Source organism: Acinetobacter guillouiae CIP 63.46 (assembly GCF_000368145.1).
Taxonomy (GTDB): domain Bacteria; phylum Pseudomonadota; class Gammaproteobacteria; order Pseudomonadales; family Moraxellaceae; genus Acinetobacter; species Acinetobacter guillouiae.
The window spans coordinates 688,455-919,140 of sequence record NZ_KB849283.1; the positions used below are offsets into that span (position 1 = coordinate 688,455).

The following is a 230,686-nucleotide window of genomic DNA, read 5'->3' on the forward strand; positions in this document are numbered from 1 at the left end:
TATACATTATACGAAATGGTATAATTATACCTTTGATAACTCAGGAGTTTTTTGATCTTGAGCTTTCTTTTCTTCTAACTGCAATGGCTTACCGTCACCAGTTGTCTTGTAATAAATATTGCGATCCATGGTTGATTGCTCAATCGGCAAATAAATTTCCCGACCACGATAAGACATGTAAAAATCTTTCATATGATGGTGATCTTCAATTACTTTTACGTTCTGTGAACACGGAACCATTTTTTCTAAACCACGGTCATAACGTTCAGATTCGAAGATCAGGCGCATGTTTAGCCCTTTTTCGTTTGTTGATTGTTCAACATTTATAAGTTTTGCTTTGAAGATTAATTGAGACATGAGATTCACCTTAAGATACGAGTTTTAATTGACGTTGATTGAATGTAGAGACAGGCTCTATAAAGTTTGGCGGTACTTGAGTTTCGAAATTGATTTCTACGAGTTTGATAAACGGTATGACGTTGTTTTTAGAGTCAATATGAAGATTCTGTAAATAAGCTTTTGAATAACCAGCAAGAATCAAATCTGCCATTTGTGCAAAGAACTGGGATTTTCCATATTGTTTTTTCATTGCTTCACAGCCATGAATTTCTAAAGCACAATAAAAGTTAAATAGATTCCTTGCCTTAGTTGTACTAACACGACCTGTAGGCGTAACAGTACCAAAGACATTGCACAGAGTTTTAAAGATAGAATCGTGATCAGTAGTTTTCATGGCTGAACCCTCAAGGGCTTTGAATATTTCAGAATTTGCTTTGACCCATAGGTCTTTTAAAAAATCAGGATTTTCACGTTGGTGGCGTATAAGTTGAAATAAATTCGTTGGTAAACCGAGTTCTTTTAAAACATATTTCTTGATACCGGTTTCAAAGCGTAACAGCCCTTTTGCCCACGCTTGTAAATCAGGATCAGACATAACTTTGACAACACGTAAAGCACATTTATCATTAGCTTTTGATAACTTGATTTGTTCTTCTAGTTGATTCTGAAATTCATTAAATTTGCCGTAAACTTTACGTGCATAGCGTTTTGATCGTTCTGAACCGAAATAAATTGTATTCTTATAAACAATCTCTTTTTGTGATTTACGGATATGTCTTGAAGACATGTTACGCATAAAATCAAGGGCTTGTGCTACTTGGTTTTCATCTTTTAAACGTGCTGAATATGTTGCATCAAGCTGTAGAACTTCTGTTTCAGAAATACAAAGCATCGAGTAAAGCGTAGGATGTGATTCAGCAAGATAACCAAGCATTTCCATTGCACCTTCTTCAATCCAGTCAGAACCATAAACATTGTGACCTTGCAGAATCTTTGCTGGTGAAGCCTTGAGTTCAACATGTGGGTAATAACGACCCTCATGAAAGAATTTAAAAGCCATAGCTGTATGAGATGTGGGTAATCTTTCCCAACCATGATTTAAAACACGATGTTGAGTTTTACCCTCTTCATCTTTGTAGACATCCCAAGAACCAACTTTTTTAAGATCAAGATCAAGCATGTCAAAACCTAAAATGCAATGATTACCGTCTTCAGTGATATCAACTAAAGAAGCATCAATAGGAATATGCATTACGATTTTGTCTAACATAGCTAATATCCACATGCATGCAAATATGCATAAAGCGGAACTTAACACAAATATGCAAGTATGCGCAATACATGCATGCAAAAATACATGTATGATTTTCCACATGTTGATACTGGTATGAAAAAAATGGTTCAAAGCGTTCGAATAAACGATCAAGAGCAAGAAATGCTCAGAAAGAAAGCAGTTGAATTAAACAAAATTTTAATTCAAAAAGGACAACAGCCATTAAGAGATAGCGAGCTAATACATATTCTTGTAGAAGAAGGTTTAGAGCTATTGGAAGTTAGTAACAGCGGTACAGTGAAAATAATAAAGTAAGAAATAGTCCGAAATTCCGGAGTTAAGTCCACACTAGAGATGGTGGACTTTTTCAAGTCTGCCCTTTCACTTAGCTCTGTCCTTCGCCTCCTCCTCCTCGTACCTCGTCGTCGTCGTTGGCGTCCATCACAGAAAGAAGTCGCATAATGCGGATTGATGTTAAATGCACTGCATTTCTTAAAAAAGAAAATGCCATTTTCTGATCGGGAAAATGACATTTTAATAAGGTGCAATGCAAGTAACATAATCACGCAGTTACATTATGCGAAATCAGTCTCTTAATAAAATAATCATATGACAGATACAAAAGGCTAAAAGCAAATGAGCGTAGATAGTAGGCTCACCATCATTATAAAATATTTTAAATACCCAATATGGGTCATAATTTATTGTAATATTTTGCCAGTCCATTTCACTACCTATAAAAAATTTCAAAGACTTAAACAAAAATTTCAGATCGGAAGGAAGATAATGCCAATCATTCTTCTAGTTCTTTCTGTTGATGAGATTCAATTTCTTCATTTAAAACTAGCTTATGACAAAACCAACAAAACGTATATTTGGCTTCAATTTTTTTAAGCACTAGTGATGCAGAATACCCACCATCCTCTCTCAATGCCCAATATATCGAATTAAGTTCGTCTAAGTTAAATTCCATTGCTATTTCTCCAGTTCGCGCCTACGGACGCTCTATTTCGACCGTTTTAAGTCATATGGGAGCTTGTGATCAGGAAGAAGAATTTCAATGTTTTAATGGATATTCGTCACTCGTAGACACTCGTTCATCATTCTCCAGTAAAGAAAAATAAACCAGCAAAAATATAAAGTAATACGAGAAGCAAAAACCATATTCTAAGAAAAAAATTAATCATATCAACTCACTACCTGAGCCTGTAATTGGGGTTGTACATCATTATTCGCTATTTCCACCTGTTTGGGAATATCCGATTGAGAAGCTTGTTGAACAGTGTTCGTACTATTGCTTTGAGTATTGAATTGAGCATTGTTTTGTACCTGTTGGGGAGATTTTGTATAGTCAAACAGTCGTTCACCGTTTAACCATCTTTTACAATCAGCTTGTGAAATACTTGGCATTCTGTTGCCCTGTTGATCAAAGGCGTAGTATTTACCATCATATTTAGAACAACCTGTTAACTTAGGATAATCAACAACTTGTATTCTTGCTTGTGGTTTAAAATCATAGGGCTTTGAAGAATCATATGTAACAGCACCATCGTTTGTTATAGAAGCGTTGTTTTTAGACATGTCATTAAACCACTGTACACATTCAGGCTTTTCGACATTCACACCTTTTCTACAATCTTGTTCAAGAACTAGAGGCTGTTGTGTTGCCGAATTGGCTTGTGTTGGAATTTCCTGTTTTATGCTTTGTTCTTGCATTGTTTCTTCTTTTTTATCAGGTTGAGATTTTACCCAAAGCCAACCAGTCGCACCGATCACAAGCACAAGCATCCAAATTGCATTGATGATCTTCATCGGAATTTTAATTTTACCGTGAGAATCTTCACCACCATTGGAGCTTTTGTACATACCAAACAGGTTTTTAGGATAAGTAAACGTACCTGAATCCTCTGCATCTGCCTTGGTCGATTTGGTATTAGGGTTGAGTTGATGATATTTCCACATCCACCAAGTCGCCATTTTCATGCCCATTGGTCTGTGTAAATGGTAATGCGTTCCCACCATGTCCAATACGTCAACATTCAGCAATCTAGGGGCTTGTGTGATGTAAATAATATCCAAGAAATCAGCATGACGATGGGTTTGTAAAAACTCTACTTCCGGATGGTTTTCGTTTTTAACAGGATGTTTGTACTTTTTTGAGAAATGTGAAATCTTTTGCGCTTCATCAATCACAACCAATGAACGTGCTGGATAGTCCTCAAATTTGTCTTTGAGCGGTTGTGCAGTATCTAGACGTAAACCATCAATGTTACTAAAAATGTTCCAAGGGTCAGTTTCATTGACACGTTTAAATATCTCATTCACTGCCCAAAGGGTTTTTCCTGAGCCTGGAGTCGCTGTAATTAAATAAATCATAGTTTCCCCTTAGGCTTTTGAGAACGACATGCTTGTGCTGGTGATCATGGCACGTGCAATAAATGCTGAAATAACAATAGAAATGCACTGATCTAAACCACTTACACCAACGAGTGAAGCCAAGTCACCCACGATAAAAAAATCACTCATAAAGCGATTAATCAGGTAGTTAATAACACCTAAAATGATGGTTCCCGAAACAAGCGAAATGCCAGCACCTTTTAATATACGTTTTAGAAACCCATCACCGAAGCTATCAAGTAATTGTTTGAGTAATTTACCCATTTCGAGCAGCTCCTATGACAATGTAAGCAGCATAAAGATATGAACAAGCAACAAGCGCAGGACGAGCAAGAATAAGCACTTGACACAATGGCGTCATATCAAATGAGAAGTTAACGGATACACCAGACAAGCTGATTGTGTGTTGTTCAGGAATTGGACATTGTCGTGATACAGCAAAGCGATCTTTTGAGAATATTGATGTGTCAAATTCATCAGGCTTTTTTATTTCAATATCATTTGAATCATCTTTATCAGGTTGCTCTTTTGTCCAGTCAAACCAGTCCTCTACCTTTTGCCAAAATGTTCTTTCTTTCTCTCGTTGAGCTTCTTCTTGTTGTCTTGCTATTTCTTCTCGTTGCCAAGCGACTTGTTCAGACTGACGTTGAGCTTCAGCTTGTTTTGAATCTTCTTTATATTTTTTGTACCATTCACATACAGTTACAGCCCATGAGCAGAATTCAGGAAGTGTAAAATCTTCACCAACACTCGGTTTTTCAGGGTCGTAAACGTCAGGTTTTCCGTCTCCATCCGTGTCCACATTTGGTTTAGGTTTTGTGCTTCCAGTAGGGTCTGTTTCAGGAATTGGAGGAGCATTATCTAAAGCATCTGCTGTAGATTCGGGAGCTTGACCACCTGCAGGATTATTAGGGTTATATATGTCAGGTAATACTTGTGGTGCTTCAGGTGAATTATTTACTTCATTACCGATTTGGGTTTCTGAAACAGGGACTAATTCTGTAGATGGTTGATAATTTGGATTTTTATAATAATCATACGGAGTTGGATAAGATACACCATCTTTACGTGTTATTGTACATTGACCCTTCATAGTACTCGGATCAACTTTAGTACAACCTCCGATTGAAGCACCGAGCAAATATCCAGCTTGTTGATTCGTTGCTAAATACAAATTAGCAGCGTCTTGTGCTGATTTACCAATATTTCCACTTACACCGTAAAGATATTCCCAATTCTCAATTGTATTTTTTACAGGCTTTTTAATTACACCGTTATCAATAACCCAGCCAACACCTTGGATAATTCCGTAAACAACAGCACCTAAAAGTCCTAAACGAGCCATAGAGGCTACTGTTGAACCTGTTGCGCCTGCTGTGACAGGAACACGAGCTTTATAAAAAGGGTCATTTGATGCAACGGCTGTTGCACGTTTAGCAGTTACATCTATCACTTTTGCGACAGACTCATAGACAACTTTTTCGACTACCCATTTTTCAGCGCCTGCAAATGTTAAAGACGGAGTAAGGCATATTGTTAAGGACAATAAAAACACAAGGAATTTTTTCATTTTCATTTCCTTAGCAATAAATAAAAACAGACAGACATAAGAATTAAATAGAAGAATCCGAAAGACATTTTTTGATCTCCAATAAAAATGGGGAGCGAACTCCCCAAGTTTATTAAGTACGGTTGAACGCTTGTTTGACGTAGCCCCACACTTGAATTGTTGCGTTTGGAATGATCTTTGCAGCACCGATCAAAGCGATAACAGCAACACCAGTAGCAATTACAGCAGTACCCGCAGAAACGTCTGGACCCTCAGCAAATGCACTTGTTGAAGCTACAAATGGAGTAGCAACAATCAGAACTTTTTGAGCTAAGTTAAGACCTTTTTTTGGAGTTTGGTTTTGATTTTTCATGATTATTTACCTTTAAATGCGTCATTGATGACGTTGTAGAGAAATACAGTTGCAAAGCAAACAGCGACTTGAGATAGCAATAAATTCGCATCTGCAACCGATATATTCAGTAAGTTAAACTCAGGTTCAACTTGCTGAATCCAAGCGACACATGTCTGGACTCGATCCACTAGTTGTATTGATTCGCAGACATATGCCATGTTTTAAAATCCTATTTACAGTTGTAAAAATGAATAAAATAGAGATTCTGATCTTGTAGAACACAACCGCACTTCTTGCATTTATATATTGATTGTGTCATTATAAAATACTCTAAGTTATTGATTTATTTACATATTATACATTATACGAAATGGTATAATTATACCTTTGATAACTCAGGAGTTTTTTGATCTTGAGCTTTCTTTTCTTCTAACTGCAATGGCTTACCGTCACCAGTTGTCTTGTAATAAATATTGCGATCCATGGTTGATTGCTCAATCGGCAAATAAATTTCCCGACCACGATAAGACATGTAAAAATCTTTCATATGATGGTGATCTTCAATTACTTTTACGTTCTGTGAACACGGAACCATTTTTTCTAAACCACGGTCATAACGTTCAGATTCGAAGATCAGGCGCATGTTTAGCCCTTTTTCGTTTGTTGATTGTTCAACATTTATAAGTTTTGCTTTGAAGATTAATTGAGACATGAGATTCACCTTAAGATACGAGTTTTAATTGACGTTGATTGAATGTAGAGACAGGCTCTATAAAGTTTGGCGGTACTTGAGTTTCGAAATTGATTTCTACGAGTTTGATAAACGGTATGACGTTGTTTTTAGAGTCAATATGAAGATTCTGTAAATAAGCTTTTGAATAACCAGCAAGAATCAAATCTGCCATTTGTGCAAAGAACTGGGATTTTCCATATTGTTTTTTCATTGCTTCACAGCCATGAATTTCTAAAGCACAATAAAAGTTAAATAGATTCCTTGCCTTAGTTGTACTAACACGACCTGTAGGCGTAACAGTACCAAAGACATTGCACAGAGTTTTAAAGATAGAATCGTGATCAGTAGTTTTCATGGCTGAACCCTCAAGGGCTTTGAATATTTCAGAATTTGCTTTGACCCATAGGTCTTTTAAAAAATCAGGATTTTCACGTTGGTGGCGTATAAGTTGAAATAAATTCGTTGGTAAACCGAGTTCTTTTAAAACATATTTCTTGATACCGGTTTCAAAGCGTAACAGCCCTTTTGCCCACGCTTGTAAATCAGGATCAGACATAACTTTGACAACACGTAAAGCACATTTATCATTAGCTTTTGATAACTTGATTTGTTCTTCTAGTTGATTCTGAAATTCATTAAATTTGCCGTAAACTTTACGTGCATAGCGTTTTGATCGTTCTGAACCGAAATAAATTGTATTCTTATAAACAATCTCTTTTTGTGATTTACGGATATGTCTTGAAGACATGTTACGCATAAAATCAAGGGCTTGTGCTACTTGGTTTTCATCTTTTAAACGTGCTGAATATGTTGCATCAAGCTGTAGAACTTCTGTTTCAGAAATACAAAGCATCGAGTAAAGCGTAGGATGTGATTCAGCAAGATAACCAAGCATTTCCATTGCACCTTCTTCAATCCAGTCAGAACCATAAACATTGTGACCTTGCAGAATCTTTGCTGGTGAAGCCTTGAGTTCAACATGTGGGTAATAACGACCCTCATGAAAGAATTTAAAAGCCATAGCTGTATGAGATGTGGGTAATCTTTCCCAACCATGATTTAAAACACGATGTTGAGTTTTACCCTCTTCATCTTTGTAGACATCCCAAGAACCAACTTTTTTAAGATCAAGATCAAGCATGTCAAAACCTAAAATGCAATGATTACCGTCTTCAGTGATATCAACTAAAGAAGCATCAATAGGAATATGCATTACGATTTTGTCTAACATAGCTAATATCCACATGCATGCAAATATGCATAAAGCGGAACTTAACACAAATATGCAAGTATGCGCAATACATGCATGCAAAAATACATGTATGATTTTCCACATGTTGATACTGGTATGAAAAAAATGGTTCAAAGCGTTCGAATAAACGATCAAGAGCAAGAAATGCTCAGAAAGAAAGCAGTTGAATTAAACAAAATTTTAATTCAAAAAGGACAACAGCCATTAAGAGATAGCGAGCTAATACATATTCTTGTAGAAGAAGGTTTAGAGCTATTGGAAGTTAGTAACAGCGGTACAGTGAAAATAATAAAGTAAGAAATAGTCCGAAATTCCGGAGTTAAGTCCACACTAGAGATGGTGGACTTTTTCAAGTCTGCCCTTTCACTTAGCTCTGTCCTTCGCCTCCTCCTCCTCGTACCTCGTCGTCGTCGTTGGCGTCCATCACAGAAAGAAGTCGCATAATGCGGATTGATGTTAAATGCACTGCATTTCTTAAAAAAGAAAATGCCATTTTCTGATCGGGAAAATGACATTTTAATAAGGTGCAATGCAAGTAACATAATCACGCAGTTACATTATGCGAAATAATATAAATTAAGTAATTGATATAAATGGTTTTAATAATTATAAAATTTAAACCTGAGCCACGCTAATCTCAATTTATTAAGATTTAAAAGCTATCAATAAATCTAGAAATGAATTTTATCTCGATGCATCTCTACAATCGTTAACCAAGCTTTGGTTGCTGGACTCATTGCTACAGTCGTATTCCAAGCCATACTCAATGTCCAATGTAATTTAGGCTCATTAAGGATTGCTGAGCAAAACTTCCCCGGATCTAACTGATCACAATAAATTTTGGGCAATATGGCAATCCCCATATTAAACTCCACCATTTTGGTGATAAAGTCCCACTGGCTACTTTTACACACCACTTTGGGTTCAAAACCTACAGAATTTGCAGCCTGTATAATCATCTTATTTAACGTAAAAGAATCAGCGTAAAGTAAAAAAGTTTCTTCCTTAAGTTCATGCAAATTCACTGAATCTCGTTGATTCCAATGTGAATTTTTCTTTGCTAATAAACACATCGGTGAATCTATCACAGGAATTGCCGCAAAACTTGGCCTTAAATTACCGAGTAAAATCCCAACATCAATACTTTTATCAGCAATTGCTTCCTCAATACCATTAGCACCAACTTCTAAGAATTTCAATTGAATATCAGGATAATTTTGGTGAAATAAAGCAATTAAAGGACTAAGTAATACCGAACCTAATGGTGGTAAGCCGATGGTTAATTTCCCTTTTTTTAACTGCTGTACTTGATCAATATTATCAAATATTTGCTTTTGTTCATTTAAGATATTTAAAGCATGTTGATAAATTAATTCACCAATATAGGTAAGTACAACTTCCCTTTTTCTTCCAGCTTCACCTTTTTTAAACAAAGCTGTGCCAAGTTCTTCTTCTAAATGTTTAATTGATTTACTGAGTGTAGGCTGTGTCATAAACAAACGATCCGCAGCCAAAGTAAAACTTTCGCAATTGACGATTTCTACAAAAATTTTAAGATTTTTAATGTCCATTAATTATTCCAAAATCGCATAATTATGGTTTAATTATTCATAATATGATGTGATGTTTGCAACTAAAATAACTCATCTTTTTAAAATATCTGCAATAAAATGTCTACGCATACTCAAAGCCACCAAATTTCATCAATTTATAAAGTCATATTGCAAATTGGGCTTTTAATTTTGATTTGGTGGATTGGTTCAATCATTCAAAAACAATTTAATTTACCTATTTCGGCAGCTGTGATTGGCTTATTTATGGTTTTGATTGGGCTCATGACAGGTATTTTTAAGTTAAATTGGATTAAATCAGGCTCAGATTTCATTCTAGGTGAATTGGTACTATTTTTTATTCCTTGTTTTATCGGGTTAATGAAATATAAAAACTTATTTATGACTGAGGGTTGGCAACTGATTGTTGTGGTTGTACTGGGTACAATTTGTGTGATGGTATTTACTGCTTATAGTGTGCATATAGGTTTTAAACTAGAGCGGAAGTTGAAACAACGTCATGTTCATAAAACCGTACATGTATTACAGGGAGATAAATAATGTCTGCCATTTCAATATTTTGCCTAGTGACCACATTAGTCGCATATGTGTTGGTCAAAAAACTTTATCGTAAATTTCCATACTTAATTTTATCTCCAGCAATTTTGGTTCCGATTGTTTTAATCACCATTTTACTGTCAGCACATGTTTCTTATGATGCTTATATGCTTGATAGTCAGTGGATTATATGGATGTTAGGGCCTGCAACTGTTGCCTTTGCAATCCCAATTTTTGAATATCGCCAAATCATTAAAGAACATCTCATTTCAATTTCTATGGGTGTGGTCATTGGTATGCTTGCTGGGATGATCAGTGCATTCTACCTTGCCAAGTTATTTCATTTTGACCAAACAACAACCTATAGTCTAATGGCGCGTTCAATCTCTACACCATTTGCAATGGAACTAACAACCCATATCGGCGGTTCTGTTGAATTGGTGATTTTATTCACCATGATTACTGGGGTGACTGGTATGTTAATTGGTGATTTGGTATTGGGTGGATTAAGACTGAAATCAAGCTTTGCACAAGGTGCGTCTTTGGGTAATGCAGCACATGGTTTTGGTACAAGTAAAGCTTATATGCGTGATAAAGATGAAGGTGTTATTGCCAGTTTAACCATGGTTTTAGCTGGTATTTTTATGGTATTGGTTGGACCTTTTATTGTACACCTCATTGTCTATTTACTAAATTAATCCGTACAGTATCGTTTTGAATGTTCTGAATCTCTTTTCTGCAAAGAGATTCATTTATCTTTGAATCATTTGTAATGTTTTAGGTAAAAAATTAATCAATAGCAGGCCAAGCAAGGCTGAAAATCCAGCAATAATAAAAATATATTCTCCTGATAATTTTTCCCAATATTGCCCAGCTAAGATGCTGCCAGATGCAACGCCAAGTCCCCACATGGTACTGTATAGTGCTTGCCCTCTGCCCTGTTGTTTGGCTGCAAAGTTCTGCAAAATGACCCGCATTGCAATAATATGAAATAAACCAAAACTAAATGCATGAAAAGTTTGAGAAATAAATTGAATAATGAAATTTTCTGAAAATAAACCCGCTAATATAAATCGAATACTGGTCATGATTAAACAAAGTGCGACTAAGCTTCGCCATGAAAAACGATTTAGGAAGAAATTTGCATAGTTAAACATGATAATTTCAGCAATCACTCCAACTGACCATAAAAAGCCAATCTGAGTTGTACTGTAACCAGCAAGTTTTAAATAATTACTATAAAAACTATAAAATGGTGCTTGTGCAAAAAGCATAATAAATTCAATGATAAAAAATGAAAAAACCACAGGTCTTTTTAGAATGGGAAGCAATGGTTCTAATATTTTTTGTGCACTCGGTGCTGTGCTGGGTTCCTTAATCGAAAAGGACCAAATAAAAGCTGTAAATGCAATACATAACAACATCATTGGTAAATATTGAATTGCAATAACTTCTAAAATCGCACCGATACTAAATACGCCAATAATAAATCCAATAGAGCCCCATTTTCTAATTTTTCCATACAATGCTGTATGTTGATTACCCAGCCAAAACAGCGTTACACCTTCAAATTGCGCAAGTATGGCATTTTGAAAGAAGCTAAAAATCAGCATCAGAAATGCAATCGATTGCATATTATTGGGAATAATAAAAATCAAAAACCAAATTGTAGCTTCCATCCAAGTTGCCACACGAACCCACAACATTCGTTTGCCCGTTTTATCTGCGATAAATCCCCAAATAAAGGGTGCAAATATACGGGTTAAAATGGCTATAGACGACAGTAATCCGATTTCTTGATAATTAAATCCTTGATCTTGAAGATATAAGCTCCAATACGGCAAAAAAGTTCCAACTATTGAATAATACCAAAAGTAGAATCCACTCAGTCTGTATTGGATTGGCATAGATTGCATGTCGTTGCATTCACTTGTATTTTCAAACAGTTAGAGGAATAAAGCGTTGTATAAATTTGTACTCAAAAGCACTCATCCGTAGTTCAACTGTATACTGCTAAAAAAACATTATTTTTTCAAAAACCCATAATACTCTGTTATATATTTAATGTCTTTTAATAAAAATATATTTTGCTTATTTGGTAAAATTGCTGGATTCGTAACAGACTTACGAGGCACTAAATTTAACGCAAAACACCTAACACCTTGATAATTGTCAAAGATTGAGCTGTTAATCTCGATATTACTAGATCTAGATTTGGGTTGGTTATTGTAGAAAAAGATCATGGATATGTTGTATATATATATTTAACAGCCAATAACTCGGAAAAAGCAATTTAGACTTATTATATTGCAAATCAGTGTTTTACTTTATAAGTATAGGAAGCTATCAAATTATATTTAGATTAGTTTGTTATGATTGATATTCAAATAATACAGTAAATTAAATCTTAAACAAAAAAGTATAATCTGTAAATTAATAAGAATAAATTATGCTCTCTAAGTTTATATTTAGTGATTAAAAAATCAAAATAACAATTTAAAAATATTGGAACCCCCAAATTTCTCTTCGCTTGGGTTGAATTTGTTCCACTAGTAAAAATAAAGTAAATAAAGGCATTATATACATCATTGGTTTCATCCACGCTATACATAACCACATAAATGGCCAACAAGCTCCTACGCAGTACCAGGCTTTTTTAATTCCAAATTTAAAATTATCAATACCAGACTGAAGCCCAAAAGGATTAATGTTTGCAGGAAGATGACAGCGATTTAGACTGATTTTTTTATATGGAGTTATCTGCCATAGAACTAAAACAACAATAATCAAGCATGCCAATATTATTTGGTTATGTAATAATTCATTTAAATAATGTGTCAAAATTGAGAGTAAAACACCAATAAGTGTCCAAAAAAATATATAGCCGATAAAAAACAATATTAAACATAACTTCCTTTTTCTCTTAAAGTTCTTTTTCTGAACATCCTCCACAGATAAAAAAAGTAATGGTAACATCATTGCTATCAACATCAAAAACCAATGCATATTAATAGTGTTATGAATAGCTGATAAAATAAAATTTTCATTATAATTAGTTTGATGTACATGATGAGAATGCTCACCATGTACAAACTCTACAGCAATAGATTGCTCCATTGACAGTAAATTCTGAAAAATTAGCCACAACCAGACCAATAAAGCAATTTTCATTACAATTATAAAAGATTTTCTTTTAAATAAAGAAAAGTAGTTTTTAATCTTCATGGCTATTTAAACTCATCAGTTATCTTGATGAACAGTGATTTTTTCAATACTGAGTGTTGATTTTTGACTTAAACCAATAGGTTCAACATAAAGTTGTAAATCATCTAATTCTTGAATCTGATTATTAAGATAAAGCTCATCAACATATTCTGTAATATCGATAGATAAATTGATCCCTAAACCAGAATGTTCTCCATTTTGTTTAGATGCATTGATTAAACCAAACAATGCAACGGATTTTAAAGTCTGCTGATTTGGTGTTTTTATTGATAAAAATACCCCTTCTTGATTTCCCTTAATGCCTTCTACTAGTAAATAAAATTTACTTGGAGTAATTAACTTTTTAAGATTTTGTTCTATTACTTGAACTACTGACTTAAATCCATTTTTTAATTGTGGATTTTTTTTATCTATTGAGATCGATACAGGTGTTAAGCCTGTAATTTGGATTTTACTTGTTGTTGATCCTATGAGTTCAATATCTGTTTTCTCCTGATTAAATTTATCTAAACCAAATTTTTTCATTCTAAGAAGTACTTTATTCGAAGTACTGGCAGGGCTGAGTTTTGTCCCAAATGCTACTGTATAGGTATAAGACGAAGTATATTGATAATTCAACTCTTCTTCATTAGTTACATCTTTAGGGACAAAATCCCAATTAGTTTCATCTGGATTTGGGACAATAAATGGTGATCTAAGCTCAGGAGATAACCAAGTATCGTCTGTTGGATTGGTATTGTTTGTTGGATCTATATGATCGTAGTTATTCCAAACACTCCAGAGGCGATCAATATTGGCATGATGCACATAAAAAAGCGGATCTAGTGCTGCAAAATTAGGATCATTCATCAAACCGAATGTGCCAACCCCACCAACTAATACATGCATGATGTTATGAGGGTACTGTTCAACTGAACCCGTACCAGACCTATGACCATCATGTGAAAAATTAGTTTCCCCACCACCAAAACCTAATTCCTTGACAATATCATTATCTATTTTTGAAGTAAAATTTAATGTATACAATGAATTTATGGTTTCTTTATTTAAATCAAAATCAGGTTTTGCTTCTTGTAATTGGTTTAAGTTAATAAATGTTTGATCCCTTAGATCGGCTGGATTGGGATACCGTTGTTGTAAATAAAGAGGATTTGATTCTCCATTAAAGGTCTTTTGAGTGAAAGCTGGAGGAATGCTTATTGAATTAAGATTCGAATAATCTTTGTCATTATAGTCCCAATAAGGTAAAGCCCAGTCATCTGGACCACCAAGCTTTATAATATGCTTACGTAAAATTGTTTCAATAGCGAGTAAATATCCTCTATGCCAGGGTAAAAAGAACCATGTTGCGTGTTGGCATTGGTTCCATAACCCATCACCCGTTTCTACATCATGAATTTTAATAAGTGCTTGCACATTAATTTTTTGGAATTCTGGAAAATCTATAAGCTTATGCCAATTTAACTGCTCTTTTCCTGTATCATCCACATCATCCATGGTTATTCCATGCATTGCACCAAAGAATCCCCAGCTATTATGGTCTTCTAAAGGTAATTTACGCATTTCTGCAACAGCTTTCGCATACCAATAAAGGTCTTTATTTCCTTTTTCCGGATTAGAAATAAAGGCCTCATCATCTAGCAATACCCCACAATTTTCCCAAACACTTCTTCTGATATAATTTTTAGCCATAATCTTCTACCTTGTTATAAAATGAAGTCTTTTAAAGTTTTAACTTTTGATTGAATTTTATTCAAAATAACAAAATAAAATTTAATGTGCAACGAAATCATTAATTTACAAAAGGCTATTTACAAGCTATTTCGTCAATTAACACTCATTAATACAACAAAAATTTATACAGTTGGAATAGAAAATAAGAATTGCCAATTAAGACACAAAATAAAATCTATGGCTTCAGCAAATATTTTGAAAAATGGAAAAATTATTATTTAAGTCTTTACGAAACAAAAAAATAAGTACAATATGTATAAATATTAATCACATAAAAACCAAACATGAAAAACTATATTACTATTTTAACACTATTAGCACCAACACCACTCTATGCAGGTATTCAAAACCCTCCTCTTTTTAATAACAGCAATATAGATTCAAATTTTGTTTCTATTGATTTAGAAGTCGATAAGAAGCTCGGCGAAATTTATAATCCTGTGACAAACCGAATTGATTCGGTCGAACTCCGCCAATATATCGATCCACACAACCCCTTAGCCAATCAATTTGTTGCTCCAACTATTCAAATTAAGCAAGGGAAGTCATTAAAAGTAAATTTAATGAATAATTTACCTTTATATGAGTATAAAAAAAATAATGGTGAGATCGAAAAGACGCCGAATTGTCGTGATGAACATAATACGATTGGTTGTATTAATACCACTAACCTGCATACTCATGGATTGCAAGTCAATCCTGAATATACTGTTATGCCTAGTAAGGATGGCAAAGATAAAGGTATTGCAGCTGATAATGTTTTTATTAAAATTAATCCAAAAGAAAAACAAGATTATCAATTTGATATTCCTAAGGATCATCCTGCTGGAACTTATTGGTATCACGCACATTTACATGGTTCTACAGCATTACAAGTGACTAGCGGTATGGCTGGTGTTCTAATTATTGAAGGTAATCGATTACCAAAATTTGATGGGAAATCTTTTGAGCAAAAGGGTGATTTTGATGTCCTGTGGAAAGCCAAAAAACCATCAAAAATTTCTTTAAATAATATTCAGCATAAAATTTCAGCCGACAGCAATAATGATCTGATCATGGTTTTTCAACAAATACAGTACATTTGTGGTGATAACCAAAAGCTGTATAAAGTAAACTGTGAAACTAATGAAATTGGACACCTAGATGGTGATGTTGAAATTAAAATAAGTGATACTGATAAATATAAATTGCTTAGCCCAAGTGGTTGGAAAAAGTCAGGACGCTATACCTCTATTAATGGTAATGTGCTCGGTCAAATAGATTTAAATCAAAATGAATTTTATCGTTGGCGTATGATTCATGGTGGTGTGCGAGATACCATTGGTCTACGAGTTTATAAGTTGGAAAAACCAATCAACACGCAAGACAAGCCTAATTTTATTGCCGAATGTCAAAAAGCTGCAAAACTCAACAATGCAATCAATTATTCAATCGTGGCACAAGATGGTTTAACCACGAATGCTATTCAGCAAACCAATACTATCTTATTACAACCTGGCTATCGATATGATGCGATATTTAATTTTAAAGATGCGGGTCAATACTGTGTAGTGGATAATGATAAATTTCCAGATTCATTTAAGGTCAATACAAATATTGAGGCAAAATCATCAACTGATACACCAGATCCAGATAAAGTTCTTGCTATTGTAAATGTTAAAGTAAGTTCTAGCCCTACAATTACATTAAAAGAGTTTTTAAAGTCAAAAGTTGAAGATATAACCCTAAGTAATGGTCAACAGCTTGATGCTATTACACAAAAACAAATTAAATCTGATTTAGATAATAATTTAATCACGGCTTTTATCCCATTAGATTCTTTACAAAATATTGAAAGTAGTAATAGCAACATCAAAATAGGTCAACAACAGCTTAATTTTAATATTAGCAAAGTCTTTGGTATAAGTAATGAAAAGTTTAACGCTGATTTAGCACTTCCTTATGGCGATAATTTAAACCGCTATTTAACTTTAAATGGAATTGATGAATGGACCTTAACATCTACTCTTGCGGGACATCCTTTCCATATTCATGTGAATCCTTTTCAAATTCAATCCGTATATAAGGTTGATGGTTCAAACAATCGTATAGGTGGAGATATAACTTTAGAGAAAAATACTAATCCTTTATTTAATGGTTTAAATGGTGTGTGGAAGGATACTCTTTTTGTTCCAACGGGTTATGAGATTGTGGTCAGAACCAAGTATGAAAAATTCACAGGAGACTTTGTCTTACACTGTCATATCTTAGATCATGAAGATCAAGGCATGATGCAAAATGTCCGTATTTGTGACCCGAATGATAAAGACTGTAAAACAAGACCATTTGGATCTGTTGTACCTGCAGGGCTTCATTCACATGTACATTAAATGTATTAGTTCAGATCTGATCAAACATTGATCTTGAAAAAGAGAAAGTTACCCGTTTTGATAAAGGTGTCGAATCTTAATCAAACAAAGGTAACTTTCTTATGTTGCATACTAACAATCAAATATAAAGTAGGCTTACTCAATTTAATAACAACTTTGTTCCAGCAAAAATTACTTCTTAAAATCAAATCATAGTAGATAAAACACAATAAAAACCATTCTTAACGCCTTCACCTTTACCAGAGTTAAAAAAAGCTGTCGATAAAATCATATCACCAAACTGGTACCTTAAAAAATATTAAAAGTGTATCTTATGGCAATACCACATTAAAAATACACTCTACTACTTCTTTTTAAAATCTTAGGGGTAGAGTTTATGTCTTTTCAACATCATTCTAATGATTTTCTTCCCCCCATTATGGCAGGTTTAATTTCGGTCATCGTCAATTATGGTGGTACCTTTATTTTAATCTTCCAAGCTGCGCAGATGGCTGGTCTTAGCCCTGAACTCACTGCCTCATGGGTGTGGTCTATTTCTATTGGGGTTGGTATCACTGGAATATTATTAAGTTGGTATACCCGAGAACCCATTATCACTGCATGGTCTACGCCTGCCGCTGCATTTTTAATTACTACGCTTGTAACCGTGCCATATTCCGAAGCAATTGGCGCATATTTACTTTCTGCACTGGCTTTTGTGATCTTGGGAATTACGGGCTATTTTGAAAAATTGATTGGTCTAATTCCAACGGGTATTGCCTCTGGTCTCTTGGCAGGTATTTTATTGCAATTTGGGATTGCAGCCTTTACCAATATGACAATTGATCCTTTTTTGGCTATTTCATTATTTTTTATTTACCTGATCACCAAGCGTTTTTCTGCAAGATTTGCCATTATTAGTGTCTTGATTTTTGGCTTTATTTTCTTACTTTTACAATCACGGATTGATTTCTCTGGATTTGAACTAAAATTAGCCTCGCCTATTTTTACCACGCCAACTTTTTCTATAAACTCGATACTGAGTGTTGCCTTACCTTTATTTTTAATTACCTTAACAGGACAATATATGCCAGGTTTACTGGTTCTTAAAAATGATGGTTTTCACACCAATGCTAAACCGATTCTTATCGTGACAGGCTTAGGTTCGTTCCTCATGGCTCCGTTTGGTTCACATGCGTTTAATCTTGCTGCGATCACTGCTGCAATTTGCACTGGAAAGGAATCCCACGAAGATCCTTCAAAACGCTGGATTTCAGGGATTGCCGCAGGTGTGTTTTATATTTTTGTTGGAATTTTTGGTGTAACGTTAGCAGCTGTCTTTGCAGCGTTTCCAGTCGCTTTTATAAGTACTCTAGCAGGACTTGCATTATTAGGTACAATTGCTGGAAGTCTTGCAAATGCGATGAGTGATATCGATTGCCGAGAAGCCTCACTTATTACCTTTCTCTCAACGACAGCCAATATCAGTTTGTTTGGTGTTGGGGGTGCATTTTGGGGTTTGGTTTTAGGTCTAATTTCATATCTTGTAGTCAATGGAAAATTCAAAACCAAGACACTTTCTTGACCCTACTGGACTAAAGAACTGATAGTGTTTATAAAATAATCATTTATAAACAGCATATTGCCTTTAAATATGCTGTTTTAATTTATTCAGAGCCTAAAACCTCATTCTATAAACCCAGAGATCATTTGATTGACTACAGCCGGTTTTTCAGCATGTAACCAATGCCCGACTTGTTCAATGACTTTAACTTGGCTATGACTAAACTGGGTTTCGATTGCAGAAAAATGTTCAGCTTTTGAGATATAGGGTGAGTTTCCACCTTTAATAAACAATGCTGGAATAGGATTCACCTGCTGATTTTCCCAACTTAAAATATCGGCATAATGATTAAATAAAGCTTGGACATTAAACAGCCATTTTCCCTTACTGAATGATTTTAATAAAAATTGAATCACCATTTCTTCTTTTAAGTATTGACGCATAATCTCTGTAGCTTCTTTACGAGATTCAATCTGTGCATTTTCAACCGCAAATAAGGCTTTAAAAATTTGATCATGGTGATTTTCTTGATATGCAAAAGGTGTCATATCCAAGACAATCATTTTTTGCATACGATCTTGCGCTAAATCTGCAAGTTTCATTGCAATTTTTCCACCCATAGAATGTCCAATCGCAATAAACTTTTCAATATTTAAATGATCAAGTGTTTGCAAAACATCCTGAGCCATCAATTGATAATTCATTTCATCTGAATGTGCAGAATGGCCATGATTTCGAACATCAATTTGCAATAAGTTGAATTTACCTTGAAATTCACGTGCAATAATGCCCAAATTACTTAAACTTCCAAATAACCCGTGAATCAATACCAGTGTGGTTTTTTGAGTCCCATTGCTATCTTGAGCTTGATCGTATTGATAATTCAGTAACATTAAAAACCACCCAGAATTTAAATATTGCTCTTGCGCTATGATGACAAGAAGAGAAATGCAGAACAATAGCTTTATCATTCATTAACAATACTGCGACTTAAAAACAATCAATATCTTAACTATCTCTCTTCCAATACCGCACTTGATACACTGTTTAAGTTTTATCTTATTTATCCTCTATTTTGTAGTGAATACACATTTGGCTATAAATATAGACAAATGAGCGGTGGCCTTAATCTAAAGTTGAATAAATAATAAAAAATAAACCTCAATCTACTGTTGAGTCGGGGTTTGAATTACCTATATTATCAGACTTGATTTTTTCGATTGATTTAGGACTTTAGACCATGTTTCAACATGTAGATCCTTATGCAGGTGATCCAATTCTTTCTCTAATGGAAGCCTTTGGTAAGGATGAACGGACACACAAAGTAAATTTAAGTATTGGTCTTTATTATAATGAGGACACCATTGTTCCTCAGTTAGACGCTGTAAAAGCGGCTTTGAAAAATATTGAACCAAGCAATGACAAGGTAAAGCTTTATTTACCGATGGATGGTTCAAAGTCTTATAACGAAGCAACCCAGAAATTGGTTTTAGGTGCAGATAGCCAAGCACGTAAAGATGGCCGAGCAGTGACCATTCAAACCCTAGGCGGTTCTGGTGCACTTAAAGTTGGTGCAGATTTTCTAAAAAAATACTTTCCTGAATCTGATGTTTGGGTGAGCCAACCGACCTGGGAAAACCATATTGCAATTTTTAATGGTGCAGGAATCAATTCACATTTCTACCGCTATTTTGATGCAGCAACCAATGGTGTCAATATTGAAGGCATGTTAGAGGATTTACAGCAAATCCCTGCAAAAGGCATTGTTCTTCTTCACCCTTGTTGCCATAACCCAACAGGCGCAGATTTAACACCTGCTGAATGGGATCGTGTAATTGAAGTATTGAAAGCACGTGATTTAATTCCATTCCTCGATATTGCTTACCAAGGTTTTGGTCAAGGCTTAGAAGAAGATGCTTATGCAATTCGTGCTTTAGACAAGTCAGGATTGAATTTCATTGTTAGCAATTCATTCTCTAAAATTTTCTCACTATATGGTGAGCGTGTTGGTGGTTTAAGCTTTATTTGTGATGACCAAGCAACTGCACAAAAAGTTTTAGGTCAGCTTAAAGCAACTGTACGCCGTATCTACTCAAGCCCACCTACAACGGGTGCCTTAGTGGTTGATAATGTATTGAATGATGCAACATTAACTGAAAAATGGCATGCAGAACTTAAAGAAATGCGTGAGCGTATCATCCAAATGCGCGAACTATTAAAGGCAAAATTAACTACTGCTTTACCTGGTCGTAATTTTGATTACCTTACAGAACAACAAGGCATGTTTAGCTATACAGGTTTAACGGCTGAACAAGTGGATATATTGAAAGATCAATATGCCATTTATTTGCTACGTAGTGGCCGTATGTGTGCAGCGGGCTTAAATTTAAAAAATATTGATTATGTAGCAACATCTGTTGCAGAAGTCATTAAAGCAACTGCTTAAATAAATTGATAAGCGTTGATTGAATCAATCAACTGCCACTTAACTCCCTTTTCATAAGGGAGTTAAGTTTTTGAGATGATTCTTTTTTAATGAGCATTTTAAAAACTTAACATTGACATACAGATTTATTTTTATACAATAAGCATTCTTATCCCCCCTTTCTTAAAAGAGTAACGCCAATGAAGTAAGTCATTTTCTCATCATTATTTATTTAATTTTTGATGTGCAAAATAGATTCTACTCAAGGCTACACTTATCTTTTGGTTCTGATACCGTCTTTACGATAAATTAAATAATCTACTGTTATTTAAAGCTTTTATTACATACTATTTTGTGCATCCTCTATATGAGGATCATTGAATGCAACAAGCATGTATTATTTCAAATTTGAGTTTGGCATTCCCCACTCAAACAATGTTTACTCAACTGAATTTTGTGCTTTTTTCAGGGCAAACTTCTGCTGTGATTGGCCGTAATGGTTTGGGAAAATCATTACTTTTTAAACTATTACACCTACAACAGCATTCAGATTTAGCCTATTCAGGGCAAATTGCATGGCATATCCAACATAATTATTTAGCACAATTACAACGATTAAATGCCAAAACTATAGCTGAAGCTTTAGACATTGCTCATCTACATAATGCTTTTGAACGTATTGAAAACAGTAGTGCCAATTTTGAAGATTATGATTTGGTGGAAAACTGTTGGGATTTACCTCAAAAATGGCAACAAATTTTAAGCAATGCACAACTGCCGCTTGATTTAAATTTTCCCATACACTACTTAAGTGAAGGTCAAAAAACCAAGCTAGCTTTGTGTCGCTTATTTCTAAAACAAGATCATTATCTACTTTTAGATGAGCCAAGTAATCATTTAGATACCATGGCAAGAAAATGGTTAATTGAATCGATTCAGGCACATAAGGCGGGAGTTTGTATTATTAGTCATGATCTTCAATTGCTGAATCAAGTGCAGCATATTTATGCTTTAACCGCGCAAGGTTTACAACATGTTTCGGGCAATTATGCTGATTATGTTCAACAGCACCAACAACAAATCCATGCCTTAACTCAGTCTATTCAACAAGAAAAACGTGAATTTAAACAGTTAAAGCAACAACAGCATGATAGTTTAATGAAAGCACAAAAACGTCAACGTAAAGGTGCTCAATTGCGTGACTCGAACTCTCAAGCCAAGATTCTACTGGATTTTAAAAAAGAGCAAGCTGGGCAAAGTTTTGGGAAATTACGTGCACAGCAAATTCGCCAAGCTGATGAAACACAGAGCAGTTTACAGGAGAAACAAACAACATTAGAAAAAATTAAACCACAACGATTTGACTTTCAATTTCAATCATTTAAACAAGGTGAAATATTAAGAATTCACGATTTACAATTGCCTTATGCCACCACACAGAAAATAAAGTTGTCACTCCAAGCCAGTGAAAAAATCCAGCTTAAAGGTGCAAATGGCGTGGGTAAATCCACCCTATTAAAAATGATTGATCAATCACAAAGTACTGAAATTTTCTTTACTGGGCAAAGTTTATATTTGGATCAAAATTTTAGTTTACTCAATGATGATCTTTCTGTGATCGAGAATTTAGCGAAATTTAATCCAGATATACTGGAGGTTGAATGGCGAAATTTATTAGGTCAACTGCGCATCCGCCGCGAAAAAGCACTCTTAAAATTGGGGCAACTCAGTGGCGGTGAAAAACTTAAAGTAGCATTACTTGGAATAAGTCAGCATCATCAAAATATTGATTTATTGTTATTGGATGAGCCTGAAAATCACTTAGACATTGAGTCACGAGAATTACTTGCGCAAGCCATTGAGCAATTTAAAGGTGCTGTCATTCTGGTCTCTCATGATGATTGTTTTGTTAAGCAATCTGGAGTAAATGAAGCATTTTTACTGAGTTAAAAGTATTACTTCATTCTGATCATTTTGAAAAACTTTCCGCCAATGGTTTATTGCCCATATGGCGGATTGCACTGGTCAAACTAAAAGTAAACCTCCAATCTACTCAAAATATTTGCAGTGTTAAGTTTCCCCATATGTAAAATCCAAATATTATTTTTGCTTCTCATCTATGAGCTGAAAACATAATTTATCTATGTTTTTCGTTTTTGGGTGAAAAGCTGAGAGGTTAGATAGCACAATAACGGCAGTCTTATCCTCAACATTTATTGCCATTGAAGATGAATAGCCACCAGTTCCGCCATTGTGCCAAACCAAATCTTTTCCATTTTGTGATTTTAACAAATGCCAAGCTAAACCGATTTTCATATCTTTGTTCATTTCAAAGGTCGGTGTACGCGTTAAAGTCAATTCGGTATTTTTAGGATCGAATTGTGCGATTGCAAATTTTGCTAAATCCTCTGTGGTTGATAATAGCCCGCCAGCACCAAACAAAACGTCAAAATCCCAATTTGATACGATTTTTCCATCAGGATTTTGCCCTTTTACCAACTTATTATCTAGATTTTGCGAGTTTACAAATGAGTTTTTCATTGTGTATTTATCAAAAATTCTCTTTTGTAATAATGTTTGAAAGCTTTTTCCTTGTGATACGCCAAGCGTATAGCCTAATAACCCCGCCCCTAAATTGGAATAAACATATTTTTTTTCAGGCTCATTTTCAATTTTCAAATCATCTTTAAGGTATTGTTCAATCTGACTTTTACCATAATCTTTGTAGGGATTGCTTTGATTCGATAAATCTAGATTCTCAGGTAAGCGTGGTAAACCGGAGGTATGATTAGCCAAGTCTTTAAAATTCAGTTGAGTGTTATTTTTAAATTTTAAAGATGGATAAAATGGATTGATTTCATCCGTTAATTTAATTTTTCCTTCATCAACAAGCGAAGCTAAAACGGTCGATGTAAAAACTTTGGTAATAGAACCAATTTCAAAAACCTTATTCTGGTTTTCGATCGGTTTGATCATACCTTCAGTTTTTATAACCCCATAATATTTCACTTTTTGATTTTGAACGACTGCAATAGAAAGTTGCGTATTATTTGGAAAATTTTGGCTATTCGAAAAAATGATGTCTGAGATTTCTTTTGGATAAGCGTTAAGTGCATTCACAGTATTACTACTATTTATCTCTTTTTGGACTTCATTAGGCTTCATAATAAGTCCCTTGATATGATTTTCTTGATCAAGCGAAATATTGACCGTTAACACCATTTTCTCAAACTTGGTTTTATAACTTTGATAAGTTCCTTGTTGATTGCTGAGAAATTCTTTACTTTCAATTTTTCCTGCCTGAGATTTTAATCCTGAGAAAAATTGCTTTGTCTTTTCAAGTGGCAATGTCTTTTTCATTTCAGCAGAAAATTCATCATAAATTTTTTCATACTGATCAGCATTATAGTTGTTTATAAAATTGTCCATGGCAATTTTATAGTTTTCACTCTGAGCAAATATTGAGTTTGATATCAAAATCGCAAATAGGATTAAAAATAGTCTTTTCATAAGGTTTTAATAATAGCTAATGAATTAAAGTCTTGTGCTCTAACGCTACACATCTAAAAGTACAGCTTAAAACATAACAAAAAAACTGCTTTAAGCAAGTATTATCTGTCAATCAGTAGCAAAACATTGTTATTTTAGTTTTTTATAATGATTGTTCTGTGTCGAATAGATGAAGCGAGTTTGTTAAATTAAACTTTAAAATCATGATTGAACAAATCAATATTTATTCAATCATATAAGACTTAAATTTGTGTCATTACCCACAAGTCGCTTGGGTAATTTTTTTGGTCGCAGGATCTACAGTTACCGTCACACGTTCAATACGATAATCCATAGTTACTCCTTGATTTGGCGCAACTTTACGTACGATTGATGCCTGTGTAAGCTGCTTAATTTTCGCTTCAGACATATCATTTTGTCCAATCAACTGAGTCGCGCGTTCTGCAATACATGTCGTTTGAGTGTTTTGTGCTGTTTGATCTTGCGTTGTTGCATTGGTTTGAAGCGAAGAACATGCTGATACGGTTAAAGCCATGATACCAAGACCTAAAATTGCAACATTTTTCATAAGACGACCTATTTTGATTTTTTGCTTTAAAGCCATAACATAACAAAAAAAGATAAGCTTAGAGAATTAATATATAAAACTCATACATTTATCATGCAAATAAAAACCAGTGATAGATGATGTATCACTGGCTCTTAGTGGTGCTCAGTATTTAAGCTTAAAAGTTAATCACTGTACGGATTGATTTACCTTCATGCATTAAATCAAATGCTTCATTAATTTTATCTAAGCCCATTGTATGAGTAACAAAAGGTGCAAGTTGGATATCACCTTTCATCGCATCTTCAACCATACCTGGCAATTGTGTACGGCCTTTTACCCCACCAAATGCGGTTCCTTTCCATGTACGACCAGTCACAAGCTGGAACGGACGGGTAGAAATTTCTTGACCTGCACCTGCTACACCAATGATGACTGATTGTCCCCACCCACGATGAGCACATTCAAGTGCTGAACGCATTACATTGACATTGCCGATACATTCAAATGAATGGTCTACACCCCAACCTGTCATTTCAACAATCACTTCTTGAACAGGTTTGTCATAGTCTTTTGGATTAACGAAATCAGTCGCACCAAACTCTTCTGCCAATTTAAATTTTTCAGGATTGGTATCAACAACAATGATACGGCCTGCTTTCGCTTGGCGCGCACCTTGTACAACAGCCAAACCAATACCACCTAAACCAAATACAGCAACTGAATCGCCTTCTTGTACTTTTGCCGTGTTATGGACTGCACCAATCCCTGTCGTTACACCACAACCCAGTAAACAAACATGTTCAGGATTTGCTTCTGGGTTAATTTTAGCCAATGAAACTTCAGCAACGACAGTATATTCACTAAAAGTTGAACACCCCATATAGTGATAAATAGGTTCACCATTATAAGAAAAACGTGTCGTTCCATCAGGCATAACCCCTTTACCCTGTGTAGCACGAACGGCTGTACACAAGTTGGTTTTGCCTGACTTACAGAATAAGCATTCGCCACATTCTGCTGTATATAAAGGAATCACATGATCCCCAGGTTTTACTGAAGTTACACCTTCACCAACTTCGACAACAATACCAGCCCCTTCATGACCTAAAACTGCTGGAAAGACGCCTTCTGGATCATCACCTGATAAAGTAAATGCATCTGTATGACAAACCCCTGTATGGGTAATTTTAACAAGGACTTCGCCTTTTTGTGGGGGAGCAACATCAATTTCCACAATTTCTAAAGGTTTTCCTGGACCAAATGCAACAGCAGCACGTGATTTCATAGCTAAATATCCTAATAGGTTTGTGTTTTAACAGTTGGACTACAGTAACCTTTTTCTCTTTACAGATTCAACCATTAACTTGATGATATGATTTAGTAAAATTTAAAGTACTCATTGAAAGAATGAATCATTCAAAGACTTCACTTGCCTTCATTATTTTGGCTTTTTCAATCACTGGATGCAGTTTACCTATGAATCAACCAGAACAAGAACAACAAGTTAAAGTATATGCAGAGCAATGGATCAATGAGCCTGAAGCAAAACAGATGCTTACTCAAGGTCTCACTGCATATTTAGCCATGAATGATGCTTTCCAAAGTATCGCGTCACGTATCCATCTGATTCGAAAAGCCAAATATACACTTGATTTACAATACTATATTTGGGCAGATGATTTTATTGGCAATTTAATGCTACACGAATTGCTTAAAGCTGCTGACCGCGGTGTAAAAGTACGCTTATTAATCGATGATCAAAATGGAACAAAAATAGATCGACAATTAAGTGCATTGCTGAGACATCCAAACATTTCGATCAAATTATACAATCCTTATAAATTCCGACACTTTCGTGTAATGGATTATATTTTTAGAATGAACAGAATCAACCATCGAATGCACAATAAATTAATTATTGCTGATGGTGCAATTGCTGTGACAGGCGGACGAAATATCAGCAGTGAATATTTTGATGCCAGTGCATCTTTCCAATTTACCGATATGGATATTTTATTTTTTGGTAAAGCGGTCAATCGTGCAAATGAAGTTTTTACCGACTTTTGGAATTTTCAATTAAGCTATCCGATTGATCAATTTATTCATAAAGGTTCTGAACACGATTTATTAACTTTGAGAAAAAGCTTTGAACGACTTGAACAAGCTGAACATACGACAGATGAAAAAGTAAATCTTGAGCAGAAAGAACTCGCCAATGAGCTTAATCAAAATAAAATCAATTGGGCTTATGCCGATTTTCTGGCAGATTCTCCAAAGAAAAGTTTAGGACAAGCACACGGCAATGAATTAATTTCACACCAAATTCACCAACATTTGGGTGACCCCAAACAAGAAATGGATTTAATTGCCGCTTATTTTGTTCCTACAAAAAATGGGACGGATTTCATCAACCAATTCCCTAAACAAAATGTCAAAGTGAGAATTTTAACCAACTCCTTTATGGCAAATGATGTTGCGCTTGTCCATGCGTTTTATCAAAAGTATCGAGTTGACCTGCTTAAAGGAGGCGCAAAACTTTATGAATTTAAACCTTATATAGAACGCAATCGCCGTACTTGGTATGAGGTCCTTACAGGAAATATCATTCCGAAAAAAGGCAAAAATAAATCCAGTTTGCATGCAAAATTTATCAATATTGATGACAAAGTCTTTATTGGTTCATTTAACCTAGATCCAAGATCATTCAATATCAATACCGAAGTTGGACTGGTTGTTCAATCAGATCCTTTACAAGAGCAAATTTCAAATCTATTGGATCAAACCCTATTTAGGGTTGCTTATGAGTTAAAACTTAATCCACAAGGTGAGCTGATCTGGCTAGATCATCGTGCTGATGGCAAAGTGATTGAATATAAAGTTGACCCTGAAACAACACGATTCCAACGATTTGTCATGTATAGCGTCTCATATTTACCACTTGAATGGATGATGTAAGTTTAGTGTAATGACAACGCATATACCAAACTTATTAAAAATTTACTGCTACAAATAACACTCAAACAGACAGAGCCCTTTGATCTCTTTAACCAGTTCTATGTCAGTAAAGCCCGCATATTTTAAGCTTTGAAAATGTTCATGTTTCGACATATACAAGTCATTATTGCTCATCGCATCTGATGCAAAAATATGGTCACAGACCAAATACAGAGCATCACGTTTTAATAATGTCTTTACTTGTTGATGAAATTGATTTGCATAGTTTTTATGGCGTAACTCATGTAAAGCTTGATGAATAATGATGGCATCATATTGTCCAAGCTGATCGCGCCAATCTTCATTTTTAAAATCAGCAATCAGATATTGCACTCTGCCTAACTCAGAAGAAAGTAGCTTACTTTTAGAAAGCTCATGCATTGCATCAGAGAAATCTAGCGCTGTATATTCAATATCAGCACACTGGGTAAGTAAATGTTTGGCAAGAAAACCAGGACCTGAACCTATTTCTAAAATATTGAACTGCGCGTTTTGATCAGTTTGATAGTGTTTCTCTTTGGCTGCTTTTTGAATTAAATTCACATAATAGTCAAAAAACTCATAACGCCATGGGCGTTTTTCATTTGCTTCATTAGCCCATTGCAAAGCATCTTGCGGATTTTTTAAATCAATTGGACTTGGTACATCCTGAACACTCATTATAATTATTCCACTGAAATCAATATAAATTTGCTTACTATTTACCCATATTTTAAAGCAATAAGGAAAAGGATTTTCGCTAACTTTGTAAGTTATTTATTTTTAACTGCTGAATTGACATTGCTAAGATATCAAAGACCTTTTTATCCACGCATTGTGCAACATTAAAGCGCATGAACTGTCCTGCATTTTCAGCTTGGCTAAAAGAATTACCCGGCGCAAGAATTACGCCCTGTTTGAGACATAATTTTGATAATTCCGCCGCATGTATACTATCCGGCAATTTGCACCATAAAAAAATCCCTGCTGTTGGCACAATCCACGGTTTTATACCGAGTTGCCCCAACTTTTGCATCATTTCATTGCTGACTTTAAGCAAATGTTTCTTTAACCAATCTAAATGTTTAGGATAACTGCTGTCCATTAAAGCCTGATAAATAATTTCTGCATTTAAATGACTATTGCTAAAGTTGGTCGCAATTCTTAAATCTATTAATTGATCAATCAGCTCAGACTCCGCAATGATATAACCGCAACGAATCGCTGCTGAAAGGGTTTTGGTAAAACTGCCAATCTGAATGACATGTTTAAAACCGGCTAATGAAGCATAACGTGGTGCGGGTGTATATTCAAAATCAGCAAAAATTTCATCTTCAATAATCAATAAATCAGTTTTCTCAACCAGCTTGGAAATTTGATAAACCGTTTGTAGCGAAATCGTGGCTCCTGTTGGGTTATGAATCCCTGAATTGGTTAAATAGATTTTTGGCTTTAAATTCAGTGCTTGTTCAAATTTCTCTACATCTGGTCCCGTTTCTGTAAACGGAATTGGAACGGCTTTTAAATGATGGGCCTTAATCAAAGCGCGGAAATTAAAATAGCAAGGATCATCAATCAAGATCACATCACCTGCGCTAAGCAGGTGTCTGAAAATTAAATCAATGGACTGGGTTGCTGAGTCAGTAATAAGAATTTGATTCAGTTTGAATTTTAAATCATACAGTTCTTTTTTTCTGGCAATAAATTTACGCAACTCCAAATGTCCATGCGGAGTTGCATAATCGGTGAGCATGATGATTTCAGACTTAGCAGCTTGTTTTAACGCTTTACGGATTGATTGTTCAGGCATCCAAGTAGTGGGTAACCAGCCACAACCCGGTTTTAGCACATCCGTCTTCGCCTCTAATGACTGCCTTGAAATCCATAAAGGATCTATTTCACGTTGATACTGTATTTCAGTATCAATCATTTGCATCGGTTCAGCTTTACCTAATACATAGTAACCAGAACCAAGACGAGATTCTAAAACACCTTCCGCAACTAATCTGGCATAGGCTTCAACGATCGTTGAAACAGAACAGTTTGTTTGTGTAGCAAACTGACGGACTGAAGGTAAGCGTGAACCTGCAATCAAACTTTTATTCGAAATTTGATTTTTAATCATCAGCACTGTTTGTTCAATTTTAGTTTTTGCCATTTAAAACCACATATTTTAAAGATAAGAAATCTGAGAAAACTCGTTAGATTGAGTAGAATTGTACTGGTAAAAATAGCATAACAGTTATTTAAAATTGTACTGTAGTGTACATATATATTTCCAGTAAATAGCGCTTAAATCATCATAAATTGACTGAGTAATTGATGATGGATAAAACAAATATTGGCTGGCTAAATGGTTTTATTGGTGTCGCGATTTTTGCTGGCTCTTTGCCCGCAACCCGTATTGCCGTCATGGGGTTTAGTCCAGAATTTTTAACCACAGCTCGGGCAGCGATTGCAGGAAGTATTGCTTTAATCTGCCTGTTTATTTTACAGCAATCAAAACCCACTTTTGCCCAATTTAAATCATTGGTTATTGTGGCTTTAGGTGTGGTGATTGGTTTTCCATTATTTACAGCCTTAGCTTTACAAACAGTATCCTCTGCACATGCTATTGTCTTTGTTGGTCTCTTGCCTTTATCGACTGCAATTTTTGCAGTTTTACGCGGGGGTGAAAAGCCTGCTACACAATTTTGGTTATTTGCCTTAATTGGTAGTGCCATTGTGGTTGGATTTATGTTTTATGAAAACCGTAATTTAAGTTTTAGTGTGGGTGATCTCTATATGCTTGCATCAATTGTTGTCTGTGGACTGGGTTATGCTGAAGGTGGAAAGCTTTCAAGAGAACTGGGTGGATGGCAAGTGATTTGTTGGGCTTTAGTGGTTGCATTACCCTTGATGCTTATCTCAAGTCTATATTACCTACCTGCAAGCTTTGCAAATATTCATTGGCCTGAAACAATTGGTTTAATCTATGTGTCGCTGTTTAGTATGTTGATTGGCTTTATTTTTTGGTACAAAGGTTTAGCGTTGGGCGGAATTGCCAAAGTTGGACAAATTCAATTGGTACAACCGTTTATTGGTTTAATGCTTTCAGCGGTTCTATTGGGTGAGCATGTAAGTTTTGCGATGATTGTTGTTTGTTTTGCAGTTGTGATCTGTGTTGCTCTGGCAAAACGATTTGCATAGAAAATGGAAAGGCTTAAAGCATTTATTGACTGTATGTGTATATCGATTTAATCAAGTACAATGGGATAAATGCCTAAGCTAGAACAAAAACTGTCAATTACAGATATGGTTTATTTTGCTAATTTTATTCAACATGTTGACGCTTTAAGGAGAAAAAACATGATTGATTCCCAAAATTGGCAACAAATAATAAAAACCATTTCAACTGCTCAACGTGCCTCTATGCATTGTTCGATTGCAACTGTCGATCAATTAGGGCAACCCAATATAACGCCTATAGGAACCGTATTCTTAAAAAATAATCAAACTGGATTTTTCTTTGATACTTATAGTGAATCATTTAAAGAAAACATTCCTAACAATAGCAAAGCATGTTTACAAGCAGTGAATATTAAGCGTTTTTTCTGGTTGAAATCGATGATTTTAGGTAAATTTTCAGATTTCCCTGGTGTTCGTTTAAATATCGAAATTGGTGAACTACGTATCGCCACTGCTGAAGAGTTAGCAATGATTGAACAGCGTATCAAACCACTCTCATGGACTAAAGGGAGCCAATTGATTTGGTCTAGTTTTACCCATGTTCGAGATTTTAACGTAACTGGTTTTAAATGGGTTCAATACCCAACCATGATGCCAAATTATGAGTTTTAAACTTACTTAAAGTAAGCCTATTTCTTTAAATAAGTTCTTATATGCCTCTGCCTTCTTATCCAGTGCTAATGGATATGCTCTTGATGAAGAAGGCATCCGATATAAACATATCTCTCGTTCAGCAAATATAGCTTGTGAGGATTGCCCTATCTGTGGCTTTTTAGTTTCTTCAGGCATAGATAACATCAGGGTATCTGTTGCCTTATCTCCAGTGGTCATGATGCTGTTACATTCAGGAATTTGCGCTAAAAGCTGTGATAGGTCTGTGGGGGTTTTAATCTGTAGGAATTTATCTGAGGCATTCCCTTTTAAGCGAATAACTTGATACGCCGTATCAAAAATTGCGATACCTTTTTCGATTAAGAATTCGCGAATATGTTGTTCCTTAAAATTTTTATTAGGTAAATCTAAAAAGTGATCTTTATTATCAAAGAAAATAAGCCCAAAAATTCGCCACATATCATTTTGATAATTCGGATAATAAAAATCCATCTTCCATCTGCTTTGAGGCGGTGGAAAGCTACCAAGCATCAATAGCTTGGCATTTGTAGGAAGAAATGGTTTGAGTGGGTGGGTTTCTATTTCGATATCAGTCATTTATAAATAAGAAATAATCTAAGAATTATACTGTTATCTTAACATTTTTACTTGCTAAGCATGGGTAGTTGTTTCTAATTTTATATTAAAGATTTTAAATCGTAAATTTATCCATTTTCTTTTAATTAACCAACTTAATTGATTGTTGTGCTTATTCAATAAAACCACCCGCAGGTGGTTTAAATACAACTTACACAATAAAAATCAGTAGCCATTCGCGCTTAACTTAACTCTAAAAGGCTCTGTTTGATTTCTCATCATTTCCTTCATCTCAGCTGTGATCTCAACACCCATCTCTTCAAGCATTAACAAACCAAATTCTGAAGTGCTCTCTGCAAAATTTTTGTTATCTATTAACATTTGAGCAAGCTTTACATTTTTAGGAAAATCAGGGAAAAACTCATTAAAGTCTTTTTTATCTTCAATTCCAAAATAGATAAATCTTCTCCATTCATTCGTTTGAATATCGCGTATAAAAATTATGTCAGCTTCAGTCTTCATACGCTTTTTGAATAGTTCATCTTGTGATTGTATAGGTACAACACAAACTTCACCTACACTGGAGATATAATTTAATTTTGGTTTTAAAAATGTAGAATCTATATTTTTATAAGATCCATCTTTGGCTAAATCTTGCTGTAATTTAATGTCTTTTCTGTACTCAGCATCGCTGATCCATTCGCCTGAAGAAAAAGTCTGTCCTTGATGCTTAGGTTTAAGTTTTCGATCATATTCAATCTGGTCATAATAACTGATCACATCATCAAGTGAACCATTTTTAAGTATTTCTATTTCCTTGTCCCCTTGCTTATTAAAAATTTCATAGCTTTTTTCACACTGTAAGTTCTCTGCAAAGGAGAAACTTGATGCTAAGGTTGTTAAAGCAATAATGAATAATTTTTTCATGAAATACCCTCTTAATATTTTGGGGATAAGATACTCAGGTTGAGATCAGAAATAAACCTTACAAAAAATTTATTTAACACAACACATTAGCTGATTTTTTCAACTTGACCACTAAGCTATTATTTTTAAATAAATTTTAAAAACATTCCGACAAAACTATTTTGCATCAAATCTCTTTATGAAGGGTCAATTCTTTATTGCTGCTGTGATTACTGGTTTTAAAAAAATTACTAGAAATTTCATATAGAACAAAGCTTTAATCAATATTCTTTGTTCTAATAAAAGTCGTTGCGTCAATTCCACCCGTATAAAAAATACAAAACTTAGCTATGTGCTGTTTTTAATCGGAAAGTTCAAATAAAATAATTAAATATCTTGAATTTGTAACATTTTCAAGATATGGTAATAAAAATCATTGCATATCTCGGTAATATATTTGATAGTTAAGGTTCTTTAAGATTTATCTAAATATTAACTGACTTTATACAACCGAAAACTTTTTCTTAACATTAAAAATCAATTCGTTATGAACATTAAACTTTTTACAGCATTATTCTTGATCATTGTCCTGTCAGCTTGCAATAAAGAGCCTGAGCAGCACACAACTGCGCAAACAGATCGACCTACCCTCACTGCACAATTTGAACAATCAGATGAAATGATTAGTAAATATCTTGATCAACTTGATGATCCAAATACGACATTGGATGATAAGACCAGAATCATATGTCAAGATTATCCTAAAGAATACAAATCGAATTACATGCCAAATTTACTTAAATTAAATCCAGAGAACTATACTGAAGCTAAATTACTTTCAGACTTAGATATTGCTTTAAACTATTACAAAGAAAAAGAAAACATTCAGTGTAAAGATACAAGATAGTGATTTTAGTTAATTAGTTTTTTCTAATGAAATCAACAAAGTAATATTTTATGAATGGCGTTGATACTTTTTTGAATCGTACTTTTAGTCTTTTGTTATAGTCAAAGATAGATATTTGAACGTTGTATTAGCTAAATTTTTTAAAAATACACTGTGAAATTTGTTTTGCCCAAATTTGATAAATTTCCTGACTCGGGTGAAAACCATCACGTGCCATTTGTAAATTTAAAGTTTTAAAATGGGCTAAATCAAAACGAATCAATTGATAATTGATTTTATTTTCGATGAATTGGGCTAACTTCTGATTCATTGCACTCGAATACTGTCCAAACAACCATCCCAGTGGATTGGGTAATGCTGGAAACAGATTCATTGGGGGGACACCCGTAACTAAAATCATCTTTGGCAAAAACTTAGCTTCAATTTCTGTATAAAGCCCCCTTTGTTGCTGAATCCATTTTTGTGGTGAAATAAGTTTTGTGACATCGTTTACTCCAACCGATGTAATCACAACATCAAACTGCTGATTGTCTAATTGTTTGGTTCTTTGCAAAATTTCTAAGGTGCTATCCCCCGTTTTCGCTTCTAATTGATAAGTGACTTCAAAATTAGAGGCTAATTCATCGAGTAAACACCCCAATAAGGCTTCACGTTGATCTTCAACCCCCACACCTGCGGCAGCAGAGTCACCCAAAATTAAAATAGATAGTGCTTTTCCTTGTCCTATAACACCTTTTCGCAATCCTTGAGGTTCAGCTAATCGAAGTGTATTTTTCTTGACGCGATAACCTTGAAGAATTAATGCGGGAACGAGAACAATGGTAGAGATTTTTAAAAGCATATTCGAGTACCAATCCAACAAAGCTATCTCAAAATCAGTCAGAGTCAGATATAGCTTGTCGCAGTATTAAAATCATAAAGTTCAATGTCGATTTTACTTAATTGTATGGCCAAGTTGCTATTGGGCTAAATCAACAAAATTTAAGGCAAAAGCAAATATAAATGTACCAATAAACTCAAAAATTAAAACCGCATACTTTCTACTTTTGGTCATCAAATAGGCATTATAGGTCCCGATTAAAATAATACCAAGATACATTAACTTTTGAATATCATCGATTTGCATCAGACATTGTTGAATTTCACAGTGCTTTTCAAAAAAGAAGAGATACAAGATACGCGCAAGAAAAACTAAAAAGCTGGTCAGGAAAAAACCCAATACGATAAACATATTAAAATTCTCATTATTTTTTATCCAGTTAGATTTTAAAGCTTTATCTATGCAATGCAATAAAAAAGACCCTTGCTGGGTCTTTTAAAACTGAATAAAGCTCAACCAAGTTTATTCACAATTTTTAATGGCAATATTTTCATGGCTAGGCCTATCGGTAACCAAGGCCATTGGGGTACATAAGCTTTAACAGGTTGTTTTTCAATTGCTTTAACCAATAAATGAGAACCTGTTTCAACATCGACCTCAAACGGTAGTTTTTTTGCCCCTTCATTAATTTCAGTACGAATATAACCAGGGAAAATCGTAGAAACTTTAATTTTCGTGTCAATTAACTCAGCACGTATCCCTTCCGCTAAAGCAGCTACACCAGCTTTACTTGCGCCATATGCGGTCAAGTGTTTAGGCATACCACGAAGTGCACTCATAGACGAAATCACAACCAGATGACCAAACTTTTGCTCACGGAATATTTCAACAGCGGCTTCACACTGTGCCAATGCAGAAATGAAATTGGTTTCTACAGTTGCACGGTTAATCTCAAATTTACCATTGCCAATACGACGACCATCACCAACACCTGCATTGACAATAATACGATCGAGCTTACCAAAGTCCTGCTTAAAAGCTCGAAAGACTTGAAAAACTTGCTCATAGTTGGTCACATCTAAAGTTTTGGCAATTACTTTGATACCATATTTAGACTCCAACTCTTGTTTTAAGCTTTCTAAACGCTCTAAACGACGCGCACAGACGGCTAAGTTATAACCTTTTTGCGCAAATTCTCGTGCCATTCCTGCACCAATTCCAGAACTTGCGCCTGTGATTAAAATGGTTTTTGCCATGACAAATTCCTTAAACTGTTTTTATATTTCTAAAAGTGCGACTTTAAATCCACGTCAATAATTGCGGATCTTCAGCCTTAATAAAATGATGTTCATTCAGACTCAGTAATTGCGGTTCATTTCCCACCAGTCTTAATGTCGTTAAACTGGTATTGGCAATTGCCCAATTCAATGCAAAGGTTTTATTGGCACTTAACTCCAAGAGTTTTCCTGCAACAACTGAAATAACTCCGCCAGAAGTAAATACGATTGCATAGCGAGGTTTGGTTTTCACTAACTCATCACATAAATTCTGTAAAGCCGTTTCTACACGGTTTTTAAAATCTGGCCAAGATTCGTCATACTCATGGTGATATTCACCACCAGTCCAACGGTCAATTGCCCCTTCAAAAATTTTTGCCAAATAGGCACGTGGACTTTTTTCTTTGGCAACATCTTGTTGAAGTAGATGCGGTTGATTAAAACGCGGATCATATTGAGCAAAAACTTGTTGGTGGTTAAATTCATTCCAATGATGGTCAGTCACAATTTGAGCATCGGAAAAACTTTCAGCCAAAGCAAAACTTGCTGTTTGCTGATGGCGTAACATTGAACCTGCAACCACATAAGGCTCTTCTTTCAAAATTTTATCGAGATATTGCCCCAATAGTTTGGCTTGTAACTCGCCATTGGGTGAAAGTTTGTCATAACTCTCTGCACCAAATGACGCTTGTCCATGACGAACGAGGTAGATTGTGGTCATTTTCCTAAAATTTCCTTAAATTTTTCAAGATATTTCTGTGCAACTTCATTGGCTTCAATTTTTTGTAAACCGATAAGTTTTAATGCACGAATATGTAAGGCATGAATCACAATCCAAAAATCTTTAAAAGCAGGATTATCTGTTTGTTTATGATAGTAACGATAATAAATTTGCTGTGCGATTACAGCTAAACGGAAAATACCAAATACTTCGTAGAATGCCCAATTATCAGGTTTTAATCCGGTTTTTTCTAAATAATATTCAACCACTTCTTTACGGGTAAGCATCCCTTTTAAATGTGTAGGCTGGCGACGGGTTGATTTAAAAATTTGGTTGTCTGTATCTTCCACCCAATAGGCCAAAGCAGAACCTAAATCCATAAGAGGATCACCAATGGTTGCCATTTCCCAATCCAATACACCAATCACTTGGGTTGGGTTTTTAGGGTCAAGAATGACATTATCAAAACGCCAATCATTGTGAATCAAACACGTGTTTGAGTCAGCAGGAATATTTTCATTAAGCCATTTACGTACAAGTTTAAAACTCGGCACATTGATGGTGTGCGCCTTTTCATAACGTGCATCCCAACCTTCAACTTGACGACGGCAATACCCATCACCTTTTCCAAGTTTTTCGAGTTCGGTGCCTTGATATGGAACTTGATGTAATTCAATCAGCTTGTCTAAGACATTAATACATAATTCATGCACTTGCTGTTGAGTAAAATTCAGCTCAGGGGGCAGTTTGGCACGCGGAATAATACCTTCAATGCGTTTCATCACATAGAAGTCACAACCAATTACGGATTCATCCTGACACAGCGCGACCATTTCAGGAAGAACTGGGTAGTATGGTGCAAGCCATTTTTGTACATGATATTCACGCGCCATATCATGTGCAGATTTCGCCTTTGTCCCTTTGGGTGGACGACGTAAAATTAAATCAGCATTGTCATATTTTAAACGATAGGTCCAGTTTGAAGCTCCGCCAGAATATTGAGTCACTTCTACATTGCCTGAAATTTCAGATCCATTTTCAATGAGCCAATTTCCGACAGCACGAATGTCCAGCTCCTCGCCTTCACGTATACTTCCACCAATATCAATGACTGACATATTATTTCCCTGAATCTTATGTTTTAAACCATACATCTCTAAAGAATGATACTTTTAACTAAAAACTTCACTTGCTCACTACTTTATATATAACACCTCTAACATAAAGCAGTTATTTTTTATCAGCAAATTGTTATTTTTTACGCGAGCCATAACCTCGTTTTTTTAATTCTAATTTTGCAATCATCCCTTTATGCACTTCATCTGGGCCATCCGCTAAACGTAAACTGCGGGCTTGAGCAAAGAATGCTGTTAAAGGTGTATCTCGTGATACGCCCATGCCACCATGAATTTGAATGGCCATATCAACTACTTTTTCAAGAACTGAAGGTGCAACAACTTTAATGGCTGAAATCTCGGTAAGCGCAGCCATAGTCCCTTGAGTATCCATTTTATACGCCGCATACAGGGTTAACAGTCGTGCTTGATCAATCGCAACACGAGCATCTGCCACACGTTCTAAATTTCCACCTAATTTAAGCACTTCTTTACCAAAAGCAGTTCGACTCATTCCTCGATCAATCATTAATTCTAATGCTTTTTCAGCAGCACCAATGCATCGCATACAATGATGAATACGACCCGGACCTAGACGCCCTTGTGCAATTTCAAACCCTTGTCCAGCACCACCAATAAAATTACTTACAGGTACACGAACTTGATTAAAACTAATTTCGCCGTGCCCATGTGGCGCATCATAATCACCAAACACGGGTAACATACGTTCAATGGTCACACCTTGAGTATCTACAGGCACTAAAACCATGGAATGTTGATGATGACGATCTTTGCTTTCATCAGGTGTATGCGCCATAAAGATAATAATTTTCGCATTTGGATCTCCCAAACCTGAAGACCACCATTTACGACCATTCAATACAATTTCATCACCATCTACCACTGCAGTTGCCTGCATATTGGTTGCGTCCGATGAAGCAACTGCTGGTTCAGTCATGCAGAATACTGAACGGATTTTTCCTTCTAATAACGGTTTAAGCCATTGTTGTTTTTGTTGATCTGAACCATAACGCCATAGCACTTCCATATTGCCACTATCTGGAGCATTACAATTAAATACTGTGGGTGCGATTAAACTACGGCCTGACAGTTCTGCAATATGGGCATATTCCTGTACAGATAAACCTGCACCCAATACTGGATCTGGTAGAAACATGTTCCAAAGTCCAGCAGCTTTTGCTTTATTTTTCAGGACTTCAAGTTGTGCTGGCCATTGCCATTTTGTCCAATCACCACCTTGATTGAGATGATGGACTTCATTCCAAAAATCAGCTTCTACAGGTTCAATTTCATTTTTAATAAAGGCTTTGGTACGTTCTACAAATTCTTGCGCACGTGCTGAAAGTTCAAACATGCTTATCTTCCTGTAAATATATGGATAAATATTTGAATAGTGACTCTTTACTTTACCTTAGCTGAAAACCTATTATGAACCAAATGATTTAATTCAATACCATACTATGAATATGATTCATAATAAAACCAATCTTGATATGTCGATTTTCAATCATATTGATATTAATTTATACCCGCTTTTTATCACCATTTATGAGCAAAGAAATATTTCAAAAGCGGCAAAGATTTTATGTATTACTCAGTCTGCTGCAAGTCATGCTTTACAAAGACTTAGGCAGCATTTGCAAGATGATTTATTTGTTCGCGCTGGGAGTAAAATGCTGCCTACCCCTTTTGCTGAACAGATTTATCCATCTGTACAAAATGCTTTATTTGCTTTTCAAAATATCTCCAAACAAAAACAACAGTTTGATCCCAGTTCAGTACAAACCTTACGCATTGCAATACATGATGAAATTGAACCGATTATTTTTCCTAAATTGATTCATCATTTTCAAAAATTGAATTTAACCATTCAGTTTCTAAGTACCAAGCTTGACCGCAAAAATGTAATTGCTGATTTAGCTGCTCAACAAGTCGATTTTGTCATTGATCTAGAACAAAATTATGGTGATAAAATTAATTATCAAAATTTGGTTCAAGATCATTTTGTGATTTGTTCTCAGCATACAAATATCAATTCTGAACTGTATTTTGCATCACCTCATATCGGTGTTTCTTCACGCCGTACTGGTTTGCTTTTAGAGGATATATATTTAAATCAAGCGCAATTTCGTCGTCAGATTTTTATGCGTTGTCAGCATTATTCAACTGCCCTGCAAGTTTTAGCACAATATCCTGATGCGATGTTAACCATTCCAAAGCAGATACTGGCACATTTACAAGTTGATCAAAGTATCAATATTTTTGAGCATCCTATTGATCTACCTGTATTAAATATGGGAATTTATTGGCACGGTGCGCTAAATGAAAATTCTAGGCATATTTATTTAAGAGAAGAAATTTCTAAAATTTTTACTTAGGCTATTTTGTAAACGATTGGATTTAGCATGCGGCTAAGCCGCTCATGTACTATCATCCCGATTTTTGATGATTTTCTTCATTCTAGTAGGTGAAATTAAGCTACTTAACTATTCCATTCAGCATCAATACATTGAACTCAAATTATAAAAATAAGACATAAAATCCATGTTAACCATGATAGTATACATTTTATGTCATGTTTTGGATGATATTGCTATGAGAACTTCGGCGCATAATTTTATGCTTGATGGTGTGGAAGACATGTTGACTCAAATTGGGACAAATATCAAAAAAGCCCGACTTCGACGTAATATGACCATTCATGATTTGGCCAATCGCATTCATGTAGATAACCGAACGATCTCACGTATGGAAAAAGGTGATCCAAGTACCAGCCTAAAAAATGTGATTTCAGTTTTAGTGATCTTTGGCCTTGAACATACCCTAGGCTCACTCGCGAATCCTCAGTTGGATGAAGTTGGTTTAGCACTCGAAAATCGTAATAGTTCAGTACGTGCAAGATTAAAGAAACAGTCTGTAATTAGTGATGATTTCTGATAGGTAAATGAACATGGATGAAGTTAAAGGATGTTATGTTTTCATAGATACAGGCTCCCAGCCAACAATTGCTGCACACTATTCTTATGAAAAGCCGATTTATCGCTTTCTTTATGGTCAATCATACTTACAACGTGCAGATGCCTTCCCTTTAGATCCACTTAATCTAAGCTTTCAGTCTTATAACAAACCATATGAAACTATTTCTAAAGATGGTTTTGGTGTACTTGCAGATGCAACACCAGACAATTGGGGTAAACGCTTAACCAATGCCTTACACCGTAGAACACCATTAAATCAATTGGAATGGTTACTCGCTTCACAAGGAAATTCAGTCGGCTGTATTGTTGGAAGCTTGTCTAAATCGCATATAAAAAACAATTCAAATATCATTCAATATGAAGAATTAGAAACTTTTATACAAATTACTGAACTCATCGAAAAAAAACGAGATCCGTTTGAGATGAAACTTGAGCAACTCGAATTAAATAAGCTGTTATATAACGGGGCTTCAATGGGCGGAGCCAGACCCAAAACCCTTGTGATGTATAAGAATAAGGAATGGATTGCCAAATTTAATAAAAGTGATGATTTGTTTGATACCTGTAAAGTTGAATATGCTTCGCTGAATATGGCACGAGACATGGGGCTCAATACATGTAATGCTGAACTAACAGAATGTGCCGGTCGCCCTATTCTCTTAGTTGAACGCTTTGATCGAAATTGCCCTGAACGTAAAAAACACTATATCAGTGCCAATAGTTTGCTCAATATTCAGAAAATTCGTATAGATGATCCTAAAATGTCCTATATGAGTATTGCCAAAGTCTGTAGTCAGATTTGTTTTGATGCTATCAGTAATCAAAAAGAACTCTATAAGCGGATGGTGCTGAATGTCATGATTAGCAATACTGACGATCATTTAAAAAATCATGGTTTTTTAATGTATGACATGAAAAAGCAACATTATGCCCTAAGCCCGCTTTTTGATGTTTTACCTCATGGTATGCCAAGCTCATTTCCAAATGAACATGCTCTGGTTTTAGGCAATGATGGACGGTTTGGAAGCTATGACAACCTTATCAGTCGTAGCAATGCCTTTGGACTAAACCTAGATCAAGCCAGAGCATGTATTAAGGATGTCCGTGATGTTCTCGAAAATAGAGAAAAATACTTGTTAGATGCGGGTCTTAAACCCACAGAAATTCGTCAATTAGAACCCTATTTCTTTCTAGATATACTCAAAAACTAAAATTCAACAATGCCAGCCATTTATATATTATGGATAATGAAAACATTGATCATAATGAATCGGTATTTAACCATTCATCTTGGCAAGAAAATGATCCAAACATGACATAAAATCCAGTTTAAATTAGATAAAGTACTTTTTATGTCATTATAAAAGAGAAGATCCAATTGCATTCCTATAATTTTGCTTAGGCTATTTTATTATTTTAAGATTATTTTCATTGTTGCCATTACTGTGATTCATATTTTTATTTCAGTCTATTATCTCAATAGTTAATGAAAAACAAAAAATGAGGAACTGCGTTCCTCATTTTTACTTTAGCAAAACCTTAGTAGGCCAACTGAATCAACATTCTAAAAAAACCAGCAATAAGCGCCAATGTTAGAAATCCACCTAGCCATAACACGACAAACCATTGCGTTTGAGATAGTTTCATACTTGCTTACCTCATTTAAACCTTTAAATTTTTACCCTACTACATGTTTAATCTTGCTTAGGCTATTTTTTACTCAAGCCAAAAGATTAAACATGCTACTTTTAAGTTTAGTGATAACCTTCATCACCAATTCGAACTTTGTCTCGGAACACCCAATATGAAAGCCCGGTATAGATCAAAATAATTGGAATTAAAATCAATGCACCAATTAAAGCAAATAATTGACTGCTCTGTGGCGCGGCAGCTTCCCATATGGTCACTGATGGCGGAATCACATAAGGCCACAAACTGATGATAAACCCAGTATAAGCAAGGAAAACCAAAGCCAAGGTATAAAGGAATGGGCTTAGTTCATTACGCTTTTTACATGCGCGAAGCACAAGAAAAGTAAACAGCACCACCAATATGGGTACAGGACTAAAATACATCAATTGTGGTTGGCTAAACCAGCGTTCTGCAATTTCAGGATGCGCCATCGGGGTATAAATACTGACTGCTCCAAAGATGACAAACAAAGCAACGATTAATTTAGGCATCAACTGATACATACGATCTTGTAAATCAAGTTCAGTTTTAAAAATTAACCATCCACAACCCAGTGCTGCGTAAAGTACAACAACACCAATACCTGTAAACACAGTAAACGGCGATAACCAGTCTAAACCACCACCTGCATACATATGGTTTTCAACTTTAATCCCTTGGATATATGCACCAAGAATCATCCCTTGGAAAAAGCTGGCAAGTATTGATCCACCAATAAATGCTTTGTCCCATAAGTGTTTGGTTCGATTGGCTTTAAAACGAAACTCAAAAGCCACACCACGGAAAATTAAAGCAATCACCATAAGGATAACTGGCATATATAATGCGGATAATACAGTGGCATAGACCATTGGAAACGCCGCATATAATGCTGCACCGCCCAGCACCATCCATGTTTCATTACCATCCCAAACAGGCGCAACGGTGTTCATCATCACATCACGTTCGTGTTGATCCTTAACAAAGGGAAATAAAATCCCAATCCCTAAATCAAAACCATCTAGTACCACATAAATGAATACACCAATGGCAATAATGACAATCCAAATCAGAGATAAATCAATCATTATTTACGCTCCTGTTCATTGGAATCAACGCTATCTTCAACACTCGTCAATGGACGTTTAGAGGCCAAAATAACCGCTTCTTCACTATGCGCTACACTTTCTGGTGTGGCGTAGATAAATTGTGGACCTTTGTGCATCAATTTCAACATATAGTAAATGCCGATGCCAAATACGATGCAATACACCACAACGAAAATAATTAAAGTGAGGCCGACTTGTTCCGCCGAAACTGGAGATAAAGCATCTTTGGTTCTCATCACTCCATATACCACCCACGGTTGACGACCAACTTCTGTGGTAAACCAGCCTGCAAGCAAGGCAATAAATCCTGAAGGTCCCATAGCAAAAGCAAAACGGTGTAACCATTTGTTTTCATAAAGCTTGCCGCCTTTGCGTAGAAACAATGCCATCACGGCAAGTAGAATCATCAGCATGCCCATCCCAACCATGATTCTAAAACTCCAGAACACCACGGTAGAATTAGGACGATCTTCAGGTGCAAACTCTTTTAAGCCTTTTACCTCACCATCCAGCGTATGGGTCATGATTAAGCTGCCAAGATTTGGAATACCGATAGCATATTTTGTTTCTTCTGCCTGCATATCAGGAATACCAAACAGATATAGCGGCATGCCCTCACCTTTGTTGGTTTCCCAATGCCCTTCAATCGCTGCAAGTTTAGCAGGCTGATGTTTTAAGGTATTTAGACCGTGATTATCACCAATCAGAACCTGTAATGGTGCAAGGACCAGAATCATCCACAATGCCATAGAAAACGATTTTTTGATTAATGCGTCACGGCGTCCTTTTAATAAATGCCAAGCAGCAGTTGCAGCCACTAGCAAGGCTGAAACAAGGAATGCTGCTGCAGCCATATGGGCTAAACGGTAAGGAAATGAGGGGTTAAACACAATTGCAAACCAATCTTGCGGCACGATAATCCCATTTTCGATGCTAAAGCCTTGTGGTGTTTGCATCCAACTGTTTGAAGATAAAATCCAAAACATTGAAATACAGGTACCAATGGCCACCATAGCCGTTGCAAAGAAATGCGCCCGAGGACCTACTCGCCCCCAACCAAAGAGCATAATGCCAAGGAAACCAGCTTCTAAGAAAAATGCACTCAGCACTTCATAAGCCAGTAATGGACCAGTTACCGAGCCTGCAACACGTGAAAATTCACTCCAGTTTGTTCCAAACTGATAACTCATCACCACACCAGAAACCACGCCCATCCCAAAAGCGACAGCAAAAATTTTTACCCAGAATTTAAATAAATCTTGGTAAACAGGATTTTGAGTTTTTAGCCAGCGCCATTCAAGTACAGCTAAAAAGCTTGCAAGCCCGATAGAAATTGAAGGAAAAATAATATGGAAAGAAACAGTAAAAGCAAACTGAATACGCGCCAATTCTAAAGCAGTTAATCCTAGATCCATGACATCACCTTATTCATTGGTAAAGTTGGTAAAGATTGAGTTTTGAATACATTGATAAACATTTTTTGTTGTACAAACTCAGCATACGCCTGAACATTCAGTACAATCTGTTGTTTTCTTTTTGCTGTATTTTTAAACAATGCTAAAAATAGCATGCAAAGGCTGCTTTCCTGCAAATCGAGGAAATTTTGAAAAATCATGATCATTCTCTACACAATAAATTCGAAATACGATCGCATGGCTTTAAAGCCTTTATTTAAAAATGCTAAACCTATGGATCGGTGAATGTGTTATGCAAAGACTACAGGTGGGGCTCGCCCTTGAGGAATCAGAAACAGGCGTTGTAATTGAAAATAGACATGCTGAAAGTTTTCAACATAAGCCATTAAACGTACTTGAATACGCACTAGGATTTCTTTTACGCCAATTTCTGGTGGCATCACTAAATTGCCATATACCACACAATACTGACATTGATGGTTAATATCATGATGATCATGACTTGAACTGCTTGCTTGCTGGGCTTGATCTAAATGCAAATAGTGATGAATAAAACTAGATTCTTGCTCATGATGAAGATGTGCATGTGTTGGTCGCAATAAAGCTTGAGTGATGTCTTCACAGACCGGAGCAATTTGATACTGCTCAGGTAATAACGGCTGTAAAAAAACCGCAAGCTGTAAAAATACTGTCGCAAATGCCAGCAACAGACCACTGCTTCTTAACACAATTGATTGCTCATATTGAGAGAGATAGAAAAAAGTATAAGTTTGCTTTTAACTGTAGATCTTTAACTTGAAATAAAGAATCAACTGCATAAAAACCAAGCATATTACTCAACTTTTCTAGCTTTACTATAGTACATTTAAATTTTAAATCAAAGCCTCTTTAGCACTTTTTTGGAAATCGTTTTCTTTTTTAATGATTTGTTTGTTATATAGCAATGATCAATAAAACTTAAAAAAGCATCCATCGTCGCCTCAGCTTTTAGTGAGTAAATAGCACCAGCTCAACTTTCCAGCTAAATTCAATTGAAAAGCTAATATCCGACGACTGAATCTGCAACGATATTCTAAGGGTGTTAAGCCGGTTCTCTTTCTAAACAATCTGCAAAATGAACTTGGGTCTAGATAACCGACACTTTGTATAATTAGATCAATGGATTAATTAATATTTTCAACAGCAAAGCTTCTTGGCTGAGCAAGCCAAGAAGCTAGAAAAAATAAAAATTATTTAAACACTTTAAAACGCACAGTATCATCGATATAGGCTTTTTCAGCAGCCTCCGCTTCAATTGAACCAAACACCAACTGTGCACGAAGTTTCCAAGTTTTGGGTATATCCCATTCCGCATGGACTTGTTCATCGACAATTGGATTATAGTGCTGTAAGGATGCACCAATACCCTCGCTATTTAAGGCTGTCCACGTTGAAAATTGTGCGATTGCTGTAGAGTGTTCAGCCCAAATCGGAAAGTTTTCTGCATATGCTGGAAATTTTTCCTGTAAGTTTTGGATCACGTCTAAATCTTCAAAGAAAAGAACGGTACCAAAGCCTGCGATAAAGCTGTCCATTTTAGCCTCCGTTTTTAAGGCACTTGCTTCATCTTTGGCATAAGCTTTCAGTTGAACTTTTACAAAGTTCCAGAACTTCTCATGTTCAGCATTAAACAAGATCACTGCCCGAGATGATTGCGAGTTAAAAGAAGATGGACTTTGCTTGATCGCTTGCTGAATCAAATCAGTAAGATGCTCAGGAGATTGATTAACATTACGTCCAATCGCATAAATTGTACGGCGTTTATGAATTAAATCTAAAAAATTATTCGACATTGCTGAATATCCTTGGATATATCCCCGGGGAAATCCGATACTTTAAAAAAGATTATCAAGATATTTTAAAAAATCATAACAAGTATGAATTGATTAAAATCAAAAGTATTACAACATAAAAAAACTTGCTAGAAATATCTACTTTTGTCATATGTTTCTAAGCAAAAGTGAATTAGCAGAAATATAAGGGGCTGTTGACATTTCATAACTGGCTTGCGTTGTAGTTTAAAATTGAGCATGAGATGTATACATCGTAAAGTATGAAGGATAATAGCGAATCTATTTTCGACTTTCATAACGAAGACTGAGATAATTTTAGCCACAATCAGAAGTTTTATCGTACAAACGCGTAATAAAGAAGATTGAATAAGAAGTGCCAACATTTAAAATTAAATCATAAAGACTTGCTAAATGAATGACCTCATTTAAATCATTGTCATCATGCTTAAACAACTGCCGAATAAAATCCAAGCATTAAAAATGTTTCCACTCAAAATTTAGATATCGCAATTGGTTAAAAAATGAAAGTTTTAAATATATTAAGTATCCTCAGTTCAATATTTATTCTATTTTTTATGTTTTATACGCTTGGGCCTACAATTTAAAAAATTTAAACAGATGAATAAAAAATAAAAGGCAGTTTAAAACTGCCTTTTATACTTGAATTTGAGCATTTCAATCTATTGCTAATTTTTGACTAGAAATTAGCATTCAGCACTTTGGCAGGTACAGAATTTTTCCAAATATCTCGCAAAGTAGGTAAATAGAATTTTTCACCTAACTCAACCAATTCAGCGTCAATCAATGCATGTGTTTCATGCATAAATAAGTAGTCCAGTTCAACCGTAGACAATTGTTGCTGCTTTTTTGCAAATTCTTTACGTTTGGCTTGAGCTTGTTTAAGCAATTGATCTGCAAAATTTTTATTTTTATATTGGCTAATCGCTTGTAAACGTAACTCAATCACCCCCCAACCTGTAAGGAGTTTCTTAAAAATCTCAAAATCTTCAGTTGTGGATTCCCAAGTCATTTTATCCAAGTCTTCATCATCAGGAAGTACTGGGAGTAAAATTTCCATTACACTTGGAAAAATCTTTTTGAAATTTAAAATAAATTTAACAGGGTGCTCACCAGGGTAATCTTTAAACTGCACATTTTCCTGAACATCTGTTAAATAAATTGATAACATTAAAAAATCCTTAATTAAAATACTGTTTATTATAACGTTATTGATCATCTTGCAGCCTAAATACAAAATAAAACAACATGAAAACAGTGAAAGAAATGCATTCTAACAATTATGACAGTTTATTCAATGCCAATTGCAGTATTCACCTGTTGTCGATCAAAGATTCTGGTGGGCGAATAAAGCTTATTCTTGTAAAGAACTAAACCTGATCAAACTCAGTGACCAAAAACTCGATTAAAGCTTTTACCGATGGTAATAGACCTCTTCTAGAAGTATAGGCCAAATGAATAAGCTCTGGCATCGGTTCCCAATCAGGAATCACTTTAACTAGCCTGCCCGCTTTTAAGTCTTCAGCAATAATTAATTCCGGTAGTTTTGCAATTCCCAAGCCATCTAAGGTCGCTAAATGCAATGCACTTAAATCAGTAGTGGTTAGCCTCGGCTCATCCTTAACCACATATAATTCATTATTAGAATTATAAAGATCCCAATGATATTCAAAGGACAAAGACTCCATCATTAAAATAGGCAATCTTGTTAATTCTCCTGGTGTTTTAATCAAGAAATTTTGATTCAACAAATCAGGGCTTGCGACAATAAATTGTTTTGAAATGGATAGGCTACGTACAATCAAATCACTATCTTTTAAAGGTAAGGGTCTGATTCGAATTGCAACGTCATAACGTTCATTAAACAAGTCTACCTTTCTATTTGTCGCTTCCACATGCAATTTAACTTTCGGATAACGTGCTAAAAACTTATTCAACATTTTACTGACATTAATATGCAATAAATTTGTAGGACAAGAAATTTTTACAATTCCAGTCGGCTCTGCGCTTAACAGTGCGATTGCCTCATCAGCAGATTCAGCTTCCACAAGCATTGCTTTACAGTGTTGTAAATATATGTTCCCGACATCTGTAATCGAAATTCTTTTGGTGGTTCGATTGAGAAGTTTTACCCCTAAACGGTTTTCCAATTCCGCAACTCTTCGACTTAACAATGATTTGGTCACACCCAACGCATTACTTGCAGCTGAAAAGCCACCATATTCAATCACTTTGGTAAAATAATACAGGTCATTTAAGTCTTTCATCGTATTCTCTTAAATATCGCAACTGTTCTTTATATAAGACAATATGTCATATAAATAGCATAATTCAATGTTTATCCTACTGTTAGTATTAAAAACAGCAAATGATTGCTTAACTAAGGATATATAAAATGTCTACTCCAGCTAATTTTAATGGCCAAGCGCCAGTGATTGATGTAAATGATTCCGTTATGCTGTTAATTGATCATCAAAGTGGTTTATTTCAAACCGTTGCTGATATGCCAATGACAGAACTACGCCAACGCGCAGCAGCCTTAGCTAAAATAGCATCATTATCAAACATGCCTGTCATTACCACGGCCTCAGTTCCTCAAGGCCCCAATGGGCCACTGATTCCTGAAATACACGCAAATGCGCCCCATGCAAAATATGTCGCACGTAAAGGCGAAATTAATGCTTGGCATAATCAAGAGTTCGTTGAAGCGGTTAAAGCAACAGGTAAAAAGACCCTGATTATTGCGGGTACGATTACCAGCGTGTGTATGGCTTTTCCAGCGATTAGTGCAATTGCTGATGGCTATAAAGTTTTTGTTGTGGTTGATGCATCAGGTACGTATAGCAAAATGGCACAAGAAATTACCTTAGCACGTGTGGTTCAAGCAGGTGCGGTACCGATGGATACAGCGGCGGTTGCTTCAGAAATTCAACAAACTTGGAACCGTGAAGATGCTGCTGAATGGGCTCAAGTGTACACTCAAATCTTCCCTGCTTATCAATTACTGATTGAAAGTTATTCAAAAGCACAAGAAGTTGTGACAAACAAAGAAGTACTTGATTCAGTAAGTAAATAATTTTAAATAAATGATGATTTTAGACACCTTTCGAGGTGTCTAAATCATTGTTATGACGCAGTAATTACTATTTTCATTTTATTGCTACTTCAAGTTTAGAGAATAAATCATGTCTTTAGATTAAAAAATTAATGTATATGATCCGTCTCCTTTTCCGCTACCTCAAGTGCGGCAGATTCATTGGCAACGTCATTGACCCATCCATAGCCATTTTTCATCAAAATGGTATAGGTTTTACCATCTGCTGTAATCGTGCCCATGGTAAAATTGTCTTTAATGGTTTGAGTAATATGAAACTTCTCATTATTTTGATCTCCTCCTTCTAGAGAGCCTGACCAACTAACAATATCTTCACCTGGATCTACTTCTATACGTTCTATAACAGCCTGTCTGTTTAAACCATAGCCTGGCACATTAAACACGATTTGATCGCCGACATTCTTCGCCTCTAAGGTATATAGATCATTCCTCAGAAATATTCGCCCATCTTTTTTTTGTGTATCTGTCAAAGGAACGGGATTATGCATAGACACCGTATCGACAGTACTCAAATTGAACATCTGTTGATTGAAAATCCCTGCACGTAATTTGTCCTCATCCAGCGTTACAAGTTTACGGCGAGCATGGCTGTCTTTTATACGTTGCAATACTTGTGTTTCGGTTAGATTTGCATTTAGCTTCGGTGAATTCACTTGATCGATTTGTTCATTTTGTTTAGACACAATCGTTTTAGCTGTATCAGCTGTCTCCTGTTGACCTGAGATGAACCAAGCCAACAAAGAAACCACCAAAACAGTTAAAACAACGGAAATAATGAGATATATCCGTTTATTCATTATGGATTAACCGCCACTAAAAATTTTGAAATGGCTTCAACATTTTCATTAATTTTTCTTAAACCATCAAATTTGTCAGTTTCACCTAAACGCACACCATATTCGGGGCTATAGATATCTGGGCTCGAATATAAGCCAATTTGATTTCCTCCCATAATGGTACTGCCTAAAGGATGACCAAATCCCCAGTTATAACCTGTGGTTCGATCAAAACTATGTCCTAGCCCCATGTTATGCCCTAACTCATGTCGCATTGCAGTGATACCACAACCATAGTTATGTGATCCGATCATGTTGTACTTGCTAGGCGTGCTATTTACATAGGCGAGACCGCAACCAGAATGATCTGTAATGGTATATATCGCATCAGCACCTGTTCTGATTCTTTCCGCTTGTACAGTGGCATCTGAACGTCCTAAATTAATCGCATCACCGAGTGTCGTTCCAGGGATTCGATAATCCAAGTATCCGACTTCTTTGTAGTAGGCTTTTGCTTGCGAGTTTTCAAGCGCTTCATTGGTTAATCTAAGTGCTTCACGGGCTTGAATTTTTGCAGCAGTTGAACCGAGTTTGTCATTGACTACCGGGCTATTCACAAGCAATAGATCAATCTGATAGCTATCGGTGTTCCAAACCCCATTGTTGAATATCAAACGGATTTTATCGCCTTTTTTCAAACTTGCACTAATGTTGCTACCTGAAACTGTAAACGCTGTATCCGCAGAATTAGATAAGATGACCTTGTCACCCGACTGAGCCGCTGGCAAGTTTACAACAGGTGCCCATTGTGCATTATCAGCGGTTATTTCAACAACAGGGGTTTTAAATGTAAAACCTTGTGCAGCGGTGTTTGCAGTGAATACAGTTTTAGGAGACGAAGCCAAAACCCAATACGATTTATCTGCAATATAAATGAACTCGTAACGATTGCCCTTGTTGAGTTTTAGGGTTGCGGTGGTATTGGTATTTTTATTTTCAATCACTGATTGCCAGCTCGCAGTTGAGCTAACAATGATACGATCTCGGTCGTTTGCTGTTTGCGGTAATTTTAATGAAGACACCCACGCCCCATCAGCAAAACGAATTTCTGTTTTAGCTGCAGTTAAATTCTGTAAAGCCGTATTTAATGCCGCAGTATTACCATTGATCACGTTGATAATACGTGTCGGAAGAGACAGTGGAACCCATTTACTCAGTTCTTGATTATATTGAAAGATATATGCATCATTTTTATTGACAACCAATGTACTTGGAAATAAAGCATTTTGTGAATTAATTTTTGAGGATTTAAGCGCATTAGACTTAACCACAAGGATCTGGCCATTCTGACCTGTTTGCGGTAAATGAATTGTATCAGTCCAAGCAGCATCACTTACAACATATTGAGCCTGTGATTGTTGAAATACTGGAATGGTATTGCCATTTTTTTCAGGCGTAAAATTGGCAGTTTCAGGCGCATAAAACTCCCATTTTCCATTACTAAATTTAAAACGATAACTGTTTCCAGACTTTAGTGTGAGAACGCCTTTTTTTTCAATATTTACATTACTTAAATCAATATCACTGTCATAACCCGCAGTTGATTGAATTGTAATTAAGGCACCTTCTTTTGCTACATTCGGTAAGGAAATATTCTTCACCCAATTGCCATTGGATACACTAAATATCAGATCATCATAGCCTGTTGGGATGATTCCACTCTGGTTATTCTGGTTTGGTGATAGTGTGGTTGCGGCTATGGCAAAAGTGACCATGCCACTTGTAATGAAGACTGTAATAACTTTTCTTTTATTCATGTTATACCTGAGTCAATATTATAAAGTTGAGCTGACACTATAAATTAATTTTTATTGAAAAATAAAATTAAAAATTGTTAATAAAATCGATAAAACCAACAGCAACCCTAGGTTTCATTAAATTATAAATATCTGATATATAAATAAAAGAAAATGTTACAACCCAAAAACAATGCAGAGCTTATAAAATAAAAATTAGTAAAATCATCAATCTAAACGAATCAATAATTCGTGAATTATCCTTCTTTTTTATTGAATAATCGCTGAGTTTAAATCTCAGTATTGCAATATATAAATTTGATATTTCTATAGATGATTCAACCCATTAAAATTATTTCTATATCATTTCATCCACATTGATTTTCACATCTTTATTTTCTGGATTTGTAAATTAAAAAATAACAATATCAATAATTTAAATAAATAATGTTAAATTTATAAAGCAATATTTTCTATTCAAAAGAGTAAAAATCACAAAAAAAGTGTCCTCAAAGGATATGGTCGCTAATTATTCTAAATGGTAAAAACTTTTAATCGCTTAACAGTTTCATGTTGGATAACCACAATGATCACGGAAAGTCATCAAATTAAAGCAAGAAAAGTATATTTCGATTTTTCTGAGTCTTCTGTATGTTGGATGCCAGATGATCCACTATGTTCACATATTGCCAATGGTATCAATATGCTTTTGCCTGCGGGTGAGTTTTGGTTTTGTCGGGTATTTAATAAAACCCTCCCACATATTACAGATGAAAAATTAAAACAAGAAGTTATTGGCTTTGTCCGTCAAGAAGCTGCACATGCACGCGCACATGAAAAAGTACAAGACTTTTTAAGAGAAAATGGCTATGACATACAAGAACCATTAAATCGTGCCCATCTTGTTTTCAACATTTTATTAGGTGACAAACCATTAGGAATTCCTTTTTTAAAAGGGAAAAAATTTGATGAATATTGGTTAATCTTTCGTGTAGGTGTCATTGCAGCAATTGAGCACTTTACAGGTACAATTGGGCAATGGACGCTTGATAGCAAATCTTGGGATAAAGCAGATCCAGCCATGGCTGATTTATTCCGCTGGCATCTCGCTGAAGAAGTTGAACATCGTTGTGTCGCTTATGATTTGTTTGAGCATTTATTACAACAAAAGCTAGGTTTTTATGTTTCCAGACAAATCATTATGATGGGAATTTTTCCGCTTTTTATTTACTTCCTTGTTGATTTTGCTCGTAGTCTTGGTCAACAAGATACTGAGCATCAACAAATCCAGAAATTAATGCGCCGTGGGTTCTTTGCTTTTATTCGAGAGTTTGAAAAAACTGCAACTAAAACAGATCACCTACCGACCATTAAATATCTATGGAAAGCCACTCTACGTTGGACCTCTCCAAAGTTTAATCCGCTTCATGAAGGTGATACAGAACAGGCGTTAGCTTATATGTCACGTTCACCTGCTGTTCAGTATTTTGAGAAAACGGCGCTCAATTAGAGTCAGGACATAATATAAATTGTGTTTATAAAAAGCCTTCTATAAAAGAAGGCTCATGTAATCACTTTATGAGTGGCATACTTTCTTTTGTACTATTCGGTGGGATGATGATTTGAACTCTGCGTTGGCCATTTCCAACGGCCTTAATTTCTCCACTGGTCAGCCCATATGTAATCTTAGCACTCTTAAAACTCTTTCCAGAATCACTTGAAATCTCAGCATTACCTTCTAATGTAACCAAAAGCCTATTTGCATCATATGTAATCTTTTCAGCGCTACCATTGATCAATTCACCTGTTTGATAATTTTTCTTTTTAAATTCTACTGGATGACCTAAAGCAATAATACGATCAAGCTGTTTGTTCTTCTTTTGTTTTAGCTCGATTTCATTTCCCTCAATACTCATCGACCCTTGTTTAGCGATGAAGTTTCCTTGATATACGCCTTCTCTAGCGTTTAAATTGAAACTTAAAAAATCACCAGACAACTCTAAAGGTTTACTAAAGTCAGGATCAAATTGAGCTATAGAGGCAATAGGAATTAAAGACAAGAGGATTATAAATAAAGTTTTTTTCATATCGAAAGGTTATTAATAATAATGAGTATCATTTTCAGATAATACCATAATGGCAATATTTTCGACACCATTCAAAGCCATGACACCTTATTCCCCCTAAACAACGTTCAAACTATTAAAGGATTGTTTTAACCTTAGCACTCTATCAAGATATTTATTTACCAAACTCGCACATCCTAAATCTAGAATGTCCAGCCTTATCTCTTAAAATATAGCTATTATGAATCTAATTAATGTTGGCTTATTTGTTTTAATGACATTAACTGTGCTGATGATTAAAAGAATAAACGTCTTCACAATCAGGTTAAACAACTAATGGCGGAAAGGTTATACTAGCTATGACACTGACAGGATACAACAATCTTGATCTCGTCCCATTACAAACGACTTTAGATTTTATCAAACGAAAGCATCCTTTACTCGAACAATGGTGGCAACATGAATTCGGATTCCCGCTCGAATATCTCACACAAGGCGAACTCGGACATTTCAAAAAACCCCACAGCCTTGACGAAATCAGAAATCGACTCATTGAGGCTGGATTTCAAAGCTGCCATGAAACTCGCGAGAAACATGGTTAATGCGAGTCCTATAACTCCTCCAAATTCAAAATAAAAAAGCACCTTAAGGTGCTTTTTTAAACGACTGATGCTTTCTCAATAAATCATCAATAGTACTGTCACTTACAGCTTTTGATTATTTCGCGTTTGGACGTACCATTTTTTCAGGTTGTACCACTTCATCAAACTGTTCAGCCGTGACAAAGCCAAGTTCTATCGCAACTTCTTTTAAAGTCTTATCTTCTTTATAAGCCGTTTTGGCAACTTTAGCGGCATTTTCATAACCAATCACAGGATTCAGTGCTGTTACCAACATCAATGAATTATGTAAGAAGTAATCAATTTTTTCACAATTTGGTTCAATCCCTACAGCACAGTGTTCATCGAAGCTGTTACATGCATCGCCAAGCAATTGAATCGACTGAACAAGATTATATGCAATCACAGGCATATAAACATTCAGTTCAAAATTCCCCGCTGCACCTGCAAAATTAATCGTGGTGTCATTCCCCATCACTTGCGCAACCACCATGGTCATTGCTTCACATTGGGTTGGGTTGACTTTACCTGGCATGATGCTTGAACCTGGTTCATTCTCTGGAATACGCAACTCACCCAAACCACAACGTGGTCCACTTGCTAACCAACGTATATCATTGGCAATTTTATTTAAACTTGCAGCTAAGGTTTTCAATGAACCAGAAGCAAATACAGCAGCATCACGACCAGCAAGTGCTTCAAACTTATTTGGATTACTGATAAATGGCAAACCCGTCAGTTTGGCTAATTCTTCCGCTGCTTTGTCTGCATATTCAGGATGCGCATTTAAACCTGTACCAACAGCTGTACCACCAAGTGGTAACTCATAGAGCCACACCAAAGCCTGTTGTAAACGTTTTAGTCCATGATCCAGCTGTGAAACATAGCCACTGAATTCCTGTCCTAATGTAAGTGGTGTTGCATCCTGTAAATGAGTACGGCCAATCTTAACGATATCGTCAAACGCTTCAGATTTTCGATGTAAAGTGTCTCGTAAACGTTTTACTGCTGGAATAAGCAACTCATTGATTTGTACCGCAGCAGCCACATGAATCGCTGTTGGGAATGAATCATTGGTAGATTGCGCACGATTGACATGATCATTCGGATGCACAGGCTTTTGTGAACCTAATGGATTGCCTAGTTTTTGATTGGCAATATTGGCAATGACTTCATTACAGTTCATATTACTTTGCGTACCTGAACCTGTTTGCCAAACCACCAAAGGAAATTGTGAATCCCATTGGCCTGAAATTACCTCATCGGCAGCACCCACAATATACTGTGACAAATCATGTGGAATTTGATTTAAGCTGGCATTGGTTATTGCCGCTGCTTTTTTGACCAGCCCCATCGCTCGAATCATCGGGCGTGGCATATGTTCTGTACCAATTTTAAAATTTTCTACGCTTCGCTGAGTTTGTGCACCCCACATTGCTTCGCTTGGGACTTCAACATCGCCCATTGTGTCATGTTCAATACGTGTTTGCATTTTCAACCTCTTCTTTATCCATATCTTATTTTCAAGTTAAAGCTTGTTTTGACAACATCTGCGTAAAAACACCAGCTTCAGCGAAGCGATTATGCTAAACAAATCAATCAAACATGTAAATGATAATTATTTACAAAAATCATCTATTCTGGATTTTTATCGATTGTTTAAGGTATTTTGATAAAAACGCCATTCATCTTCAATCATTTGTTTAAGAGAGCGCTGTGCTTTCCATTTTAAAAGCTCAAATGCTTTTTGGCTGGTAGATGCGACCTGATCCAGTTCATCTAATTTATACACCGCATCAATTTGATGGATTTGACTTGCTGTAACCTCTTCGATCAAGTGGATCAAATTCTGTATCGAACTGACAGGACCTGCAATATCAAAACTTTGATAAACATTGCCCTGCTCATGTAGCCAAAGAATAGTTGATTTAATTGCTTCACACACGTCAAGAACATGGACAAAGCTACGCTCAGTTGTTTTATCTGCAGTCTCTGAATTACGTTGTACTTCAATTAGATCACGTTGTTGAGCTGCAACTTGTAAAGCCAAAGGGACAACATTTTTAGGTAGCGGTGCAACAAACTCACCCAAGACGCCATGCTCAAATGCACCGACGACATTTGAAACCCTTAAAATGGCAATTTTCCATTCTTCATCAGTTTTGAATGTGTCTTTAATGATTTCTTCAATCATTTGCTGAGATTTTATATAAGGATTGGGATAACTATAATTAAATGCGGTTTGTTCATTCAGTTCTAAACTCGATTGCGCATAAACCATAAGGCTAGAAAGATGTACCAAATTTCTGACACCAGTACGCTGCATCGCGCGTAATAAACTCATAATACAACTGAGATTGTCATTATAATATTCAAGTGGTTTTAGGTTTGACTCTTCAATAGACTTAAAACCCGCACAATGCACAACGGTATCTATTGAATATTGTTCAAATACTTTATTTAAAGCGGGGGTATTACGAATATCAATTTTGACAAAGGGAATATACATTCCTGTAATAAATTCTAAGCGCTCTAAGCATTGCAGATTGGCATTGGCTAGATTATCCACAATGACGACCGCTTGCCCTTGAGCTAGCAAACTTAAAACCACATGCGAGCCTATAAAGCCTAAACCACCAGTCACTAAAATCATTGTATACTACCTATCATTATCAAGTTTGAATGTTGCAAACTGTCCATTCTCCAAGTGAATCGCCATCAAATGAGTACTTTATTACTAATCACCGCAGCACCGACTTCAATCCATGCATGGCATGCATTGGGTTTAGCGCAGGCACTGCAAGCTGAAGATCAAGAATTTCGTGTTTTCTTTTATCAAGATGGTGTACAAGTTGCGAACAACTTGCAATGGGTTCCTGACGATCAACGTAATTTATCTGTAGAATGGCAAAAACTCTCAATTCGACTTCCTGTCTGTGTGAGTGCTGCATTAGCGCGGGGGATAACAGATCAAGAGAATGCCAAACGTCACCAAATTCCAGCCGATAATCTTGCAAAAGGCTTTGAGCTTGTGGGTTTAGGCGAACTTGCAGATGCTGTTCAATCTACAGATCGTATCATTCAATTCTAAGTTGATCATCCCATTAGCGTGTTGCATTTAAAAGGTAATTTGTGTGAATACTGTGCTCATTGTGATAACCCAAGCAAATTTAAATACATTGCAGGTACATGAAAGTTTGTCAGCAACCATGGTGCTTGCAACTTTTGGCAGTAAAGTCAAAGTGTTACTTAAAGACGCTGGATTAAGCCTACTTAAATCAGAAATGGCTTTTAGCCAATTAAATCACGTATTTAAGCTTGCTTCAAATCTGGTCGATAGCTTTGAATTCTATGATTTAACACCAGTTTTAGTAGAAAATATGAATAAATCCTCGACTTTTGTTACTCAATCACAACAAGAGTTGGAATTTGTAGAACTGAATGCTGAATTTATTCAGTCTTTTGATCATGTGTTGTATTGGTAAGCTGTGGATGGAAAGTTTAAATGTCAGATAAAACGCTTTATTTAATTCAATCTTCTTTTATACATACAGACCATATATTGAATCAGTTAGATCAACTGTATGGTTCTCATGATCATGTTGTTTTAATGGGTGATGCAATATTATTTGCAGCAGATCAACGCTTAACAAACAAACAGAATCTTTATCTTCTTGAAAATGATGCTGAGATTTTATCTGAATCAATTCCTGAAAATTTTAAGTCAATTTCTTACCCACAATTTGCTCAGTTGGTTTTAGACTTTAACCGTTGTATCAGTTTAAAATAGTGAGCTAGGTTGTAAATTATCTTCGATTTTTTAAAAATCAATCTTTTATGTTTTGTCGATCAAAAGTTAGATTGTTTAGATTATTTTTGTTTAGGTTGTTTTATGAGCTTTGAGTTAGACCAAGATGGTCATTTAGTAGACTACACCATTTGGAATGAACAGGTTGCCCAAGAGTTGGCACAAAGTTTAGATCTACAACTGACCTCATGGCATTTTGAAGTGTTGCATGCAGTACGTCAATTTTATACCCAGTTTGGCCACTCTCCTGCGACTCGTCCACTGATTAAATTTTTAATGAAAACGATCAATCCGGCAATTGATAATGCTGTTCTACAAGATAAGTTTAATACTGGACTGGTTGCCCGCCATTTAAGCCGTTTGGCGGGTATCCCTAAACCTGCAAATTGTTTATGATCGATACTTAAGTATTGATTCGTTTAATTCAATATCAGATCAAACCAATCAATATAGCGAGTAAATATCTAAATTGGCGATAGCATAAATTATTTCACTTTCTTCCTGAGCAAATCCCATTGGTATTTGAAAAAATATTTTAGTGTTTGATTTGGATTGACTGCAGTTTTATTTTTTAAATTTACGCCATCCGAATGATCATAATCTAAAAAATTAGCTGTAGTACCCTGTATAAATTGAAAGCTCGATCCTTTGGCTGTAATTTTCTGTGATTCAAACAAATGATCTAATCCAAAACGATGCCCTAATTCATGTACCACGACTTGATTAAATATATTTTGAGGACAGTTAAATAAGGTAACGCTGTCACCACCAGCACCAACTGCATTCTTTATCTCTACAGTTGTTACGAAAACATAATTTTTAGTCGCTAAGTTTTTATCTTGATATTTTTTATAAAACTTAGTTAAGTCACTTAAAAAATAACCCGTGTCATTTATATTTAATTTATTCAAAGATATATTAACATCATCGTCTTTGCTACGATATTTGTTTAAATCAAATGTTGGGGCATTTTTTATTTCTACATTAATTAAAGCTTGGTTAAATGAATTATGCTTTAAAAAATTTTCATAATCATGTGAACGGCTTGGTTTTTTTCCATCAGTTATAACGTCTACAAAGATAACCGATATAGTAGGAATCACAGCATTATGATAAAGCATTAGCTTCCCAACTTTCTCTTGGGTCTCTCCTTTTATTGCTGTTACAATGATTTCTTCGTGTTTTTGCAAAGCACTTGTGCACTTAATATTCACTATTTCTGAAGCTAGATAATAAATCTCTTCTTCTCTTTTAGTATCTTCGCCTAAATCTCGGGTCATTTTTTTGGCGTAAATAAAATCTTCGACACTGAACTCTGCTGGTTCAATAATAATATTCGGATTTGAAACTTCAAACTTAATCTTTGTTCCATCATTTTTTAATGAAAAATTATTTTCTGAATCTAATAGTCTCAACTCTAAATTAAGCCTAACCCCTTGATTGACAGAATTAGAACTATTGCTATCCTCTTGTGAGCTTGGGTAAATTGCTAACCATGCAGGGATATATTCTGTGCCAAATGGGCTAATTTTGGTAATTTGGTCTTGGGTATATGTCGCTTTTAATGATTGTATCGAACCACTAACTAAAGCAACTTTGTTTCCAAATTTTGTTGTTGCATTCGGTCTATAGTTGGTTAATTTTTTAAAGTATTCTGGTCTGTACCAATCAAAACCATAACTTCCATCATATATGTTATCTTCACATCTTCGAAAATGAATCGTAAACTTCTGTAGGCACGTATCACAGGTACTTCCGACTGTTGGGCTTGAACCAATTCCCATTCGATTACTCCATATTAAATATTTTATAAATTATTAAAATTTTGCATCAGTTAAATAAGTATATAAAAGTGAATGACTTGATCAAAATTATCTGTTTAAAAAATCGCTCAATTCGCTATCAAGCAATAAACCTTATTTTCTAAACTAGGATTACAGTTACTGTTTTTCATACTTTTACTTATTAATTTAAATTATATATTTTTTAAATTGAACAATCACATATTTTATATCTTGTTAACAAAAATCAAAAACAATATCAGTAATTAAAAGTTCAAATTACTTGCAACGCTTCATCTAAACATTTTCACAAACACTAAAGATAATGAGTACACATATCTTTATATTTTTATGATATTTACCAAAAACTTAATCTAAAATTAGTTCATGATAAATATCGAAAATCATCTAGGAAATAGCAATCAAGCTAATTTTTTCTGCGCTAAGTATTGGAAAAAAGCAGAGGTAACGATTGGCTTCACCTGTCTCGCATTCACCGCCTGCTGACATTCTGAGCAAACCAATATCGGAGTAAACTCATGGCCACAGACGGTATGTTGATACACCATAGGCGCTCCCAAACCCTCATCCATCCATTTATCCGCCCATGCCACCATGGTTAATAAAATAGGATATAGATCTAAACCCTTTTCAGTTAAGCGATATTCATAACGCTCTTGTCGATCGACATAAGCCACTTTAACCAATATTTCATGCTCAACCAAACGTTTTAGCCGTTCAGACAATACATGTCTTGTCACACCTAAATTTTCTTGAAAATCATCAAAACGACGTAAACCCATAAAAGCATTACGTAAAATAAGCATGGTCCATCGATCACCCAATACAGATAATGTACGCGCAATTGAACACGGTTGATTGCCTATTTCTTCCCATTTCATACGAAGTTCCAAATTACATTTGTAAATTTAAAATACCATTGCTGAATACTATGAAATAAACAGAAAAAGAAAGATAGTATTTCAGGGATTTTTTTTACATTCATTTAAATTGAGCGACAAGTGCTTATGCTTTACAAAAGGATGACTCACAACTAAAAGTAGCGTTAGTCAACATTAAAAAATGCTGGGATTTTTTTAATGCTCAAAAACAATAAAAGCCCAATTCTGGGCTTTTATCTTAAAAGAAATCTTACTTATTCAACAACTTGTCCACGACACCAAATTTTTTGAAAATACTTGCTCGGCGTTTAGGATAAATACTGGCCTTATTTAAATCACCCTTGTAATGATCAAATACACGCTTATCCATAATTTTAAACCACCACGATGGGATCATCGCTGGCAACAGCATACTTGCATAACCGCTTGGTAATTCAGGTGCTTCATCAAAGTGACGTAACGCTTGGAATGGGCGTGTCGGAAAGGCATGATGATCTGAATGACGTTGTAACTGATATAAGAATAAATTAGTTACGATGTTGTTATTGTTCCAACTATGCTCAGGCATTGTGCGTTCATATTTGCCATTTTCATCTTTTTGGCGCAACAAACCATAATGCTCAATATAATTAATGATCTCAAACAACGTAATACTATAAGCTGATTGAGTTGCCAAATAAGGCAAAATACCTTTACCAAATAACCCGACCATAGACGAATGGAATGCTGCGGTCATTGTCCAGCCTTGCAATAACTCATTATCTTTAGACCAGAATCCAAGGCCCTTACGTTTAAGACGGTTGGTTTCAATCTCAATCGCTGATTTAAATGAGCCAATGACGGTACGTGGTAAAAACTCATAAAGCGTTTCACCCATTTGCGATGAAGCTGGATCTTCAGGCGTCGCAGCGCGTTTATGGTGTCCATAAGGATGTTCGATACGGAAATGGTTATAACCTGATGGAACCAATGCCAAATGCGATAAAATATGGTCCATAAGGTCATGCTTATGGCTTAACTCATGTGCTGTGTTAATGGCAATACCATTAATTGCACCCATTGAAACACCAAGCAAAATCTTATCTAAAAGTGATGTTTGTTTACGTCCCACCAAATAACAAGCATAAACATTGGCAACATATTGAATCGGAATAAAGGATTTGACCAAACGTGAATAATACGGATCTTGCTCAAGTAATTTTACATCTTCACTGGTCGGATTGTTTTTATCCTTACCAATCAATGAATCAATGGCTGGAATAATCACATGCAGTACCAGTGGCCCACCCAATGCAAAAACTTTTTTCAGTGGCTTAGGTGCAACATGATATCCCGCTAAAATTCCTAAGCCAATCACTGGAAGTGATGGGCTAATCATCCAAAGATAACGCTTTTTATCAAGTGCCAAACCTGACTTTGGTTTTAATTCTTGCAATTGCTGCTCTGTCAGTTGAACTGGTGCATTCATGGCTATATCTTCCCTATCTTTCTACTTAGTTATATATTTATGTAAAATTCAACTTAAAGACAGTTGTAAGCGTCCATAAAACCTATGAAAAAGTCTTTGGCATCTTCAACATAGAGTTTGTCCTTTGCGCACATGTTTTAATAGCATGAAACATTTTTATTATTTGAGAACAGGAAATTTGAACTGAATCTATGGATGCTTTAAGTAAAATTTTTGATGATATTCATCTCAACCATTCAGAATATATTTACCTTCAAGCTCAAGGTGATTGGTCATTTCAGAGCCCAAAACAAGATGCCGTGATCGCGCATATTGTTCTGTATGGAAATGCTTATTTAGAATTTTCACCCAAAATGACTGTTGCACTACAAACCGGCGATATGTTTTTAATCCCAGCAGGATTAGCACATACTGTAAAAAATCATTTAGACACGCAGTTAGTTGAAAGCCTCAATATAGAATCACTGTTTGATGGATTAAGACAAGACGCAATTGAATTTGGTCAAGGAAGCTCAGAAAAGACCCTTATCCTTTCTGTACGATGCCATATGAATGCAATCATGGCTCGTCCATTGATCAATGCACTCCCACCATATTTACATATTCAAAATGCCTTGAGTGATGAGGCACCTGAATGGCTTAAAATTGGATTATATTTTGTTTCTGCTGAAACGCGTAGAACCATGGCAGGTAAAAATAAAATTATGGACCACGTCGTCAGTATTTTGATGATTGAGTGTGTACGTGACTATATTGAGCAAATGCAAGATCACAATAACTGGTTAAATGCCCTGGTGCACCCTGAACTTTCAAATGCACTTGCAGCCATTCACAGCCGTCCAGAACAGAGCTGGACCGTAGAAAGCTTAGCAGAAACCTGTTGTATGTCGCGTTCTAAATTTGCCAGTTTATTTAATCAAATTATTGGGGAAACACCTTTAGCCTACTTGCAACAACATCGCTTACGTCTTGCCAGCCAGCTGATCAAACAAGGACAACTGCCTATTCAGCAGATTGCACACCAAGTGGGATATTCATCTGAAACCGCATTTAGCCAGGCATTTAAGAAACAATTTGAACTTAGCCCAAGCCAATATCGCAATCAGATCTAAAAAAGATTAGAGACATCCGCTAATCATATCTTAGTGATATAGCTCCTGTACTCACACTATATTTCATTTCACATAAAAAAAAGCGCCGAGGCGCTTTTTTTAATCAGAGAAGATCAATTATTTAATTTTTGCTTGTGCTTTTAAATAACGTGAATAATCATCTAATAATTGTTCACCACGGAACTTCTGATACATTTGCGTAAGTTGCTGAACTTCAGCAGGATCCATCTGAGCAGTATCTACTTTTTTCACATTCGCTACAGCCACAACAACTAACTCATTTGGCAGCTTGGCAGTGCTGACAGACCACATGCCTGCTTTAGGTACTGGCTGGCTAAAGGCAACGCGCTCAATCTCACGCTTAAGGCCTTTTGAACGTGTGAATGTTCCCGCATGGACAAAATTAGACTGATATTTCGCAGTAACCTCTTGAGCCGGCAATTTTTTGAAATCTGCAATCATGGCATTTAATTTTGCATGGGCAGCATCAAACGCTTTTTGTTCAATCAATTGTGCTTTTACACGCGCAGTTGCTTGCGCTAAAGGCTGTACACCTGCTGGATGATACTTACGAACTTTAACCCAGACAACATCACCATTGGCTGTTTGGATATTACTTGAAGCCGTCGTATTTCCGCTTTTCACATCTTCATTAAACAGTTTAGATTTAACAGCAGGATCAGCAAGAACTGGATTGGTTGTCGTTAAATTCACATTATTTGCAGATTGAACTTGAACAGTCTTCACTGCTTGTGAAACCACATCCAATGCATCACTGTTAACCACTTGCTCATTTAAACTATTTACAGTGTCTGAGAAATAGTTGGCTGATTTATTCTTTAAAACCTCAGCAGTCAATTCAGCTTTTTTCGACTCAAATGATGGCACTGAATCTACTGGTGTATTCACTTCAATCAAATGATAACCGAATTGAGTTTTAACAGGCTTAGACACTTGACCATTGCTTGTTGAGTTCACAGCTTTATCAAAATCATCACCAAAGGCACCTGGCGCATAGGCAGCAAGTGCACCACCTTTCGCTTTAGAATCAGGGTCTTCTGAATATTGAGCAGCAGCTTGAGCAAATGACGTACCTGCATGAATTTTTGCATACACTTCATTTGCAAGTGTAGCAGCTTGCTCAGGCGTACGAGAATCAGTCGTGATCAGAATATGTTTAACATCACGCTTCAAACTTTGCTTATATTTTTCTACAAACTGAGTATAAGCTTGTTGTAATTCAGCATCAGTCACTGCCGCATTTGGCTGTGTCAATGTCGCTGGGCTGAGCACCACATAGTCCACATCCACTGAAGCAACTTGTTTAAACTTATTTTGATGCTTGTTGTAATAATCTGCAATTTCCTGATTGGTCACTTTAACATTGGCTTTATAGTCATCAAGTTTAACGCTTGATAAGAATAATTCACGTTGTTCAGATTGCAAGTTGGCAATTTGCTGGATATCCAATTTACTGATCAGTGCATTATCCGAAATTGTAGAGCTCAAAATGCTTAAGGCAAAATCTTGGCGAATATTTTGGATAAAGGCTTGGCTAGTTAAACCCTGTGAACGTAAATAGTTTGCATATAGTGTATTTGAAAATTTACCATTTTCCTGAAAAGCAGGAATTTGTGCAATTTTCTGTTCAATTTGAGCATCGCTCAAAGTCACACCTAACTTATCAGCTTGTTGTCTTAAAAGACTTTGGCTAATTAGGTAATCAAGTGCTTTATTTGCAATAAATTCTTTGTTCAATAAAGACTCATCCCCATGTATAGCAGGATTTGCCAATAATTGATCTGTATAGCCTTTTGTAACCGCTTCTAACTCTTTTTTAGAAATATCTTGACCATTAACAGTTTTAGCTACGTCTGCTTTTTGCCCACCGCTGAAATAGCCTTCAATACCAACCACAGCAAATGGCGCTAAAAATAACACAAGGAGAACTTTACCAAACCAGCCCCTTATGAGAGTGCGAAACGATTCCATGAGTATTCCAATATTATATTTCGTAAGGATTCTAACTGAAATTGTGAAATGAATGAACGAGCAATCACTGATAATTTAATATATTTCATAAAAAACGCGCCACAAAGGCGCGCTTTTAACAAGCTCAGATTAAGCTACTGAGTCTTTTAAGCCTTTACCAGCTTTAAAGCTAGGTACTTTGCTTGCTTTAATCTGAAGCTCTTCACCAGTTTTAGGGTTACGACCAGTACGAGCAGCACGGTCTTTAACACTGAATGTGCCAAAGCCGACTAAAGTCACTGTGTCGCCTTTTTTAAGCGCTTCACCAATTGAAGCAATAGTCGCATCTAATGCTTTACCAGCATCGGACTTTGACAATCCCCCTTTTTCTGCAATCGCATCGATTAATTCTGATTTATTCATGAAGATTACGTCCTCTTATATCGTTTGTTTAAGTTCCAAGGCTGTAGATCAAAGGCCATGACGACTTTATAGCAATGCTTTGGGGGGAAACGCAAGACTCCAAACACGCTTTTCACAAAAATTACGACTAAAATTTACGATTTTTTTGGATTAATGGTAATTATTTCATTTTTTTTAGCAATTGGTCGCGTAAGTTTTGGTTCTCTTCAGCCAACGCATCGACCTTATTGTGAAGTTGCAGGATCAAGTTTTCCAAATGCTGAAGATCTTTAGCTGTCACTAAACCAATTCTGTTTAATGAGTGATTTACACGCTGGTCTAAGAGTTTTTCAACCTTGTCTTTGGTTTCTGCAACTGACTCTTTGGTTTTTTCAGTGACTTTATTGACTGTCTGATCTGTGACTTCAACTGTCTTGGATTCAAGCTCCTCACCCACCTTGACTAAAGAATCAAAGAGTTTATTGCCTTCTTCTTCGGCTCTGGAGAACGCTCCCAACCCTGCCAACCAGATTTGTTTTGTATATTTTCTGAAATCTAATGCTGACTTTTTATGATTTCTAGGCTTTATTTGAGATTCATCTAACTCATTTTGATCTTCATAAAGATCCGTTTGTTCTTTGTTGCTCTTTTTCATATCTTGCTCCATTTACCCCAAACTCCAGCGTGTAATGACCTATATGACCAAATTATGTAGAAAATATTGCTATATTATCAAATAAAACTATTGAACCTTTTGCTAAACTGTTCTACAAAGCAAAGTAATTGTTTTAATGTTAAGGAACACTTGGCAATTCGACAATGGTTATTAAGATAATTTTTATATCATTGTGGAAATATTGTGTTTCAAGTCATGGATGAGATTGTTTCAAATTTATTTAGAGATCGGACTCTCTGTTTTGCTATAGGAATTTTTTATGAATGAATCGCAACAAAAGCAAGGTCATTCTCGTTTGTTGCTAAACATTGTCATGATTATATTGGAAACCATTTATTCTTTCGTATTAAAACATGATCGTGTTGTTCGCTTACAGGCAAAAAAATTCGTCGGACAGCAGATTACAATTAAAATGAATAGTTATATTCCTTATTTTGACTTTTATGTTCAATTTACAGATCGTGGTATTCTTTTTGATTTGCAACCTCCAGAAAAAGCCATTGACCTTTCTGTGAGTAGCACACTCATCGATTTCATCCAAATTTTTGTCTTTGCTAATCGTCGTAGCATGAAAAAAATGCGTCTGGAGGGCGATAACCTGCTCAAGGAACAGTTTCGTGATCTGGTTGTACACTTAACTGCACCTAAATTGCTTTCAGACTGGAAGCAATGGTTAACCAATCCAGATGATGACAGCCAGACTAAAGCATCAAAAAAACGCATTGCCCCTTTGCTTGAAAAGATTGATCAGCAACGCTCTAAGATCAACACACTCCAAGTTGAAGTGAAACAATATCAAAATCGTGTTAAACGCTTGCAGCTCAATCAACAACGTTTATATACGGCTTTAGGCGTATTGGGCTTTCTATTTATGGCATTAGTCGTGTATAATCTTTGGCAAATATTTTCATAAAACTTGAACAAAAATTGAATTTTTCCTGTAATTTTTGTTCAAATAATAAATTCTGACTAAATTAGTCAGAATTAAACTTAAAAATACTTGACTATTTTAGTCAGGATTCATAAAATTCATACATCTAGTCTAAAACATGTGTATCGAATCATGCGCCTAACTACTCGCGGTCGCTATGCAGTGACTGCACTACTTGACTTAGCATTGCAGCCACCTGAACAAACGATTACGCTTGCAGAAATTGCAACCCGCCAAACGATATCTGTCGCTTATCTTGAACAATTGTTCGCTAAACTTAAACGTCATGGCTTAGTTTCAAGTGTTCGTGGAGCAAATGGCGGTTATCACTTAGCGCGCCATGCTGAAGAAATTACTGTCTTAGAAATTATTGAAGCTGTAAATGAAACTGTTGATGCGACTCGTTGTGACCACAAAGGCAACTGCCAAAATGGTGCAATGTGTTTAACTCACGATTTATGGCAAGAACTCTCTCTCCATATTGCCGATTATTTAGCTAAAATCACCCTTGCGGATTTAGTAGCTCGTGACAACGTACAAACCGTTGCGGTTCGCCAAAATTCAGCACCTCTTGATTCAGCCCTTTTATCGGTTACAGGTATTTGACATGAAACGTCCGATTTATCTTGACTATGCAGCAACTACGCCTGTTGATCCTCAAGTAGCAGAACGCATGATGGAGTGTTTAACCTTTGATGGTACATTCGGTAATGCTGCTTCTCGCTCACATGCTTATGGATGGCAAGCTGAAGAAAAAGTTGAATATGCACGTGAACAAGTCGCAAATTTAGTAAAAGCTGATCCACGCGAAATTGTCTGGACTTCTGGTGCTACTGAATCTGATAACCTTGCCCTTAAAGGTGTTGCTCAGTTTTACGGTTCTAAACGCAAACACATCATCACAAGTAAAATTGAACATAAAGCAATTTTAGATACTTGTCGTGAATTAGAAGAAGAAGGTTTTGAGATTACCTATCTTGAACCTGAACCTAAAACTGGTTTAATTACCCCAGAAATGGTTCAAGCTGAACTTCGTCCAGACACTTTACTTGTTTCATTGATGATGGTGAACAATGAAATTGGTACTGTGACAGATGTTGCTGCAATTGGTGAGTTAACACGTGCCAATAAAACCTATTTCCATGTAGATGCTGCACAAGCTGCGGGTAAAGTTGAAATCGATCTTTCTACCATGAAAGTTGATTTGATGAGCTTCTCAGGTCATAAGGTTTATGGACCTAAAGGCATTGGTGCTTTATTTGTACGCCGTAGCCCACGTGTTCGTATCAAAGCACAAATTCATGGCGGTGGCCATGAACGTGGTATGCGCTCAGGTACACTTGCAACCCATCAAATCGTCGGTATGGGCGAAGCATTTGAACTTGCTGGCAAATCTTTACAAGCTGAACAAACACGTTTACGTGTACTCCGTGACAAACTTTGGAACGGTTTACAAGATTTAGAACAAGTCTTCTTAAATGGCCACCCTGTATACAATGTTGCAAACTACTTAAATGTTAGCTTCAACTTTGTTGAAGGTGAATCATTGATGATGGCGTTAAAAGATGCTGCTGTATCTTCTGGTTCAGCATGTACATCTGCAACACTTGAACCTTCTTACGTACTTCGTGCCCTCGGTCTTTCTGACGAGTTAGCACATAGTTCAATTCGTTTTAGCTTTGGTCACTATACGACTGAAGAAGATATTGATCATGTAATTAAGATTACTAAAGCTGCTGTTGAGAAATTGCGTGAGCTTTCTCCGCTTTGGGATATGTACAAAGAAGGGATCGACTTAAATTCAGTTGAATGGGCTGAACACTAAGTTCCTTGAAATCAAAACGCGGCATTTTATTGAAAATCAGTAAAATGCCACCAAATTAGATTGTAGAAATACATATTATCAACGCTGACCCCGAGGTTTGGAGAAGCAACATGGCTTATAGCGAAAAAGTAATAGATCATTACGAAAATCCTCGTAATGTTGGTGTGTTGGATAAAAATGCAGAAAATGTTGGTACAGGTATGGTGGGTGCACCTGCATGTGGCGATGTAATGCGTTTACAAATCCAAGTGAATGACAGTGGTGTAATTGAAGAAGCTCGCTTTAAGACTTATGGCTGTGGCTCTGCAATTGCATCTAGCTCACTCGTAACCGAATGGTTAAAAGGTAAAACGCTTGACGAAGCACAGGCGATTAAGAATATCGACATCGCAACTGAACTTGCACTTCCTCCTGTAAAAGTACACTGTTCTGTACTTGCAGAAGATGCAATTAAAGCTGCTGTTGAAGATTACCGTAGCAAGAAAACTAAAGCCTAATATCTGTTCGTCAAATTTAGCAGATGATTTTTTAACGGAGTTTTCATGATCAATCTAACTGAAAATGCTGCAACTCATATCAGCAATTACTTAAAGAATCGCGGTAAGGGTGAAGGTATTCGTCTTGGTGTGAAAACTTCAGGCTGTTCTGGCTTAGCTTATGTACTTGAGTTTGTTGATAATATCGACACTCATGATCAAATGTTCGAGCAGTTTGGTGTAAAAGTTTTTGTAGATCCAAAAAGTTTGGTTTATCTCGATGGTATGGAAATGGACTATGTTAAAAATGGTCTCAATGAAGGCTTCGAGTTTAATAACCCAAATAAAAAAGGTGAATGTGGCTGCGGTGAATCTTTCACTGTATAATCTGCCCTGCTTTTTCTCATGTTAAAACAGTGTCTTGCACTGTTTTAATCACATTTAATTACACCGTTTTCCTGTAAAACATCGTGGATGAGTATCTCCCATGAGTCATTTTGAGTTGTTCGATCTCCCGGAAGCACTCGATATTGATTTAGCGACATTAAAAGCTAATTTCCTAAAACTACAACAGCAATATCATCCTGATAAAGCTGAAGATAAAGACAAAGCTTTGATTAAATCAAGTGAAATTAATCAAGCATATAAAGCTTTATCCAATGTAGACAGTCGTGCTGCTTATCTACTGTCACTCAAAAAGCAAGATCATCACTTAGATCAATCAATTAGTGATTTTGAGTTTTTACAATCTGCTTTAGAAATTCGTGAGCAGCTTGATGAAGCAACCAATACCGAACAATTGCATTCTTTAAAAAAAGAAGTCCAACAATGGATTGATGGCTTAGTTCGTGAATTCAAAATTGATTTTGAGGATGAAGATTGGGCTGAAGCACGTGACACGGTGCGCAAGTTACGATTCTTTCAAAAAGTCATGAATGATATTGATAAAGCCGAAGATCAGCTTTTAGATGATGAAGATTTTAGTTTAGATGATGATTTCTAAATTTTAACTTTCATTATATGTTTTACCCGAATTTGTTTTTAGTTTTTATTTTAAGGATGTGACAAATGGCACTCTTGCAAATTGCTGAACCAGGACAATCAAGTGCGCCACATGAACACCGTATTGCGATTGGTATCGACTTAGGGACAACCCATTCTCTTGTTGCTACGGTATTATCAGGCAAAGCCAAAGTACTGAACGATGAGCAAGGTCGCGTGTTACTTCCTTCTATTGTACATTATTCTAAAAATTCGACCGAATATGGCGACGCAGCAAAACCGTTTATTACTGCTGACCCTAAAAATACCATTGTTTCTGTTAAGCGCTTTATGGGCCGTTCTAAAGCAGATGTTAAATTTCAACACCCTTACACGCTTGCAGGTGCTGATAATGAAATGCCAGCATTTGAAACAGCTCAAGGTCGTAAAACACCTGTAGAAATCTCTGCAGAAATTTTAAAACAACTGAAAGATCGCGCTGAACAAAGTTTAAGCAATCCGGTGAATGGCGCTGTGATTACGGTTCCAGCCTACTTTGATGAAGCGCAACGCCAAGCTACACGTGATGCAGCTGAACTCGCAGGTTTAAATATATTACGCTTACTCAATGAACCTACCGCTGCAGCTGTTGCATATGGCTTAGATCAAGAGAGCAATCTAACAACAGACCGTAACTATGTCATTTATGATTTAGGTGGCGGTACATTTGATGTGTCTATTTTACGCTTTTCTCAAGGTGTGTTTGAAGTTTTAGCTACAGGCGGTCATACCGCACTGGGTGGCGATGACTTAGATCGCCTTATTGTTAAATGGGCAAAAAAACAACTGAATATTGAAACCTTAGATGATGCAGAATATGCACACTTTATCGTTTCTGCACGTAAAGCCAAAGAAGCGCTCAGTGATGCTACCTCTGTTGATATTAAAGTTCTAACACACCACCTCACGCTAGATCGCACGACATTTGAAGAAATCATTCAAGTGGCATTAGATAAGACGATCAATGTGTGTAAACGTGTCATGCGTGATGCAAAACTTGAACTCGATGATATTCAAAATGTAGTTCTTGTTGGTGGCTCAACCCGCTCTTATGCTGTACAGAAAGTGGTGCGTGAAGTATTTAAGCAAGAGCCGCTTTGTACCATCAATCCTGATGAAGTTGTGGCGATTGGCGCTGCTATCACTGCGAATCAACTCATTGGGAATTCTAAGGATGGCTCATTACTTTTAGATGTTACCCCACTGTCACTCGGTTTAGAAACTATGGGTGGTTTGGTTGAACGCTTAATTTCACGTAATACAGCCATTCCTGTTGCACGCCGTCAAGAGTTCACCACCTATCAAGATGGTCAAACCGCCATGTTGATCCATGTCTTGCAAGGCGAACGTGACTTAGTTGAGCATTGCCGCAGCTTAGGTCGTTTTGTATTACATGGTATCCCACCAATGACCGCGGGTCAGGCACGTATTGAAGTCACTTTTCAGGTCGATGCAGATGGCCTGCTTACTGTTTCAGCCAAAGAAACCACATCAGGGGTCAATGCGCAAATCGACATTAAACCTTCTTATGGATTGTCTGAGACCGATACTGAACGCTTGCTTTTAGAAGGTTATAAATTCGCTGAAGAAGATAAAAATCTTCGCCATCTCAATGAAACTAAAGTTGAAGCACAGCGTGAACTTGAAGCCTTAACACAGGCGTTAAAGGTCGACTCCAATCTGCTCAGTACTGAACAACTGACTGCGCTCAACCAAGCCGCTGAAGCTTTAAAAGCCCAGCTTGAAACAAACGATATCAAATCGATTGAGCATGCAGTTGAACAGTTAAAAACTTATAGCGATGCCTTTGCAGCAGAACGTATGAATCAACATATTGATCATGCACTCAAAGGCACCAAACTTGATGATTGGTCTAACTCAAACTAATTTAAGGTAACGACTATGCCACGTATTAAAGTACTACCTCATGCAACAATTTGTCCAAATGGTGCTGAGTTTGAAGTTGAACCAAACGCCAATCTGTGCCAAAGCTTGCTCGATAATGGTATTAAAATCGAACATGCCTGTGACATGTCTAAAGCATGCACCACTTGCCATGTGATTGTACGCAAAGGCTTTGATGAGCTCGAAGAGATGGATGATATTGAAGCCGATTTACTCGATCGCGCTTGGGGCTTAGAACCCGATTCGCGTCTGTCTTGCCAAGTTAAAATCACTGATGAAGATATGGAAGTTGAAATTCCAAAGTATACGATTAACCATGCTTCTGAAAACCACTAAGTTGCTTTTCATATAGGCAAAAAAAACCACTCTTTATGAGTGGTTTTTTAATGGCTTAGGTATTTAATTTAATATTTAAGGATTTTACAAATAATTTGAGTTGACTTCGTCTTCAATATTAAGCTTTGCAACACCTTGAGAATTGGTAAGTTTTTGCTGAACCTTAATCCGTTCTACCATTTTTTCTAATACTTCCACCAACTCTGGATATTCAAAGTTTTGCACTTCTTCTAAATTCAGCACCAAGTGGAAGCCTTTATACTCATAATCAAACCATTGCTGATTTTCATTCTTGGTTGCAGAGTATTTTTCCATCACTTGCCAAGTGCGTACCTTACCTTGAATCCCTTTCAGTTCAATCGGGGTTTTTGGTGCACAAAGATAATCGTTTTTAATCAGCTTATAGGTTTCATCTGAAACCAAAATTTCATCGATATCCGCAGCATATTGCAAACGCGCTGCTAAATTGGCATCACGACCCACAATGGTATACGCCATACGATGTACAGCACCATAGTTTCCAACGTGGCAATAACCGGTACTTACCCCCATACGAATATGTAAAGGTGCATAGCCCATTTTCACCCAACGTTCACGGAGAAATTTCATCTGCTGGCGCATTGCAATCGACATATCAATACAGTTTTTCGCATCCTGCTCCACACCTTGTGAGTCTGGATCACCAAAGAAAATCAGGATTGCATCACCCATAAATTTATCAATGGTTGCACCATATTGTTTGGCAATTTCAGTCATATGACTTAAATAGTCATTTAATACAAAGGCCAAATCATCTGGAATCAAAGTTTCTGATAATTCTGTAAATCCTTGAATATCAGAAAAGAAAACCGTCATTTTTTTACGTTTATATTCAATCTTGGCTTCTGTATCGCCACGCATAATCGCCTGCCAAAGCTGTAATGGCGCATAACGACTGAGTTGATTTGACAACTCAATATAACGATTCATTTCATTGAAATAGGTGTTTTTCTTGGTTTCTACACTTTTGATACGGCGATTTTGATAATAATTTCCGATGTTTACAAACAAGATAATACTAATAAAAGACAGGACTGATAGCTCAGGGCTGGTTTGCTGAAAATAATCATAAAAACCAAAGATAAAAATAATATTGGTATAAAACACAACAAAGGCAACTAAAATTGCCAAAGAGCCCATCATAAAAGAAATTTTGTTGTTAATCGCTGTATAGATCAGTGCAAATAACAATACAAAAGTTACCACGAGGCTTAAATGTACAGCAGCCAATGCGGTAGAAACAACGATGACATCAATTAAAAAATAAATATTCTTCCGAATCTTAGAGCCATATGAATATTCTAGCCAACGCGATAATTTAGGGCTAACAATAAAAATAAAGCCAATAAAAAAAGGAACATAAAATTGATAATTTGCAATTGGGGAGGTGAAATAATAAACCATGACCACCAAAGCAATAATCAAATACCCCATAAATCGCTGGAATATTTCAAATTGCTTTGGCTCTTTATCTAACATACGTTCAAATGGCAAAATATTTTACCTCGGATGTCATTTTATTAAACACTTCCCTTGTGCTGTTTACACTTAATCCATACGCCAATCGAATGGCATCTCACCTTGACCACGTAACGCCAACATCAGTGTTTGACGCATGTGTGCTAATACTTCATTGCTATAAGGAACTGCTTGCAGGCCAAATACAGGTTTAGGCCAAGCTACATCATTCTGATAACGAACTACATGATGAAAATGTAATTGCGGAACCATATTTCCAAGTGCAGCGACATTCATTTTATCTGCACGAAAAACACGAGAAAGCTGACTAGACAACCAGCTTGATTCACGTAAAAACTGCTCTTGGTCAGCTTGACTTAGTTCATATAACTCAGTGATACCAGGAACACGTGGAATAAGAATCAGCCACGGGAATTGCATATCATTCATTAAACGACATGTTGAAAGCGGAAAATCGCCTACAAAAAAAGTATCTTGAGCAAGTTGTGGATGCAAACTAAACATATCTTTATAAATGACGCAAAATTAAAAGGATGGCTAATACTAACACATCGGTTTTCGTGTGAATATTGGTTATCTTGTGTTTTGGTACAAATAAACACAGTTTGTTTTGAACCTGATCACAATTACACTTTAAAGAATCACAGAATTTTTTCAAGTGATTTACTAGAAAAAATTCATAAGCACTTTTAATCTCAAATTGAGCATTTTTTAAGCTCAAAATCCTGATAAATTAACGCTTTAATTCTGTCAGTAAATTGTTTAACAAATCCTGAATAAACTGAATTCGCTTGTCATTTTCTTCAAGCATCACCATCACTTTTAAACGTTGCCCACCTTCCATACGGAACCAAGTTGGATGCTTCTGCATGAGTTGAATAATACTGATCGCTTGCACAGGTGTATCAGGTGAAAATTCGATCACCCCACCATTGGCCCCAATATCAATTTTGGTAATTTCTAAGGCTTCAGCCTTAACCCGAATTTGATGAACACTAAACAATTGTTTTACTGGTAATGGCGGTACACCAAAGCGATCAATCAACTCCATACGGATGTTGTCAAGTTTATCCTGAGTGTCGGTATTACTAATACGTTTATAGAACATAAGACGCTGATGTACATCTCCCAAATATTCATCTGGGATCAAAGCAGGCATATGCAGGGTAATTTCAGAAGTAAGTGAAAGTGGTGTATCAAAATTAGGCGTCTTGCCCTGTTGAATTGCTTTGGTCGCTTTGGCTAACATTTCCATATATAAGCTATAGCCAATTGCATTCATTGAACCGCTTTGTTGTTCACCCAGTAATTCACCTGCACCACGGATCTCTAAATCTTCCGTAGCCAGCATAAAGCCTGCGCCAAGATTTGAAGCTCTTTGAATGGCATCTAAACGTTTTTCTGCATCACCTTTAAGGCCTTTAATCGATGGCACCATCAAATATGCATAGGCTTGATGATGTGAACGTCCAACACGACCACGCAATTGATGTAATTGGGCTAGGCCGAGTTTGTCTGCACGTTCAATAATAATCGTATTGGCATTGGGAACATCAATCCCTGTTTCAATAATTGTTGAGCAGACCAGCACGTTAAATTCTTTGTGATAGAACTGTTGCATGATTTGCTCAAGTTCACGTTCACGCATTTGACCATGTGCAACAGCGACACGTGCCTCTGGTACAAGTTGACGAATATTTTCTGCAGCGCGCTCTATGGTATCTACTTCATTGTGCAAGATATAAACCTGACCACCACGTAACAACTCTCGCAGAATTGCCTCTTTCATGGTTTCATTAGTTTGTTCATTGACAAAAGTTTTAACAGCTAAACGACGTGCGGGTGGTGTGGCAATAATTGAAAGATCACGCATCCCACCAAAAGCCATATTCAGGGTACGAGGAATTGGTGTTGCAGTTAAGGTTAACATATCAACATCTGCACGCATGGCTTTGATACGCTCTTTATCACGTACCCCAAAACGATGTTCTTCATCGACAATCATTAAACCTAAGTTTTTAAACTGCACATTTTCCTGAAGAATTTTATGTGTGCCGATGACGATATCGACTTTACCATTGATTAAATCTTCAATAATTTTGGTATGACTTTTATTTGTTCCAAAACGCGAAAGTACCTCTATACGAATTGGCCAATCGGCAAAGCGATCTTTAAATGATTCAAAATGTTGTTGCGCCAATAAGGTGGTAGGCACTAAGACAGCCACTTGCCTATTATTTTGAACAGCAACGAATGCCGCGCGCATTGCCACTTCCGTTTTACCAAAGCCAACATCACCACAAACCAGTCGATCCATTGGTTTGGCTTGTTGCATATCGTATAGAGTCGCTTCGATGGCATTGGCCTGATCCAGCGTTTCCTCATAAGCAAAACCACTGGAAAATTGCATATATGCACTTTGATCCAGCTCAAAGCTAATCCCGGGTTTAGACTGACGACGTGCTTGGATATGTAGTAATTCAGCTGCCACATCATGAATCTGTTCAAGCGCTTTACGTTTTGCTTTATTCCATGCATCTGTACCCAATTTATGTAAAGGTGCTAAATCAGGATCACCGCCACTAAAACGGCTAATCAGATGTAAATTAGTGACAGGAACATACACTTTTGCATCATCTGCATAGTTTAATTGCAGGAACTCATAGTCTTGTTCATCAATATTTAAGGTGACTAAACCTGCATAACGCCCAACACCATGATCAATATGCACCACTGGCGCACCAATATTGAGTTCCGTCAGACTTCGAATAAGAAACTCTTCTGAAACCTCTTGTTGACGTTTTCTACGGCGCTGTACTACACGGTGTTCATACAGTTGGTTTTCAGAAATAACCGATAGATCATTGCTGATGACCAATCCACGATCCAAAGGCGCATTGGTAATCGCGACAGAGAAATTAGATTGTTGAAATACAGCAAAACTTTCAACAACTGGAATTTCACCTAAACTTGCACGTAAAGCATCTTTTAAAGTTTCACGACGTCCAGCACTTTCAGCCACCAGTAACACTGGATGATTGGCCTCATCTACATACTGCTTCACTGCTTTAAATGGCTGGTCTTGTTTAGGGTCTACAGGCAATCGTGGCGGCAATTCAACCGACAAATTGATACAGCCTGCTTTTAATTCAATGGCTTCTGTTGAGGCAATAATTCTTGAAAATTGATTTAAATATTCGAATAGTTGATTCGGTTGTATAAAAATTTCTTCAGGTGGTAATAGCGGTTGATCAGCATTATGGCGTCGGTCTTCATAACGGCGCATCACATCTGTCCAAAAACTCAACAATCCTTCGTCAATGTGTTTATCTGTAATGACAATCGCATTGCTTGGTAAGTACGATACCAAACAACTTTGTGTTTGCATGGCTTGCTGTGAAAAGAATAATGGGAAATAGAAATCTAATCCTGGAGAAGCAATGCCTTCTAACACATCTTGATAAATTGGGTTTTTCTTGGGATTTGCAGTTGGAAAACTTTCTGCATAACGATCACGAAATGTTGAACGCGCTTCTTTTAACGGAAATTCTTTTGCAGGAAGTACGGTAAAACGCTCTAACTTTGTTGTTGTTCTTTGGGTTTCTGGGTCAAAGAATTTTAAACTGTCTATTTCATCGTCAAATAAATCAATACGGATAGGCGCGTTTTGCCCAGAGGCATAAATATCCATGATGCTACCACGTACCGCAAATTCCCCATGATCATAAACGGTATCAACCAGATGATAACCCGCCTGAACCAGTTTTAATTTTTGTTGTTCTAATGCAAATTTCTGACCAACGCGGATATCAAAATGCTCACCCAACACCCATGATGTAGGGGCAACACGTTGTGCCAAGGTGGTTGCTGATACCAATAAAATACCTTTTTGTGGCATATTGGAAAGTATTGATAGTCTTTCAGAAACAATATCTTGGTGCGGAGATAAACGATCATATGGCAATATCTCCCAGTCTGGAAATATTGTTGGTTTTACCCCATAAAATTCTAATTCACTTTCCAACTGTCCCAAGTGCTGATTATTTTTTGCAACCAATACAAAGAGCTGATCCGATTTCTCTGCGATCTCCTTAAACAATAAGGCTGCAGATGAACCTAGCATTGTGCCAATCCAGCGCTTTTCACCTGCTTTCAGTTGTTTTAAATTGAGGTCAGAGATTTCTTGTTTAAACATAATCGCATAGGGTCTAAAAGACATGAGCAATAGTTTAACATGATGACTTTATTCAGTTGAGTGATTTTGTTTATTCTATTTATCTGCGCAATGACTCAACAACAGCATTTCTTCATCAGGATAGAATTCACATCAACCTCAAGACAAACTCACAGGATCATAGACCTGTGGAAGCTCTTGCAAATGAATTGAGAATAGTTATTTGTATAACAGAGAAAAATCTAAGCGACATCACACATTATTCTTTAGTGAAATATTCTGATTCCACCAGATATTTTGCATTCCTTAAGTTGATTTATTTTTCTCGTTTAAACGTTTTATAATAATCATTGAGTTTTTGAATAATTTGTTTGAATTGTTTTAAATTTTCTTCTGTATTGCCAAGTCTATGCACATAGTTGTTTGTCGCAATTTCTAAATCAATCTTTTCATTGATCAAAATTGTTTTATAGAACAAAGCTTTTAAATCATCAAAATTATTGAGTTTTCGGTTAGAAAAGTATTCCAGCCGTTCAGATAACTCACGATTTAAAACAATACCATCTACAATAAAACCATGCTCAGCATCAATTTGAATATTATTTTCTTGTAGAAAAACTTGTTCAGGACCGTTTTTATTGCCCTTAAATAATGCTGCAATTTTATCAAACATCATTAAAACTCAATCAAATCAAAGCTTCATCATAACAAAGATGATAAAAGTTCGCAGTAAAAGGCCGTTTTAAAACGACCATTTACCTGAAGAACATAAACCATCAGCGTTATTCGTCACCCAAATCATCTAAGAAGTCGACAGTAGGCACAAAGAATAAGGTTCCAGTCACTGCTGTACTAAAATCTAATAAACGATCTAAATTACCTTCTTCATCACCTTGAAACATATGCTCTAACATTTGTCGAGTCACACTAAATTTGCGTGCATAACCAATAAAGAAGGTGCCATATTCATTTTTAGATGGATTTGAGAACGGCATATTTGCACGCATGATTTTAATTTCATTACCATCTGCATCGTGTGCCTTACTCACTACATTGTGTGCTGTTTTAGGCTTTACATCATCACTCAGTTCAACATCATTAAACTTTTTACGTCCGATGACTTTTTCTTGTTCTTCATCACTGAGCGCACGCCACTTGTCCATATCATGCATATATTTTTGAATAAATGCATAACTGCCACCTTTAAAGTCTGGATCTTCATCACCCACCAGTGCATATTCAGCTGCAATTTCAGGCTCTGGGTTTTCTGTCCCATCAACAAAGCCAATAATCGCTCTACCGTCAAAATATCGAAAACCATTCACTTCATCCACTGGATAACTTACGGCTTTTAATTGCGTATTGATCATATCTGCCATTTCAAAACACAACGCTTGACGATCAGCACGAATATGGAAAAACAAATCACCTTCTGTTGAAACCGCCGTATATTTTGGCCCTTTAATTTCTTTAAACTGTTCTAATTCTTGTGGTTTAGCCTGATCGGGAAATAAACGCTCCCACGCATTTGCCCCAAATCCCATGACTGCACTAAATTGTGCATCTGGATAACGGTTGGTTAAACTACGTGTTAATGCTGAAAAATTTGCTGCAAAATCGATTACTGTATCTATTACTTCAGCCCCAAGCCTTAATCCTAAAACAATAAATAAGGCATTTTCCCCTGGACGATTCATTACAGGTTGAATTCGAGTTGAAGTCATAATTTATCTCAAAATATTCTATTGGTTACAATCTAACATAGGCTGTTTTAAAGCTTAAGTTTTTATCGTTAACAATCCACTAATTCACAATATTTATATGAATAGAAATGTTGCGAAAAATGATTAAAGCAATAAGTTTTGACTTTTTTGCTCAGACACCTCTATTGTCATTATTTTTAAAATCACTTTGAGTAATAAGCATAAATTTTAAAACAACTGTTTTTCTCATCAAACACAATATTCAAACGCTGCAACAAAGTACGAAATTGATCTGTTTGATCTAAAATCAAATCACTGATCAATCTTCCTCTCGGTTTGCTCAGCATAGGCTTTACAAGTAAATATTCAATTGTAATAAATACAGGCATAGCATCGTGATAGAAAGGATGCCAATCACCCCAATACCACGGAATTTTCTTCACAAATTGATCTTCAGCTTGTAGATCTTTATTTTCAGTCACCAATTTGACAATAAATGCAGGTGGAAAATCCAAGTCTGTCATTGCATGCAGAAGTTTGAGCCATTTTGAATCACTCATACAAGATACCAACTGCCGTTGATGCACGACCTGCTGAATTTTCAAAATATACTTTATATAGCCTTGGTCAGCCTTTAAAGTATTTATATGATTTCGATATTCAAGATAATTTTCTTGTAAACCCACATTTATCCTTCAATTAAAAGCACCTATGTTAGGTGCTTTTAACACATAGAGTTAACCATATTGTTTCTGTAAATAAGATACGATTGCTGCTGACTCAAAGAGTTTTTCACCTGTATTTGGATCTTCTAAATAAGGCACTTGAATGTCTTGCTTTGCACGCCCCATAACTGGAATAATTTTTTCACGTTTGCCACCGACCAAAGGAACATATTTACCGGGTTTTAAACGTAAAACTGCTGGGCCTAGATCTTGCCAACACTCTTTCGCCACATTATGAAAGATAAATGGAATTTCTAATTCAGTTAACACAGCACGCACAACACGTGTATAGGGGCTGGCTTCAAACCCCCATAATTCCAATAATTGCGCTGGACTTGCACGATCAATAATTTTTTTATTAACCCAAACCCCGCGTGCACCATTAATAATGGTTCCCACCATAGCGACCGTTGGATATTTAGGATAATGAGAATATTTCTTTGGTGTTTTGCCTGTTTTACCATAATGCTTAAATAAGTAATCAACAATCTTTTGCGATTCGTACATTGCTGTTCCCGTATTTTCATCAATGAAATACGGAAAACGCAATTTTCCACCTTTTTCTTTTACAACCTGACGATATTTAGTTCCACCTTTAGGGCATGGATAGACTTCATAATCCAAATTGAGCAAGGTCATCACTTCTCGTACACGGCGACAAAATGGTGAACCCTCAAACTCATATAACTTTAAAGCCTTTTCTGGCTGGTTTGGAAACGGAGTTCCTGTTACACCACGGCCTCCCTCAGTCAGTGATGAAGCCAAAGCTTGTACAACTTTAATTTGATGATGCACCATTTTATACCCCCTAGATGATTGTTTTCGCTTAAATAAAGCTTTTTATAAATCCACTAATTTTTCTTTTGAAACCACAATGCCATTGTTATCTGCATAGATATATTCACCAGAATTGAAAGTGACACTACCAAAATACACAGGAATATCGACCTCACCTATGCCTTTACGATTGCTTTTTTGTGGAATTGAAGCCAATGCATGGACACCTAGATCAAGTTCAACTAGTGCATCTACATCACGTACACAGCCGTAAATCACTACACCATTCCAGTGATGCTTAACCGCTGACTCTGCAATCATGTCACCCATCAAGGCACAACGCATGGATGCTCCACCATCGACAACCAAAACCTTGCCTGTTCCATCTGTAGCAAGTAACTCTTTCACTCGTGAGTTATCTTCAAAACACTTGACTGTCACGATTTGACCACCAAAGGTTTTTCGCGCCCCATAACTTCTAAAAAACTTACCATCTAGAGATGGAATCAAGGTTTGGATGTCTTGGTCTGGATGATCATCTAATAAATCACAAGTTACAAAAGGTACTGTAGTCACGTTATCACTCCATTATTTGCTATTTTGTATACGCAAATTATCATAAATTTCAATTTTTTGAGTTTGTGTTTGAGCAGCCTCGACCATAGTATGAGCCACTTGTTGTGCTGTCACTGGCTTATATTTAAAAGAATTGGGTACCAAATGCGAAAATTTACCATACAGCTTTTGCGTTACGTCTTCTAAGAATCGCTTTTCATTTCGTTCACCAAGGAGTAACGATGGGCGAATAATAGAAAAACGATATAAGTTCAACTTTTGTATATAGTCCTCAAGCTCACCTTTCACTTGATTATAAAAAATTGGCGAGCTGGCTTTTGCCCCCATCGCACTGACTAAAAGTAAATGAGTTTCAGTCATTTCAAATAAATCTGCAAAATGCGCATTGATCTCAAAATCAATATTATAGAAAGCTTCTTTAGAACCTGCCTTTTTAATGGTCGTTCCCAAACAACTGAATGCATGAGTGTAACCGCTGACATCTTGATCATTGAGTAGAAGGAAATCATCCAATACAAATTGTTCAACTTTTTTAAATTTTGAAAAGTCGGGATTTTCTCGTCGCACAACAACTGTAATTTTTTCACAATCAGTCAATAAATCGAGCTGTTCAATCAGACGCTGCCCCACTAAACCTGTTGCTCCAATCACAATCGCATTTTTTATCGAATTAGTCATTTTTTAAACAATCTCCTAGATTTATTACTAATCTAACGTTTTATTTCAAATTTTTCTTCAACAAAAATGTTGTCAAAGCATGTCAACACTTGACTTTACTGGCCTCTTTAATCACAATATGGCACTTGTTTACGGGCTGGTGATAATCCTCTGATGTGGTTTTCAGATGTGGTTTCAGCCCGCCCAGACCCATCTAATTCAAGGAGTGCACGAGTGGCAAACTCTGCTCAAGCAAAAAAACGTGCTCGTCAAAACGTTAAAGCACGTAAACACAACGCAAGCTTGCGTTCAATGGTACGTACTTATATCAAACGCACAATCGCTGCTATCGCTACTGGTGAATATGCTGCCGCAACTGAAGCTTATAAAGCTGCAGTTCCAGTTATTGACCGTATGGCGGATAAAGGTATCATCCATAAAAACAAAGCTGCTCGTCACAAGAGCCGCTTGAATGCACAGGTTAAAGCGTTAGCTAACTAATTTTTGCATATGAAAAGAGCCCTTTAAAGGGCTTTTTTTGTAGCTAAAATTTGACTATAGCGCATTAAAATCAGAAAACATCAAAACTTATCTACCACTTCATCATTATTTCTCAGTAGATAGATAAGTAAGAGATCTAAACTATAAAAATAATTACTTTGCTAAATGTGAAATTAAGACTGTTGCAGTGGATAAAATACCTTCCTGACGACCAGTAAAACCCAATTTCTCTGTGGTTGTTGCTTTAACACTAATTTGAGTCACATCAACATCTAACACATCTGCAATACTTTGACGCATTTCCAAATTGTGTTTGGCTAATTTAGGCCGTTCACATGCCACAGTAATATCGGCATTATTTAATTTATAACCACGGTCTAAAATTAATTGATAAACATGTTTTAAAAGTTTACGGCTATCCGCACCTTTAAATTCAGCATCTGTGTCTGGGAAATGCTGTCCAATATCCCCTAAAGCCAATGCACCCAATAAAGCATCACATAATGCGTGTAACACGACATCACCATCAGAATGTGCTTTTAAACCATGCGTATGTGGAATTTGAACGCCTGCCAAAGTTACAAAATCACCTTCTTCAAAAGCATGTACATCCATTCCCTGCCCAATACGAATCGGTATGATCATTCTTAGCTCCTTTTGCAGTTTTTAAAATTTAAAAATCTTGTATTCGTACTTTCTCTTTCGCTATAGTACGTATGCAAACATTGTGAAAGTATAAGCGATCATGCTGTTGAATACAGAATTTAATCAAATTAAAACACTCTTGTCTGGTCTCATTTTGAGCTGTATCAGTACATCAGCTGTTTACGCCCTGCCTCTTGACTGTAAGCACCAAGATTCATCACTTTTAAAAAAGTTATGTGGTTCGCAGTATAGTGAACTGCGCGCTCAATTAAATGAGAGCTATCTCACTGCATATCTGGTCACAGATGCACCAATACGCTTAATCAATGATACGCATCGTTTGTGGCTCAACCGTTTAAGTCAATGTAAAAGCAACGATTGTTTTAAACAACAGTTCGATATTCGCCTAGAAGACTTAAATTTTTACACTTCAATGAATCAAAGTTTAACCCAACATTTCATCAAATATGAACATGGTAAAATTTCGAAGCAACCCGCCCATTTACAAATCCATCAACTGACTAAAGATCGGATTAAAGTTGAAGGCATCGCCTACCGAAATCCCAATAACCGTAAAGATAGTCAAATCGTCTCATTGTTGGCTTACACCACGCCTGAAAAAAAGAATCAAATTTTGGACAATGAACATGACTGTAAATATGTGCTTAATTTCCAAAAAGCAATTTTGTCTGTGACAACAACACAAAAAGGCTGTGAGCGCTTTACTGGAATTTACCGTTTATATGATTAAGATTTATAATTAAATTTGGCAAAACCATGAGTACAAAACTAGCGTTAAGTGAAGAAAGATTAAAAATATTATCTTAATGTATGCAGAATTATGATGTGGGTGCTGATACAGATGAATGGCCTAACAATATCATTTCGCGCTTTACCAGCGTTTATAATGATGGTTCTATCTCAAAGCACAATATCCCATTGCAGCATGAAATTGATCCCGATGAATTAAAACTTTGTCAAAAACTAAGCGCTGAAATCGCCAATATCATGACAAATGTTGAAGTTGGTATGGGTTCAAACTCGGGTGATTATTTTCAAGATTTTTATATCATGCATTCACAAAACTCAGCTAGCCAAAAAATTACGCCTCAACTGATTCAAAAATACTTTGCCAATACTATTTTTCCTTTGGCGAACATTACGACTGAACCGCTTACAACCAATACACAGTGGTGGAAAGAAGTTGAACAAGATGGTGAAGAATCTCCAGCAGAATATTTTCAGCCTTGGCACAAGATGATAAATTGGTTTGCAGCACAACACGATTTTATCGACTGTGCATTTGTTCGGATTGGTGACTCAGCACTTTTAGAACAAATCGATTCTGATGATTACCCGAAAGGAACAATCATTACAGGTTGTGTCTTGCCTCGACTTGCATTGGGCTTAACCCAGAATAGCAGCTTGGTTGGAATCTTTGGATATGTTGTACACAGTTAAGATCTAACTAGCTTAATTAAAATATAAATAAAATAGGGAATAACAATGACTCAACTGTTAATTTTAGACCAAGTCTCACAACACCTTGATCAAACCTCTTTTGGCGGTCTTCCTGTTAAAACGTTTGGCTTACAAGTTGAATGGCTGTTTGTTTGCCCTCAGGGTAAAACTGCTAAATTTCTATGGCAATGCTAGCCTTCACCATGGATATATCTAATGGATAAAAAAGTCATTTCCAAACTATTACAACGTCAGTTTTATCCCATTTTAAAAGCACAAGGCTTTATAAAAAAAGGCGATGTATTTAGGCAGGTTGAGGGAGAAGTTATTCGAATCGTCGATATACAGCACTCCATTAAAAGACATTGTTTTCAAGTTAATCTCGGTATTCACCTCATCCCATTAGGTGAATATGTTATGCGATGTACAGGTAACGCTTTAGATATTGAAAAAATGCGTGATTTCGATTGTGCATGGCGTAGTTCGATCCTGCCTTATTTGATCAATGATCATGACAACGACTGGTCATATACCTCAAATGAACAAGATGCTAACGAAATGGTGCAATTTCTAGTATCTGAGTGGAATCGTCAAAGCCAAAATTTCTTTAATCAATTAGCACATTGGCCTGAAGATTTTCTCAAGAAAGCGCATCAGGCCTGTATAAATCCCTTACATCCCGCACACATGTGTACCCTCTGCTATGTAGCTGGTGCTGCTGGTGATTTACAATTGGTCAAGAGGCTCGCTGAGATTGCAATTGATGCTGTTCCTGAACGAGCCACCTCATTAAAAGAACGATTAGCATCATTTATCCAAAATCCAAGTTTAGCGATTCCGCAAATTATCGATGAATGACGAAATGAAGCAGTCAAATGCGCTATTCACCAAATTGAAATATTTGTTATATTTTCTAACAACTTTCACGATCCGATTTAAAGTTTTACGCTTTATTTCCTGACTTAATTAACTTATAAATAACTATATATAAATAGTCTGATGACATATTTGTTGTAAATACCGAACACCAAACAATAGAGGATCAAAGGTGTTGATATGGATTTGAACATGTATCTCACCAATAAATTTAAGAATTTTAATGAGTTTCTAGAAACGCATTGGCATGACTACCCCAATAAATACAAAGAAATCCAAACACTGCTGTTTTTTCAAGCCTATACCACCAAGCCACTTTCCGAGAAATTTGAAATCAATATTGATCAGGCCTTAAAGTATCCAACCTTAAGATATTACTTTCAACAGATTGAAAAATATATCCATATACCGCCCAAGCAACTGTTTCCTAACTCATTTCATCGCCCTTATGAACATATTTTAAATGAGTTTAAATATTTAAGCTTTTACCAAGAAGCTTTTGAATTTCACAAAAATTTAGAAAAAATAAGAAATACTTTTAATAAAATTTCCATTCCAATTGCCAGTCATGCTATTTACACAGAAATTTTACAATATCTCAATTTGAGCTTTGAATACCTTGCTGATCCCAACTTAGCCAACGAGTTAAAGATTAAATTAATTTACCAATGGCAAGATATTCATAATTTAGAAACTGTTGCCGCATATAAATCATTAGAAAAAATTAAGACCACACTCAATCATTATCGGCAAAAATCCTGTTCAGAGTACTATTTTAATTTAATTCAACTGGGTGAAAATCAACGGATTGAATTTAAAGAACGTACCACTGACCTATTAACCAACCGCAAATCAGATAAATGGGTCAAAGCGTGCTTTGCATTTATGAATACCCGCAATGGCTATGTATTTATAGGCGTTGCTGATGATTTAACCATTGTAGGGATTGAAAATGAACTTGCGGAACACTTTAATAATTCACTCGACTTAATGAAGCGGAGTTTGATTGATAAACTGGCACACGAAAGTAACAAAATTTCAAATATTTATACCACACTAGAAGAAATACAGATTCAAGGAAAAACCATATTGGTCTTTAAATGTAATAAATCGGACCGTCCTTTGTATTACAAAGGCGAACTGTTTATGCGCACCAATGGACAAACAACACGCGTTCCACCTGAACTGATTGAAAGTTTTCGGGTAGAATTTTATTGTTAGCATTCAATAGTTAAAATCTTTGCCTAGAAGAATCAAAAATATGAATTACCCTCAGTTTAAATATCATCCCAATGCATACAAACTTGATCTGTTTGAAAAAGAAGATGGTATTTGTTCAATTTGCAATCAACAACGCGACTTAAAGTACGTATGTTCTTTCTATAGCATAGATGAACCCGATTATATCTGTCCGTGGTGTATTGCCAATGGTGCAGCAGCGCAAAAATACGATGGAGAATACAATGACTATTGTGGCATTGAAGGTATTTCTTCAAACCCAAATGTTCCATCCGAAAAAATCAACCCTGAGTTTTTAGATGAAATCTGCTTAAAAACGCCAAGTTATCATAGTTGGCAACAAGAAGTTTGGCTGATGCATTGCAATGAACCATGTCAGTTTATCGCTTATGCGGATAGTGAAATGCTTAAACCAATTTGGGATGAGGTCAAAGCCGATATCGAAGAAAATGGTTATCCAGTAGAGCTTATCCAAGATCAGCTCAGTATCGACGGTGATTTAACAGGCTATCTGTTTCAATGCATTCATTGCCAACAACATCGCTTACATATAGATTGTAGTTAAATACATAATCAAACCTTATAAGTTAAACCTTATAGCTTTGGCTAAGTAACTGGCTTAAATGCTGTTTAATGCCCTGCCATTCATCTTTGATTATGCTGTATATAACACTATCGCGAACAGTTCCATCTTTTCGTAGCGCATCTTGACGTAGCACACCATCATAATGCGCACCTAGACGCTCAATGGCACTTTGACTTTTAATATTGCGAATATCCGTCCTTAATACAACCGAGTTAGCTTGTAGTTTTTCAAATGCGTACTCAAGCAACAACAACTTACAACTGGTATTGATATGACTGCGTTGTGCTGATTGTGCATACCATGTATAGCCAATCTCAACACGGCGCACCTCCCAAATAAAATCGCGAAAACTGGTGGTTCCTACAATACGACCATTCCGCTGATTTAAAACAACAAAAGGTACGCGTATTCCTAAAGATTTTTGTTCAAGTGCCTTGGCAATATAAGCCTTGATCTGAGAATAATGTGGAACTGATGTATATTCCAACTCCCACAAGCGGCCATCTTTACATACCTCAACTAAAGCATTTTCATGTTCTATTTGTAGTGGTAAAAGCTGCACTTGATGGGTTTGTAATGATGTATAAAGCGTTGAAAAGATATCTTGATTCATAGCAATTACACCAATGTAAAGAATGCTCCTCCATTGTCCACTATGTTTTTGAAAGTTTTATGATCAAAATATGAAATCACCATGACGATCTTTCAAATGATTTCAAAGGCATTTGCATGCCCTTGAATCGAATATAATTCAACAAAATAGTTATTTTTTATAATGTGCCAACATGTCTTGTAAATGTGCTTTTACATTGTTCCAGTCGCCTTGCGCAATACTGTACAACACCGTATCTCGAATCGTACCATCTTTACGCATTTGATCACCCCGAATAATGCCATCTTTTTTAGCACCTAAACGTTCAATGGCTTTTTGGCTTTTAAAATTAAATTGATCAGTCCGCAACGCCACGGTATTGGCTTGAAGTTGTTCAAAAGCAAATTCTAATAACAATAGTTTACAGCTAGTATTGACATGGGTCCGCTGTGCCGATTGTGCATACCATGTATAGCCGATTTCAAAACGTTTTACGTTTAATAAAATATCGTGATAACTGGTCGTTCCCAAGACTTTCCCTGAGCTTTGCTCTATGACAACAAAGGGATAACGGCTGCCCTGTGCTTTTTGGATTAGTGCTTTTTCAATATAATTTTTAACTTCTGTGTAATGTGGTGTAGAGGTAATTCGTAGCTTCCACAATTCACCATCACGACACGCTTCAGCGAGTCCTTGCTCGTGTTCAAAAGACAGTGGTACTAAGCGAATATTATTTAGTTGTAAATCTAAATGAATAAATAATTGTTCAAATGCATCCATCTCATATCCACCAAGTTAATCTATAAAGTTACCGTTTAATGTCATTGCAAAGTGATCAGCATCAATCGTATTAACAACGAAGTTTTCTTACTGTTAAGCCATTATATTGCCAAGGTTAAACATACCACTCCAGCCAAACCTAAAACCAGTCCTAGAGCGGTAATCACTTTAAGCTTTTCTTTAAAAATTAACAGCCCTGCAATGACCCCAAATAACACCACAAGGATATTCATCCCTGCAAAAACAATGGCTGGAGAATCTTTTAATAAAATATGCGCTTTGACATATAAAGCAATATTGGCAAAATTTATGATCCCCAAGGCCAAACCAGCAATACAGTTCTGAAGCTTCCACTGAGTTTTTCGAATCAGTAAGTAACCGACAGATAATAGGAATGAACAGATAAACATCAAGGTTAATGTAACTGGAAACTGTAAACCCAGGCTGGTTGTATATTTCAATAAAACATCAACCAAAGCATAACCTACCCAAACACTGAGTAAATAAAGGATCCCTTTCTGATTGAGGGATGAATTTGATGAACTCGACTGGGAAAGTACAATACATAAAACTGCCACAATACCCAAACCGATACCAAGCATTTTTAATTGGTTAAATTGTTCTTGGAATAAAAAATATGCAGCCAATAATGATAAAACCACAGACAATCGTTGTGCAATTTCAGTTTTTAAAATTCCTGCACTATTTAATGATTTAGCTAGACATAAAAAAATACTGGGTAATACAACACCTAAACCAAAAATCAACCACCATGGTGTATTTGAAATTGAAATATGGGCCAAATCAGGCTTAAACCAGATGTAGCTCAATATACTGGCGATTGCATAATTCCAAGCAATCATTTGCAATGCATCAAAACCTTTTTGTTTGGTCCATTTTAAAAGCATTGAAACCAACACACTACAAAGTGCTGCTGAAAATATGAGTTCCATAATTTACTTCTTATCTCACCAATCATTGCAAAATTTATGCGGAACCGAGTCCCTATGATTCAAGAAAAAGCCCACTAGCATGAGTGGGCTTTTAGGTAATCAACAACCATCAAAGATTATTTATAACGATCAACCATTTTTTCTAAAGAAATAGGGCGAATCTTGTCTGCATTACCCGCAGTACCAAATGCTGTATAACGATCTACACAGATTTGTTTCATTGCTTCAACAGTTTCACCGAAGAATTTACGTGGGTCAAATTCACTTGGTTTTTCAGCCATCATACGGCGCATTGCACCTGTAGATGCTAAACGTAAATCTGTATCGATGTTGATTTTACGTACACCATGCTTGATTGCTTCAACCAACTGTTCAACTGGAACACCATAAGTTTCTTTGATGTCACCACCATATTGGTTAATAATCGCTAACCATTCTTGTGGTACCGAGCTTGAACCATGCATAACAAGATGAGTATTTGGAAGTGCCGCATGAATTTCTTTAATACGGTCAATTGCCAAGATATCGCCTGTAGGTGGACGAGTAAACTTGTACGCACCATGAGAAGTACCAACTGCAATTGCTAAAGCATCAACATTGGTATCTGCAACGAATTGACGAGCTTCTTCAACAGAAGTGAGAAGTTGAGAATGATCAAGTACACCTTCTGCACCAACACCATCTTCTTCACCAGCCAAACCTGTTTCAAGGCTACCCAAACAGCCAATTTCGCCTTCTACAGAAACACCACATGCATGTGCCATTTCAACAGTACGACGTGTTACATCAACGTTATATTCATAAGACGTTGGTGTTTTACCGTCTGCACCTAAAGAACCATCCATCATTACAGATGAAAATCCAAGCTGGATCGAACGTTGACAAACATCTGGGCTTGTACCATGATCTTGATGCATTACCACTGGAATATGTGGCCATTCTTCAATTGCAGCTAAAATTAAATGACGTAAAAATGGAGCACCTGCATATTTTCGTGCACCAGCAGAAGCTTGCACAATTACAGGTGAATTTGTTGCGTCAGCGGCTAACATAATTGCGCGCATTTGTTCTAAGTTGTTCACATTAAACGCTGGAACGCCGTAACTATGTTCACCGGCATGATCCAAGAGTTGGCGCAATGAGATAAGAGCCATAATATCCTCCCAAGTAATGCCCCATATTCTACATGTTGCTTTATTTCAATTCAGCAACAATATTGACTATTTCATAAAAAATCCCCGCGTTTGCGAGGACTTTTAACAAATAACAACATTTAGAAAGATTATTGAGCTTTAGGTGCTTCTTCTTCAGTCGCTGGTGTAGCCGCATCCGCTGGAGCATTTGCTTTTTCAGCTGGAACATCTGTATTTTTTTCATCCAAAACAGGCTGATCAAGCGCATCAATCACAGCTTGTTGTTCTGCAGATGTGTTTGCTGATTCTGCTGAAGCAGCTTCAGAAGAAGATGTTTGTTCTGAGGCTGGTGCTTTTTCTTGTTTAGAACATGCAGTAAATGCCAAAGGAGCAATAAGAAGTGCTGCAAGTGTAAATTTAAATTTCATCACATTTCCCAGTGTTGGTGATTGGATTTGATCTAGTTTATTGCAGTTATATTTCATTTTTATTACTTTACAATGAATCTCTCAGATAAAAAAGGCTGACACGAGGTCAGCCTTTCATATAAACGTCATAATTAAAATAATTTTTCAATTAAGCACGTTCAAGCAATACCGCTACAGCTGGAAGTGTTTTGCCTTCGACAAATTCAAGGAATGCACCACCACCAGTTGAAATATAACCAATTTTGTCTGCAACTTGGTATTTATCAATTGCTGCCAAAGTATCACCACCACCAGCAATAGAGAATCCTTCAGATTCTGCAATTGCCAAAGAAAGTGTTTTTGTACCTTCGCCAAATTGATCCACTTCAAACACGCCAACTGGACCATTCCAAAGGATCGTTTTAGACGTTTTTAAGATTTCAGCAAAAGCTTTCGCAGTTTCAGGACCGACATCCAAAATCATGTCATTGTCTGCAACATCTTCAACTTTTTTTACAGTTGCTTTAGCATTTGCCAATGAACCTAAGAAATCTGCAAAGTCGATTGCAGAGGCATCTGCCACAACAACATCTGTTGGAAGTGGAACTGATACTTTTGCCGCAATCGCTTTCGCTGTGTCAATCAAATCATGTTCACACAATGATTTACCGACATTGAAGCCAGCTGCGGCTAAGAATGTATTGGCAATACCACCACCAACGATCAATTGATCACAAATATCAGAAAGCGAAGTTAAAACATCAAGTTTAGTAGAAACTTTAGAACCAGCAACAATTGCAACCATTGGTTTTTCAGGTGTTTGCAACGCACGACCTAAAGCATCTAATTCAGCTGCAAGCAAAGGGCCCGCTGCTGCAACTTTTGCTAAGCGTGCTACGCCTTCAGTTGATGCTTCTGCACGATGCGCTGTACCAAAGGCATCCATCACAAATACATCACAAAGCGCTGCATATTTTGCTGAAAGTTCAGCATTATTTTTCTTTTCACCCACATTGAAACGACAGTTTTCAAGTAATACCACTTGCCCTGCTGCAACTTCAACACCATCTAAGTAATCTGTAAATAATTTAACGTCTTGACCAAGCGCCTCAGTTAAATAAGCTGCTACAGGAGCTAATGATTGTTCTGCTTTTGGCTCACCTTCAACGGGACGACCAAGATGAGAATACACCATGACCGCAGCACCTTTCTCAAGTGCCAATTTAATTGTCGGTAATGCAGCACGTAAACGTGCATCACTTGTAATCACACCATTTTTAACAGGTACGTTTAAGTCTTCACGAATAAGTACACGCTTGCCTGCTAAATCGAGGTCAGTCATACGCTGAAAATTCATGTATAGCTCTCTTATAGATATTAAAAATCGCGTAGATTCTAAATGATTACACAAAAAAAGGTTAGATACTTTTGTAGAAAAGCTGTAGAAAAGTTGAGATTTGATTATTATAGGGCGAACTTTTAAATTCTATACGCTTATGTCTTTTCATCCCGATCCTAAAATCAATGGTTTAAATGTCTTAGGTGAACCTTTAGCAAGTTGTTGTTTTTCTCCAATCACAGGTTATTTTCGTAATGGTTTCTGCCATACAGCAACAACCGACCTCGGTCAGCACACTGTATGCGCTGAAATGACTTCAGAATTTTTAAATTTTTCACAAAAAGTGGGAAATGACCTAATTACACCGCTGCCAGAACACGGCTTTCCGGGACTACAACCTGGTGATTTTTGGTGTTTATGTGTGACGCGTTGGGTTGAGGCCTATCAAAACGACATGGCACCTCGCGTAAAACTGCAAGCCTGTCATCAAGCTGTTTTGGCGTATGTTCCCTTAGATCTCTTGATGGAATATGCAGTATAACTAGGCATGAATTATTCAAAGATGAATCACCCTGAAATTATTTTGGCTTCATCGAGCCAAACCCGTAAAGATTTAATGAATCGTTTACGCTTAGACTATCATTGTATCTCTCCTGAAATCGATGAATCACCACAGGGTGAGTCTCATGCCGATGATTTGGCTAAACGCTTGGCTTTTGAAAAAGCCCGAATCATTGCTCAAGAACATCCAAATGCAATTGTGATTGGGTCAGATCAGGTGGCTTGGCGTGAACATGCACCACAAGATTTTATTGGTAAACCTCTATCTGTAGAAAAAGCCATTCAACAGCTACAAGCCAATTCAGGCAAAAATGTCTTTTTTAGTACTGCCTTAAGTGTGCAACATTTGGCTTCTGGTTTTGAACAAACCTTGGTTGAGCATTATCATGTGAAATTTCGTGACTTAACTTTGGCTGAAATTGAGCGTTATATCGAAATTGATCAACCTCTGCATTGTGCGGGTAGCTTTAAGTGTGAAAGTCTTGGTATTAGTTTATTTGAGCAAATGATTGGGCAAGACCAAACCACTTTGATGGGTATGCCAATGATTCAGTTATGTGGAATTTTAAGGAAGTTGGGAATCCTGCTACCTTAATTTCCACATTGTATAATAAGCTCGATCTTATTATAAATTTTCATAATTACATGGACTTTGTGTTATTTGCTCATGCATTAAAAATGGATGAAGACTTTTTGAGTTAATCCCATAAATCCTAATAATGCGTTGCAAATAACATAAGCCCTTCTTTAATCTTAGCCTTAGATTCTGTTTGGCAGTCCCCCATCAAGACCAAATCAAAAGCAAGAATCATCTTGTTTAAATACTCTAACCAAATTTGATTTAATTGCGCCTCACTAAAATCATTCACTTGCGCTTCATTCACCACCCAAGTTGGAATAGACATATTTTTGCCTTTGATAATCAATTGTCGATACGAACGCAATACTGAAAGTGTTTTGTTTGCAATTTCTTTTTTTGGGTCAGAATAATACGAAATAGGAACAAATCCATATCCCTCAATCCAATTAAAAATGCTTTCTTTTAAATCTAGGCAAATCTCGAATATATTATGAGATATTTTTTTTAAAATCATGACTTTTATAACTCCTTTAATTTTCAAAAAGCATGGCTGTTTTTATATAAATATATTTTGAATAAATTTACAAATACTTGCACCACCTGTCATCTCATAAGACAATAGCCACATTATAGATTCAAATTTGCTTAGGCTATTTTCATGTCCCTACCTTTAGATGTTCTTGGCGGAATTACTGCTGAACAATTCCTCTCAGAATACTGGCAAAAAAAACCTTTATTGGTTCGTAATGCTTTACCTGAAATTGCCAATATCCTTGTTCCAGATGACGTCATGGAGCTTGCTCTGGATGAAAACATCACAGCACGCCTGATTAAGCAAAAAGACAAAGATCCAAATCAATGGTCAGTAAAATCATCACCGCTCATCAAAGGTGATTTTCAAAAAATGCCAAAACTTTGGACCTTATTGATTCAAGCTGTAGATCATTATTCATTTGATTTAGCAGAGCTTTGGAAGAAATTTCCTTTTATTCCACAGTGGCGTCGTGATGACATTATGGTCTCTTATGCTGCTAAAGGTGGTTCTGTAGGTCAGCATTTTGACTTTTATGATGTATTTCTTGTACAAGGTTATGGACACCGTCGTTGGCAACTTGGACAAATGTGTGATGCTGAATCTGAATTTGTTGAAGGGCAGCCGTTAAAGCTACTTCCAGAAATGGAGATCAATTTTGATGAAGTTTTAGCGCCAGGTGATTTACTTTATGTCCCACCAGGATTGTCACATTATGGTGTAGCGGAAGACGATTGCCTAACCTACTCTTTTGGTTTCCGTATGCCGAATATTACAGACATGATGGATCGTGTCAGCGATAAATTTGTCGAAGACCAACAACTACGTAATCCGCTTATCGACATCTTACGGAATAAACAAAACCCGATTGGGCAAGTAACACAAGCTGAACTCGATTATTTAAAAACTGAATTATTGGCAAAATTAAACAATTCTAAAGTGTTAGAAGATGCCATTATGAGTCTAATGGCTGAAGCAAAGTACCCTGAAAATATTCCAGATGCTGAAGCGATTGGCACTGGAGATTTAGAAGAAGTTCTTGACCAAGGCTATTTACTACAAATTGAGCCAGCCTCTCGATTAATTTATCTTCAACAGAATCATGAATTATTATTCTGGGCAAATGGTGAATCGATCTGTATTTCTGAACAATTTGCACCCCATTTAAAGCAGATTGCAGATGGACAAAGTGTCAAACTCAATCATGAATTGTCTGATGATGAAATATTAGAGGACATTGCTGGATTATTAAATGAATCTATCTTGATGCTTGTTCCCACTGACGAATAAAATTCGCAATCTAACTCTAACAATGTAACGCTTAAATAAAGCCTGAAAATTCAGGCTTTATTTCTATCAATTTACTTTCAGCATAACTTTAAGAAATAACTCGCTCATCCTTGCTTAAGCTGATATTTGAGTGAGCTTGAGGACTTAACCGAAGTAAAATTAAACACTTCATCCCACTAGAGATAAAGACTTTGCTGTGACTTTATTGTCCTTTTATCAGACTATTTTTTCTCATAGTTTTCGATAAACTCCGAAATCTATTGTCAATATTTTTTGTCGTTCAAGTTTTTCAAAAAAGTCTAAAGTACTACTAAAGGGATTAATGAAGTATTTTGTTAAGTGATTGAATTCAACTGTTGTCTTGAGAAAATTATAAAAGAAATATGGGTCAAGATTGCCAATACTTTCTTTGTTTCCAAGCGAAACTTCAAGAATTTGTCCTGTTATTAAATTCTCAAACATACAGTGTTCTCCATGCACAAAAAAAGACCAATCTTCCGATAGCGTTTTTTGTCCATTTAAAAAATCAGCATCTTGTATTTCGTAATAGTGTCCTGCGTTAATTTTTTCTTTTTCAGGCTGGTCTGTTTCTGTAATTAATTTATCAATAAGCACTTCAGCAATGGCTTTATAGTTGTCCATTGCTGTTAATAATTCCTGTTCTACATCAGAAGTAAGGTCGATCATATAATTACTGTCAAAATTTCAAAGCTAAATAATTAAAACTTATCCAATAAAGCCTGAAAATTCAGGCTTTATTTCTATCAATTTATTTTCAGCATAATTTTAAGAAATAATTCCCTCATCCTTGCTCAAACTGATATTTGAGTGAGCTTGAGAACTTAACTGATGCTTTAATGTCTCATTTTCCTGCTTTAGATTTTTAATTTTAAAAAACTGGAAGAATAACCCGATATAAGCAATAATAACGATCACAGAAACATAAATGGCTAAAAAACTGATACTTGGGTTTAACAATTTTGTCAGAAACTCTTCAAACATTTTCGATTCCTTTTTGTTTTCATCGCATATTGAATAAATATTTCAGTTAAATTAACTCAAATTGTTTAGAAAATAAATCATTCAATTATTAATCTAGAACCATTCTCAAGTCTAACAAATCATTACTTGAGCTTTTTCATCAATTTGGGCAATTTAGCGCTATATAAAGAATGAGATATTTACTTCATGGCAAGTCCTGCTCAAGCAATTCGACATCAACTTCTCAATACTTTTTTCTCCCGTTATTCCGTTTGGTTCCTTTGTATATTTGTATCTTTATATTTGACTTGGATTATTTTCTTTAACGAAGGTCATTATATTTATTACTTTTTTTCAGATACTGTACTGAATTTAGCTTGGATTATTTCATCCATACTGGCCGCAATTGGCTTTGCCGATATCATCCAAACACAACATTCTATTTTAAGAAATTATCCTTTAATGGGACATTTTCGATTTTTCTTTGAAGATATCCGTCCTGAAATTCGTCAATATTTCATTGAATCTGATGATGATGCCTTACCTTTTTCACGTGCACAAAGAAGCTTAGTTTACCAACGTGCTAAAAATGAAAATGCAGATAAGCCTTTTGGTTCAATTATTGATGTCTATCAAGATGACTATCGTTTTTTAACCCACTCGATGACACCCAAAACACCTGCTGATTTTAATACATTTAGAATTAGTATTGGTAATGATCAGTGCTCACAACCTTATAGTGCTTCGATCATGAATATCTCAGCAATGAGTTTTGGTAGTTTGAGTGCAAATGCCATTCTTGCTTTAAATACTGGTGCAAAAAAAGGCAACTTTTATCATGACACGGGTGAAGGGAGCTTAAGTCCTTATCACCTTGAACCCGGTGGTGATATTGTTTGGGAAATAGCCAGTGGCTATTTTGGTTGCCGTACTTTAGATGGTAAGTTTGATCCTGAAAAATTTAAGCAACAAGCAGCTTTGCCTCAAATTAAAATGATCGAAATCAAACTATCCCAAGGGGCAAAACCAGGGCACGGCGGTATTCTTCCCAAAGATAAAATCACCAAAGAAATTGCCGAAATACGCGGTGTTTCTATGGACGTGGATTGTATTTCTCCAGCGACACATTCGGCTTTTAGCACTCCTATTGAAATGATGCATTTTATTCAGCAATTACGTGAGCTATCCAACGGCAAACCGGTTGGTTTTAAATTGTGTATCGGACAACCTTGGCAATTTATGAGCATTGTAAAAGCCATGCTACTGACCAAAATCACTCCAGATTTTATCGTGGTTGATGGTTCAGAGGGCGGTACAGGTGCTGCCCCTATTGAACTGATTGATCATATGGGTACACCTTTACGTGAAGGCCTGCTTTTTGTAAACAATACCTTAATTGGCGCAGGTTTACGTTCTCAAATCAAGATTGGCGCAAGTGGTAAAATTATCAGTGCCTTTGATATCGCCAGTACTATGGCTATGGGTGCCGACTGGGTCAATTCTGCACGTGGCTTTATGTTTGCGGTGGGTTGTATCCAAGCACAAAGTTGTCATACCAACCAATGTCCTGTTGGCGTTGCAACGCAGAACAAAGAACGTCAAAAAGCACTTGATGTGCCATCTAAAGCAGACCGTGTGTTTAGTTTCCAAAAAAACACCTTAAAAGCGCTTGCGGAAATGATTGCCGCAGCTGGTTTACAACATCCTGCTGAGATTAAAGCACATCATTTGGCACAACGAATTAATGACCGTGAAATCAAAAACTATGCTCAATTGCACTTTTGGATGAAAGACGGCGAATTGCTCAGTTGTGAAAATAAAGATGAAGAAAATTTCTATTTTAGAATGTGGAACTTAGCAACTGCTGAACATTTCTAATTATTTGCAAACGAAATTTCATTAAGGAGATCAACATGATCTCCTTTTTTATATCTAGCATTTAAAAGAAGCCTAATCTTTTGCTTTTATTTAAATTTATATTGGAGTTTATTTTTACTCAAACACCATTTTAATCTAAACAATATTTAAGCAAGATATCTTAAAACACATCAAGAATATTTGCGGATGAAATTTCTAAAACACATAACCGCCACCACTATCCTTACAACGTCATTACATTGTTATGCAACTGTGGGTGGTAGACAAACAATAGAAGTATTGGGTTATGAAGCAAAACAACAAAAACTTTATCTGTTACGACACTATGAAGATGAGCGTGGGCGCTTGCCACAGTTATACTATTATCAACTCAACAGTAAAACACCTGACAAGTTGATTGAAGTACAATCGTTATATATCAATCCCAAAACACATAAAATTGACTATGATCAAGATGCTATCCAGTTTGAAAAAGACCTAAATAAAATTAAAAAGCGTTTAACACCGTTACTTATAGGAAATGCCAATACAGCAAAAATTCAAGTGGTGCAAAGTCAAACTCATTACGTCCCTGCTTGGCATGATCAATCCCAAAAGATTCCTCAATATAAAACCATATACAAAGTTACAACAGCTTCTTTAAAAAGCAAAAACCAACAAGCTATACAGTATGCTAAAACAATAAAAATCACTCAGAACTATGTCGTGCCAAATCAGAATAAGCGGCTGATTGTGGTTAAATATTTCGGCATTCCAGAAGAAACAGGCTATGATGTTGAAGATGCTGTTTTGCTCTTACCAATACAATAATGAGGATAAATCGTGTTAAAAATAATCACATCAACGCTCTTATTCAGTTTTAGCGCTCTCGCTTTTGCAAAAAGTTATAGCAATATTTCACTTGAAGTCCTCGGCTATGATTCAGATAAAAAAGCGGTTTTAATTCTTGAAAATTCAGCAAGCTATGACATTCCAAGAGTTTATCGCTATTCACTGAGTGAAAAACGCTATGATCTGCTCAAATACGATGAAAATTTTACAGGTATTACAGATCAACAAACCTTTCAGCAAAAACTTTCAAGCATAAAGACTCAGCTTAAACCGCTTAAAAAGATCGTGCTTCAAGACTTTAACGTTAATCTACTCGAACAAAGACCATCTGATACTCAAAGCTCTGACTCATTTAAAACAATTTATGGCTCGATATTTACAATATCCAGTCCGCAATATCAAAGTCTTCAACAGAATTTAACCAGTTACAGTCCAGAAATTAAACTTAAACAGGCTTTTGAACTGCCAAAAAACAAAGGGGCGCTGATTACTTTTGAATCACTCAGCTTACCTTTTGATGAAGGATATAGCCGTGAAGAAACTGTTGTTTTATTTCCTACAGATCAGCTTCCTAAATAAATAAAGCCTCTTAGGAGGCTTTATTTTTACTGCTTTTATCAATCTTGATCAATTCATTACGCCGCAGAGCGCTCAGTGATTGGTACAACTTTGCGGAGTTCTGGACCAGTATAATCCGCGCTTGGACGAATAATACGATTGTCAGCACGTTGTTCCATTACATGCGCTGCCCAACCAGTAACACGAGACATCACAAAAATTGGTGTGAATAGTTTTGTTGCAATATCCATGAAATGATATGCAGATGCATGGAAGAAATCTGCATTACAGAACAATTTCTTCTCACGCCACATCACTTCTTCACAACGTACTGATACTGGGTAAAGCACTGTATCACCAACATCTTTTGCTAAACGCTCAGCCCAAATTTTGATGATGCCATTACGCGGATCATTGTCTTTATAGATCGCATGACCAAAGCCCATGATCTTTTCTTTACGTTCAAGTTTACCCAGCATTTCACGTTCAGCTTGTTCTGGTGACGTCCAGTTTTCAATCATTTCCATCGCAGCTTCATTTGCGCCGCCATGCAAAGGTCCACGCAGTGAACCAATTGCACCAGTAATACACGAGTGCATATCAGATAATGTTGAAGCACATACACGTGCAGTAAATGTTGACGCGTTAAACTCATGCTCAGCATAAAGAATTAATGAAACATTCATCACTTGTTCATGTAATTCATTTGGCTTTTCACCACGCAGTAAATGCAAGAATTGTGCACCGATTGAATCGTCATCGGTATTTTCTTCAATACGAACACCATCATGACTAAAACGGTACCAATAACAAATGATCGCTGGCAAAGTTGCAAGAATACGGTCTGCAACATCTTGCTGTTGATCAAATGATTTTTCAGTTTCCAGATTACCTAACATTGAAACCCCTGTACGCATCACATCCATTGGATGTGAATCAGCAGGAATATGTTCCAAAACTTCTTTTAAAGCTTGTGGTAACTGGCGAAGTGATTTTAATTTGGCTTTATATGTCGCCAATTGTTCTGCAGTAGGCAATTCACCAAAGAAAATAAGATATGCAACTTCTTCAAATTGGCAATTTTCCGCAAGGTCTTGCACATCATAACCACGATAAGTTAAGCCTGCGCCACTCTTACCAACTGTAGAAAGTGCTGTTTTACCTGCAACTTGACCGCGCAATCCTGCGCCTGTAAGTACTTTTCCTTCAGCCATTTTATTATTTCTCCTGGGTGAACAGTTTATCTAGAGTGTTTTCGAAAGTGTGATAATCAAGGAATTCGTAAAGTTCTTTTCGTTGTTGCATGCTATCCAGTACATTAACTTGTGTACCATTTTCACGAATTGAACGGAAAACTTCGAGAGCTGCTTTTTGCATTGCACGTGTTGCAGACAATGGATATAGCACCATGCTGATGCCCTGTTCAGCTAACTCTTGGGTGGTGTAATAAGGTGTATCACCAAACTCTGTAATATTTGCAAGAACAGGAACACCTACTGCATCACAGACTGTTTTATACATGGTAATGTCCGTCATTGCTTCAGCAAAGATTGCATCTGCGCCAGCTTCGACACATGCACAGGCACGATCAATCACGGCTTGCAAACCTTCTTTTTGCAATGCATCTGTACGTGCCATCACAACAAAGTTTGAATCTGTTTTTGCATCAACTGCTGCTTTAATGCGATCAACCATTTCTTGTTGAGAAACAATTTCTTTATTTGGACGATGACCACAACGCTTTTGTGCAACTTGATCCTCAATATGGACAGCTGCCGCACCCGCACTAATCATTTGTTTAATTGTCCGTGCAATATTAAATGCACCACCCCAACCTGTATCGATATCAACAAGTAATGGTGTATCTACACGTTCTGTAATACGACGAACATCTTCCAATACGTTGTCTAAGCTGGTCATCCCTAAATCAGGTAAACCATAAGAATAGTTTGCCACACCAGCACCTGAAAGATAGATGGCTTTATAACCCACCTGTTTCGCCATCATCGCTGCATAAGCGTTGACTGTACCAATGATTTGTAATGGTTTTTCCACTTCTAGAGCTTGTCTAAATCTTAAGCCTGCAGACGTCTGTTGTGTCATATTCCCTTCCACAGTGGTCACTTGTTTATTGAGTTTTGAGTATAGCCATAATTTATATTTCGCATATGACCATTTAGATATATTACTCTAAAACTTTAGTCAAAGAAAAATGAATTTTGATTCATTTTTTCATTTTTGTGCACTTTTTTTAATCATTTTTTCCAATAGCACGTTTGCTAAGAAATTTATTGACATCTTTGATATAATAGTGACAACCCATTTTTCCTCAGTAATTTATGAACGAAGATTTAGCACAAGTTGAAGCTACAGGATGTGATTTTCCACAAACTAAACGTGGGCATGAGCGTCGCTTGGCATTACTGATTAGTGCAAACGATCTTTTTTTAGAGCACGGTTATGATGCGGTATCTTTAGATGACATCGTGAATCATGCAGGCGGATCAAAAGCCTCGATTTACAAATATTTTGGTAGTAAAGAAGGTCTATTTACAGCGATCTGTGACTATCGTCGTGATTTATTCTTTAAAGATATCTGCATTCCATTTAACCCCGCGTTGAATGAGCTCAGAGCATATTTGATCAATACCTTGATTAACTTTTATAAGCATATGATCATTCCTGAAAATATTGCTTTTATACGTTTGGTCTTAGAACGTTCACAAAAAGACCCACAATTGGCCGTCTATATTCATGAAAAAGGACCAAAGCAAGTACAACACTCTATTGCATGTGCCTTGGAACGTTGTGTAGAAAATCAAATATTAACCTGTGCAAATCCTTTATTTTCAGCACAATTTTATTTTGGAATTCTTAGAAATTTGGAATGGCGAATTTTAATGGGGATTGAAATCAAAGAATCTGATCAAGAAATATTCAATTGCGTAAGTTATTGTGTAGATCGCTTCTTAGAGGGCCATCAAAAGGTCTAATTTTTTTGCGTTTTCATATTCATATAGTATATTAGCTGATTCTCCTTTTTACTTTCATCAACCACCAACAATGAATTGTTGGTCAATTTCCCTATTGGTTTTGACTAAACAATTATTGTGGAGTAACCATGGCTCTACGACATTTTCTTACTTTACGTGATTTATCCACTGCTGAACTTAACCGTATCATTGAACGTGCTCAAGAGTTAAAGCGAAAACAACACAACAACGAAGTATTTCAACCCTTTGTTGGAAAAGTCATGGGGATGATTTTTGAAAAGTCGAGTACACGTACTCGTGTATCTTTCGAAGCTGGTATGAGCCAATTTGGAGGCAGTGCAATTTTCCTTTCATCACGCGACACTCAATTGGGTCGTGGTGAGCCAATTGAAGATTCTGCACGTGTGATATCGAGCATGCTTGATATCGTGATGATTCGTACATTTGGTCATGATATTGTTGAACGTTTTGCTGAATATTCAACAGTCCCGGTTATCAATGCATTAACTGACGACCACCACCCTTGCCAGCTACTTGCGGATGTACAAACATTTGTTGAACATCGTGGTTCGATCAATGGCAAAACTGTGGCTTGGATTGGCGATGGCAACAATATGTGTAATTCATATATTGAAGCTGCGCATATGTGGGGCTTTAAGTTAAAAATCGCATCACCGAAAGGTTATGAACCAAAACCTGAATTTCTTTCAGAATTTGCTCATTGCGTAGAACTTTTTGAATCAGCAGAAGATGCAGCGGTCAATGCAGATCTAATCGTGACGGATGTTTGGGCAAGTATGGGCCAAGAAGAAGAACAAAAAATTCGTGAAAAAGCGTTTGCTGCGTATCAAGTGAATGAAAAATTAATGGATTTAGCGCATCCAGATTGTCTATTTATGCATTGTCTACCTGCACATCGCGGTGAAGAAGTTTCTGAAAATATGCTGGATCACAAAAACGCTGTGGTTTGGGATGAAGCAGAAAACCGCCTACATGCACAAAAAGCCTTGGTTGAATTTTTAATCAATGAAAATTTAAACAAAGACTAATTTGTTTTGTTTTAAGATAAATAAGTACCAACACTGGTGCTTATTTTTTGTTTCAGTATAATAAAATCCATATTTTTAATATGTGTATAATTCAAATGAAATTTAAAATAATTCCTTTATTCGCAATGTCAATGTACATGCTCATTTCTCAAAGTAGTTATGCAACTGAATTAGATGATTATTTGATTCAAAAGAATTTGATTGGACAGGATTATAAAATTATAGATCAACAAAATTTAGATGATGTTTTAACTGCGTTAAGTGAAGAAGACTCTCGCGTGCTGCCTGTACAAGTCGACCAAAACACAGTGATTGAGAAAATTCATATGTATCATGATCATGTTGATTTGCAAGGTTTAATTACATCTAAAGATTTTAATCAGTTTTCAAATAGCATGGGTAAAGAAAAAACTCAGCAACTTTTAATGGAAGGTATGCTTGAAAATTGTCATTTACTTTTTGAAAATGAATTCCAACGTCAAAATCCTTATTATGTAAAAATAAAACTGATGTCTGAACAGAAAGCATATGAGCTAAAACTCAAAAATGAGCAATGCAAATTTTAATTTGTAATAATATTGTCTTGGTGCATTGTATCAGTTCACATTTTGTCTAAGCAGATTCGGTTTTTTTTCAAGTCGATCTAACGATTAAAAAATTAATATTTTTTAATCGTTTAAGATTAAGACAATTTTTAACATTTTAGCTATCTGTAACAATTTTGTCATGTAGAATACTTACTATGCCCTTCAAGGTCGTTAAGACAGTTTCAAATGACGCAGATCATGCCCGCTTCAAAAAGTTTAACCACGCCTGAATTTCAACATAGCTCTAGCAGCTATATTAATCGTGAAATTTCCTTACTGGAATTTCATAAACGTGTGTTAGCCCAAGCAAAAGATGAAACTCATCCTCTGCTTGAACGATTGAATTTTCTCATTATTTTTTCACGTAATTTAGATGAGTTTTTTGAAATTCGTGTCGCTGGATTAATGAAACAACTGGACTTCAAAACCATTACCACTGCACCAGATGGTATTCCAAACGAAGTTATTCTTGAGCAAATTTCACATAACGCACATCTTGCGATTCAAGAGCAATACGACACCTTAAATCATGTTTTATTGCCTGAGTTAGAAAACTATGGCGTCAAATTCATCCAATATAATGATATTTTAGAAAAACACGCGGAATGGATTAAAAATTACTTTTTTAAACAAGTACAACCTGTTGTAACACCAATTAGCTTAGATCCTGCTCATCCTTTCCCACGCTTGGTCAATAAAAGTTTAAACTTTATTGTCACCTTAGAAGGAAAAGATGCTTTTGGTCGCCAGATTGAACTGGCCATTGTACCCGCACCTCGTTCCTTACCGCGTGTTGTACGCTTACCAAACGAGCTTACAGACGGCGCAGAACATTACATTTTATTGTCAGCCATTATCCAACAGCATATCAGTGATTTATTCCCCGGCATGACAGCAACAGGATGCTATCAATTCCGTGTTACCCGTAATGCTGACTTAACTTTGGCAGAAGATGTCGATGATTTGGCAGTTGCATTGAAAGATGAATTATCTTCACGTCGTTTTGGTCGTGCAGTTCGTTTAGAAATCGCAGATAATTGCCCAAATTCAATTAATAATTATTTATTAGAACAATTTGATTTAGATCCACAGCATCTTTATCAAGTGAATGGTCCTGTCAATTTAACACGTCTGATTACTGATTTTGATATTCCAGAATTAAGGTTTAAGCCTTATCAAGCCGTTATTCCCAAAGCCTTAAGAAATTCAAATAAAATATTTGAAATATTAAGCAAGCAAGATTTGCTATTACATCATCCATTTGATTCTTTCCAGCCCGTTATCAATCTACTCAAAGAAGCGGCAAAAGACCCCAATGTTTTAGCAATTAAACAAACCTTATATCGTAGTGGCCCAGACTCAGAAATTGTACAAGTGCTGGCAGAAGCTGCTCGCAATGGGAAAGAAGTTACAGCGATTATCGAATTACGTGCGCGCTTTGATGAAGAGTCAAATATTATCGTCGCAAATCTTCTACAAGAAGCTGGCGCAGTTGTGGTGTATGGTATTGTCGGTTATAAAACCCATGCCAAAATGATTTTAGTTGTGCGACGTGAAGTCGATAAACTCAAACGTTATGTACACCTTGGCACAGGCAACTACCATGCTGGAAATGCACGGATGTATACCGACTATGGTTTACTCACCACAAATGATGAAATTTGTGAAGATGTACATAAAATCTTCCAAGAGCTGACAGGTATGGGTAAATTGTTAAAGCTAAAAAAACTCTTTCATGCCCCCTTCACCTTACACTCCCAGCTGTTACATTTGATTGAGCAAGAAACAGCACATGCAAAAGCGGGTAAAAAAGCCCGTATCATCATTAAAGTCAATGCATTGACTGAACCTAAGCTGATTACAGCTTTGTATAAAGCATCTCAAGCTGGGGTTAAAATAGAGCTGATTATCCGTTCAATCTGTTGTTTAAGACCACAAATTGAAGGGCTTTCTGAAAATATTAAAGTTCGTTCTATTGTCGGGCGCTTCCTAGAACATACTCGTGTTTATTATTTTTATAATGATGCCAATGAGGACTTATACTGCGCAAGTGCTGACTGGATGGGTCGAAACTTATTTTCTCGGGTCGAAACTTGCTTTCCGATTGAAGATAAAAAGCTTAAAAAACAGATTATTGAATATGGGCTGCTCAGTTATTTAAAGGACAATATTCGTGCTTGGGAACTCGATGCCAATGATCAATGGCATGCAGTTCAACCCAAAGATGATGAAAAACCTTATATTGCCCAACAGGTGTTGATGCAACAACGGATTATTCCCACTACAGCGTAATTCTTTCATATTGTTATTATCAATAATTCAGAAACACCCCTCCTTAAAAGGAGGGTTTGGATGATTAATGTGGCATTGAAACACCCCAATTAAGGCATAATTTTGGTTGATCCTATGCGTTGATTTCAATATTTTTTAAAATCAGCCAACTATAAGCCAATACCCTCAATAACCCCTTGTTGTTTTAACTGTAACAATTCTTCATCTGAACAAAATTCTTCTAAAATCGCTTTGGTATGTTCTCCTAAGCGTGGTGGCGCATTACGATATTCAACAGGTGTTCCTGTCATTTTAATCGGTGAACCAATCACATTAAAATCAGGATTATCTGTATGCGGAATATTGACCACCATTTTACGATATTGAATTTGGGGTTCATCTAAAGCATCTGCAACAGAATTAATCACGCCAACAGGTACTTTCACTGCATGAATTGCATCGACCCAATGCTTCGCGGTATTTGATAAAAAATATTCAGACAACAAAGCAACCAATTCTTGACGATATTTCACCCGATCTTGATTACGGAGATAGTTTGATTGATCTAACAATTCAGGTTTTCCAATCGCAATACATAAATCTTTAAATTGTTTATCATTGCCACAGGCCAGAATAAACTCCTTATCTTGCGCTTTAAAAGTCTGATAAGGCACAATATTGGGATGATGATTACCCATTCGTTGAGGTGCGATACCTGAACTTAAATAGTTCATACCTTGGTTGGCGAGTCCAGCAACCTGTACATCTAACAAAGACATATCAATATATTGTCCAACACCTGTTTGCTGACGAGAAATCAGTGCGGCCTGAATCGCAATTGTTGCATATAGCCCAGTCTGAATATCAACCACTGCCACACCAACTTTTTGTGAACTTGCCCCTAACTCACCTTCTTTTTCACCAGTAATACTCATCAAGCCAGACATACCTTGAATAATAAAGTCATAACCCGGTTCTTCTGCACGCGGCCCATCTTGACCAAAACCAGTGATAGAACAATAGATCAATTTTGGATTAATATGCTTGAGGGTTTCATAATCCAATCCATATTTTTTCAATGAACCTGCTTTAAAGTTTTCAATCACAATATCTGCGGTTTTCACCATGTGATGTAATAATCGCTGCCCATCCTGCGTTGCCATATCAATTGCCACTGAGGATTTATTGCGATTCGCAGATTGGTAATATCCAGATTCTCGCGTCGCTCTACCCTGTTGATCAAGCATCCACGGCGGGCCCCACATACGGGTATCATCACCAACTTTAGGGCGTTCAATCTTAATCACTTCGGCGCCTAGATCTGCAAGAACTTGTCCACACCACGGACCTGCCAGTACTCGACTCAGATCTAAAACTCGAATTCCTTGTAATGCACCCATATGTTTACCTCTATGTAAGGAGTAAGCGAATACTCCTCAATTTTACGATTTACTGAATCTGTCTAAACAAGCGTTGACTATTGTTGTTGGGGATCATATTGACGATCTTTGATAAATAAGCCAGGTAATACTCCTGCAACAAAATAAGCTGCGCCCATCACGATAAATGCCGTCATAAATGTACCTCCCGAAGCAAGGAAACCAATGGTTGCTGGGGCAATTGCAGCGCCTACTCGCCCAATGTTATATGCACCACCAATTGCTGTACCTCGGACATCGGTAGAAAATGATTCCGCCATATAGGTCGCATTTACACCATAAGGGATGCCATATAAGAAACCAAAAGTGATCAATAAGTACAAAATATTGTCTGGTGTATTGAAGATAATAATCACAGGTAAGAAGACAGCGCTGGCTATAGTACCGAACACAAATACCGCACGACGATTAAATTTATCTGCCAAATATCCCGCTAAGATCTTGCCTAGAATCATTGCTGTATATGAACCCACCATATAGCTGGTCATGTTTTTAAAGTTCATATGCACTTCTGTTTCTAGATAACTTGGCATCCAATTGTTGATTCCGTAGTAACCAAATTGTAAGAAGAAGGCCGTAGTCATCCACAATAAAAACATTTTACGGTGCTTAAAGTTGGCAAAAATTTGTTTATAAATACTGCCACTTTTCGCTTTCTCGGGAACTGTGGCTTCAACTGGTTTCTTGCCTTGAAGCTGATTGATTTTGTTGAGCTGCCAAGACTTTGGTTCAGGTACAAAACGTTGCAAGAAAATATTGATAAATGCTGGAATAACCGTGATAAAAAACAAGACTCTCCAACCATGATCAGGAATAATCGCACCAGCTAATAATGTAGCAACAATATATCCAACGGTTTGCCCTGTTTGTAATGTACCCAATACCGTAGTTCTATACGTTGTAGGAACATATTCAGCCATAAGGGTATTGCATGCCATATAAAGCGCCCCAATCCCTAGTGCACCAATAAATCGTAATGCCATAAATTGTTCAAAACTTTGGGTAAAGCCTAACAAACATGTTGCAACTGAGAAAAACGATACCGAATTGGCAATGGTACGTACGCGGCCAAACTTATCACATGCCCATCCACCTAAAATCCCACCAATCCCCATACCTGCCAGAGAGGCACTGCCTAAGGCGCCAGCCTGAAAAGTAGATAATGTAAACTCACCTTTTAAACTGGTTAAGCTATAGGACAACAACATGATATCTACACCATCGACGACCATAGCGAAATAGGCAAATAAAAGTGCCCATTTCCAAGTATTTGGGCCTATTTTTTCAAAGGTTCCAATATTGGATGGCATGGATAATTTTGTTGAAGTTGTAACTGATCGAACATCATTGTTCATTTTTCCTCTACCTCATTTTCCCAAATGAGTCATCGGTCACTTTTTATCTTTCTCTCTACTTATTTCTTTGTTATTTTTATTGCATCAATCTAGAGTTAAGTATGAGAGTTAAAAGAATAATCAGATATTTTTCACGATGAATCCTTTTATCATTGATTTATTTTTACCTTAGTTTTTATAAAATTTAAGGCAAAAAATCCTACAAGGGATGCTAGATTTAAGCATCCCTGTTTTAAAACAGTTGATTTTAGTTACTAAAGGCAGCAATACCAGTTTGTGCACGCCCGAGAATTAAGGCATGTACATCATGGGTACCTTCATAGGTGTTGACCACTTCCAGATTGACCAAATGACGAGCGACACCGAATTCATCACTGATGCCATTACCCCCCATCATGTCTCGAGCAACACGCGCAATATCTAAAGCTTTACCACAATTGTTGCGTTTAATCAGTGAAGTGCCTTCAACAGAAGCAATGCCTTCATCTTTCATACGACCAAAACGTAATGCGATCTGCAGCCCTAAAGCAATTTCAGTTTGCATATCTGCAAGTTTCTTTTGCACCAATTGATTCGCAGCCAATGGGCGTCCAAATTGTTTACGATCCATCGTATATTGGTGTGCAGTGTGCCAGCAAAACTCTGCCGCCCCCATCGCGCCCCATGCAATACCGTAACGTGCACTATTTAAACAAGTAAATGGTCCACGCAAACCACGAATTTCAGGAAATGCATTTTCTTCAGGAACAAAAACATTGTCCATCACAATTTCACCGGTAATCGATGCACGCAAACCGACTTTGCCATGAATCGCAGGCGCAGAAAGTCCTTCCCAACCTTTTTCTAGGATAAAGCCACGAATTTCACCGATATTGCCTTCAGCAGAAACTTCTTTGGCCCAGACCACAAATACATCAGCGATTGGACTATTGGTAATCCACATTTTTGCACCAGTCAAACGATAACCACCTTCGACCTTTTTAGCACGGGTGATCATACTGCCTGGATCTGAACCATGATCAGGTTCTGTTAAACCGAAACATCCAATAAACTCGCCAGTAGCTAATTTAGGTAAGTACTTTTGTTTTTGCTCTTCAGAACCAAATTCATTGATAGGCACCATCACCAATGAGCTTTGTACACTTGCCATTGAACGATAACCCGAATCTACGCGTTCAATTTCACGGGCAATAAGACCGTAACTGACATAGTTTAGACCTGCACCACCGTATTCTTCAGGGATTGTCGGTCCCAGCAAACCTAACTCACCCATTTCACGAAAAATAGAAGCATCTGTTTTTTCATGGCGGAATTGTTCCAAAACTCTTGGCATCAGTTTGTCTTGTGAATAGGCATAAGCAGCATCACGAATCATGCGTTCTTCAGAAGTAAGTTGCTGTTCCAATAAAAATGGATCTTGCCAATTAAATTGAACACGTGCCGTTTTTGTAGAATTAACCATTTGATTCATAGCATCCTTTGCTGAACATATCTTGTTGTCTTAGTAGTGATGTTAGGTGTGAAAATTCATACTTTCAAACGATTAATTCTCACTCAGATATTCCATTTACGCATATCTTATGTTTTTATAACATGGCTCGCTCAATGACTACTGTTCAATTATGTTGGTGTTAAACGAGGCTTTTTAACAAATTTTTATCATCTTTACGTCCTCTTATAAATTTTTATTTGAGGTAAAACCAAGTAACTTGATGAAAGATTCATTGCAAACATCTGCTTTGCTTTAAGTTCTTTTTGCTAGATATGAATAGATTAAATTTAGTCTTAACTAAACTTTGATATTCAAGGAATGAATATGCGTAGAATGATTCCCTCATTACAATCACTAATATGTTTTGAAGCGGCTGCCAAGCATCTAAGCTATACCTTTGCTGCTCAAGAGCTGCATCTTACTCAAAGTGCTATATCTCGCCAAGTACAACAACTCGAAGATTTTTTAGGACTCAATCTATTTAACAGAACACGGCATGGCGTTGAATTAACACAAGCTGGTGAACATTATTATAAAAACATCAAAGCTCATTTATTGGGTATTGAACAAAGCACACTCGATTTAATGAGCCATAAAGGTTTAGGCGGTACTCTAAAATTAGGGGTTGTACCGACATTTGCAACACGTTGGCTCTTACCCCGACTGTATAAGTTCAACGAAATATATCCTGAAATTACCATTCATTTAGAGACCAGTACCAAACCCTTTTTATTCAGTGAGCATATTTTCGATGCTGCAATATATACAGGTACACCTGCACAAATTGAAAATTGGCCGGGTGCAAAAGTCCACTATTTAATGAATGAAGATGTTGTTCCTGTGTGTTCTGCTGAGTTAATTTTTAAGCATTTTCCAGAGCTAAGAGGGCCTTCCGGAGATTTACGTCGAAGCTTAACGGCGGAAGAAATTGCCACGCTGCCCTTGCTCCAACAAACCACACGCCCCTATATTTGGAAAGAGTGGTTTGAAGTTTCTGGTTATGAGCATCCTTTTGCATTAGAAGGACAACGGCATGAGTTATTTTCGATGCTTGCGGTGGCAGCCATACATCATATGGGGGTTGCGCTTATTCCACAAAAACTACTTGAAAAAGAACTGCGCTCAGGTGATTTAATTATTGCCTCAGAAATTAAGCTAAAAGGTTCACGTGCCTATTATTTTGTCTATGCAGAACAACAGCAAACACCCCTCATTGCTAAATTCATTGAATGGTTATTGGCAGAAGTTGAACGATCACAAAGTACTTTTTTAAAATAACGCGATTTCGAGTTAAACAATAGCTTATACAAGATTTTTAGAATGCAGTTTAGCTTCTATATTGTGATGAAAAAACTTAGCTTGTAGGAGATGAAAAGAACAGCGCCTACAACTGAAAATACAAGCCTACTCCGCTATTTTTTAATATCTATACAGTATCTTTAATAAGAGTAGGCTAAAAAACAAATGAATGACTACAGATCTTAAAATTTAAGCGCTAAACCCAATATAACGATAAAAATCTTGATCCCCTACAACACCTAAGCTTGTTTTATAAATCAGGTAATCAGGATAATTACTCTCAGATAATTCATTGAAAATATTCAATCCCTGATCATCATGAGCATGGATTTCATCGACGCTACGGGGCATGGTGGCTTCAAATTCATCTGAAATATATTCAAAGCCTAAATCCATCGCAATAAACAAGGTATGTATACACGGTTGTAGATATTGTTCTTCATTCCAATCAATGACCGCATGTTGGCAATGTGGGCATGTAACATTTTCTTGAGAATTTTCTAAAGTGATCAGTTGAAATGGCATACGCTTTGGAACAGAATAAAATTGTATTTTAAACGAGTTAGGGAAATTAAACACTCGTTTTAGATAAATCTAAAATTGCTTTTCATATTTTATAAATACACGAAACAAAGCTAAGGATATTATGTCAACGATTGAAAAAGCGATTGCTTTAGCAGCTCGTAAACACGCAGGCCAAAAAGATAAAGCGCAACAGCCTTATATTTTTCACCCTCTGAGGTTGATGTTCAAAGTTAAAACACCCAATCAACAGATTGTTGCTGTATTACACGACATCTTAGAAGATACCGACACCACTGTGGTCGATTTAATCTCACTTGGCTTTAGTCAAGAAATTGTCGATGCCGTTGTTGCCTTGACCAAAAAAGAAGGTGAATCTAGAATCGAAGCCGCCTACCGTGCAGTAAAAAATCCAATTGCACGTGTGGTAAAACTGGCAGATGTTGCTGATAACATGGATATCACCCGTATTCCACATCCGACCACTAAAGACCTTTTAAGATTAGAAGAATATAAGCAAGTTCAAAATATTCTCATGACAGGCAATGCCTAATCTTAGAAAATTTTCACAATTAATAAGTTGACTTGATGCAACAATTAAGTTTAATAGTGCGTCATTGTTGCAATTATGGAATGTATTTATGCTCACTGATTTGGATGACTTTTACTGCTTTGGTTTGGTTGTAGAGCATGGGGGATTTAGTGCGGCTGAACGTGCAACGGATATTCCTAAATCCAAGCTCAGTCGCCGTGTATATAATTTAGAAGAAAAATTAGGAGTTCGTTTAATTCAACGAAGTTCACGTCATTTCGCAGTTACAGACATTGGTATGAATATTTACCGCCATGCCCAAGTGATGATGAATGCAGCACAATCAGCACATGATTTGGTCGATCATCTCAGTGAACAACCACGTGGTGTGATTAAAGTCAGTGTACCTGTGACCGTTGCGCAAAGTGAATTGTCAAAAATCCTTCCTGACTTTTTAAAAACTTATCCTGAAATCAGAGTACAACTTTTAGTCAGTAATCGTCGAGTAGATATCATCAATGAAGGTTTTGATGTTGCCTTGCGTGTGCGCGCAAATCTGGATGATGACCCAAGCCTAGTACTGAGAAAGTTTGGACATATTGAACAGCATCTTCTTGCAAGCCAAGCCTATTTAAATGAATTTGGTATGCTAAAAAAACCAGAAGATTTATCTGAACACCGAATTTTAAGTATGGTTGATGAGCACTTAGATCAACAAATGGTGTTACATGATAGTGAAAACCAGCAGAAAAAAATTAAAGTTAACCCGATAGTTATGGGTTCAGATTTAATGATGCTGGCAAAATTAGCCAGTCAAAATTGCGGTATTGCCTTATTGCCAGACACCATTGCCAATGATTTTGTCGCAACAGGTGAATTGGTTCGTGTCTTACCCGAATGGAAAGCACCGCACGGGATCTTTCATGCTGTTTATCCTTCTCGCCGAGGCTTACTCCCTGCGGTAAGAGTCTTTATTGACTATTTGGTTAAGCACTTAAGTAAGTGTTGAGCAACTTATCTTCATCATCACTAATCCTAGGATTATTTCAATAGACAAGCCGATCTAAATAAATTGACAAAGATGGACTGCAATCTGGTGTCCATCTGGTGCTATTTTTGATACCATCGCTACTGCTTAATTCCAATGTTTTTCTGATTTATATGACTTCATCTTATCAACAACAGCTTGATGCCAAAATTGAACGAATCCAAACTCAATTCGCAGAATTTAATCCACCTTCGTTAGAAGTATTTGCTTCACCTGAACAAAACTTCCGTATGCGTGCAGAATTCCGAATTTGGCATACTGACGATGATATGTTCTATGCCATGTTTGAACGAGATGAAAATCAACAGAAAACCGTTGCCCGTATCGATGAATTTCTGATTGCAGATCAAAGTATAAATCAGCTCATGCCAGTTTTATTGGCTGAGCTAAAAGCCAATTTAGTCTTATCAAAACGGCTTTTTGAAGTGCATTTTCTAGCAACGCTCAACGGCGAAATGCTGGTTTCATTGATTTACCGTGCGCCACTGAGTGAAGAGTGGAAAGTTTTAGCAAAACAATTGGCTGCTAAGCTGAATGTTAAAATCATTGGTCGCAGTCGCGGACAAAAAGTTGTCTTAACCGATGAATTTGTTGTTGAAGAATTACAAGTCTTTGAGCGTAAATTTCAATATAAGCAAATTGAAAGTAGCTTTACTCAACCCAATGCACAAGTTTGCCAAAAAATGTTGCAATGGGCTTGTCAGTCAGTAGAGGGCGAAAATAAAGACCTACTCGAATTGTACTGTGGTAATGGTAACTTTACCCTTCCCTTATCCTTGAGTTTTAACCGTGTTTTGGCAACTGAATTAGCGAAATCTTCGGTCTATGCGGCACAGTGGAATATTCAACAGAATCAGATCGACAATATTCAAGTTGCACGCCTGTCAGCAGAAGAGTTTACTCAGGCCTATAACGGCGAACGTGAATTCCGTCGTTTACAAGAAGCAGAAATAGACATTCAGGGCTATGAGTTTGATACAGTTTTTGTTGATCCACCACGTGCAGGGATTGATGACGATACGTTAATGCTATTGCAAGGTTTTCAACGTATTCTTTATATTTCATGCAATCCAGATACATTACACGACAATTTAAAAACCTTGCTTAAAACTCATAAAATTGTGAAATTTGCGATGTTTGATCAATTCCCCTACACCCATCATGTAGAATCTGGGGTTCTTCTCGAAAAAATTTAAACAATTTATTACAAGATTAGACTGCTATGTAAATTAGCATGGCAGCTATTTATTTAAATTATTTATTGATATATCATTAAGTTATAAATCATTTAAAACATGGCCCTTTAACAAACCGTTTAAAACATATCAAATCATCGAAAAAATCAGCCTATAACTCGACCATCTATTTCGCTCAGATCTTGTATTTTATTAAAAAACGGCTATATTTCGAACTATGTTAGGTTGTGTATGAAGGCTCTATGAGTTTTTGGCAAAAGCTGTTTACGGCTGAAGATACATTGCAAAATGAACATAAAAATCAAATTGCATGTGTTGAAAATGATTGCTCTTGTAAATCCAATGATCAACTTTTATCAGCATTGATGAAAGCGACAGATCAGGATGTGATTACTGGGATTAAAAAGGTACTTATCTCTAGAGGTTTCAGTAAAAAAGAGTTAAACCAATTACAGCATCCACCTATTCAATAGTCATGGATGACCGCTAAGAAAGAAAAAGCATTCAGTTTACTGGATGCTTTTTTAATTCCAATAGAACAACTTTTGATGTTTCTCCTTGCCTTGTATACAATTATTTCAAAGAATAGATAAACGCAGAATCAACAATGAAAATTAAAATTGTTATTTTTTTATTATCACTCAATGCTTCAATTACCTATGCAGATATCAACGATGATGAGATTCAAGCCATAGAAGATTTAAGTGATCAAGTATTAGCAACCAAAAATCTTGCCAAACTTGAACCACAAATTAAGGCTCAAATCCAGAAAGCCCAACCTAATGTGCAAAAACTGTTAAAAGCCAAAGACATTGAATATAACGATTCTGTCTATTTACACAACTATGCGATTCTGACTTCTGGATATGCTGAATATTTGCTTGAACAACACTGCACCACGCTCTCTCAGCCTTTTCAAGAACTTACTGAACAAGCGTATTTTGCGTTAAAAAAGCGTGATCCTAAAGATACAATCGCAATCAATAATTTAGGGTTATTCTACGCGCAAATGTCGGTGTATTATCGGAAAAACATAGACCCAACGCCACGTCTAAACTATTTGCTAAAGGCTGAACAACTATTTGAGACCTTAATGAAGTTGCAACCAGACAATGAGGAGTATGAGAGAAATTATTATGCTGTACTCAGTGACAAACTGATGCTGTTACAGAAATATCATCGTGATCAGAATGAGCAAAAACGCCTCATCAATATACTTAAAAAGCCTTTATTTCACTATTTATCTGATCCAAATCAAGCTTTCGATGCAGGAAATTTTATTATTTTAGCGCAACAGTATTTTAAATATCTCAATCGCGAAGACCCGAAACTTGCTGAAAAATGGTTGCGTGATAATCAGGCTAAAATTGAAGCTGTGGTGAATAAGAATCGGAAGCAAACTCAGCGAGAAAAGGAATTCCTCGCTGAATTCTATGCCCTGCTTGGTCAAACGGATCGAGCACTGTCCTACTTAAAACAATTGGAATTTTCTGATGAGAACAATACAGAACCATCCTCTTTTGAAAATGAACCCAATCTTGCCAATTTAAGGCTAAATCCTGAATATCAGAAATGGTTTAAACAATATAAACAGGATTATGCTGCATATTGTAAAGCAATTCCCAAAGTATGTAAGATTAATCAACTTGAAACAACACAAGATACATTAGAATAATGCTGTTGAAGACTTAACGAATCAAACCTTGCGGTTGCAGAATAATCACCAAAGCCCCAATGATTACAATACATCCGCCAAACAAATCCCAGCGAGTTAAGCTGACTTGATCGACAAATTTCAGCCACATCAGTGCACTAAAGATATAGATACCGCCATATGCGGCATAAATACGCCCTGAAGCAGCCGGGTGCAAGGTTAATAGCCAGACAAATACCGCCAAACTTAACACGGTAGGTATCCATAACCAATGGCTTTTATTTTGATTCAGAATCAAATAAGGAAAATAACAACCTAAAATTTCTGCAACAGCTGTGACAAGAAATAATAAAATCGTAGTTAAAATTTTAGTAAATGCAATGTCCATTGATACTCAAAGAATAATCATGAAGTTAGAGTATATGTGATTTTCACGCGAGCTAAGCAATAAAATTTTGAGCAGACTAAAACAACTAAGCTTTTATCTATAAATTGTAGTTGTTGTTTGCCTCATCCACAAAAGCATACATTATTAAAATATGTTGATGAATGTGCCTTGTTTAAAATAGGATAAAATATCAGCATCTACATTTTTTGGTTTTTTATGGATGAAAATAAATCATTTCGTGTTTAATTTCTTCATTTTCCTCTGGCTTAGCCAAAATGTAGATGCAGCAACACTGAGTCTTCCGCTGTGGCCCAATAGCGCGACACTTGCACCATCCAGTGAACAATATACGATAAATAAGCATGGTGCTATTGAGCATATCATCTCTCCTCAACTGCGGGTATATCCCCCCAAACAGAGCAATCACATCGCTATTTTAGTCATTAGTGGTGGGGGTTATGCCAGAGAGGAGTTGGCCAAAGAAAGCACGCCAACTGCACAGTTTTTACAAGAACAGGGATTTACTGTATTTGAATTAATTTACCGCTTACCTAATCAGGATGGCAATAATCTGCTTGCACCCTTTCAAGATGGCCAAAGAGCCCTGCGTATCATTCGTTATCAAGCACATCAATTCAACATTGATCCAGACAAAATTGGTGTACTGGGTTTCTCCGCAGGTGGACATTTAGCTGGAATCATTACGACACAATGGCAACAACAATTTTCGAATTTAAATGATCCGATTGATCAAATTTCTGCTCAGCCTAATTTTGTGGCGCTACTCTATCCAATCATTAGTATGCAAGCGCCGCTTGATCATACCCATGCTTATAAAAGCTTATTTGGCTCAAAACATGATTTAGCCAAACAAATCTTGTTTTCTGTTGATTTACAAGTCAAACAGAATACACCTCCAACCTTTTTAGCCCATGCCATAGATGATCCGATTTCACCTGTTCAGAATAGCCTCAATATGCAAACCGCTTTGCAGCAACACAAGATCGCTTATGAATTACATCTTTTCAAAAATGGTGGGCATGGTTGGGGCTTAGGCAAAGCCAATACTGAAACAATGCAATGGCCCACATTATTCCTAGCTTGGTTAAAGAAAATTGATATTTTATAAGCTTATAATTCAAAAAATAACCCGCAATCAATGCGGGTTATTTTAAAGTTCATTCACAACTATGCTGGTTCAGCAGTCTGATCTTCAAAGACTTCTAATGTAAGCCCTACCGCCTTACCATTTTCTTTCTTCACAGAAACAGCAACATTACCACCATGATCTGCAAGCTCACCAAATAGAATCATCTCAGCAAGAGGTTTCTTCAAATGTTCCTGAATCAAACGTTGCATTGGGCGAGCACCCATTAAACGATCATAGCCATTCTCAGCCATCCAATCGCGAGCAGATTGATCAACTTCCAGCACCACTTTTTTGTCATCTAACTGCGCTTGAAGTTCGGTTAAGAATTTATCAACGACAGACTCAATCACTGTGGTAGGTAATGCTTTAAACTGAATTACACCATCTAAACGGTTGCGGAACTCTGGTGCAAATGCACGTTTCATCGCTTCCTGATTGTCATTACTATTGTCTTGCTCAGTAAAACCGATACTGTTACGAGAAATACTTTCAGCACCGATATTGGTGGTCAATACAATAATCACATTACGGAAATCAGACTTACGTCCATTGTTGTCGGTTAAAGCACCATGATCCATGACTTGCAATAACAAGTTAAAGACATCTGGATGTGCTTTTTCAATTTCATCTAATAACAAGACACAGTGCGGATTCTTATGAATCGCGTCAGTCAGTAAACCACCTTGATCATAACCAACATAACCTGGAGGCGCACCAATCAAACGAGAAACCGCATGACGTTCCATATATTCAGACATATCGAAGCGAACAAGCTCTACACCAAGCAATTTTGCCAATTGCTTGGTCACTTCTGTTTTACCAACGCCCGTAGGGCCTGCAAAAACAAAACTACCCACTGGTTTATCTGGCGCTTTCAAACCTGCACGTGACAGTTTAATCGCAGAAGCCAAGGCTGTAATCGCTTCATCTTGACCAAATACCACACGTTTAAGATCACGCTCTAGATATTCAAGTACCGATTTATCATCTTTAGATACTGTTTTTGGCGGGATACGTGCAATCTTCGAAATAATATCTTCGATATTTTCAACTGTAATCAAAGTATCATCTTGTTCAGCTTTTAAACGACGTTGTGCACCAGCTTCATCAATCACATCAATCGCCTTATCTGGCAAAAAACGATCATTAATAAACTTAGCAGACAACTCAACCGCTGAAACTAGCGCAGTATCTTCATATTTAACATGATGAAAATCTTCAAACTTGCTTTTCAAACCACGCAAAATATCAATTGTCTCTGAAATAGAAGGCTCATTCACATCAATTTTTTGGAAACGACGTGATAGTGCATGATCTTTTTCAAATACTTGGCGATATTCTTGGAAAGTGGTTGAACCAATACAACGTAAACTACCATTCGCCAACGCAGGTTTGATTAAATTCGATGCATCCATGGTACTGCCCATACTTGAGCCAGCACCAATGATCATATGAATTTCATCGATAAATAAAATTGCTTCTGGTTTCTTTTTCAAAGCATTGAGAAGCTGTTTCAATCGTTTTTCAAAGTCACCACGGTATTTTGTACCCGCAACCAATGCACCGATGTCTAAACTAAACACTTCAGCAGTCGCAAGTGGCTTAGGCGCTTTACCATTCACAATCAACCATGCCAGACCTTCAGCAATCGATGTTTTACCCACACCAGGATCACCCACAAGCAATGGGTTGTTTTTACGTCGACGGCAAAGAATTTGAGCAGTTCGTTCAATTTCTTTTTCACGCCCGATTAAAGGATCAGTTTTGCCTTTTTGCGCTTCAATATTCAAATTCAAAGTATAAAGTTCAAGTGGTCCAGCATTTGCTGAAGCATTTGATTCACCTTCTAAATCATCAGATTCTTCTTCAACTTGAATTTCTTCTTTACGCGCACCGTGTGACAAATATTGGGTTAAAGTCAAACGATTGATTTGATGTCGTTTTAGCAAGTAAACGGCAAAAGAATCTCGCTCAGAGTACATCGCAACCAGTACATCTGCACCCTCTACTGTGCGATCACCGCCACTTGACTGAACGTGGAAAATTGCACGTTGTAAGATACGGTCAAAACTTTCAGTTGGATGAGGGGCTTGGTCGTTGTTTTCTCCTAGTTTAGGGGTATGTTGTTCTACATACTCCTCTAACTCTTTGCGCAAACTGATAATTTCAGCGCCGCATGCTTTTAAGGCATTTACCGCTGAATCGTTATCAAGTAAAGCCAATAATAAATGTTCAACCGTAAGAAACTCATGTCTCTTTTGACGAGCCATGCTAACAGCCAAACGGAGTGAAACTTCTAATTGACGACTGAGCATGAAACCCCCTTATTCTTTTGGCTCAATCTGACAAAGCAATGGATGACCTTGAGATCGAGCGTAGTTATTAACTTGGTTGGCTTTAGTCTCCGCAATGTCTCTTGGATAAACACCAGCTTCACCTTTTCCTTCATAATGTACTGTTAACATTACTTGAGTGGCTTGGTCAAGATTCAAAGCAAAGTATTGTTGTAAAATTTCAATAACAAAGTCCATCGGAGTGTAATCATCGTTCAATAAAACGACAGAATACATCGGTGGTCGCTTCACTTCAGGTGGCGCAGTTTGTACTGCAACATCTGCTTGATCATGGTCTGGATGGTTTGGATCTTCTGAATTACTTATACGAATACTCAAGTGCCAATCTATAAATCCTGAATCACGGAATGATGATTTCACTTCATTTAAACTCATTTGACGTTTATTAGTTCGCATATTTTTCAAAATACTTATGATTTATTGAGAATTAGCCGCAGCTTGAGGAACCTCTGCAGCAAATGCTGCTGCACTGTCTACAGCTTGCCCACGTGACCAACTAAAGCGTTTAACTACTGGAGTGGCACCATTTAGACGGATTTCGATAAATTGTGGATTAAAACCCTTAGGCATGGTCCAACGACCAGTTAAGCGCTCATAATCAGTAAAGTTATAATTCGCATCTGCCATTGGCACTGTTAACACCTCAGTGCCACTAATCAAACGAATTTCAACGGAACCCGTCGCACGTCTTGGACTGACTTGAATAAGATCAAGCTGATATTCATAAGCGTTTTCTGGTAATGGCTTAACCGCCAAGTTTTGAATTGTTAAACTCAAACCGCCACGTTGTTTTAACACTTCACGATAAATCGCACTCATCACATCAACTTGTGATTTTTCAGCATTGGCTTTGTTCAATGACTCTAACAAATCGTTAGAGTTCGAAACAGCCACGTCTCTTTCCTGTACAGCAGCATTTAGGCTTTTATTTAAATTAGCCAGCGTTGTTTTTTGTTGCTTCACAACTTCTACCAACTGTTCTGCATCTGCATCAAAACCGACTACCGTTAGCCCTTGGCGATGTCCAACTGTATAACCTAAAAGTACACTGCCAGCACATAATACAACCCCACCGATCACCAAAGGCATATTCCCTTTTAAAAAAGGCTTTTTCGGTGCTTGAGCTGGTTGTGACGCGGTATTTGTTTCTGTGTTCTGCATCATCATCTCTAAGTATTATTGATAGAATCAAAACACACATTTAACCGCAAAGTTATATGTGTGTGAAGCCATAAAGCGTTTTTTATGGTAATAATCCGATACCTTGTAAACCAGCATCTTCAGCAAAACCAAACATTAAGTTCATATTTTGTACAGCCTGTCCTGCCGCACCTTTGACTAAATTGTCTTGAACAGACAAAACAATTAACTTGTTCGGATGCGGTTTATACAGTGCAATTCTGAGTTGGTTTGCACCACGTACAGAACGTGTTTCTGGTGAACTATTTGCAGGCATTACATCTACAAATATTTCATTTGCATAAAATTTTTCATAAATACTTTGTAAATCTGCTGCTGCGCCTTGCTCTGTCAAATCAACATAGATCGTACTGAACATACCACGAATCATCGGAACTAAATGCGGTACAAAAAGAATCTGATCAAATACATTTTTTTGACCTGAAATATTTTCTAATGCTTCTACAATTTCAGGATGATGACGATGTCCAGCAACGCCATAGGCTTTAAAATTATCAGCATTTTCTGAATAAATCATGCCTAGACTAGCTTTACGCCCCGCACCTGATACACCAGATTTCGCATCAATGATAATACTTTCTGGTTTAACCAATGTTTCAGCTTGCTTAAAAAGTGGCGCTAATCCCAACTGTACAGTGGTTGGGTAACAGCCAGGATTACCGACAACATTGGCATTTTTAATCTGTTCACGATTAAGTTCAGATAAACCATATACAGAATCTTTCAGTACTTCTGGACAAGCGTGCTGCATCCCATACCATTTTTCAAACTGTGCTAAATTCTGCAAGCGAAAATCAGCGGCTAAATCGATAACTTTGGTATTTGCTGCCAAGAGTTGTTGCGCATGTTGCATTGCCACACCATGCGGGGTCGCAAAAAACACGACATCACATTTTTTTAATTCATCAATGTTTAAATCTGAATATTTAAGCTCGGTGTGTCCACGTAAGCTTGGAAACATATCATCTACACGGCGACCATCTTCGGTACGTGATGTCAGTACATTCACTTGAACATTTGGATGTCGTAGTAAAAGACGCAACAATTCAACGCCTGTATAACCTGTTCCACCGACAATACCCACTGAAATCACGTTTTTTACCTCGATTTAAAAGTATCCATTTTGTAGTGCTGTAGTATGACAGGAAGTTGATGCTTTCTAAACTATTTTACTGGGTTTTTATGATATTTTAGCATTATGACAAAGTTAAATTCGCATAAGTTCAATTGATGCATCTTGCGCAATACAGTTGCGCCCTCTACGTTTGGCGACATACAAAAGTTTGTCAGCAGCTTCTATACCGCTGGCTAAATTACGATGTCGCACTTGTGTTAAACCAAAGCTGGCTGTCAATAAGATGGGTTGAGTTAAAAATTGCTCAGTTTCAATAGCAGTCCGCATACGCTCAGCAATTTTATAGGCATCACTGAGATCTTCAACTTGTAATAAAACAATAAACTCTTCACCACCAAAACGCCCCACTAAGCCCTTTTCACTAACATGCTGACTGACAAGACGACCTACACTCTGCAAAATCTGATCACCCACCAGATGTCCATAGGTGTCATTAATTTTCTTAAAATGATCGACATCACACATCAACAAAAAATATTGCTTTTCTGGTAAATCGATTAAATTTATTTTAGCTGCGTCATAAAATCCACGACGATTGAGTAAATGTGTTAATGGATCTCTGCAACGTTCATCATTTAATTTAAAAATAATATCTCGAACTAATGTTCCCAAAAGTACGATCGCAAACCACATGCTCAGGATAATACTGGCAGCAAGCATCATTAACCACCATACAGAATCCACAAGCATACTGGCTTCAATATTTTTCAAAAAAAAGAAAATAATAATGACACGGACAAAAGTATATACAACGATAAAAAGATAGGAATAATCGACCAGCTTATTTAACCAATCACTTTGCTTATCATCTTTAAAAATAGATACTAAAACTAAGGATTCAACTGTGGCAATACTAAGATTTAAAATCAGCATCCGGATCCATAGCTGTTCATCAACAAAAGCATAATAGACCAACAAGCATATTGTGATAAAGATCAAGAAAAAAGCGACTAAAGCGTGTGAACTAGCATTCTTTCTCAATGCCATAGTATATGCACTGGCCCACGCGCCAAATAGGTATAAACCACCTAAAAGTGGAGCAGAAAATGTTAATTGTAGGTTAGACATAAAACTTTGTGCAGTTAAAGAAAAAGATGGCACGATATATCCAAGACCCAACCAAAATAAATAAGTAGGTGCTTTAAAAAAGTAATGGCAGATCAAAAGTAAACTGCCCATTAATATCAGGCAGACCGGTACAATCAAAATAAAGTAATGAGTATCTGCAAAATTCACGTCTGATATCTTTATGATAAGAAATAGGAAATATTGGCAAGTCGCCAAGTTTAGAGTATTTTTTAATTCACTCCCAACTTATGCTTAAAATAATCAGACTATTTTGTAATTTAACTGCTTTTATTAAGAAATACTTTTAAAGCATTATACAATCACTTAAAATTCATGATGATAAATACACAATAAACATGTAATTTAATGACATCGCCTATAAAATCATCAAATTAAACCTCTAAAAAAAATGATAAACAAACCTTTTCATTTTAATTCTCGTTTTTGGCATAAAAGACTATTCAAACAAATTCAAAGAAAACGGTCTTGTCTTGCTAAATGATCTATGCATAATAATTTAGAGTAATTACTCTAAAATCAACAAAAGGACGCATTGGTCATGATTGGATCACGAGCGTGGATGAATACAAGTAATGGAAAACTTAGCTTTAAAGAGAAAACTCAGCTTATAAAACAAGTCCTCATTCCTGCCACACTGAACTATGGCAAAACATTTCGAAAGGCGAATCATGATTCAACTTCATTTACATTGGATAGTTTTCAGATTCCTGACACAGCAATTGTCAAAGAAGCGATGGACGAATTAGAACAAACAGCCTCTCAAGCGATCATCAATCATTCTTGGCGGAGCTATTTTTGGGCTATTGCTATCGCCCACACCAAACAATGGCAATTTGATCAAGAGAGTCTTGTTATTTCATGTTTGATGCATGATTTAGGACTGGTTAATCATTTGGATCAATATGCATGTCAATGTTTTAGCTTTGAAAGTGCCTTAAGAGCTGAAACCCTCTGTAGCAAACACCATTATCCCGAAGACAAAATGGTTAATATTTCAAATGCGATTTGTTTACATATGAATGGCAGTTTAGATGAAAGTGATCACAGTCTTTCTAAAGAAGTGCTATTACTGCAAAAAGCCACTTCCTGTGATGTAATTGGGACTGATCTCAGCTTATTTTCAAACAGTTTTAAAAACCGAATTTTAACCCAATATCCACGGGTACATTTTAATTCAGAAATGCGTAAACTTATCTCAATTGAAGCAAAGAGAAACCCTCAATCACGGACTGCTTTAATGCATAAACTCGGACTTTCAAGCATGATTCAAATGAATATTTTTAAGGACTAAATCATGAAAAACACCTCTTTTACCCAAAAGAATATTGATTTTGGGCAATATCCAATTGTAGTCGATATTTATTCAAACCCTGAAAACAGCCATAGTATTATTTTGCTGGCTGCGCTAGGCATAGCAATCAGTAAATACGAGGTGCTCATTACCGCTTTAAGCCAAAGTGGCTTGAATGTTATTGTGGCTGATTATCCCCATTGTGGGCGTAATACTCCGCCTGTTTTAGCAAAGATTGATTATGGTTATGCTGATTTACTCAATGACTTTATTCCTCAACTGGAAAAGCTGGCCTTAGAACTAAACCAGCAAGTTCCAATCTTATTTGGACATAGTTTAGGTGGGCATTTAGCAACACTTTATGCACAAAATCATGCAAACAAAGTCATTGGTGTTGCCACAGGCAATATCGGTTTAAAAAATTGGGACTTAAAAGGTAAAATCAATATTTTAAAAGCAGTCACAGTGATCAACGCCATGATTTTAAAAGATGGTTATTTTGCTGGCTATAAAATTGCTTTTGGGAATAAAGAGACAAAATCCTTAATGCGTGATTGGTCTAAAGTTATCTTTACAGGAAATTATGCAGATATTATTGGGCAAGAAAACGTGGTGAATAACGCTGCCTTATTTGTCTATTTTAATGGCGATGATTTTGCACCAATGTCTTCAATGCTTGGCCTAAGTGGTTATTTTAAAAAACCACAAATAAACACGCTGGATTTAACCCATAAAAGCAAAGGCAATCAACATAGTGCATGGATTAAACAGCCTGATGAAGTCGTCGAAACAATTCGGGAATGGATCGATGGTTTTACTGAATAAGTTTTGCTTTTGACATCAATATATATCCACCTTCTTCACTTACTCCAGTGCTGTTTGCTTTCCAGCCATGACCTAAATAAAAAGACAAAGCTTGTTTATTTTCTGATAAACATTTGAGATAGCCTGTACCCGTAAACAGTTGTTCTGCTGCGTGTAGCAATGCTGCTCCTACACCCTGATTTTGAGCATTTGGGGCAATAAATAGATGATGTAAAAAGTTCTCTTGCAGGTAAATAGATGCAAATCCCAAATATTCTTGGTCTTTTTCAGCCACTAAAACCATTTCATTTTCAGTGTATTTTTCAAAATCACTCAGCCCCCATTTCGAAGAATCCAACCACGGCCAACTTAATTTTCTGGTATTTAAAAAAAGTTCACTCAATGGTGCTCGGTCATGATTTTGAAAAGATCTGATGTGCATCGCTGTACCTCCATTAAAGTCCCTATAATCTTGCCTTATTTAATCCAGCCTTATTTAATCTAGTGTTATTGTTCTTTCCCCAATCACCTCAACAATTCGTAATAAATAACCATCTGGATCTTGAACTAAAAATTGCTTTTGTCCATGCTCTATAGTTTCTGCACGGTACCAACGTTCTTCTAACGCTTCAAAAAGCGGCCATTGTGCGACATCCAAACGATTTAAAATACTGTCGAGTTGGTCTACTTCAAACTGAAAGTTAATCCCTCTTCCCAATGGGTAGGCCAATACTCCTGTTAACCATTGCCCTTGTTGTTGTTGCTCCAACATAAATTGAACACCATCAAGTTCCACATAGATAAATTTTTCTTCAGTTCGTTGATACATTACAGAAAAACCCAGTATGTCGACCCAAAACTGATAACTTCTCTTCAAATCGGTGACGATCAATTCTGGAACTAATTTATTCCACTGCATTTTAAAACCCAACTTAAGTCATTAAATTTTTTAATATTCAATATGTTGTAAAATATTTACAACCTTTCCAAATGGATCTTTGACATAGAATCGCCTAACACCCCAGTCTTCATTGGTTAACGGGTAAAGAATGTCTAAATCTAATTTTTTGGCTTTTTCATAAAGTTCATCCACATTGTCGACTTCGATTGAAAAATCAGGAACATCTGTATTATTTCCCCCTTCCGAAGCAATACTGATTTGTGGATGCATGATTTCTTGACTGGCAAATGTTTTGATCCAGCCATGATCCATCACCAAATCCATCGCTAAAAAATCACCGTAAAAAGCTTGGGCACTGGCTAAATCTAAGGCTTTAATATTACTTATGATTCTTTTTACAGTCATACGCTTTTCCACATTTTTTTTAATGCAATCTAGAAATTTACTTATTTTATTGCGCCCACCACCAAGGCATTACACTACTTTTTAAAACTTTACGATGCTGCTGATAGTGCTGATCATGCTTTTCAACTTCAGACCAAAAAGCAGCGCTATGATTAAAATGTTTGGTATGTGCCAATTCATGTACACAGACATAACGGGTAATTTGTTGATCACATAAAACCAAGGCACTATTGAGCATAATATCATGACGGGCTGTACAACTTCCCCAACGCGTTTTCGGGTGTCGAACAGCACACTGTCCAAACTTTAAATGGGTTTCATCACTGACTTGCTTTAAATAAATCGGTAAATAATGCTTTGCATAAGCAATCACAAAAGCTTTTAAATAGCTTTCCGGCTGACGGTCGCTGACAAATAACTGATGCTTTTGCTCATCTAAAATATAGCTATTTTTTTGAGTTTTATAAATAATTTCTAGGGGCAGTTTTAAATTAAACAATTGCAAGCTTGTTGGTAATATCTGATCAACCTGCTGTATTTTTTCCTGCTGTTTATGCCATGTCTCAATCATCCATTGTTCAGACTCGTGTAAAAAATGCTGAATCTGACGTTGGGTACAATACTTAGGCACAGTTAAGCGAATCTGCGTGGGTTCAACACGTAAACGTAAGCGTGTTGCCCGTGCATGATGTGTGATTTTTATTTCAGGAAGATTTGCCATCTTAATACGCTTATTTTTAGAATCTCCCCTAACCTTTCTTTACAAAGCAAGGAAAAAGCCTCGTCTTTACTCAAGCAGAAGTTAGGGGAAATTTTTCTTATCCTGCGGTACGCTCTTCAATACCATGATTGGTGGCAACTACAGCAACATCAGCTTTATTGATCGCAAAAATACCATTACACACCACACCAGGAATATCGTTAATGGTTTTTTCGACCTCTAATGCATTCAAAATATTTAAGTTATACACATCCAGAATGACATTACCGTTATCCGTTACCACACCTTCACGATAAACTGGGTCACCGCCTAAAGATACAATTTTACGCGCAACTGCTGAACGTGCCATAGGAATCACTTCGATAGGCAATGGAAATTCACGGCCTAGCTGATCAACCCATTTCGAGTCATCAACAATACATACAAACTTTTTCGCAATAGATGCCACGATTTTTTCACGTGTGAGTGCAGCACCACCGCCTTTAATCATATGTAAATGACGGTCAATTTCATCAGCACCATCTACATAAGCATCTAAACCACCAACATGGTTCATATCAACCACTTCAATGCCTAATTTCTTAAGACGTTGAGCTGTTGCTTCTGAACTGGCTACGGCTGCTTCAAGTTGTAACTGAGGTAATAATTCAATTAAGAAGTTCACTGTACTACCAGTACCGACTCCCAAAATGCCCCCTCTTGGTAAGTGTTTTAAAGCGGCTTGGGCTGCAGCTTGTTTTTTCTCGTCCTGGGTTGCATAAAGGCTCATGACATCTCTCAATAAAATTTCAATTTCCTGCACATTTTGCATAATTTTAAAACGCAAAGGTACAACGGTTTGTTACAATGAGCGCTCATTTTAAACTGTTAGATGGAAAATTAACATGCTGTCTCGTTTGGTTCGACAAATATTACAGGCAACGGTGTATGACGTTGCAATCGAAACCCCACTCGAAGCAGCGCCACGAATTAGTGAAAAACTAAACAATAACATTCGCTTTAAACGCGAAGATTTACAACCTGTCTTTTCCTTCAAACTACGCGGTGCGTATAACCGTATTAGTCAATTACCGAAATCTCAGTTGGAACGTGGCGTTATTACTGCTTCAGCAGGTAACCATGCTCAGGGCGTGGCTTTATCTGGTCAAAAGTTAGGTATTCGCGCCATTATTGTGATGCCGAAAACCACCCCTGATATTAAAGTTCAAGCAGTAAAACGATTGGGTGGCGATGTTGTGCTTCACGGCGACTCATTCGATGTTGCTAACAAATATGCCATTCAACGTGCAAACGACGAAGGTTTAACCTTTATTCCGCCTTATGACGATGAACTGGTTATGGCCGGCCAAGGTACAATTGCCAATGAAATATTGCGTCAGTGGCGTGATGTTGAATATGTATTTGTTGCTGTGGGCGGTGGTGGTTTAATTGCTGGTGTAGCGGCATATCTTGGTGATGTTGCCCCACATGTCAAAGTTATTCCTGTCGAATATGATGAATCTGCATGTTTAAAAGCAGCATTTGAAGCCAATCAACGTGTAGTACTCCCTTCTGTAGGATTATTTGCAGATGGCACAGCCGTTGCTCAAATCGGTGAAAAGCCATTTGAAGTGATTCAACTACAAAAATCTGATAACTCAGGTCCAATTGTTGAACGTGATGTGGTACTGGTCAATACAGATGAAATCTGTACGGCAATCAAAGACACTTATGATGAATGTCGTAGTATTGTTGAACCTTCAGGTGCTATGGCGCTTGCAGGTATCAAAAAATACGTTGCGGCACATGGTCTTGAAGGCAAAAATATGGTGTCGATTGCTTGCGGCGCCAATATGAACTTTGATCGTTTACGTTATATTGCTGAGCGTACCGAACTCGGTGAACGTAAAGAAGCCATTTTTGCAGTGACCATTCCAGAAGAAAAAGGTTCTTTCCTGAATTTCTGTCGTGCTTTGCAAGGGCGTAATATTACTGAGTTTAACTACCGTGCCAGTGATGCATCTGCCGCTCAAGTCTTTGTCGGTATTAGCTTAAAGGCTGGTGAAAAAGAACGCCATGACATCTATGAAGCCATGAAATTACATTATGATGTCGATGATTTATCGGATGATGAAGTTGCAAAATTGCATATCCGTTATTTGATTGGGGGTCATGCCGATATTGCCAATGAACGTTTGTTCCGTGTTGAGTTTCCAGAACGCCCAGGCGCTTTATTAACATTCTTGGAGCGCCTTGGTCCAACCCATAACATTAGCCTATTCCATTATCGTAATCACGGTGCAGCAGAAGGACGTGTTTTGGTTGGCTTGGATGCAGAAGATGCGGTACAAAATCCAGATGGACTGATTGAGACTTTGGAAAATATCAATTACCCATATCAAGAAATTACCAATAACTTAGGTTATCAACGTTTCTTAAAATAGAAATAGCTTCAAAATTGAAATAGCCTATAAATTTTTATTGAAATAGCCTATAAATTTTTTATGGGCTATTTTTTTATAAAATCAGAACAATTCGAAAAAGTTAACTTAATAAACCGCCATATTTAAATCACCAACATCATTAAATGCGTCATTAAAAGCATCCACAATTTGATTTAATTGTTGCTCATCTTGTGAGGGTACAAGCATCCAATACGGATTTTCACGATATATAACCAATAAAGAAAGCTGATACTGATTTGCAACCAGTTTAATTTTATCGAAAATGATTTCTTCTGTTTGTTGCATTGCGTCCATTTGATCATCAAATGAGACCTCATCATCTTCTTCATCGTATTGATCAAATACTTCAGCTATTGCAACTTCAATCTCATTTTGCAATTGCTCAGTATCAATATTGTGCTGGTTAAAGTAGAAATCATCTTCAATTCCATTGTCATAATATTCTTTTAATTCAATATAATGCAGGAAATCATGCTGTTGATTCAGCCATTCACTAAAACTATAAAATTCAGTATCTTGAGGAATTTTTTGTACATTTAGCTCGGGAATTAAATGTTGAAGTAATGAATATATTTTCTGTGACATGGATATCTCTCTATTTTATTATCAATATGTTGAATTGATTGCAAAAAACTAAGTCGATCTTGAACAATCAAATAATGCGTAATGTTCTATACTGACATCTTCATCGTGAAATTGTTTATTAAAACACTTGCAGAATTTTTCAATTTTATATTCATGATTTGGTACGATCAACCAATAATAATCTTCAGCATAAATCAGCAACAGTTCATGATCATGTTGTCTGGCCTGTTTTAATATTTCCTCGAATACAACATCATAAACTTGATCTTGAACATTGTAATAGCGTCCAATAACATCTTTGTGTACTTCATAATGATCAAATAAAGGCTTCGCTCTTTCACGAATTTGAGTTTGAATTCCCAAGCTATCTACTGCATATTCATGAAAAACCGCACAACGCTCAATCTCATTTTCATGAAATTGCATACGATCAATTTTCATTAAATATCCACGAAATCGCCCACCAAACTTTTCAGCTTCGATCCAATTGAGAAACTCAACAAAACGTTTACGATGTTTCTTTTTAGGAATATCTCTTTGCTCCAACGCTGGGAACCAATGTTGGAGAATTTTAAAAATTTTCTTATCGTCCATTTTTTATCATCCATTTTTTATTCTTGGATCGAAAGCCAATCTTGGCTTTGCATTTTTAAATTTCAAAGCAATGGTATCGGATCAATTTTAAGTTTTTATGACATAAATCTGGTTTTATTTACATTTATCGCTTTTTATTCTCAGTTTGTAGATTGGCGTTGCAATACTTTAAAGATAAAATATATAAAAATTGAATATGATCATACCAACACAAAATCAGTGTCGGGATAAGGACTTTGTAGAATGGCGCAATTCGCTGTCATCGGTTTAGGCAGTTTTGGTGAAGCAGTTGCACTAGAACTCACCAACTTAAATCACGATGTAATAGGTATTGATACATTAAAGAAAAATGTAGAAAACATTGCAGATAAAATCAGTCATGCAGTTATTGCAGATGCTACCGATGAACATGTGTTAGATGAACTGAATATCAAAAATTGTGATGCCGTAGTGGTTGCCATTGGTGAAGATATTGAAGCCAGTATTCTATGCGTACTGCATTTAAAAAATTTGGGTATCGAAAAAATCTTTGTAAAAGCCAAATCTAAATCGCATCATATGATTTTGTCTCATTTAGGCATTACAAAAATCATTCACCCTGAAGAAGACATGGGGATTCGTGTTGCACAATCACTCAGTTATCCAATGGTGAGACGTTATATGGCGTTAAATAATGATCGCTATATCGTCAAAATTGAAATAGGTGCAAATTTACAAGGCGCACAATTTCAAACGGTCATGGAAAATACCCCCGAACTTACAACCTTGTTATTACAACGCGGCTCGCATGTACTGTATGATATTGCACCGGGGACGATTTTACAGGAAAAGGATATTTTAATCCTTGAAGGTCCTGTAGAAATGTTAAGACAATTTTCGATTCGTTTCTTATAGTCATAACTATGCGTTTATCTAAAAAAGAACTAATCAACAAAAAACACAATAGTATTAATCTCAGCCCACCGAGCTTACTTGCTTTAGGTTTTTTAAGCTTTATTATCATCGGAACATTGTTACTTAAACTTCCTTTTGCTAATCAAGGCAATTTGACATGGCTAGAGGCCCTGTTTACTGCCACGTCTGCTGTAACCATCACTGGGCTGTCTGTCGTTAATATTGGAGACTCCTTAACCACCTTCGGTCAAGTTGTGGTGATGATACTGATCCAATGCGGTGGCTTAGGTTTTATGACGTTTGCGATCTTAGCTGCTTTGAGTCTTTCCTCAAAAGTTGGTATTCGGCAGCAAGTCATGGCACAAGAAACCATTGGTCAAACCAGTTTGGCCAAAGCGACCTTTACAGTAAAAGGGGTTTTTCTTTACTCATTGTTCTTTGAAGCGATTGGTACAGGGATTCTAACCATGGCATGGTCACATCACTATGACCTTGAACATGCATTTTTCTACGCGCTTTTTTATAGTATTTCAGCGTTTAACAATGGTGGGTTTTCTTTATTCCCCAATAGCTTAATGAGCTTCTCTGACCAGTATATGGTGACATTTACCATCAGTATGCTATATATCATCGGTGGGATTGGTTTTGTTGTGTTGATGGATATTAAAAGAGCCAAGCGTTGGAAGAAACTCTCCACCAATAGTAAGTTAATTCTGTCTACAATTGCGGGCTTAAACCTTTTTGCCTTTATTGTTATTTGGGCAATCGAAGCATCCAATCCTTTAACATTGGCTCCAATGTCTGTTGGTGACCAAGCTTTAAACGCGTGGTTCCATGCTACCGTACCTCGTTCATCAGGTTTTAACAGCTTGGAAGTCAGCAGTATGACCAATGCATCGACCTTAATTACCATGGTATTGATGTTTATTGGTGGCGGTTCTTTAAGTACCGCTGGTGGAATTAAAGTTGGCACATTTATCATTATGATTTTAAGTGTCATTACCTTCTTAAAACGTTCAGATGAGATTACCATTTTTGGGCATTCTGTTTCTCATCAGGCGACCTTTAAGGCAATGGCGGTCATTTCAATTACTTCACTGCTGATCCTGATTGGCTTTTTTACCCTACTGATCCTTGAGCCTGATAAAAAGTTTTTAGACCTATTATTTGAAGCCGTTTCTGCGGCTTGTACTGTCGGCTTATCACGCGGAATCACTGAAAATTTACATGCTGGCAGCCAAATCGCTTTAATTTGTCTAATGTTTGCTGGACGCTTAGGACCACTAACACTGGCTTATTTGATTGCTACACCGAATAAAAGTCGTGTTCGTCATCCTAATACTGAAATTCAGGTGGGTTAATTGTTTTTAGTCATCAAGCAATACAACTGAAACAGCTTTGGTTTTATGAGATTGTTTAATCTTATCGTGTGTATTTAGAATAGGATGAACACCCTTAAATAGTTTGCTCACACAGTCCTTGCAAAATGCATACTGATGACAGTATCCCCCTCATAAAAAAGCGATCTTATCAATGATAAGATCGCTTTTTTACATCTTTCTAAGGATGATTATTCTACTTCTAACTCACTATTGCCTTTAATCAAACGATGCTCTGACTGCAAATATTCATCTGATTGCATTTCGAGTAAACGAGAGCGTGTACGTTCAATTTCGAAAGCCAGCTTCTCTCCGTCATAAATCTCAATAATCGAGTCTTGAGATGTCAGTAGCAGTTTTACGCCACGGTCATAAAACTCATCTACTAAATAAATAAAACGACGTGTACCTTCTGACAGCAAATCAGTTAAGTGCGGAACATTACTCACCAAAACGGTATTATAGATATTGGCAATTTCAATAAAGTCCGATGGGCTACGCGGTTTCATACAGAGTTCTCTAAACTCACACCACAATACATCTTCTGTATGGCCTAAAGTTTCAACAACACGGTTATTAATCGTAATTGGTTCTTCTGACACTGTCTGCGATGTGGTTAATGCATTAAAACGCTTTGCCATCCAGACTTTATTGTCATCTGTCAGTGGCGATTTAAACAATTGCGCTTGTTTTAATACCCGTAAACGATAGTCAACACCCGCATCAACATTCAATACCACACAATGTTTTTTTACCATTTCAATCGTTGGAATAAAACGATCACGATGGATTCCATTTTTATATAAACCATCTGGGGCAATATTTGATGTGGCAATCAAGGTAATGCCACGGGTAAATAATTTTTGGAATAAATCACTGAGAATCATTGCATCAGTTACATTCGATACAAAGAACTCATCAAAACAAATCACCACAGCTTCTTTATAAATTTGATCTGCAACGATATCTAAAGGATTACGCTGTCCAGAAAGCTTGTTTAACTCTTTATGCACAAATTGCATAAAGTGATGGAAATGCATACGAGTTTTACGGCGAAAAGGAATCGAATCGTAAAATTGATCCATGAGCCATGTCTTTCCACGCCCTACACCGCCCCACATATATACACCTCTCGGTGCAGTTTGACGGCGGAAACGACGAAAAGCTTTTTTCGATGCTTTATAACGATTGATCAATTCTTGCCATACCCGCTCCAACTCATGTACTGCTTGAGCCTGAGCATCATCTGGTAAAAACTGTCCAGATGACAATGCTTTTGCATAACGCTCAGCGGGTGATACGGGAGTAAATGCTGTTGAAGTTGTATTCTGATCTAACATATCATTTTGTTACTTTTAAAGGCTAAAGGAAGTATATCGAATATTCATTTTTGATAAATAAAACTTTGGGATAATTCTAACTCTATATCTCATATCAGCACTACCTGTTTATTTACCATATTGACGCGGGCTTTGCCCAAACCAACGTTTAAAAGCATGATTAAATGCAGCGGGTTCTGAGTAACCAAGTAATTCCGCAATCACCTCAATTGAATATTCCTTATATTCAATCAATCGCAATGCTTTGTGTTTAATCAACTGTTCCCGAATTTGTTTATAACTGGTATTTAATTGCTGCAACTGATGGCGTAAGGTTCTTTCAGGCACATTCAACGCCTGTGCAACTTCAGCCATCGACGGAATAATCCCTTGCTGTAATTCCAAATAATCATTTACCCGTTGAATCAACGGCGCAATTTTCTGTTCTTCGGCATTTAATCGCTCAATTTCAGCAATACACTTGGCTTCGTAAACCCGATGTGTAATCGGATCTGCGGATGGAATCGGCAGTTGCATCACATCTTCATTGATCCAAAAAGCGGCTTTTTCACAATTAAAATGTAAATCTGAACCATAATAATCATGATATTGCTTTAATACACTTAAATCCTGAGGCTGCTGAAAGGGTAACTCGATTCTCACGCTGGGCGCTGTAAGTCCCATCATTTTATAAATATCATCCAGAAATTTATAAGTTCCAGAGATTTCACATTGCGCTCTCAACAAACCCATTTCTGTTTCTAAATCTACAGGCTTATAGGTTAATGCGACTTGATGATCGCCTTTCTCAAGCCCTAAGACACCGTATAAATAGGTTAAACCCTGATAATGCACACCATTTTGAATCGCATCACCAACATTACTGCATGTCACCAAGAGCATAAGCAGCGGACCATAACCCGCTAAAGAATAATGCTGACCGATAAACAAGCCTGTTTCTGGCTGTACACCCTGCCCAATCACTTTTTGTATATCCCACTCTAAGCTGGGGTGAATGATTGAACTGGGATCAAGTGCATCTGCTTTGATCCCAATACTAGCAAGTCGTGAATCTACATCGATTCCAGCATTACGCATACCATGAATTAAATACATTAAACCGAGAATCGAGCGTTTCATTGGATCATCATTTGATTTCTACCCAAACTTTGTACTACAAAGATGGTTTTTTGCAAATTGCCGAATATATCAATTTTTGTGTCAGTGCAATCATATTTCCAGCACTGCATTTCCGATATTCTATGTAAAACTGGAAAAGTCAGAGCGAACAAAAATGAGTACAGCCCCTACGACTGAAGCAAAAACCCAATCAACGCGAGTTGCAATTATTGGATCTGGATTTGGTGGTTTAGCCATGGCAATCCGCCTATTGCAAGCCAATATTCATGATTTTATCATTTTAGAAAAAGCAGATGATGTTGGTGGCACATGGCGTGAGAACCAGTACCCAGGTGCGGCTTGTGATGTTCAATCACATATGTACTCGCTTTCTTTTGCACCTAAAACGGATTGGTCAAAACGCTATGCAGAAGCGCCTGAGATTTTTGACTATATTCAAGATTTAATTCAGCAATTCAATTTAAAGAAATACATCCAATTTAATCAAGAAGTGGTCTCTACACGTTATGATGAGCACAATTTCAATTGGCATTTAACACTAAAAAGTGGACAAAAAATTGAGGCTCAATTTGTTATTTTTGCATCGGGGCCATTACATGTAGCACAGATTCCTAAAATTAAAGGGATTGAAAAATTCAAAGGTGAAGTTTTCCATTCTTCTCACTGGAAACATGACTATAATTTAAATCAAAAAAATGTAGCATCCATTGGTACTGGGGGTAGTGCAATTCAATATATTCCTGAAATTGCTGCAAAAGTTCAAAATCTTTATGTATTTCAAAGAACCCCTGCTTGGGTGATTCCTCGTGATGAACGTGCCTATAATGCGCTTGATAAAAATCTATTTAGTCGCTTTGAATGGTTTAGAAAATTACACCGTGCTCGTTTGTACTGGTCAAATGAATCACGTGTCGTCCCCATTGTAAAACCACAAATCATGAAATATGGTCAGAAACTTGCGGAAGCTTATATAAAATTCCAAGTCAAAGACAAAGAAATCGCCAAAAAACTGACCCCTGACTATATTATGGGCTGTAAGCGTATCCTGATTTCCAACAAATACTTTCCAACATTTAATCGTAAAAATGTTGAATTAATCACCGATGGAATTCAGGAAATTACAGAAAATAGCATCATCACCAAGGATGGCAAAGAACGTCAAATAGATTGTTTAATTTATGGTACTGGTTTTATTACAGACCCACGGATCTATTTAAAATCATTTGATTGCTATGGTGAACACGGTGTTGAATTAAAAACGGCATGGAAAGATGGTGCAGAAAGTTTTTATGGGATCAGTACTAAAGGTTTTCCTAATCTATTTCAATTGCTTGGTCCGAATACCGTACTGGGTCATAACTCTGTAATTTTCATGATTGAATCTCAAGTGAATTATATTTTGCAATTGATTCAAATGGTTGCAAAAACACAGACGCAAGCAGTGACGGTAAAAGCTGAAGTACAAGATCAATTTAATGAAAATGTACAAAAACAGCTTGAAGGTACGGTATGGCAATCTGGCTGTGTCAGTTGGTACCAACAAGATGGCGGTAAAAACTTTGCATTATGGCCAACCTATACCTGGAAATTTTGGCTCAGCACTCGCAAAGTAAACCCAGCAGATTTCCGCTTATTAGGCCGTGAGCAAAGCGCAAAACAAAAATCAAAAGCTGCATAAACTTGGTTGATATTCTTCTATAAATTTTCAACCGCTTTTCTGCGCTTCGACTATAATAGATAGGTATCCATTGCCTATCTATTTTTTCATGCAATCACTTTGGCTTATTTTCCAACTTTTATTTTGTTTATGTTTAGGGTTTATTTTAGCCCGCAGAATTCCACAATCCATTGAAAAAATAGCTTTTAAAATACTGCCTTATTTTACCTATATTCTTTTAATTGCGATTGCAATGGAGTTTTCTCAAACAATTCATAACATTGCCAGCCCTGCACAGATTCTCACCAGTTCAATCACGATTGCATTCACCACATCATTGGGTGCATTTTTCTGTTGTTATCTGGTATTTACAGCGATTGGCTATAAACCATCACAAGGTAAAGTTTCTGCTGAATTATTGATGGGTTCATTACTCAACATCAGCTATGCATTTATTGCCCTGGCTGTAGGTTATGGCTTAGCAGAGTTAGCCCACCTTTTTCATGTTCCTCTACATGTCAGCACATGGAATTTACTTTTAGTTTACATGTTACTGATCGGCTTGGATCTGGCTTACTCGCCACTGGATCGTTCTTGGTTAAACTGGAAAATTATGCTGGTACCGATTGCCTGTGTGATTGGCTCACTATTGGGTGCTGTTGCGGCATTTTTTTTGATTCAAGATATCAGTATGAAAGATTTAATCATGCTATCGCAAGGTTACGGCTTCTATTCGATGACAGGGATTGTGGTGACTGAATTAAAGAATGCCCATCTGGGAAGTATTGCGTTAATGAACGATTTATTTAGGGAGATTTTTGCCATTTTATTTATGTATATGATTGGATGGCGTTATCCACGTTCAGCAATTTCTTCTGCTGGTGCAACTGCAATGGACGTCACCTTACCTATGGTGAAACAAGCTTGTGGCAATGATTATATTCCACATGCAATGGTCAGTGGTTTTGTTCTGTCGGTATTGGCGCCAATTGCGGTAAGTGTTCTGGCTGCACTTTAAAATTAAGCGCAGAATATCGTACTTTATCTGATGAGATAGTGATACTGTTCAATAGAATCATTGGAATATAAAAGATTATTTAAACTATTGAAGAAAAGATCTAGTAGCGCAGGTACACTACAGTGTATATACATCAATTTTTATTATATAAATCAAAGAAATCACCCTCTTAATCAACTGAAAAAGAGGGTTTATTTTTATAGAGTCGCTAAAATATCTTGCAGGGTTTTACTTGGATGCTCTGATTGAGTAATTGGACGACCAATTACTAAATGAGTAGAACCATCAAGCATGGCTTGCTTAGGCGTTACAATACGCTTTTGATCATCCGCATTTGCACCAGCCGGACGAATCCCTGGTGTTACCAAAGCAAATTCAGCACCTAACTCCTGACGTAACATCTTGGCTTCCTGAGCCGAGCATACCACACCATCGAGACCACTCTGTTGCGTCAAGTTAGCCAGACGTTTCACTTGTTCAAATGGCTCAATGTCTAAACCAATTTCACGCAAGTCTTCACGTTCCATTGAAGTAAGTACAGTAACCGCAATCAATTGGGTTTTATAGTTACCTGCTTTTAAGCGTTCTACACAAGTTTCCATCATTCTACGCCCACCTGAGGCATGGACATTGACCATCCATACGCCCAAATCGGCTGCAGCACAAACTGCCTGCGCAGTTGTGTTCGGAATATCATGAAATTTTAAATCGAGGAATACTTCAAAGCCCTTATCATGTAGTGCTTTCACAACCAGAGGGCCTTCATGGGTAAATAGTTCTTTACCGACTTTTAAACGACATAGTGATGGGTCAAGCTGATCAGCAATTGCTAGGGCGTCATATTGGCTTTTTGCATCTAAGGCAACAATAATACTCACGAATCTCAGTTCCATCACATAAATTTGCGCTCATTATAAAGTGATTCACGCCATGTACAAAGCCAGAAAATCGACTTCATCACAAAACAATCAACTATTCTTACATCTTGCTTATGATTTATCTCTGCTCTGAAATCAAAATTGCACGTGTGTCTTGCTCCAGTGCTTCAAAAATATGCGCTTGATCTGCTGGATAGGAAATATAGTCCCCTGCTTGAAGCAACTCAGCACTGTCTAATAAACCGACTTTGGCAGAGCCCTGCATGATAATAATATGCTCCACACTGCCAATAGGATGTGGTTTACTGCAACGCGGCTCACCCGGTTGAGTTGTAAGCATATACACATCTCGTCGTGCATTGGGTGGGCATGTCGCCAACAAAACAGCCTGATAATTTGATATTTCAGAAACAACTGAAGCACCTTCGCCATAACGAATCACTTGCGTGGCTTGAGCTTGTGCTTCCATAAGTTTGGCAAAAGGAATATTTAAAGCCACGCAAAGTGCCCATAAAGTTTCGAGACTCGGATTACCCTGCCCAGATTCAAGTTGCGAAAGTGTGGACTTCGCAATGCCTGCACGTCGAGCAACTTCTCCCAAAGATAATGCGGCACTTTTTCTTTCTTTTTGCAGATTATTTGCAATGATTTCAATTGGTATAGACATTATCCTTCCAAAAAAGACGATCGTTCGGTTTGACGAACAATAATAATCAAACTATTATAACAAATGATCGTTCATTTTATCGAACGATCTTATTACCCCAAGCAAGGCTCATCTAAATGAAGTATAAAGAAATAAAAAATTTACCCAAGCCCCTGATAAAATCAATCGTGATTCTCTGCATCGCAACCGCACTGATCGGGATTTCATTAGGTACGCTTGCAGTCAATTATCAACTGCCGATCTGGATACCTTTACTGCTTTCAATCTGTGTCTTGGCTGGTGCTGCCGAGTTTACTTTCATTGGCATGATTGCTGCTGGAAGCAGTCCAATTACAGCTGCGATTGTCGGATTGCTGATTAATTTACGACATCTGCCTTTTGGTTTAGCAATTACCCATTTTATTAAAAAAAATAAATTAAAATATTTTGCTACACATATTATGAATGATGAAAGTGTTTTATTTGGTTTAAGCCAATCTTCAAATGAGCTAAAACTGAGTGCTTATTGGCTGTGCGGAGTCGGAATTTTATTTGCTTGGCCGATAGGCGTTTTAAGCGGTTATGTACTGGGAAGTCATTTAGCTTATGCAAAATTACTGGGTATCGATACGATTTTTCCTGTCGTACTGTTTGCACTTACCTTTAAAGCATTAAAAAGAAAATCTGCTCGAAAATCGGCAATGACTGGTGCAGTCATCAGCCTCGCTACTTTTCCATTTCTACCCTTAGGGATTCCGATACTTATGTCATTATTTGGTTTGTTTGTAGGAAGAAAATAACATGCATCAGCAATTTATCATTTTGATCGGGATCATGCTGCTGGCGACGGGTACTTATCTGATCCGATATGCAGGACTTTCACTCGGCCAATATTTTACGATCACTCAACAACGTGAGCAACTCTTTAATGATGCCGCAACAACTTTACTGTTTTCTATTGCGATTCTCAGTACTTTTTTTGAAGGTACGGATTGGGCAGACTTAGGCAAAATCATGGGGGTATTGGTGGGCTTATTTCTGATTTGGAAAAATCACTCACTTATTACGACGATTGTAATTGCTATGCTGATCACCACAATATTCCGCTTTGTAGAATTTTTCTGGTTAGTCCAATAGAACTGTTAAAGCTTAAAAAAGCGTTTTACAACAATCAAAGCGCTTTTTTTAACAGCATAATGCAAGTGACTACGTGTGCTTAATTATTGATTGAAGATAATGTTTTAATCTCTATGCTTATTTTTTATGGATACTTAATCAATCAATCTTAAAGCGCTTAAAATTCATTTTATATTGGTCATTTTGAAGCACTTCACTTACTCCACCAAATAAAAATTTTCAAAACACTGCCTTCTATTTATCTTTATCCTTACAGCAGATAAATTCTTTTTAAAGTAATTAAAAACCAGTAAAAGCTTAAATGAATATTAAATTAAATAAAAATTATACTTTTATTTAATTTATTGATTGCATGCACCCATGTTTAAGCTCGCGTTTTTTAATAAATCTATTTGCTTTATTTCTAAATATATCCTTTATGACTAAACAAACATTACATAACAACTAAACAATAAATCTCTTTTTTAAATCAAAATTTAGTCATACTAAGTGAAGTATAGTCGCATTAAAACGTCTTCTGCTTTCAAAATCAGCCTAGGATGAGCGCGATTTTAACTTGATCTATTCTTTTAAAAATAATTTATAAAGAAGTTGAATGAATATTAAAAAATTCCTTAAATTCAACACTATAAAATTATTGATAAAAATGCTCAATTACAGTGCAGTCTATTAAAATAATATCTGATTAATCATGATAATAAAGTATTTTAGAAAAACTTAAATAAGACCTTATACTTAATATAAGCAGATCAAAATAATTTGCTATAATATGACGTTATTCACAAAAAGTGACATTTTTTGTCACTTTTTGGTAAACAGAACCAAACTTTCCTTTAATTAAATAAACATGTTAATTATAAACATACTCTTGTATTTAAATAATAAAAAACAAATCTAAAACAAATAACATTATATTGTGCTTATAAGATAAAAATAATGTGATATTTGTCTCTTTTTTTCATTGTTTTTATTTAGGAAAAATTTATAGTAGCCCTTATTGTTTAGCTCCTAAACACTTCCCCTTTATTAGGAAAGTACCAGTAAAGGGCAAATCAACGCAGTATTGAGAGAAATTCTATGAAAAATATTCAATTGGGTTTAGCGATCATTGGCTTAGGTTTAGCATCTTCAACAGTTTTTGCGGCTGCTGATGGTACAGTAACAGTTACAGGTAAAATCGTTGATCAAACCTGTACAGTTGGTGGTACTGCTGGTAACTACACTGTTGTTTTACCGACTGTAGGTAAATCAACTTTAGCGACAGCGGCGACAACAAATGGCGACACTAAATTTACCATTAATTTAACAGCATGCCCTGTAGGTAATGTGGGTGTTTATTATGACAACACCAATGCAAATATTAATACTGCAGGCCGTTTAAACAATACCGTAACGACTGGCGGTGCAACAAACGTAAATATTCAATTATTGAACTCTGCAAAAGCAGTGATTGACCTCACTAAAGATCGTACAGGCCAAAACATTGTGACTTCAAATGTTGCAACTGCAAACGGTTCTGCAAATCTTGATTTTTATGCACGTTACTATGCAACAGGTGCAACGACTGCTGGTGATGTAAGCACGACTGCAACTTACTATGTTGTATATCCATAATTAAAAATTTGGATCTGTAAGTTTTCAAACAAGTCTGCGTTAATTTCTACACCTTAACCAGACTTGCCTCTCCCCAAGGGTCTTTCGATGAAAAAACCATTTTTTATTTCTAGCTTGTTAATGCTCAGTACTTTGATCACATCCGCTCATGCTGGTATTGTGATTACAGGTACCCGTGTAATTTACCCAAGTGATAAAGAATTTGTATCTGTGCAATTAACCAATGTAGGTGATCAAATTGCATTAGTACAATCATGGGTGGATAGTAAAGACATTATTGCAGATCCAACCACAACCCAAGCCCCATTTATTGTTACCCCTCCAATAACCACGATTGAAGCTGCTAAAGGTCAATCTTTACGTGTCATTTTCAATCAAAAACAAAAACTTGCTAGTGATCGAGAAACATTGTTTTGGCTCAACGTACTTGATATCCCAGCCAAGCCAACAGCTGAAGCAAATTACTTACAATTTGCGATTCGTAACCGCTTAAAACTGTTTTACCGACCAACTGGCATCAAAATGGAACAGCAACAAGCGTTTCAAAAAGTTGAAGTACAGCGTGTAAACAGCCAACTACAAATCAATAATCCAACACCTTATTACTTAAATTTTGGTAAATCGAATCTGGTTTTAAAAAATGGTACGCCAAGCGAAATTAAAAATCTAAGCTTTATAGAACCGTTTTCAAAACAACAAATTGATGTCGAAAATTTATCAGACGCTAAGTCCGTACAGCTTTATTTAATCAATGACTACGGCAGTTTATCGACAATAGAGAAACAGTTTTAATCTAAATTATTGGGAGAATTGTGCTTGAAACATTTCACACTTAGGTATAGTGTTTTGGCGCTAAGTCTATATCTATGCAATCAAAATGTTATAGCGCAAGCACCACAATTCGATAATAGTTTTTTATACGGCCAAAATTCTAAAACAATTGATCTTGAAAAGTTTGTTTCAAGCGATAAAGTCGCGCCAAATGATTACATCCTCGATATTTACCTAAATGATCGTTATATCACCCGCTCTATTGTGCATATTTCAGATGATCCTGAATCACCTGAAAAGCAACGCTATTGTATTCCACGCAGTACTGTTAAGCAGCTTGATTTCAATCATAAACTTATCGATTTAGATAAAGTCACTGGTGACTGTATCGATACACGCTTAATGAATCATGTCGTGTTCTGGAAGCTGAATATAGCGGAACAACGCGTGGATGTTTCAAGCCCTCAATCGATGTTAAATGAACGACCATTTGGCTATATAGATCCCTCACTTTGGGAAACTGGTGGAAATAGCGCTTTTCTCAAATATTACTACAATTACTATAATTCAGATTATGGTCAGGACAACAAACAAGATTCTAGCTTTCTGAATATTAATTCTGGTATCAATATTGATGATTGGCAATTCCGTCATTCTGGTAGTACTAGTATGGGAGACAGCAATCATTCAGGCCAATATACCAGCTATGAAAACAAGCTTATGCGAGTACTACCTAGTTTAAAAACTCAGCTTACTCTTGGTGATTTCTATACCAATACCAAAACCAAAACCATCAATAGTAATTCGAGTATCGCCATTCGTGGGGTACAACTTGCCAGCGATGACAGAATGCTTCCGGTTTCATTGCAAAGTTACGCACCCACAATTTCAGGTTATGCAAAAAGTAATGCTTTAATACGCGTTCGCCAAAATCAACAAATTATTATGGAACGCACTGTTCCTGCCGGCGCATTTAATATTACAGATCTCCAAACACCTGGGACGGGTGGTACATTAAATGTAGATATTATTGAAGCAAATGGTGAAATCCGCAGTTTTGATTTGCCTTATAATAATTTTATTCAATCTATCCGCGCAAAGCAGTATCGTTATCAAATTGCAGCAGGTACTTTTCGTCAAAATAGCAAATCCTATGATGAGAAGTTAATCAATGCATCTTTTGATTATGGATTAAATGATTTTATCTCAGTGAGCAGTTCAGCGCTGGTCAGTGATCATTATCAATCCTATATTCTAGGAACCGCGTTAAATACCAAACTCGGTGGTATCGCTTTAGAAAGTAATTTTGTTAAAGCAGATATTAACCAATCCAACCAAAATTTAGACAGTTCTTTGCTTACGCTGCGCTATAACCTTGCTCTAAACGGTGCAAAAACAAATATCAGTTTAAACAGTACTGTTTATGGAAATGATCAATATTATTCCTTTGATGAAGCCATGCAGAATCGTTATATCCAAAACAACAGTTCTGCGCTGGTGCTTAATGGTCGTCCCAAGTCATCAAACTATATTCAACTAAGCCAAAACTTAGGTCATCAGTTTGGTGCTGTTTCAGCCAATTTTTCGCAATATAAATTTTGGCATCAAATCAATACACAAAAGTTTTATCAAATTAGCTATAACAATAGTTATAAAGGCATCAGTTACTATGTCGGTATGCAACATACTCAAAATGATCAATACAAATTAGATAAAGACACTCAATACTTCGTGAATGTGAATATTCCTCTATCGTTTAAAAAGAAAAATAGTAATTTACGTCTAAGTAGTGAAGTCTATCCAGATAATAATACACTCAATACCAATCAAGTCGGCATATTTGGAAATTTAGGTGAAAATCAGCAGTTCGGCTATAACTTCAATTATTCAAATAGTAAAGATAAAGATCTCTTCAGCAGTTCTTTAAGTTATCGAACCAATCCGGTTTATTTAGCATCGACTTATGCAACTGACTTTGACCAACAACGTCAATACTCTTTACAAGCACAAGGTGCAATTGTTGCACATCAACACGGTATTACCTTAGCCAATGATTTAAATGATACTTTTGCAATTATTCATGCCAAAGGTTTAGAGGGAACCAGCCTCTCCAATGTAAATAATATTAAAATTGATCGTTGGGGCAATGCGATTATTCCCTATCTAAATCCTTACCAATACAATAGTATCAACCTAAACCCAAATACAATTCCATTAAATACCGATGTTGATGCAACCCAATTACAAGTTGTACCCAAATCAAACGCAAGTATTTTGGTTGATTTTAAAGCATTAAAAACCACAAAAGCCTTAATCGAACTTAAACACGCAAATGAGGTGCTCATTCCAATGGGTGCTCAAGTGAAAGATACTTTGGGTAATGCAGTCACCACCGTAGGACAAGGTCAGCAAATTTTTATGCAAAATATAAATCCTGGACGCTATAGCGTCTATTGGAGTAATACTGATTCTTGTCAATTCGATATTTCCAAAGAAATATTGCAACAAAGTAAAAATCAAACCCCTTTTGCAAGCTTTAGCCTAAACTGTAAATAAGCACGGAGTAATTTTATGCTGAAATATAAATTGTTATTTATGTTATCTACACTCCCTGCAAGTTTCGCAGTATTTGCAGATTGCAGTGTAGGCAGCAATTTCACCAGCGGCTATAGCATGCCGACGATGAATGCCAGTACTATGAACATTAATAAATATGAAGGGACATCGGTACAGTCCAATGTCTATTCTCGCGAAGTTGCTTCAGCAAATTTTGATATTTTCCGTGTCTATAGTGGATGTACTGTTGGCACAAATAGAACCATTTTTGGGAATGTTTTTGCCACCAATGTGATTCCTTATGATGCCAATATTTCGCGTTTAAATGCTTACCCAGCTTTAGGAATTAAAGTTGAAATGGGCGATGCACCTGCAAGTGGCACATTAAAAACGCTAAATACCACTGAATTAGCCATTTATAGTTATAGTGGTGATACACATGGTGTAAAAATGAGAGTGACATTATATGTTTTGCCCAGAACATCAACAATGTCCTCCTATCCTGCAACAATTAATGTGTCTAATCTACAAATAGCAACCATCAGTTTAAGACGTGTAAGTGATAATGGTCTCATCCCTGCAAATAGACAAATTCCCGTATATTTAAATGCAACAGTCAATATATCTGAATCCACATGCTCACTGAGTCAAAGTAGCTACACCATTGCGCTGCCTGATGTTAGTATACGAAACTTGGGTTTAGTCGGAAATGAAACCGCGTTAAGCTCAAGCAATACAGCAACCCTCAGTATAAATTGTGCAAATTTAAATGATGGTGCAGGTCGTGAAATAAAGGCTTATACCACGGATGCCTTAAATCAATCCAATGCGACAAATATATTAGAGAATCAAGTTGGTGCTGGGTATGCGACTGGTGTAGGTATTCGTTTACGTGATAAAAATAATGCGATAATTAGTCTAGATCCAAACCAATCAAAGAGTACCAACAAATGGACCTTTGGCAATTTAAGCACTTCTCAGCTGATTCAACATGTGATTAAAGCCAATTACGTGAGAACAGCCAATACGGTGACACCTGGTCTGGTCAGATCTCAAGCTTATTTAAATATCGTATATGATTAAAAAATAGCGAACTTATATTCTTTTATTTGTTTGATGATATTGAACAAAGTTTTTAATGTTGAATAATCGACACAGTTAAAAAAATCAGTACCAACAAAAAAGCGCTTTACAGTGATGGTAAAGCGCTTTTTTTTATCATAATGATTAAAGCGGATTGATATTCTTATTTTCTGGCTGAATATCTAATACCGTCTTTTCATGACGAGCACTTGCAGCAGCCTCAGCAGCGGCCAATTGTGCTGTCTGTATTTGTTCTTTTCGGAGATGATCAATATCTTTACGAAGACGCTTAACTTCCCATGCATTTTGGAATACACGGAAAACCTGTACACCAAGCAACAATCCAAGAACAATCCCGAGTACCAAAGTTAATAGTAGCAATAACCCTAAACGCATTGCTGGTACTTGAGTAAACAATAAATCTACAGGTAGTTCAGCTGGATTCTGCAAGACTAATGCTAAAGCATAACCAAAGACTACCAGTAGTAATGCAACTAAGAAATAGCGCATACTCACCTCATTCGAATTTTATTAATTAGCAGATTCGTTTACTGCATCACGGAGTGCTTTACCAGGTTTAAAGTGAGGTACAGCTTTTGCTGCAACTTCTACTGATTTACCTGTTTTAGGATTACGACCCACACGTGGCTCACGGTGATGTAAAGCGAAACTACCAAACCCACGAATTTCAATACGGTCATCTGAAGATAATGATGCAATCATTTGATCGATCATAATCTTAACTGCTTCTTCGACTAATGGCTCTGCTAAATGCGGATTTTTAAGAGCAATTCTTTCTATTAAGTCAGACTTATTAAGTGCTTCAGTTGTCATTTAAGACCTCATTAATTTTAATGCTAATTGATATACACCAGATAATATCCTTTTTAAATACAAAAAGGTAGCGCAGTAATCATATACTACGCTACCTTTTACACTATTTGAATAAAAAATATTAATTAATTACATTAAATAATACTTCTTAACAATCACTTAGTGGTTCATCTGTGCTTTGATCAAATCACCAATAGTCTTAGGACCATTGTCTTGACCTGCAGGCGCAGTTGTAGTTGTTTTCAAGTTTGCTACAGCTTCTTTCTCTTCAGCTTCGTCTTTCGCTTTAATCGACAAGTTAATAGAACGTGATTTACGATCTACATTGATGATTTTAGCTTCAACTTCTTGACCAACTTCTAAGAATTTAGTTGCATCTTCAACGCGATCGCGGTTGATTTCAGACGCTTTCAAAGAAGCTTCAACTTCGTCAGCTAACTTAATTGTTGCGCCTTTAGCATCAACAGCAGTTACTGTACCTTTAACCAACGCACCGCGTTCGTTAGCAGCTAAGAAGTCATTGAACGGATCGCTTCATTTGCTTGATACCAAGACTGATACGGTTGCCTTCAGCATCTACAGACAAGATAACTGCTTCAACTGTATCACCTTTCTTGTAACGACGAATAGCATCTTCGCCTTGTTCGTTCCAAGAAATATCAGACAAGTGAACTAGACCATCGATACCGCCAGGTAAACCGATGAAGATACCGAAGTCAGTGATAGACTTGATCGTACCAGAAACTTTTTCACCTTTGTCGTGTGACTTAGAGAACTCTTCCCATGGGTTCGCACGAGTTTGCTTGATACCCAATGAAATACGACGACGTTCTTCATCAACTTCAAGAACCATAACATCAACTTCATCACCAATCTGAACAACTTTAGATGGGTGGATGTTTTTGTTTGTGTGATCCATTTCTGAAACGTGTACTAAGCCTTCAACGCCTTCAGCGATTTCAGCGAAACAACCGTAGTCAGTTAAGTTTGTAACACGTGCTTTAACGATAGAACCTTTAGGATAACGGTTCATGATCGCTAACCATGGATCTTCGCCTAATTGCTTAAGACCTAAAGATACACGATTACGTTCTTTGTCAAACTTAAGTACTTTAACAGTAACTTCTTGACCCACTTCAACAACTTCTGAAGGGTGTTTGATGCGTTTCCAAGCCATATCTGTGATATGTAGAAGACCATCAATACCGCCAAGGTCAACGAATGCACCGTAATCAGTAAGATTTTTGATCGTACCAGTAACTGTTTGGCCTTCTTCCAATTGAGAAAGAAGCGCTTCACGGTCAGCTGAAGATTCAGCTTCCATTACAGCACGACGAGATACAACAACGTTGTTACGTTTAGCATCAAGTTTGATTACTTTGAATTCTAACTCTTTGCCTTCAAGGTGAGTTGTATCACGAATAGGGCGAGTATCTACCAATGAACCTGGTAAGAATGCACGAACTGGACCGATGTCAACAGTGAAACCGCCTTTAACCTTACCAGAAATAACACCAGTAACGATTTCGCCGTCTTCAAAGATTTTTTCAAGTTTAGTCCAAGTTTCAGCACGTTTCGCTTTTTCACGTGATAAAACTGTTTGACCCATACCGTTGTCAAGCGCTTCAACAACAACATCAACTTCATCGCCAACTTGAACTTCAAGTTCACGTTGTTCGTTTAAGAATTCTGAACGTGCAACAACACCTTCAGATTTAAGGCCAGTGTCAACAGTAACCCAGTCAGAGTCGATGCTAACAACGATACCTTTAATAACGGCACCTTTGTCGATATTGAGAGTTGATTCGCTTTCTTCAAAGAGGGCTGCAAAAGATTCGGTCATGATATACCTAGTAAAGTCAACGGTCTTGGATCAGACAAGGCCGGTTTAGTTAAGCCATCCACATAGTCCGTATAAACTGATCAAGCTATGCTTTGGCTAATATTTGGTTAAATATTCTTTATTTAGCTAAATGTAACTCGACATAATCAGTCATCAGTTTAAACACTTCATCGATGTTCATTTCTGAGCTATCAATGATATAAGCATCTTCTGCTGGCTTGAGTGGAGCGACTGTGCGTTCCATATCTCTTTTATCTCGAGCTTGTATATTTGCTAAAATGTCGCTTATTTTAACATCCAGCCCCATTCCCTGCAACTGTTTTACACGACGCTCTGCACGGGACTCAGCTGAGGCAGTGAGATAAATCTTCGCTTGTGCTTGTGGAAAAATAGAAGTGCCCATATCACGCCCATCGGCAACCAAGCCAGGCAACTGAGCAAAAGCATGTTGTCGATCTACCAATGCCGCTCTAAGCGCTGGAATTGCTGCGACTTTTGAAGCAAATTCACCAACACGTTCAGTACGAATCGTTTGTGAGACATCCTCACCATCTAACAAAATCATGATTCCGTTGTCAGCACTCTTAAATACGATATCTAAATTTGTTGCAATCGTCACACTTTGTTGCAATACAGATTCAGTATCTAATGCGTCCAACAATTCTTTTTGATGCAATGACAATCCAAGCAAACGATACAGCGCACCAGAGTCTAATAAATGGAATTGATAGTGATTCGCAAGTTTTGCTGCAAGTGTTCCTTTACCAGAACCACTTGGCCCATCGATTGTGATAATTTGAATTGTCATTGAATTTCCAATTAAGCTACAGACTTAGCAAGTTTCTTAAATCCAAGTGTAATCGCTAGTTTAAGCTGTGCAAGTATTAATTTACTCACAAATGGTGCACGTGCTTGTAATTCGATCGTATAGTCAACACGGGTTTTGTTTGCATCAAGCGCTGTAAACTCAATAATTCCAATATGATGTTTAATCAATGGATTGTTAATTAACTTATATTCAATACGTTTATTGACATCCAGATGCGTAATTTTCTCTTGAATCGGCTTGATCGGACCAAACCCCATACGACGGATAGAACCCAATCCATCTGGGCGTTCAGGATCAGCAGCATCTTTTACCCGTACAACTTGAATGGGAGCAAAAGCCACATTATAGGTTGAATGCTTTGATAACAAGTCAAAGACCTGATCGATTGGTGCATTAAACTCTTGTTTTACTTGAATAGAATTCATTGTTATACCCTTTTAAACTTTAACTATATTTTTAAACCCTTATTTTGACAATTTTCATTGTCACTAAAATCTTGTGTATTCTAGATCATTTTAATGAGTCATTTAAGGTCTTTTGTTGTAACTTTAATTGTTTTTTTTGCTCACGACGCATTTTAAAAAAATCAGACAGTTGGCTTGAGCACTGCGTTTGTAAACAACCGCCTTCAAACTGAAATATATGATTGTAATAGCCAATCTCTAACAGTTGGCGACTACTGATAAGTGAACCCGCTTTAGGTTCAGTCGCGCCAAAAACCACACGTTTGATTCTTGCATGGATTAATGCACCAACACACATGGTACAAGGTTCAAGTGTGACGTATAAAGTGGCGTCTTCTGGCAGGCGATAATTTTCAATCTTTTGACACGCATTGCGCAGTGCCTGAATTTCCGCATGGGCTGTTGGATCATGCTGAGCAATCGGTTGATTATAACCTTCACCAATGACTTGCCCCTGACTTACAATCACTGCACCAACAGGAATTTCACCGGTAGATGCAGCAAATGCAGCTTGCTCTAAAGCCAGCTGCATCCATTGTTGATCTATGTGTTGTTGAGTTTTTTCAGTCATACGACCTTAAATGATACCGTACTGACTTAGCAGCGCATTCCAACTGTCAATCGTTGTGACAGGTGGATTTTTAGCAAGTATTCCACGCAATGTTCGAGACTCAACCTGTTCCCACTCTGGTGATAAATCTTTATCCACCAAACGTGCGCGTACCCCTTCAACAAAATCAGGATGACGAATTTTCCAATCAGAAATTTGTTTTTCTAATTCAAAAACCTCAGACCACGGATGAACTTGACGTCCCCACTGCCATAACAACCAGGTAATCGCAGCAGTACTTGGTGAGCCCTTTTGTAGATTCTCACTGGCTTGACGCAACCAATCACTACGCGCATCACTTAGGCCAATAATCGCTTCATAATCATGTTCAAAGTTTACACCACGACAAACACTATGAATCACATCCAAAGAGTTTTGCAACGGTCCTGGTGAAACAGGACGATGTAAACTATTTAAGGTGTCATCTAAAGCACGGAAATCACCAGCAGGATAATGATCCCAATCAATATCAATCAGTTTCTGTAAAACCACATCACGTTGGGCATCACAAATATGAGTTGCCCAGCCAATCCCATAACCACCCGCTGCAGTCATGATCGAACCAGTTAAACCTGTGAATAAACCTATCGGACCACGATCTGCCAAGAAACGTGTAGCCCCCACATCTGGATATAGACCAATATTCACTTCCGGCATAGCAAGACGCGAATACGGAGTAACTAAACGAAATGGGGCAGCCATAAATAAGCCTAAGCCACCACCCATGACATAACCTTCACCCCAAACCACTACAGGTTTAGCATAATTATGCAACAGTAAATCTAAAGCATATTCCGTTTCAAAAAACTTATTGGCTGTTTCAACTTCATTGTTGATCACCAATTGACGCAGTTTACGAACGTCACCGCCTGCACAAAAAGCTTTAGGCGTGGTTGAATCTAACCAAATTGCCTTAACTGAGTCATCATGATGAAAATCCTCAAACAGCTTCAATAATGCCGCAACGATAGATTCATCAAGTGCATGAAGCGACTTAGGACGATTTAAGCGAATAATTCGCCATCCCTTTTTCGCTTCTTCGATAATCAGATCTGGGTGATAATTATTTATTTCGGGAGAGTTTGTCATGCGTCCAGCTGCCAGTCGATTGGCTCAATGCCATATTGTTTCAGATAATTATTTGTTTTTGAAAAAACCTTACAACCAAAAAAGCCACCACGATTTGCTGCCAATGGAGATGGGTGCGCAGCTTTTAATACCAGATGCTTCGTTTGGTCTATACGTTGTCCTTTTTTCTGAGCATATGCGCCCCAAAGTATAAATACAATGTGCTCTCTATGCTCATTCAACACATCAATCACATGATCTGTAAAATTTTCCCAACCGCGTTTTTGATGTGATGTTGGTTGCCCAGCTTCCACTGTCAACACACTATTTAAAAGTAATACACCCTGTTGAGCCCATTTGGTGAGATCACCATGTCGGGATATAGGTACAGCTAAATCTGTATTTAACTCATGAAAGATATTACGTAAAGACGGCGGCAATGCAACGCCTCTTTGTACGGAAAAACTCAAGCCATGCGCTTGATCAGGACCGTGATAAGGATCTTGTCCTAAAATAACCACTTTTACGTGATTCAATGGCGTTGTGTCTAATGCATTGAAAATAAGTGAGCTCGGTGGATAAATGGTTTTATTTGCATTTTTTTCAGCAACTAAAAAAGAACGCAAATCATCCATTTGCTGACTCAAAAGAAAATCAGCTAAACCTTCTTTCCAACTTTGATCTAACCGAACTTGATTTAATTTTGTTTGTTCGAGTTCAGATAATTGCATCAACTTTCATCCTAAATTTCATTTTCCTAAAAATTTATTTGTCCTAAAGATGGATTTCACTCAAGAATCATCATTTAAATTTTAACCTGTAAATCCACTTCAGGGTTTTGAAACGGAATACCTTGTTTCAATTTTTCATACATTTCTGGGTCAGACCATTCAGATATGACCTGCTCAGAAAAAATAATTTTATCCAGATTCAACAGTCCCATCTGAGCATTTTCAATATCTTCTTGAAAACTTTGCGCATAACCTGTATCGGTTTCATGCACAATCACAGAATAGACTTCAACATCCCCTTCCCCATTTTGGGTAATGGTTGATTTTAAAATCTGTTGCGCGAGAAAAAAGAATATCCGTGAAAACTGTTCAGCCGATGGAGAAACTGGCAAAGCCACCCAACGAGCACTAAAAGTTTTACACGCCTGAATATATTCAGGGTTATCTTCTTGCCAAAAACAGATTGCATGGTCAAAACTGTCGAAAATTTCTTTAATTACACCTTTAAGCAATCCAAAGTCATATACCATTTGACCATGATCAAGTTTTGAAGCTTTAAGTAGTAATTCAACTTTATAGCTGTGCCCGTGTATAGACCGTTTGCAACGATCTGACGTGCAATTGCGCACAATATGTGCATTTTCAAACTTAAATAACTTACGAATTAACATGAGCCAAATTTTATAAACAAATCGGTAAAGAATCTCGATTATAAAGCAAAACTCGAACCCTGAGCATTAATTTTCACGTTGATTGCAATTAGCAAAAAGGATGATCTCATTTTTTAGGCCTATTTAGCTTATCGAATCATGTTCACTCAATCAACCAACCTTTTAACTACCTTTTGACTAACTTTTATAGTCATTTAAAATCATATAGTTAAAATAAATATTCACTAAAATTTTCAAAATGGCGCAAGGCTACGCGAATAAACATAAACTTGCGATTTATCATTACGCATAAAGCGCGTAGTAAATTGACGCTTTCGATTGCTTAAAGATACTTCGATCTTGGCTTTAAAATAATTGGATGTCACACCGAAAATCTTATCTGCCTCGGTTTTACTCGCAGCTTCCAATGTGTCAAATGGTGCGACTTTCATCAACTCACCCACATTGGCAAAATGCTCAAGTTTTTCTTGTCGCGCTTTTAAAGCTGTTTGTACGCTATTTACGTCTAGTTTCTCATCCATGGCTGCCAAAACCATTGCAGATGCAGTATTGACATTAATTTTTGTTGCAATATCAGGCAGTGCAGATATATAAGGTGCAATTAAATCATACTTTTTTTCTTCAAAACCACGTACTTGTTTAAGTTCTTCAACACTGGAAAATTTTCGATTTGCAGCCAAATATGGTTTAGGCAAACCTTGGTAATAACTTGTTTCAGCGCCGTATGAACCTATGGTTTCATTGTCTGGATCTTGCCAATCAATCACTGCTTGAACAGCATCAGCAGGTAAACCGACACGAACCAAAAGCTTAGAAAAATATTTCTGTGCCGCGTCGTTGGGCTTACCTTCATTGGTTAATAAACTGTTTAAATTGAATTTACCTGACTCATCTTCCAACACACCTGTGACATATCCATCTTCAACCGGAAATGCTGGCATCGGTTTTGCCCATGTTTCTTGTAAGTAATCTGCCTCTTTGCTGTTTTCGCTGTCTTGTACCAATATCTCAGAATAAAATGCTTCCGCACTCTTTGCATAAAAAAGTGCTTGGCTTTGCCGTTTTAAAAAACCTGTACTTTCATTAGTGTAATTTTGACGTTTAGCAATCGTCGCAGCAATGATGGTTGCCAAAGCGACCATCACTAAAATCGTAATTAATGCGATACCCTTTTGCTGCTTTAATTGCATGAATGATTTACCTAAATTTATTGATCCGCATCTACCACAATACTGATTTAATTAGCTGCGCCATTATTGATCAGATAGTCAGAATTGAGCAAACTAAAAATCCATTCATATTCTATATCACGAATCGTGGCTTTAATTTTAATCCCACGCGGCAATTGCCCATCATTTTTAATCATATCGTTTGGCCAACGATCTAATTCTGTTGGATTTAAAACATCAATACGATACTGATCAACATCTGCCAATAACACACTCGACAAGGGCTGTTCTGAATTATTTCGATTTAAATTTGAATATTTTAACCGATAAAGTTTTTTCTCTTGCGCATTGTAAACATATTCAATTCGTTCATAGGGTGACAACCCCTGTTTAAGCGGGTCGGTTACACCTGTTTTACTGAAAGAAAGTTTTTGATTATCTAAACCTAAAGCAGGTTCAATTTCCTCACCACTTCTTGCAGAAATAGGAACAATCTGTAAGGTATCACGCTGAATCTGTTGATACGCACCTTGTAATTGACCTAAATTTTCCTCATGTATGACATTACGATCTTTAACTTTAATCAGATAGTCAAATATTTTCCAGCCCAATGCTGACAAAACAGCAAAGATTGCAATAGCCACCAAAAGTTCAATTAAGGTAAAACCCGTACTTTTCTGTGAATACACAGTTTGATTTTTTTTATGTTTGATTAGATTCATCATTATTTTTCTTTGATCGGATAATTAAAGAACACCATATTGGTAATCCCTGCTTCTACTTTGCCCGTATCAGGATTAAAAAGGCTCACTTGCACATCTATTTTTTGTACATTTGGGCTCAGTGTAGATTCTGCTTTTTTATCTACCTGCCAAGTTTCACCTTGTGTGGTGATTTGTTTGGATGATGTTCCTGACAGCCATTCACGATTAATCATCATCATTGAGATTTCATTCTGTGCAACAAACTGAGCTTTGGTTCGTAAAATCGCGTTGGCTGTCGACTGCGTATATTGCATCGCGACTTTAGTCAAAGCCATTGCTGCGACTGCAAAAATCGCCAAAGCCACAACCACCTCAATTAAAGTAAAGCCCTTATTTTTCTTCATCTACTTTACCCAAATAATCAACTCGAATCACCCCACCCACTGGCTTTTGCTGATAATACATTTGAATTGTGACAGGTTTGACTTCACCATTTCCAAACCAAATCAATTTAGGTGCATTATTCCCCAAGAGTTCTGAGTTATTTGCATTTTGGAATTGATGATCTTCTGTTTCAATAGAAAATGAAACGTATTCTGGCAACGCTCTTTTAGGAAAGTCCGTCACTTCTTTCCATGGTTTATTGTCAACCACTCGAATACGTTGCTCAGCGTCTTCTTTGACTGGAATATATTCAATAACACCATACTGTGCAGCTGCAACATCCGTAGCATTGTGTAAATCGAGTGCATAAATACGCGCTTGATCATTGGCTTCACGATTAATCTGCTTTAAATCGAGCAATAACATCTCGCGCGCTTGCATAGCTTTACGCTGATCTACGCCATCAATATTTAAAATGATCAATGAGGCAATAATACTGATGATGACGATCACCACCATCACCTCAATTAAGGTAAAACCTCGCATTTTTTGAGATGATCGTAGATTTTTCATTGCAGCTAAGCAACCTGTTCTGAGGCTTGTGGATGTTTTGGCACAGCCAATGCCTGATCAATCAATGCGACACGTAAGGTATCTCGACAACCTAAATAACGTTGATAGAAGCTTGAATTCAATATCGCTGCTCCACCATGCGTAATTGACCAAATCGAAGCCAAATAATCACGTACCGACATCAAACTTTGAATGGATTCTAGATAGCATTCTGTCATTCGAATAATGATACGTAAACGTTGTTTACGCACTTGATAGAGTTCACTAAATAAATGATGGATGCCTTGTCCAGTAGTGGATAATCGCTCTTCGATCTGATGGAATAACACTGCACGTTCAGGATGGTGTAAATGGTGCAACATAAAAAAAGCCAAATGCTCAGGAAATGCTTTTTCAGTATCACGTACCATTTCAAGTAACATACGTTCATTACGAATGATGAGTAGTATATACAACTCATCTTTACTCTGAAAATGCTTATAAAGTGTTCCCTTAGCTAGATCTAGTTCTGCAGCAAGGGCATCCAATGTCATCCCAGCTTCACCATTTTCTAAAAGCAGTTGTTCAGCAACCTGAAAAATCAATGCTTCTCTTGCTCTAAACTGAGCCTGTCGATCCATCTTCACCCGATAAACTCTCTTGTTAATTCTATCCGTTAATAAATTGACGCACTTCTATTGATTGCTTTTTAAATCAGTGCTTTTCAATCACTTTTGTTGAAGCAGATTTTCAAAATTTTGTGTGGTAATGAAAGCGATCTCTTCAAGCGTTTTATCATATACATCACTCAGCGCTTTGGCTACATAAGGAACGTATTTTGGTTCATTCGGTTTTCCTCGATAAGGCATCGGCGCCAAATAAGGACTATCCGTTTCAATCAACAAGCGATCTAAAGGTACCTGCTTTGCAACATCTCTTAAATCTTGCGCATTTTTAAATGAAACAATTCCAGAGAAGGAAATATAGTAGCCACAATCTAAAACCGCCTTTGCAGTCTCCCAATCCTCAGTAAAACAATGCAAAATACCATGTGTTGATTTTTCAGCCCGAATAATGTCTACAGTTTCATGCTTTGCTGAACGGGTATGGACAACTACAGGTTTTTTAAGCTGTTGCGATGCGTGAATATGTCGTGCAAAACAGGCTTTTTGTTCAGCAATAAATTCAGTACTATGAAAATAGTCTAAACCCGTTTCACCCAAGGCCCAAACTTTTTCAGCCTGCGCCAGTTCAACTAGTTTTTCAACACTTGCACGTTGCATCACTGCAGGATCTTCACATGGGTGCACACCAACACTATAGCCCACATCTGAATGTCTTGCGGCAATTTCTGCAAGTGCGATATGGTCATCCAAATCTACAGAAATCCCCATAAATTTGGACACACCAGCATCTCTTGCTTGTTGTAATGCGGCATCGAGATCCCCAGCATAAGGTTCAAGATTTAACATGGTTAAATGGCAATGCGTATCAACAAACACAGAAATTCCTAAATATTGAAAATTGGCTTACATTGTAAAGCTAGGACGGTCTAAAGACATACTGCCTGCGAGTAGTTTTTCTGCTTCCATTTTGTAATAGATGCCTTTTTCGCCAGTGAGTTGAATTGCAAAACCTTGTGGCTTAATTCCATTTTGCTTTTGCGAAATCCAAATCACTTTCCCTGTTAAAGGAACTTTCTGTGATTGATCTGGCAAACCTGCCAATACGAAAACTTCATCGCCCATTTTTACAGCATTCTTTGATGGTACAAATAAGCCACCACCTAAAATATAAGGCATATAACTGGCTTGTAAGGTTGCACGATCATTGATGTTGACTTGAATCAAACCGCCCATACGTGGTTGCATGATTATTCCCCCTGAATATTCAAATTTTATGTCACATTCATTAACTGAATCGACAATTGATCAATAATTAGATTTGTTTGTACATTTTGATCAACTTTTAGCTTAGATTGTTGTAAATCCTCATAAATAGAGAACAAGGTTTGCAATTGATACTGCGCTGCAAGCTCATCCAACTGCAAATCTGAATTCTTTACAACTTGATTCAGCTTGACACAAATTATATCTGACAACAAGTATTCAAACATTTGTAAAAAATCATAAAAGCTCAGTTCTTTATTCCATTTTGAAGCGAACTGTAAAGGCATGCTTTTTTGACTGACCAGTTTTTGCCAATCTTGTAAAAATTCCCCACGTCGGTTTAACCAATCCAGCTCAGCAAGCGCCAATGCTTGCAATGGCATGTTATTGGATAAATTCATCAACAAGTTAATTTTAGAATGCATTTCACTTGGTAAATGCTGTTGCAAATATTGTTCTGAAAGCGTGGGGCTAATACGATCCATGGCAAAGTGCTGTAACCGACTACGAATCGTTGCAGGCAGCTTTAGATAATGTTCTGCAAGTAAGATAATCTGTACCCGATCACCTGGCTCTTCTAGTGTTTTTAATAATGCATTTGCAGAAGCAATGTTTAAAGCTTCTGCAGGTTCAATCACAATAACGCGCCAACCATCTACTGTTTGCTGCACAAATGGTAGTAAATCACGGATCTTCTCGATCTTAATTTTCGCGTTTTGCTTCTTATTCTCTTCATCGGTCGTGATATTAACATAGTTAGGGTGGGTATCCGATTTGAGCCACTGGCAACTTGCGCACTCTCCACAAGCACCTTGTGGTGTTTTATTTAAACACAAAACCCATGACAAAAAATGTTGGGTAAATGCATGTTTACCACAACCTTTTTTACCATAGAACAATAAACCATGCCCTAATTTTGGAAAGCGACCTGTTAAGGTTTCCCATGTCTGTTGCTGCCAAGGATAAACCTGAGAATTAGAAGCATCCATGAATCAAAAACCTAAATACAAGTGAGGTAAAAACAAGTGACGTAAGTATAAATAATGCAAAGACAAACTATTCAAAAACCGCTACATCTAAGGCGTTTAAGCGATCCAAATCTGTTTGAGTATCGACACCCGGTGGTAAGTTTACTTGTGCGATATCAATCGCAACACGATGTCCATTTTCTAAAACGCGTAATTGCTCTAAACTTTCCAACTGTTCCAAAACACCCATATCCCAAGTGACATATTCTTGTAAAAGCTTGACACGGTAAGCATATAAGCCCAAATGACGATAAGCATGCTGATGTAGCTTTTGCTCAGCCTGTTTAACACCCTCTCGATCATAAGGAATTTGTGCACGACTGAAATAAAGCGCTTCATTGAACTTTGACATCACCACTTTCACGATGCTGTCACGCTGAAACTCGTCAAGCTGATGTATCGGCTCACATAAGGTCGACATTGAACAATCTGCTTTCTGTGCTAGCAACTCCGCAACTTGAATCACCAATTGTGCAGGCAACAAAGGCTCATCGCCCTGTACATTCACAATAATATCCTCAGCATTCCAACCTTTGATCCGAGCAACTTCACTTAAACGATCTGTGCCTGAAGGATGACTCGGATCAGTCATCACAACATCCACACCTTCTGCTCGGCAAAGCGCTGCAATACGTGGGTCATCTGTTGCCACACAAAGATCATCAAACCCCTGTACTTTTTTTGCTTGATCAACCACACGTAAAATCATGGCTCGTCCATGAATTTCTAAAAGCGGTTTACCCGGAAGACGTGAACTGGCAAAACGCGCAGGAATAACAATATATTTCATCAAATTAACCTTGTATTAGATCAATACCAAGTTGAGTAAGTTGTTGGTTGAGTAATAGATAGCATTCATCAGACAAGACTGCCCCCACTGGAACTACCCAAATCCCACGACTAAATGTAGAATGATTTTTCAATAATGGTAAAAGCTTTACTGCATCTTTTTCAGTGGTGATAATCGGATTGTTATCTTCAAACTGCAAATCATCAATTTCATAATCATAATGGTCTGGAAACTCATGACATTGAAATTGAGTTACACCTATACTTTCCAAGGTATTATAAAAGCGTTGAGGAAAACCAATTCCAACAACTGCATAATAATCGAGTGTAGGATCAAACTGCTCAGATTGGTCAAAACTTGGATTTAATAGATAAGGTTCTGTCACTTCTAAATGCATATTTAGAGCTGAATGTGGCTGGTGCGCATGCTCAATCACGGTACCGTGCTTTAAACGGCTCACAGGCTCGCGTAAATAACCTTCAGGAAGCAGTTTTTGATTGCCCAAACCCCGGTTATTATCCAACACAATCCATTCGATTTGACGCGCTAAAGCCCAATGCTGTAAACCATCATCACTGATAATCAAATCAAGTTCATAATGTTGCAGTAGTAACTCAATATTGGCTTGGCGATTGCCACCCACTACCATGGGAACCTCAGTAGACTGAACAATTAAACAGGGTTCATCGCCCACTTGATCAGGCACAGAATCTAAAGTAACCAGTGCAGGAAAAGGCCCTTGCCCCCCATAACCACGGCTAATCACACCAACACGAACACGGTGATGTTGCAAATATTTCACCAACTGGATCAATAACGGTGTCTTCCCACTCCCGCCCACAGTAATATTTCCAATAATCATCACTGGGACAGGTGCTTTATAGATTTTTTTTATACCTTTTTGATACAGTTGCTTATTTACCGTAAAACCGAATTGATATAACCATGACAATGGCCGCAATGCAATCAACCACTTGGACTGTTTATTCCAAGCATCTTGAATGATTTGCGCAATAGACATGTTCGATTATTCCTCAAAGTTACGTTCATACAATTGATAGTAAGCGCCATGCTTCGCTAATAACTCCGTATGAGTACCTTGCTCTATGATACGCCCCTTATCCATAACCACAATCTTATCCGCTTTCTCAATCGTGGATAGACGGTGAGCGATCACAATCGTGGTTCGATTTTGATCAAGCATCGCTTCATCAAATGCTTTTTGAATAAAGTGTTCAGACTCATTATCCAAGGCACTGGTAGCTTCATCTAAGATAAGAATCGGTGCATTTTTAAGGATTGCACGCGCAATGGCAATACGTTGACGTTGACCACCTGAAAGACTTAAGCCTTGCGCGCCCAAAGGTGTATCATAACCGTTTGGTAACTCCATAATAAAGTCATGTGCATAAGCTGCTTTAGCAGCGGCAATAATGGCTTCATCGGATGCTTTTTCTAACTGACCATATGCAATATTCTCACGCACTGTTCGATCAAATAAAACCACTTGCTGGTTGACCATTGCAACTTGGGTACGTAAACAACTGAGTTCAATATCTTGAATAGGCAATTGATCTAGATAAATCTGCCCTGCACTAATTTCCTGAAAGCGCACCAACATATTCACCAAAGATGACTTACCAGCACCTGAACGCCCAACCAAAGCAATGGTTTGACCTGCTTGTATGTCTAATGAGAAATCATCAATCCCTTTTACATTATTTTTATAAATCAAAGACACATGATCAAACTTAATATTACCCAATAATTTTGGCGTTAATGTTCCAGTATTTTCTTCATGTGGCAAATCTAGAACTTCAAACACAGAATATGCCGCAGCAATACCACGTTGTAATTTCTCATTGATATCTGTTAAGTTTTTAATAGGCTTTGCTAATAACCCTGCTGCTGTGATATAAGCAACAAACTCGCCTGCTGAAGTATCGCCTAAAATTTGTGGACGTAATGCCAACCAAATAATGATACCCAGAGCGAAAGCCATGACCAATTGTACCAGTGGACTATTTAAGTTTTGTACAACCACCATTTTCAAACCGCGTTTTAAGTTTTCTTCTGAAGACTTATAAAAACGTTGTTGTTCACTTTCTTCACCTGCAAAGCTTTTTACAACTGCATTCGCACTGACTGTTTCTTGCACAATATGGTTGACATCACCCATGGTATTTTGCACTTGAATAGACAGCTTACGCATGCGTTTTGAAGCTTTACGCACCAATAAACCAATAATCGGCATAAAGATAAAAATACACAAGGTTAAACGCCAATTGGTATAGAGCAAATAACCCAATAAGCCTAAAGCAATTGCACCATCACGAATTAATGTTTTTAACGATTCAGAGGAAGCCGCAGTTAACTGCTCCACGTTATACATAATTTTTGCAGTGATATGGCCAGATGAATTATCCAAGTAATACTGTGCTGGGAGTTTTAAGAGTTTGGCATAAACTTCTTGGCGAATACTAAATACCAAACTTCTTGAGATGACAGCTGTAAAGTAGCCCCCCATAAACAAACCTAAGCCACGGAAAAAAATCAGTAAGATAATCAGTGCCGGAAACCAATCAAGATCGCCACGATTACCATCTTGAATTGCATCAATAATAAATTTAAGTAATTTCGCTACAGAAACTTCAGTTGCCGCATTTATGCCAAATCCAATAATAACGAGTAAGGCTGCCCCCCAATACGGCTTTAAATATGCCAAAAGACGGACATAGACCTTAAAATCCTGATTCACTAATTAATAACCTCGAGATGGAACTTTGGTACTGATATTGATGTTAACGAAACCTAGCTGTCCTGCGACGTCCATCACTCGAATAACATCTTGATGCGTCGCTTTAGCATCTGCAGCTATCACAAACATCAGATCACGATTATCATTTGCTGCATGCTTAATTGCAGTACTTAAATCAGCCGACTCTTTACTCGAAAGTGCCTGCCCATTTACTGCATAATGTCCTACCGAGTCTACCATGACTTCAATTTTATTTTTGTATTCTTTTGGCGGAACACCTTGTGCATCCGGTAAAGAAAGATTGATCCGGCTTTGCTGGTTAAAGGTGGTGGTCAGTAATAAAATCACCAATATAAATAACAAGCAATCAATCAATGGCGTAAGATTGATATGAATATCTTCAACTGTTCTGCGTCTAAATTTCATGAAACACCCCTAAAACGGATTTAACCAGCTTTCTTTTTTTCATTTTCAAGGTGTTTCTGAAAAAATAAGGCGGCATGAAATAAAGTCGACTGTTGCTCGAGTTCAGCCACATATTCCTGAACTAGGCGCTGAAAATAACGGTAGGCAAATAGTGCTGGAATAGCAATCACCATACCGGCAGCTGTGGTAATTAATGCCTTAGAAATACCAGGAATCATCATGGTTGGATTGGCATTCGTACCTAAATCAATGACTAAAAAGGATTCGATAATTCCAATCACTGTGCCCAATAGACCCAATAACGGTGCAACAGCGCTCAATGTACCTAAGAAATTGATATTTTTTTCTAAATATCCAATTTCGCGTGAAGCAGTCGCTTCCATCTGAGCACGTGCAAATGCTTCACCTTGAGCGTAAGCATCTATACCATCTTTAAAAATATAGCCCAATGCAGTTTGGCAAACAGCTTGATCTTGTTCCATTTCATCTAAAACATCGTCAACATTGCGACCTTTTTGCATCATAAGCGACTTAGGTAGAACTAAAGATCGTTTCAGCCGTATAAATCTCTCGATTGAAATCGCAACAGTAAAAATTGAACATAAAACCAATGGCAGCATTAACCAACCGCCGGCTTTAACAAGTTCCCACATCTTTAGTTCCCCAATTTAATTAAATCGCTTAAACATTATTGTTCTGGTAAACAGATATTTAAAATTCCATCTAACTCATCAAGAGAGTTATAACTGATGACCAGCTTTCCTTTACCCTGTTTGTTATAGTCTAATTTTACACTTGCACTAAAACGTTCTGACAATTTCTGAGTCAGTTGTTGTACATCTGGCGCAAGTGGATCTTTAGATTTTTCCTGCTTTGGTGTATTCCAATCACGCACCAATTGCTCGGTTTGACGGACAGATAAACTCTTATCAATCACGATTTTTGCAATTTGCAATTGATCTTTAGCTTTTAGGGTCAATATCGCACGGGCATGCCCCATGTCTAATAAACCTTGTTGCATTAAATCTTTGATTTCATCTTCTAGACTTAATAAGCGCAATAAATTACTTACGGTAGTGCGTGCTTTACCTACAGTATCTGCAATTTCTTGATGGCTAAGCCCAAATTCTTCATGAAAACGTTGTAATGCTAGTGCTTGATCAACAGGGTTTAAATCTTGACGTTGAATATTTTCGATCAATGCCAAGGCAATCGCAACCTGATCGGTCAAATCACGTACAATTGCAGGGATTTCAGTTAAACCCGCCAATTGCGCAGCACGCCAGCGACGTTCACCTGCAATGATTTCATAGGGAGTTTCGTCATTTTCAATAGGACGAATCACAATCGGCTGCATTACACCATGTTTTTTAATCGATGCAGCAAGTTCTTGTAAATCCTGCTCACCAATAAAACGACGGGGTTGATATGCACCGCGTTTTAATTGGGTTACATCCATCTGTTTTAATTGGCCATGATCCAATGCTTGGACTTCAAGTTGTAATTTTTCTTTTTGGATTGAACCTAATAATGCATCTAAGCCACGACCCTTTGCCAACCCTCTTTTTTTCACGGTCATGCTTTATTTCCTTTTTTCACTTTACTCTTTTTCAACATTTCAGCTGCTAAATTTAAATATGCAATTGCACCTTTAGAGCTTTTCTCAAAATAAATAATCGGTAATCCATGTGCTGGCGCTTCGGCCAACCGCACATTACGCGGAATCACTGTATCATAAAGTTTCTTACCAAAATACTGTTCTAATTCGGCAGAAACATCACGAGTGAGTGCATTACGCGCATCATACATGGTACGAAGCACCCCAATAATTTCCAATTCAGGGTTTAAAGCCTGCTGAATTTTATCAATGGTCTGGGTCAGATCTGCCAATCCTTCTAATGCATAATACTCACATTGCATTGGAATAATCACTGCATCGACTGCGGCTAAAGCATTGACCGTAATTAAACTTAAACTTGGTGCACAATCAACAATAATATAATCAAAGTCTTTTTCAATCTGCTGTAAAGCGTTACGCAAAATAAACTCACGTCCATCTTGCTCTGCAATTGCCAGCTCAACACCTGCCAAATCACGATTTGAGCCAAGCACTTTATAGCCAACTTCAGCTTTACTAATTGCAGTTTCAATCGGTACTTCACCCAGAAGTACATCGGTGACTGAATACAACAAATCATTTTTTTGAATACCCGACCCCATGGTAGCATTACCCTGTGAGTCCATATCCACCAATAAAACACGCTTTTTCAACACTGCCAAAGAGGCAGCCAAATTCACGGCTGTCGTGGTTTTACCTACGCCACCTTTCTGGTTTGCGATAGCAATAATTTGAGCCATGGTAACCCCAACCCTTAGTCTGTTTTAAATCTGTTTTAATAAAAGTAAATGACGTTGTTCGTCCAATCGAGGTACATGCAATTCAATAATGTCACAACTCCACTTGTCTTTTAAAGCATCAACTTCTTCAGTGGGAATCAAACCTTTCATTGACGCAATGATACTGCGTTCATGCATATAAGGTTCTGAAGCTGTCACAAAATCTGTCAATGAAGCAAATGCACGACTGGTGATCACATCAAATTGCCCTAGATCATGGATACTATCTTCATTTTCTACACGTGTCTGAACTGCGACAACATTTTTTAGTTTTAAATCTGCAATAAACTGTTTCAGAAAACGAATTTTCTTACCATTTGAATCCAACAAAACACATTGGCGTTCAGGTTGGCACAGTGCAATGATCATCCCTGGCATACCCCCGCCTGTACCAATATCGAGTAAACGACCAGCGGGTAAATCATTTAAAATACTTAAGCTATCCAATAAATGTTTAACCAACATTTCTTTTGGATCACGAATCGCCGTTAAGTTATAAGCTTTGTTCCACAGGACGAGTGCATCTTGATATTGCAACAATAATCCTAATGCTTCATCACTAAGTTTTAAGCCAAGCTTTAGACTGCCTTGCTTTAACTCTTGAAAAAATGGATGCATGATCAAATAACATCTCTAAAAAGTTAGCTGAAAGTATACCTATTTCTCGCCCGTGGAACAGTAGTTAACGATGAGTTAATACGCACTTAGGCGTATTTATCCTCACTTAACTATACTCACCCTGTCTTATTTGCAAATCCAAGGCTGTTAAACGCTCAGGTGTACCCACATCAACCCACGCTGCCTGCATTTTCTCAGCCGAGATTTTACCGTCTAGCATGCCTTGTTTAAGCAAAGGTGCAAGTGGTCTTTTACCCTGTTCCAGACCATCAAACATTTTTGGGTTAATCACAGCGACACCACTATAAGTTAAATTTTCACCTTGCTGATTTTGCTCAAAGGTATAAGCACGACCATTTGCCAAGGTAAAATCACCCTGTGGATGCTGTTCAGGATTATTGACAAAAACCAAATGTGCAAGATCATCGGCAAGATTGATATCTAATAATGATGCAAAATCAAAAGTGGTCCATACATCACCATTGACCAGAATAAAAGGTTGATCACCGAGAAGCGCTAAGGCATTGATAATCCCACCTGCGGTTTCCAAGCCCTCATCTTCACGCGTCCAGCGTATAGTCACACCAAATTGTGAGCCATCACCCAAGGTGCCAATCAGAATATCTGCCAACCATGCAGAGTTAATCACGATTTCAGTCACGCCAATTTTTTTTAATTTTTCAATATGCCATACAATTAGTGCTTTGCTGCCTACTTCCAACAAAGGCTTTGGCTTATAGAGGGTCAAAGGTCGCATTCTATTGCCTAGACCAGCAGCTAAAATCATCGCTTTCATGCTGCAACCACCTCATATGCGCCATATTTTTCTTCAAATTTCGGCAAAACCCGTGCATGGATAAAACGCATAAACGATTGTAATTCTGGGTAAGGTTTTGACTCTTCCAGTAAGTACCACATGACACGAGGCAAGTCCTTGAGATAACCAGACTTACCATCACGCTCAAACAAACGAACGAAAATACCTAAAATTTTGATATGACGCTGAATTGCCATAAAGTCAGCATCTTGTTTGAATTGATCAAAATCACGATCTTGCTTCGCAGATTCTGGCAACAAGTCATAAAACACTTTAAACCACTCATACACACGCTCAGGACCCCACTGTACGTAGGCATCACGGGTAATCGAAATCAAGTCATAAGTATCCGCACCGATCACTGCGTCTTGAAAATCAATCACACCTTGGTCTTTCTCACCTTCAAGAATCATCAGGTTACGACTATGGAAATCACGATGTACGATTACTTGAGGTTGTGCCAAAGCTGCATTGGCAAGGATAGCAAAAGTTCTTTTAATTAAAGCATGTTCTTCATCTGTCACTTGGATTGCTAATGATGGTAACAACCAATCCGTTAACAATTCCATTTCTGAGATCAGCTTTTCATAGGCATATGCTGGCAATTGTGATGAATCAGCGACAATCGACTGCAACTGCACCAACTGCTTAAAACTTTGCGCATAATGTGCATCTACCGTTTGATCATTCAATTGTGTAGATAGCAATACATCGCCAAAATCTTCAAGTAACAACAAACCTTGATCTAAGTCCTTGGCAACAATATGAGGTACACGCACCCCATTTGTGTCAAAGAATTCATCAATCGCAACAAAAGGACGACAATCTTCCTTCTCAGGAGGTGCATCCATAAGCATAAATGTTTTATTATTCAAGGTAATTCGTGCATAACGACGGAAACTCGCATCGCCTGCTAAAAAATTGATTTCAAATTGATCTGAACTGAGTACAGATGTTAACCATGTTTGTATCAATTGTTCACGTTGTGTATTCATTTGCAATTTAATCTAATTCAGGCTGAATTTTTGAAGTGCTAAGTGTAGCTACTTATCGACTTTTTCTCTATGATGCGACAATAATTAATTGCGATTAGCATATTTGGTTAATGAGACAAATGAAGCATCAGTTTAAATTTAATCCTTTAGCGACTGCTATTTTGACACTTCTTTGTGGGAGTTCAGTATCCAGCTATGCTGAATCGACAGACACTGTTTCTGAAGTTAATAATAAGCAACTGAATGCAGCCATCAAAGAAAGCTTTGCAGGACAAAATTTCTTTGAACAATATTATGTGGACAAAAACTCACCTAAAGCACAGGTACGTGATTTAAAAAATCCAAGTAGCCGCTATTGTGAAGGTGTCTGGGTAACGCCTTTTAGTACTCAAACTAAATCGACAAATCCAGAAGAAGCATCATCTGTGATTACCGCAGATAATGGGTATTACAATCCCAATGGTGACTCTTTCCTGTCTGGTGATGTGGTCATTGACCAATCTGGACGTATGATCCGTGCTGATGAAGTGACCATTGATAAAACACAAACTTTCGCCAAAGCGAAAGGCAATGTACAAATGGCGCAAGGTGGTATCATCGCGCAAAGTGATCAGATTGATTACAACCTGAAAGATGAAACTGGTCAGTTAAATAATAGTTTCTATATTGCAGAATTGACCCATGCACATGGTCATGCAGAAAAAATAGAAAGAACCTCACCAACCAATATCACCCTTGAAAATGCAACCTATACCACCTGCCCACCTGATGAAAAACCCACTTGGAAAATACAGGCCAATAAAATTGAATTGGATCAAGATACTGGTCGTGGTGTAACGCGCGGGACTAAACTTTATGTTAAGGATGTGCCTGTACTCGCAGTTCCATACTTTAACTTCCCGATCGATGACCGCCGTACAACCGGGATTTTAAGCCCGAGTTTCGGCTTTACCAATGATGGCGGTTTTGAACTCGCAGTTCCTGTTTATTTAAATTTGGCACCTAATTATGATGCCACCATTACACCACGACTGATTACTGACCGTGGTCTTATGGCTCAAGGTGAATTTCGCTACTTAACTGAGAACTTTGGTGCTGGTAGCGTCTGGGGAAGTTACTTACCCTCTGACCGCGACTATAATGATGAAGATCGTAAAGACCTGCATTTCCTACACAAGTGGGATATCACCAAACAGTGGTCAAGCAATTTAGAATATAACTATGTTTCTGATAAAGACTTCTTCTCAGATCTAGATAGCAATCCAAATTCCCGCACAGAGCTTAACCAACGCCGCGCTTGGGAACTTAACTACAATCACGGTATTCCTGGGTTAAAAGCTCAGCTTAAAGTTGAAGACTTTCAAACACTTGATAAAACCATCAAAGATGTAGATAAGCCATATGCCCGCCTACCACAGTTTTTACTGAACTATGTCGCTGGAAATCCGCAAGGTTTGGAATACGAATTTAATAACGATACTGCTTATTTCCAAAAAGACATCAACGACGCTGATTATAACAACCAGCCAAGTGGTACACGTTTATATAACCAATTTGCGACACGTTATAATTTCCGCAATCCATGGTCTTTTGTGATCCCTGAAGTTTCTGTACGTAGTTTAAATACTTTCTATGATCAAACCACGGTAGATCAACTTAACTTAAATAACCAAAGCCAAGATAGCAAAAATAAATCCGTTGTTGTTCCTCAATTTACCTTGGATACGGGTTTAACTTTTGAAAAGGACGGGAAATTCCTCCAGACTATTACACCTCGTGCTTTCTACGCTTATGCACCATATAAAAATCAAACTGGATATCCAAACTTTGATTCAACTACAGCTTCTATCAGCTATGATCAATTGTTTAGCCCGTACCGTTTTTATGGACACGACCGCTTAGAAGACAATAACTTTTTATCGCTTGGCTTAAGTTATAGCTTATTTGATACAGTGGGCTTAGAGCGTTTAAGAGCAAGTATTGGTCAAAGTTATTATTTTGATGATCGAAAAGTTACACTGCTTAACAATACTGATGATTTAGACAGAGAAAAACATACCGGCCCTGTGCTGAGTCTTTCTAGCCAACTTTCACAAAACTTCACATTGAGTACCAACTCAGCGTGGATGTCAAATGGTGATAGCGCACAACATGACTTCCAACTGTATTATACAGGCCAGCGTGGAAATCTTTATAACGTCGGTTATTTTTATCGCAATAACCTTCCTGATCGTCAACGAGAATATGATCAAGCAGTTGCATCATTTATACAGCCTGTAAAAGACAACTGGCGTATTATGGGGCATGTTCAATATGACCTTGACAACCATGTCGCACGCGAATATTTATTGGGTGTGAATTATGAATCTTGTTGTTGGGGAATTTCCGTCTATGGTCGTTCATACTTTAATGATCTAGATGACGTTTCTCTTCCTGATACAAAGCCAAAACGCGCAGTGATGGCTGAGATCACACTAAAAGGACTTGGTGGTTTGAACAACAAGTTAAGTTCATTACTTGAAAATCGTATTTTAGGTTTTGATAAAGCTAATCAATCTTGGACACATTAATGAAGACGCAAAAATTTAAAAAATTATTTAAAGCATCAACCTTAGCTTTACTCATCTCCACCTCGGTATCAGTTTATGCTGCTCCGCAGGACCAAATCATTGCAATTGTTGGTTCTACAGCAATTTTAAAAAGTGATTTAGACCAAGGTGTTGCTGAAGCGACACATCGACTTCAGGCACAAAAGAAAGAAATCCCACCACAAAACATTCTGCAACAGCAAGTACTGAGTCAGCTCATCACCCATGATGCACAGCTTGAACAAGTAAAGAAGTATGGCTTAAAAGCAGATGAAAAAAGCTTAAATGAAGCCGTATTAAAAGTTGCTCAACAATCTGGTGCAAATTCTTTAGAAGCTTTTCAAAAAAAATTAGATGCTGTTGCACCCGGTACCTATGAATTACTTCGTAACCGTGTTGCAGAAGATTTACTCATTCAACGATTGAGTCAACAACAAGTGATGTCTCGTATCAAGATCACTGACCTTGATGTTGAAAACTTCTTAAAATCACCTGAAGGTCAAGCTGCTGTTGGTAGTCAAGTCCATGTACTACATATGCGTATTTCAGGAGAAGCGCCTGCAAGTGAGTTAGAAAGTATTGCAAAAGCAGTTCGTACTGACTTAAAAGACAGCAATGACGTTAAAAGCTTAGAAAAGAAATTTAGCACAGCCCAAGTTAAAGTCGATGGTGCTGATATGGGCTTCCGTCCGCTTTCAGATATTCCAACAGATCTTGCTGCACGTGTTACGACTCTTGAGCCAGGACAAACCACTGACTTAATTCCAGCAAAAGACGGCGTTCATGTTTTAAAATTATTAGAAAAAAAATCGAATGAGCAAAAAGCTTTAGTTCCGCAATTTAATACGCGTCATATTTTGATTAAAACATCAGAAGTTGTTAGCCCTGAAAATGCAAAGCAAACCATTGACAGTATTTATAACCGCTTAAAAGCGGGCGATGATTTTGCTACGCTTGCTTCAACCTATTCAAATGACCCTGGTTCTGCTCGTGATGGCGGAAGCCTTGGTTGGGTAAGCCCTGGCATGATGGTTCCTGAATTTGACAAACTCATGCAAAGTTCGCCAGTCAACGAAATCAGTAAACCATTTCAAACTCAATTTGGCTGGCATATTCTCCAAGTTACAGGCACACGTCAACAAGATATGACCTCAGAGTACCAAAAGCGTATGGCTCGCCAAATTTTAGGTGAGCGTCAATTCGAATCAGAATATGACGGCTGGTTAAGAGAGTTACGTGCAAATACTTACATTGAAATCAAAGACCCAAGCCTAGATCCAAAGAAAAATGAAAGTTAAGTCTGTGCTAAGTCGTTAAATTAAAACCAGTGCTTTTGCACTGGTTTTTTTATCTCTAAATTTAGCAACACCAATAAAAAAGAGACGCCAATTTGGCGTCTCTTTTACAATCGTTCTTGTTAAATCAAGAAATTAACGATTGTTTTCATCTTCTTGTGAATCTTCAAATTTTGTTTCGCCGCCAAAGTCAGTACCTTGACCGCCAAAGCCGCCTTGACCACCGAAGCCGCCTTGACCACCGAAGCCACCTTGACCACCGAAGCCACCTTGGCTACCGAAACCACCTTGACCACCGAAACCGCCTTGTTGACCACCAAAGCCGCCTTGTTGACCACCGAAGCCACCTTGACCACCGAAGCCACCAGCTTGACCGCCGAAGCCGCCAGCTTGACCACCGAAGCCACCAGCAGCACCTTGAGCACCAGCAGGAGCACCAGCAGGACGTGGATTACGTGCAGGTACTACAGTTGAAATAGCATGCTTATAAACCATTTGGCTTACTGTGTTTTTCAACAAAACAACATACTGGTCAAAAGATTCAATATGACCTTGTAATTTAATACCGTTTACAAGAAAAATAGAAACAGGAATACGTTCTTTACGGAGAGAATTTAAGAACGGATCTTGTAAAGTTTGACCTTTAGACATTTTATACTCCAAAAAAAATTAAAATCAGCGCAAAAACTACCTTTATTTTTCAATTAAAATTTATAAAAAAGGTAGTTGTTAAATTTTGCTTTATCCGTATAAGTTTCGCAAGTCTTCTTGTGCTTGGTTTATCGTAAAAAAAGTTTGAAAAGAGTGTGTTTCTTGCAAAGATCGTAACCATGTGTATTGACGTTTTGCTAATTGTCGTGTCGCAAATAGTGCTTTATCCTTCATTTGACGCTCACTTTCTTGACTCAAATCACTGTTTTTTAAAAAATCTATCGCTTGTCGGTATCCAACAGAGCGTGAAGAAGGTAAATTTTCTTCGAGATCGTATTTTTTCATAAGATTTTCAACCTCATTTAAAAATCCGATTTCCCACATTTTTTCCAAACGAAGTTCAATTCTCTTGTGCAGCTCTAGGCGATCAGGCAATAAAGCATAATTATGAAAATCATATCGGTACGGTTGATTCTTCGGTTGTTCTGCCTGTAGTTGAGTAATCGGACGACCAGTAATTTTATACACTTCTAAAGCGCGAATGATTCTTTGCTTATCACTGACTTTAAATTTTTCACCTGCCAATACATCGACAGATTTTAATTCATCATACACCGATTGCCAGCCTTCCGTTTCACCTTTTAACTCAATCGCAGCACGAATCGCGTAATCAGCACTCGGTAAATTTGTAGAAAGCCCCTCAAGCAACGCTTTAAAATATAGCATTGTACCGCCAACTAAAATAGGTGTTTTACCGCGTGCATGGATATCATCAATCAATTGACAAGCATCCTCGACAAATTCAGCAGCGGAATAAACCTCAAGTGGAGTAATAATATCAATCAAATGATGCGGATAACGCTCCTGCTCCGCTTTGGTCGGCTTTGCAGTACCAATATCCATATCTTTATAGACCAAGGCAGAATCTACAGAAATAAGCTCATAATTCCCATGATCATACAGTTCACATGCCAAAGCAGTTTTACCGCTTGCGGTTGGTCCCATTAAATTGATGACGGGCAATTGATTTGACATGTACAACTACTCTCCTCGAGCAAATAATTTATCTAATTGGGGTAATGGAAATGCACGCCATGTTGGTCGACCATGATTACACTGACTGGCAAATTCTGTGTGTTCCATTTGACGCAACAAAGCATTCATTTCGGAAAGACTCAGCATCCGATGGGCACGCACTGCACCATGGCATGCCATGCCTGCTAAAATTTGATCACGTTTTTGCTGTAGCGCCTGCGCTTCATCATTTGGATCTAAATCATTGAGTAATTCAGGTACCAAGGATTCAAAATCTGCTTTATGTAAAATCGCAGGCACACCACGTACAATCACTTGATCATCACCATATTGATCGATTTCTAGGCCTAAGCGTTCCAACTGTGGTTTTAAATCATCAACACGGGTTGCCTGCATACGGGTAATCGAAATGACTTTAGGAATAAGCAACTGCTGTGAGGTCCAAAATTCTGGTTTATCCCATGCAGATTTCATTTGTTGTAGCAAAATACGTTCATGCGCTGCATGCATGTCGACAATAATCAGACCTTCCGTATTCTGTGCAAGAATATAAACCCCATGTAATTGCGCTATTGCAATTCCCAACGGATATTCATCAACCTGATGGACCTGTTTATTTTGGATCTCTTGTACAGATCGCTCATAGGACGCTTGATCTGTTAATTCTTGATCAGCATCCCCAGACTCACGTAAAGGGGCTAAATAGCTTTTCAAGGCGTTATTGAGTTGTTGAGTACCACGATACTGCTGTTGTGGTTCATAGTGGGAATAATTGACTGTTTGGGCATGTCCATCACTAAAATCTGTTAGACCACTATGCTGTATAGACCCATCTGAATTGCTTCGGCTATTTTGATCACTTACATCTTGCTCAGTTGGTACATTGCGATGTAAAGGAAATTGTTCCTGATAACGTGGCTGCGCTGGCAATGCTTGATTTTCTTTTGCGCCATCCTGCTTCATTGCAGAAGACAAATCCGCAGTTGCAGTTTGGAATTGAGATAAAGTGTCTTTAGCAAAATGTCGTACAAACTCATGCACTTCACGCTGATTGAGGAAGCGAATTTCATGCTTAGTTGGATGCACATTCACATCAATATTTTCAGGATCAACTTCTAAAAACAGCAAATACGCTGCATGTTGATGCCCATGCAAAATACCATCGTATGCCATACGCAAAGCATGAGAAATGGTCTTATCTTTGACGATACGACCATTCACATAGACATATTGCAAATCGGCTTGTGCACGCGCATCTGAAGGATGTCCTAACCAACCTGATAAACGCATACTAATACTGTCTGCATCTATCCAGTAAGCATTTTCAGTGAATTGGCGACCTAATAATTGCTGTACCCGTTGAAATCTTAGCTCACCACTATCTGCAATCGGCAAATTAAGGCGAATATTGTCATTATGTTCTAAAACAAAGCGGATATCGAAATGCGTAAGTGCCATTCGACGTACAATTTCTTCAATATGACCAAATTCAGTACTTGGTTTCTTTAAAAATTTACGCCGCGCAGGCACATTAAAAAACAAATCCTGAATACGGATATGTGTACCTTGTTGGGTTGCTACCGCTTGAATATCTTGATGGTCAAATGCGGTACCATTAACTTCCAGTTGGTAACCGACACCTGAATCATCCTGACTACTGGTTAAGGTTAAACGCGAAACCGCTGCGATAGAGGCAAGCGCCTCTCCACGAAAGCCTAAACTCACAATTGCTTGTAAATCTTCAGCAGATTGAATTTTACTGGTTGCATGACGGGTGACTGAAAGTGCTAAATCCTCAGCGTGAATACCTCGACCATTGTCAATAATTTCAATCAGGGTGCTACCCCCATTTGCCACACGAATAATCAGCTCAGTCGCACCTGCATCAATCGAGTTTTCAAGCAACTCTTTCACTACCGATGATGGTCGTTCAATCACCTCACCTGCAGCAATTTGGTTGGCCAGTGCTGGATCTAGATTTTGGATACGTCTTAAACTAATATCTTCGCGTTGCATTCAATTAACCTAAAAATTTAAATAAATTAAAATATATGATGGGCTTAAAATGCTGAAAACATTGATCAAGTCAACGCTTCAATCAATTCAGCAGAAATACTTTCAATTACCACTTCTCGTGCAGCTTCATCTTCTGTTTTTAAAATGCGAATGACGTGATCTGGCTGTGGAATTTCATCACCGCCCTTAGAAGGCCATTCAAATAAGAATAAAGCATTCTCGACCTCTAAATAATCACGAATACCCATCAATTCAAGCTCATAAGGATCATTTAAACGGTATAAGTCAAAATGAAACACCTCTTTCGCATTGATATTATAAGGTTCCACCAAGGTATATGTTGGACTTTTAACCGCACCCTGATGACCTAAACTTTGCAACCAATAGCGTGTAAGTGTGGTTTTACCTGCCCCCAAGTCACCGATTAAATAAATCACGCCTTTTGCAATATGTTGAGCTAACTTTTGTGCCAACATTTGGGTGTCTTGTTCATTGCTCAGACTTAATTTATATGAATATTGCATAACGCTCACGACATGATTCAAACCAGACAATATGATAGCATTGCGTGACTTTAAAACCTATGTTGCATTGTTTAGAAATCATGTTTTGATACTTTCCAACACGCTTAGACAACTCACTTTAAACTTATCTGCATAAAAAATACGCTTATGAAACCCGTCACCGCTCTTTCAGAATATCAACCACCAATGAGAGATGGTGTAACTGCATCAAAAGTTTATCTCCCCAAGCGAGCAGCTTTACCTAAAAATTTATTCAGTTATTTATGTGAGCATTTTCCTCATATTTCAGCCAATGAATGGCAACAACGTTTTCAAGAACAACTCATCATCGATATGCAAGGTCAAGCATTAACGGTTGATCAGCCTTATCTAGATAATACCCATCTTTACTACTATCGATTTCTCCCCCATGAAATTCATGTGCCATTTCAAGAAAAGATATTGTTTGAAAATGACGATTTAATTGTCGTAGACAAGCCTCACTTTTTAACCATCAGCCCATCAGGGCAATATATACAAGAAACCTTATTAGTTCGTTTAAAAAAAATCACAAACAACCCAGACCTCACCCCAATCCATCGCTTAGATCGGGAAACTGCTGGCATTGTATTGTTTTCCAAACGCCCTCAAACACGTGGTTTATATCAACAAATGTTTGCTGAGCGACAAGTCAATAAGACCTATCAAGCGATTGCTCAATTCAATGCTGATTTAGAATTTCCATGTGCTGTGGACTTGAGAATGGAAAAGGGCGAACCCTTTTACACCATGAAAGTTGTTGAGGGAAAATCAAACTCATATACCGAAATTAATCTAATTGAACACAATCAAATCTGGGCAAAATATTTACTAAAGCCTACGACAGGTAAACAACATCAATTACGAGTACATTTAAATTGGTTAAATATTCCAATTAAAAATGATCCTTTTTACCCGCAAGTTCTACATAAAGATGCTGCTGATTTTTCACAACCTTTACAGCTGTTAGCCAAGAAAATTGAGTTTCTTGACCCGATGACACAAGTCGAATATTGCTTTTGTTCTGACTATGAATTGACACTGTAATTTTGACGTAATGACAAATATATGACTTTTTGACGATTAAGCATTGAAATTCCGAAAGCTTTGATTAAAATAAGCATTCAAACTCAAATTTTGTTTGGTCACTATTCATGAGAAAAACCGAAGTCTATCAAGTACGCCTTGATTCACAAGAAAAAAAACTAGCATTTGCTGTTTTTAAACAATTGGGGATTACGCCTGCACAAGCAGTTCGACTGTTTTTTAAACAAGTTGTCATCACAAAATCCATCCCTTTCGCCATAGAAAATCAAAATATCAATATGGATCAGTTATTCAAGCTGAGAAAACTTAAGCAAGACCAACAAAACGGACAACTCAATTCTTCTGTTGATTTAAATGATGACGACGAAGATCTATTTGCAGAGCTGAATGCCATCTTGGGTGAAAGTGACAAAAAATAACACTGTCGCATTTTTAAACAAATAATTAAGTTTACTTTTCTATTTTTTAGTTATGCTCTTTTGCAAAGATAAAAATCATTGCAAGGAGTAATAAATGATCGTTAGACGAGCGACCAAAGAAGATTTAAATCAACTTGCTACTTTATTTGATGAATATCGCCAATTTTACGGTGCATCTTCCAATATCCAAGAGTCCTTTAATTTTTTAAAACAACGTTTTGAAAATCAAGAAAGTGTTATCTTTATTCATGTAAAAGATGATGTTTTTACAGGCTTTGTGTTGTTATACCAAGGCTTTTCATCTGTTTCTTGTTCAAAGTATTATATTTTAGATGATGTGTATGTAACACCTGTTTTTCGTCGACAAGGTTCTGCCAAACAACTGATTGATACTGCAATTCTGTTTGCACGTCATGAAGATGCGCAACGGATCAGTTTAGAAACCCAGAAAAACAATTACCATTCACATCAGCTCTATGAGCAAATGGGCTTTGTTAAAGACAATGAATTCCAGACATTTCATTGTTTCCTCAAGTAGTTTTTTTACAATGCATTTTTAATCAATTCAACGTAGGTTTCCACATCTTTGCGAATTTAAGTACATTGGGTACCGTGTCCTGTGAAATAGGAAAGACCACAGCACAGGATTTTTTAGCATCCAATACTGTACTTTCATGCCCTAAATAACACTTTAATTGAGCAATTTTATCAAATTCTTTTTGATTCACCTTGACCACAACTTTACGAAAAGAATGTTCTAACCAATTTTTATAACTTTCAGCATCAGCATCTTGAACAAATTGTAAGTGCGCAGCCAAGACTGCATGCGCAACAAGGGTTGGAACCATAAAGTCTAGCATTTCATCTAAAACAGCAATATAGAGCTTTAAAGCCATGATCAAATCACTATTTGTTCATTTTGACTATTTCTAGCAGCATTCACCTGATCTTCTGTCAAATAAACCCACTCACCTTCAACTAAGTCTTTGAGTGCTAATTGCCCGACTTGTGCACGATGCAAGCTTTCAACCTTATTCCCCACAGCAGCCAACATCCGTTTGACTTGATGATAAACCCCTTGGTGCACAGTGATTTGTAATGCATATTCAGCCAAGCGCTGTACATCTGTTGCTGCAAAGGTACCCTTTTCATTGCGTAATTCTACACCCTGTTCAAGTTGTTGAATCTGATCATCTGTAATCGGATCTGCTGTTTGTATTTGATAAACTTTAGCCACATGCTTTTTAGGATGAGTCAATGCTTGCAAAAACTGCCCATCATCCGTCAGTAGCAATAGACCTGTCGTGTCCTGATCTAAACGACCAACAGTTTGTAAACCTCGGTTCATAAGGACATCATCAAATAAATCAAAAACACTAAAATGGTGTGTTGATTGATGGGAACATTCGTAGTCCTGCGGTTTATTTAAGGCAATATAGACTTTTTCACGGTATTGAAATGTTTCGGTATAGACTGAAAATACTAGATTTTGGGTATCAAGTTTAAATTTAGGGTCGGTAACGACCTCGTTTTGGATTTGAATTGCACCATTTTTAATGAGTTGTTGGCAATGCTTACGTGAACCAAAGCCTTGTGATTGCAACATTTTTTCCAAAAACATAAATTAATACCTTAAAAATTCACGATACATTTTAAAGTATCGTGAATTGAAACCCAAACAACATTCAGGCTTTTTTAGCCTTATTGATGATCAATATATGCTTTTATCAAGTATTAAGGATAAATGACTTATGTACAGCAACACCCGCCAGCGCTCCATCTGCAACTGAGAAAGCAACTGAACCACCTGAACGGGTGATATCCCCACAAGCATATATCCCTTTAAGATTGGTTTCTTTCATGGCTGTGGTTTGAATGGCTTCACTATATTCATTTATATCAAGCACTATCCCCAGTTTTTTAATCCAAGGCGCGCTGATACGCATAAAAGTGGAGACGAATAATCCATCTAATTGAACCTGCTCACCATCTTCAAAGACTAAATCACAATGATTGTGTATTTTGACAATTTTGCGTGTATCCAATTTCACATTTCTTTGTTTAAGCTGCTCAAGTGTGACTGGATCTAATTCAGCTTGTGAAATTACATCATTTAAAAATAAAGTGGTATTGCCCCAGTCAGGTAACATCAATGCCATATGGATCGAATGTAGACCTGAACATAACATTCCAAGTGTTCCAAGATTTAACTCATAGCCATCACAGTATGGACAATGAAAAATGCTTTTCCCCCACCGTTCTGCTAAACCATCGATTTCAGGTAAATCATCTTTAATACCTGTAGCAATAATTATTTTTTTGACTTGAATGGTTGTACACGTCTCATCGGCTTGGTCTACTTGAATCTCATATTGCTCCCCGACAGCCCTCACTTCGGTGACGGATGCGTTGATACATGACAAAGTTTGGTATTTGTCTAACTGTAATTTTGCATCACGAATAATTGCTGCTGGCGTATTGCCATCTTGGGTTAAGAAATTATGTGAATGTTCAGCAAAACGATTACGACGCATGCCTGCATCAATCATTAACACTTTTTTTCTAGCACGAAGCAATGGTAATGCTGCTGATAAACCTGCATAACTCCCACCAATAATTACAACATCGTAGTTCATTTTCAACACCAATAAGTAACTTTTAAAGTTACTATATTGAGTTATTTTTATAATTGCAACTTTTAATGTTACAATTAACAAAAGAGCGTTGACTTAAGAACTATGCGTAAAGATAGTAAGCTTTCTCGAATGTTGCATGTGCTATTACATATGGCCCGTGAAAAAAAACCGTTCACCTCTGAACAAATTTCAATCATGTTAGACACCAATCCTGTCGTAGTACGTCGTACCATGTCTGGTTTAAAAAAAGCAGGCTTTGTGCATGCAGACAAAGGCCCCGGTGGAGGCTGGACCTTAGTACAAGCTTTAGAGGAAATATCTTTATTTGATATTTATCAGGCTGTTGGAGAACCTACTATTTTTGCCATTGGCAATGAACAAGAAACACCCAACTGTCTGGTTGAATTGGTGGTGAATAAAGCTTTAAACCAAGCTATGCAAGAGGCACAAAACATTTTAATACAACAACTTAAATCAACAAATCTGTCTAAACTGGCACAAGACTTTGAGTATGAATGGAATTTATTGGGTGCTGAAACTGAAAAATTTATTGTCCACTAAATCCACACTCGACTGAATTTAAATGTGAATCATTGCCAGACAAGGCAAATTCACATACCGCTTTTCAGTATAATGGATGGATATATTAATTTTTAATGCTGAATATTGATGAGTCTTTCTAGTCTAGACCTAAATTTAATTGTGCTCCTTGTTTTATTGGCATGTGGTATTTTTAGTCACAATACTGCGGTCACCATTGCAGCTGGGGTTTTGATCGTCTTTAGAATCACACCTTTAAGTGAGTTTTTCCCATTATTACAAACTCACGGTTTAGAAGTCGGCATTATTATTTTAACCATTGGCGTGCTTACTCCAATTGCCAGCGGCAAAATCCCCGGTGATGTCATTTTAAAATCATTTATGCATTGGAAATCATTAACAGCCATTGCGATCGGTTTATTGGTTGCATGGTTAGGTGGTCGTGGCGTTTCCTTAATGAGCAGCCAACCCAATGTCGTTGCAGGCTTATTGATTGGAACAGTTGCTGGAGTTGCACTGCTTAGAGGTGTTCCTGTGGGTCCCTTGATTGCTGCAGGAATCCTATCTTTACTGATTGGAAAAACTTAAAGTATTTTTAAATAACCAATTGTGTATCTAAAAATCATGTGCTCGCTGAATTTTATCAATGGACTTACTTTCGCCAGTAATTCTATTGATAAAGCACAAATTTAGAATTTTTCGCACATCATTTATCATCCTTCCACTGCTTTAATAAGATTAATTTTTTAAAATCTACTCATTATATTAAGACTCTTGCATAAGTCCTTTTTAAAACCAAAGATCAATATAGAATCCCCCCAGCTTAGCCTTCCCCCAAGGGAAAACGCACTTTCAATACCCATACAACTCACTTTTCATGATCTTTTTTTGATTTTTAAAAGACCTTTATTCATTAGATAAATAACAATTTGTTGTCATAAAATAAGTGAACAAATCACCGTTTTCAAAATAGAAACTCAAGATATTTTAATCAAACAATTACAAGTCATCGCTACGCTTGCTTTTTTCTTAGCCCATTTATCAGGTTTATCATCTGGTATAAATAAGCTACTATATAAGCTTGTATAAAAATACTTTTTAAAAATCAGAATCAATATAGAAACATTTTTAGATTCGTTCACCTTACCATTTTTTGATTTACTCAAATAAAATGAGGCACCATATTGGACATGAAAAATAATGCAAATTCGATAGAAAAACAGTTTTCTACGCTACAATCAGTAAATTATAAGACGCAAATGCAAAGCAACATTGTCGATCATAACGGAAATACCTTATTTAGTATTGTTTATCCAAATCCCGACAAAGAGACACTAATTTTATTGCATGGAGGACCTGGTTTTCCAAGTGACCTCTCTGCCATTGCCGATCTTTTAAAAGATTATTTTCAAGTGATCACATTTCATCAAAGAGGAACCCAAAAATCTCCTTGTCGTGATAAAGACTATTCTATGCAGGCTTATTTAAGCGATATAGAAACTGTTCGAGAGTTCTATAAAATCAATAAGTTTCATTTATGGGGACACTCTTGGGGTGGACTTTATGCACAAATCTATGCTGAAAAACATCCCGATAATTTACTCAGTCTTTTTTTATGTAGCCCAGGTTCAGGTACCAATACGCAATGGAAGCAAACTGAAAAAGAAGTCATGCAACTTAATAAGTCCAAAACAAGTGCTTGGGCATGGACAAAAATGGGATTAAATAGCCTTTTAGGCGCGCTTGGAAGCAATGAAGCTTATAAACGCCTCTTTAAACAAGTCATGAAAAACTATAATGAAGGATTTATTGCAACAGATCATTCAGATCTCACTGATGATTTTGATTTACTGAAAGCAGAGCCGATCAATAAAACCAGACCTGAAATCATCAAATATCCGCTGTTAACTGGATTAGATAAACCAGATTTTAAGATTACCATTGTCTATGGAGATCAGGACATCTATACAACAAGTAAAAACTTTGTGATCAATCGATACCCTACAGCACACGTATTTACACTTTCAAACTCAGGGCATATTCCTTGGTTACATCATCCAGAGGCTTACAACGATGTAGTGAGGAATCATTATCAGTAATTAGTTATTATCAGCCCTGATATGTATAGCTCAAACCTGATCTAACAGTTACCGATATTTGATTGAGGCTGTCAGGTTAAATTTGAGCTACATTCAATTGATAAATACTTGTACATACTTATTTGCAGATACTTTCAATGCATATGCTCCAAACAAATAATATTAAACAAACCTAAACATCACTAAAATTTATTTCCTATTAAAGATCTTAAATCTCAAGTATTTAGATTAATCATTTTTCTAGAACGTTTATGTTCATACATTTTAAGGTCTGCAAACTCAATCAACTTATTGAGTTCAATACCATCTTCAGGAAATAAAGCCAGACCTACACTTGCACCCATGGTTAATTTGACATTTTCAAATACAAACGGTAATCCACACGCCTCAACAATACGATTCATGACTTTTTTTGCCAGCTCTTGATCGCCAAGACTACTTAATATCACTGCAAATTCATCGCCACCTAAACGTGCAACCAAATCATCGTGTCGGGTAATATTGACGATACGTTTACCTATTTCTTTTAATGCCTCATCACCTAAACGATGTCCATATTGATCATTAATTGGTTTCAAACCATCCATATCAATGATCAAGATTCCAAGTAACTTTTGTGTACGTTTAGCTTGTTCAACACCTTGTCTTAAACAATCGAGGAATAAAGCACGGTTGGCAAGTCCTGTTAACTGATCCTGTGTCGCAAGTTTATAGAGTTCTTGAGCACCAAACTTACTGGCATGATACATTGCTGCAGCAATCAGTTCAGACATGAGTGTAAGTAAATTGATATCACTTTCTTTAAAGGCATTTACCCGTTCTGAATAAATTTTTAATACACCAATCGGTTCATCACAATGAATTAGCGGTACAACAGCCATAGAACGCAGTCCAACCCGTCTACATGCTTCACGATCTACACGCTCATCAGTTTCACTGTCTTTACAATATAAAGTCGTATTCTGCGCGATACAAAGCCCTGAAAGGCTAGAACCCATCTTTAAGCGTAGACCTAGAAATTGATTTGCACCATTTGAAACGGCACGATAGACCATATCACCTTCTTCAGCGAGCTCTACAATTGCACCTTTTGCATGGGTAATCAATTGAACTTGCTCTGCCACTAAGGTCATGACAGCATTGATATCTAAGCCCAATTTTGCAATTGCTGTCTGCGTCTGAATCACTGACAGTAATTGTTTTGAGGTTGGTTGTTTCGTTTTAGACATACATCATCCTAGACGAGTGTGATCCAATTTAAGTATATAAGCTCAAACTCTACACTGATGAAATAAATGCAAGTGGCTAGCGCTGACTTAATTTCAAAGCTTGAACACGTAAAATATATCAAATACAGCGTTTGTGGCATACATATTATGATGATTCATATTTAAAGTATATTACTGTGTTCATTAAATTTTTGAGTAAAACTTCAATCCGTTACATCCTTTAAGCGTTGATCTCGCTCAAATATTCAATTCCTCATCTAAGTGTTTTTGAAAGTTTAAAGTCACTAACAGAAAACCTTAGTCTAAATCACGATTTATTGCAGCCATATGAATTGTATAAAACAGTGTGAGATTCAAAAGAATAATGATCAAACTGATTTAAATACAAAAAAAACAGCCACTTTTTGTGGCTGTTTCCCAAATGCTTAAGTCATCACATCGCTTTATCTAACAGAACATTCAAAAGAACTTAGTAATAGTTTGAATAACAACGGCATTCACAATATCAACAAAAAATGCGCCAGTTAGAGGAATAATTAAAAATGCTTTATGCGATGGCCCATAAGTATTGGTTACAGCTTGAATATTGGCAATAGCAGTCGGTGTTGCGCCTAAATTTACCCCACACTGACCTGCACACAATACTGCTGCATCATAATTTTTACCCATAACTCGGAAAGTAACAAAAAACAGATATAAAGCAAGAAAAACCGTCTGAACGATCAGAATGATCACCAATGGACCAGCTAAATCAGCAAGTAACCACAATTGCAAAGACATTAAGGCGATAGCTAAAAATAAAGCCAGCGAGGCATTACCAAATACATCGATACAACGGTCAAACAGTTCAATTTTAAATACATATTCCAGTGTATTCCGTAAAAACACCCCACAACCCAATGCCCATACAAAAGTCGGCAACTCAAACCATTGTCCTTTGGCAACACCGGTCATGAAATTAGCAAAGACGATACACAGTGCAAACATTCCTATGGTTTTAACCGCATCATCAGCGGTAATCAAACGGGTTTTTTCTGGATATTCAAATGGCGCTGTTTCAGCAGATGGAGGAGCTTGCATACGCGCTGCAGATGGTGCTATTTCTTCAGCCAATTGATAACGACGAATCAGAAATTTTGCAACTGGACCACCCATCATTCCACCAATGACCAGACCAAATGTCGCACTCGCCATGCCTAAGACAATCGCACCTTTGATACCATAATTTTCTTCAAAAATACTGCCCCATGCTCCAGCTGTACCATGCCCACCAGTTAGAGTAACAGATCCTGCAATCAAGCCAATCAAAGGATTTAAATCGAGTGCGGTTGCCAAACTTATCCCAACAGCATTTTGCAATAGCACATAAATCACTACGCAGACCATAAAAAGAAGCAGCGACTTGCCCCCTTCTTTTAACTTAAGCAGACTTGCACTCAGTCCAACAGAAGTAAAAAACATCAACATAAAACTTTGTTGAATATTGGCATTAAAATTTACGGTTAAATTAAATTGCTTAAAAAGCACAAAAGTTACAGCAGCAGCAATTAACCCACCCACGACAGGTTCAGGAATATTATATTGCTTCAATATACTGATCTTATTTACAAGAAAATAACCAATAAAAAGAACGGCTACAGCAATTGCAATCGTGCCAAAAATATCAACATTAATGTTCATTGTTAACCATTCAAAACTTTTATGGCGTTATTAATACTTAAATTTACTCAATAATTCATTAAAAAATATGTAAAAAATAAATTTAAAACTCTTATTCGGCTATTCGTTGATCAGAATGTTTAGAAGAGTTTTCATAATGATGCAGATTTAATTCATCGTTTTTATGGTTAAGCGCTTTCAGCATTTGGAGCAGATAAAGCCAGGATTGATTCGTCTCGGCCAATGTAAGAATGGATAGTGCTATGCAGATGATGACTACGGATCCAAGATAATTCACTACTCATATTTTTATAAATGACGGTCACTCATCTTCATTTTAGGGTCAATTCATTATTAAAAAAATTTTCACGCTGAATCAATTGACTCCATTCACGATAGCTGTACAACTTCAAATTTTCGACTTTATTACCTGTTAACAAATAACGCCCATCCCATGACAATACTTCGCGACAATCATCAGGTCGAATTTCCGAAAATTTCGGTAATTGAAATAAATGCTGTTCTAAAATCATTCCTAATTCCAATAGCTCTTTGAGAGTTTTCACAGTTTTGGGAATCATTGAAAACAAAGGACACAAAGTTAAAATCTCTGCTACGATTTCGATTGGTTCTTCATACAAATCATCTAGACACCAGTTTCCATCCAAAGTTCTCCAGATATAGATATTCCAATGTCCTATACCAATACTTAATGTTTCAGGATCGGCATCAGGTTCTTGATAATACACTTGATATTTTAAAGATGCTGTAGACACGATATTCATTTGAGGAAGTTTTAAATATGAATAATTTTGAAAAACTTCCTCAAAAAATGATTGCAATCGGTTTTGTAAAATATCTAGGCCTAAACTTTCAGAAAAAATACTCACGAATTTAGCTTTCTGCTGTTCTGAAAAATTAAGTTGATTCATCTAAATACTCACTCAGGTAACTTATAACCGCAATTTGGACAGAAACAATACTTGTTTTTTTCTCTTTCCAATTCCTGTTCTTTACGTTCACGAATCAGTTGTAAAACAATATCTCGCGTCTGTTCAGCAGATAAGCCAACATCTCTACGAATATCATCAATCTTGTCTTCATCATGAATGATGTCAATTTCACAGCTTTCTAACAGATCTCGAAACTTTAACTCCAGTTGTTGCTTTCTTAATTCCAATTCATTGGCTAAACCATTTGCCAAGATACCAGCGGGTAAAGCGGCCAATCCAACACCGAGTATGGTAATCAAAGCACCAAGGAAGCGTCCAAGTGGGGTAATTGGCGTTACATCACCATAACCCACAGTAGTGAGCGTCACCACCGCCCACCACATAGATGCAGGGATTGAGCTAAAGACATCAGGTTGTGCACGACCTTCGACAACATAAATGCCTGCTGCCGCCATCACGATCATAATCACCAAAATAAAAATCACGGCTTGAAATGAACCCTTTTCACGTTCTATAACGCGCAGTAGAATCTGTAATGAAATAAAATATCGGGTAAGTTTTAATAAACGCAGTAAGCGCAGAATCCGCAAAAATCTCAAATCAATATGCACAAAGAGGTTGATATATGCAGGTAAAATCGCCAGTAAATCGATAATCGCAGCACCACTGGTCACATATTTCCAACGTACTTTCCATTCAGAATCAAACGGTTCTTTTTCTGCAACACTCCAAAAACGTAAAATATATTCAACTGTAAAGACAATGATTGAAAAATCCTCAAAAGCATCGAAGTAAAGCTGATAGGCTTTATAAACATCATTGATTGACTCTAAAAGTACCGCGACAACATTACCAATGATTAGAAAAATCAAAGAGAAATTGATCGCACGACTAAACCACGTTTCATAATCTTCATTATGCAAATTGTCATATACAAATTTTCGGAGTGTGTACCAAGCTGTGAATCGCATGCATTATTCTTTATTTTAAAGATAAATCATCTTAATACTTCTCGATTTAATTGCACATCTTCAGCTGCTTGAGTTTACAATTTTGTTGATTATTTTGACTGTTTAAGCATCGAACTCAAAGTATAAATATATCTTATTCATTGCATAATTTTTTGTTATACAATAGGGTCTGTTGACAATTCGTCTATGTTTGCGACTATGTGTGTTTTTTAGGCGATACTAGGCGCGAGATACGAAATTTAGTCATTCTAAATGATGAGAAACACTGTTTCGCAAGGTAACGACGTAGCGGCAAAAAACACGCTAGTCCCCCGCTGCGCCTTGCGCTGCAAACAAAGCAGTGCTTTGTTCTTGCTCAGGGTTGTGGCTAAAATTATCTCAGCCTACGTTATGAACCTCGAAAATAGTCTCGCTATTCTCTTCGTTTCCTGCCTTGCCTGCTCAATTTTAACCTACAACGCAAGCCATTTATAAAATGTCTACAGACCCTAAATAAGATTACAATGTCTTATTGAATCATATGCAATTTGTGAAGGCACGGTTGAATTTTATCCTTTTAAAACTATTTTTATAATTTTTTTAAAGCGTAGAATAAGGTCGCGGACAGTATCGTTAAAGGCACCCTTTCCTCTAAAGATACTATCCGCTAAATCAAAGCCAGTCTCCCAAATGTCTTTGATTTGATAAGTTTATTCTAGCGTTCTACTGAATGGAATGTTTCCCGTATTTAATATAAATCTTCAGTATTTTCGGAATGATTTTTCATATATTCCATTATTCTCGAAAATATTTTCTGTGGTAAAGCTCATGAATGAAAGTCAGTACACTTTAGATAGGATTGATCGCAAAATTTTATCGGCACTTCGAAAAGATGGTCGTTTAACGGTCGCTCAGCTCTCTGAACTGGTTGGACTCTCCTCTTCGCCATGTTGGACACGTGTTAAACGTCTAGAATCTTTAAATGTCATTGAAGGCTATACTGCAACCATAAATGCCAAAGCCATCGGGATTAATGAACTATTTTTTATTGAGATCACCTTAGAACGTCATGATGACGAGATCTTAGAACAATTTAGTGATGCACTCAGTCAAATGCCTGAAGTTGTAGAAGCGCACTTGGTAACAGGCGATTATGATTATTTGGTCAAAGTTGCGGTGAAAAATGCTGAACATTATGAGCGCTTTTTACGTAAAAATTTATATTCAATGAAAGGTATTCGTCATACCCGCTCTATTTTTGCTTTACGTCCTTTAAAGCTTGAAAATAAATCAGACCTCATGATGATTGAATAAGCAAAAAAATCTTGAGAAGAGTTTTCATATTGAGGCTGGAAAACTCTTCTATTCAGCATATTTTTTAGCCATTTTAACGCTACAAAAAGCTTAACACCTACAAAAAATAGTACTTTAGTCTAAGAGTTTTTTGAATATTTATTACACAAATATACTAATCAAATTTTAATCTGGTTGTTTTTTGTACACATCTTTACAAATTTAAAAACAAATTATTTCATATATTTAAATCATTTACGAAAAAAATCATTACACAAACTAACATTTATGTAACTTTTCTACATTACAATATTATTAAAACTTGATGAAACAGGAAATATATGAAGAGATTTTTTAAATACCTACTGATTGTCATCGGGGTTATTTTTGTTATTGGATTGATCTTTTTATTCAGACCAATTGCTTCTAAAAAAGTCAACACAACAGCAGATGAACCAGTTGTAGATGTGGTACTTGTTGGTGGCGGTATTATGAGTGCAACCTTGGGGACTTACCTCAATGAAGTTGAACCAGACTGGACCATCAATATGTATGAACGTTTGGATCAGGTAGGTCAAGAAAGTTCTGCGGGATTCAACAACGCAGGAACGGGACACTCTGGCTTTATGGAAATGAACTATACCCCTGAAAAAGACGGTAAAGTTGATATTAAAAAAGCCATTGATACTGCTTCACAATTTGAAGTAAGTAAACAATTCTGGGCTTATCAGGTCAAAAATGGCGTGTTGGGTCAACCAAACAGCTTTATTAATCCTGTACCACATATTGCCTTTGTTTGGGGTGATAGCGTGAACTACATGAAAAAACGTTATGAAGCGATGAGCCAAAGCCCAATGTTCGAAGGATTAAAATATACTGAAAATCCTGCTGAAATTAAGCAATGGGCGCCTCTAGTTATGCAAGGCCGTGATGCAAATCAAAAAGTTGCTGCAACACGTATGGACGTAGGTTCTGATGTAAATTATGGTTCAATTACAACTCAATTAATTGATCATTTGAAAAAACAGCCTAAATTCAAACTTGAAACTTCATCTGAAGTAACAGGTATTAGTCAAAATGCAGACAAAACTTGGACTGTATCGTTTAAAAATCTAAAAACCAACACAACCAGCCATGTTAAAACTCGTCATGTGTTTATTGGTGCGGGCGGTGCTGCGATTAGATTATTGCAAATGACAGGTCTGGAAGAGACTAAGCAATATGCTGGCTTCCCGATCGGTGGTATTTTCTTGATGACAGACAATCCAGCTGTTACATCACAACATACTGCAAAAGTCTATGGTAAGCCTGAATTAGGTGCACCTCCAATGTCTGTACCACACATTGATACTCGTTATGTTGATGGTAAAAAGTATGTATTGTTTGGTCCATTCGCAACCTATTCAAACAAGTTCCTAAAAAATGGTTCTCAGTTTGATTTGATTGATGCGACCAACAAAAACAATGTGATTCCAATGGCAACCATTGGTATGGAAAATCTGGACTTGGTGAAATATTTAGTCAGCCAAGTGGCAATGTCTAAGCAAGATCAGTTCAATGAATTGAAAAAGTATTATCCAGATGCAAAAATTGAAGACTGGACTTTAAGCCAAGCTGGCCAACGTGTTCAAATCATCAAAAAAGCACCGGGTAAACCTGCAACACTACAATTCGGTACAGAGATCTTCACCTCTAAAGATGGTTCAATCACTGGCCTTCTTGGTGCTTCACCAGGTGCATCAACCTCTCCATACATTATGTTGAGCTTGATGGAAAAAGCATTCCCTGAGCAAGTGAAAGGTAAATGGAATCCAAAATTGCATGAGATTGTGAAGTCTTATCAACAGGATTTAAATACCAACCCTGCTCTGCTTGATCAAGTGCGTACATATACCAGCTCGACTTTAGGTTTAAACTACACACCTACTCGTAAAGCTGCAAATGATGCGACAGCCGCTGCTGCACCTGCTGTAGCAAATGCACATTAATTTTCTTGTGTAAAAAAAGATGAGCTACGGCTCATCTTTTTTATGGCTGAATATCTCATTTTGTGTTTTAATACAACCAGTATGAGATGAGCCTTATATAAGTATAGAGTGATCTATACGACTAGCCCCTGAATAAGGGGCTTTTTATTGTCTGATCATTTGATCAATAAGTTAAATTAGTATTATTATTTTAAAACACAGTTAGTATATAAAAGTGATAAATTTCAAAGACACATACATGCTGATTTCAATTATATCAAGTTAGATTAAATTGCTTAAAATCATTATGCATAATGAAATAACTATAGAAGCTGAAAATCAATCGTAGAATATTAATAAATAAGTAGATATAGAATTAAGATTTATTCTTAATCAAGCTATGTATAAGCTGTTTTAAATTATCTTGAATATCTTTAGGCAGTTGTATGAATAGTGCATCTATGGGCATCTGATCCCAGTTTTCAGCAATGTTTTCATCATCATCTAAGCTTTCTGCCAATAAAAACAATTGCGCTACAGTGCAATTAAAAGCCTCAGCAAGGTACTGGAGTATTGCAGGACTGTACCCTTGATTGCCATTCTCAAGATTGGAAATATTACTTTTTGAAGTATTAGAAAAATCGGCTAATTGCTGCTGAGTCCAGCCTTTCCGTTTTCTCAAATAACGTATTGCATGACCTATATTCATTCTTTGATATTAGCTTAACAAAGTATCTTAGACGTATTGCAATGCAATATATTCTGCACCATAAGTATTGTTTTACAAAACAATAGTTTTGCAATACAATACACATTGATTCACTAAAACTTAAAAAAATGATGACGTATTCTAATATTATTCAAAATTTATCTGCGGATTTAGCAAGTTCATTTGCCTTGATTCAAAGTATGCTTAAAAACTATTTTATGGATTTAAATATTTTAGTGGTTAATAAAGATGAGTTTGACTACTTCTGTATGGCATTATTATTTACCATATGTTCAAAAAATCTAAGCAATGATGATCAACAACTCATTTTATCTGGTTTTAAATACTCAGAATATGCAAAAATAAAAGTTAATTATTATATTGAGTATTTTAATTTAGATTCATCTTGTCTTGTCGATGACCTAGAAATCAACTCACTAACAAATGCATTATTTGATTCTGTAAACACTGATTTTGATCCATCGAGCATCAATCATTATGTCGTTATTTTAGATTTTAAAAATATGATGGCTGATATTATAAAAATGTATAGTTAAGCATTTTTATCAATAACATATTAAAAATATGAGTATTCCATATTTAAAGCATAATACTCACCAATACCTTTTATTTTATTAATATTTAATAATTTATAGCAACAGAAACTTTAGCCTCAATTTCTCCAACAATTTTAATTGGTGCGATTACAAAAAGAAGCATTTCCAGTAAATATGGCTTACTGCCTTTTCCATAAACCTCAATTGATAACACTTTCATCAATTTACAATAGTCTTGGTAAGCACTTTTATTACTTCTATACACATATTTTTTCTTACTTAATCGAAAAATCGTTTGCATGTCATATTTAGCTAACTCAGAGCTTCTCCCTAAAGGTTGATAAAACAACTCTATTTCAGGTGCATAATTAAAAATTAACCAATTTAATGCATAAATCACTCTTGAATCATAAATTGCATGATTATCAGGATTAATAAATGATGCAACTTTAGAAAATGAAGAAATACAATCAAATGAATTTTTAGTTAATTTATCTTGCCCCATTTCAATTATAAATTTTTTGATTCTGGCATCATTAACGTCATTTTGCTTAAAAGAACCTATGCCACCCCACTGTTGGATAATCCAATAATAACAATCTAAAGATTGCTGTTTTAATAAAAAATCTTTTAAATTTTATTTTAGGTATCTATTTTTTTCAAAATTAGAGTCATTTAGTTCTGGAATTTCTATTGGACAACTACTTGGAATTCCCCAGTCATAATATTCGAGATTAAACTCTTCTGATAAATCCTTTAAAACTGTTATTAATTTTTGCATCATTTCAATTCTATACACACTATATCTAAAAACTAAGGGCTGAATAATCAGCCCTTAGTTTTAACTCAATTTAATCTATTTTTCAATAAATTAGCTTAATTGAGCAGCAGCAATTTTCTTAGTATCGATGTCTTTAGCAGCATCTGTATACTCGCCCATCTTGTCGAAGTTCAAGTATTGATAGATGTCAGCAGACATGCTGTCGATTTGAGCAGCATATTGTTGATACTCTTCTGGAGAAGGTAATTTACCAAGTACCGCAGCAACAGATGCAAGCTCAGCAGAAGCTAAGTAAACATTTGCGCCTTGACCTAAACGGTTCGGGAAGTTACGTGTAGAAGTCGATACACAAGTAGTGTTCGGAGCTACACGTGCTTGGTTACCCATACATAATGAACAACCTGGCATTTCAGTACGTGCGCCAGCTTTACCATAAATGTTATAGAAACCTTCTTCCATCAATTGATGCTCGTCCATACGTGTTGGTGGAGCCAACCATAAACGAGTAGACAATGAACCACCTGGTACTTTATCAAGTAATTTACCAGCAGCACGGAAGTGACCAATGTTCGTCATACAAGAACCAACGAACACTTCATCGATCTTAACGCCTTGAACGTCAGAAAGAAGTTTAGCGTCATCTGGATCGTTCGGGCAGCAAAGAACTGGTTCTTTAATGTCAGCAAGATCAATTTCATACACTTTAGTGTATTCAGCATCAGCATCAGCTTGAAGAAGTGATGGATTTGCTAACCATTTTTCCATGTTCTCAACACGGCGTGCCATAGTACGTGCATCGCCATAACCTTGAGAAATCATCCACTTCAACATTGTGATGTTAGAGTTCAAGTATTCAGCAACTTTCGTTTCAGAAAGTGTGATTGAACAACCAGCAGCAGAACGTTCAGCAGAAGCATCAGAAAGTTCGAATGCTTGCTCTACAGTTAAGTCAGTTTCCATTTCTGTTAAGTCGATTTCTAAGATACGACCAGAGAAAATGTTTTTCTTACCTTTTTTCTCTACAGTTAAGTCACCCGCTTGAATCGCGTAGTAAGGAATTGCATGTACAAGGTCACGTAGCGTGATACCAGGTTGCATTTTACCTTTGAACTTAACAAGTACAGACTCAGGCATATCCAACGGCATAACACCAGTTGCAGCAGCAAACGCGACAAGACCAGAACCCGCTGGGAATGAAATACCGATTGGGAAACGTGTATGTGAGTCACCACCAGTACCAACTGTATCTGGAAGAAGCATACGGTTTAACCAAGAGTGAATAATACCGTCACCTGGACGTAATGAAACACCACCACGGTTCATGATGAAATCAGGAAGCGTATGTTGCATTTGAACGTCAACTGGTTTTGGATATGCAGCTGTGTGACAGAACGATTGCATCACAAGATCAGCAGAGAAACCTAAGCAAGCTAAGTCTTTCAATTCATCACGAGTCATCGGACCAGTCGTATCTTGCGAACCAACAGTCGTCATTTTCGGTTCACAGTAAGTACCTGGACGAACGCCTTGACCTTCTGGAAGACCACAAGCACGACCAACCATTTTCTGAGCTTGAGTAAAGCCTTTACCAGTGTTTTCAGGTTGAACTGGAACACGGAATAAAGTAGATGCTGGAAGACCTAAAGCTTCACGCGCTTTAGTTGTCAAGCCACGACCAACGATTAAGTTGATACGACCACCCGCACGAACTTCGTCAAGAAGAACAGGCGTTTTCAACTCAGATTCAGCGATTTGCTCGCCTGCTTTAAATGCAGTGACTTTTGCAGCAGCATGATCAATTTTAAGAACGATTTCATCGCCCATGTTCATGTTAGCAACATCAATTTCTACAGGTAACGCACCAGCATCTTCCATTGTGTTGAAAAAAATTGGAGCGATTTTAGAACCTAAGCAGTAACCACCGTCTTTTTTGTTCGGGATGTGAGCAATGTCATCACCAAAGAACCAAAGCACTGAGTTAGTCGCAGATTTACGAGAAGAACCCGTACCAACAACGTCACCAACATAAGCAACTTGGTTGCCTTTTGCGATGAGTTCTTTGATTTGGTTTAATGGACCAACTTCACCAGGAACTTCTGGGTTGATACCATCACGTACGTTTTTAAGCATTGCGTTTGCATGCAATGGGATATCTGGACGGCTCCAAGCATCTTGTGCAGGAGACAAATCATCAGTATTTGTTTCGCCAGTTACTTTGAAAACAGTAAGTTTGATTTCTTCTGGAACGTCTTTACGGCTAGTAAACCATTCAGCATCAGCCCAAGATTGCATAACGGCTTGTGCATTTGCATTACCCGCTTTGGCTTTTTCAGCAACGTCATGGAACGCATCAAATACAAGAAGCGTTTTTTTCAATGCTTCAGCAGCTAAGCTTGAAAGTGCAGCATCATCAAGCAATTCAACCAAAGGTGCTACGTTATAACCACCAAGCATAGTACCTAGTAAGTAAACCGCACGCTCTTTAGAAACCAATGGAGAAGTCGCTTCACCTTTAGCAACAGCAGTCAAGAAAGCAGCTTTTACATATGCAGCTTGGTCAACACCTGCTGGAACACGGTTTTCAAGCAAATCTACTAAAAATGCTTCTTCACCCGCTGGTGGATTTTTTAGTAATTCAACCAAGTCAGCAGTTTGAGCATCGTCAAGTGGCTTCGGTGGGACTCCGAGTGCGGCACGTTCTGCAACGTGTTGGCGGTAAGCTTCTAGCACGGTGTAATTCCTCTTTTTAAAAATTTACCTGTGAATTCCTGCTTATTAAAGCTTCACAGGCAATATGGACTGTCAAATTTTACTAAAAATCAAGCCAAAAGTTAATGCAATGAGCGTATTAATTCGTGATGACCATTATTTTATAAATAAATACTCATCACTTTTCGCTTCATTTTACTACAGATCTACACAGTACGCTTTCATCAGACGTTTATGTAAATTATTTCTCAAATTAATTTGAAAAAGCTCTAAAAATATAATCTTTGTAAAACATGAACTTCACTTTAATAAGATTGAAGTTATGTTTACCTTGCCTTTAGACTATTTCAGCCATAAAAAAAGCAACATATGTTGCCTTTTTTTTAGAACAAAGTACATTCCACCTTAGTGGACTGTCGTACTGTCTACATACTTTTGGAATTCTGTACGACAACCTTCAAATTTCATTTGCACTTCATCTTCATGAAACATTGAATGTTCAGTACACGCAAATGAAATTTTCACTTGGTATAACTTTGCTCGTTCATCAATGACTTCTTGGAAAAAAACTTGATCACCTAAACTCAGCACATAATGACTTCCGCTAATCACAGCGACACCATTGTCATCTTCTAAGAGCAAATCTGCATTATGTAAATAAGCAACTACTTCCATTGTCTCACTCCTATGCTACTTTTTGTTTTCTATTTCTATATTGTATATATGCTTTTCAATTTTTATGCTAATCATTTTTTGTGACGAGGCTTGTCGATTACTTATATATTCTCGATAACTCAACATAAAAAAACCACGTCATCGTAATCTTTATTCAAAAATACACTTAAATGGTTTAAAAGAATCAGGACTCAAAAGCCTGCATGTACTGATTACTCAAACTTCACGTTTCTAATGTACACAAATCGTATTCTTTCATTGTCTGCTGATCAGGTATATATCCTGCTTGTTGTGCTTTAAGCCATAAAAAAACCGCTCCTTAGAACGGTTTATAATCTGGCATTTTTGTCGGATCATGCGGTGTATTTAGACATTGTTCAAATGCTTCGTTCTTAAACTTTGCTTGAACTGCATCTTTATCCGCTTTTAGCTCTGCATCTGATAATGCATAGACTTTCTCTAAATACTCAAGTACAAAGCCCTTAGTTGTTGGATCAGTGACTTTATTTGCATATTCAATTGCTTCTTTCTTGGTAATCCCATTTTGACGATCTAAAGTAATAGAACGTGCAGCATTACCAATACTGGTACAGTAACCTTTCCAAATTTCTTCAGGAGTTGCAGGCTTTTTCTCAGTACAACCCGCCATCAATAAAACAGTGCTTATCGCACCTAAAATTACGAACTTCTGCATTAAAAAATCTCCAATTCCACACTATGATACTTAATTTTTCAGTAAATTGGAGAGTTTCTTGCTTTGAAATCTTACATTCCTCGCCAATCTACACGTGCATTGCGCTCAGTGGCGTAAATTCTTTTCACGTATTGCCCTAAAGGCAGTTCTAACAAATGTTGGCTAAATTCGGTAAATTCTTGAGAAATATTTTCTGTATATTCCTTTTCCCACGGTGTCGCAGGTAATTCTAATAACGGCGCAAGAATTGAACATACTGAAATATCTGCCAAACCAAGGCGATCGCCAACAAAATAACGGCAACCGTTATCAATCAAAATCTTATTTAAACTGTCGATAGTCAGCTCTAAATTGTATTTAGATTCTTCGACTTTCTCTTTGTCCAATTGATAACTTTTTGAAACCATGGTTTTAAGAATAGGTTTTGAAATTTTTTCAAATTGACGTAAATAGCCTTTTTCACCAATCATAATTTCTAACGGTTCATCGCCTTCTGCTAAAGCATGTGCCAATCCCCAACGGCGTACATGAATACCTAACTCATTGGCAATCAAATCAATTTCTAAGGTTTTTTCGCGAAGCGTGTGATCTGTACGAAGCAGTCGATGTTCAGGATAAACGTCATCTAGATACAATGCGATTTGAGTCGACCCCGCAATAAAACGTTCTCCATCTTTTAAAATAGGCAGCTTGTTTTGCCCTGTTTTAAGTTGTGCAAATGCTCGATGGACACCTGGGATTAAATTCTGCGCAACAAAATCCAATTCTTTATGATCAAGCAACCAACGGGCTTTTTCACAGTAATGCGAGAGTGGGAATTGGTACAACGTACGCATGTAGTCTCCAAATTATTTTTTTAATTAAAAGCTTAGATAAATCTAAAAGTTAAGATTAATCCTGAGTAATCTTGTGTACTTTAGACATTCATCACCTGAATTACAATGTACTTTTTACTTCAATCGCTCGTCATATGACCCAATGCTTATTCTATGGTTATATCAGTTTCTTTATTCTTTATTCGTGATAGGAATAACAAAGCTAACTCTGACTAAGATTCAGACCTGATAAACTCAAAATAAATAATAAATTTCAATTATTTAACTTATATTCAATATTAAAAAACTTTGCGATTTTTATCCTAACAATATTTTTAGATAAGTTAAGCACAATAGTTCGTTTAATTTTTACCACAATATTGCTTAGCGTTTTGGTATCTATTAAAAGGTGCCAATATGTCTAGTTTGAATTCTTCTACCTCAGCCTTTGTGATCCAAAACGATCAACAAGCAATAAATGCAGCTTACCAAGTTGCTGATTTTGCTTTGGTAGAACGAAATATACGTGATCAACAACGAATTTTACCTGTTGATGTCATTCAAGAATTAAGCCTCAAAGGATTAGGCGGAATTCGTATTGCCAAAAAATATGGTGGCGCTCAAGTTTCAAATAAAACCCTTGCGCATGTTTTCCGTATTTTATCCAAGGCAGATGCCAGTGTTGGTCAGATTCCTCAAAATCAATTTGGCTTGTTAAATGCCATTGAGCATATTGCCAATGAACAGCAAAAACAGTTTATTTATACTGAAATTTTAAATGGTAAACGGCTTTCTAATGGTGGCCCAGAACGCAATACCAAAGATACCCGCACCATTGAAACACGTTTAGAACAGATCAATGGTCAATACCTTTTAAATGGTGAGAAGTTTTATTCAACGGGTTCATATTTTGCCGATTGGTTGGCGATACGTGCAATTCACCCAGATGGTCATATTGTTTTAACGATTATTGATGCAAAAGCTGACGGTGTTGAAATTGTTGATGATTGGGATGGCTTTGGACAACGTACAACAGCAAGTGGCACAGTGCGTTTAAAGAATGTTGTGGTTCATCCAGATCTTATTATGGATGAAAAACCACTTGCCGATGCGTCAAAATATCGTGGGGCGTACTCACAACTGATTCAGGTTGCGATTGATGTGGGCATTGCAGAAGCTGCCTTTGCAGATACTTTATCTGCAATCCATAAAGCACGCCCAATCATTGATGCCAATGTGGATAAAGCCAGTTTTGAAGCGTATACCCTACAAGAAGTCGGTAAGCTCAATATCTTACTCGATGCATCGATTTTATTGCTCGATGAAGCCTCAGAATATTTAGATCAGTTAGATTCACAAGACATCGTCAGTCCTGAACAAGCCAGTAAAGCCTCCATTATCGTCGCTGAGGCAAAAGTGTATGCCAATGATGCAGCACTACTTATTTCTGAAAAATTACTTGAATTGGGCGGTAGTCGTTCAAGCCTAGAAACTCATAATCTCGATCAACACTGGCGTAATGCTCGTGTGCATACCTTACATGACCCTGTGCGTTGGAAACTTCATGCCATTGGAAATTATTACTTAAATGGTACGCAAAATCAGCGCCATGCGTGGATTTAAAGTTAAACGACTTTGTTACTCATCAGGGAAATATATATGACAACTTATCAAGATATCAATAAAACATTGGATGTACACAATCATCCCTTTGCGCAAGCACATATTATTCAAAATGATCAAGAAGCTTTAGAAATCGCGCAACAGTTGAGTCAGCAATTTAAACAAAATGCAGTACTCCGTGATGCTGAAAGAATTTTACCATTTGATGAGGTTGAAGCTTTTAGTCAATCCGGGTTATGGGCGATCACAGTACCACGGCAATATGGTGGTGCAGAGGTCTCTAGTCATACTGTTGCTAAAATAATTGCATTATTCAGTGGCGTAGATGGCTCTATTGGTCAAATCCCACAAAACCATTTTTATGCACTAGAAGTATTACGTAATACAGGCACCGAGCAGCAAAAGAAAAAACTCTATAGCGAAGTACTTCAAGGCGCTCGTTTTGGCAATGCCCTCGCTGAATTTAAGACCAAGACTGCTGCACAAAAGCATACCCAAATTAGTCAAACTGAACATGGTTATGTGGTCAATGGGGAAAAGTTCTATTGCACGGGCAGTCTATTTGCCCATCGCATTCCGACATTAGTCCGTGATGCTGAAGAACGTGAATATTTGGCTTTTATTTCTGCCGATGCACAAGGCTTACAACGTATCAATGATTGGTCAGGCTTTGGACAAAAAACCACAGGCAGTGGCACCGTTAAATTCAATCAAGTTTTTGTGGAATCTGAATATGTCATTCGTTTTGACACCGCATTTTCTGAACCCACCCTCGTTGGGCCATTTGCACAAATTATGCATGCTGCGATTGAAACAGGCATTGCACGTGCAGCTTTTGAAGAAACAATAGAACGGGTTAAAAAAGCGCGCGCATGGATTGATGCCAATGTAGAACATGCAGACCAAGATCCACTGACCATTTATGAATTAGGCCGTGTTGCTGCGGATGTAAGAGCAAGTGAGGTTTTATTAAAACAAGCTGCTCAATCTATTGATGCGGCAAAACCACAACCTACAGTTGAAAATATTGCCAAAGCCTCACTAGATGTAGCTAAAGTCCGTGCACACAGTACAGAAACAGCATTAAAAGCGTCTTCAAAATTGATCGAGTTGGCTGGAAGTCGTGGTAGTCAACGTGCCGATGGTTTAGATCGACATTGGCGCAATGTACGGGTACATACACTGCATGATGCATCACGCTGGAAATATTATTTTATTGGAAACTATTTATTAAACAACATCCTTCCACCACGCAGAGGGACATTGTAATGACAAATACATCTCAACATACAGCACCTAAAAAACAAATCTTACTCAATGCTTTTGATATGAACAGTGTCGGCCATATCAATCACGGCTTATGGACCCATCCGCGTGATGAATCTCATCGTTTTAATGAGCTCAATTACTGGACTGATCTCGCTAAGACCTTGGAGCAAGGTTTATTTGATGGGCTGTTTATCGCAGACATTACCGGTGTTTATGATGTCTACCAGAATAGTATAGATTTAACCTTAAAAGAGTCCATTCAACTGCCGAGTCATGACCCATCTACCCTGATTTCCGCAATGGCAGCGGTAACCCAAAATCTAGGTTTTGGTGTGACCGTAAACCTAAGTTATGAAACACCGTACCAATTCGCACGGCGCTTCGCGAGTTTAGATCATCTGACACAAGGTCGGATTGGCTGGAATATTGTGACGGGGTATTTGGACAGTGCTGAACGCTTGATTGGACAAAAAGGTCTAAAAGATCATGACTTACGTTATGAACAAGCTGAAGAATTTTTAGAGCTTTGCTATAAGTTTTGGGAAGGTTCTTGGGAAAATGATGCAGTACAAAAAGATAAGCAAAAGCGTATTTTTACTGATCCTAAAAAAGTTCATCAAATTAACCATCAAGGGCGCTTTTATCAAAGCCAAGGTGTTTTCCAAGTCTCACCTTCACCACAGCGTACCCCTGTGCTCTTTCAAGCAGGCGCTTCACCACGCGGTTTAGCATTCTCCACACGTCATGCGGAATGTGTCTTTATTGGAGGTGATCAACCTGCAAAAATCAAACAACAAGTGGATAAGATTCGAGAATTGGCTGTGCAGCAAGGCCGTAATCCAGAAGATATTAAAATCTTTGTGGGAATCACAGTGGTTACAGCAGAAACAGATGAATTAGCTCAAGAGAAATTAGCTGAATATGCCCGCTATGCAAGTCCAGAAGCAGGTTTAGCACATTTCTCAAGTTCAGTCGGTATCGACCTATCCAAATATGCTGATGATGAGGCCATCCCATATCAACAAACCAATAGTATTGCTTCAGTCAATAATAAATTTAAGGAAAACCAGATCACGCCTAACGATCTTAAAGCACAGCATCAACTCGGTGGTCGTTATCCACTGATTGTTGCAAGTGGTGAAACAATTGCTGAAAAATTAATTCAGTTGATTGATGAAACAGGTATTGATGGCTTTAACCTAACGCGTACTGTTGCGCCTGAATCACATCATGACTTTATTCGTTTTGTGATTCCTGAACTGCAACAACGTGGCAGATTTAAAACCAAATATGAAAGTGGTTCTTTACGCAACAAAATCTTTAAACAGGGTGATCATTTAACCCAACAACACCCTGCTTCTGATTTTCGATGTCAAAAATCAAATCATAACAACAGCATCGAAACGGCAGATCGGCAAAAGCAAACTGCCTAAATAACCTAATCAGCAAACATGATGAATTGAATAATTTCACTTTAAGGGGTGTCACATGACTCAAATAAACTCACCTGCTAATGGTAATCCATCCAAAAAATCAGGCTCCAAGAATAAATTTATTTTGCTTGGCGTGATCATTATTGCCGTGATTGCAGGACTTTTTTATTGGAACCAACATAAAAAAGCCGGTTCAGAAGAAATCACCATTGGTATTAGCCCACCCTTTGCCAAGCCTTTACAAGTTGCAGCAGAGGAAGCCAAGAAACAAGGGATTCATATTAAACTGGTGGAATTTTCAGATTGGAACACACCGAATATCACACTAAATCATGGTGATATTGATGCAAACTATTTCCAACACCAACCATTTTTAAACAATGCGTTAAAAGAAACTGATTTTAAACTGAAACCGATTGCCACAGGTGTTGCAACTCATGTGGGCTTATATTCTAAAAAATATGATTCTTTAGCGGCGGTACCTGAAAATGCACGTGTAGTAATTCCAAATGACCCAGTCAACCAAGGTCGTGCACTGTTACTTTTACAACAGGCTAAACTCATCACCTTGAAAGATCCGAATAACCATTTATCAAACTTACAAGACATTAGCTCAAATCCTAAAAACTTTAAATTTATTGAAGTTGAAGGACCTCAAACTGCGCGTGCTGTAGATGATGCTGATTTAGTATTTAGCTACCCGCTTTATTTACGTCTTGCAAAAACCATTGATCCAAACAAAGCATTATTACTCGATGATAATACCAATACACGTTATGCCATCTTGTTTGTTGTAAAAGATGACTATGAGCAAAAGCACCCAGAAAAAGCCAAACAGTTAAAAGAGTTTGTAAAAATTTACCAAACTTCAGACAAGGTCAAACAGGCTTTAAATGATGATATTGGTGAAAATTTATGGTTCCCAGGTTGGAAATAAGGAATAACTCATGTCCCAAGTTTCCAAACTCAAAAACAAGAACCTGCTGATTGGTCTTGCTGTTGTCATCGTATTATTAGGACTTTTTGCCTATCGTTATGTACAAAATCAACAAAAGGATAATGTACTCACGATTGGCATTAGCCCACCTTATGCCGAATTACTACAAACGGTTGCCAAAGAGGTAGAGAAAGATGGTATCCATGTCAAACTGGTCGAATTTTCAGATTGGCAAGCACCCAATGTTGCGGTACAAAACCGTGACATTGACGCTAACTTTTTCCAACAAAGTGTATTTTTAAAGAATGCCATTAAGCAAACCAATTACGATTTGCATGCTTTTGGTACAGGTAGCGGCAGCCATGTCGGTTTATATTCAAAACAATATAAATCCTTAGCAGCCTTACCTCAAAATGCTAGTGTTGTCATCCCGAGTGACCCCGTTAACTCTGCGCGTGCTTTGATCCTGCTACATCGTGCTGGGTTAATTCAAATCAAAGACATCAACAATGAACTTTCCACACTTCAGGATATTGTTTCAAACCCTAAACAGTTGAAGTTTTTAGAAGTCGAAGGTCCACAAACAGCTTTAGCTTATGATGATGCAGATCTGATTTTTGGTTTTCCACATTACTTAAATATGGCAAAAAAAGCCGATCCGCATAGTGCCCTGTTTTTAGATCCCGTTGATAAAAAGTACGCCATTCTTTTTGTGACACGTACCGATTATCAAGACAAAAATCAAAAGTTAGAGAAATTTATTCAAGCTTTCCAAAACTCACAGCAAGTTCGAGATATTTTAGATAAAGATTTCGGCAAAGATATGTGGTTTGCAGGCTGGAAATAAGGAGAATAGAAATGGTGAGTTTCGGTTCGCATGTTGATTTTTCAGTCCCTCATATCAAAATTCGTGATCTGAATAAATACTATGATGGGCAAGATCAACAGATCCATGCGTTAAAAAATATCAACTTAGATATTCCTCAAGGCAAGATTTTCGGCATCATCGGTAAAAGTGGCGCAGGTAAATCTTCCTTAATTCGAACCTTAAATGGTTTAGAAGGTATTTCTGAGGGCAGTATTCATATTCATCAACAAAATTTGGCTGAACTCAGTCATGCTGAGTTGATTCAAACACGTCAAAGAATCGGGATGATTTTTCAGCATTTTAATTTAATGTCTGCCAAAACAGTTTGGGACAATGTGGCTTTGCCCTTAAAAATTGCCCATGTCGATAAAGCTGAAATTGAAACACGTGTCAACGATGTTTTAGAACTGGTCGGATTGGGAAATAAAGCGCATAACTACCCTTCACAGCTGTCTGGTGGCCAAAAGCAACGTGTTGGTATTGCTCGTGCGCTGGTGCATCATCCAGAAATATTATTGTGTGATGAAGCTACGTCTGCACTTGATCCTGAAAGTACCTCAGTGGTGTTATCCTTGCTGAAAAAAATCAATCGAGAATTGGGAATTACCATTGTTTTAATTACCCATGAGATGCAAGTGATTCGTGAAATTTGCGATCAAGTGGTGGTGATTGAACATGGTGAAATCGTTGAGTCAGGACAAGTCTGGTCCGTATTTTCACAGCCTCAGCAGAAAATCACACAAGAATTGTTAAACCTAGAACAACTCGATTTGCCCTTTCCTGTGCATACAGAGCTGCAACAAGATTCAACCCATAGCATTTTAAAACTACGTTATGAAACCGATCCGAAAAACTCACCTGATTTAGTGGAACTTTTTCAAGTTTTTGAAAAATCCGTACATTTATATCAAAGTCATATCGACAATATCCAAAACCATTTGATTGGAACGCTGATTGTCGGTACTGAACAAACCCATTTAGACCTGCATAATTTACAAGAAAGGTTAAAACATCAAATTGCGCAAATAGAGGTACTTGGCTATGCAAGACCAACTCATTGATTTATTGCTGACAGGAACCATAGATACCTTACTGATGGTTGGCGTATCTGCCATTGTTGCCTTTTTGATTGGCTTACCTTTGGCAGTGATTTTGGTCAATACATCTGAACAAGGGATTTATCCATCTAAAAAGATTAATCATGCATTAGGCACGGTGATCAACATTACCCGATCTGTTCCCTTTTTGATTTTAATGGTGGCGCTGATTCCTTTAACCCGTTGGATTGTCGGAACCAGTTACGGAGTCTGGGCAGCGGTTGTTCCATTAACTTTAGCCGCGACACCTTTCTTTGCCCGTATTGCAGAAGTTAGCTTACGTGAAGTTGATCAAGGTCTAATTGAAGCTGCACAAGCGATGGGCTGTAACCGTAAGCAAATCGTTTGGCATGTACTTTTACCTGAAGCGTTACCCGGCATTGTGGCAGGTTTTACAGTCACAATTGTCACCATGATTAACTCCTCTGCAATTGCGGGTGCAATTGGTGCTGGTGGCTTAGGTGATATTGCCTACCGTTATGGTTATCAACGCTTTGATATGCAAATGATGTTTGCTGTGATTGTGGTCTTGGTGGCTTTGGTCATGATCGTTCAGGCATTTGGTGACAGTTTGGCAAGTCAGTTGGATAAACGGAAGATTTAAGTTTTTCCAATTAACTTAATTCGCATCAATATAAATAAAATAGATTTCGCTTTTGCCTTGTTGAATGATACAAGGCTTACCCATCTGTAGGGCGACATGGATGTCGTCGTTAGACGAAGGATAGTAACTTTACTTAATTGATCCACTTATAAAAATTATGCTAAATCAATTGTCACTCCCCTAGAATGCTCATTTTGTTCAATAAAAGTGCTGATCTCAGGCAAATATGTAGCACTTGATATATTTGAGATGATCTGATTTTAAAACTTATAGGTCGTAGACCTGACTTTGTCATGGCTTTCATGTAAAATCATCCGCAATTTTTATATAACACTTTGTGAGTTATTTCATGGGTTTTAATTGCGGTATTGTCGGCTTGCCGAACGTTGGTAAATCTACACTTTTCAATGCATTGACTAAAGCTGCTATTGCTGCGGAAAACTTCCCATTCTGTACCATTGAACCAAATACAGGCATCGTACCTGTACCTGATCCACGTTTAGACAAATTAACAGCTATTGTTAAACCACAACGTGTTATTCCAACTACGATGGAATTTGTGGATATTGCAGGTTTAGTTGCGGGTGCATCTAAAGGCGAAGGTTTGGGTAACCAATTCCTTGCAAACATCCGTGAAACTGATGCAATTGCTCACGTTGTACGTTGTTTTGAAGATGAAAACGTAATTCATGTAAATGGTAAAATTGATCCATTAGATGATATTGCAACGATTAATACTGAACTTGCACTTGCTGACTTGGAAACTGTAACTAAAGCAGTTACCCGTTTGGCAAAATCTGCAAAAAGCGGTGATAAAGAAGCCCTTGCAACAAAAGCAGTTTTAGAAAAAATTCTACCTTTACTTGATGAAGGCAAGCCAGCTCGTGCAGCTGATTTAGATGATGATGAACGTAAACTTGTGCGTGGTTTTGGTTTAATGACATTAAAACCAACCATGTATATTGCAAACGTTGCAGAAGATGGTTTTGAAAACAACCCACACCTTGAAGCTGTGAAAAAGTTAGCTGCTGAGGAAAATGCAATCGTTGTTCCGCTTTGCAACCAAATCGAAGCTGAAATTTCATTGTTGGATGATGAAGATCGTGCTGAATTCCTTGAAGCATTAGGTATGGAAGAACCAGGTTTAAATGTGGTGATTCGTGCAGGTTATAGCTTACTTGGCTTACAAACTTACTTTACAGCAGGTGTTCAAGAAGTACGTGCTTGGACTGTAAAAGTGGGTGCAACTGCACCTCAAGCTGCGGGTGTAATCCACACTGACTTTGAGAAAGGCTTTATTCGTGCAGAATGTATCGCTTATGATGATTTCATCCAATACAACGGTGAAAACGGCGCTAAAGAAGCAGGAAAATGGCGTTTAGAAGGTAAAACTTACATCGTTCAAGATGGTGATGTCTTGCACTTCCGTTTTAACGTATAAGCAGATCTCATGCTTTGATGAGACAGGTTGAAGACTTCTTCAACCTGTTTTTTTCATCATAGAATCTTTCGCTGGTTTTAGTTTGGTTTATAAATGTCTGACGAATATTTAAAACTTGTTTTCTAAATGTAGATTCAACGATCTGTTGATTGATTTGCGGATCACTTTGACCATTCGCCTTATCGATCTAATTTTAACTCCGCTTTTTAATGAAACACGTATTCAGGTTTTTATAAAAAAATATCAACATTTAAAATTATAATATTCCAGTAAATATACGCGATATTTATTCACAGCATAAAACGCGCCAAGCGTCTATCGCTAAGCCCCTGCCTCAATTGATCATATCTATTTTGAAATCAGCTACACAATAATAAAGTTAAGTTGGTTGCACTTTTGATGCTCATATATAATAATGATAATTATTAGCATTATCACTATACTTAACATCACAGGATTGATTCATGGCTTACTCGCTTCCACAACTGCCTTATGCATACGATGCACTTGAACCTAATATTGATACAAAAACAATGGAAATCCACCATACCAAGCACCATCAAACCTATATCAATAATATCAATGCCACAATTGAAGGCACAGCATGGGACAAGTTGTCGATTGAAGAACTTGTTTCAAAAGTGAATGAGGTTCCTGCTGATCTTAAAAATAGCGTGATTAATAATGGTGGTGGACATGCTAACCACTCTTTATTCTGGACAGTAATGAGCCCTCAAGGTGGTGGAGAGCCGATTAAACAAATCGCTGAAGCAATTGACAGAGATATTGGCAGTTTTGAAAACTTTAAAGAAGCCTTTACTAAAGCAGCACTGACACGATTTGGTAGTGGCTGGGCATGGTTAAGCGTAACCCCTGAAAAGAAAGTCATCGTAGAAAACAGTGCCAATCAAGATTCACCACTGATGAATGGCAATATCCCGATTCTGGCTTTAGATGTCTGGGAACATGCTTATTATTTAAAATACCAAAACCGTCGTCCCGAATATATTGCGGCATTTTATAATGTTGTGAATTGGGAAGAAGTGAATCGCCGTTATTTAGAAGCAATCCAATGAAATACTATACAGACCATATGACGATGCCAATGCACAATTCTTCACTGATTAAAAAAATAAAATTTTATATTGGTTGCGCCATTTTTTTCTTTGGTTTAGTGATATTTATCAAAGAATTCTTATTCTAAAACAAACAAAAATATAGAAGTCGATACCCTTTAAGTCAGTTTAAATTACTGACTTAAAGGGTTTTATCATGAACCAGATTCTTTATCTTTCAAATTATTTCGCGTGTAAAGCGTCTAATGATTTTTCATCCATTGCAGTACGTTGTTTTCTGGCTTCTGCTAGCATTTTTTCTTGTAAATCTTTACGAAAACCCAGCAAGAATACAAACTCAGCTAAGACAAATAATGGACCAATCGCTAAACCGACTAAATCATCAACAAATGCAGGTTTTTTCTTTTCATAAAAATGCCCTACAAATTGGAATACCCATCCTACAACAAAAGTACCAATGCTGATACTTAGCCAAGCTCCCATGCCTAATTGAGCAATTTTATAGGCAAATGGATAGGCTACTGCATAAATAAGCAACATTAAAAAGCCGAATAATTTATCCAGACTAAAATAATAAATCACACTTAAAACCAATAGAATCAATGCCAAAGTGATTTCAAAACCTGAAAGCATCACCCCTGCTCTAGCCGTTAGACACATGATTGAAAATACGATCATCGGAATACCAATAAAATGCGTAAATACATTTTTATGGTCTAAATGATAAGCTGCGTACTGGCTAAGAAGTTGCTCTAATCTGTTCATTTTAGCGTCCTTGTTAATCTCTTCATTTCACTATATAAAAGCGCTAAGATAAAAGTTGTCGTCTAGCTGACAAGTTGAATTGATTTTTCATTTAAATTTGCAAAGAAGTAAATAACAACAGCTTTCACAATAAATTTATTGATACATTATGGCCAGTGACTCTGTCATATTCACGCTAAATTGCTACCCTTAAAGGAGGATTGTAAATGGTTCTACTCAGTGCTTATCGCTACTGATTTTATCTAAGGAACTTTCTATCTTACTGACTATGCTGTTAGATATATTTGAAAATCAAAGCAAAGATTAACAATGATACATAAAAGGACATATTGTGCTGAATTCAACGGACCTTGAATTATTATCAAAGAATTTATGGTATTCACAACTGCCTATTCCTTTTCAACAATTGATTCAACAACAAGCCCATTATCAAAAATTTGAGCGTGATCAAGCGATTTTCAGATCAGGCGATCTATTTAATGGCATCTATGCGGTCTTAGATGGTCGGGTACGCTTAGGCTATATTGATATTGAAGGAAATGAATCCGTTGCTGCTATTGCAGAACCGATTATGTGGTTTGGAGAAATTTCTTTGGTGGATCAGCAACCACGTTCTCATGATGCCATTGCTGTTGGAAAATGTTTAATTTTACATCTCCCCAGCCAAGCGATTCAGAAAATTTTAAATGACTATCCGCAATATTGGTTCCATATCGCCCAATTGACCAGTCAAAAACTTCGCTTTGCTTTTTTAGAACTCATTTCAATTCAAACCCAGCATATACGACAACGATTAGCTCAGCGTTTGATGTTTATCTTAAACGGCTATGGCAATCATATCTGTATTGAAAATAACATCATTCATTTATCTCAAGAACAATTGGCATTGCTGCTCAAATGCTCACGTCAGACCATTAATCAAGAATTACATTTACTCGAACAACAAGGTGTTTTAAAAATTGCCTTTAAAAAAATAGAAATATTAGATATCAATCAATTACATTCTATTGCTCACTCACTAGGCCAACTCTAATTTAACTCATCACTTTTCCACTTTTAGACAAATATTAAATTCACCTTAAACAGCTGGAATATATAATCATTTTATAAATAAAATATACAAATAACCTATTCTACTTTATGAAAAATACAATTATATTTTAGCGAGGCGCTAATGCCATCTCAATAAAAGTTGAAATAAATGAAAAAAATCACAACATTGCTCACAGCGGGATTATTCACTGTACTTAGCGCTTCTGCTTTTGCTTGCCCTAAAGGTACAACATTGGTTGGTGGTACAGGCCCAAACCATAAAGGTGGCAAATGCGTCGCTGCAAATCCTGCAGCTCAAGCGACTCAAAAAGCGACGGCTGCAAGCACAAAAGCCAAAGCTGATGCAACTCAAGCAAAAGACAAAAGTGTAGCTGCAACAAAAGCTGTTGAAGCGAAACCGAAAGAAGCAGCAACAAAGCTAAAAACTGAAACTGCTGCAAGCAAAGCAAAAGCTGAAGCAACAACCAAAGCAGTGAAAAATGACGCTGCTGCAAAATCAACTGCTGCTAAAGACAAAGCAGTGAAAACAGCATCGACCAATCCGTTAAAACCTTAAGTAACACCGAACGTACTGAACATAGATCTGTATCAATAAAAAAATGGCGCATATTTGCGCCATTTTCTAGGGTCTGTTAAAAAATATTATTATTTGCTTTGGTATTGCCTAAACTTGGATTTTCAATAGCATCTTTGCATTGGGCTTTATCACGTTCATATTGCGCTTGATTTTTTTGCATTTCACCATCTTTTTCCAATGTCGATCTTGCCCAAGTATCTAAACTGGTCATGGCTTTACGACACAAAGCGTATTTACCTTCTGTCACTGAATCGGTCATTTTGACATTGATACGCCAGTCGGTACTTAATTTCCGTAAAGGTTTACGTACATTGTCTTCAATCAAATTCAATTGCTTACGGTAGACAAAGGGTTCCACCTGATTAATCAGTTTCCATGCTTCATTGGCATAGGTTGTCGCATCATTGGTTAGTTTTGGCGCAGCTTTAATTTCAACTTTTTCTTTAGGTTCAGAAGATGAATTACCACATGCTTGTAAACCTAAAACACCTAACACCAAGGTCATACTCAATAATAATTTCGACTGATTTGCGAACATAAAGTTACGCCTAAATAAACATTTCGCTACTATGCTAGTAAATTCGGGTAGAATACACAATCTTGATTTTACCTTTTGTTTTACTCTCGTTTTAGGTGTCCTGTGTCAGAGCACAATCCCTCAGTCCAAACTGCTGGCTTTTGGCAAGGCGCTAAAGACAGTCAAGCCATCATCTTTACTTATCTGCCTGTATCTTTTGCCTTTGGTGTATCTGCGACCCAATTTGGTTTTAGTGCATGGGAAGCCTTATTTCTATCTTGTTCTATGTACGCTGGTGCTAGCCAATTTCTTGTGGTTGCATTATTGGGCAGTGGCACATCTATTTGGATGACAGCACTTACAGTCATTGCACTGGATATTCGCCATGTACTTTATGGGCCAGCCTTACAAAACCTGATTCAAGACCGTTTAAACCTAAAAAAGACCGCAGTATGGGCATGGGGTTTAACCGATGAAGTTTTTGCGGCTGGAATGATTAAACTTTCCCAACGTCGTCAGGAATGGTCAGAGTCTTGGATGTTAGGACTCAGCTTGTTTAGCTGGATGTCATGGGCCTTAGGTTCATTTTTAGGTGGTTTATTTGCAGATCAAGTCAGCGACTTGCCGCAATTTTTACAAGCCGCTTTAGACTTCTTGTTACCTGCATTGTTCTTAAGCTTCTTACTGGCAGCCTTTGAGAAAAAACATACTTTTGTGGTTGCCGTATCTTTAGTGGTTTCCGCATTGGCCTGTTATTTTATCAACATGTCGGCAGCAATTTTTATTGGGATTGCATCTGGGATTTTAGCGGGATTATTTAAACATTATGTTTTAAAGCAAACTGATGAAGTGAGTATTTAAAATGGATTTACAGATTATCTTGGTGGGGATATTGGTCGGTATTGCAAATTTTGCTTCACGCTTTGGTCCATTCTATCTGCTGCAAAAAAGCCAACAACACACACAAACTCGTGGCGCAACATGGTTAAAAATTGCATTAGGCAGTATTGGAGTTGCAGCAATCAGTTCAATGTTAATTGTCGCCACTCTTCCACCATTGATCGAAACTCCAAATAAAAGTTTTGCGATGTTGGTGGGCTTTCTTGTACTCACAGGATTGTATTTTAAATTTAAAAGAATCGTTTTGGCGACACTCACAGCAGCATTGGCCTATGGCTTGGTCTATACCTATCTGTAGTTTTGTTGATTAAAGCATATTTTAATGCATCAGCAGATCAGCGTGTAAATTTAAAGTCTTTCGGATTTAAAATGCTTTCATCTAATTAATTTACAATAAAAAACCATGTAAATTAATTAGTTGTGTATGATTGCTTTCAAATAAAATATTTAAAATACGCAACTTGATATGTTTATCGCACACTTACCTTCTGGCTATATACTGGCTAAACTTTTACTCAAGAAATTTAAACAGACAAAAATCACCAATAAAGCTTTTTTTACGCTGATTATGCTTGGTGCAATTTTTCCTGATATTGATCTATTCTATTTCTATTTATTCGATCATAGATCGGTACATCACCATAAGTATTTTTTACATTGGTTTTCATTTTGGATTCCAATCTTTCTAATCGCTTTATTTTATTTCATCCATTCAAAATACACGGCTAAACCTGCCCTGATGATCAGTCTTTTTTCGGGTGCTGCCCTGCTACATATCGGCTTGGATACTTTTGTAGGTGATGTTTGGCTTTTTGCACCGTTTATTGATCAACCCTATGTGTTTTTTGAAGTCAGCTCACGTTATCAGCCGTGGTGGCTAAACTTTATTCTGCATTGGTCGTTTTTTGTAGAATTACTGATCTGCCTCATTGCGTTGATTCTGTTGGTTCGTAAAAAGAATTCATCAAAAATTATTGATCAGTTTTCTTGCGCAAATTCAAAGCCACTTCATTTGTAGTGGCAAACCGCCTATAAGCTAAAAACTTTATAAAAAAATCTGTTAGACAATATCATTATTTTATGTCAATCAGCCCTTAACACACGCCTGAGTTCTGCTATGCTAACAGTCCATAAGACAAGCATGGAAGAATAGCATGAGCGTTACTATTGGTACCCCACTTCAATCATCTGCATTTAAAGTTTTACTGTTAGGTTCAGGAGAGCTTGGTAAAGAAGTGGTGATTTCATTACAACGACTTGGTGTTGAAGTTCACGCGGCAGACCGCTACGAAAACGCACCTGCCATGCAAGTTGCTCATTTCTCTTATGCCTTAAACATGGCAGATGCAACAGAATTAAAAGCTTTAATTGAAAAAGTAAAACCCAATCTTATTGTTCCAGAAATTGAAGCGATTGCTACTCAAGTATTAGTCGAAATCGAACAACAAAATATTGCAACCGTGATCCCTTCGGCAAAAGCAGTGAATTTAACCATGAACCGTGAAGGGATTCGTCGTTTAGCGGCGGAAGAACTTGGTTTACCCACTTCCGCTTACCGTTTTGCCAATACCTTAGAAAGCTTCCGTTCTGCATGTGATGACATTGGTTATCCGAACTTTGTTAAACCTGTAATGTCTTCCTCTGGTAAGGGGCAATCTCGTGTCAAAGAATATGCAGAAGTAGATGCGGCTTGGGAATATGCTCAAACTGGCGGTCGGGTAAATCAAGGTACAGTCATCGTTGAGTCACAAATTGACTTTGATTTTGAAATCACCTTACTCACTGTACGTTCGAAAAATCCAGAAACAGGTGAAATTGAAACCGCTTATTGTGACCCAATTGGGCATCGTCAAGATTCAGGCGACTATGTAGAAAGTTGGCAGCCCCAAGCAATGACAGAAGCAGCTTTAAATGAAGCCAAACGCATTGCCAATAAAGTCACTGTAGCACTTGGTGGCTGTGGGATTTTTGGGGTAGAACTGTTTGTAAAAGGTGATAAAGTATGGTTTAGTGAAGTATCACCGCGTCCACACGATACAGGCTTAGTCACACTTGCATCACAATTCCAAAGCGAATTTGAATTACATGCACGTGCAATTTTGGGTTTACCTGTCAATACTGAACGACATAGTATTGCTGCAAGTGCTGTAATCTATGCAGGTGTAGATGCAAAGAATCTTTCATACGCTGGCTTAAATCTTGCTTTGCAAAATCCTGCGACAGACTTACGCCTGTTCGGTAAACCTGAAGGATTTAAACGTCGTCGTATGGGCGTGGCAACAGCACGTGCTGAAACAACAGACCAAGCACGTGAACTTGCACAAGAAACGGCTGCAAAAGTCACTGTTCATTTAAACAACTAGCCAATATATTTGCGGACAAGACATCCATGATCAACACCTCTCCTCTGTTGGAATATGTAACTGATATACATGACATTAAAGCGATTAATCAATGGCGTAGCGATGTTGAGCAACAGTTAAATGAGGCCTATGATCATGGTACAACAATACGCGAAATTGTCCGTACCCGTTCAAATGTGGTAGATGAAGCCCTTATGTTTCTCTGGAAGCATTCAGGGCTAGATCAAACAGATCTCGGTTTATTTGCTGTTGGTGGCTATGGGCGACGCGAAATGTTGCCCTATTCCGATGTCGACATCATGATTCTTTCAGAAGAAGATCTTTCCCCTGAACAAGAACAAACGGTGACGCAATTTATTTCTACACTTTGGGATGTGGGGAATTTTAAACCGGGTGTCAGTGTACGTACCATCCGAAGTTGTTTTGAACAAGCCACCAATGATCTCACTGTGGCAACCTCGCTGATTGAAGCGCGATTAATTATTGGCAATCAACATCTGGCAAGATGGCCTCGTCGTGTCGTTTCCCAAACTTGGACAGATAAGACTTTCTTTGATGCCAAGATGGATGAACAAGCGCAACGTTATGCGCAACATAACAATACTGAAAGTAATTTAGAACCCGATATTAAAAATGCACCCGGTGGTATTCGGGACATTAACCAAATTGGCTGGATTGCCAAACGGCATTTCCGAGTCAATCGTATTTACGACTTGGTTCATTTGGGTTTTATTTCTGAATTTGAATTGGGCGTCCTAGAAGAAGCTGAAAACTTTCTTTGGGAAATCCGCCATCATTTACACCGTTTAACCAAACGTGATGAAAATCGCCTATTGTTTGATTATCAACGTGATATTGCAGCTAAATTTGGCTATACACGAGAAGATGATCATCATCCAAATTATCCAATTGAACAGTTCATGAAGCGTTATTATCGTACCGCGCAACAGGTTTCGACCTTAAATGAAATGTTATTGGCTTATTTTAATGAATCGGTGATTACCCCACGCTTACCCGACTATGAACGTAAAATCGAAAATATTAACGAACATTTTAAATTGGTTGATGGCAAGCTTGCCGTTCAACAACATAAAACCTTTTCAGAAAATCCAAGCGCTATTTTAGAAATTTTCTATATCTTAGCGAATCGCCCTGAAATCGAGGGTATTCGTGCACGTACACTGCGTCTTTTGACTTTAGCAGCAAAACGCATTGATCAAGCATTTCGTGATAATCCAACCCATCAAGCATTATTCATGGCGATCATCCGCTCTCCATATCGTTTATATGAAACCATGGTGGCAATGAAGCGTTATGGTGTATTAGGAAATTATATTCCTGCATTTGGTCAAATCATGGGGCTGATGCAATATGACTTGTTCCATATTTATACCGTCGATGCACATACCTTACTGTTAATTCGTAACTTAAATCGTTTTAAAGAACCCAGCTTTGCCAAAGACTATCCTGTTGTCAGTTCTGTATTTCAACGCTTAGTCCGCCGTGACATCGTATTCCTTGCTGCATTATTCCATGATATTGCCAAAGGCCGTGGTGGAGATCACAGTGAACTTGGCGCTGAAGATGCAATTGAATTCTGTCTTGCGCATGGGTTTACTGAGCGCGAATGTAATCTGGTTGCTTGGCTCATCCAAAACCATTTACTGATGTCGATGACCGCACAGAAAAAAGATATTTCTGATCCAGATGTGGTGAAAGAGTTTGCTGAAAAGCTTGGTGATATGGAGCATTTAGATTATCTCTATACGCTGACGGTTGCCGATATCAATGCCACCAATCCAAAACTTTGGAATACATGGCGCTCTTCTTTGATGCGTCAACTCTATACCCATGCGCGTGATGTGATTCGTTCTGGTTTGGGTCGACCTGTTGATTATCAAATGCTGATTGAAGATACCAAATTCTCTGCAAGCGAAGTCTTGGTGGATGAGTTTCCACTCGATCAAGTTGAAAAGGTTTGGCAAGAGCTTGGGGACGAATACTTCCTTAAAGAATCCGCAGATGAAATTGCATGGCATACTCGCGCCATTTTGCAACACGGCGACAACCCTGCACCATTGGTGCTCATGCGTGCGCACCGTAAAGCAGCACAAGATGCTGTACAGATCTTTATTTATACTCAAGACCAACCCAATCTGTTTGCCACTACAGTGGCAATTTTGGATCGTATGAATCTGGATGTCCAAGATGCACGGATTATCACTGCAACCAAAGCTTTTAGTTTAGATACTTATGTGGTCTTGGATCGTTTCGGTACCTTATTAACCGATCCTGAACGTGAAGAAACAGTCAAACAGGCGTTAATTAAAGCCTTAAGCGAATCAGATAAATATCCGGGTTTGATGCAACGTCGTATTCCACGTCAACTTCGCCACTTCGATATTGAAAATACCGTGGATGTAACACTTAACGAAGCTTTGCAGCAAAATATGGTAGAAATCTCTACCCTTGACCAACCTGGCTTACTTGCACGCGTTGGTGGTTTATTTATGATGCAAGGTTTAGACATACATTCTGCTAGAATCGCCACGCTGGGTGAAAAAGCAGAAGATATTTTCTTTGTCACCAAAAAAGATGGCACCCCCCTCACTGAAGCTGAGGCTGAAGTCTTTACCGCAAAATTAAAAGCGGCATTAGATGAAGCATCAAATCAAATCTGTGGGCAACATTAATCTTACTTTCTATCGTGGTAATTGTTTCATGAACTCTAGTTTGTCTTTATTACATCCTTATCCATTTGAAAAGTTAAGCCAGCTTTTTCAGGATGTAAAACCTGCAGATTTACCTTTGATCCCACTTTCAATTGGAGAACCAAAGCATCCTGCTCCTGAGTTTGTGAAGCAAGCGATCATTGATAATTTTCAGCACCTTTCAACTTATCCAAACAGCAAAGGTTTACCTGAACTTCGTGAAAGTATTGCTCAGTGGCTAACCCGTCGTTTTAAACTGAATGCGATCAGTGCGGAAGATCATGTCCTTCCGGTAACAGGTACACGTGAAGGGATTTTCTCCTTTGTACAGGCCTTGATTAATCGTGATGATGCACCTTATGTAGTAATGCCTAATCCGTTCTATCAGATTTATGAAGGTGCGACACTTTTAGCTGGTGCCAAGCCATACTTTGTCAACTGTACCGAAGACAACAATTACCTCGGTGATTTTGATGCTGTACCTGCTGAAGTTTGGGAAAAAACTGCACTTTTGTTTGTTTGTACGCCGGGAAATCCTACTGGTGCGGTACTTTCAAAAGCACAATTTAAAAAGCTCATTGCACTTTCTGACCAATATGACTTTGTGATTGCGTCTGATGAATGTTACTCAGAATTGTGGTTTGATGAAGCACCGATCGGCTTATTGGAAGTCTGTGCTGAATTAGGTCGTGACGACTATAAAAATTGTATCGTATTCCATTCTCTGTCTAAGCGTTCAAACCTACCGGGTATGCGCTCAGGTTTTGTTGCTGGGGATGCAAACTTACTTAAACCTTATTTAAAATTCCGCACTTATCACGGCGCTGCAATGCCAGTCCAACATCAATTGGCTTCAATTGTTGCTTGGAACGATGAAACACATGTTGAAGAAAATCGCAGACTGTATCGTGCCAAATTTGATTTGTTCCAAAATGAACTCGGTCATCTTTTACCATTACAAAAGCCTGATGCAGGCTTCTATTATTGGTTAAAAGTCGATCATGATGAAAACTTTGCCAAAATGTTAATGGAAAAAGCCAACATTAAAGTTTTACCAGGGCGTTATTTGTCTCGTGATACTGAACAAGGCAATCCTGGTGAAGGTCATGTTCGTATGGCATTGGTCGCAGATATTGCTCAATGTGAGCAAGTGATTCAACGTCTAAAAACCATTTTATAAAAATATACTGTTATAAAAAATGCCCCAAATTTGGGGCATTTTTTTATGGTGTTTAAAAATCAAATGCCGCACTTAACATGAATGTACGAGGTTGCCCAGCGACCAAATAGCCGTTCTCGGTATTGGAGCTACTATTGATGTTGTCGAATAGACCAACTGATGACCAATAGTTTTTATCGAAGACATTATTTACACGGAAATTAAAAGTTGTCGGTGTCTGCCCCAACTGAGTTTTATACGTCGCGCCAAGATCTAAAGTCGTCCAATCACCTACTTTCAATTTATTGTTTAAACTCGCATAAGTCGAACCTGAATAAGTAACTTGAGCATTTAAAGACACATCTTGGACTGTTGGCAATTCCCAATCAGCACCAACATTTGCTTGAAATTCTGCAACACCCACTTCCTTTTTATTATCGTAGTTAGCATTACCTGTATTTTTTTGCTTTGCATCAATCCAAGTTGCACCACCCAACACTTTTAAAGAATCCGTCAATTGACCAAAAGTATTGAGTTCAACACCACGATGTACATATTTACCCGCATCACTAAAAATACTGTTTTCAAGTACTGCGCGCTGCTTATCTATATCAAACAAACTTAGGCTTGCACCAAACTGATCATTTTCATATTTGGCACCAATTTCTTTTTGTTTAGCAACGAATGGTTTGAGTGTTGTAGTTTCTTTCGTCGTTGAATTGGTATTACTCAAACCTTTAGCTAAAGATTCAATATAATTTGCATAAACCGAAACTTCAGGCAGAATTTTATAACTTAGCCCCAAAGCAGGGGTAAACTTACTTTCATCATACCCACCTGATTTAATTGAAGTTCCATAATTATAATTTTCTTGCATGATGGTTTGATAACGTCCACCGAGCATGACTGTTAATTTATCATCTAAGGCTTTGAGGTTATCGCCAATGGCAATACTTCTTAAACGCGTCCGAGTCGTTAATTTAGGTGTATCTAAATTATTCCCAAACAACGCATTTTGTGAATAAGCAGGTTGATCATACTGGATTGGATTATAGATATTGTTGGCTAACGTATTGTTATAGTCCATCACATAAGCATTGCGGGTGTTCTGTTGAAATGCCGATGCAGATAGCACTAAATTATGTTCAATTGAACCTGTGTTTACTTTACTACGCACACCAACTTCACCAGTATTGACCATATCTACACGCGCATTGTCAAATCGATAAATGGTTCCCGCACCTGTTGTCTGATTGGTCAATGTCATATTTGCTAAACTGTTTTGCTCTTCGCCATGTCGAAAACCATAAGCAGCATAAGCTGTTAAATTATCTGCTAAATCATATTCAGCACGATAACTTCCGAATACATCCTCTTCATTTGAATACGTCCATTTTTGTGCAAAGTTATCTGAGCCATCAATTGCTTTCGGAATCTCGGTAATACCCGCGCCTAAAGTCACGTTTGGACGAGTCGCTTTTAAACGATTATTCACATAACCCATATCGCCAGAAAGACGTAAACGATCACCACGGTAATCCAAACCTATAGAAGCTAAGCCTAAAGATGCTTCTTCATTATCAACAGCAGTATCACCGCCATGATATGCTGTGTTTACTCGTACGCCGAATTGTTGATCTTCACCAAAACGGCGAGAAATATCATTGGCAATATAACCGCCATTAAAGTCCGTACCTACTGTGACACGATTAAGTGGTTCGTTACTTGCACGTTTCGGCAATAAGTTAATTGCACCACCAATCCCACCATTACTTGGCATTGCTCCATTTAAAAATGAGGATGCCCCTTTTAATACTTCAACACGTTCAAACAGCTCTGCAGGAATATACTGACGTGGTAAAATTGAATATAAGCCATTATAGGCTGTGTCGTCTGAGCCCAAGTTAAAGCCACGAATATAATAATTTTCTTGGAAATTACCAAAACCGCGTCCGACACGAACACTTGGATCCGCTTTTAAAACATCCCCAACACTTTTTGCTTGTCGCTCTTGAATATATTGATTGGTATAGCTGGTTAGATTAAACGGTGTATCTATATTTTTCTGATTGCCAAATATCCCAACTTTACCACCAGAAGCCACCTGCCCTCCAGCAAATGCTGGCATTAAACCCTCTGCTGATGCATCTGCACTTGCGACTACTGTAATCGTACTCAGTTGTTTTGCATTACCATTGCTCGACTGAGGCAATGAAGCATCTTGTTGTTCAGCATGCGCAATTGCAGCACTTGTCGCCACTGCAATCATCACAATTAAGGGTTTAATTTTTCGCATAGGAGGCTCTAAAACAGTCATCTAAATTAAGCCGCCATATTAAATGATAATCACTCTTAGTTAAACTTACTTTCTCATTTTGTAAGCGTGATTTTTTAAATAAAAAAGCAATATCTCATGGTATTTATTTATTAAAAAATATTATAAATTGTGAATGGTCTTGTAGTTTTTATACAAAATTATGCTGATCTTGATGGTTTCTATATTAAAAACATATAAATAATTTTAACCGGTCAAGCCATCTAATAATCAAGGCCTTAAAACAACAAATATCACTAACTTCAACGGCCTCTCTATAGCAAAATTTATCCGCTTAACTTTCAAAAAATCACATTAAGCGCTGTATTGCAACTTGACCAAACATAGAGCCTTTAGAGATACTCAACTTATCTCTACTCATTTAAAAAACTAAAATGAAATCGCATGACCCAATGAAAAAAAAGCGCATAAACTCAAAACTCGGGATCATTATTGCAATTATTTTTATTGTGCTAATCGTAGCTTTTATTGGATGGAAATCTTCAAATAAAAAGCAGCCTTCTCCAGAAAATGCAGCAACATCCGCTTCTAGCGCAAAACCAGCACTGACTGTAACGGTGATACAACCCGAGCTACAAAACTGGAAGCAAAACTTTACAGCCAATGGCAATATTGCTGCATGGCAAGAAGTGGTGATTGGCAGTGAACTTTCGGGGCAACGAATTACCAAAGTCAATGTCAACGTTGGAGATAGCGTACAACGTGGGCAAGTTTTGGCTGAAATTAACAGTGAAAGTATTCGTGCTGAATTGGCGACAGCAAAGGCCAATTATGCAGAAGCGAAAGCTGTGCTAGCTGATGCCAGTATCAATAATCAACGTATTCAACAACTCAAAAACACTGGCGCAATTTCACAACAAGAAGCGACAAAATACCTGACTTCTCAAAGTACAGCACAAGCCCGCTTAGATGCAGCCAAAGCCCAAATTGACAGTAATCAGCTTCGTTTAACTCAAACCCAAGTGATTGCACCCGATCATGGGGTTATTTCAGCACGTACAGCAACAGTTGGCTCATTGGCACAAACGGGACAAGAACTGTTCCGTTTGATCCGTGATAACCGTTTGGAATGGCGTGCCGAAGTAACCTCGACAGACTTATATAAACTTAAAAAAGGCATGACAGCGCATATCACCTCACCTGATCCTAGCCGTTCAGCCGTTTCAGGTAGCGTTCGGATGATTGCACCAGTCATTGACCCGCAAACACGTTATGGCTTGGTCTATGTGGATATACCTACCACTGATGCTGTTCGTATGGGTATGTTTGTCAAAGGTGAGTTTGATCTAGGCGAAAAGCCAGCACTAACAGTGCCTCAAACCGCAGTACTTTTACGTGATGGTTTTTCTTATGTGTTTATTGTCAATAAAGATAATCGAGTAACTCAACAGAAAGTCACACTTGGTCGACGTTTAAATGATCGTGTTGAAATTGTTGATTTAGCAGCAAACACTCAACTGGTTGCCTCTGGAACAGGATTCTTGTCAGATGGTGATTTAATCAAACGTGGGCAAGCGATTCCAGATACACCATTGACCAAACAACTCGTTAGCACGCAGGAGAAATAACATGAATTTCTCCGCTTGGTCGATTAAAAATCCGATTCCCGGTATCTTGCTTTTTATCATGCTTGGTTTAGCGGGTTTGATGTGTTTCCATTGGATGAAAATACAACAATTTCCCGATATTGAATTACCAATGGTCACGGTCACAGCGGCTTTACCCGGTGCAGCACCGCCGCAACTGGAAACAGAAGTTGCACGTAAAATTGAGAACTCGATTGCAACTTTACAGGGACTTAAAAATCAATATACCAATATCCAAGATGGTGTAGTCACCGTAACTGCAGAGTTTCAACTGGAAAAACCACTGCAAGAAGCTGTTGATGATGTCCGTAACGCGGTTTCACAAGTGCGTTCAGATTTACCCGCAGATCTTCGTGATCCAATTGTCAGTAAAATCAACCTTTCAGGTTCACCAATTCTCACCTATACCATTCAGTCCCCTCGTATGGATGAGGAAGCGTTGTCTTGGTTTGTAGATTATGACGTTGCGCGTGCAATGTTAAAAGTCAAAGGCGTTGGTGCTGTTTCTCGTGTAGGCGGCGTCACGCGTCAAGTTGATGTTGAATTAGATCCTGAAAAACTCTTAGCATTAAATGCCACAGCAACAGACATCACCCGACAATTACGCCTTGTTCAACAAGATGCATCTGGCGGACAAACCAAAATAGGCGGCAGTGAACAGTCTATTCGTACCATTGCCACAGTAAAAACTGCTGCTGAAATTGCAGCAATGGATATTGCCTTGAGTGATGGTCGCCATATTCGGCTGGATCAAGTTGCCAGCATTCGTGATGGCATTGCTGAACGACGTTCTGCTGCACTGTTAAATGGCCACCCTGTGATTGGCTTTGAAATTACCCGCAGTAAAGGTGCAAGTGAAGTTGATGTTGAAATCGGAGTAAAAGAGGCACTTGAAACATTAAAAGCGGCGCATCCCGATATTAAAATCACTGAAGCATTTAACTTTGTAAATCCTGTGGTTGATAACTATAAAGGCTCAATGTCCTTGCTATATGAAGGCGCACTTCTTGCAATCTTAGTGGTTTGGCTGTTTTTACGAGATTGGCGTGCCACGATCATTGCGGCAACTGCCCTGCCTTTGTCCATTCTACCTGCCCTAATTGGCATGTATTACTTAGGTTTTACTTTAAATATTGTCACACTGTTAGCCATGTCGTTGGTTGTGGGAATACTGGTTGATGATGCCATTGTAGAAATTGAAAATATCATCCGGCATCTTCGAATGGGGAAAACGCCTTATGAAGCGGCAATGGAGGCAGCCGATGAAATTGGTTTAGCCGTAATTGCCACCACTTTCACCTTGATTGCAGTGTTCTTACCCACTGCCTTTATGAGTGGTATTGCGGGTAAATTCTTTGTGCAATTTGGCTGGACAGCGGCTTTGGCTATTTTTGCCTCACTCTTGGTGGCACGCTTACTGACGCCTATGATGTCAGCCTATATTCTTAAACCTTGGGTTGGTAAAGTTGAAAGTCATCATGACAATCAAGTATTAGATGATCAAAGCCAACCAATCAAAGATCATGGTGATCTTGAACTTCAACATGATCGTGCCAAAGATGGTCGGGTGATGCGCGCCTATATGCGGATGGTGACTTGGTGTTTAAATCATCGTTGGATCACCTTAAGCAGTGCCATCATATTTTTTATTGCGTCTCTCATGCTCATCCCTTTACTCCCTACGGGCTTTGTTCCACCACCTGACACTGGGCAGACCCAAGTGCGTGTTGAGCTTCCACCAGGTTCACAATTTCCAGACACCTTAAAAGCAGCAGAATACGCGCGTAGTTTAATTAAGGATCATCCTGAAATTAAAAGTGTCTATACCACGATTGGTGGTGGTTCAGCAGGTACAGATCCTTTTGCAGGTGGTGCATCAAGTGAACCAAGAAAAGCAACCTTAACCATTCAAGTTACAGCACGTTCAGACCGCGCTGCGAGTTTGCAAAAAATTGAAAATGACTTACGCCAACGTTTAGCTCCACTGCCTGGTGCACGAATTCAAGTCGGTATTGCAGGCAATAACAGCCAATACCAAATTGCGCTGTCAGGTGATGACCCTGATGTATTAATCACGACAGCACGTCAAGTAGAACGAGAAATCCGTACTATTCCAAATATTGGTAGTATTACCTCAAGCGCAGCATTGATTCGCCCTGAATTGGTAATTCGCCCTGACTTTGCAAAAGCTGCGGATTTAGGCATTACCACACAAAATATCGCTGAAACTGTGCGTATTGCCACGGCGGGAGATTTTGATCAGAACTTGGCAAAATTAAACCTTTCGCAACGACAAATTCCGATTGTCATCAAACTGCCATTGTCTGCACGTCAAGACCAAGATCTGATTAAACGCTTGATGATTACTGGTAGTAAAGGTCCAGTGATGTTAGGCACCATTGCACAAGTCAATATTGAAAGTGGTCCTTCACAAATTGACCGTTTTAACCGTTTACGTAACATCAACTTTAATATTGAGCTCAATGATCAGCCTTTAGGCGATGTTGCGGCTGCTGTAGATAAACTTCCAACCATCAAAAACTTACCTCCGACAGTAAAACGTACCAATCTGGGTGATGCCGATGTGATGGAACAGCTCTTTGCAAGCTTTGGTTTAGCTATGCTAACAGGCGTATTGTGTATCTATGTGGTTTTAGTGCTCCTGTTTAAAGACTTCTTACAACCGATCACCATTTTAGTGGCATTGCCTTTGGCACTGGGTGGTGCGTTTGTGCTACTGCTTTTAGCAAAAAGTAGTTTTTCGATGCCAAGTTTGATTGGCTTAATCATGTTGATGGGAATTGCCAGTAAAAACTCGATTCTTTTGGTCGATTATGCAATTATCGCCCGTAATGAACGGCAGTATTCACGTATGAATGCGCTCTTAGATGCCTGCCATAAGCGTGCACGGCCCATTATTATGACGACTTTAGCGATGGGCGCAGGTATGTTTCCGATTGCCTTAGGAATAGGTACAGATCCAAGTTTTAGAGCACCGATGGCAATCTCTGTAATTGGTGGACTGATTACCAGTACCTTTTTATCATTATTGGTTATTCCTGTTGTGTATACCTTTATTGATGATATTCACAACATGTTATTTAAGCGCAATAAAGCCAATAAATCGAACGAAACAAGCGTATCTCATTCTTGATTTTTAAAATTGAATCAGATGACAACATAATGTAAAAGAGAATGCCTATCTAGATCTTTATTAGATAGGCATTTTTTTATTTGAGCTAATTTTATTTGATTAATTCAGCAACAAAGCCGCAGCAAATAAGCCAAAGCAAAAGGATGAAAGATAATAAATATATTTGATTTTGGTTTTAAACCAATGCATAGCTTTATTTTGAGTCATCAATCGCACCAAAAACAAGTTCCAGATCAAAACTACACTCACCATCCACAGACAGGTTAAAGTCAGTTGAACAACATTATAGTGTTGATAAATTGCCATAATAATACTGCTATAAAACAGAATATTTTTAGGATTTAATAAACTCGACTGTACCCCCAGTAAGACATATTTCATCCATGCAAAGGTTGGTTTATTTTGGTGTTCTAGATGATAATCCCCTATTAGCTTAGCTTGTTGTGCAAATATGAAACACCGATAAGACAAATAACTTAAATAAGCAATACAGCCCCATTTTACCAGCTTAAAAATTTCATCATCGAGTTTGCCAAGAAAAAACAATGAGCTCAAAATAAGACCAATCACGGCAACATTTCCCAAGACGATCCCTAAGCAAACAGCCCTCGCCGCATGTGGTCCATTTCGAAACAACGAAGTTAAAATAAGAAAAAAATCAGGGCCCGGTGAAAGCAAAGCAATGAAATGGGTGACAATCACAATAATGAACAGTTGCATTACTCGATCCAAAAAATATTTAGATAAGCTTAAATATTTTTAGAACCTATTATCTTGTAGATAATTGCGCA

At 37.2% G+C, this 230,686-nt stretch carries 235 protein-coding genes and 2 pseudogenes; 98 read left to right on the forward strand and 139 right to left on the reverse strand.

All coding sequences use genetic code 11. From position 1 onward, the window contains the following. Nucleotides 1-24: 24 nt before the first annotated feature. Together F981_RS08380 and F981_RS08385 are read right to left on the reverse strand one after the other, a co-directional pair. Nucleotides 25-357, reverse strand: a complete 333-nt coding sequence (locus F981_RS08380) for a hypothetical protein (RefSeq protein ID WP_004720487.1) — start codon at nucleotides 355-357, stop codon at nucleotides 25-27. Nucleotides 358-367: 10 nt separating this feature from the next. Beyond that, nucleotides 368-1,609 (reverse strand): phage/plasmid replication protein, II/X family, encoded by a 1,242-nt coding sequence (locus F981_RS08385; RefSeq protein ID WP_004720489.1) that lies wholly within the window; start codon nucleotides 1,607-1,609, stop codon nucleotides 368-370. A gap of 87 nt (nucleotides 1,610-1,696) precedes the next feature. Here F981_RS08385 and F981_RS08390 point away from each other — a divergent pair, with 87 nt between their 5' ends. Beyond that, a complete protein-coding gene (locus tag F981_RS08390; protein WP_016539749.1) occupies nucleotides 1,697-1,927 on the forward strand; it encodes a hypothetical protein in 231 nt (76 codons plus the stop codon). Between the two features lie 478 nt (nucleotides 1,928-2,405). On the opposite strand, the gene F981_RS08395 is transcribed toward F981_RS08390, so the two are convergent. The 8 genes from F981_RS08395 to F981_RS08430 form a co-directional block, all read right to left on the reverse strand. After that, nucleotides 2,406-2,585: a hypothetical protein gene (locus F981_RS08395; RefSeq protein ID WP_004720495.1), complete on the reverse strand. Its 180-nt coding sequence runs from the start codon at nucleotides 2,583-2,585 to the stop codon at nucleotides 2,406-2,408. Between the two features lie 215 nt (nucleotides 2,586-2,800). Then, on the reverse strand, nucleotides 2,801-3,988 hold the full coding sequence (locus F981_RS08400) for a zonular occludens toxin domain-containing protein (RefSeq protein ID WP_004720497.1): 1,188 nt from the start codon (nucleotides 3,986-3,988) through the stop codon (nucleotides 2,801-2,803). Between the two features lie 9 nt (nucleotides 3,989-3,997). Then, complete coding sequence (locus tag F981_RS08405; protein ID WP_004720499.1) at nucleotides 3,998-4,273, reverse strand: DUF2523 family protein; 276 nt, start codon at nucleotides 4,271-4,273, stop codon at nucleotides 3,998-4,000. Continuing rightward, nucleotides 4,266-5,579 carry a virulence factor TspB C-terminal domain-related protein gene (locus F981_RS08410; protein WP_004720501.1) on the reverse strand — a complete coding sequence of 438 codons (1,314 nt, stop codon included), beginning with the start codon at nucleotides 5,577-5,579 and terminating at the stop codon, nucleotides 4,266-4,268. The genes F981_RS08405 and F981_RS08410 overlap by 8 nt, the downstream gene beginning before the upstream one ends. A 112-nt stretch (nucleotides 5,580-5,691) precedes the next feature. Further along, nucleotides 5,692-5,931, reverse strand: a complete 240-nt coding sequence (locus F981_RS08415; protein WP_004720503.1) for a hypothetical protein — start codon at nucleotides 5,929-5,931, stop codon at nucleotides 5,692-5,694. Between the two features lie 2 nt (nucleotides 5,932-5,933). Beyond that, entirely contained in the window at nucleotides 5,934-6,131 is a 198-nt protein-coding gene (locus tag F981_RS08420) for a hypothetical protein (RefSeq protein WP_004720507.1), read from the reverse strand. A 161-nt stretch (nucleotides 6,132-6,292) separates the two neighbouring features. Continuing rightward, nucleotides 6,293-6,625 carry a hypothetical protein gene (locus F981_RS08425; RefSeq protein WP_004720487.1) on the reverse strand — a complete coding sequence of 111 codons (333 nt, stop codon included), beginning with the start codon at nucleotides 6,623-6,625 and terminating at the stop codon, nucleotides 6,293-6,295. 10 nt (nucleotides 6,626-6,635) lie between these two features. Next, on the reverse strand, nucleotides 6,636-7,877 hold the full coding sequence (locus F981_RS08430; RefSeq protein WP_004720489.1) for a phage/plasmid replication protein, II/X family: 1,242 nt from the start codon (nucleotides 7,875-7,877) through the stop codon (nucleotides 6,636-6,638). Between the two features lie 87 nt (nucleotides 7,878-7,964). On the opposite strand from F981_RS08430, the gene F981_RS08435 reads away from it, so the two are divergent. Beyond that, complete coding sequence (locus F981_RS08435; protein WP_016539749.1) at nucleotides 7,965-8,195, forward strand: hypothetical protein; 231 nt, start codon at nucleotides 7,965-7,967, stop codon at nucleotides 8,193-8,195. A gap of 374 nt (nucleotides 8,196-8,569) precedes the next feature. On the opposite strand, the gene F981_RS08440 is transcribed toward F981_RS08435, so the two are convergent. Further along, a complete protein-coding gene (locus tag F981_RS08440; RefSeq protein WP_004720509.1) occupies nucleotides 8,570-9,469 on the reverse strand; it encodes a LysR family transcriptional regulator in 900 nt (299 codons plus the stop codon). Nucleotides 9,470-9,568: 99 nt separating this feature from the next. On the opposite strand from F981_RS08440, the gene F981_RS08445 reads away from it, so the two are divergent. Together F981_RS08445 and F981_RS08450 are read left to right on the forward strand one after the other, a co-directional pair. After that, the gene (locus F981_RS08445; RefSeq protein WP_004720511.1) at nucleotides 9,569-10,009 is read left to right on the forward strand and encodes a CidA/LrgA family protein; all 441 of its coding nucleotides are present in this window, start codon (nucleotides 9,569-9,571) and stop codon (nucleotides 10,007-10,009) included. After that, nucleotides 10,009-10,704, forward strand: a complete 696-nt coding sequence (locus F981_RS08450; RefSeq protein ID WP_004720513.1) for an LrgB family protein — start codon at nucleotides 10,009-10,011, stop codon at nucleotides 10,702-10,704. Before F981_RS08445 ends, F981_RS08450 begins: the two co-directional genes overlap by 1 nt. A 54-nt stretch (nucleotides 10,705-10,758) precedes the next feature. Here F981_RS08450 and F981_RS08455 read toward each other — a convergent pair whose 3' ends face one another. From F981_RS08455 to F981_RS08465, 3 genes are all read right to left on the reverse strand, one after another. Further along, nucleotides 10,759-11,922, reverse strand: a complete 1,164-nt coding sequence (locus F981_RS08455) for an MFS transporter (RefSeq protein WP_004720514.1) — start codon at nucleotides 11,920-11,922, stop codon at nucleotides 10,759-10,761. A gap of 580 nt (nucleotides 11,923-12,502) precedes the next feature. Further along, nucleotides 12,503-13,231 carry a copper chaperone gene (locus tag F981_RS08460; protein ID WP_004720517.1) on the reverse strand — a complete coding sequence of 243 codons (729 nt, stop codon included), beginning with the start codon at nucleotides 13,229-13,231 and terminating at the stop codon, nucleotides 12,503-12,505. A 15-nt stretch (nucleotides 13,232-13,246) separates the two neighbouring features. Then, the gene (locus F981_RS08465; RefSeq protein ID WP_004720519.1) at nucleotides 13,247-14,923 is read right to left on the reverse strand and encodes a tyrosinase family protein; all 1,677 of its coding nucleotides are present in this window, start codon (nucleotides 14,921-14,923) and stop codon (nucleotides 13,247-13,249) included. 326 nt (nucleotides 14,924-15,249) lie between these two features. Between F981_RS08465 and F981_RS08470 the strand changes: the two genes are divergently transcribed. Together F981_RS08470 and F981_RS08475 are read left to right on the forward strand one after the other, a co-directional pair. Continuing rightward, complete coding sequence (locus F981_RS08470; RefSeq protein ID WP_004720521.1) at nucleotides 15,250-17,334, forward strand: multicopper oxidase family protein; 2,085 nt, start codon at nucleotides 15,250-15,252, stop codon at nucleotides 17,332-17,334. A gap of 376 nt (nucleotides 17,335-17,710) precedes the next feature. Beyond that, complete coding sequence (locus F981_RS08475; protein ID WP_004720523.1) at nucleotides 17,711-18,898, forward strand: benzoate/H(+) symporter BenE family transporter; 1,188 nt, start codon at nucleotides 17,711-17,713, stop codon at nucleotides 18,896-18,898. A 101-nt stretch (nucleotides 18,899-18,999) separates the two neighbouring features. Here F981_RS08475 and F981_RS08480 read toward each other — a convergent pair whose 3' ends face one another. Then, entirely contained in the window at nucleotides 19,000-19,770 is a 771-nt protein-coding gene (locus tag F981_RS08480) for an alpha/beta fold hydrolase (protein ID WP_004720525.1), read from the reverse strand. 347 nt (nucleotides 19,771-20,117) lie between these two features. On the opposite strand from F981_RS08480, the gene F981_RS08485 reads away from it, so the two are divergent. Both F981_RS08485 and F981_RS08490 read left to right on the forward strand, forming a co-directional pair. Beyond that, nucleotides 20,118-21,323: an amino acid aminotransferase gene (locus F981_RS08485; protein ID WP_004720527.1), complete on the forward strand. Its 1,206-nt coding sequence runs from the start codon at nucleotides 20,118-20,120 to the stop codon at nucleotides 21,321-21,323. 360 nt (nucleotides 21,324-21,683) lie between these two features. Further along, a complete protein-coding gene (locus F981_RS08490; protein WP_004720529.1) occupies nucleotides 21,684-23,252 on the forward strand; it encodes an ATP-binding cassette domain-containing protein in 1,569 nt (522 codons plus the stop codon). Nucleotides 23,253-23,402: 150 nt separating this feature from the next. Here the strand turns inward: F981_RS08490 and F981_RS08495 are convergent, their stop codons facing one another. The 3 genes from F981_RS08495 to F981_RS08505 form a co-directional block, all read right to left on the reverse strand. Then, complete coding sequence (locus F981_RS08495) at nucleotides 23,403-24,812, reverse strand: serine hydrolase domain-containing protein (RefSeq protein ID WP_004720531.1); 1,410 nt, start codon at nucleotides 24,810-24,812, stop codon at nucleotides 23,403-23,405. Between the two features lie 256 nt (nucleotides 24,813-25,068). Next, a complete protein-coding gene (locus tag F981_RS08500) occupies nucleotides 25,069-25,380 on the reverse strand; it encodes an I78 family peptidase inhibitor (RefSeq protein ID WP_004720533.1) in 312 nt (103 codons plus the stop codon). Between the two features lie 157 nt (nucleotides 25,381-25,537). After that, complete coding sequence (locus F981_RS08505; RefSeq protein ID WP_004720535.1) at nucleotides 25,538-26,647, reverse strand: S-(hydroxymethyl)glutathione dehydrogenase/class III alcohol dehydrogenase; 1,110 nt, start codon at nucleotides 26,645-26,647, stop codon at nucleotides 25,538-25,540. Between the two features lie 191 nt (nucleotides 26,648-26,838). On the opposite strand from F981_RS08505, the gene F981_RS08510 reads away from it, so the two are divergent. Then, complete coding sequence (locus tag F981_RS08510; RefSeq protein ID WP_004720537.1) at nucleotides 26,839-28,317, forward strand: phospholipase D family protein; 1,479 nt, start codon at nucleotides 26,839-26,841, stop codon at nucleotides 28,315-28,317. 48 nt (nucleotides 28,318-28,365) lie between these two features. Here F981_RS08510 and F981_RS08515 read toward each other — a convergent pair whose 3' ends face one another. Together F981_RS08515 and F981_RS08520 are read right to left on the reverse strand one after the other, a co-directional pair. After that, entirely contained in the window at nucleotides 28,366-29,016 is a 651-nt protein-coding gene (locus F981_RS08515; protein WP_004720539.1) for a class I SAM-dependent methyltransferase, read from the reverse strand. 79 nt (nucleotides 29,017-29,095) lie between these two features. Next, nucleotides 29,096-30,493 (reverse strand): aminotransferase-like domain-containing protein, encoded by a 1,398-nt coding sequence (locus F981_RS08520; protein ID WP_004720541.1) that lies wholly within the window; start codon nucleotides 30,491-30,493, stop codon nucleotides 29,096-29,098. A 167-nt stretch (nucleotides 30,494-30,660) separates the two neighbouring features. Between F981_RS08520 and F981_RS08525 the strand changes: the two genes are divergently transcribed. Beyond that, complete coding sequence (locus tag F981_RS08525; protein ID WP_035372056.1) at nucleotides 30,661-31,524, forward strand: DMT family transporter; 864 nt, start codon at nucleotides 30,661-30,663, stop codon at nucleotides 31,522-31,524. Nucleotides 31,525-31,683: 159 nt separating this feature from the next. After that, entirely contained in the window at nucleotides 31,684-32,175 is a 492-nt protein-coding gene (locus F981_RS08530) for a pyridoxamine 5'-phosphate oxidase family protein (protein ID WP_004720546.1), read from the forward strand. A 6-nt stretch (nucleotides 32,176-32,181) separates the two neighbouring features. Here the strand turns inward: F981_RS08530 and F981_RS08535 are convergent, their stop codons facing one another. Continuing rightward, nucleotides 32,182-32,772: a uracil-DNA glycosylase family protein gene (locus F981_RS08535; protein WP_004720548.1), complete on the reverse strand. Its 591-nt coding sequence runs from the start codon at nucleotides 32,770-32,772 to the stop codon at nucleotides 32,182-32,184. A 204-nt stretch (nucleotides 32,773-32,976) separates the two neighbouring features. Continuing rightward, nucleotides 32,977-33,678, reverse strand: a complete 702-nt coding sequence (locus F981_RS08540) for a hypothetical protein (protein ID WP_004720550.1) — start codon at nucleotides 33,676-33,678, stop codon at nucleotides 32,977-32,979. 526 nt (nucleotides 33,679-34,204) lie between these two features. Here F981_RS08540 and F981_RS08545 point away from each other — a divergent pair. Then, on the forward strand, nucleotides 34,205-34,564 hold the full coding sequence (locus F981_RS08545; RefSeq protein ID WP_004720552.1) for a hypothetical protein: 360 nt from the start codon (nucleotides 34,205-34,207) through the stop codon (nucleotides 34,562-34,564). Between the two features lie 127 nt (nucleotides 34,565-34,691). Here the strand turns inward: F981_RS08545 and F981_RS08550 are convergent, their stop codons facing one another. The 6 genes from F981_RS08550 to F981_RS08575 all read right to left on the reverse strand — a co-directional run bounded on the left by F981_RS08550 (nucleotide 34,692) and on the right by F981_RS08575 (nucleotide 39,872). Further along, nucleotides 34,692-35,405 (reverse strand): SGNH/GDSL hydrolase family protein, encoded by a 714-nt coding sequence (locus F981_RS08550; RefSeq protein ID WP_004720553.1) that lies wholly within the window; start codon nucleotides 35,403-35,405, stop codon nucleotides 34,692-34,694. A 117-nt stretch (nucleotides 35,406-35,522) separates the two neighbouring features. Next, nucleotides 35,523-35,795: a hypothetical protein gene (locus tag F981_RS08555; protein WP_004720555.1), complete on the reverse strand. Its 273-nt coding sequence runs from the start codon at nucleotides 35,793-35,795 to the stop codon at nucleotides 35,523-35,525. A gap of 101 nt (nucleotides 35,796-35,896) precedes the next feature. Further along, nucleotides 35,897-36,640, reverse strand: coding sequence for an SDR family oxidoreductase (locus tag F981_RS08560; protein ID WP_004720558.1), 744 nt, complete (start codon nucleotides 36,638-36,640; stop codon nucleotides 35,897-35,899). Nucleotides 36,641-36,683: 43 nt separating this feature from the next. Next, nucleotides 36,684-37,382, reverse strand: a complete 699-nt coding sequence (locus F981_RS08565) for a histidine phosphatase family protein (protein ID WP_004720559.1) — start codon at nucleotides 37,380-37,382, stop codon at nucleotides 36,684-36,686. Continuing rightward, a complete protein-coding gene (locus tag F981_RS08570) occupies nucleotides 37,379-38,500 on the reverse strand; it encodes a phosphotransferase family protein (protein ID WP_004720561.1) in 1,122 nt (373 codons plus the stop codon). Before F981_RS08570 ends, F981_RS08565 begins: the two co-directional genes overlap by 4 nt. Nucleotides 38,501-38,633: 133 nt before the next feature. Continuing rightward, nucleotides 38,634-39,872 carry an acyl-CoA dehydrogenase family protein gene (locus F981_RS08575; RefSeq protein ID WP_004720563.1) on the reverse strand — a complete coding sequence of 413 codons (1,239 nt, stop codon included), beginning with the start codon at nucleotides 39,870-39,872 and terminating at the stop codon, nucleotides 38,634-38,636. 106 nt (nucleotides 39,873-39,978) lie between these two features. Here F981_RS08575 and F981_RS08580 point away from each other — a divergent pair, with 106 nt between their 5' ends. The 3 genes from F981_RS08580 (at nucleotide 39,979) to F981_RS08590 (ending at nucleotide 42,707) form a co-directional block, all read left to right on the forward strand. After that, complete coding sequence (locus F981_RS08580) at nucleotides 39,979-40,896, forward strand: LysR family transcriptional regulator (protein WP_004720565.1); 918 nt, start codon at nucleotides 39,979-39,981, stop codon at nucleotides 40,894-40,896. Between the two features lie 217 nt (nucleotides 40,897-41,113). Further along, on the forward strand, nucleotides 41,114-41,455 hold the full coding sequence (locus tag F981_RS08585) for a helix-turn-helix transcriptional regulator (RefSeq protein ID WP_016539455.1): 342 nt from the start codon (nucleotides 41,114-41,116) through the stop codon (nucleotides 41,453-41,455). Between the two features lie 13 nt (nucleotides 41,456-41,468). Further along, nucleotides 41,469-42,707, forward strand: a complete 1,239-nt coding sequence (locus tag F981_RS08590; RefSeq protein WP_004720569.1) for a type II toxin-antitoxin system HipA family toxin — start codon at nucleotides 41,469-41,471, stop codon at nucleotides 42,705-42,707. 328 nt (nucleotides 42,708-43,035) lie between these two features. Here the strand turns inward: F981_RS08590 and F981_RS23615 are convergent, their stop codons facing one another. From F981_RS23615 to F981_RS08625, 9 genes and pseudogenes are all read right to left on the reverse strand, one after another. Continuing rightward, complete coding sequence (locus F981_RS23615; RefSeq protein WP_004720571.1) at nucleotides 43,036-43,143, reverse strand: hypothetical protein; 108 nt, start codon at nucleotides 43,141-43,143, stop codon at nucleotides 43,036-43,038. 107 nt (nucleotides 43,144-43,250) lie between these two features. After that, nucleotides 43,251-44,255, reverse strand: coding sequence for a cytochrome d ubiquinol oxidase subunit II (cydB, locus tag F981_RS08595; protein ID WP_004720573.1), 1,005 nt, complete (start codon nucleotides 44,253-44,255; stop codon nucleotides 43,251-43,253). Next, nucleotides 44,255-45,691 (reverse strand): cytochrome ubiquinol oxidase subunit I, encoded by a 1,437-nt coding sequence (locus F981_RS08600; protein ID WP_004720575.1) that lies wholly within the window; start codon nucleotides 45,689-45,691, stop codon nucleotides 44,255-44,257. The genes cydB and F981_RS08600 overlap by 1 nt, the downstream gene beginning before the upstream one ends. Next, the gene (locus tag F981_RS08605; protein ID WP_004720576.1) at nucleotides 45,682-45,891 is read right to left on the reverse strand and encodes a hypothetical protein; all 210 of its coding nucleotides are present in this window, start codon (nucleotides 45,889-45,891) and stop codon (nucleotides 45,682-45,684) included. Before F981_RS08605 ends, F981_RS08600 begins: the two co-directional genes overlap by 10 nt. Nucleotides 45,892-45,981: 90 nt before the next feature. Further along, nucleotides 45,982-46,419 carry a DUF2946 domain-containing protein gene (locus tag F981_RS08610; protein ID WP_004720578.1) on the reverse strand — a complete coding sequence of 146 codons (438 nt, stop codon included), beginning with the start codon at nucleotides 46,417-46,419 and terminating at the stop codon, nucleotides 45,982-45,984. Nucleotides 46,420-46,671: 252 nt separating this feature from the next. Then, nucleotides 46,672-46,854, reverse strand: a pseudogene (locus F981_RS23260) (AraC family transcriptional regulator); the annotation flags it as partial. Between the two features lie 66 nt (nucleotides 46,855-46,920). Further along, complete coding sequence (locus F981_RS08615) at nucleotides 46,921-47,523, reverse strand: nitroreductase family protein (RefSeq protein WP_004720579.1); 603 nt, start codon at nucleotides 47,521-47,523, stop codon at nucleotides 46,921-46,923. Nucleotides 47,524-48,220: 697 nt separating this feature from the next. Next, the gene (locus F981_RS08620) at nucleotides 48,221-48,712 is read right to left on the reverse strand and encodes a hypothetical protein (protein WP_004720580.1); all 492 of its coding nucleotides are present in this window, start codon (nucleotides 48,710-48,712) and stop codon (nucleotides 48,221-48,223) included. 199 nt (nucleotides 48,713-48,911) lie between these two features. Next, nucleotides 48,912-49,808 carry a LysR substrate-binding domain-containing protein gene (locus F981_RS08625; RefSeq protein WP_004720581.1) on the reverse strand — a complete coding sequence of 299 codons (897 nt, stop codon included), beginning with the start codon at nucleotides 49,806-49,808 and terminating at the stop codon, nucleotides 48,912-48,914. Between the two features lie 128 nt (nucleotides 49,809-49,936). Between F981_RS08625 and F981_RS08630 the strand changes: the two genes are divergently transcribed. After that, the gene (locus F981_RS08630; protein ID WP_004720583.1) at nucleotides 49,937-50,617 is read left to right on the forward strand and encodes a hydrolase; all 681 of its coding nucleotides are present in this window, start codon (nucleotides 49,937-49,939) and stop codon (nucleotides 50,615-50,617) included. 128 nt (nucleotides 50,618-50,745) lie between these two features. Here F981_RS08630 and cpaB read toward each other — a convergent pair whose 3' ends face one another. Beyond that, nucleotides 50,746-51,453: a metalloprotease secretion chaperone CpaB gene (cpaB, locus tag F981_RS08635; protein ID WP_004720584.1), complete on the reverse strand. Its 708-nt coding sequence runs from the start codon at nucleotides 51,451-51,453 to the stop codon at nucleotides 50,746-50,748. Next, complete coding sequence (gene cpaA / locus F981_RS08640; protein ID WP_004720587.1) at nucleotides 51,453-53,249, reverse strand: metalloendopeptidase CpaA; 1,797 nt, start codon at nucleotides 53,247-53,249, stop codon at nucleotides 51,453-51,455. The genes cpaB and cpaA overlap by 1 nt, the downstream gene beginning before the upstream one ends. Before the next feature lie 565 nt (nucleotides 53,250-53,814). Here cpaA and F981_RS08645 point away from each other — a divergent pair. Then, entirely contained in the window at nucleotides 53,815-54,738 is a 924-nt protein-coding gene (locus F981_RS08645) for a metal-dependent hydrolase (protein WP_004720588.1), read from the forward strand. A gap of 61 nt (nucleotides 54,739-54,799) precedes the next feature. Here F981_RS08645 and lptA read toward each other — a convergent pair whose 3' ends face one another. Beyond that, the gene (gene lptA / locus F981_RS08650) at nucleotides 54,800-55,315 is read right to left on the reverse strand and encodes a lipopolysaccharide transport periplasmic protein LptA (RefSeq protein WP_004720591.1); all 516 of its coding nucleotides are present in this window, start codon (nucleotides 55,313-55,315) and stop codon (nucleotides 54,800-54,802) included. A gap of 338 nt (nucleotides 55,316-55,653) precedes the next feature. Between lptA and F981_RS08655 the strand changes: the two genes are divergently transcribed. Next, nucleotides 55,654-55,896 (forward strand): hypothetical protein, encoded by a 243-nt coding sequence (locus tag F981_RS08655; RefSeq protein WP_004720592.1) that lies wholly within the window; start codon nucleotides 55,654-55,656, stop codon nucleotides 55,894-55,896. A gap of 115 nt (nucleotides 55,897-56,011) precedes the next feature. Here F981_RS08655 and fumC read toward each other — a convergent pair whose 3' ends face one another. Then, nucleotides 56,012-57,406 carry a class II fumarate hydratase gene (gene fumC, locus F981_RS08660; protein WP_004720595.1) on the reverse strand — a complete coding sequence of 465 codons (1,395 nt, stop codon included), beginning with the start codon at nucleotides 57,404-57,406 and terminating at the stop codon, nucleotides 56,012-56,014. Nucleotides 57,407-57,562: 156 nt separating this feature from the next. Beyond that, on the reverse strand, nucleotides 57,563-58,567 hold the full coding sequence (locus F981_RS08665) for an SDR family NAD(P)-dependent oxidoreductase (protein WP_004720596.1): 1,005 nt from the start codon (nucleotides 58,565-58,567) through the stop codon (nucleotides 57,563-57,565). Between the two features lie 69 nt (nucleotides 58,568-58,636). On the opposite strand from F981_RS08665, the gene tusD reads away from it, so the two are divergent. The 4 genes from tusD to F981_RS08685 all read left to right on the forward strand — a co-directional run bounded on the left by tusD (nucleotide 58,637) and on the right by F981_RS08685 (nucleotide 60,118). Then, entirely contained in the window at nucleotides 58,637-59,005 is a 369-nt protein-coding gene (gene tusD / locus F981_RS08670) for a sulfurtransferase complex subunit TusD (RefSeq protein ID WP_004720599.1), read from the forward strand. A 43-nt stretch (nucleotides 59,006-59,048) separates the two neighbouring features. Beyond that, on the forward strand, nucleotides 59,049-59,399 hold the full coding sequence (locus F981_RS08675; RefSeq protein ID WP_004720602.1) for a hypothetical protein: 351 nt from the start codon (nucleotides 59,049-59,051) through the stop codon (nucleotides 59,397-59,399). 20 nt (nucleotides 59,400-59,419) lie between these two features. Beyond that, nucleotides 59,420-59,704: a DsrH/TusB family sulfur metabolism protein gene (locus F981_RS08680; RefSeq protein ID WP_004720604.1), complete on the forward strand. Its 285-nt coding sequence runs from the start codon at nucleotides 59,420-59,422 to the stop codon at nucleotides 59,702-59,704. Nucleotides 59,705-59,806: 102 nt separating this feature from the next. Next, nucleotides 59,807-60,118 carry a TusE/DsrC/DsvC family sulfur relay protein gene (locus tag F981_RS08685; RefSeq protein WP_004720607.1) on the forward strand — a complete coding sequence of 104 codons (312 nt, stop codon included), beginning with the start codon at nucleotides 59,807-59,809 and terminating at the stop codon, nucleotides 60,116-60,118. 89 nt (nucleotides 60,119-60,207) lie between these two features. Here F981_RS08685 and F981_RS08690 read toward each other — a convergent pair whose 3' ends face one another. From F981_RS08690 to F981_RS08700, 3 genes are all read right to left on the reverse strand, one after another. After that, the gene (locus F981_RS08690) at nucleotides 60,208-61,506 is read right to left on the reverse strand and encodes a reprolysin-like metallopeptidase (RefSeq protein WP_004720610.1); all 1,299 of its coding nucleotides are present in this window, start codon (nucleotides 61,504-61,506) and stop codon (nucleotides 60,208-60,210) included. Between the two features lie 419 nt (nucleotides 61,507-61,925). Then, entirely contained in the window at nucleotides 61,926-62,405 is a 480-nt protein-coding gene (locus tag F981_RS08695) for a winged helix-turn-helix transcriptional regulator (RefSeq protein WP_004720612.1), read from the reverse strand. A 250-nt stretch (nucleotides 62,406-62,655) separates the two neighbouring features. Continuing rightward, the gene (locus tag F981_RS08700; protein ID WP_004720613.1) at nucleotides 62,656-63,873 is read right to left on the reverse strand and encodes an alkane 1-monooxygenase; all 1,218 of its coding nucleotides are present in this window, start codon (nucleotides 63,871-63,873) and stop codon (nucleotides 62,656-62,658) included. A gap of 191 nt (nucleotides 63,874-64,064) precedes the next feature. Here F981_RS08700 and F981_RS08705 point away from each other — a divergent pair, with 191 nt between their 5' ends. Further along, entirely contained in the window at nucleotides 64,065-64,985 is a 921-nt protein-coding gene (locus tag F981_RS08705; RefSeq protein ID WP_004720615.1) for an AraC family transcriptional regulator, read from the forward strand. 117 nt (nucleotides 64,986-65,102) lie between these two features. On the opposite strand, the gene F981_RS08710 is transcribed toward F981_RS08705, so the two are convergent. From F981_RS08710 to F981_RS08720, 3 genes are all read right to left on the reverse strand, one after another. Next, a complete protein-coding gene (locus tag F981_RS08710; RefSeq protein ID WP_004720618.1) occupies nucleotides 65,103-66,977 on the reverse strand; it encodes a SurA N-terminal domain-containing protein in 1,875 nt (624 codons plus the stop codon). 129 nt (nucleotides 66,978-67,106) lie between these two features. Next, nucleotides 67,107-67,379: an HU family DNA-binding protein gene (locus F981_RS08715; RefSeq protein ID WP_004720620.1), complete on the reverse strand. Its 273-nt coding sequence runs from the start codon at nucleotides 67,377-67,379 to the stop codon at nucleotides 67,107-67,109. A 160-nt stretch (nucleotides 67,380-67,539) separates the two neighbouring features. Continuing rightward, nucleotides 67,540-68,025: a phasin family protein gene (locus tag F981_RS08720; RefSeq protein ID WP_004720622.1), complete on the reverse strand. Its 486-nt coding sequence runs from the start codon at nucleotides 68,023-68,025 to the stop codon at nucleotides 67,540-67,542. 268 nt (nucleotides 68,026-68,293) lie between these two features. Between F981_RS08720 and F981_RS08725 the strand changes: the two genes are divergently transcribed. From F981_RS08725 to fdx, 8 genes are all read left to right on the forward strand, one after another. Beyond that, nucleotides 68,294-68,947, forward strand: coding sequence for a hypothetical protein (locus F981_RS08725; protein ID WP_004720623.1), 654 nt, complete (start codon nucleotides 68,294-68,296; stop codon nucleotides 68,945-68,947). A 150-nt stretch (nucleotides 68,948-69,097) separates the two neighbouring features. Next, complete coding sequence (locus F981_RS08730) at nucleotides 69,098-69,571, forward strand: Rrf2 family transcriptional regulator (RefSeq protein ID WP_004720625.1); 474 nt, start codon at nucleotides 69,098-69,100, stop codon at nucleotides 69,569-69,571. A 1-nt stretch (nucleotide 69,572) separates the two neighbouring features. Further along, nucleotides 69,573-70,790 (forward strand): IscS subfamily cysteine desulfurase, encoded by a 1,218-nt coding sequence (locus F981_RS08735; protein ID WP_004720627.1) that lies wholly within the window; start codon nucleotides 69,573-69,575, stop codon nucleotides 70,788-70,790. 110 nt (nucleotides 70,791-70,900) lie between these two features. Continuing rightward, a complete protein-coding gene (gene iscU, locus F981_RS08740) occupies nucleotides 70,901-71,287 on the forward strand; it encodes a Fe-S cluster assembly scaffold IscU (RefSeq protein WP_004720629.1) in 387 nt (128 codons plus the stop codon). Nucleotides 71,288-71,332: 45 nt separating this feature from the next. Then, nucleotides 71,333-71,653: an iron-sulfur cluster assembly protein IscA gene (gene iscA, locus F981_RS08745; protein ID WP_004720632.1), complete on the forward strand. Its 321-nt coding sequence runs from the start codon at nucleotides 71,333-71,335 to the stop codon at nucleotides 71,651-71,653. A gap of 100 nt (nucleotides 71,654-71,753) precedes the next feature. Further along, nucleotides 71,754-72,269, forward strand: coding sequence for a Fe-S protein assembly co-chaperone HscB (gene hscB, locus F981_RS08750; RefSeq protein ID WP_004720634.1), 516 nt, complete (start codon nucleotides 71,754-71,756; stop codon nucleotides 72,267-72,269). Between the two features lie 65 nt (nucleotides 72,270-72,334). Beyond that, the gene (hscA, locus tag F981_RS08755) at nucleotides 72,335-74,194 is read left to right on the forward strand and encodes a Fe-S protein assembly chaperone HscA (RefSeq protein WP_004720636.1); all 1,860 of its coding nucleotides are present in this window, start codon (nucleotides 72,335-72,337) and stop codon (nucleotides 74,192-74,194) included. A gap of 15 nt (nucleotides 74,195-74,209) precedes the next feature. Next, the gene (gene fdx / locus F981_RS08760; protein ID WP_004720638.1) at nucleotides 74,210-74,548 is read left to right on the forward strand and encodes an ISC system 2Fe-2S type ferredoxin; all 339 of its coding nucleotides are present in this window, start codon (nucleotides 74,210-74,212) and stop codon (nucleotides 74,546-74,548) included. 84 nt (nucleotides 74,549-74,632) lie between these two features. Here the strand turns inward: fdx and F981_RS08765 are convergent, their stop codons facing one another. The 9 genes from F981_RS08765 to F981_RS08805 all read right to left on the reverse strand — a co-directional run bounded on the left by F981_RS08765 (nucleotide 74,633) and on the right by F981_RS08805 (nucleotide 84,699). Beyond that, nucleotides 74,633-76,081 (reverse strand): adenylate/guanylate cyclase domain-containing protein, encoded by a 1,449-nt coding sequence (locus F981_RS08765; RefSeq protein WP_004720640.1) that lies wholly within the window; start codon nucleotides 76,079-76,081, stop codon nucleotides 74,633-74,635. A 54-nt stretch (nucleotides 76,082-76,135) separates the two neighbouring features. Beyond that, a complete protein-coding gene (locus F981_RS08770) occupies nucleotides 76,136-76,570 on the reverse strand; it encodes an HIT domain-containing protein (RefSeq protein WP_004720642.1) in 435 nt (144 codons plus the stop codon). 229 nt (nucleotides 76,571-76,799) lie between these two features. Continuing rightward, the gene (gene mfd / locus F981_RS08775; RefSeq protein ID WP_016539449.1) at nucleotides 76,800-80,261 is read right to left on the reverse strand and encodes a transcription-repair coupling factor; all 3,462 of its coding nucleotides are present in this window, start codon (nucleotides 80,259-80,261) and stop codon (nucleotides 76,800-76,802) included. A gap of 295 nt (nucleotides 80,262-80,556) precedes the next feature. Then, a complete protein-coding gene (locus F981_RS08780; protein ID WP_016539448.1) occupies nucleotides 80,557-80,913 on the reverse strand; it encodes a hypothetical protein in 357 nt (118 codons plus the stop codon). 109 nt (nucleotides 80,914-81,022) lie between these two features. Further along, entirely contained in the window at nucleotides 81,023-81,964 is a 942-nt protein-coding gene (locus F981_RS08785) for a Dyp-type peroxidase (RefSeq protein WP_004720648.1), read from the reverse strand. Between the two features lie 182 nt (nucleotides 81,965-82,146). Next, on the reverse strand, nucleotides 82,147-82,629 hold the full coding sequence (locus tag F981_RS08790) for a DUF6678 family protein (RefSeq protein WP_004720651.1): 483 nt from the start codon (nucleotides 82,627-82,629) through the stop codon (nucleotides 82,147-82,149). Nucleotides 82,630-82,680: 51 nt separating this feature from the next. Continuing rightward, entirely contained in the window at nucleotides 82,681-83,466 is a 786-nt protein-coding gene (locus tag F981_RS08795) for a glutathione S-transferase N-terminal domain-containing protein (protein WP_004720652.1), read from the reverse strand. Nucleotides 83,467-83,508: 42 nt separating this feature from the next. Beyond that, nucleotides 83,509-84,021, reverse strand: coding sequence for a ribonuclease E activity regulator RraA (gene rraA, locus F981_RS08800; RefSeq protein ID WP_004720654.1), 513 nt, complete (start codon nucleotides 84,019-84,021; stop codon nucleotides 83,509-83,511). A gap of 12 nt (nucleotides 84,022-84,033) precedes the next feature. After that, nucleotides 84,034-84,699 (reverse strand): Rossmann-fold NAD(P)-binding domain-containing protein, encoded by a 666-nt coding sequence (locus F981_RS08805; RefSeq protein ID WP_004720655.1) that lies wholly within the window; start codon nucleotides 84,697-84,699, stop codon nucleotides 84,034-84,036. A 213-nt stretch (nucleotides 84,700-84,912) separates the two neighbouring features. Between F981_RS08805 and rpsT the strand changes: the two genes are divergently transcribed. Beyond that, entirely contained in the window at nucleotides 84,913-85,179 is a 267-nt protein-coding gene (gene rpsT / locus F981_RS08810; RefSeq protein WP_004720657.1) for a 30S ribosomal protein S20, read from the forward strand. A 153-nt stretch (nucleotides 85,180-85,332) separates the two neighbouring features. Here rpsT and ispF read toward each other — a convergent pair whose 3' ends face one another. Further along, complete coding sequence (gene ispF, locus F981_RS08815; protein ID WP_004720660.1) at nucleotides 85,333-85,824, reverse strand: 2-C-methyl-D-erythritol 2,4-cyclodiphosphate synthase; 492 nt, start codon at nucleotides 85,822-85,824, stop codon at nucleotides 85,333-85,335. Nucleotides 85,825-85,924: 100 nt separating this feature from the next. On the opposite strand from ispF, the gene F981_RS08820 reads away from it, so the two are divergent. The 6 genes from F981_RS08820 to F981_RS08840 all read left to right on the forward strand — a co-directional run bounded on the left by F981_RS08820 (nucleotide 85,925) and on the right by F981_RS08840 (nucleotide 89,965). Further along, the gene (locus F981_RS08820) at nucleotides 85,925-86,575 is read left to right on the forward strand and encodes an A1S_1983 family putative colistin resistance protein (protein ID WP_004720662.1); all 651 of its coding nucleotides are present in this window, start codon (nucleotides 85,925-85,927) and stop codon (nucleotides 86,573-86,575) included. A gap of 80 nt (nucleotides 86,576-86,655) precedes the next feature. Next, on the forward strand, nucleotides 86,656-87,285 hold the full coding sequence (locus tag F981_RS08825) for a hypothetical protein (protein ID WP_004720665.1): 630 nt from the start codon (nucleotides 86,656-86,658) through the stop codon (nucleotides 87,283-87,285). 45 nt (nucleotides 87,286-87,330) lie between these two features. Further along, on the forward strand, nucleotides 87,331-87,480 hold the full coding sequence (locus tag F981_RS23895) for a hypothetical protein (protein ID WP_004720667.1): 150 nt from the start codon (nucleotides 87,331-87,333) through the stop codon (nucleotides 87,478-87,480). A gap of 21 nt (nucleotides 87,481-87,501) precedes the next feature. Continuing rightward, entirely contained in the window at nucleotides 87,502-88,143 is a 642-nt protein-coding gene (locus F981_RS08830; RefSeq protein ID WP_004720668.1) for a DUF4304 domain-containing protein, read from the forward strand. Nucleotides 88,144-88,341: 198 nt separating this feature from the next. Beyond that, nucleotides 88,342-89,382, forward strand: a complete 1,041-nt coding sequence (locus F981_RS08835) for an AlbA family DNA-binding domain-containing protein (RefSeq protein WP_004720670.1) — start codon at nucleotides 88,342-88,344, stop codon at nucleotides 89,380-89,382. 40 nt (nucleotides 89,383-89,422) lie between these two features. After that, nucleotides 89,423-89,965 (forward strand): CbrC family protein, encoded by a 543-nt coding sequence (locus F981_RS08840; RefSeq protein WP_004720673.1) that lies wholly within the window; start codon nucleotides 89,423-89,425, stop codon nucleotides 89,963-89,965. A gap of 22 nt (nucleotides 89,966-89,987) precedes the next feature. Here F981_RS08840 and F981_RS08845 read toward each other — a convergent pair whose 3' ends face one another. The 6 genes from F981_RS08845 to F981_RS08870 form a co-directional block, all read right to left on the reverse strand. Continuing rightward, a complete protein-coding gene (locus tag F981_RS08845) occupies nucleotides 89,988-90,599 on the reverse strand; it encodes a GNAT family N-acetyltransferase (RefSeq protein ID WP_004720674.1) in 612 nt (203 codons plus the stop codon). 150 nt (nucleotides 90,600-90,749) lie between these two features. Next, entirely contained in the window at nucleotides 90,750-91,358 is a 609-nt protein-coding gene (locus F981_RS08850) for a GNAT family N-acetyltransferase (protein WP_004720675.1), read from the reverse strand. Between the two features lie 101 nt (nucleotides 91,359-91,459). After that, nucleotides 91,460-92,311 carry a DMT family transporter gene (locus tag F981_RS08855; RefSeq protein WP_004720676.1) on the reverse strand — a complete coding sequence of 284 codons (852 nt, stop codon included), beginning with the start codon at nucleotides 92,309-92,311 and terminating at the stop codon, nucleotides 91,460-91,462. Between the two features lie 116 nt (nucleotides 92,312-92,427). Then, a complete protein-coding gene (fba, locus tag F981_RS08860) occupies nucleotides 92,428-93,465 on the reverse strand; it encodes a class II fructose-bisphosphate aldolase (protein ID WP_004720677.1) in 1,038 nt (345 codons plus the stop codon). A 128-nt stretch (nucleotides 93,466-93,593) separates the two neighbouring features. After that, on the reverse strand, nucleotides 93,594-93,872 hold the full coding sequence (locus F981_RS08865; protein ID WP_004720678.1) for a hypothetical protein: 279 nt from the start codon (nucleotides 93,870-93,872) through the stop codon (nucleotides 93,594-93,596). Nucleotides 93,873-94,020: 148 nt separating this feature from the next. After that, on the reverse strand, nucleotides 94,021-95,208 hold the full coding sequence (locus F981_RS08870; protein WP_004720679.1) for a phosphoglycerate kinase: 1,188 nt from the start codon (nucleotides 95,206-95,208) through the stop codon (nucleotides 94,021-94,023). A 139-nt stretch (nucleotides 95,209-95,347) separates the two neighbouring features. On the opposite strand from F981_RS08870, the gene F981_RS08875 reads away from it, so the two are divergent. Both F981_RS08875 and F981_RS08880 read left to right on the forward strand, forming a co-directional pair. Beyond that, nucleotides 95,348-95,731 (forward strand): DUF2237 family protein, encoded by a 384-nt coding sequence (locus tag F981_RS08875; RefSeq protein ID WP_004720680.1) that lies wholly within the window; start codon nucleotides 95,348-95,350, stop codon nucleotides 95,729-95,731. A 21-nt stretch (nucleotides 95,732-95,752) separates the two neighbouring features. Further along, nucleotides 95,753-96,346 carry a Maf family protein gene (locus F981_RS08880; RefSeq protein ID WP_035372047.1) on the forward strand — a complete coding sequence of 198 codons (594 nt, stop codon included), beginning with the start codon at nucleotides 95,753-95,755 and terminating at the stop codon, nucleotides 96,344-96,346. Nucleotides 96,347-96,464: 118 nt separating this feature from the next. Here the strand turns inward: F981_RS08880 and F981_RS08885 are convergent, their stop codons facing one another. Further along, nucleotides 96,465-96,845, reverse strand: coding sequence for a hypothetical protein (locus F981_RS08885; RefSeq protein ID WP_004720683.1), 381 nt, complete (start codon nucleotides 96,843-96,845; stop codon nucleotides 96,465-96,467). A gap of 144 nt (nucleotides 96,846-96,989) precedes the next feature. On the opposite strand from F981_RS08885, the gene F981_RS08890 reads away from it, so the two are divergent. Continuing rightward, nucleotides 96,990-98,153, forward strand: coding sequence for a ribosomal protein uL16 3-hydroxylase (locus F981_RS08890; RefSeq protein WP_004720685.1), 1,164 nt, complete (start codon nucleotides 96,990-96,992; stop codon nucleotides 98,151-98,153). A gap of 231 nt (nucleotides 98,154-98,384) precedes the next feature. Here the strand turns inward: F981_RS08890 and F981_RS08895 are convergent, their stop codons facing one another. Together F981_RS08895 and F981_RS08900 are read right to left on the reverse strand one after the other, a co-directional pair. After that, nucleotides 98,385-98,840 (reverse strand): DUF6896 domain-containing protein, encoded by a 456-nt coding sequence (locus tag F981_RS08895; protein WP_004720687.1) that lies wholly within the window; start codon nucleotides 98,838-98,840, stop codon nucleotides 98,385-98,387. 99 nt (nucleotides 98,841-98,939) lie between these two features. Then, nucleotides 98,940-99,155 (reverse strand): hypothetical protein, encoded by a 216-nt coding sequence (locus F981_RS08900; protein ID WP_004720689.1) that lies wholly within the window; start codon nucleotides 99,153-99,155, stop codon nucleotides 98,940-98,942. A gap of 186 nt (nucleotides 99,156-99,341) precedes the next feature. Here F981_RS08900 and F981_RS08905 point away from each other — a divergent pair, with 186 nt between their 5' ends. From F981_RS08905 to F981_RS08915, 3 genes are all read left to right on the forward strand, one after another. Then, nucleotides 99,342-101,012 carry an FMN-binding glutamate synthase family protein gene (locus tag F981_RS08905; protein WP_004720693.1) on the forward strand — a complete coding sequence of 557 codons (1,671 nt, stop codon included), beginning with the start codon at nucleotides 99,342-99,344 and terminating at the stop codon, nucleotides 101,010-101,012. 186 nt (nucleotides 101,013-101,198) lie between these two features. Then, a complete protein-coding gene (locus F981_RS08910) occupies nucleotides 101,199-101,822 on the forward strand; it encodes a hypothetical protein (RefSeq protein WP_004720695.1) in 624 nt (207 codons plus the stop codon). A gap of 12 nt (nucleotides 101,823-101,834) precedes the next feature. Continuing rightward, nucleotides 101,835-102,422, forward strand: coding sequence for a hypothetical protein (locus tag F981_RS08915; RefSeq protein ID WP_004720697.1), 588 nt, complete (start codon nucleotides 101,835-101,837; stop codon nucleotides 102,420-102,422). A 56-nt stretch (nucleotides 102,423-102,478) separates the two neighbouring features. Here the strand turns inward: F981_RS08915 and prpC are convergent, their stop codons facing one another. Both prpC and prpB read right to left on the reverse strand, forming a co-directional pair. Further along, a complete protein-coding gene (gene prpC, locus F981_RS08920) occupies nucleotides 102,479-103,615 on the reverse strand; it encodes a bifunctional 2-methylcitrate synthase/citrate synthase (protein WP_004720699.1) in 1,137 nt (378 codons plus the stop codon). A 4-nt stretch (nucleotides 103,616-103,619) separates the two neighbouring features. Continuing rightward, on the reverse strand, nucleotides 103,620-104,504 hold the full coding sequence (gene prpB / locus F981_RS08925; protein ID WP_004720700.1) for a methylisocitrate lyase: 885 nt from the start codon (nucleotides 104,502-104,504) through the stop codon (nucleotides 103,620-103,622). A 236-nt stretch (nucleotides 104,505-104,740) separates the two neighbouring features. Here prpB and F981_RS08930 point away from each other — a divergent pair, with 236 nt between their 5' ends. The 4 genes from F981_RS08930 to ppk1 all read left to right on the forward strand — a co-directional run bounded on the left by F981_RS08930 (nucleotide 104,741) and on the right by ppk1 (nucleotide 109,322). Continuing rightward, a complete protein-coding gene (locus tag F981_RS08930) occupies nucleotides 104,741-105,394 on the forward strand; it encodes a TetR/AcrR family transcriptional regulator (protein WP_004720703.1) in 654 nt (217 codons plus the stop codon). 128 nt (nucleotides 105,395-105,522) lie between these two features. Then, a complete protein-coding gene (gene argF / locus F981_RS08935) occupies nucleotides 105,523-106,443 on the forward strand; it encodes an ornithine carbamoyltransferase (protein WP_004720705.1) in 921 nt (306 codons plus the stop codon). 95 nt (nucleotides 106,444-106,538) lie between these two features. Continuing rightward, the gene (locus F981_RS08940) at nucleotides 106,539-107,009 is read left to right on the forward strand and encodes a hypothetical protein (RefSeq protein WP_004720706.1); all 471 of its coding nucleotides are present in this window, start codon (nucleotides 106,539-106,541) and stop codon (nucleotides 107,007-107,009) included. 207 nt (nucleotides 107,010-107,216) lie between these two features. Then, complete coding sequence (ppk1, locus tag F981_RS08945; protein WP_004720708.1) at nucleotides 107,217-109,322, forward strand: polyphosphate kinase 1; 2,106 nt, start codon at nucleotides 107,217-107,219, stop codon at nucleotides 109,320-109,322. A 149-nt stretch (nucleotides 109,323-109,471) separates the two neighbouring features. Here the strand turns inward: ppk1 and F981_RS08950 are convergent, their stop codons facing one another. The 3 genes from F981_RS08950 to F981_RS08960 all read right to left on the reverse strand — a co-directional run bounded on the left by F981_RS08950 (nucleotide 109,472) and on the right by F981_RS08960 (nucleotide 113,566). Then, nucleotides 109,472-110,701, reverse strand: coding sequence for a CaiB/BaiF CoA transferase family protein (locus tag F981_RS08950; RefSeq protein WP_004720710.1), 1,230 nt, complete (start codon nucleotides 110,699-110,701; stop codon nucleotides 109,472-109,474). Nucleotides 110,702-110,778: 77 nt separating this feature from the next. Then, complete coding sequence (locus F981_RS08955) at nucleotides 110,779-112,095, reverse strand: MFS transporter (protein ID WP_004720711.1); 1,317 nt, start codon at nucleotides 112,093-112,095, stop codon at nucleotides 110,779-110,781. Nucleotides 112,096-112,342: 247 nt separating this feature from the next. Next, nucleotides 112,343-113,566 (reverse strand): acyl-CoA dehydrogenase, encoded by a 1,224-nt coding sequence (locus tag F981_RS08960; RefSeq protein WP_004720713.1) that lies wholly within the window; start codon nucleotides 113,564-113,566, stop codon nucleotides 112,343-112,345. Nucleotides 113,567-113,911: 345 nt separating this feature from the next. Here F981_RS08960 and F981_RS08965 point away from each other — a divergent pair, with 345 nt between their 5' ends. Further along, nucleotides 113,912-114,865, forward strand: coding sequence for a LysR substrate-binding domain-containing protein (locus tag F981_RS08965; protein ID WP_004720715.1), 954 nt, complete (start codon nucleotides 113,912-113,914; stop codon nucleotides 114,863-114,865). Nucleotides 114,866-115,075: 210 nt separating this feature from the next. Here F981_RS08965 and F981_RS08970 read toward each other — a convergent pair whose 3' ends face one another. Then, complete coding sequence (locus tag F981_RS08970) at nucleotides 115,076-115,411, reverse strand: hypothetical protein (protein WP_004720717.1); 336 nt, start codon at nucleotides 115,409-115,411, stop codon at nucleotides 115,076-115,078. A 121-nt stretch (nucleotides 115,412-115,532) separates the two neighbouring features. Here F981_RS08970 and F981_RS08975 point away from each other — a divergent pair, with 121 nt between their 5' ends. From F981_RS08975 to F981_RS08995, 5 genes are all read left to right on the forward strand, one after another. After that, nucleotides 115,533-115,961, forward strand: coding sequence for an HD domain-containing protein (locus F981_RS08975; protein WP_004720720.1), 429 nt, complete (start codon nucleotides 115,533-115,535; stop codon nucleotides 115,959-115,961). A gap of 88 nt (nucleotides 115,962-116,049) precedes the next feature. Further along, complete coding sequence (locus tag F981_RS08980; RefSeq protein WP_004720721.1) at nucleotides 116,050-116,949, forward strand: LysR family transcriptional regulator; 900 nt, start codon at nucleotides 116,050-116,052, stop codon at nucleotides 116,947-116,949. A gap of 152 nt (nucleotides 116,950-117,101) precedes the next feature. Beyond that, nucleotides 117,102-118,184: a tRNA (uridine(54)-C5)-methyltransferase TrmA gene (trmA, locus tag F981_RS08985; RefSeq protein ID WP_004720724.1), complete on the forward strand. Its 1,083-nt coding sequence runs from the start codon at nucleotides 117,102-117,104 to the stop codon at nucleotides 118,182-118,184. Between the two features lie 242 nt (nucleotides 118,185-118,426). Beyond that, complete coding sequence (locus tag F981_RS08990; RefSeq protein ID WP_004720727.1) at nucleotides 118,427-118,657, forward strand: hypothetical protein; 231 nt, start codon at nucleotides 118,427-118,429, stop codon at nucleotides 118,655-118,657. Nucleotides 118,658-118,791: 134 nt separating this feature from the next. Beyond that, nucleotides 118,792-119,859 (forward strand): hypothetical protein, encoded by a 1,068-nt coding sequence (locus tag F981_RS08995; RefSeq protein ID WP_004720728.1) that lies wholly within the window; start codon nucleotides 118,792-118,794, stop codon nucleotides 119,857-119,859. 13 nt (nucleotides 119,860-119,872) lie between these two features. On the opposite strand, the gene F981_RS09000 is transcribed toward F981_RS08995, so the two are convergent. Next, the gene (locus tag F981_RS09000; protein WP_004720731.1) at nucleotides 119,873-120,226 is read right to left on the reverse strand and encodes a YnfA family protein; all 354 of its coding nucleotides are present in this window, start codon (nucleotides 120,224-120,226) and stop codon (nucleotides 119,873-119,875) included. Between the two features lie 220 nt (nucleotides 120,227-120,446). Here F981_RS09000 and F981_RS09005 point away from each other — a divergent pair, with 220 nt between their 5' ends. After that, nucleotides 120,447-121,355: an alpha/beta hydrolase gene (locus tag F981_RS09005; protein ID WP_004720733.1), complete on the forward strand. Its 909-nt coding sequence runs from the start codon at nucleotides 120,447-120,449 to the stop codon at nucleotides 121,353-121,355. Between the two features lie 59 nt (nucleotides 121,356-121,414). Here the strand turns inward: F981_RS09005 and clpA are convergent, their stop codons facing one another. From clpA to F981_RS09030, 5 genes are all read right to left on the reverse strand, one after another. Beyond that, nucleotides 121,415-123,691 carry an ATP-dependent Clp protease ATP-binding subunit ClpA gene (clpA, locus tag F981_RS09010; protein ID WP_004720735.1) on the reverse strand — a complete coding sequence of 759 codons (2,277 nt, stop codon included), beginning with the start codon at nucleotides 123,689-123,691 and terminating at the stop codon, nucleotides 121,415-121,417. 9 nt (nucleotides 123,692-123,700) lie between these two features. Then, a complete protein-coding gene (gene clpS, locus F981_RS09015; protein WP_004720737.1) occupies nucleotides 123,701-124,126 on the reverse strand; it encodes an ATP-dependent Clp protease adapter ClpS in 426 nt (141 codons plus the stop codon). A gap of 21 nt (nucleotides 124,127-124,147) precedes the next feature. Next, on the reverse strand, nucleotides 124,148-124,891 hold the full coding sequence (locus tag F981_RS09020) for a DUF6776 family protein (RefSeq protein ID WP_004720739.1): 744 nt from the start codon (nucleotides 124,889-124,891) through the stop codon (nucleotides 124,148-124,150). 82 nt (nucleotides 124,892-124,973) lie between these two features. Continuing rightward, nucleotides 124,974-126,023, reverse strand: a complete 1,050-nt coding sequence (argC, locus tag F981_RS09025; RefSeq protein ID WP_004720740.1) for an N-acetyl-gamma-glutamyl-phosphate reductase — start codon at nucleotides 126,021-126,023, stop codon at nucleotides 124,974-124,976. Nucleotides 126,024-126,137: 114 nt separating this feature from the next. After that, nucleotides 126,138-127,244, reverse strand: a complete 1,107-nt coding sequence (locus F981_RS09030) for a GGDEF domain-containing protein (protein WP_004720742.1) — start codon at nucleotides 127,242-127,244, stop codon at nucleotides 126,138-126,140. 448 nt (nucleotides 127,245-127,692) lie between these two features. On the opposite strand from F981_RS09030, the gene F981_RS09035 reads away from it, so the two are divergent. Continuing rightward, the gene (locus tag F981_RS09035; RefSeq protein WP_004720744.1) at nucleotides 127,693-128,445 is read left to right on the forward strand and encodes an HD domain-containing protein; all 753 of its coding nucleotides are present in this window, start codon (nucleotides 127,693-127,695) and stop codon (nucleotides 128,443-128,445) included. A 3-nt stretch (nucleotides 128,446-128,448) separates the two neighbouring features. Further along, nucleotides 128,449-129,270 carry an alpha/beta fold hydrolase gene (locus F981_RS09040; protein WP_004720745.1) on the forward strand — a complete coding sequence of 274 codons (822 nt, stop codon included), beginning with the start codon at nucleotides 128,449-128,451 and terminating at the stop codon, nucleotides 129,268-129,270. Here F981_RS09040 and F981_RS09045 read toward each other — a convergent pair. The 5 genes from F981_RS09045 to rpiA all read right to left on the reverse strand — a co-directional run bounded on the left by F981_RS09045 (nucleotide 129,260) and on the right by rpiA (nucleotide 132,045). After that, nucleotides 129,260-129,691, reverse strand: a complete 432-nt coding sequence (locus F981_RS09045; RefSeq protein ID WP_004720748.1) for a GNAT family N-acetyltransferase — start codon at nucleotides 129,689-129,691, stop codon at nucleotides 129,260-129,262. The genes F981_RS09040 and F981_RS09045 overlap by 11 nt on opposite strands. Nucleotides 129,692-129,745: 54 nt before the next feature. After that, nucleotides 129,746-130,168, reverse strand: a complete 423-nt coding sequence (locus F981_RS09050) for a bleomycin resistance protein (protein WP_004720750.1) — start codon at nucleotides 130,166-130,168, stop codon at nucleotides 129,746-129,748. 30 nt (nucleotides 130,169-130,198) lie between these two features. Next, the gene (locus F981_RS09055) at nucleotides 130,199-130,555 is read right to left on the reverse strand and encodes a VOC family protein (RefSeq protein WP_004720753.1); all 357 of its coding nucleotides are present in this window, start codon (nucleotides 130,553-130,555) and stop codon (nucleotides 130,199-130,201) included. Nucleotides 130,556-130,601: 46 nt separating this feature from the next. Further along, complete coding sequence (locus tag F981_RS09060) at nucleotides 130,602-131,276, reverse strand: M48 family metallopeptidase (RefSeq protein WP_004720756.1); 675 nt, start codon at nucleotides 131,274-131,276, stop codon at nucleotides 130,602-130,604. Nucleotides 131,277-131,373: 97 nt separating this feature from the next. Continuing rightward, the gene (rpiA, locus tag F981_RS09065) at nucleotides 131,374-132,045 is read right to left on the reverse strand and encodes a ribose-5-phosphate isomerase RpiA (RefSeq protein ID WP_035372052.1); all 672 of its coding nucleotides are present in this window, start codon (nucleotides 132,043-132,045) and stop codon (nucleotides 131,374-131,376) included. A gap of 115 nt (nucleotides 132,046-132,160) precedes the next feature. Between rpiA and ilvA the strand changes: the two genes are divergently transcribed. After that, the gene (gene ilvA / locus F981_RS09070) at nucleotides 132,161-133,699 is read left to right on the forward strand and encodes a threonine ammonia-lyase, biosynthetic (RefSeq protein WP_004720759.1); all 1,539 of its coding nucleotides are present in this window, start codon (nucleotides 132,161-132,163) and stop codon (nucleotides 133,697-133,699) included. A 105-nt stretch (nucleotides 133,700-133,804) separates the two neighbouring features. Here the strand turns inward: ilvA and F981_RS09075 are convergent, their stop codons facing one another. After that, nucleotides 133,805-134,305, reverse strand: a complete 501-nt coding sequence (locus F981_RS09075; protein WP_004720762.1) for a hypothetical protein — start codon at nucleotides 134,303-134,305, stop codon at nucleotides 133,805-133,807. 48 nt (nucleotides 134,306-134,353) lie between these two features. Beyond that, nucleotides 134,354-134,899, reverse strand: a complete 546-nt coding sequence (locus tag F981_RS09080; RefSeq protein ID WP_004720765.1) for a hypothetical protein — start codon at nucleotides 134,897-134,899, stop codon at nucleotides 134,354-134,356. A gap of 243 nt (nucleotides 134,900-135,142) precedes the next feature. On the opposite strand from F981_RS09080, the gene F981_RS09085 reads away from it, so the two are divergent. Together F981_RS09085 and F981_RS09090 are read left to right on the forward strand one after the other, a co-directional pair. Then, on the forward strand, nucleotides 135,143-135,793 hold the full coding sequence (locus tag F981_RS09085) for a potassium channel family protein (RefSeq protein ID WP_004720766.1): 651 nt from the start codon (nucleotides 135,143-135,145) through the stop codon (nucleotides 135,791-135,793). Nucleotides 135,794-135,801: 8 nt separating this feature from the next. Further along, on the forward strand, nucleotides 135,802-137,154 hold the full coding sequence (locus F981_RS09090; RefSeq protein ID WP_004720769.1) for a TrkH family potassium uptake protein: 1,353 nt from the start codon (nucleotides 135,802-135,804) through the stop codon (nucleotides 137,152-137,154). Between the two features lie 209 nt (nucleotides 137,155-137,363). Here F981_RS09090 and zapE read toward each other — a convergent pair whose 3' ends face one another. Then, the gene (gene zapE / locus F981_RS09095) at nucleotides 137,364-138,512 is read right to left on the reverse strand and encodes a cell division protein ZapE (protein WP_004720770.1); all 1,149 of its coding nucleotides are present in this window, start codon (nucleotides 138,510-138,512) and stop codon (nucleotides 137,364-137,366) included. A 108-nt stretch (nucleotides 138,513-138,620) separates the two neighbouring features. Beyond that, nucleotides 138,621-139,631, reverse strand: a complete 1,011-nt coding sequence (locus F981_RS09100; protein ID WP_004720772.1) for an AraC family transcriptional regulator — start codon at nucleotides 139,629-139,631, stop codon at nucleotides 138,621-138,623. A gap of 154 nt (nucleotides 139,632-139,785) precedes the next feature. On the opposite strand from F981_RS09100, the gene F981_RS09105 reads away from it, so the two are divergent. Together F981_RS09105 and F981_RS09110 are read left to right on the forward strand one after the other, a co-directional pair. Further along, nucleotides 139,786-141,309 carry a flavin-containing monooxygenase gene (locus tag F981_RS09105; RefSeq protein WP_004720774.1) on the forward strand — a complete coding sequence of 508 codons (1,524 nt, stop codon included), beginning with the start codon at nucleotides 139,786-139,788 and terminating at the stop codon, nucleotides 141,307-141,309. Nucleotides 141,310-141,397: 88 nt separating this feature from the next. Continuing rightward, complete coding sequence (locus F981_RS09110) at nucleotides 141,398-142,306, forward strand: LysO family transporter (protein ID WP_004720775.1); 909 nt, start codon at nucleotides 141,398-141,400, stop codon at nucleotides 142,304-142,306. 197 nt (nucleotides 142,307-142,503) lie between these two features. Here F981_RS09110 and pyrF read toward each other — a convergent pair whose 3' ends face one another. Together pyrF and F981_RS09120 are read right to left on the reverse strand one after the other, a co-directional pair. After that, nucleotides 142,504-143,199 (reverse strand): orotidine-5'-phosphate decarboxylase, encoded by a 696-nt coding sequence (pyrF, locus tag F981_RS09115; protein WP_004720776.1) that lies wholly within the window; start codon nucleotides 143,197-143,199, stop codon nucleotides 142,504-142,506. 103 nt (nucleotides 143,200-143,302) lie between these two features. Further along, complete coding sequence (locus F981_RS09120; RefSeq protein ID WP_004720777.1) at nucleotides 143,303-143,851, reverse strand: helix-turn-helix domain-containing protein; 549 nt, start codon at nucleotides 143,849-143,851, stop codon at nucleotides 143,303-143,305. A 116-nt stretch (nucleotides 143,852-143,967) separates the two neighbouring features. Between F981_RS09120 and F981_RS09125 the strand changes: the two genes are divergently transcribed. From F981_RS09125 to F981_RS09150, 6 genes are all read left to right on the forward strand, one after another. Next, complete coding sequence (locus F981_RS09125) at nucleotides 143,968-144,630, forward strand: AzlC family ABC transporter permease (RefSeq protein ID WP_004720778.1); 663 nt, start codon at nucleotides 143,968-143,970, stop codon at nucleotides 144,628-144,630. A 1-nt stretch (nucleotide 144,631) separates the two neighbouring features. Continuing rightward, nucleotides 144,632-144,967, forward strand: a complete 336-nt coding sequence (locus tag F981_RS09130; protein WP_004720779.1) for an AzlD domain-containing protein — start codon at nucleotides 144,632-144,634, stop codon at nucleotides 144,965-144,967. Between the two features lie 1,077 nt (nucleotides 144,968-146,044). Continuing rightward, nucleotides 146,045-146,581: a fimbrial protein gene (locus F981_RS09135; protein WP_004720781.1), complete on the forward strand. Its 537-nt coding sequence runs from the start codon at nucleotides 146,045-146,047 to the stop codon at nucleotides 146,579-146,581. Between the two features lie 87 nt (nucleotides 146,582-146,668). Beyond that, nucleotides 146,669-147,373 carry a fimbrial biogenesis chaperone gene (locus F981_RS09140; RefSeq protein ID WP_004720784.1) on the forward strand — a complete coding sequence of 235 codons (705 nt, stop codon included), beginning with the start codon at nucleotides 146,669-146,671 and terminating at the stop codon, nucleotides 147,371-147,373. Nucleotides 147,374-147,397: 24 nt separating this feature from the next. Further along, nucleotides 147,398-149,908, forward strand: coding sequence for a fimbria/pilus outer membrane usher protein (locus F981_RS09145; RefSeq protein ID WP_004720787.1), 2,511 nt, complete (start codon nucleotides 147,398-147,400; stop codon nucleotides 149,906-149,908). A gap of 15 nt (nucleotides 149,909-149,923) precedes the next feature. Then, nucleotides 149,924-150,991 carry a fimbrial protein gene (locus F981_RS09150; RefSeq protein ID WP_004720788.1) on the forward strand — a complete coding sequence of 356 codons (1,068 nt, stop codon included), beginning with the start codon at nucleotides 149,924-149,926 and terminating at the stop codon, nucleotides 150,989-150,991. A gap of 144 nt (nucleotides 150,992-151,135) precedes the next feature. Here the strand turns inward: F981_RS09150 and F981_RS09155 are convergent, their stop codons facing one another. From F981_RS09155 to F981_RS09285, 27 genes and pseudogenes are all read right to left on the reverse strand, one after another. Further along, nucleotides 151,136-151,501: a lipopolysaccharide assembly protein LapA domain-containing protein gene (locus F981_RS09155; protein WP_004720791.1), complete on the reverse strand. Its 366-nt coding sequence runs from the start codon at nucleotides 151,499-151,501 to the stop codon at nucleotides 151,136-151,138. Between the two features lie 21 nt (nucleotides 151,502-151,522). Further along, on the reverse strand, nucleotides 151,523-151,825 hold the full coding sequence (locus F981_RS09160; RefSeq protein ID WP_004720793.1) for an integration host factor subunit beta: 303 nt from the start codon (nucleotides 151,823-151,825) through the stop codon (nucleotides 151,523-151,525). Between the two features lie 159 nt (nucleotides 151,826-151,984). Then, nucleotides 151,985-153,668, reverse strand: a pseudogene (gene rpsA, locus F981_RS09165) (30S ribosomal protein S1). Nucleotides 153,669-153,786: 118 nt separating this feature from the next. Further along, nucleotides 153,787-154,476, reverse strand: a complete 690-nt coding sequence (gene cmk / locus F981_RS09170; RefSeq protein WP_004720801.1) for a (d)CMP kinase — start codon at nucleotides 154,474-154,476, stop codon at nucleotides 153,787-153,789. 11 nt (nucleotides 154,477-154,487) lie between these two features. Beyond that, nucleotides 154,488-154,922, reverse strand: a complete 435-nt coding sequence (locus F981_RS09175; RefSeq protein WP_004720803.1) for an SRPBCC family protein — start codon at nucleotides 154,920-154,922, stop codon at nucleotides 154,488-154,490. An 85-nt stretch (nucleotides 154,923-155,007) separates the two neighbouring features. After that, nucleotides 155,008-155,532, reverse strand: a complete 525-nt coding sequence (gene tadA, locus F981_RS09180) for a tRNA adenosine(34) deaminase TadA (protein ID WP_004720805.1) — start codon at nucleotides 155,530-155,532, stop codon at nucleotides 155,008-155,010. 6 nt (nucleotides 155,533-155,538) lie between these two features. Next, nucleotides 155,539-156,660: an enoyl-CoA hydratase/isomerase family protein gene (locus tag F981_RS09185; protein ID WP_004720808.1), complete on the reverse strand. Its 1,122-nt coding sequence runs from the start codon at nucleotides 156,658-156,660 to the stop codon at nucleotides 155,539-155,541. Beyond that, complete coding sequence (gene ung, locus F981_RS09190; RefSeq protein WP_004720810.1) at nucleotides 156,657-157,370, reverse strand: uracil-DNA glycosylase; 714 nt, start codon at nucleotides 157,368-157,370, stop codon at nucleotides 156,657-156,659. The genes F981_RS09185 and ung overlap by 4 nt, the downstream gene beginning before the upstream one ends. A 74-nt stretch (nucleotides 157,371-157,444) precedes the next feature. After that, nucleotides 157,445-158,041: a 6-pyruvoyl trahydropterin synthase family protein gene (locus tag F981_RS09195; RefSeq protein ID WP_004720811.1), complete on the reverse strand. Its 597-nt coding sequence runs from the start codon at nucleotides 158,039-158,041 to the stop codon at nucleotides 157,445-157,447. Between the two features lie 233 nt (nucleotides 158,042-158,274). Next, nucleotides 158,275-159,231 carry a type II secretion system minor pseudopilin GspK gene (gspK, locus tag F981_RS09200; RefSeq protein WP_004720813.1) on the reverse strand — a complete coding sequence of 319 codons (957 nt, stop codon included), beginning with the start codon at nucleotides 159,229-159,231 and terminating at the stop codon, nucleotides 158,275-158,277. 47 nt (nucleotides 159,232-159,278) lie between these two features. After that, complete coding sequence (gene gspJ, locus F981_RS09205; RefSeq protein ID WP_004720816.1) at nucleotides 159,279-159,935, reverse strand: type II secretion system minor pseudopilin GspJ; 657 nt, start codon at nucleotides 159,933-159,935, stop codon at nucleotides 159,279-159,281. Then, nucleotides 159,935-160,318: a type II secretion system minor pseudopilin GspI gene (gene gspI / locus F981_RS09210; protein ID WP_016539436.1), complete on the reverse strand. Its 384-nt coding sequence runs from the start codon at nucleotides 160,316-160,318 to the stop codon at nucleotides 159,935-159,937. The genes gspJ and gspI overlap by 1 nt, the downstream gene beginning before the upstream one ends. Continuing rightward, the gene (locus F981_RS09215; RefSeq protein ID WP_004720822.1) at nucleotides 160,305-160,871 is read right to left on the reverse strand and encodes a prepilin-type N-terminal cleavage/methylation domain-containing protein; all 567 of its coding nucleotides are present in this window, start codon (nucleotides 160,869-160,871) and stop codon (nucleotides 160,305-160,307) included. Before F981_RS09215 ends, gspI begins: the two co-directional genes overlap by 14 nt. A gap of 5 nt (nucleotides 160,872-160,876) precedes the next feature. Further along, nucleotides 160,877-161,491: a TetR/AcrR family transcriptional regulator gene (locus tag F981_RS09220; protein WP_004720824.1), complete on the reverse strand. Its 615-nt coding sequence runs from the start codon at nucleotides 161,489-161,491 to the stop codon at nucleotides 160,877-160,879. An 87-nt stretch (nucleotides 161,492-161,578) separates the two neighbouring features. Further along, nucleotides 161,579-162,352: a TatD family hydrolase gene (locus tag F981_RS09225; RefSeq protein ID WP_004720827.1), complete on the reverse strand. Its 774-nt coding sequence runs from the start codon at nucleotides 162,350-162,352 to the stop codon at nucleotides 161,579-161,581. A 27-nt stretch (nucleotides 162,353-162,379) separates the two neighbouring features. Further along, nucleotides 162,380-162,721, reverse strand: coding sequence for a PilZ domain-containing protein (locus F981_RS09230; protein WP_004720833.1), 342 nt, complete (start codon nucleotides 162,719-162,721; stop codon nucleotides 162,380-162,382). 26 nt (nucleotides 162,722-162,747) lie between these two features. Then, entirely contained in the window at nucleotides 162,748-163,728 is a 981-nt protein-coding gene (locus F981_RS09235; RefSeq protein WP_004720835.1) for a DNA polymerase III, delta' subunit, read from the reverse strand. Nucleotides 163,729-163,795: 67 nt separating this feature from the next. Then, nucleotides 163,796-164,557 carry a 3-deoxy-manno-octulosonate cytidylyltransferase gene (gene kdsB / locus F981_RS09240; protein WP_004720837.1) on the reverse strand — a complete coding sequence of 254 codons (762 nt, stop codon included), beginning with the start codon at nucleotides 164,555-164,557 and terminating at the stop codon, nucleotides 163,796-163,798. Between the two features lie 4 nt (nucleotides 164,558-164,561). Next, nucleotides 164,562-165,578 (reverse strand): tetraacyldisaccharide 4'-kinase, encoded by a 1,017-nt coding sequence (lpxK, locus tag F981_RS09245; protein ID WP_004720839.1) that lies wholly within the window; start codon nucleotides 165,576-165,578, stop codon nucleotides 164,562-164,564. A gap of 6 nt (nucleotides 165,579-165,584) precedes the next feature. Continuing rightward, the gene (gene msbA / locus F981_RS09250; RefSeq protein ID WP_004720843.1) at nucleotides 165,585-167,315 is read right to left on the reverse strand and encodes a lipid A export permease/ATP-binding protein MsbA; all 1,731 of its coding nucleotides are present in this window, start codon (nucleotides 167,313-167,315) and stop codon (nucleotides 165,585-165,587) included. Between the two features lie 3 nt (nucleotides 167,316-167,318). Beyond that, nucleotides 167,319-167,741, reverse strand: coding sequence for an ExbD/TolR family protein (locus F981_RS09255; RefSeq protein WP_004720846.1), 423 nt, complete (start codon nucleotides 167,739-167,741; stop codon nucleotides 167,319-167,321). A 20-nt stretch (nucleotides 167,742-167,761) separates the two neighbouring features. After that, nucleotides 167,762-168,394 (reverse strand): MotA/TolQ/ExbB proton channel family protein, encoded by a 633-nt coding sequence (locus F981_RS09260; RefSeq protein ID WP_004720849.1) that lies wholly within the window; start codon nucleotides 168,392-168,394, stop codon nucleotides 167,762-167,764. Nucleotides 168,395-168,429: 35 nt separating this feature from the next. Beyond that, a complete protein-coding gene (locus tag F981_RS09265; RefSeq protein WP_004720851.1) occupies nucleotides 168,430-169,320 on the reverse strand; it encodes a ParB/RepB/Spo0J family partition protein in 891 nt (296 codons plus the stop codon). Then, entirely contained in the window at nucleotides 169,317-170,099 is a 783-nt protein-coding gene (locus F981_RS09270; protein ID WP_004720853.1) for a ParA family protein, read from the reverse strand. Before F981_RS09270 ends, F981_RS09265 begins: the two co-directional genes overlap by 4 nt. 24 nt (nucleotides 170,100-170,123) lie before the next feature. After that, a complete protein-coding gene (rsmG, locus tag F981_RS09275) occupies nucleotides 170,124-170,756 on the reverse strand; it encodes a 16S rRNA (guanine(527)-N(7))-methyltransferase RsmG (protein ID WP_004720854.1) in 633 nt (210 codons plus the stop codon). 106 nt (nucleotides 170,757-170,862) lie between these two features. Then, entirely contained in the window at nucleotides 170,863-171,552 is a 690-nt protein-coding gene (murU, locus tag F981_RS09280; protein WP_004720856.1) for an N-acetylmuramate alpha-1-phosphate uridylyltransferase MurU, read from the reverse strand. Then, on the reverse strand, nucleotides 171,549-172,568 hold the full coding sequence (locus F981_RS09285; RefSeq protein WP_004720858.1) for an aminoglycoside phosphotransferase family protein: 1,020 nt from the start codon (nucleotides 172,566-172,568) through the stop codon (nucleotides 171,549-171,551). Before F981_RS09285 ends, murU begins: the two co-directional genes overlap by 4 nt. Before the next feature lie 119 nt (nucleotides 172,569-172,687). Between F981_RS09285 and F981_RS09290 the strand changes: the two genes are divergently transcribed. Continuing rightward, nucleotides 172,688-175,138 (forward strand): LPS-assembly protein LptD, encoded by a 2,451-nt coding sequence (locus F981_RS09290; protein WP_004720860.1) that lies wholly within the window; start codon nucleotides 172,688-172,690, stop codon nucleotides 175,136-175,138. Beyond that, a complete protein-coding gene (locus F981_RS09295; RefSeq protein ID WP_004720862.1) occupies nucleotides 175,138-176,454 on the forward strand; it encodes a peptidylprolyl isomerase in 1,317 nt (438 codons plus the stop codon). Before F981_RS09290 ends, F981_RS09295 begins: the two co-directional genes overlap by 1 nt. A gap of 132 nt (nucleotides 176,455-176,586) precedes the next feature. On the opposite strand, the gene hfq is transcribed toward F981_RS09295, so the two are convergent. The 4 genes from hfq to tsaE all read right to left on the reverse strand — a co-directional run bounded on the left by hfq (nucleotide 176,587) and on the right by tsaE (nucleotide 180,677). Then, complete coding sequence (gene hfq, locus F981_RS09300) at nucleotides 176,587-177,102, reverse strand: RNA chaperone Hfq (protein ID WP_004720864.1); 516 nt, start codon at nucleotides 177,100-177,102, stop codon at nucleotides 176,587-176,589. 90 nt (nucleotides 177,103-177,192) lie between these two features. Further along, nucleotides 177,193-178,137: a tRNA (adenosine(37)-N6)-dimethylallyltransferase MiaA gene (gene miaA / locus F981_RS09305; protein WP_004720866.1), complete on the reverse strand. Its 945-nt coding sequence runs from the start codon at nucleotides 178,135-178,137 to the stop codon at nucleotides 177,193-177,195. Nucleotides 178,138-178,143: 6 nt separating this feature from the next. Beyond that, nucleotides 178,144-180,153 (reverse strand): DNA mismatch repair endonuclease MutL, encoded by a 2,010-nt coding sequence (mutL, locus tag F981_RS09310; protein WP_004720867.1) that lies wholly within the window; start codon nucleotides 180,151-180,153, stop codon nucleotides 178,144-178,146. A 65-nt stretch (nucleotides 180,154-180,218) separates the two neighbouring features. Then, nucleotides 180,219-180,677, reverse strand: a complete 459-nt coding sequence (gene tsaE, locus F981_RS09315; protein WP_004720868.1) for a tRNA (adenosine(37)-N6)-threonylcarbamoyltransferase complex ATPase subunit type 1 TsaE — start codon at nucleotides 180,675-180,677, stop codon at nucleotides 180,219-180,221. 147 nt (nucleotides 180,678-180,824) lie between these two features. Between tsaE and F981_RS09320 the strand changes: the two genes are divergently transcribed. From F981_RS09320 to F981_RS09330, 3 genes are all read left to right on the forward strand, one after another. Further along, nucleotides 180,825-181,742 (forward strand): pseudouridine synthase, encoded by a 918-nt coding sequence (locus tag F981_RS09320; protein ID WP_004720869.1) that lies wholly within the window; start codon nucleotides 180,825-180,827, stop codon nucleotides 181,740-181,742. A gap of 107 nt (nucleotides 181,743-181,849) precedes the next feature. Beyond that, nucleotides 181,850-182,161 carry a type II toxin-antitoxin system RelB/DinJ family antitoxin gene (locus F981_RS09325; protein ID WP_004720870.1) on the forward strand — a complete coding sequence of 104 codons (312 nt, stop codon included), beginning with the start codon at nucleotides 181,850-181,852 and terminating at the stop codon, nucleotides 182,159-182,161. A gap of 94 nt (nucleotides 182,162-182,255) precedes the next feature. Beyond that, on the forward strand, nucleotides 182,256-182,699 hold the full coding sequence (locus tag F981_RS09330) for a GNAT family N-acetyltransferase (protein WP_004720871.1): 444 nt from the start codon (nucleotides 182,256-182,258) through the stop codon (nucleotides 182,697-182,699). A 22-nt stretch (nucleotides 182,700-182,721) separates the two neighbouring features. Here F981_RS09330 and F981_RS09335 read toward each other — a convergent pair whose 3' ends face one another. The 3 genes from F981_RS09335 to F981_RS09345 all read right to left on the reverse strand — a co-directional run bounded on the left by F981_RS09335 (nucleotide 182,722) and on the right by F981_RS09345 (nucleotide 184,797). Next, complete coding sequence (locus F981_RS09335; RefSeq protein WP_004720872.1) at nucleotides 182,722-183,057, reverse strand: aminoacyl-tRNA hydrolase; 336 nt, start codon at nucleotides 183,055-183,057, stop codon at nucleotides 182,722-182,724. A gap of 2 nt (nucleotides 183,058-183,059) precedes the next feature. Then, nucleotides 183,060-183,782 (reverse strand): pseudouridine synthase, encoded by a 723-nt coding sequence (locus tag F981_RS09340; RefSeq protein ID WP_004720873.1) that lies wholly within the window; start codon nucleotides 183,780-183,782, stop codon nucleotides 183,060-183,062. A 106-nt stretch (nucleotides 183,783-183,888) separates the two neighbouring features. Beyond that, nucleotides 183,889-184,797 carry an NAD(P)/FAD-dependent oxidoreductase gene (locus F981_RS09345; protein ID WP_004720874.1) on the reverse strand — a complete coding sequence of 303 codons (909 nt, stop codon included), beginning with the start codon at nucleotides 184,795-184,797 and terminating at the stop codon, nucleotides 183,889-183,891. A 102-nt stretch (nucleotides 184,798-184,899) separates the two neighbouring features. Between F981_RS09345 and F981_RS09350 the strand changes: the two genes are divergently transcribed. From F981_RS09350 to F981_RS09360, 3 genes are all read left to right on the forward strand, one after another. Continuing rightward, nucleotides 184,900-185,358 carry an RrF2 family transcriptional regulator gene (locus tag F981_RS09350; protein WP_004720880.1) on the forward strand — a complete coding sequence of 153 codons (459 nt, stop codon included), beginning with the start codon at nucleotides 184,900-184,902 and terminating at the stop codon, nucleotides 185,356-185,358. 108 nt (nucleotides 185,359-185,466) lie between these two features. After that, on the forward strand, nucleotides 185,467-185,925 hold the full coding sequence (locus F981_RS09355; protein ID WP_004720882.1) for a DUF441 domain-containing protein: 459 nt from the start codon (nucleotides 185,467-185,469) through the stop codon (nucleotides 185,923-185,925). 602 nt (nucleotides 185,926-186,527) lie between these two features. Next, entirely contained in the window at nucleotides 186,528-187,436 is a 909-nt protein-coding gene (locus F981_RS09360) for an alpha/beta fold hydrolase (protein ID WP_004720884.1), read from the forward strand. Between the two features lie 215 nt (nucleotides 187,437-187,651). On the opposite strand, the gene F981_RS09365 is transcribed toward F981_RS09360, so the two are convergent. The 4 genes from F981_RS09365 to F981_RS09380 form a co-directional block, all read right to left on the reverse strand. Further along, on the reverse strand, nucleotides 187,652-188,665 hold the full coding sequence (locus F981_RS09365) for a sensor domain-containing diguanylate cyclase (protein WP_004720885.1): 1,014 nt from the start codon (nucleotides 188,663-188,665) through the stop codon (nucleotides 187,652-187,654). 459 nt (nucleotides 188,666-189,124) lie between these two features. Continuing rightward, nucleotides 189,125-190,345 carry a sodium/glutamate symporter gene (gene gltS, locus F981_RS09370; protein ID WP_004720888.1) on the reverse strand — a complete coding sequence of 407 codons (1,221 nt, stop codon included), beginning with the start codon at nucleotides 190,343-190,345 and terminating at the stop codon, nucleotides 189,125-189,127. 311 nt (nucleotides 190,346-190,656) lie between these two features. After that, nucleotides 190,657-191,256 carry a hypothetical protein gene (locus F981_RS09375; RefSeq protein ID WP_004720890.1) on the reverse strand — a complete coding sequence of 200 codons (600 nt, stop codon included), beginning with the start codon at nucleotides 191,254-191,256 and terminating at the stop codon, nucleotides 190,657-190,659. Nucleotides 191,257-191,264: 8 nt separating this feature from the next. Next, on the reverse strand, nucleotides 191,265-192,248 hold the full coding sequence (locus F981_RS09380) for an ion transporter (protein ID WP_004720891.1): 984 nt from the start codon (nucleotides 192,246-192,248) through the stop codon (nucleotides 191,265-191,267). A gap of 807 nt (nucleotides 192,249-193,055) precedes the next feature. Here F981_RS09380 and F981_RS09385 point away from each other — a divergent pair. Further along, a complete protein-coding gene (locus tag F981_RS09385; protein ID WP_004720894.1) occupies nucleotides 193,056-193,541 on the forward strand; it encodes an Lrp/AsnC family transcriptional regulator in 486 nt (161 codons plus the stop codon). Between the two features lie 320 nt (nucleotides 193,542-193,861). Beyond that, the gene (gene mqo / locus F981_RS09390; RefSeq protein ID WP_004720897.1) at nucleotides 193,862-195,508 is read left to right on the forward strand and encodes a malate dehydrogenase (quinone); all 1,647 of its coding nucleotides are present in this window, start codon (nucleotides 193,862-193,864) and stop codon (nucleotides 195,506-195,508) included. Between the two features lie 355 nt (nucleotides 195,509-195,863). Here the strand turns inward: mqo and F981_RS09395 are convergent, their stop codons facing one another. After that, on the reverse strand, nucleotides 195,864-196,196 hold the full coding sequence (locus F981_RS09395) for a helix-turn-helix domain-containing protein (protein WP_004720899.1): 333 nt from the start codon (nucleotides 196,194-196,196) through the stop codon (nucleotides 195,864-195,866). A 128-nt stretch (nucleotides 196,197-196,324) separates the two neighbouring features. Here F981_RS09395 and F981_RS09400 point away from each other — a divergent pair, with 128 nt between their 5' ends. After that, a complete protein-coding gene (locus F981_RS09400) occupies nucleotides 196,325-196,753 on the forward strand; it encodes a hypothetical protein (RefSeq protein ID WP_004720901.1) in 429 nt (142 codons plus the stop codon). Nucleotides 196,754-196,838: 85 nt separating this feature from the next. On the opposite strand, the gene F981_RS09405 is transcribed toward F981_RS09400, so the two are convergent. The 6 genes from F981_RS09405 to F981_RS09425 all read right to left on the reverse strand — a co-directional run bounded on the left by F981_RS09405 (nucleotide 196,839) and on the right by F981_RS09425 (nucleotide 202,448). Further along, on the reverse strand, nucleotides 196,839-197,258 hold the full coding sequence (locus F981_RS09405) for a hypothetical protein (RefSeq protein ID WP_004720903.1): 420 nt from the start codon (nucleotides 197,256-197,258) through the stop codon (nucleotides 196,839-196,841). 132 nt (nucleotides 197,259-197,390) lie between these two features. Further along, the gene (locus F981_RS23715) at nucleotides 197,391-197,537 is read right to left on the reverse strand and encodes a hypothetical protein (protein ID WP_155767766.1); all 147 of its coding nucleotides are present in this window, start codon (nucleotides 197,535-197,537) and stop codon (nucleotides 197,391-197,393) included. Between the two features lie 87 nt (nucleotides 197,538-197,624). Continuing rightward, complete coding sequence (locus tag F981_RS09410; protein WP_004720906.1) at nucleotides 197,625-200,264, reverse strand: bifunctional aconitate hydratase 2/2-methylisocitrate dehydratase; 2,640 nt, start codon at nucleotides 200,262-200,264, stop codon at nucleotides 197,625-197,627. A 384-nt stretch (nucleotides 200,265-200,648) separates the two neighbouring features. Next, a complete protein-coding gene (locus F981_RS09415; protein ID WP_004720907.1) occupies nucleotides 200,649-200,918 on the reverse strand; it encodes a hypothetical protein in 270 nt (89 codons plus the stop codon). A gap of 319 nt (nucleotides 200,919-201,237) precedes the next feature. Next, the gene (locus F981_RS09420; protein WP_004720910.1) at nucleotides 201,238-201,612 is read right to left on the reverse strand and encodes a hypothetical protein; all 375 of its coding nucleotides are present in this window, start codon (nucleotides 201,610-201,612) and stop codon (nucleotides 201,238-201,240) included. Between the two features lie 71 nt (nucleotides 201,613-201,683). Then, nucleotides 201,684-202,448 carry a glutathione S-transferase family protein gene (locus F981_RS09425; RefSeq protein WP_004720912.1) on the reverse strand — a complete coding sequence of 255 codons (765 nt, stop codon included), beginning with the start codon at nucleotides 202,446-202,448 and terminating at the stop codon, nucleotides 201,684-201,686. A gap of 396 nt (nucleotides 202,449-202,844) precedes the next feature. Between F981_RS09425 and F981_RS09430 the strand changes: the two genes are divergently transcribed. From F981_RS09430 to F981_RS09470, 9 genes are all read left to right on the forward strand, one after another. Continuing rightward, the gene (locus tag F981_RS09430) at nucleotides 202,845-204,050 is read left to right on the forward strand and encodes an SfnB family sulfur acquisition oxidoreductase (RefSeq protein WP_004720914.1); all 1,206 of its coding nucleotides are present in this window, start codon (nucleotides 202,845-202,847) and stop codon (nucleotides 204,048-204,050) included. 36 nt (nucleotides 204,051-204,086) lie between these two features. Then, a complete protein-coding gene (locus F981_RS09435) occupies nucleotides 204,087-205,319 on the forward strand; it encodes an SfnB family sulfur acquisition oxidoreductase (RefSeq protein WP_004720916.1) in 1,233 nt (410 codons plus the stop codon). Further along, nucleotides 205,319-206,752, forward strand: a complete 1,434-nt coding sequence (locus F981_RS09440) for an LLM class flavin-dependent oxidoreductase (protein ID WP_004720918.1) — start codon at nucleotides 205,319-205,321, stop codon at nucleotides 206,750-206,752. The genes F981_RS09435 and F981_RS09440 overlap by 1 nt, the downstream gene beginning before the upstream one ends. A gap of 55 nt (nucleotides 206,753-206,807) precedes the next feature. Beyond that, nucleotides 206,808-207,689 (forward strand): MetQ/NlpA family ABC transporter substrate-binding protein, encoded by an 882-nt coding sequence (locus F981_RS09445; protein ID WP_004720919.1) that lies wholly within the window; start codon nucleotides 206,808-206,810, stop codon nucleotides 207,687-207,689. Nucleotides 207,690-207,699: 10 nt separating this feature from the next. After that, nucleotides 207,700-208,536, forward strand: coding sequence for a MetQ/NlpA family ABC transporter substrate-binding protein (locus F981_RS09450; protein WP_004720921.1), 837 nt, complete (start codon nucleotides 207,700-207,702; stop codon nucleotides 208,534-208,536). 11 nt (nucleotides 208,537-208,547) lie between these two features. Further along, nucleotides 208,548-209,618, forward strand: coding sequence for a methionine ABC transporter ATP-binding protein (locus tag F981_RS09455; protein WP_004720923.1), 1,071 nt, complete (start codon nucleotides 208,548-208,550; stop codon nucleotides 209,616-209,618). Next, entirely contained in the window at nucleotides 209,599-210,258 is a 660-nt protein-coding gene (locus F981_RS09460; RefSeq protein ID WP_004720927.1) for a methionine ABC transporter permease, read from the forward strand. The genes F981_RS09455 and F981_RS09460 overlap by 20 nt, the downstream gene beginning before the upstream one ends. 349 nt (nucleotides 210,259-210,607) lie before the next feature. Continuing rightward, nucleotides 210,608-211,699 carry a redox-regulated ATPase YchF gene (ychF, locus tag F981_RS09465; RefSeq protein ID WP_004720929.1) on the forward strand — a complete coding sequence of 364 codons (1,092 nt, stop codon included), beginning with the start codon at nucleotides 210,608-210,610 and terminating at the stop codon, nucleotides 211,697-211,699. Between the two features lie 464 nt (nucleotides 211,700-212,163). Then, nucleotides 212,164-212,775 carry a superoxide dismutase gene (locus F981_RS09470; RefSeq protein ID WP_004720930.1) on the forward strand — a complete coding sequence of 204 codons (612 nt, stop codon included), beginning with the start codon at nucleotides 212,164-212,166 and terminating at the stop codon, nucleotides 212,773-212,775. Between the two features lie 222 nt (nucleotides 212,776-212,997). Here F981_RS09470 and F981_RS09475 read toward each other — a convergent pair whose 3' ends face one another. Next, nucleotides 212,998-213,540: an Mpo1 family 2-hydroxy fatty acid dioxygenase gene (locus tag F981_RS09475; RefSeq protein WP_004720933.1), complete on the reverse strand. Its 543-nt coding sequence runs from the start codon at nucleotides 213,538-213,540 to the stop codon at nucleotides 212,998-213,000. Between the two features lie 331 nt (nucleotides 213,541-213,871). Here F981_RS09475 and F981_RS09480 point away from each other — a divergent pair, with 331 nt between their 5' ends. Both F981_RS09480 and F981_RS09485 read left to right on the forward strand, forming a co-directional pair. Further along, on the forward strand, nucleotides 213,872-214,573 hold the full coding sequence (locus F981_RS09480; protein WP_004720936.1) for a Crp/Fnr family transcriptional regulator: 702 nt from the start codon (nucleotides 213,872-213,874) through the stop codon (nucleotides 214,571-214,573). Between the two features lie 168 nt (nucleotides 214,574-214,741). Continuing rightward, nucleotides 214,742-215,149: a hypothetical protein gene (locus tag F981_RS09485; RefSeq protein ID WP_004720938.1), complete on the forward strand. Its 408-nt coding sequence runs from the start codon at nucleotides 214,742-214,744 to the stop codon at nucleotides 215,147-215,149. A gap of 76 nt (nucleotides 215,150-215,225) precedes the next feature. Here the strand turns inward: F981_RS09485 and F981_RS09490 are convergent, their stop codons facing one another. Beyond that, nucleotides 215,226-215,708: a hypothetical protein gene (locus F981_RS09490; RefSeq protein WP_004720940.1), complete on the reverse strand. Its 483-nt coding sequence runs from the start codon at nucleotides 215,706-215,708 to the stop codon at nucleotides 215,226-215,228. A gap of 102 nt (nucleotides 215,709-215,810) precedes the next feature. Between F981_RS09490 and F981_RS09495 the strand changes: the two genes are divergently transcribed. From F981_RS09495 to dapC, 6 genes are all read left to right on the forward strand, one after another. Next, complete coding sequence (locus F981_RS09495; RefSeq protein WP_004720941.1) at nucleotides 215,811-216,548, forward strand: AzlC family ABC transporter permease; 738 nt, start codon at nucleotides 215,811-215,813, stop codon at nucleotides 216,546-216,548. A 1-nt stretch (nucleotide 216,549) separates the two neighbouring features. After that, nucleotides 216,550-216,885, forward strand: coding sequence for an L-valine transporter subunit YgaH (gene ygaH, locus F981_RS09500; RefSeq protein ID WP_004720944.1), 336 nt, complete (start codon nucleotides 216,550-216,552; stop codon nucleotides 216,883-216,885). A 168-nt stretch (nucleotides 216,886-217,053) separates the two neighbouring features. Next, nucleotides 217,054-217,605 (forward strand): metal-dependent hydrolase, encoded by a 552-nt coding sequence (locus F981_RS09505; protein WP_004720945.1) that lies wholly within the window; start codon nucleotides 217,054-217,056, stop codon nucleotides 217,603-217,605. Between the two features lie 136 nt (nucleotides 217,606-217,741). Then, complete coding sequence (purT, locus tag F981_RS09510; protein ID WP_004720948.1) at nucleotides 217,742-218,950, forward strand: formate-dependent phosphoribosylglycinamide formyltransferase; 1,209 nt, start codon at nucleotides 217,742-217,744, stop codon at nucleotides 218,948-218,950. A gap of 26 nt (nucleotides 218,951-218,976) precedes the next feature. Further along, on the forward strand, nucleotides 218,977-221,643 hold the full coding sequence (gene glnD / locus F981_RS09515) for a [protein-PII] uridylyltransferase (protein WP_004720950.1): 2,667 nt from the start codon (nucleotides 218,977-218,979) through the stop codon (nucleotides 221,641-221,643). Between the two features lie 28 nt (nucleotides 221,644-221,671). Continuing rightward, nucleotides 221,672-222,841, forward strand: coding sequence for a succinyldiaminopimelate transaminase (gene dapC / locus F981_RS09520; protein ID WP_016539515.1), 1,170 nt, complete (start codon nucleotides 221,672-221,674; stop codon nucleotides 222,839-222,841). Between the two features lie 52 nt (nucleotides 222,842-222,893). Here the strand turns inward: dapC and F981_RS09525 are convergent, their stop codons facing one another. Continuing rightward, complete coding sequence (locus F981_RS09525) at nucleotides 222,894-225,116, reverse strand: TonB-dependent receptor (protein WP_035372145.1); 2,223 nt, start codon at nucleotides 225,114-225,116, stop codon at nucleotides 222,894-222,896. A gap of 431 nt (nucleotides 225,117-225,547) precedes the next feature. Here F981_RS09525 and F981_RS09530 point away from each other — a divergent pair, with 431 nt between their 5' ends. Further along, nucleotides 225,548-226,723 (forward strand): efflux RND transporter periplasmic adaptor subunit, encoded by a 1,176-nt coding sequence (locus F981_RS09530; protein WP_004720956.1) that lies wholly within the window; start codon nucleotides 225,548-225,550, stop codon nucleotides 226,721-226,723. A gap of 1 nt (nucleotide 226,724) precedes the next feature. Further along, entirely contained in the window at nucleotides 226,725-229,895 is a 3,171-nt protein-coding gene (locus F981_RS09535) for an efflux RND transporter permease subunit (protein WP_004720957.1), read from the forward strand. Between the two features lie 99 nt (nucleotides 229,896-229,994). Here the strand turns inward: F981_RS09535 and F981_RS09540 are convergent, their stop codons facing one another. After that, entirely contained in the window at nucleotides 229,995-230,615 is a 621-nt protein-coding gene (locus F981_RS09540) for a LysE family translocator (protein ID WP_004720958.1), read from the reverse strand. Between the last annotated feature and the right edge of the window lie 71 nt (nucleotides 230,616-230,686).

Bases quoted from the DNA above. Each gene is read 5' to 3' on its own strand.
- F981_RS09100 (WP_004720772.1), bottom strand. From the start codon at position 139,631: ATGAAACGCTCGATTCTCGGTTTAATGTATTTAATTCATGGTATGCGT.
- prpC (WP_004720699.1), bottom strand. From the start codon at position 103,615: ATGGCTGAAGGAAAAGTACTTACAGGCGCAGGATTGCGCGGTCAAGTT.
- F981_RS09290 (WP_004720860.1), top strand. From the start codon at position 172,688: ATGAAGCATCAGTTTAAATTTAATCCTTTAGCGACTGCTATTTTGACA.
- F981_RS08525 (WP_035372056.1), top strand. From the start codon at position 30,661: ATGGATAAAACAAATATTGGCTGGCTAAATGGTTTTATTGGTGTCGCG.
- F981_RS08615 (WP_004720579.1), bottom strand. From the start codon at position 47,523: ATGTCGAATAATTTTTTAGATTTAATTCATAAACGCCGTACAATTTAT.
- F981_RS08895 (WP_004720687.1), bottom strand. From the start codon at position 98,840: ATGATCGACCTTACTTCTGATGTAGAACAGGAATTATTAACAGCAATG.
- F981_RS08990 (WP_004720727.1), top strand. From the start codon at position 118,427: ATGAGTTTTTGGCAAAAGCTGTTTACGGCTGAAGATACATTGCAAAAT.
- F981_RS09045 (WP_004720748.1), bottom strand. From the start codon at position 129,691: ATGCACATCAGATCTTTTCAAAATCATGACCGAGCACCATTGAGTGAA.
- F981_RS09060 (WP_004720756.1), bottom strand. From the start codon at position 131,276: ATGGCAAATCTTCCTGAAATAAAAATCACACATCATGCACGGGCAACA.
- F981_RS08960 (WP_004720713.1), bottom strand. From the start codon at position 113,566: ATGAATCAAATGGTTAATTCTACAAAAACGGCACGTGTTCAATTTAAT.
- F981_RS08625 (WP_004720581.1), bottom strand. From the start codon at position 49,808: ATGAAAGACTTAAATGACCTGTATTATTTTACCAAAGTGATTGAATAT.
- F981_RS09110 (WP_004720775.1), top strand. From the start codon at position 141,398: ATGCAATCACTTTGGCTTATTTTCCAACTTTTATTTTGTTTATGTTTA.
- mutL (WP_004720867.1), bottom strand. From the start codon at position 180,153: ATGCAACGCGAAGATATTAGTTTAAGACGTATCCAAAATCTAGATCCA.
- F981_RS08645 (WP_004720588.1), top strand. From the start codon at position 53,815: ATGATCACGGAAAGTCATCAAATTAAAGCAAGAAAAGTATATTTCGAT.
- F981_RS09450 (WP_004720921.1), top strand. From the start codon at position 207,700: ATGTCCCAAGTTTCCAAACTCAAAAACAAGAACCTGCTGATTGGTCTT.
- F981_RS08590 (WP_004720569.1), top strand. From the start codon at position 41,469: ATGGATGAAGTTAAAGGATGTTATGTTTTCATAGATACAGGCTCCCAG.
- F981_RS09485 (WP_004720938.1), top strand. From the start codon at position 214,742: ATGAAAAAAATCACAACATTGCTCACAGCGGGATTATTCACTGTACTT.
- F981_RS09540 (WP_004720958.1), bottom strand. From the start codon at position 230,615: ATGCAACTGTTCATTATTGTGATTGTCACCCATTTCATTGCTTTGCTT.
- F981_RS09325 (WP_004720870.1), top strand. From the start codon at position 181,850: ATGAGAAAAACCGAAGTCTATCAAGTACGCCTTGATTCACAAGAAAAA.
- F981_RS08875 (WP_004720680.1), top strand. From the start codon at position 95,348: ATGTCTTTTCATCCCGATCCTAAAATCAATGGTTTAAATGTCTTAGGT.
- dapC (WP_016539515.1), top strand. From the start codon at position 221,672: ATGAACTCTAGTTTGTCTTTATTACATCCTTATCCATTTGAAAAGTTA.
- ychF (WP_004720929.1), top strand. From the start codon at position 210,608: ATGGGTTTTAATTGCGGTATTGTCGGCTTGCCGAACGTTGGTAAATCT.
- F981_RS08885 (WP_004720683.1), bottom strand. From the start codon at position 96,845: ATGATTTTAAAAAAAATATCTCATAATATATTCGAGATTTGCCTAGAT.
- F981_RS08630 (WP_004720583.1), top strand. From the start codon at position 49,937: ATGTCTACTCCAGCTAATTTTAATGGCCAAGCGCCAGTGATTGATGTA.
- F981_RS09000 (WP_004720731.1), bottom strand. From the start codon at position 120,226: ATGGACATTGCATTTACTAAAATTTTAACTACGATTTTATTATTTCTT.
- F981_RS09530 (WP_004720956.1), top strand. From the start codon at position 225,548: ATGAAAAAAAAGCGCATAAACTCAAAACTCGGGATCATTATTGCAATT.
- F981_RS09415 (WP_004720907.1), bottom strand. From the start codon at position 200,918: ATGGAAGTAGTTGCTTATTTACATAATGCAGATTTGCTCTTAGAAGAT.
- trmA (WP_004720724.1), top strand. From the start codon at position 117,102: ATGACTTCATCTTATCAACAACAGCTTGATGCCAAAATTGAACGAATC.
- F981_RS09055 (WP_004720753.1), bottom strand. From the start codon at position 130,555: ATGACTGTAAAAAGAATCATAAGTAATATTAAAGCCTTAGATTTAGCC.
- F981_RS08840 (WP_004720673.1), top strand. From the start codon at position 89,423: ATGAATTACCCTCAGTTTAAATATCATCCCAATGCATACAAACTTGAT.
- F981_RS09230 (WP_004720833.1), bottom strand. From the start codon at position 162,721: ATGCAACCACGTATGGGCGGTTTGATTCAAGTCAACATCAATGATCGT.
- ilvA (WP_004720759.1), top strand. From the start codon at position 132,161: ATGCTGTCTCGTTTGGTTCGACAAATATTACAGGCAACGGTGTATGAC.
- F981_RS08445 (WP_004720511.1), top strand. From the start codon at position 9,569: ATGTCTACGCATACTCAAAGCCACCAAATTTCATCAATTTATAAAGTC.
- F981_RS09160 (WP_004720793.1), bottom strand. From the start codon at position 151,825: ATGACAACTGAAGCACTTAATAAGTCTGACTTAATAGAAAGAATTGCT.
- F981_RS09270 (WP_004720853.1), bottom strand. From the start codon at position 170,099: ATGGCTCAAATTATTGCTATCGCAAACCAGAAAGGTGGCGTAGGTAAA.
- ygaH (WP_004720944.1), top strand. From the start codon at position 216,550: ATGGATTTACAGATTATCTTGGTGGGGATATTGGTCGGTATTGCAAAT.
- pyrF (WP_004720776.1), bottom strand. From the start codon at position 143,199: ATGGAACTGAGATTCGTGAGTATTATTGTTGCCTTAGATGCAAAAAGC.
- F981_RS08955 (WP_004720711.1), bottom strand. From the start codon at position 112,095: ATGAACAATGATGTTCGATCAGTTACAACTTCAACAAAATTATCCATG.
- F981_RS09185 (WP_004720808.1), bottom strand. From the start codon at position 156,660: ATGACAAACTCTCCCGAAATAAATAATTATCACCCAGATCTGATTATC.
- F981_RS08420 (WP_004720507.1), bottom strand. From the start codon at position 6,131: ATGGCATATGTCTGCGAATCAATACAACTAGTGGATCGAGTCCAGACA.
- miaA (WP_004720866.1), bottom strand. From the start codon at position 178,137: ATGTCAAATCAATTGCCCGTCATCAATTTAATGGGACCAACCGCAAGC.
- ppk1 (WP_004720708.1), top strand. From the start codon at position 107,217: ATGACGCAGATCATGCCCGCTTCAAAAAGTTTAACCACGCCTGAATTT.
- F981_RS09005 (WP_004720733.1), top strand. From the start codon at position 120,447: ATGAAAATAAATCATTTCGTGTTTAATTTCTTCATTTTCCTCTGGCTT.
- F981_RS09380 (WP_004720891.1), bottom strand. From the start codon at position 192,248: ATGCGATTCACAGCTTGGTACACACTCCGAAAATTTGTATATGACAAT.
- F981_RS09350 (WP_004720880.1), top strand. From the start codon at position 184,900: ATGCGTAAAGATAGTAAGCTTTCTCGAATGTTGCATGTGCTATTACAT.
- ispF (WP_004720660.1), bottom strand. From the start codon at position 85,824: ATGATCATACCGATTCGTATTGGGCAGGGAATGGATGTACATGCTTTT.
- F981_RS08470 (WP_004720521.1), top strand. From the start codon at position 15,250: ATGAAAAACTATATTACTATTTTAACACTATTAGCACCAACACCACTC.
- F981_RS08835 (WP_004720670.1), top strand. From the start codon at position 88,342: ATGGATTTGAACATGTATCTCACCAATAAATTTAAGAATTTTAATGAG.
- F981_RS09085 (WP_004720766.1), top strand. From the start codon at position 135,143: ATGGCGCAATTCGCTGTCATCGGTTTAGGCAGTTTTGGTGAAGCAGTT.
- gspJ (WP_004720816.1), bottom strand. From the start codon at position 159,935: ATGATGAATCTAATCAAACATAAAAAAAATCAAACTGTGTATTCACAG.
- cydB (WP_004720573.1), bottom strand. From the start codon at position 44,255: ATGATTGATTTATCTCTGATTTGGATTGTCATTATTGCCATTGGTGTA.
- F981_RS08570 (WP_004720561.1), bottom strand. From the start codon at position 38,500: ATGTCAGTCATTGATATTGGTGGAAGTATACGTGAAGGCGAGGAGCTG.
- hfq (WP_004720864.1), bottom strand. From the start codon at position 177,102: ATGTCTAAAGGTCAAACTTTACAAGATCCGTTCTTAAATTCTCTCCGT.
- F981_RS08535 (WP_004720548.1), bottom strand. From the start codon at position 32,772: ATGACTGATATCGAAATAGAAACCCACCCACTCAAACCATTTCTTCCT.
- F981_RS09215 (WP_004720822.1), bottom strand. From the start codon at position 160,871: ATGAAAAATCTACGATCATCTCAAAAAATGCGAGGTTTTACCTTAATT.
- F981_RS08560 (WP_004720558.1), bottom strand. From the start codon at position 36,640: ATGGCAAAAACCATTTTAATCACAGGCGCAAGTTCTGGAATTGGTGCA.
- argF (WP_004720705.1), top strand. From the start codon at position 105,523: ATGGCTCTACGACATTTTCTTACTTTACGTGATTTATCCACTGCTGAA.
- F981_RS09360 (WP_004720884.1), top strand. From the start codon at position 186,528: ATGAAAAATAATGCAAATTCGATAGAAAAACAGTTTTCTACGCTACAA.
- F981_RS08455 (WP_004720514.1), bottom strand. From the start codon at position 11,922: ATGCAATCTATGCCAATCCAATACAGACTGAGTGGATTCTACTTTTGG.
- F981_RS09125 (WP_004720778.1), top strand. From the start codon at position 143,968: ATGAAGTATAAAGAAATAAAAAATTTACCCAAGCCCCTGATAAAATCA.
- F981_RS08430 (WP_004720489.1), bottom strand. From the start codon at position 7,877: ATGTTAGACAAAATCGTAATGCATATTCCTATTGATGCTTCTTTAGTT.
- prpB (WP_004720700.1), bottom strand. From the start codon at position 104,504: ATGACACAACAGACGTCTGCAGGCTTAAGATTTAGACAAGCTCTAGAA.
- F981_RS08730 (WP_004720625.1), top strand. From the start codon at position 69,098: ATGCGCCTAACTACTCGCGGTCGCTATGCAGTGACTGCACTACTTGAC.
- F981_RS09345 (WP_004720874.1), bottom strand. From the start codon at position 184,797: ATGAACTACGATGTTGTAATTATTGGTGGGAGTTATGCAGGTTTATCA.
- F981_RS08580 (WP_004720565.1), top strand. From the start codon at position 39,979: ATGAATATGATTCATAATAAAACCAATCTTGATATGTCGATTTTCAAT.
- F981_RS23615 (WP_004720571.1), bottom strand. From the start codon at position 43,143: ATGAAACTATCTCAAACGCAATGGTTTGTCGTGTTATGGCTAGGTGGA.
- F981_RS09490 (WP_004720940.1), bottom strand. From the start codon at position 215,708: ATGTTCGCAAATCAGTCGAAATTATTATTGAGTATGACCTTGGTGTTA.
- F981_RS08970 (WP_004720717.1), bottom strand. From the start codon at position 115,411: ATGCCATTTCAACTGATCACTTTAGAAAATTCTCAAGAAAATGTTACA.
- F981_RS08940 (WP_004720706.1), top strand. From the start codon at position 106,539: ATGAAATTTAAAATAATTCCTTTATTCGCAATGTCAATGTACATGCTC.
- F981_RS08695 (WP_004720612.1), bottom strand. From the start codon at position 62,405: ATGAAATGGGAAGAAATAGGCAATCAACCGTGTTCAATTGCGCGTACA.
- F981_RS09505 (WP_004720945.1), top strand. From the start codon at position 217,054: ATGTTTATCGCACACTTACCTTCTGGCTATATACTGGCTAAACTTTTA.
- F981_RS09175 (WP_004720803.1), bottom strand. From the start codon at position 154,922: ATGAATTCTATTCAAGTAAAACAAGAGTTTAATGCACCAATCGATCAG.
- iscA (WP_004720632.1), top strand. From the start codon at position 71,333: ATGATCAATCTAACTGAAAATGCTGCAACTCATATCAGCAATTACTTA.
- lpxK (WP_004720839.1), bottom strand. From the start codon at position 165,578: ATGTCTATTGCGCAAATCATTCAAGATGCTTGGAATAAACAGTCCAAG.
- murU (WP_004720856.1), bottom strand. From the start codon at position 171,552: ATGAAAGCGATGATTTTAGCTGCTGGTCTAGGCAATAGAATGCGACCT.
- tusD (WP_004720599.1), top strand. From the start codon at position 58,637: ATGAGTACTTTATTACTAATCACCGCAGCACCGACTTCAATCCATGCA.
- F981_RS08720 (WP_004720622.1), bottom strand. From the start codon at position 68,025: ATGGAGCAAGATATGAAAAAGAGCAACAAAGAACAAACGGATCTTTAT.
- F981_RS08700 (WP_004720613.1), bottom strand. From the start codon at position 63,873: ATGAATGCACCAGTTCAACTGACAGAGCAGCAATTGCAAGAATTAAAA.
- F981_RS09405 (WP_004720903.1), bottom strand. From the start codon at position 197,258: ATGGGGCAAGATAAATTAACTAAAAATTCATTTGATTGTATTTCTTCA.
- F981_RS08690 (WP_004720610.1), bottom strand. From the start codon at position 61,506: ATGGGAATTGGTTCAAGCCCAACAGTCGGAAGTACCTGTGATACGTGC.
- F981_RS08400 (WP_004720497.1), bottom strand. From the start codon at position 3,988: ATGATTTATTTAATTACAGCGACTCCAGGCTCAGGAAAAACCCTTTGG.
- mfd (WP_016539449.1), bottom strand. From the start codon at position 80,261: ATGTTTAAACAAGAAATCTCTGACCTCAATTTAAAACAACTGAAAGCA.
- lptA (WP_004720591.1), bottom strand. From the start codon at position 55,315: ATGAAAAAAACTTTATTTATAATCCTCTTGTCTTTAATTCCTATTGCC.
- F981_RS09430 (WP_004720914.1), top strand. From the start codon at position 202,845: ATGTCTAGTTTGAATTCTTCTACCTCAGCCTTTGTGATCCAAAACGAT.
- F981_RS08390 (WP_016539749.1), top strand. From the start codon at position 1,697: ATGTATGATTTTCCACATGTTGATACTGGTATGAAAAAAATGGTTCAA.
- clpA (WP_004720735.1), bottom strand. From the start codon at position 123,691: ATGCTCAGTCGTCAATTAGAAGTTTCACTCCGTTTGGCTGTTAGCATG.
- F981_RS08655 (WP_004720592.1), top strand. From the start codon at position 55,654: ATGACACTGACAGGATACAACAATCTTGATCTCGTCCCATTACAAACG.
- hscB (WP_004720634.1), top strand. From the start codon at position 71,754: ATGAGTCATTTTGAGTTGTTCGATCTCCCGGAAGCACTCGATATTGAT.
- iscU (WP_004720629.1), top strand. From the start codon at position 70,901: ATGGCTTATAGCGAAAAAGTAATAGATCATTACGAAAATCCTCGTAAT.
- F981_RS08490 (WP_004720529.1), top strand. From the start codon at position 21,684: ATGCAACAAGCATGTATTATTTCAAATTTGAGTTTGGCATTCCCCACT.
- F981_RS08475 (WP_004720523.1), top strand. From the start codon at position 17,711: ATGTCTTTTCAACATCATTCTAATGATTTTCTTCCCCCCATTATGGCA.
- F981_RS08395 (WP_004720495.1), bottom strand. From the start codon at position 2,585: ATGGAATTTAACTTAGACGAACTTAATTCGATATATTGGGCATTGAGA.
- F981_RS23895 (WP_004720667.1), top strand. From the start codon at position 87,331: ATGACTCAACTGTTAATTTTAGACCAAGTCTCACAACACCTTGATCAA.
- cpaB (WP_004720584.1), bottom strand. From the start codon at position 51,453: ATGAATAAACGGATATATCTCATTATTTCCGTTGTTTTAACTGTTTTG.
- fba (WP_004720677.1), bottom strand. From the start codon at position 93,465: ATGGCTCTTATCTCATTGCGCCAACTCTTGGATCATGCCGGTGAACAT.
- F981_RS08465 (WP_004720519.1), bottom strand. From the start codon at position 14,923: ATGGCTAAAAATTATATCAGAAGAAGTGTTTGGGAAAATTGTGGGGTA.
- F981_RS09040 (WP_004720745.1), top strand. From the start codon at position 128,449: ATGAAAAACACCTCTTTTACCCAAAAGAATATTGATTTTGGGCAATAT.
- F981_RS08500 (WP_004720533.1), bottom strand. From the start codon at position 25,380: ATGAAAAATGTTGCAATTTTAGGTCTTGGTATCATGGCTTTAACCGTA.
- glnD (WP_004720950.1), top strand. From the start codon at position 218,977: ATGATCAACACCTCTCCTCTGTTGGAATATGTAACTGATATACATGAC.
- F981_RS08725 (WP_004720623.1), top strand. From the start codon at position 68,294: ATGAATGAATCGCAACAAAAGCAAGGTCATTCTCGTTTGTTGCTAAAC.
- F981_RS08805 (WP_004720655.1), bottom strand. From the start codon at position 84,699: ATGACTAATTCGATAAAAAATGCGATTGTGATTGGAGCAACAGGTTTA.
- F981_RS08435 (WP_016539749.1), top strand. From the start codon at position 7,965: ATGTATGATTTTCCACATGTTGATACTGGTATGAAAAAAATGGTTCAA.
- F981_RS09135 (WP_004720781.1), top strand. From the start codon at position 146,045: ATGAAAAATATTCAATTGGGTTTAGCGATCATTGGCTTAGGTTTAGCA.
- F981_RS08600 (WP_004720575.1), bottom strand. From the start codon at position 45,691: ATGGATCTAGGATTAACTGCTTTAGAATTGGCGCGTATTCAGTTTGCT.
- F981_RS08425 (WP_004720487.1), bottom strand. From the start codon at position 6,625: ATGTCTCAATTAATCTTCAAAGCAAAACTTATAAATGTTGAACAATCA.
- tadA (WP_004720805.1), bottom strand. From the start codon at position 155,532: ATGACTGAAAAAACTCAACAACACATAGATCAACAATGGATGCAGCTG.
- F981_RS08520 (WP_004720541.1), bottom strand. From the start codon at position 30,493: ATGGCAAAAACTAAAATTGAACAAACAGTGCTGATGATTAAAAATCAA.
- F981_RS08705 (WP_004720615.1), top strand. From the start codon at position 64,065: ATGGATGCTTTAAGTAAAATTTTTGATGATATTCATCTCAACCATTCA.
- F981_RS09420 (WP_004720910.1), bottom strand. From the start codon at position 201,612: ATGCAGAAGTTCGTAATTTTAGGTGCGATAAGCACTGTTTTATTGATG.
- F981_RS09255 (WP_004720846.1), bottom strand. From the start codon at position 167,741: ATGAAATTTAGACGCAGAACAGTTGAAGATATTCATATCAATCTTACG.
- F981_RS09150 (WP_004720788.1), top strand. From the start codon at position 149,924: ATGCTGAAATATAAATTGTTATTTATGTTATCTACACTCCCTGCAAGT.
- F981_RS08405 (WP_004720499.1), bottom strand. From the start codon at position 4,273: ATGGGTAAATTACTCAAACAATTACTTGATAGCTTCGGTGATGGGTTT.
- rpiA (WP_035372052.1), bottom strand. From the start codon at position 132,045: ATGAGCCTTTATGCAACCCAGGACGAGAAAAAACAAGCTGCAGCCCAA.
- gspI (WP_016539436.1), bottom strand. From the start codon at position 160,318: ATGAAGAAAAATAAGGGCTTTACTTTAATTGAGGTGGTTGTGGCTTTG.
- hscA (WP_004720636.1), top strand. From the start codon at position 72,335: ATGGCACTCTTGCAAATTGCTGAACCAGGACAATCAAGTGCGCCACAT.
- F981_RS08890 (WP_004720685.1), top strand. From the start codon at position 96,990: ATGTCCCTACCTTTAGATGTTCTTGGCGGAATTACTGCTGAACAATTC.
- F981_RS08415 (WP_004720503.1), bottom strand. From the start codon at position 5,931: ATGAAAAATCAAAACCAAACTCCAAAAAAAGGTCTTAACTTAGCTCAA.
- F981_RS08930 (WP_004720703.1), top strand. From the start codon at position 104,741: ATGAACGAAGATTTAGCACAAGTTGAAGCTACAGGATGTGATTTTCCA.
- kdsB (WP_004720837.1), bottom strand. From the start codon at position 164,557: ATGAAATATATTGTTATTCCTGCGCGTTTTGCCAGTTCACGTCTTCCG.
- F981_RS09365 (WP_004720885.1), bottom strand. From the start codon at position 188,665: ATGTCTAAAACGAAACAACCAACCTCAAAACAATTACTGTCAGTGATT.
- F981_RS09130 (WP_004720779.1), top strand. From the start codon at position 144,632: ATGCATCAGCAATTTATCATTTTGATCGGGATCATGCTGCTGGCGACG.
- F981_RS08785 (WP_004720648.1), bottom strand. From the start codon at position 81,964: ATGACTTCAACTCGAATTCAACCTGTAATGAATCGTCCAGGGGAAAAT.
- F981_RS08565 (WP_004720559.1), bottom strand. From the start codon at position 37,382: ATGACCACAATCTACCTCGTTCGTCATGGACAAGCGTCATTTGGTGCA.
- F981_RS09395 (WP_004720899.1), bottom strand. From the start codon at position 196,196: ATGAATATAGGTCATGCAATACGTTATTTGAGAAAACGGAAAGGCTGG.
- F981_RS09075 (WP_004720762.1), bottom strand. From the start codon at position 134,305: ATGTCACAGAAAATATATTCATTACTTCAACATTTAATTCCCGAGCTA.
- F981_RS08865 (WP_004720678.1), bottom strand. From the start codon at position 93,872: ATGAAATTTAAATTTACACTTGCAGCACTTCTTATTGCTCCTTTGGCA.
- F981_RS08545 (WP_004720552.1), top strand. From the start codon at position 34,205: ATGAACATTAAACTTTTTACAGCATTATTCTTGATCATTGTCCTGTCA.
- F981_RS08665 (WP_004720596.1), bottom strand. From the start codon at position 58,567: ATGATTTTAGTGACTGGTGGTTTAGGCTTTATAGGCTCGCATGTGGTT.
- F981_RS08510 (WP_004720537.1), top strand. From the start codon at position 26,839: ATGAATCAACCAGAACAAGAACAACAAGTTAAAGTATATGCAGAGCAA.
- F981_RS08825 (WP_004720665.1), top strand. From the start codon at position 86,656: ATGCAGAATTATGATGTGGGTGCTGATACAGATGAATGGCCTAACAAT.
- fdx (WP_004720638.1), top strand. From the start codon at position 74,210: ATGCCACGTATTAAAGTACTACCTCATGCAACAATTTGTCCAAATGGT.
- F981_RS08880 (WP_035372047.1), top strand. From the start codon at position 95,753: ATGAATCACCCTGAAATTATTTTGGCTTCATCGAGCCAAACCCGTAAA.
- clpS (WP_004720737.1), bottom strand. From the start codon at position 124,126: ATGCGAACTAATAAACGTCAAATGAGTTTAAATGAAGTGAAATCATCA.
- fumC (WP_004720595.1), bottom strand. From the start codon at position 57,406: ATGCAAACACGTATTGAACATGACACAATGGGCGATGTTGAAGTCCCA.
- F981_RS09460 (WP_004720927.1), top strand. From the start codon at position 209,599: ATGCAAGACCAACTCATTGATTTATTGCTGACAGGAACCATAGATACC.
- F981_RS08605 (WP_004720576.1), bottom strand. From the start codon at position 45,891: ATGATTTTTCAAAATTTCCTCGATTTGCAGGAAAGCAGCCTTTGCATG.
- F981_RS09445 (WP_004720919.1), top strand. From the start codon at position 206,808: ATGACTCAAATAAACTCACCTGCTAATGGTAATCCATCCAAAAAATCA.
- cmk (WP_004720801.1), bottom strand. From the start codon at position 154,476: ATGACAATTCAAATTATCACAATCGATGGGCCAAGTGGTTCTGGTAAA.
- tsaE (WP_004720868.1), bottom strand. From the start codon at position 180,677: ATGCAATATTCATATAAATTAAGTCTGAGCAATGAACAAGACACCCAA.
- F981_RS09220 (WP_004720824.1), bottom strand. From the start codon at position 161,491: ATGGATCGACAGGCTCAGTTTAGAGCAAGAGAAGCATTGATTTTTCAG.
- F981_RS09375 (WP_004720890.1), bottom strand. From the start codon at position 191,256: ATGAATCAACTTAATTTTTCAGAACAGCAGAAAGCTAAATTCGTGAGT.
- F981_RS08820 (WP_004720662.1), top strand. From the start codon at position 85,925: ATGCTGTTGAATACAGAATTTAATCAAATTAAAACACTCTTGTCTGGT.
- rsmG (WP_004720854.1), bottom strand. From the start codon at position 170,756: ATGCATCCATTTTTTCAAGAGTTAAAGCAAGGCAGTCTAAAGCTTGGC.
- F981_RS08530 (WP_004720546.1), top strand. From the start codon at position 31,684: ATGATTGATTCCCAAAATTGGCAACAAATAATAAAAACCATTTCAACT.
- F981_RS23715 (WP_155767766.1), bottom strand. From the start codon at position 197,537: ATGATGCAAAAATTAATAACAGTTTTAAAGGATTTATCAGAAGAGTTT.
- F981_RS09155 (WP_004720791.1), bottom strand. From the start codon at position 151,501: ATGCGCTATTTCTTAGTTGCATTACTACTGGTAGTCTTTGGTTATGCT.
- F981_RS09140 (WP_004720784.1), top strand. From the start codon at position 146,669: ATGAAAAAACCATTTTTTATTTCTAGCTTGTTAATGCTCAGTACTTTG.
- F981_RS09195 (WP_004720811.1), bottom strand. From the start codon at position 158,041: ATGTTAATTCGTAAGTTATTTAAGTTTGAAAATGCACATATTGTGCGC.
- F981_RS09400 (WP_004720901.1), top strand. From the start codon at position 196,325: ATGATGACGTATTCTAATATTATTCAAAATTTATCTGCGGATTTAGCA.
- F981_RS08910 (WP_004720695.1), top strand. From the start codon at position 101,199: ATGAAATTTCTAAAACACATAACCGCCACCACTATCCTTACAACGTCA.
- F981_RS08845 (WP_004720674.1), bottom strand. From the start codon at position 90,599: ATGAATCAAGATATCTTTTCAACGCTTTATACATCATTACAAACCCAT.
- F981_RS09295 (WP_004720862.1), top strand. From the start codon at position 175,138: ATGAAGACGCAAAAATTTAAAAAATTATTTAAAGCATCAACCTTAGCT.
- F981_RS08480 (WP_004720525.1), bottom strand. From the start codon at position 19,770: ATGTTACTGAATTATCAATACGATCAAGCTCAAGATAGCAATGGGACT.
- F981_RS09105 (WP_004720774.1), top strand. From the start codon at position 139,786: ATGAGTACAGCCCCTACGACTGAAGCAAAAACCCAATCAACGCGAGTT.
- F981_RS08485 (WP_004720527.1), top strand. From the start codon at position 20,118: ATGTTTCAACATGTAGATCCTTATGCAGGTGATCCAATTCTTTCTCTA.
- F981_RS08830 (WP_004720668.1), top strand. From the start codon at position 87,502: ATGGATAAAAAAGTCATTTCCAAACTATTACAACGTCAGTTTTATCCC.
- F981_RS08450 (WP_004720513.1), top strand. From the start codon at position 10,009: ATGTCTGCCATTTCAATATTTTGCCTAGTGACCACATTAGTCGCATAT.
- F981_RS09020 (WP_004720739.1), bottom strand. From the start codon at position 124,891: ATGCAGAACACAGAAACAAATACCGCGTCACAACCAGCTCAAGCACCG.
- F981_RS08440 (WP_004720509.1), bottom strand. From the start codon at position 9,469: ATGGACATTAAAAATCTTAAAATTTTTGTAGAAATCGTCAATTGCGAA.
- F981_RS09035 (WP_004720744.1), top strand. From the start codon at position 127,693: ATGATTGGATCACGAGCGTGGATGAATACAAGTAATGGAAAACTTAGC.
- F981_RS08575 (WP_004720563.1), bottom strand. From the start codon at position 39,872: ATGTTTGAACTTTCAGCACGTGCGCAAGAATTTGTAGAACGTACCAAA.
- F981_RS08850 (WP_004720675.1), bottom strand. From the start codon at position 91,358: ATGGATGCATTTGAACAATTATTTATTCATTTAGATTTACAACTAAAT.
- F981_RS08495 (WP_004720531.1), bottom strand. From the start codon at position 24,812: ATGAAAAGACTATTTTTAATCCTATTTGCGATTTTGATATCAAACTCA.
- cpaA (WP_004720587.1), bottom strand. From the start codon at position 53,249: ATGAATAAAAGAAAAGTTATTACAGTCTTCATTACAAGTGGCATGGTC.
- F981_RS09535 (WP_004720957.1), top strand. From the start codon at position 226,725: ATGAATTTCTCCGCTTGGTCGATTAAAAATCCGATTCCCGGTATCTTG.
- F981_RS08995 (WP_004720728.1), top strand. From the start codon at position 118,792: ATGAAAATTAAAATTGTTATTTTTTTATTATCACTCAATGCTTCAATT.
- F981_RS08965 (WP_004720715.1), top strand. From the start codon at position 113,912: ATGCGTAGAATGATTCCCTCATTACAATCACTAATATGTTTTGAAGCG.
- F981_RS09030 (WP_004720742.1), bottom strand. From the start codon at position 127,244: ATGGGCAGTTTACTTTTGATCTGCCATTACTTTTTTAAAGCACCTACT.
- F981_RS09470 (WP_004720930.1), top strand. From the start codon at position 212,164: ATGGCTTACTCGCTTCCACAACTGCCTTATGCATACGATGCACTTGAA.
- F981_RS09050 (WP_004720750.1), bottom strand. From the start codon at position 130,168: ATGCAGTGGAATAAATTAGTTCCAGAATTGATCGTCACCGATTTGAAG.
- F981_RS08540 (WP_004720550.1), bottom strand. From the start codon at position 33,678: ATGAAAAAATTATTCATTATTGCTTTAACAACCTTAGCATCAAGTTTC.
- F981_RS08770 (WP_004720642.1), bottom strand. From the start codon at position 76,570: ATGTTTAGTTTGCATCCACAACTTGCTCAAGATACTTTTTTTGTAGGC.
- F981_RS08905 (WP_004720693.1), top strand. From the start codon at position 99,342: ATGGCAAGTCCTGCTCAAGCAATTCGACATCAACTTCTCAATACTTTT.
- F981_RS08980 (WP_004720721.1), top strand. From the start codon at position 116,050: ATGCTCACTGATTTGGATGACTTTTACTGCTTTGGTTTGGTTGTAGAG.
- F981_RS08855 (WP_004720676.1), bottom strand. From the start codon at position 92,311: ATGGAACTCATATTTTCAGCAGCACTTTGTAGTGTGTTGGTTTCAATG.
- F981_RS09355 (WP_004720882.1), top strand. From the start codon at position 185,467: ATGAGTCTTTCTAGTCTAGACCTAAATTTAATTGTGCTCCTTGTTTTA.
- F981_RS09235 (WP_004720835.1), bottom strand. From the start codon at position 163,728: ATGGATGCTTCTAATTCTCAGGTTTATCCTTGGCAGCAACAGACATGG.
- F981_RS08795 (WP_004720652.1), bottom strand. From the start codon at position 83,466: ATGGTGCATCATCAAATTAAAGTTGTACAAGCTTTGGCTTCATCACTG.
- F981_RS08685 (WP_004720607.1), top strand. From the start codon at position 59,807: ATGAGCTTTGAGTTAGACCAAGATGGTCATTTAGTAGACTACACCATT.
- F981_RS08460 (WP_004720517.1), bottom strand. From the start codon at position 13,231: ATGAAGATTAAAAACTACTTTTCTTTATTTAAAAGAAAATCTTTTATA.
- F981_RS09080 (WP_004720765.1), bottom strand. From the start codon at position 134,899: ATGGACGATAAGAAAATTTTTAAAATTCTCCAACATTGGTTCCCAGCG.
- ung (WP_004720810.1), bottom strand. From the start codon at position 157,370: ATGCAATTATCTGAACTCGAACAAACAAAATTAAATCAAGTTCGGTTA.
- F981_RS08780 (WP_016539448.1), bottom strand. From the start codon at position 80,913: ATGTTTGATAAAATTGCAGCATTATTTAAGGGCAATAAAAACGGTCCT.
- F981_RS09260 (WP_004720849.1), bottom strand. From the start codon at position 168,394: ATGTGGGAACTTGTTAAAGCCGGCGGTTGGTTAATGCTGCCATTGGTT.
- F981_RS09475 (WP_004720933.1), bottom strand. From the start codon at position 213,540: ATGAACAGATTAGAGCAACTTCTTAGCCAGTACGCAGCTTATCATTTA.
- F981_RS08585 (WP_016539455.1), top strand. From the start codon at position 41,114: ATGAGAACTTCGGCGCATAATTTTATGCTTGATGGTGTGGAAGACATG.
- F981_RS09265 (WP_004720851.1), bottom strand. From the start codon at position 169,320: ATGACCGTGAAAAAAAGAGGGTTGGCAAAGGGTCGTGGCTTAGATGCA.
- F981_RS08550 (WP_004720553.1), bottom strand. From the start codon at position 35,405: ATGCTTTTAAAAATCTCTACCATTGTTCTCGTTCCCGCATTAATTCTT.
- F981_RS08680 (WP_004720604.1), top strand. From the start codon at position 59,420: ATGTCAGATAAAACGCTTTATTTAATTCAATCTTCTTTTATACATACA.
- F981_RS09340 (WP_004720873.1), bottom strand. From the start codon at position 183,782: ATGTTTTTGGAAAAAATGTTGCAATCACAAGGCTTTGGTTCACGTAAG.
- F981_RS09385 (WP_004720894.1), top strand. From the start codon at position 193,056: ATGAATGAAAGTCAGTACACTTTAGATAGGATTGATCGCAAAATTTTA.
- F981_RS08515 (WP_004720539.1), bottom strand. From the start codon at position 29,016: ATGAGTGTTCAGGATGTACCAAGTCCAATTGATTTAAAAAATCCGCAA.
- F981_RS09120 (WP_004720777.1), bottom strand. From the start codon at position 143,851: ATGTCTATACCAATTGAAATCATTGCAAATAATCTGCAAAAAGAAAGA.
- F981_RS08950 (WP_004720710.1), bottom strand. From the start codon at position 110,701: ATGGGTGCATTACAAGGAATTCGAGTTTTAGATCTGAGTCGAGTACTG.
- purT (WP_004720948.1), top strand. From the start codon at position 217,742: ATGAGCGTTACTATTGGTACCCCACTTCAATCATCTGCATTTAAAGTT.
- F981_RS08710 (WP_004720618.1), bottom strand. From the start codon at position 66,977: ATGGAATCGTTTCGCACTCTCATAAGGGGCTGGTTTGGTAAAGTTCTC.
- F981_RS09440 (WP_004720918.1), top strand. From the start codon at position 205,319: ATGACAAATACATCTCAACATACAGCACCTAAAAAACAAATCTTACTC.
- F981_RS08715 (WP_004720620.1), bottom strand. From the start codon at position 67,379: ATGAATAAATCAGAATTAATCGATGCGATTGCAGAAAAAGGGGGATTG.
- F981_RS09455 (WP_004720923.1), top strand. From the start codon at position 208,548: ATGGTGAGTTTCGGTTCGCATGTTGATTTTTCAGTCCCTCATATCAAA.
- F981_RS09435 (WP_004720916.1), top strand. From the start codon at position 204,087: ATGACAACTTATCAAGATATCAATAAAACATTGGATGTACACAATCAT.
- F981_RS08555 (WP_004720555.1), bottom strand. From the start codon at position 35,795: ATGTTTATCGTATTGGGTTTTTTCCTGACCAGCTTTTTAGTTTTTCTT.
- gltS (WP_004720888.1), bottom strand. From the start codon at position 190,345: ATGAACATTAATGTTGATATTTTTGGCACGATTGCAATTGCTGTAGCC.
- F981_RS08380 (WP_004720487.1), bottom strand. From the start codon at position 357: ATGTCTCAATTAATCTTCAAAGCAAAACTTATAAATGTTGAACAATCA.
- F981_RS08385 (WP_004720489.1), bottom strand. From the start codon at position 1,609: ATGTTAGACAAAATCGTAATGCATATTCCTATTGATGCTTCTTTAGTT.
- F981_RS08870 (WP_004720679.1), bottom strand. From the start codon at position 95,208: ATGAATTTTCAGCGTATGACTGACCTCGATTTAGCAGGCAAGCGTGTA.
- F981_RS08975 (WP_004720720.1), top strand. From the start codon at position 115,533: ATGTCAACGATTGAAAAAGCGATTGCTTTAGCAGCTCGTAAACACGCA.
- F981_RS08900 (WP_004720689.1), bottom strand. From the start codon at position 99,155: ATGTTTGAAGAGTTTCTGACAAAATTGTTAAACCCAAGTATCAGTTTT.
- F981_RS08410 (WP_004720501.1), bottom strand. From the start codon at position 5,579: ATGAAAAAATTCCTTGTGTTTTTATTGTCCTTAACAATATGCCTTACT.
- F981_RS09335 (WP_004720872.1), bottom strand. From the start codon at position 183,057: ATGGCTTTAAAGCTCTATATTGCTGTTTTAGATGAAATGCTAGACTTT.
- F981_RS09525 (WP_035372145.1), bottom strand. From the start codon at position 225,116: ATGCGAAAAATTAAACCCTTAATTGTGATGATTGCAGTGGCGACAAGT.
- gspK (WP_004720813.1), bottom strand. From the start codon at position 159,231: ATGCAATTAAAGCAGCAAAAGGGTATCGCATTAATTACGATTTTAGTG.
- F981_RS09330 (WP_004720871.1), top strand. From the start codon at position 182,256: ATGATCGTTAGACGAGCGACCAAAGAAGATTTAAATCAACTTGCTACT.
- F981_RS08620 (WP_004720580.1), bottom strand. From the start codon at position 48,712: ATGTTATCAATTTATTTAACAGATGTTCAGGAAAATGTGCAGTTTAAA.
- zapE (WP_004720770.1), bottom strand. From the start codon at position 138,512: ATGTTAGATCAGAATACAACTTCAACAGCATTTACTCCCGTATCACCC.
- F981_RS09320 (WP_004720869.1), top strand. From the start codon at position 180,825: ATGAAACCCGTCACCGCTCTTTCAGAATATCAACCACCAATGAGAGAT.
- F981_RS09090 (WP_004720769.1), top strand. From the start codon at position 135,802: ATGCGTTTATCTAAAAAAGAACTAATCAACAAAAAACACAATAGTATT.
- F981_RS09425 (WP_004720912.1), bottom strand. From the start codon at position 202,448: ATGCGTACGTTGTACCAATTCCCACTCTCGCATTACTGTGAAAAAGCC.
- F981_RS09285 (WP_004720858.1), bottom strand. From the start codon at position 172,568: ATGAATACACAACGTGAACAATTGATACAAACATGGTTAACATCTGTA.
- F981_RS08735 (WP_004720627.1), top strand. From the start codon at position 69,573: ATGAAACGTCCGATTTATCTTGACTATGCAGCAACTACGCCTGTTGAT.
- F981_RS08505 (WP_004720535.1), bottom strand. From the start codon at position 26,647: ATGAAATCACGTGCTGCTGTTGCATTTGGTCCAGGAAAACCTTTAGAA.
- mqo (WP_004720897.1), top strand. From the start codon at position 193,862: ATGAAGAGATTTTTTAAATACCTACTGATTGTCATCGGGGTTATTTTT.